Origin of the sequence: Methylomusa anaerophila (genome assembly GCF_003966895.1) — a bacterium.
In the GTDB taxonomy this organism is placed as follows: domain Bacteria; phylum Bacillota; class Negativicutes; order Sporomusales; family Sporomusaceae; genus Methylomusa; species Methylomusa anaerophila.
On sequence record NZ_AP018449.1, the window covers coordinates 807,400 to 1,038,085 of the forward strand.

The 230,686-nt window shown below is 46.0% G+C and carries 198 protein-coding genes, 2 pseudogenes and 3 riboswitches (2 of these 203 running past the window's edge); of the genes and pseudogenes, 56 read left to right on the top strand and 144 right to left on the bottom strand.

Features of this window, described 5'->3' with window-relative positions; genetic code table 11:
• Positions 1-2,179, top strand: the 3' portion of a protein-coding gene (locus MAMMFC1_RS03660) for a DsrE/DsrF/DrsH-like family protein (protein WP_126306564.1). The gene continues 293 nt to the left of window position 1, outside the view; the window shows 2,179 of its 2,472 coding nt (coding positions 294-2,472); its start codon lies beyond the left edge, outside the window; its stop codon occupies positions 2,177-2,179.
• Between the two features lie 41 nt (positions 2,180-2,220).
• The gene (locus tag MAMMFC1_RS03665) at positions 2,221-2,472 is read left to right on the top strand and encodes an ArsR/SmtB family transcription factor (RefSeq protein WP_232035644.1); all 252 of its coding nucleotides are present in this window, start codon (positions 2,221-2,223) and stop codon (positions 2,470-2,472) included.
• Positions 2,473-2,571: 99 nt separating this feature from the next.
• On the opposite strand, the gene MAMMFC1_RS03670 is transcribed toward MAMMFC1_RS03665, so the two are convergent.
• Positions 2,572-4,248, bottom strand: a complete 1,677-nt coding sequence (locus MAMMFC1_RS03670; RefSeq protein ID WP_126306568.1) for an ABC1 kinase family protein — start codon at positions 4,246-4,248, stop codon at positions 2,572-2,574.
• 48 nt (positions 4,249-4,296) lie between these two features.
• Entirely contained in the window at positions 4,297-4,926 is a 630-nt protein-coding gene (locus tag MAMMFC1_RS03675) for an outer membrane beta-barrel protein (protein ID WP_126306570.1), read from the bottom strand.
• 237 nt (positions 4,927-5,163) lie between these two features.
• Here MAMMFC1_RS03675 and MAMMFC1_RS03680 point away from each other — a divergent pair, with 237 nt between their 5' ends.
• Positions 5,164-6,225 (top strand): HD-GYP domain-containing protein, encoded by a 1,062-nt coding sequence (locus tag MAMMFC1_RS03680; protein ID WP_126306572.1) that lies wholly within the window; start codon positions 5,164-5,166, stop codon positions 6,223-6,225.
• A gap of 46 nt (positions 6,226-6,271) precedes the next feature.
• On the opposite strand, the gene cobT (MAMMFC1_RS03685) is transcribed toward MAMMFC1_RS03680, so the two are convergent.
• Positions 6,272-7,348: a nicotinate-nucleotide--dimethylbenzimidazole phosphoribosyltransferase gene (gene cobT, locus MAMMFC1_RS03685; protein WP_126306574.1), complete on the bottom strand. Its 1,077-nt coding sequence runs from the start codon at positions 7,346-7,348 to the stop codon at positions 6,272-6,274.
• 310 nt (positions 7,349-7,658) lie between these two features.
• Between cobT (MAMMFC1_RS03685) and MAMMFC1_RS03690 the strand changes: the two genes are divergently transcribed.
• The 5 genes and pseudogenes from MAMMFC1_RS03690 to cobT (MAMMFC1_RS03705) all read left to right on the top strand — a co-directional run bounded on the left by MAMMFC1_RS03690 (position 7,659) and on the right by cobT (MAMMFC1_RS03705) (position 12,880).
• Positions 7,659-8,603: an AEC family transporter gene (locus MAMMFC1_RS03690; RefSeq protein ID WP_126306576.1), complete on the top strand. Its 945-nt coding sequence runs from the start codon at positions 7,659-7,661 to the stop codon at positions 8,601-8,603.
• Positions 8,604-9,029: 426 nt separating this feature from the next.
• A pseudogene (locus MAMMFC1_RS22830) lies at positions 9,030-9,165 on the top strand (methyl-accepting chemotaxis protein); the annotation flags it as partial.
• Between the two features lie 26 nt (positions 9,166-9,191).
• Positions 9,192-9,953 carry a cache domain-containing protein gene (locus MAMMFC1_RS22580; protein WP_408631239.1) on the top strand — a complete coding sequence of 254 codons (762 nt, stop codon included), beginning with the start codon at positions 9,192-9,194 and terminating at the stop codon, positions 9,951-9,953.
• A gap of 477 nt (positions 9,954-10,430) precedes the next feature.
• Positions 10,431-10,617, top strand: a riboswitch (cobalamin riboswitch).
• 132 nt (positions 10,618-10,749) lie between these two features.
• The gene (gene cobT / locus MAMMFC1_RS03700; protein ID WP_126306578.1) at positions 10,750-11,784 is read left to right on the top strand and encodes a nicotinate-nucleotide--dimethylbenzimidazole phosphoribosyltransferase; all 1,035 of its coding nucleotides are present in this window, start codon (positions 10,750-10,752) and stop codon (positions 11,782-11,784) included.
• 31 nt (positions 11,785-11,815) lie between these two features.
• Positions 11,816-12,880 (top strand): nicotinate-nucleotide--dimethylbenzimidazole phosphoribosyltransferase, encoded by a 1,065-nt coding sequence (cobT, locus tag MAMMFC1_RS03705; protein ID WP_126306580.1) that lies wholly within the window; start codon positions 11,816-11,818, stop codon positions 12,878-12,880.
• Positions 12,881-13,059: 179 nt separating this feature from the next.
• Here cobT (MAMMFC1_RS03705) and nifJ read toward each other — a convergent pair whose 3' ends face one another.
• The 35 genes from nifJ to MAMMFC1_RS03885 all read right to left on the bottom strand — a co-directional run bounded on the left by nifJ (position 13,060) and on the right by MAMMFC1_RS03885 (position 57,571).
• Positions 13,060-16,602 carry a pyruvate:ferredoxin (flavodoxin) oxidoreductase gene (gene nifJ, locus MAMMFC1_RS03710; protein WP_126306582.1) on the bottom strand — a complete coding sequence of 1,181 codons (3,543 nt, stop codon included), beginning with the start codon at positions 16,600-16,602 and terminating at the stop codon, positions 13,060-13,062.
• 333 nt (positions 16,603-16,935) lie between these two features.
• Entirely contained in the window at positions 16,936-17,829 is an 894-nt protein-coding gene (locus MAMMFC1_RS03715) for a DMT family transporter (RefSeq protein ID WP_126306584.1), read from the bottom strand.
• 319 nt (positions 17,830-18,148) lie between these two features.
• Positions 18,149-20,554 (bottom strand): two-partner secretion domain-containing protein, encoded by a 2,406-nt coding sequence (locus tag MAMMFC1_RS03720; protein ID WP_126306586.1) that lies wholly within the window; start codon positions 20,552-20,554, stop codon positions 18,149-18,151.
• Positions 20,555-20,569: 15 nt separating this feature from the next.
• Complete coding sequence (locus tag MAMMFC1_RS03725; protein WP_126306588.1) at positions 20,570-22,261, bottom strand: ShlB/FhaC/HecB family hemolysin secretion/activation protein; 1,692 nt, start codon at positions 22,259-22,261, stop codon at positions 20,570-20,572.
• A gap of 442 nt (positions 22,262-22,703) precedes the next feature.
• Positions 22,704-23,282, bottom strand: coding sequence for a TetR/AcrR family transcriptional regulator (locus MAMMFC1_RS03730; protein ID WP_126306590.1), 579 nt, complete (start codon positions 23,280-23,282; stop codon positions 22,704-22,706).
• Between the two features lie 37 nt (positions 23,283-23,319).
• A complete protein-coding gene (locus MAMMFC1_RS03735) occupies positions 23,320-24,513 on the bottom strand; it encodes an MFS transporter (RefSeq protein ID WP_158618629.1) in 1,194 nt (397 codons plus the stop codon).
• A gap of 480 nt (positions 24,514-24,993) precedes the next feature.
• On the bottom strand, positions 24,994-25,917 hold the full coding sequence (galU, locus tag MAMMFC1_RS03740) for a UTP--glucose-1-phosphate uridylyltransferase GalU (RefSeq protein WP_126306594.1): 924 nt from the start codon (positions 25,915-25,917) through the stop codon (positions 24,994-24,996).
• A gap of 230 nt (positions 25,918-26,147) precedes the next feature.
• Entirely contained in the window at positions 26,148-27,554 is a 1,407-nt protein-coding gene (locus MAMMFC1_RS03745) for a glycosyl hydrolase family 28-related protein (RefSeq protein ID WP_232035780.1), read from the bottom strand.
• A gap of 77 nt (positions 27,555-27,631) precedes the next feature.
• Positions 27,632-28,693, bottom strand: coding sequence for an acyltransferase family protein (locus MAMMFC1_RS03750; RefSeq protein WP_126306598.1), 1,062 nt, complete (start codon positions 28,691-28,693; stop codon positions 27,632-27,634).
• 29 nt (positions 28,694-28,722) lie between these two features.
• On the bottom strand, positions 28,723-29,778 hold the full coding sequence (locus tag MAMMFC1_RS03755; RefSeq protein ID WP_126306600.1) for an acyltransferase family protein: 1,056 nt from the start codon (positions 29,776-29,778) through the stop codon (positions 28,723-28,725).
• A gap of 264 nt (positions 29,779-30,042) precedes the next feature.
• Positions 30,043-31,035 (bottom strand): UDP-glucose 4-epimerase GalE, encoded by a 993-nt coding sequence (galE, locus tag MAMMFC1_RS03765; RefSeq protein ID WP_126306602.1) that lies wholly within the window; start codon positions 31,033-31,035, stop codon positions 30,043-30,045.
• Positions 31,036-31,112: 77 nt separating this feature from the next.
• Positions 31,113-32,102, bottom strand: coding sequence for a GDP-mannose 4,6-dehydratase (locus MAMMFC1_RS03770; protein WP_126306604.1), 990 nt, complete (start codon positions 32,100-32,102; stop codon positions 31,113-31,115).
• A gap of 54 nt (positions 32,103-32,156) precedes the next feature.
• Positions 32,157-33,332 carry a Coenzyme F420 hydrogenase/dehydrogenase, beta subunit C-terminal domain gene (locus tag MAMMFC1_RS03775; RefSeq protein ID WP_126306606.1) on the bottom strand — a complete coding sequence of 392 codons (1,176 nt, stop codon included), beginning with the start codon at positions 33,330-33,332 and terminating at the stop codon, positions 32,157-32,159.
• Positions 33,333-33,378: 46 nt separating this feature from the next.
• A complete protein-coding gene (locus MAMMFC1_RS03780; RefSeq protein WP_126306608.1) occupies positions 33,379-34,476 on the bottom strand; it encodes a polysaccharide pyruvyl transferase family protein in 1,098 nt (365 codons plus the stop codon).
• Between the two features lie 196 nt (positions 34,477-34,672).
• Positions 34,673-36,088: a lipopolysaccharide biosynthesis protein gene (locus tag MAMMFC1_RS03785; RefSeq protein WP_126306610.1), complete on the bottom strand. Its 1,416-nt coding sequence runs from the start codon at positions 36,086-36,088 to the stop codon at positions 34,673-34,675.
• Positions 36,089-36,109: 21 nt separating this feature from the next.
• Complete coding sequence (locus MAMMFC1_RS03790; protein WP_126306612.1) at positions 36,110-37,138, bottom strand: glycosyltransferase family 2 protein; 1,029 nt, start codon at positions 37,136-37,138, stop codon at positions 36,110-36,112.
• A gap of 64 nt (positions 37,139-37,202) precedes the next feature.
• On the bottom strand, positions 37,203-38,288 hold the full coding sequence (locus MAMMFC1_RS03795) for an EpsG family protein (RefSeq protein WP_126306614.1): 1,086 nt from the start codon (positions 38,286-38,288) through the stop codon (positions 37,203-37,205).
• Between the two features lie 81 nt (positions 38,289-38,369).
• Complete coding sequence (locus MAMMFC1_RS03800) at positions 38,370-39,557, bottom strand: glycosyltransferase family 4 protein (RefSeq protein ID WP_126306616.1); 1,188 nt, start codon at positions 39,555-39,557, stop codon at positions 38,370-38,372.
• Between the two features lie 20 nt (positions 39,558-39,577).
• Positions 39,578-40,156 carry an acyltransferase gene (locus MAMMFC1_RS03805; protein WP_197723905.1) on the bottom strand — a complete coding sequence of 193 codons (579 nt, stop codon included), beginning with the start codon at positions 40,154-40,156 and terminating at the stop codon, positions 39,578-39,580.
• Positions 40,157-40,162: 6 nt separating this feature from the next.
• The gene (locus MAMMFC1_RS03810) at positions 40,163-40,738 is read right to left on the bottom strand and encodes an acyltransferase (protein ID WP_126306618.1); all 576 of its coding nucleotides are present in this window, start codon (positions 40,736-40,738) and stop codon (positions 40,163-40,165) included.
• Between the two features lie 13 nt (positions 40,739-40,751).
• Positions 40,752-41,909, bottom strand: a complete 1,158-nt coding sequence (locus MAMMFC1_RS03815) for a glycosyltransferase family 4 protein (protein WP_158618630.1) — start codon at positions 41,907-41,909, stop codon at positions 40,752-40,754.
• Positions 41,896-42,879, bottom strand: a complete 984-nt coding sequence (locus MAMMFC1_RS03820) for an NAD-dependent epimerase/dehydratase family protein (protein WP_126306622.1) — start codon at positions 42,877-42,879, stop codon at positions 41,896-41,898. Before MAMMFC1_RS03820 ends, MAMMFC1_RS03815 begins: the two co-directional genes overlap by 14 nt.
• 44 nt (positions 42,880-42,923) lie before the next feature.
• Positions 42,924-43,772, bottom strand: a complete 849-nt coding sequence (locus MAMMFC1_RS03825; RefSeq protein WP_126306624.1) for a polysaccharide deacetylase family protein — start codon at positions 43,770-43,772, stop codon at positions 42,924-42,926.
• 13 nt (positions 43,773-43,785) lie between these two features.
• Positions 43,786-44,436, bottom strand: coding sequence for a sugar transferase (locus MAMMFC1_RS03830; RefSeq protein WP_126306626.1), 651 nt, complete (start codon positions 44,434-44,436; stop codon positions 43,786-43,788).
• 62 nt (positions 44,437-44,498) lie between these two features.
• Positions 44,499-45,080 (bottom strand): acetyltransferase, encoded by a 582-nt coding sequence (locus tag MAMMFC1_RS03835; protein WP_158618631.1) that lies wholly within the window; start codon positions 45,078-45,080, stop codon positions 44,499-44,501.
• Positions 45,081-45,205: 125 nt separating this feature from the next.
• On the bottom strand, positions 45,206-46,657 hold the full coding sequence (locus tag MAMMFC1_RS03840; protein ID WP_126306630.1) for a UDP-glucose dehydrogenase family protein: 1,452 nt from the start codon (positions 46,655-46,657) through the stop codon (positions 45,206-45,208).
• 83 nt (positions 46,658-46,740) lie between these two features.
• Positions 46,741-48,666 (bottom strand): polysaccharide biosynthesis protein, encoded by a 1,926-nt coding sequence (locus MAMMFC1_RS03845; RefSeq protein ID WP_126306632.1) that lies wholly within the window; start codon positions 48,664-48,666, stop codon positions 46,741-46,743.
• An 81-nt stretch (positions 48,667-48,747) separates the two neighbouring features.
• Positions 48,748-49,464: a CpsD/CapB family tyrosine-protein kinase gene (locus MAMMFC1_RS03850; protein WP_126306634.1), complete on the bottom strand. Its 717-nt coding sequence runs from the start codon at positions 49,462-49,464 to the stop codon at positions 48,748-48,750.
• Positions 49,454-50,995, bottom strand: a complete 1,542-nt coding sequence (locus MAMMFC1_RS03855) for a GumC family protein (protein ID WP_126306636.1) — start codon at positions 50,993-50,995, stop codon at positions 49,454-49,456. The genes MAMMFC1_RS03850 and MAMMFC1_RS03855 overlap by 11 nt, the downstream gene beginning before the upstream one ends.
• Positions 50,996-51,072: 77 nt before the next feature.
• Complete coding sequence (locus tag MAMMFC1_RS03860) at positions 51,073-51,699, bottom strand: polysaccharide biosynthesis/export family protein (protein WP_232035647.1); 627 nt, start codon at positions 51,697-51,699, stop codon at positions 51,073-51,075.
• A gap of 98 nt (positions 51,700-51,797) precedes the next feature.
• Complete coding sequence (locus MAMMFC1_RS03865; RefSeq protein WP_126306638.1) at positions 51,798-52,412, bottom strand: response regulator transcription factor; 615 nt, start codon at positions 52,410-52,412, stop codon at positions 51,798-51,800.
• A gap of 804 nt (positions 52,413-53,216) precedes the next feature.
• Positions 53,217-53,687: a chemotaxis protein CheW gene (locus tag MAMMFC1_RS03870; RefSeq protein WP_126306640.1), complete on the bottom strand. Its 471-nt coding sequence runs from the start codon at positions 53,685-53,687 to the stop codon at positions 53,217-53,219.
• 43 nt (positions 53,688-53,730) lie between these two features.
• Entirely contained in the window at positions 53,731-54,786 is a 1,056-nt protein-coding gene (locus tag MAMMFC1_RS03875) for a PocR ligand-binding domain-containing protein (protein WP_126306642.1), read from the bottom strand.
• Between the two features lie 328 nt (positions 54,787-55,114).
• On the bottom strand, positions 55,115-56,434 hold the full coding sequence (locus MAMMFC1_RS03880) for a PAS domain S-box protein (RefSeq protein ID WP_126306645.1): 1,320 nt from the start codon (positions 56,432-56,434) through the stop codon (positions 55,115-55,117).
• A gap of 219 nt (positions 56,435-56,653) precedes the next feature.
• A complete protein-coding gene (locus MAMMFC1_RS03885) occupies positions 56,654-57,571 on the bottom strand; it encodes a C1 family peptidase (RefSeq protein ID WP_126306647.1) in 918 nt (305 codons plus the stop codon).
• A 424-nt stretch (positions 57,572-57,995) separates the two neighbouring features.
• Between MAMMFC1_RS03885 and MAMMFC1_RS03890 the strand changes: the two genes are divergently transcribed.
• Positions 57,996-59,420, top strand: a complete 1,425-nt coding sequence (locus MAMMFC1_RS03890) for a glycosyltransferase family 39 protein (protein WP_158618632.1) — start codon at positions 57,996-57,998, stop codon at positions 59,418-59,420.
• 18 nt (positions 59,421-59,438) lie between these two features.
• Positions 59,439-60,626 (top strand): CehA/McbA family metallohydrolase, encoded by a 1,188-nt coding sequence (locus MAMMFC1_RS03895; RefSeq protein WP_126306651.1) that lies wholly within the window; start codon positions 59,439-59,441, stop codon positions 60,624-60,626.
• Positions 60,627-60,708: 82 nt separating this feature from the next.
• On the opposite strand, the gene MAMMFC1_RS03900 is transcribed toward MAMMFC1_RS03895, so the two are convergent.
• The 6 genes from MAMMFC1_RS03900 to MAMMFC1_RS03925 form a co-directional block, all read right to left on the bottom strand.
• Complete coding sequence (locus tag MAMMFC1_RS03900) at positions 60,709-61,440, bottom strand: alpha/beta fold hydrolase (protein ID WP_126306653.1); 732 nt, start codon at positions 61,438-61,440, stop codon at positions 60,709-60,711.
• 130 nt (positions 61,441-61,570) lie between these two features.
• Complete coding sequence (locus MAMMFC1_RS03905; RefSeq protein WP_126306655.1) at positions 61,571-62,569, bottom strand: ketoacyl-ACP synthase III; 999 nt, start codon at positions 62,567-62,569, stop codon at positions 61,571-61,573.
• Positions 62,570-62,596: 27 nt separating this feature from the next.
• Positions 62,597-62,989: a hypothetical protein gene (locus MAMMFC1_RS03910; RefSeq protein ID WP_126306657.1), complete on the bottom strand. Its 393-nt coding sequence runs from the start codon at positions 62,987-62,989 to the stop codon at positions 62,597-62,599.
• Between the two features lie 15 nt (positions 62,990-63,004).
• Positions 63,005-63,985: a methyl-accepting chemotaxis protein gene (locus MAMMFC1_RS03915; protein ID WP_126306659.1), complete on the bottom strand. Its 981-nt coding sequence runs from the start codon at positions 63,983-63,985 to the stop codon at positions 63,005-63,007.
• Positions 63,986-64,208: 223 nt separating this feature from the next.
• On the bottom strand, positions 64,209-65,495 hold the full coding sequence (locus MAMMFC1_RS03920) for an S-layer homology domain-containing protein (RefSeq protein WP_126306661.1): 1,287 nt from the start codon (positions 65,493-65,495) through the stop codon (positions 64,209-64,211).
• A gap of 617 nt (positions 65,496-66,112) precedes the next feature.
• On the bottom strand, positions 66,113-66,454 hold the full coding sequence (locus MAMMFC1_RS03925; RefSeq protein ID WP_126306663.1) for an ArsR/SmtB family transcription factor: 342 nt from the start codon (positions 66,452-66,454) through the stop codon (positions 66,113-66,115).
• Positions 66,455-66,558: 104 nt separating this feature from the next.
• Between MAMMFC1_RS03925 and MAMMFC1_RS22585 the strand changes: the two genes are divergently transcribed.
• Entirely contained in the window at positions 66,559-66,681 is a 123-nt protein-coding gene (locus MAMMFC1_RS22585) for a hypothetical protein (RefSeq protein WP_269471862.1), read from the top strand.
• Between the two features lie 23 nt (positions 66,682-66,704).
• Here the strand turns inward: MAMMFC1_RS22585 and MAMMFC1_RS21285 are convergent, their stop codons facing one another.
• The gene (locus MAMMFC1_RS21285; protein ID WP_158618633.1) at positions 66,705-66,848 is read right to left on the bottom strand and encodes a hypothetical protein; all 144 of its coding nucleotides are present in this window, start codon (positions 66,846-66,848) and stop codon (positions 66,705-66,707) included.
• Between the two features lie 187 nt (positions 66,849-67,035).
• On the opposite strand from MAMMFC1_RS21285, the gene MAMMFC1_RS21290 reads away from it, so the two are divergent.
• The 8 genes from MAMMFC1_RS21290 (at position 67,036) to MAMMFC1_RS03960 (ending at position 79,166) form a co-directional block, all read left to right on the top strand.
• Entirely contained in the window at positions 67,036-67,203 is a 168-nt protein-coding gene (locus MAMMFC1_RS21290) for a hypothetical protein (RefSeq protein ID WP_158618634.1), read from the top strand.
• A gap of 342 nt (positions 67,204-67,545) precedes the next feature.
• Entirely contained in the window at positions 67,546-69,462 is a 1,917-nt protein-coding gene (locus tag MAMMFC1_RS03930) for a DUF4573 domain-containing protein (protein ID WP_197723907.1), read from the top strand.
• Positions 69,463-69,712: 250 nt separating this feature from the next.
• The gene (locus MAMMFC1_RS22835) at positions 69,713-69,877 is read left to right on the top strand and encodes a transposase (protein WP_408631226.1); all 165 of its coding nucleotides are present in this window, start codon (positions 69,713-69,715) and stop codon (positions 69,875-69,877) included.
• A 289-nt stretch (positions 69,878-70,166) separates the two neighbouring features.
• Positions 70,167-71,912, top strand: a complete 1,746-nt coding sequence (locus MAMMFC1_RS03940; RefSeq protein WP_126306668.1) for a collagen-like domain-containing protein — start codon at positions 70,167-70,169, stop codon at positions 71,910-71,912.
• Positions 71,913-72,254: 342 nt separating this feature from the next.
• Positions 72,255-73,283 (top strand): glycosyltransferase, encoded by a 1,029-nt coding sequence (locus MAMMFC1_RS03945; protein ID WP_158618636.1) that lies wholly within the window; start codon positions 72,255-72,257, stop codon positions 73,281-73,283.
• A complete protein-coding gene (locus MAMMFC1_RS03950; protein ID WP_197723908.1) occupies positions 73,276-76,695 on the top strand; it encodes a glycosyltransferase in 3,420 nt (1,139 codons plus the stop codon). The genes MAMMFC1_RS03945 and MAMMFC1_RS03950 overlap by 8 nt, the downstream gene beginning before the upstream one ends.
• 31 nt (positions 76,696-76,726) lie before the next feature.
• Positions 76,727-78,511 carry a bifunctional glycosyltransferase family 2 protein/class I SAM-dependent methyltransferase gene (locus MAMMFC1_RS03955; RefSeq protein ID WP_126306671.1) on the top strand — a complete coding sequence of 595 codons (1,785 nt, stop codon included), beginning with the start codon at positions 76,727-76,729 and terminating at the stop codon, positions 78,509-78,511.
• Positions 78,480-79,166: a glycosyltransferase family protein gene (locus MAMMFC1_RS03960; RefSeq protein ID WP_197723909.1), complete on the top strand. Its 687-nt coding sequence runs from the start codon at positions 78,480-78,482 to the stop codon at positions 79,164-79,166. The genes MAMMFC1_RS03955 and MAMMFC1_RS03960 overlap by 32 nt, the downstream gene beginning before the upstream one ends.
• Here the strand turns inward: MAMMFC1_RS03960 and MAMMFC1_RS03965 are convergent.
• A complete protein-coding gene (locus MAMMFC1_RS03965; protein ID WP_126306672.1) occupies positions 79,163-79,720 on the bottom strand; it encodes a gamma-glutamylcyclotransferase family protein in 558 nt (185 codons plus the stop codon). The two genes, MAMMFC1_RS03960 and MAMMFC1_RS03965, sit on opposite strands and share 4 nt — an antisense overlap.
• Positions 79,721-79,927: 207 nt before the next feature.
• On the opposite strand from MAMMFC1_RS03965, the gene MAMMFC1_RS03970 reads away from it, so the two are divergent.
• Positions 79,928-80,794 (top strand): O-fucosyltransferase family protein, encoded by an 867-nt coding sequence (locus tag MAMMFC1_RS03970; protein ID WP_158618637.1) that lies wholly within the window; start codon positions 79,928-79,930, stop codon positions 80,792-80,794.
• A gap of 145 nt (positions 80,795-80,939) precedes the next feature.
• Here the strand turns inward: MAMMFC1_RS03970 and MAMMFC1_RS03975 are convergent, their stop codons facing one another.
• The 4 genes from MAMMFC1_RS03975 to tnpA form a co-directional block, all read right to left on the bottom strand.
• Positions 80,940-82,136 (bottom strand): M24 family metallopeptidase, encoded by a 1,197-nt coding sequence (locus MAMMFC1_RS03975; protein ID WP_158618638.1) that lies wholly within the window; start codon positions 82,134-82,136, stop codon positions 80,940-80,942.
• Positions 82,137-82,313: 177 nt separating this feature from the next.
• Positions 82,314-84,095, bottom strand: a complete 1,782-nt coding sequence (locus tag MAMMFC1_RS03980; protein ID WP_158618639.1) for a PAS domain S-box protein — start codon at positions 84,093-84,095, stop codon at positions 82,314-82,316.
• A gap of 93 nt (positions 84,096-84,188) precedes the next feature.
• Positions 84,189-84,276: riboswitch (cyclic di-GMP riboswitch) on the bottom strand.
• 373 nt (positions 84,277-84,649) lie between these two features.
• A complete protein-coding gene (locus MAMMFC1_RS03985) occupies positions 84,650-85,774 on the bottom strand; it encodes an RNA-guided endonuclease TnpB family protein (RefSeq protein ID WP_126306679.1) in 1,125 nt (374 codons plus the stop codon).
• Positions 85,771-86,172 carry an IS200/IS605 family transposase gene (gene tnpA, locus MAMMFC1_RS03990; RefSeq protein ID WP_126306681.1) on the bottom strand — a complete coding sequence of 134 codons (402 nt, stop codon included), beginning with the start codon at positions 86,170-86,172 and terminating at the stop codon, positions 85,771-85,773. Before tnpA ends, MAMMFC1_RS03985 begins: the two co-directional genes overlap by 4 nt.
• A 151-nt stretch (positions 86,173-86,323) precedes the next feature.
• Here tnpA and MAMMFC1_RS03995 point away from each other — a divergent pair, with 151 nt between their 5' ends.
• The 4 genes from MAMMFC1_RS03995 to MAMMFC1_RS04010 all read left to right on the top strand — a co-directional run bounded on the left by MAMMFC1_RS03995 (position 86,324) and on the right by MAMMFC1_RS04010 (position 91,258).
• Positions 86,324-87,130, top strand: a complete 807-nt coding sequence (locus MAMMFC1_RS03995) for a serine hydrolase (protein ID WP_232035781.1) — start codon at positions 86,324-86,326, stop codon at positions 87,128-87,130.
• 12 nt (positions 87,131-87,142) lie between these two features.
• A complete protein-coding gene (locus tag MAMMFC1_RS04000) occupies positions 87,143-88,744 on the top strand; it encodes a peptide ABC transporter substrate-binding protein (RefSeq protein WP_126310431.1) in 1,602 nt (533 codons plus the stop codon).
• A 399-nt stretch (positions 88,745-89,143) separates the two neighbouring features.
• Positions 89,144-90,094 carry a S66 peptidase family protein gene (locus tag MAMMFC1_RS04005; RefSeq protein ID WP_126306683.1) on the top strand — a complete coding sequence of 317 codons (951 nt, stop codon included), beginning with the start codon at positions 89,144-89,146 and terminating at the stop codon, positions 90,092-90,094.
• A 72-nt stretch (positions 90,095-90,166) separates the two neighbouring features.
• The gene (locus tag MAMMFC1_RS04010) at positions 90,167-91,258 is read left to right on the top strand and encodes an amidohydrolase (RefSeq protein WP_126306685.1); all 1,092 of its coding nucleotides are present in this window, start codon (positions 90,167-90,169) and stop codon (positions 91,256-91,258) included.
• A 384-nt stretch (positions 91,259-91,642) separates the two neighbouring features.
• Here the strand turns inward: MAMMFC1_RS04010 and MAMMFC1_RS04015 are convergent, their stop codons facing one another.
• The 8 genes from MAMMFC1_RS04015 to nspC all read right to left on the bottom strand — a co-directional run bounded on the left by MAMMFC1_RS04015 (position 91,643) and on the right by nspC (position 100,030).
• Positions 91,643-91,855 (bottom strand): CooT family nickel-binding protein, encoded by a 213-nt coding sequence (locus MAMMFC1_RS04015; protein ID WP_126306687.1) that lies wholly within the window; start codon positions 91,853-91,855, stop codon positions 91,643-91,645.
• On the bottom strand, positions 91,842-92,447 hold the full coding sequence (locus tag MAMMFC1_RS04020; RefSeq protein ID WP_232035648.1) for a DUF3842 family protein: 606 nt from the start codon (positions 92,445-92,447) through the stop codon (positions 91,842-91,844). The genes MAMMFC1_RS04015 and MAMMFC1_RS04020 overlap by 14 nt, the downstream gene beginning before the upstream one ends.
• A gap of 86 nt (positions 92,448-92,533) precedes the next feature.
• Positions 92,534-93,157, bottom strand: coding sequence for a trimeric intracellular cation channel family protein (locus MAMMFC1_RS04025; protein ID WP_126306691.1), 624 nt, complete (start codon positions 93,155-93,157; stop codon positions 92,534-92,536).
• A 164-nt stretch (positions 93,158-93,321) separates the two neighbouring features.
• The gene (locus MAMMFC1_RS04030) at positions 93,322-94,014 is read right to left on the bottom strand and encodes an NUDIX domain-containing protein (protein ID WP_126306693.1); all 693 of its coding nucleotides are present in this window, start codon (positions 94,012-94,014) and stop codon (positions 93,322-93,324) included.
• An 814-nt stretch (positions 94,015-94,828) separates the two neighbouring features.
• On the bottom strand, positions 94,829-95,053 hold the full coding sequence (locus MAMMFC1_RS22235) for a hypothetical protein (RefSeq protein ID WP_145987610.1): 225 nt from the start codon (positions 95,051-95,053) through the stop codon (positions 94,829-94,831).
• A 220-nt stretch (positions 95,054-95,273) separates the two neighbouring features.
• Positions 95,274-97,250, bottom strand: a complete 1,977-nt coding sequence (locus tag MAMMFC1_RS04040; protein WP_126306697.1) for a methyl-accepting chemotaxis protein — start codon at positions 97,248-97,250, stop codon at positions 95,274-95,276.
• Between the two features lie 82 nt (positions 97,251-97,332).
• Positions 97,333-97,433: riboswitch (cyclic di-GMP riboswitch) on the bottom strand.
• 178 nt (positions 97,434-97,611) lie between these two features.
• Positions 97,612-98,871: a saccharopine dehydrogenase family protein gene (locus MAMMFC1_RS04045; protein WP_126306699.1), complete on the bottom strand. Its 1,260-nt coding sequence runs from the start codon at positions 98,869-98,871 to the stop codon at positions 97,612-97,614.
• Positions 98,872-98,920: 49 nt separating this feature from the next.
• Positions 98,921-100,030 (bottom strand): carboxynorspermidine decarboxylase, encoded by a 1,110-nt coding sequence (nspC, locus tag MAMMFC1_RS04050; RefSeq protein ID WP_126306701.1) that lies wholly within the window; start codon positions 100,028-100,030, stop codon positions 98,921-98,923.
• Between the two features lie 321 nt (positions 100,031-100,351).
• Between nspC and MAMMFC1_RS04055 the strand changes: the two genes are divergently transcribed.
• Both MAMMFC1_RS04055 and cooS read left to right on the top strand, forming a co-directional pair.
• Positions 100,352-100,765 carry an RrF2 family transcriptional regulator gene (locus MAMMFC1_RS04055; RefSeq protein WP_126306703.1) on the top strand — a complete coding sequence of 138 codons (414 nt, stop codon included), beginning with the start codon at positions 100,352-100,354 and terminating at the stop codon, positions 100,763-100,765.
• A gap of 98 nt (positions 100,766-100,863) precedes the next feature.
• A complete protein-coding gene (gene cooS / locus MAMMFC1_RS04060) occupies positions 100,864-102,747 on the top strand; it encodes an anaerobic carbon-monoxide dehydrogenase catalytic subunit (RefSeq protein WP_126306705.1) in 1,884 nt (627 codons plus the stop codon).
• Between the two features lie 92 nt (positions 102,748-102,839).
• On the opposite strand, the gene MAMMFC1_RS04065 is transcribed toward cooS, so the two are convergent.
• The 13 genes from MAMMFC1_RS04065 to MAMMFC1_RS04130 all read right to left on the bottom strand — a co-directional run bounded on the left by MAMMFC1_RS04065 (position 102,840) and on the right by MAMMFC1_RS04130 (position 118,385).
• Positions 102,840-103,607, bottom strand: a complete 768-nt coding sequence (locus tag MAMMFC1_RS04065) for a 4Fe-4S binding protein (RefSeq protein WP_126306707.1) — start codon at positions 103,605-103,607, stop codon at positions 102,840-102,842.
• Positions 103,608-103,661: 54 nt separating this feature from the next.
• Positions 103,662-104,108 (bottom strand): MarR family winged helix-turn-helix transcriptional regulator, encoded by a 447-nt coding sequence (locus tag MAMMFC1_RS04070; RefSeq protein WP_126306709.1) that lies wholly within the window; start codon positions 104,106-104,108, stop codon positions 103,662-103,664.
• Positions 104,109-104,277: 169 nt separating this feature from the next.
• Positions 104,278-105,648 (bottom strand): 4Fe-4S dicluster domain-containing protein, encoded by a 1,371-nt coding sequence (locus MAMMFC1_RS04075; RefSeq protein ID WP_126306710.1) that lies wholly within the window; start codon positions 105,646-105,648, stop codon positions 104,278-104,280.
• Between the two features lie 11 nt (positions 105,649-105,659).
• Complete coding sequence (locus MAMMFC1_RS04080; RefSeq protein WP_126306712.1) at positions 105,660-106,613, bottom strand: DUF362 domain-containing protein; 954 nt, start codon at positions 106,611-106,613, stop codon at positions 105,660-105,662.
• Between the two features lie 279 nt (positions 106,614-106,892).
• A complete protein-coding gene (locus tag MAMMFC1_RS04085) occupies positions 106,893-108,623 on the bottom strand; it encodes an NADH-dependent [FeFe] hydrogenase, group A6 (RefSeq protein WP_126306713.1) in 1,731 nt (576 codons plus the stop codon).
• A gap of 67 nt (positions 108,624-108,690) precedes the next feature.
• Positions 108,691-110,394 (bottom strand): NADH-quinone oxidoreductase subunit NuoF, encoded by a 1,704-nt coding sequence (gene nuoF, locus MAMMFC1_RS04090; protein ID WP_232035649.1) that lies wholly within the window; start codon positions 110,392-110,394, stop codon positions 108,691-108,693.
• A gap of 60 nt (positions 110,395-110,454) precedes the next feature.
• Positions 110,455-110,946: an NADH-quinone oxidoreductase subunit NuoE family protein gene (locus tag MAMMFC1_RS04095; RefSeq protein WP_126306715.1), complete on the bottom strand. Its 492-nt coding sequence runs from the start codon at positions 110,944-110,946 to the stop codon at positions 110,455-110,457.
• Positions 110,947-111,543: 597 nt separating this feature from the next.
• Positions 111,544-113,274, bottom strand: coding sequence for an NADH-dependent [FeFe] hydrogenase, group A6 (locus MAMMFC1_RS04100; protein ID WP_197723910.1), 1,731 nt, complete (start codon positions 113,272-113,274; stop codon positions 111,544-111,546).
• Positions 113,275-113,319: 45 nt separating this feature from the next.
• Entirely contained in the window at positions 113,320-115,023 is a 1,704-nt protein-coding gene (nuoF, locus tag MAMMFC1_RS04105) for an NADH-quinone oxidoreductase subunit NuoF (protein ID WP_232035651.1), read from the bottom strand.
• A gap of 63 nt (positions 115,024-115,086) precedes the next feature.
• Positions 115,087-115,878: a helix-turn-helix transcriptional regulator gene (locus MAMMFC1_RS04110; RefSeq protein ID WP_158618640.1), complete on the bottom strand. Its 792-nt coding sequence runs from the start codon at positions 115,876-115,878 to the stop codon at positions 115,087-115,089.
• Positions 115,879-116,011: 133 nt separating this feature from the next.
• Entirely contained in the window at positions 116,012-116,812 is an 801-nt protein-coding gene (locus tag MAMMFC1_RS04115; RefSeq protein WP_126306722.1) for a helix-turn-helix transcriptional regulator, read from the bottom strand.
• Positions 116,813-116,979: 167 nt separating this feature from the next.
• A complete protein-coding gene (locus MAMMFC1_RS22240; protein WP_232035652.1) occupies positions 116,980-117,777 on the bottom strand; it encodes a GIY-YIG nuclease family protein in 798 nt (265 codons plus the stop codon).
• On the bottom strand, positions 117,774-118,385 hold the full coding sequence (locus MAMMFC1_RS04130; protein WP_408631227.1) for a peptidylprolyl isomerase: 612 nt from the start codon (positions 118,383-118,385) through the stop codon (positions 117,774-117,776). The genes MAMMFC1_RS22240 and MAMMFC1_RS04130 overlap by 4 nt, the downstream gene beginning before the upstream one ends.
• Before the next feature lie 168 nt (positions 118,386-118,553).
• Here MAMMFC1_RS04130 and MAMMFC1_RS21305 point away from each other — a divergent pair, with 168 nt between their 5' ends.
• Positions 118,554-118,706, top strand: a complete 153-nt coding sequence (locus MAMMFC1_RS21305; protein WP_158618641.1) for a hypothetical protein — start codon at positions 118,554-118,556, stop codon at positions 118,704-118,706.
• A 194-nt stretch (positions 118,707-118,900) separates the two neighbouring features.
• On the opposite strand, the gene MAMMFC1_RS04135 is transcribed toward MAMMFC1_RS21305, so the two are convergent.
• A complete protein-coding gene (locus MAMMFC1_RS04135) occupies positions 118,901-120,106 on the bottom strand; it encodes a hypothetical protein (protein ID WP_126306726.1) in 1,206 nt (401 codons plus the stop codon).
• A 524-nt stretch (positions 120,107-120,630) separates the two neighbouring features.
• On the opposite strand from MAMMFC1_RS04135, the gene MAMMFC1_RS04140 reads away from it, so the two are divergent.
• On the top strand, positions 120,631-121,209 hold the full coding sequence (locus MAMMFC1_RS04140) for a helix-turn-helix domain-containing protein (protein ID WP_126306728.1): 579 nt from the start codon (positions 120,631-120,633) through the stop codon (positions 121,207-121,209).
• A 422-nt stretch (positions 121,210-121,631) separates the two neighbouring features.
• On the opposite strand, the gene MAMMFC1_RS04145 is transcribed toward MAMMFC1_RS04140, so the two are convergent.
• From MAMMFC1_RS04145 to MAMMFC1_RS04160, 5 genes are all read right to left on the bottom strand, one after another.
• Entirely contained in the window at positions 121,632-122,165 is a 534-nt protein-coding gene (locus MAMMFC1_RS04145) for a hypothetical protein (RefSeq protein ID WP_126306730.1), read from the bottom strand.
• 114 nt (positions 122,166-122,279) lie between these two features.
• Complete coding sequence (locus MAMMFC1_RS04150) at positions 122,280-123,032, bottom strand: exodeoxyribonuclease III (RefSeq protein ID WP_126306731.1); 753 nt, start codon at positions 123,030-123,032, stop codon at positions 122,280-122,282.
• A gap of 182 nt (positions 123,033-123,214) precedes the next feature.
• The gene (locus MAMMFC1_RS04155) at positions 123,215-124,981 is read right to left on the bottom strand and encodes a methyl-accepting chemotaxis protein (RefSeq protein ID WP_194085695.1); all 1,767 of its coding nucleotides are present in this window, start codon (positions 124,979-124,981) and stop codon (positions 123,215-123,217) included.
• A gap of 60 nt (positions 124,982-125,041) precedes the next feature.
• Positions 125,042-125,311: a hypothetical protein gene (locus MAMMFC1_RS21310; protein ID WP_158618642.1), complete on the bottom strand. Its 270-nt coding sequence runs from the start codon at positions 125,309-125,311 to the stop codon at positions 125,042-125,044.
• Between the two features lie 154 nt (positions 125,312-125,465).
• Complete coding sequence (locus MAMMFC1_RS04160) at positions 125,466-126,944, bottom strand: Lsa family ABC-F type ribosomal protection protein (protein ID WP_126306733.1); 1,479 nt, start codon at positions 126,942-126,944, stop codon at positions 125,466-125,468.
• A 556-nt stretch (positions 126,945-127,500) separates the two neighbouring features.
• Here MAMMFC1_RS04160 and MAMMFC1_RS04165 point away from each other — a divergent pair.
• The gene (locus MAMMFC1_RS04165) at positions 127,501-128,382 is read left to right on the top strand and encodes a Rossmann-like and DUF2520 domain-containing protein (RefSeq protein WP_158618643.1); all 882 of its coding nucleotides are present in this window, start codon (positions 127,501-127,503) and stop codon (positions 128,380-128,382) included.
• Positions 128,383-128,444: 62 nt separating this feature from the next.
• On the opposite strand, the gene MAMMFC1_RS04170 is transcribed toward MAMMFC1_RS04165, so the two are convergent.
• Positions 128,445-130,010, bottom strand: a complete 1,566-nt coding sequence (locus tag MAMMFC1_RS04170) for a DHA2 family efflux MFS transporter permease subunit (RefSeq protein WP_126306737.1) — start codon at positions 130,008-130,010, stop codon at positions 128,445-128,447.
• A gap of 169 nt (positions 130,011-130,179) precedes the next feature.
• Positions 130,180-130,644, bottom strand: coding sequence for an AzlC family ABC transporter permease (locus MAMMFC1_RS04175; RefSeq protein ID WP_126306739.1), 465 nt, complete (start codon positions 130,642-130,644; stop codon positions 130,180-130,182).
• Positions 130,645-130,785: 141 nt separating this feature from the next.
• Between MAMMFC1_RS04175 and MAMMFC1_RS22840 the strand changes: the two genes are divergently transcribed.
• Complete coding sequence (locus MAMMFC1_RS22840) at positions 130,786-130,971, top strand: transposase (RefSeq protein ID WP_324332222.1); 186 nt, start codon at positions 130,786-130,788, stop codon at positions 130,969-130,971.
• On the opposite strand, the gene MAMMFC1_RS04185 is transcribed toward MAMMFC1_RS22840, so the two are convergent.
• From MAMMFC1_RS04185 to MAMMFC1_RS04195, 3 genes are all read right to left on the bottom strand, one after another.
• Positions 130,962-131,267 (bottom strand): type II toxin-antitoxin system RelE/ParE family toxin, encoded by a 306-nt coding sequence (locus MAMMFC1_RS04185; RefSeq protein WP_158618644.1) that lies wholly within the window; start codon positions 131,265-131,267, stop codon positions 130,962-130,964. The two genes, MAMMFC1_RS22840 and MAMMFC1_RS04185, sit on opposite strands and share 10 nt — an antisense overlap.
• Complete coding sequence (locus tag MAMMFC1_RS04190) at positions 131,254-131,520, bottom strand: ribbon-helix-helix domain-containing protein (protein WP_126306745.1); 267 nt, start codon at positions 131,518-131,520, stop codon at positions 131,254-131,256. The genes MAMMFC1_RS04185 and MAMMFC1_RS04190 overlap by 14 nt, the downstream gene beginning before the upstream one ends.
• A 321-nt stretch (positions 131,521-131,841) precedes the next feature.
• Entirely contained in the window at positions 131,842-132,597 is a 756-nt protein-coding gene (locus tag MAMMFC1_RS04195; RefSeq protein WP_232035653.1) for an arginase family protein, read from the bottom strand.
• 365 nt (positions 132,598-132,962) lie between these two features.
• On the opposite strand from MAMMFC1_RS04195, the gene MAMMFC1_RS04200 reads away from it, so the two are divergent.
• The 3 genes from MAMMFC1_RS04200 to MAMMFC1_RS04210 all read left to right on the top strand — a co-directional run bounded on the left by MAMMFC1_RS04200 (position 132,963) and on the right by MAMMFC1_RS04210 (position 137,749).
• Entirely contained in the window at positions 132,963-133,538 is a 576-nt protein-coding gene (locus MAMMFC1_RS04200; RefSeq protein ID WP_126306749.1) for a TetR/AcrR family transcriptional regulator, read from the top strand.
• Positions 133,539-133,616: 78 nt separating this feature from the next.
• Positions 133,617-134,684: an efflux RND transporter periplasmic adaptor subunit gene (locus MAMMFC1_RS04205; protein WP_232035654.1), complete on the top strand. Its 1,068-nt coding sequence runs from the start codon at positions 133,617-133,619 to the stop codon at positions 134,682-134,684.
• Positions 134,681-137,749 carry an efflux RND transporter permease subunit gene (locus MAMMFC1_RS04210; RefSeq protein ID WP_126306753.1) on the top strand — a complete coding sequence of 1,023 codons (3,069 nt, stop codon included), beginning with the start codon at positions 134,681-134,683 and terminating at the stop codon, positions 137,747-137,749. The genes MAMMFC1_RS04205 and MAMMFC1_RS04210 overlap by 4 nt, the downstream gene beginning before the upstream one ends.
• Positions 137,750-137,964: 215 nt before the next feature.
• On the opposite strand, the gene MAMMFC1_RS04215 is transcribed toward MAMMFC1_RS04210, so the two are convergent.
• Positions 137,965-138,582, bottom strand: a complete 618-nt coding sequence (locus tag MAMMFC1_RS04215; RefSeq protein WP_126306755.1) for a hypothetical protein — start codon at positions 138,580-138,582, stop codon at positions 137,965-137,967.
• A 384-nt stretch (positions 138,583-138,966) separates the two neighbouring features.
• Between MAMMFC1_RS04215 and MAMMFC1_RS04220 the strand changes: the two genes are divergently transcribed.
• Positions 138,967-139,311, top strand: a complete 345-nt coding sequence (locus tag MAMMFC1_RS04220; protein WP_126306757.1) for a L,D-transpeptidase — start codon at positions 138,967-138,969, stop codon at positions 139,309-139,311.
• 289 nt (positions 139,312-139,600) lie between these two features.
• On the opposite strand, the gene MAMMFC1_RS04225 is transcribed toward MAMMFC1_RS04220, so the two are convergent.
• From MAMMFC1_RS04225 to MAMMFC1_RS04275, 10 genes are all read right to left on the bottom strand, one after another.
• On the bottom strand, positions 139,601-140,341 hold the full coding sequence (locus MAMMFC1_RS04225; RefSeq protein WP_126306759.1) for a sulfite exporter TauE/SafE family protein: 741 nt from the start codon (positions 140,339-140,341) through the stop codon (positions 139,601-139,603).
• 428 nt (positions 140,342-140,769) lie between these two features.
• Positions 140,770-140,964, bottom strand: a complete 195-nt coding sequence (locus tag MAMMFC1_RS04230) for a hypothetical protein (RefSeq protein ID WP_126306761.1) — start codon at positions 140,962-140,964, stop codon at positions 140,770-140,772.
• A 688-nt stretch (positions 140,965-141,652) separates the two neighbouring features.
• Positions 141,653-141,907 carry a class I SAM-dependent methyltransferase gene (locus MAMMFC1_RS04235; RefSeq protein WP_126306763.1) on the bottom strand — a complete coding sequence of 85 codons (255 nt, stop codon included), beginning with the start codon at positions 141,905-141,907 and terminating at the stop codon, positions 141,653-141,655.
• A gap of 545 nt (positions 141,908-142,452) precedes the next feature.
• A complete protein-coding gene (locus tag MAMMFC1_RS04240) occupies positions 142,453-143,316 on the bottom strand; it encodes an Rpn family recombination-promoting nuclease/putative transposase (RefSeq protein ID WP_126306765.1) in 864 nt (287 codons plus the stop codon).
• A 450-nt stretch (positions 143,317-143,766) separates the two neighbouring features.
• Positions 143,767-144,528 (bottom strand): SDR family oxidoreductase, encoded by a 762-nt coding sequence (locus tag MAMMFC1_RS04250; protein WP_126306767.1) that lies wholly within the window; start codon positions 144,526-144,528, stop codon positions 143,767-143,769.
• A 162-nt stretch (positions 144,529-144,690) separates the two neighbouring features.
• Positions 144,691-145,911 carry an MFS transporter gene (locus MAMMFC1_RS04255; RefSeq protein ID WP_197723911.1) on the bottom strand — a complete coding sequence of 407 codons (1,221 nt, stop codon included), beginning with the start codon at positions 145,909-145,911 and terminating at the stop codon, positions 144,691-144,693.
• 229 nt (positions 145,912-146,140) lie between these two features.
• On the bottom strand, positions 146,141-147,010 hold the full coding sequence (locus MAMMFC1_RS04260) for a methionyl aminopeptidase (RefSeq protein ID WP_126306769.1): 870 nt from the start codon (positions 147,008-147,010) through the stop codon (positions 146,141-146,143).
• Between the two features lie 42 nt (positions 147,011-147,052).
• Positions 147,053-147,397 (bottom strand): helix-turn-helix transcriptional regulator, encoded by a 345-nt coding sequence (locus MAMMFC1_RS04265; RefSeq protein WP_126306771.1) that lies wholly within the window; start codon positions 147,395-147,397, stop codon positions 147,053-147,055.
• A gap of 184 nt (positions 147,398-147,581) precedes the next feature.
• On the bottom strand, positions 147,582-148,028 hold the full coding sequence (locus MAMMFC1_RS04270; RefSeq protein ID WP_126306773.1) for a MarR family winged helix-turn-helix transcriptional regulator: 447 nt from the start codon (positions 148,026-148,028) through the stop codon (positions 147,582-147,584).
• A 168-nt stretch (positions 148,029-148,196) separates the two neighbouring features.
• A complete protein-coding gene (locus tag MAMMFC1_RS04275; RefSeq protein ID WP_126306775.1) occupies positions 148,197-148,571 on the bottom strand; it encodes a MerR family transcriptional regulator in 375 nt (124 codons plus the stop codon).
• 407 nt (positions 148,572-148,978) lie between these two features.
• Here MAMMFC1_RS04275 and MAMMFC1_RS04280 point away from each other — a divergent pair, with 407 nt between their 5' ends.
• Entirely contained in the window at positions 148,979-150,145 is a 1,167-nt protein-coding gene (locus MAMMFC1_RS04280) for an iron-containing alcohol dehydrogenase (protein WP_126306777.1), read from the top strand.
• Positions 150,146-150,437: 292 nt separating this feature from the next.
• Here the strand turns inward: MAMMFC1_RS04280 and MAMMFC1_RS04285 are convergent, their stop codons facing one another.
• Positions 150,438-150,965 (bottom strand): ester cyclase, encoded by a 528-nt coding sequence (locus MAMMFC1_RS04285; protein ID WP_126306779.1) that lies wholly within the window; start codon positions 150,963-150,965, stop codon positions 150,438-150,440.
• 357 nt (positions 150,966-151,322) lie between these two features.
• Here MAMMFC1_RS04285 and MAMMFC1_RS04290 point away from each other — a divergent pair, with 357 nt between their 5' ends.
• The 5 genes from MAMMFC1_RS04290 (at position 151,323) to istA (ending at position 158,169) form a co-directional block, all read left to right on the top strand.
• Entirely contained in the window at positions 151,323-152,603 is a 1,281-nt protein-coding gene (locus tag MAMMFC1_RS04290) for an IS110 family RNA-guided transposase (protein WP_126306781.1), read from the top strand.
• 213 nt (positions 152,604-152,816) lie between these two features.
• Positions 152,817-153,221: an NAD(P)/FAD-dependent oxidoreductase gene (locus MAMMFC1_RS04295; RefSeq protein WP_197723912.1), complete on the top strand. Its 405-nt coding sequence runs from the start codon at positions 152,817-152,819 to the stop codon at positions 153,219-153,221.
• A gap of 485 nt (positions 153,222-153,706) precedes the next feature.
• Entirely contained in the window at positions 153,707-154,300 is a 594-nt protein-coding gene (locus tag MAMMFC1_RS04300; RefSeq protein WP_126306785.1) for a TetR/AcrR family transcriptional regulator, read from the top strand.
• A gap of 202 nt (positions 154,301-154,502) precedes the next feature.
• Positions 154,503-156,440 carry an oxidoreductase gene (locus MAMMFC1_RS04305; protein WP_126306787.1) on the top strand — a complete coding sequence of 646 codons (1,938 nt, stop codon included), beginning with the start codon at positions 154,503-154,505 and terminating at the stop codon, positions 156,438-156,440.
• A 751-nt stretch (positions 156,441-157,191) separates the two neighbouring features.
• Complete coding sequence (istA, locus tag MAMMFC1_RS04310; RefSeq protein ID WP_269471878.1) at positions 157,192-158,169, top strand: IS21 family transposase; 978 nt, start codon at positions 157,192-157,194, stop codon at positions 158,167-158,169.
• Between the two features lie 256 nt (positions 158,170-158,425).
• On the opposite strand, the gene MAMMFC1_RS04315 is transcribed toward istA, so the two are convergent.
• The 9 genes and pseudogenes from MAMMFC1_RS04315 to MAMMFC1_RS04355 form a co-directional block, all read right to left on the bottom strand.
• On the bottom strand, positions 158,426-158,860 hold the full coding sequence (locus MAMMFC1_RS04315; RefSeq protein WP_126306791.1) for a GNAT family N-acetyltransferase: 435 nt from the start codon (positions 158,858-158,860) through the stop codon (positions 158,426-158,428).
• 30 nt (positions 158,861-158,890) lie between these two features.
• Complete coding sequence (locus tag MAMMFC1_RS22845) at positions 158,891-159,091, bottom strand: 23S rRNA (pseudouridine(1915)-N(3))-methyltransferase RlmH (RefSeq protein WP_408631240.1); 201 nt, start codon at positions 159,089-159,091, stop codon at positions 158,891-158,893.
• A 60-nt stretch (positions 159,092-159,151) separates the two neighbouring features.
• Positions 159,152-159,301, bottom strand: a pseudogene (locus MAMMFC1_RS22850) (PDZ domain-containing protein); the annotation flags it as partial.
• Between the two features lie 117 nt (positions 159,302-159,418).
• Positions 159,419-159,739 carry a nucleotidyltransferase domain-containing protein gene (locus MAMMFC1_RS04330; protein WP_126306793.1) on the bottom strand — a complete coding sequence of 107 codons (321 nt, stop codon included), beginning with the start codon at positions 159,737-159,739 and terminating at the stop codon, positions 159,419-159,421.
• Between the two features lie 433 nt (positions 159,740-160,172).
• Positions 160,173-161,024, bottom strand: a complete 852-nt coding sequence (locus tag MAMMFC1_RS04335) for an Rpn family recombination-promoting nuclease/putative transposase (protein ID WP_126306795.1) — start codon at positions 161,022-161,024, stop codon at positions 160,173-160,175.
• A gap of 314 nt (positions 161,025-161,338) precedes the next feature.
• Complete coding sequence (locus MAMMFC1_RS04340) at positions 161,339-162,784, bottom strand: MFS transporter (protein WP_126306797.1); 1,446 nt, start codon at positions 162,782-162,784, stop codon at positions 161,339-161,341.
• 121 nt (positions 162,785-162,905) lie between these two features.
• Entirely contained in the window at positions 162,906-163,385 is a 480-nt protein-coding gene (gene rlmH, locus MAMMFC1_RS04345) for a 23S rRNA (pseudouridine(1915)-N(3))-methyltransferase RlmH (RefSeq protein WP_126306799.1), read from the bottom strand.
• A 17-nt stretch (positions 163,386-163,402) separates the two neighbouring features.
• Entirely contained in the window at positions 163,403-164,515 is a 1,113-nt protein-coding gene (locus tag MAMMFC1_RS04350) for a S1C family serine protease (RefSeq protein ID WP_126306801.1), read from the bottom strand.
• Between the two features lie 34 nt (positions 164,516-164,549).
• Positions 164,550-165,323 (bottom strand): MBL fold metallo-hydrolase, encoded by a 774-nt coding sequence (locus MAMMFC1_RS04355; protein WP_126306803.1) that lies wholly within the window; start codon positions 165,321-165,323, stop codon positions 164,550-164,552.
• A 277-nt stretch (positions 165,324-165,600) separates the two neighbouring features.
• Here MAMMFC1_RS04355 and MAMMFC1_RS04360 point away from each other — a divergent pair, with 277 nt between their 5' ends.
• Positions 165,601-168,240 (top strand): PAS domain S-box protein, encoded by a 2,640-nt coding sequence (locus tag MAMMFC1_RS04360; protein WP_232035655.1) that lies wholly within the window; start codon positions 165,601-165,603, stop codon positions 168,238-168,240.
• Here the strand turns inward: MAMMFC1_RS04360 and MAMMFC1_RS04365 are convergent.
• The 10 genes from MAMMFC1_RS04365 to MAMMFC1_RS04410 all read right to left on the bottom strand — a co-directional run bounded on the left by MAMMFC1_RS04365 (position 168,237) and on the right by MAMMFC1_RS04410 (position 178,958).
• A complete protein-coding gene (locus tag MAMMFC1_RS04365) occupies positions 168,237-169,610 on the bottom strand; it encodes a phosphomannomutase/phosphoglucomutase (protein ID WP_126306807.1) in 1,374 nt (457 codons plus the stop codon). The two genes, MAMMFC1_RS04360 and MAMMFC1_RS04365, sit on opposite strands and share 4 nt — an antisense overlap.
• A gap of 436 nt (positions 169,611-170,046) precedes the next feature.
• The gene (locus MAMMFC1_RS04370) at positions 170,047-171,426 is read right to left on the bottom strand and encodes a nickel-dependent hydrogenase large subunit (protein ID WP_126306809.1); all 1,380 of its coding nucleotides are present in this window, start codon (positions 171,424-171,426) and stop codon (positions 170,047-170,049) included.
• A gap of 8 nt (positions 171,427-171,434) precedes the next feature.
• Positions 171,435-172,676 (bottom strand): hydrogenase small subunit, encoded by a 1,242-nt coding sequence (locus MAMMFC1_RS04375; protein WP_126306810.1) that lies wholly within the window; start codon positions 172,674-172,676, stop codon positions 171,435-171,437.
• A gap of 213 nt (positions 172,677-172,889) precedes the next feature.
• Positions 172,890-173,771 carry a peptidase MA family metallohydrolase gene (locus MAMMFC1_RS04380; protein WP_126306812.1) on the bottom strand — a complete coding sequence of 294 codons (882 nt, stop codon included), beginning with the start codon at positions 173,769-173,771 and terminating at the stop codon, positions 172,890-172,892.
• Between the two features lie 294 nt (positions 173,772-174,065).
• Positions 174,066-174,707 (bottom strand): deoxyribose-phosphate aldolase, encoded by a 642-nt coding sequence (deoC, locus tag MAMMFC1_RS04385; RefSeq protein ID WP_197723913.1) that lies wholly within the window; start codon positions 174,705-174,707, stop codon positions 174,066-174,068.
• Positions 174,708-174,802: 95 nt separating this feature from the next.
• Positions 174,803-174,913 carry an RCKP-type rubredoxin-like domain-containing protein gene (locus tag MAMMFC1_RS22775; protein WP_126306816.1) on the bottom strand — a complete coding sequence of 37 codons (111 nt, stop codon included), beginning with the start codon at positions 174,911-174,913 and terminating at the stop codon, positions 174,803-174,805.
• A gap of 15 nt (positions 174,914-174,928) precedes the next feature.
• Positions 174,929-175,351 (bottom strand): transcriptional regulator PerR, encoded by a 423-nt coding sequence (locus MAMMFC1_RS04395; RefSeq protein WP_126310437.1) that lies wholly within the window; start codon positions 175,349-175,351, stop codon positions 174,929-174,931.
• Positions 175,352-175,903: 552 nt separating this feature from the next.
• Entirely contained in the window at positions 175,904-176,272 is a 369-nt protein-coding gene (locus MAMMFC1_RS04400; protein ID WP_232035656.1) for a spore coat protein, read from the bottom strand.
• Complete coding sequence (locus MAMMFC1_RS04405; RefSeq protein ID WP_126306818.1) at positions 176,250-176,447, bottom strand: ferritin-like domain-containing protein; 198 nt, start codon at positions 176,445-176,447, stop codon at positions 176,250-176,252. The genes MAMMFC1_RS04400 and MAMMFC1_RS04405 overlap by 23 nt, the downstream gene beginning before the upstream one ends.
• Positions 176,448-176,567: 120 nt before the next feature.
• Positions 176,568-178,958, bottom strand: a complete 2,391-nt coding sequence (locus MAMMFC1_RS04410) for an MASE3 domain-containing protein (RefSeq protein ID WP_126306820.1) — start codon at positions 178,956-178,958, stop codon at positions 176,568-176,570.
• A 198-nt stretch (positions 178,959-179,156) separates the two neighbouring features.
• Here MAMMFC1_RS04410 and MAMMFC1_RS04415 point away from each other — a divergent pair, with 198 nt between their 5' ends.
• Both MAMMFC1_RS04415 and MAMMFC1_RS04420 read left to right on the top strand, forming a co-directional pair.
• Positions 179,157-180,203, top strand: coding sequence for an HD-GYP domain-containing protein (locus tag MAMMFC1_RS04415; RefSeq protein ID WP_126306822.1), 1,047 nt, complete (start codon positions 179,157-179,159; stop codon positions 180,201-180,203).
• A gap of 96 nt (positions 180,204-180,299) precedes the next feature.
• Positions 180,300-182,507 (top strand): Tex family protein, encoded by a 2,208-nt coding sequence (locus MAMMFC1_RS04420; protein ID WP_126306824.1) that lies wholly within the window; start codon positions 180,300-180,302, stop codon positions 182,505-182,507.
• A 59-nt stretch (positions 182,508-182,566) separates the two neighbouring features.
• Here MAMMFC1_RS04420 and MAMMFC1_RS04425 read toward each other — a convergent pair whose 3' ends face one another.
• From MAMMFC1_RS04425 to MAMMFC1_RS04440, 4 genes are all read right to left on the bottom strand, one after another.
• Complete coding sequence (locus tag MAMMFC1_RS04425; RefSeq protein WP_126306826.1) at positions 182,567-183,214, bottom strand: cyclodeaminase/cyclohydrolase family protein; 648 nt, start codon at positions 183,212-183,214, stop codon at positions 182,567-182,569.
• Between the two features lie 107 nt (positions 183,215-183,321).
• Positions 183,322-184,863 (bottom strand): histidine ammonia-lyase, encoded by a 1,542-nt coding sequence (gene hutH, locus MAMMFC1_RS04430; RefSeq protein ID WP_232035657.1) that lies wholly within the window; start codon positions 184,861-184,863, stop codon positions 183,322-183,324.
• 39 nt (positions 184,864-184,902) lie between these two features.
• On the bottom strand, positions 184,903-186,579 hold the full coding sequence (locus tag MAMMFC1_RS04435; RefSeq protein ID WP_232035658.1) for a DAK2 domain-containing protein: 1,677 nt from the start codon (positions 186,577-186,579) through the stop codon (positions 184,903-184,905).
• A 44-nt stretch (positions 186,580-186,623) separates the two neighbouring features.
• Positions 186,624-187,472 carry a DegV family protein gene (locus tag MAMMFC1_RS04440; RefSeq protein ID WP_232035659.1) on the bottom strand — a complete coding sequence of 283 codons (849 nt, stop codon included), beginning with the start codon at positions 187,470-187,472 and terminating at the stop codon, positions 186,624-186,626.
• A gap of 380 nt (positions 187,473-187,852) precedes the next feature.
• On the opposite strand from MAMMFC1_RS04440, the gene MAMMFC1_RS04445 reads away from it, so the two are divergent.
• Positions 187,853-189,994 carry a cell division FtsA domain-containing protein gene (locus MAMMFC1_RS04445; protein WP_126306830.1) on the top strand — a complete coding sequence of 714 codons (2,142 nt, stop codon included), beginning with the start codon at positions 187,853-187,855 and terminating at the stop codon, positions 189,992-189,994.
• 89 nt (positions 189,995-190,083) lie between these two features.
• Here MAMMFC1_RS04445 and MAMMFC1_RS04450 read toward each other — a convergent pair whose 3' ends face one another.
• The 8 genes from MAMMFC1_RS04450 to mrdA form a co-directional block, all read right to left on the bottom strand.
• The gene (locus MAMMFC1_RS04450; protein WP_126306832.1) at positions 190,084-191,154 is read right to left on the bottom strand and encodes a GGDEF domain-containing protein; all 1,071 of its coding nucleotides are present in this window, start codon (positions 191,152-191,154) and stop codon (positions 190,084-190,086) included.
• Between the two features lie 182 nt (positions 191,155-191,336).
• A complete protein-coding gene (gene hemL, locus MAMMFC1_RS04455; protein WP_126306834.1) occupies positions 191,337-192,656 on the bottom strand; it encodes a glutamate-1-semialdehyde 2,1-aminomutase in 1,320 nt (439 codons plus the stop codon).
• Positions 192,657-193,204: 548 nt separating this feature from the next.
• The gene (gene hemB / locus MAMMFC1_RS04460; protein ID WP_126306836.1) at positions 193,205-194,179 is read right to left on the bottom strand and encodes a porphobilinogen synthase; all 975 of its coding nucleotides are present in this window, start codon (positions 194,177-194,179) and stop codon (positions 193,205-193,207) included.
• Positions 194,180-194,199: 20 nt separating this feature from the next.
• Positions 194,200-195,720, bottom strand: a complete 1,521-nt coding sequence (gene cobA / locus MAMMFC1_RS04465; protein WP_416338602.1) for a uroporphyrinogen-III C-methyltransferase — start codon at positions 195,718-195,720, stop codon at positions 194,200-194,202.
• Positions 195,721-195,906: 186 nt separating this feature from the next.
• Positions 195,907-196,845, bottom strand: coding sequence for a hydroxymethylbilane synthase (hemC, locus tag MAMMFC1_RS04470; protein WP_126306840.1), 939 nt, complete (start codon positions 196,843-196,845; stop codon positions 195,907-195,909).
• The gene (gene hemA / locus MAMMFC1_RS04475) at positions 196,805-198,172 is read right to left on the bottom strand and encodes a glutamyl-tRNA reductase (protein ID WP_126306842.1); all 1,368 of its coding nucleotides are present in this window, start codon (positions 198,170-198,172) and stop codon (positions 196,805-196,807) included. Before hemA ends, hemC begins: the two co-directional genes overlap by 41 nt.
• Positions 198,141-198,770 (bottom strand): precorrin-2 dehydrogenase/sirohydrochlorin ferrochelatase family protein, encoded by a 630-nt coding sequence (locus tag MAMMFC1_RS04480; RefSeq protein ID WP_232035660.1) that lies wholly within the window; start codon positions 198,768-198,770, stop codon positions 198,141-198,143. The genes hemA and MAMMFC1_RS04480 overlap by 32 nt, the downstream gene beginning before the upstream one ends.
• A 131-nt stretch (positions 198,771-198,901) precedes the next feature.
• Positions 198,902-200,716 (bottom strand): penicillin-binding protein 2, encoded by a 1,815-nt coding sequence (gene mrdA, locus MAMMFC1_RS04485; protein WP_126306846.1) that lies wholly within the window; start codon positions 200,714-200,716, stop codon positions 198,902-198,904.
• 547 nt (positions 200,717-201,263) lie between these two features.
• Here mrdA and MAMMFC1_RS04490 point away from each other — a divergent pair.
• The gene (locus MAMMFC1_RS04490; protein ID WP_126306848.1) at positions 201,264-201,761 is read left to right on the top strand and encodes a hypothetical protein; all 498 of its coding nucleotides are present in this window, start codon (positions 201,264-201,266) and stop codon (positions 201,759-201,761) included.
• A 234-nt stretch (positions 201,762-201,995) separates the two neighbouring features.
• On the opposite strand, the gene MAMMFC1_RS04495 is transcribed toward MAMMFC1_RS04490, so the two are convergent.
• From MAMMFC1_RS04495 to MAMMFC1_RS04515, 5 genes are all read right to left on the bottom strand, one after another.
• Positions 201,996-203,360 carry an LCP family glycopolymer transferase gene (locus tag MAMMFC1_RS04495; RefSeq protein WP_232035782.1) on the bottom strand — a complete coding sequence of 455 codons (1,365 nt, stop codon included), beginning with the start codon at positions 203,358-203,360 and terminating at the stop codon, positions 201,996-201,998.
• A 190-nt stretch (positions 203,361-203,550) separates the two neighbouring features.
• On the bottom strand, positions 203,551-203,760 hold the full coding sequence (locus MAMMFC1_RS04500; protein WP_126306852.1) for a copper ion binding protein: 210 nt from the start codon (positions 203,758-203,760) through the stop codon (positions 203,551-203,553).
• Between the two features lie 17 nt (positions 203,761-203,777).
• Positions 203,778-204,077, bottom strand: a complete 300-nt coding sequence (locus tag MAMMFC1_RS04505; RefSeq protein WP_126306854.1) for an MTH1187 family thiamine-binding protein — start codon at positions 204,075-204,077, stop codon at positions 203,778-203,780.
• Between the two features lie 183 nt (positions 204,078-204,260).
• A complete protein-coding gene (locus MAMMFC1_RS04510; protein WP_126306856.1) occupies positions 204,261-205,334 on the bottom strand; it encodes a glycosyl hydrolase family 18 protein in 1,074 nt (357 codons plus the stop codon).
• Between the two features lie 92 nt (positions 205,335-205,426).
• Positions 205,427-206,221, bottom strand: a complete 795-nt coding sequence (locus MAMMFC1_RS04515) for a DeoR/GlpR family DNA-binding transcription regulator (RefSeq protein WP_197723914.1) — start codon at positions 206,219-206,221, stop codon at positions 205,427-205,429.
• A gap of 248 nt (positions 206,222-206,469) precedes the next feature.
• Between MAMMFC1_RS04515 and phnC the strand changes: the two genes are divergently transcribed.
• The 5 genes from phnC to MAMMFC1_RS04540 all read left to right on the top strand — a co-directional run bounded on the left by phnC (position 206,470) and on the right by MAMMFC1_RS04540 (position 211,108).
• The gene (gene phnC / locus MAMMFC1_RS04520) at positions 206,470-207,231 is read left to right on the top strand and encodes a phosphonate ABC transporter ATP-binding protein (RefSeq protein WP_126306858.1); all 762 of its coding nucleotides are present in this window, start codon (positions 206,470-206,472) and stop codon (positions 207,229-207,231) included.
• Between the two features lie 4 nt (positions 207,232-207,235).
• Entirely contained in the window at positions 207,236-208,063 is an 828-nt protein-coding gene (gene phnE / locus MAMMFC1_RS04525) for a phosphonate ABC transporter, permease protein PhnE (RefSeq protein WP_126306860.1), read from the top strand.
• A gap of 15 nt (positions 208,064-208,078) precedes the next feature.
• Positions 208,079-209,263, top strand: coding sequence for a pyridoxal phosphate-dependent aminotransferase (locus MAMMFC1_RS04530; protein ID WP_126306862.1), 1,185 nt, complete (start codon positions 208,079-208,081; stop codon positions 209,261-209,263).
• A gap of 87 nt (positions 209,264-209,350) precedes the next feature.
• Positions 209,351-210,235, top strand: coding sequence for a phosphonate ABC transporter substrate-binding protein (phnD, locus tag MAMMFC1_RS04535; protein ID WP_126306864.1), 885 nt, complete (start codon positions 209,351-209,353; stop codon positions 210,233-210,235).
• Between the two features lie 75 nt (positions 210,236-210,310).
• A complete protein-coding gene (locus MAMMFC1_RS04540; RefSeq protein WP_197723915.1) occupies positions 210,311-211,108 on the top strand; it encodes an HpcH/HpaI aldolase family protein in 798 nt (265 codons plus the stop codon).
• Between the two features lie 185 nt (positions 211,109-211,293).
• Here the strand turns inward: MAMMFC1_RS04540 and MAMMFC1_RS04545 are convergent, their stop codons facing one another.
• The 10 genes from MAMMFC1_RS04545 to MAMMFC1_RS04590 all read right to left on the bottom strand — a co-directional run bounded on the left by MAMMFC1_RS04545 (position 211,294) and on the right by MAMMFC1_RS04590 (position 222,142).
• The gene (locus MAMMFC1_RS04545) at positions 211,294-211,674 is read right to left on the bottom strand and encodes a YkvA family protein (protein ID WP_126306866.1); all 381 of its coding nucleotides are present in this window, start codon (positions 211,672-211,674) and stop codon (positions 211,294-211,296) included.
• Between the two features lie 108 nt (positions 211,675-211,782).
• Entirely contained in the window at positions 211,783-212,256 is a 474-nt protein-coding gene (locus tag MAMMFC1_RS04550; protein ID WP_126306868.1) for a hypothetical protein, read from the bottom strand.
• 730 nt (positions 212,257-212,986) lie between these two features.
• Positions 212,987-214,861, bottom strand: coding sequence for an SLOG domain-containing protein (locus MAMMFC1_RS04555; protein ID WP_126306870.1), 1,875 nt, complete (start codon positions 214,859-214,861; stop codon positions 212,987-212,989).
• A gap of 376 nt (positions 214,862-215,237) precedes the next feature.
• Entirely contained in the window at positions 215,238-215,888 is a 651-nt protein-coding gene (locus MAMMFC1_RS04560) for an NUDIX hydrolase (protein WP_126306872.1), read from the bottom strand.
• Complete coding sequence (locus tag MAMMFC1_RS04565) at positions 215,881-217,020, bottom strand: DEAD/DEAH box helicase (protein ID WP_126306874.1); 1,140 nt, start codon at positions 217,018-217,020, stop codon at positions 215,881-215,883. The genes MAMMFC1_RS04560 and MAMMFC1_RS04565 overlap by 8 nt, the downstream gene beginning before the upstream one ends.
• A gap of 95 nt (positions 217,021-217,115) precedes the next feature.
• Entirely contained in the window at positions 217,116-217,580 is a 465-nt protein-coding gene (locus MAMMFC1_RS04570; protein ID WP_126306876.1) for a ferritin-like domain-containing protein, read from the bottom strand.
• Between the two features lie 180 nt (positions 217,581-217,760).
• Positions 217,761-219,083 (bottom strand): ABC transporter permease, encoded by a 1,323-nt coding sequence (locus tag MAMMFC1_RS04575; RefSeq protein WP_232035661.1) that lies wholly within the window; start codon positions 219,081-219,083, stop codon positions 217,761-217,763.
• Positions 219,080-219,754 (bottom strand): ABC transporter ATP-binding protein, encoded by a 675-nt coding sequence (locus MAMMFC1_RS04580; RefSeq protein WP_126306878.1) that lies wholly within the window; start codon positions 219,752-219,754, stop codon positions 219,080-219,082. The genes MAMMFC1_RS04575 and MAMMFC1_RS04580 overlap by 4 nt, the downstream gene beginning before the upstream one ends.
• A 29-nt stretch (positions 219,755-219,783) precedes the next feature.
• Positions 219,784-220,332 carry a hypothetical protein gene (locus MAMMFC1_RS04585; protein WP_194085696.1) on the bottom strand — a complete coding sequence of 183 codons (549 nt, stop codon included), beginning with the start codon at positions 220,330-220,332 and terminating at the stop codon, positions 219,784-219,786.
• 22 nt (positions 220,333-220,354) lie between these two features.
• Positions 220,355-222,142, bottom strand: a complete 1,788-nt coding sequence (locus tag MAMMFC1_RS04590) for an alkaline phosphatase (RefSeq protein WP_232035662.1) — start codon at positions 222,140-222,142, stop codon at positions 220,355-220,357.
• Positions 222,143-222,452: 310 nt separating this feature from the next.
• Here MAMMFC1_RS04590 and MAMMFC1_RS04595 point away from each other — a divergent pair, with 310 nt between their 5' ends.
• A complete protein-coding gene (locus MAMMFC1_RS04595; protein ID WP_232035663.1) occupies positions 222,453-223,412 on the top strand; it encodes a permease in 960 nt (319 codons plus the stop codon).
• A gap of 15 nt (positions 223,413-223,427) precedes the next feature.
• Positions 223,428-224,210 (top strand): TIGR03943 family putative permease subunit, encoded by a 783-nt coding sequence (locus MAMMFC1_RS04600; protein ID WP_126306880.1) that lies wholly within the window; start codon positions 223,428-223,430, stop codon positions 224,208-224,210.
• Between the two features lie 111 nt (positions 224,211-224,321).
• Here the strand turns inward: MAMMFC1_RS04600 and MAMMFC1_RS04605 are convergent, their stop codons facing one another.
• From MAMMFC1_RS04605 to MAMMFC1_RS04620, 4 genes are all read right to left on the bottom strand, one after another.
• Positions 224,322-225,224: a DMT family transporter gene (locus MAMMFC1_RS04605; RefSeq protein ID WP_126306882.1), complete on the bottom strand. Its 903-nt coding sequence runs from the start codon at positions 225,222-225,224 to the stop codon at positions 224,322-224,324.
• A 271-nt stretch (positions 225,225-225,495) separates the two neighbouring features.
• Positions 225,496-225,921 carry a Fur family transcriptional regulator gene (locus MAMMFC1_RS04610; RefSeq protein WP_126306884.1) on the bottom strand — a complete coding sequence of 142 codons (426 nt, stop codon included), beginning with the start codon at positions 225,919-225,921 and terminating at the stop codon, positions 225,496-225,498.
• Between the two features lie 409 nt (positions 225,922-226,330).
• Positions 226,331-227,359: an aldo/keto reductase gene (locus MAMMFC1_RS04615; RefSeq protein WP_126306886.1), complete on the bottom strand. Its 1,029-nt coding sequence runs from the start codon at positions 227,357-227,359 to the stop codon at positions 226,331-226,333.
• 21 nt (positions 227,360-227,380) lie between these two features.
• The gene (locus MAMMFC1_RS04620) at positions 227,381-227,767 is read right to left on the bottom strand and encodes a MerR family transcriptional regulator (protein WP_126306888.1); all 387 of its coding nucleotides are present in this window, start codon (positions 227,765-227,767) and stop codon (positions 227,381-227,383) included.
• 463 nt (positions 227,768-228,230) lie between these two features.
• Here MAMMFC1_RS04620 and MAMMFC1_RS04625 point away from each other — a divergent pair, with 463 nt between their 5' ends.
• From MAMMFC1_RS04625 to MAMMFC1_RS04640, 4 genes are all read left to right on the top strand, one after another.
• Complete coding sequence (locus MAMMFC1_RS04625; protein WP_126306890.1) at positions 228,231-228,518, top strand: type II toxin-antitoxin system prevent-host-death family antitoxin; 288 nt, start codon at positions 228,231-228,233, stop codon at positions 228,516-228,518.
• The gene (locus MAMMFC1_RS04630) at positions 228,502-228,819 is read left to right on the top strand and encodes a type II toxin-antitoxin system RelE/ParE family toxin (RefSeq protein WP_126306891.1); all 318 of its coding nucleotides are present in this window, start codon (positions 228,502-228,504) and stop codon (positions 228,817-228,819) included. The genes MAMMFC1_RS04625 and MAMMFC1_RS04630 overlap by 17 nt, the downstream gene beginning before the upstream one ends.
• A 165-nt stretch (positions 228,820-228,984) precedes the next feature.
• Positions 228,985-229,422, top strand: coding sequence for an MFS transporter (locus MAMMFC1_RS04635; protein WP_324332323.1), 438 nt, complete (start codon positions 228,985-228,987; stop codon positions 229,420-229,422).
• Between the two features lie 779 nt (positions 229,423-230,201).
• Positions 230,202-230,686, top strand: partial view of an NADH-quinone oxidoreductase subunit NuoE family protein gene (locus MAMMFC1_RS04640; protein ID WP_126306895.1) — the 5' portion only. 19 nt of this gene lie beyond the right edge of the window; the window shows 485 of its 504 coding nt (coding positions 1-485); it begins with the start codon at positions 230,202-230,204; its stop codon lies off the right edge, out of view.

The following is a 230,686-nucleotide window of genomic DNA, read 5'->3' on the forward strand; positions in this document are numbered from 1 at the left end:
CCGCAAATACCGGGAAAAGTATGATAAGCTAATTCTTTCCCCCGGCGCCGCTCCTATCAAACCGCCAGTCCCCGGCCTGGATGCGGCCAATGTTTTTACGCTGCGCAATATTCCTGATACGTACACCATAAAAGATTTCGTGGACAGCCGCCACCCGAAAAGAGCGGTAGTGATCGGCGGCGGCTTTATCGGCGTCGAACTGGCCGAGAATCTGGCGGAAAGAGGCGTCAAGGTAACCTTGGTGGAATTGGCGAATCAGATTCTCGGACCCATTGATTTTGAAATGGCCGCCCTGGTGCATCAATATTTAAAGGAAAAAGGCATTGAGTTATACCTGGAGGACGGACTGAAGTCAGTCAGTCATACCGATAAATATTCCATCGTATCCCTCAACAGCAAGGAAGAAATCAAGACCGATATGATTGTACTAGGCATTGGGGTGACGCCGGAAAATAAGCTGGCCAAAACGGCCGATTTGGAACTGGGTGAACGGGGGGCGATTAAGGTAAACAAAGCTTTACAGACGTCCAACCCGGACATTTACGCTGTGGGCGACGCCATTGAAGTAATTGATTTCGTCAACGGCCGCCCCACTCACATCCCGCTGGCAGGCCCGGCCAACAAACAGGGCCGGATTGCCGCCAATAACATCTGCGGCTTGTACGAGGAATATCCCGGCACCCAGGGAACTTCGGTGCTGAAAGTATTTGACTACACGGTGGCTGCTACCGGTAATAATGAAAAAACACTGAAAAGATTTAACATTCCCTATGGAAAGTCTTTCACCCATTCCCTGTCCCACGCCGGTTATTACCGGGGAGCGACGCCGGTTTCCCTGAAAATCCTGTTTTCGCCGGCTGACGGGAAAATATTAGGCGCCCAGGCGGTTGGCTTTCAGGGAATTGAAAAGCGAATTGATGTTATCGCCACTGCCATCCGGGCCGGTATGACGGTATACGATTTGGAAAAGCTGGAGCTTTCCTATGCTCCTCCCTATTCATCAGCCAAAGACCCGGTAAACATGGCCGGTTATGTGGCTGCCAATATACTGAAGGGCGATTGCCGGGTCATCCATTGGCATGAAATGAATTCCCTTGACCAAAGGGCTTCGCAAGTGGTAGATGTGCGAACTCCCTTGGAATTTGGCACAGGTTCGGTAGCCGGCGCCGTCAATATTCCCATTGATGATTTGCGACAAAGAATCAACGAAATCCCCCGGGACAAGGACGTGATTGTATATTGCCAGGTGGGGCTAAGGGGCTATCTGGCTTACAGGATACTGGTGCAAAACGGTTATACAAAAGTAAGAAATTTGAGCGGGGGATATAAGACCTACTCTACTGCCATGGGCGAACAATCCAATCGAAACGTATACCGTTACGAGGATTTGCTGCCGGCAGCACCGTCGGCAGCTAACACTACCCACCGGGAGGACAACGACGGCCAAGCCGATGTTCAAATTGATTGTTCCGGCTTACAATGCCCCGGCCCCATCATGCAAGTCAATAATGCCATCAATTCAATGGAACCGGGTGAAATTTTGGCAATAACCGCCACCGACCCGGGTTTCGCCGCCGATATCGAGGCCTGGTGCCGCAGTACAGGCAACCAGTTGCTGTCAATCAATAAATCGGTGCAATTCATAAAAGTTTATATTAAGAAGGGCGGTAAACCGGCTAAAATGCAAGAAGAAAATAAAATGGCCGCCGCCAATGATAAGACCATGGTGGTATTCAGCAGCGACCTGGATAAGGCCATCGCCGCCTTCATCATCGCTAACGGCGCCGCCGCCATGGGCAGGAAGGTAACCATGTTCTTTACTTTTTGGGGATTGAATATTCTCAGGAAAAGCGAATCGGTTAACGTTAAGAAAAATCTGCTGGAATCCATGTTTGGCAAGATGATGCCCCGAGGGTCGAAAAAACTGGGCTTGTCCAGAATGAATATGGGCGGCCTGGGCGGCAAAATGATTCGGTATATAATGGGCGCGAAAAATGTCGCTTCCCTGGAGGACTTAATGGACCAAGCCAGGAAACAAGGCGTCAGGCTTGTGGCCTGCAATATGTCCATGGATGTAATGGGAATTAAACCGGAAGAACTTATTGACGGGGTGGAAATGGGCGGTGTCGCATCCTATCTAAATGCTGCGGAATCGGCGGATACCAACTTGTTCATTTAAATTATGGAGTGGGTGATATAATGCAAAATATGAAAGAGTATATGCAAAAAAGCGAGCTGCTGAAAGCAATAGCCCACCCGGTGAGGCTTTGTATTGTAAGAGGATTGATTGATAATCAATGCAATGTCACCAAAATGCAGGAATGCCTTAATTTGCCCCAATCGACGGTATCCCAGCATTTGGCCAGGTTGAAGTCGGCAGGCATTATCGAAGGGGAAAGAAACGGCTTGGAGGTTTGTTACAAGGTAGTAAATGAAGATGTAAGACAGATTGTAGCGTCAATTTTTAAATAATATACTTCATAAAAACCCGTTATCTTGATAAGCTCCCCTTGTGGCGGACAGTTTCAAAACGAAGCAAGTGTCTATTAAAACCGCCACTGTTTACACCCACTATAATTTTCCGGATCGAATTATTGCATATAGTACCCATGCAAACATGAAAATGGCAATAATAAAACCAATTTCAAGTACAGGGAAGTTCCAGAGTAAGGGTGGTTGTCCCATTAAGGATAAACTAATAATACTACTACCCATCAAAATGCTAAATGCTAATAGCATTATGCTTACAGATATTCGATTGCTAATTCGAGCCTGATGCTTTAAAAATAGGTCTGTTTCAGTAAGAGATACGTCTAAGTGTAAACGCCCTTGATTAACAATGGTACTTAACTCTTTTACGTTTTGGGGAGCATTGCTAAAAAGCTCACCAAAGTCAACAGCGATTTTCCATATGGACTCAGCAATTGTCTTGGGGTGCATTCTTTCCATTAATAATTTTTCCCCAAAAGGTTCAACCACATCAAGCAGACTTAAAGCAGGGTCAAGTTTTTTTACAACGCCTTCTACAGTGAGCAACGCCTTGCCAACCAATACTAGATCAGATGAAATCCGGATGTTATGTTTTTGGGCAATACCGAAAAAATTGGTTATGGCTTCGCCAATACTGATTCGACTTAAAGGTAGTCCATAATAAGTATCTTTAAAAAGTTCAATATCATTTCGCAACTGCCGGGTATCTACTTGGGGAGGGACTATTCCTATTCTTAGAACAGCCTTCAGTAACTCGGCTGTATCATTACGTTTAAGGCCAATCAGTAATGATGATAAACAGTTTTTCATTTCGGAGCCAAGTCTTCCTACCATCCCAAAATCTAAAAAGCCAATAACCTCCTGCGGCAGCACAATAATATTCCCAGGATGCGGATCTCCGTGAAAAAATCCATTAACAAATATCTGTTCAAAAATACCTTTTGCAAAACGATTGGCGATTAATGAGAGATTGTATCCTCGCTGTGCAAGTATATCAATTTGGCTTACCTTTATACCTTGAAGAAATTCTGTTGTAAGGATTTTTTTAGTGGTATAATCCCAATAGACATTAGGAATATAAAAATCCTTCTGTTCTTTTAGCTGACCGGAAATTTTATCACTATTCCGGGCTTCAACAGTGTAGTCAAGTTCTTTGCGAAGGGACTTGGAAAATTCATCTATTATATCGACAATTTGATATTGTTTGGCCCATTGGAACCGGTTTTGGGCGGCCATCGCTATTTCAAATAAAATTTCCAGATCTGTTTCAATATTGGCAGTAATACCGGGACGTTGAACTTTTACTGCTACTTTTTGTCCGGATTTTAATATTGCCATATGAACTTGTCCAATCGAAGCCGCAGCTAACGGCTCCGGATCAAATTCCTGAAATATTTCCTCGATATCAGAACCCAGTTCTTCTTTGATTAAACTCCGAATTTGTTCAAATGGAAAAGCGGATACTTTATCTTGTAATTTCTCTAAGTGAATAATAATTTCACTTGGTAAAATATCTGGTCTAGTGCTGGCGATCTGACCTAATTTTATGTAAGTAGGCCCCAGTTCTTGCAGGACAATCCGAATTCTTTCCCCAAGGTCAGGCGAGGTCACTTCGGATGATTTTATCCACAGACGTTCATGATAGGGGATTTTGGGAATTACATCTATTTCTTCAACGAGGTAGCCAAACCCTTGATTTACTAATACAGCAGCAATTTCACGATATCGATTTATATGCCGTAGTTGTTTGCCAAACATAAAACCTACCTCCCCCAGTTTATACGATACAATATGTCCGTCATTTCCTTAAAATTTATCAGTTAACCCAATGCCAAAGCTCCGCAATGCCATGGTAGGATTAGCGGGTCCACCCATGCCAACAGTCAGGTGCCGGTAAGTCGTATTTAGTTCCCAGTTTTTAGCAAGCTTATAAGCTAAGCCAAACTCAACATTGGCGACATGGGTTCCGTCGGTCGCCAGTATCCCGTACAGGGTATATTTTTTGCTCAACTCCTTAATCCCCACTACTCCCAGCACAACGGCTGTCCGGTCAGGCATGTCGCGGCCGGTAGCTGCGTTTTTACTGCTGGTCCAGGTGTGTCCGACAAAAATCTGATAATGGGGATCAAGTTCATAACATACATTGAACTCGCGGTGGTTGGAGCGATGCCTGCCGTCATACACGTCGCCGTCGTAATGGGTATCGCGGTATTGCAGCGCAAATTTCTTGCTCAAAGCGGTGGTGATACTCCATTCATAGTTTGTATCCCTGGCGTTTTTCGTGTCCACTTCATTATGTACTTTGATATTGTAGTCCAGGGCAGTATTACCCTGGGAAAAATGATTGAGCGGGCCGGCCAGAGCCGTCGGGCCTGTCCCCATGATAAACGCGCAGAAAAGCAAGCTGGCCAAAAGTTTGCTATATTTGCTATGCATATGCTCAGACCTCCTTTTATAACCTACTGTACAGTATGCTTATAACAATATTATTATGCAGCATATTGATGAACTCCCGTCATAAAACCGTCATGCTTTCACATGACGGCAAAGGTTTCTTCTCTTATATTTAATTTACTATAATTTAATATTAATCGCTGTTTTTCGACAAGGTATTCCCTTTTGCCTCGCATAATATATTATATTGATTAGCGCAGTGGCTGGAGGTGTAAAGTCATGCCTTATATAATAAAACAATATTGTCTCGGTGACGTGAAGCCGGGTATGAAGCTGGGACGGGATTTATTGTCGGCAGAGGCTAAAGTAGTGCTATTAAGCGAGCATGCCGTCCTTACCGCGGCACTCATCCGTAAAATTCACGAATGGGGGTTTAGCGCAATTGACATTTTGGAAGAGTACGGGGATGAATTATTTTTAAATCTGCGTAATGATCAACAGTATTTTATTGCTGAATACCTGAAACTTGTAGACTCTATCGAAGATGCCTTTCATAAGACCCGTTACTTACGACAGATTCCGATTGAGCAAATTAATGATCTTGCGGAACAAACGATGAATTCATTGCTGTCTTCAACAGCAGTAATCAGTTTTCTTCACATAATTAATTCAAAAGATGATTATACATTCCGACATTCAGTAAATGTAGCGGTTATTGCCGGTGTAATCGGGAAATGGTTAAAATGGCCTGAGAAGAGTTTGCACCAATTGGTTCTGACAGGCCTTTTACACGACATTGGAAAAGCAATGATTCCTGTGGAGATTTTAAATAAACCTGAAAAACTTTCCCAAGAAGAGATGGATTTCATGCAACACCATACAATCATGGGTTACGAACTGGTAAAAGGTTTCAACCTGGTTTGCGAAGATGTAAAGCTGGGTATATTACAGCATCATGAACGCCTCGACGGTTCGGGTTATCCTGAAGGACTTGCCGAGAGCCAGATTGGACAATTTGGTAAAATTATTGCTGTTGCTGATGTATATGATGCCATGACCAGCAACCGTGTATACCGTAATTCTTTGAGTCCTTTGTTTGTTATCCAGGAATTATTTAATGACATGTTTGGAAAACTGGATCCGTCAGTTTGCGCTGTATTTATTTCCAATATCCGTGAATCCTTGGTCGGTACAACGGTAAAGTTAAGCAACGGATCGAATGCGAAAATCCTATTTTTGGATAGATGCCGGCCAATTATGCCGCTGGTCCAGACGGATGACGGAGTATATATTGATTTACAAGAGAATACTGATATAGAGATTGTTGAAATTGTGTTCTAAGCCCGCCAATGGTCAAAATTAGCAATTCTCGCTACTATCACCGCCCCTAGACTTCTTTATCCCCGGCATTATACGCCTCAGCCACTTTTGCTTCGCCAAAAGTGGCCATTTCATTTACAATCTTAACGGCCGCGTCCAATAAGGTCATACCCAGCGCCGCGCCGGTGCCTTCGCCCAGGCGCATGTTGAGCCTAATACACGGTTCCAACCCGAGCGCCTGTAGAATGGCCGCGTGTCCGGGTTCTTCCGATAAATGGGAAGCCAGCAGGTAGGGTTGGACGGAATTACATAAACGATAGGCCGCCAACACTGCCGCTGAAGATATGAATCCGTCCAGAATAATCAAAATCCGCCTGGCTGCCGCCCCCAGCACCGCTCCGGCCAGGGCCGCTATTTCCAGTCCGCCGACTTTAGCCAGCACGTCAATGACATCATGGGGATCAGGCTTATGCCGGGCAACAGCTTCTTCGATCACCCGGATTTTTTGGCTAATCACTTTCTGTTCAATGCCTGTGCCTCTCCCGACCACCTGTGCCGGAGGTTTGCCGGCAAGAAGGCTGGTAATGGCCGAGCTGGCCGTGGTATTGGCAATCCCCATTTCACCAAGGCCAATGACCTCGATTCCATCATCAGCCAGTTCATTGACCATATCCATCCCTGTCTGTAAAGCCTGAAGCACCTCCGGCCGCTCCATGGCCGGGCGATAACGCATATTGTCGGTGCCTTTGCGGATTTTACGGCGCCGGATGGGCAGCCCGGCCGGAAAGTCGGCTTTAACCCCTACGTCCACCAGTATCAGGCGGGCGTTGGCATGCCTGGCCAGCACATTGATTGCGGCCCCCCCGTTGACAAAATTATATACCATTTGTTCCGTCACTTCCGCCGGAAAGGCGCTCACCCCTTCTACCGCCACGCCATGATCGGCCGCCATGAGCAAAATGGCCTTGTTCGGCAGCGTTATAGGCAATTTCCCCTGAATACCGGCCAATTGACAGGCCATCTTTTCCAATACCGCCAGACTGCCTGGGGGCTTGGTCAAGCTATCCAGCCGCTGTTGGGTCAACAGCATGCTGTCCTGGTTGAGTGGTTCAATCGACCTGATAATAGATTCCAATGATTTCATAATGACCTCCGAAAAATTAAACAACCCCGTATCTGCTCAGTTAAGTAATTGCCACGAGCTGCTTAAAGACAGTCCGGTTACACGTTCCGCATAATAACACTGTTTCTACGGTAATAAATTTGGTACAATGTGAATGATATCGACTCATCGACTTAGCCCATGCTAAACTGACAAATTGCGGTACTTAAATATATGCGGAATCACATGATTATATATGTCCCATTAAGGAATTAACACATCCGGGATACAATTTCAATTCTTTTAATGCGTTCCATATAGATCAAACTAAAGAAGAAGGGTGCGGACAAAAGTGACGGCACAGATCGCTGCTATAACCAATCAGATTATAATCTTCGCAATACTTATGGCGATAGGTTTTATTGCCGCCAAGACCGACATTTTTACGAAAGATGCGCTGAATACTCTATCCCGGCTTATCGTTAAAATCATTCTCCCGGCATTAATATTTAGTGTTGTTGCGGGAAGCGGCGTTACGGCCAGGGAGTTTTTGATCAGCGGCAGATTCACCATGGGCGTGGTATTTTGTTTTTCCCTTCTTATCCTTGCCAGCGTGGCAATGAGCAAACTGTGCAAACTGGAAGGCAAGAGCGCAAATATCTATGTGGCTCTTTTAACCTTTGGCAATATGGGCTTTATGGGGATACCGCTCATACAGGCAATATTCAAAGAGCCGGTTGCCCAGGTTTGCATCGCGGTTTACACCCTGGTCGACATGGCATTGTTATGGACATTCGGGGTTTATTTATGCAGCCGGCATCAGAAAAATTCAAATCCGTTGCATGCGGTTAGAAATATGCTTAATCCTACTACAGTTGCATTGTGTATTGCTTTTATCATCATGCTTTTTAAGATTCCGGTGCCGGATTTGCTTATGAGCACAATTGCGGGCACCGGCGGTACAAGCAAGTATTTGACACTGATGTATTTAGGCGGTGCCTTGGCTTATGTTTCCGTGGACAATATAATCAAAAAACCAAGCATATTAGTTTCAACGATAGTTAAAATGTTAGTATTACCGGTTATTGTTTATTACTTTTTGGGTTTTTTTCTGCCCCAGATTCCGCGGACTATATTAACAATAATTGTTGGACTTCCGTCTATGACTACAGTTGCCATGATGGCCACAACTTATCAATCCGATGATGAATACGCAACCGAAATGATTTTTGTTACTACATTAGCCAGTCTTGTCACCATTCCAATCATAAGCGTTGTAACGAACATGATGGCGTGAATGCCCCACGACCCCATATGCTTTCCACCTTTCGCTTCAAATAAGGCAATTAAGTCAATGCCCGGCCCAAATTAACAAAAATTTAATAAAAATTTCTTTTTATCATTAGCAGGAATTACAAATTTTGTGCCTAATTGTCGATTTATAGAATAATCACAACATTTATAATATAGGAACGACAAAGATGTCCTTTTCCTCAGTCTATTAAATCTGGGGAAAAGGACTATTATTTTTGCCACTCTTTTAGCCCACTACTTCAGAAAGATATGTTCGTTCTCGAAACTTCCCGTTTTGATTATTCTTTTTCATGAAGAAAGGGGTATTTATATGGCAGAAAATTCAGTTACAACTCTCGACATTTCCGTCCTTTTAAAAGAAATGACAGAAGCGAACCAAAAAGTACGGGACATTGTCCGCACTATCGAGGATATTAGTAAACAGACCAATTTGCTGTCATTAAACTCGGCTATTGAAGCCGCCAGAGCAGGAGATGCCGGGCGAGGCTTTGGGGTTGTAGCCGACGAAATTAAAAAATTAGCCGAAAGAAGTTTTACAGCCACTAAAGAAAGCAGAGTACTAATCAGTAATATGCATACAAAAGCTAATGAAGTAATTGCCGTAAGGACAGCGGATGTCGCTTTTGACACTATTGACAAAATTGACCGTAATTTGTTCGAACGCAACTGTGACGTACAAGCATGGGCAACATTCGAGAAGATTATCCTTTGCTTGAAACACCCCAATGAAGAAAATATCAGCCTGGCTACTTCCTTTATGAAAAATACGGTAGACATCTACGAGGTATACTATGACCTCTATCTGCTAGACTTACAAGGCAAGGTTGTTGCCACAGGAGTGAACCAGGAAATTGTAGGACAAGACATGTCCGGCAGGGAATGGTTTCAACAAACCATAAACGGGAAAAACGTATATGTTAGTGACATGTACTACTCAGCTTCCGCAGGTGGACATACCATTTCCTACTCCTGTCCGGTCAAAGACGAAACAGGCAATATTCTGGGAATATTCACTACCCGTTTCAATTGGAATTTCATTTATGACATCATTGAATCAGCCAGAATTGGCAGTACCGGTGATATTTTCGTTGTGAATAAAGACGGCCTTGTAATTGCATCTAAAAACCGCGCCGGTATTTTATCTACCAGCCTACAGCACCTGGAAGCCGTCGGCAAAGCCATTGCCGGTGAAATGTACGGTTATACGTTAGAAAAGGAGGCAAACGGAAAAACACAAATATGGGGTTTTGCCCACACTAAAGGATACAATGCTTATCCGGGTAAACAGTGGTCTGTTGTCGTTAACGAAAAAATACAGGCCGGGTTAAACTAGAGAGACTTTCTGCTTTTTTTATAATAAAACCTTTCTAATGCAAAGAACCTGCGAAATTCGCAAGTTCTTTGCATTTCCAGCTTTGCCATAGCAAAGACGATTCTTAGCCTTCAATCCTCCTTTAGGATTGGTCATTTTCCTTCAGTATGCTACCCAGAACATCTTCTATCATCTTAATAAAACGGACAGCGTTTTGATACTGTCTTAGCTTTACCCAACCGATATTTAGCCAGTGCAATCACCTGGCATAAAATTCTACTCCTTCTATCTTTATATTACTATAAAAAGGGAGAACCTCAAGCCACTGCTGAAAATGCGCGCTACTTTTCGTTATCACTGAAAGCAGTATGCCGTATTCTGGAGTAAGTTCATAGGTACGTTCAAACACTTCATCATCATATAAATAGTGCAATATATATTGGTTTCAGCCTGGCTTGACGTAACTGCTACGGCTCTGTTATAATAGTTACAAATTACATATTATTCACGGAAAAGGTGCCTCCAGCCGACTGGAGGATAATAGGGAAGTCTAGGCATGATGCTTATGCCGCTAGCGCGGGCCCGCCACTGTACCGGGAAGACTTTACAAGGCCACTCGCAAGGGGAAGGCGTAAACAGTCAATGAACCGGGAGCCAGGAGACCTGCCTTTATCCGTTTTAACAAAGTTCTTCATGGAAAAGAAGGCTTTTTTGGATAATATCCAAAGAAGCCTTTTATTTTTTAAATTTGGCTATAAGGTTCTGAATGTTCTGAACACCAGAATAAATAAGCAAAAAATGGGGGTTGGAATAAGTTATGGGTATATTACCAGAGACACTGTCAAAAATTTCTGCTCCGGACACAGTCGTAATGGAAGAGGTACAAGCCCGGTTGGACAGCCAGATAAAGCCAAAAGGAAGTCTTGGCCGCCTGGAGGGCATGGTAAGACAGTATGCGGGCATACTGCGGCAATCACAGCCGGAATTGGTACGCAACTGCATGGTTATAACTTCCGCCGACCATGGGGTCGCCAAACACGGGATCAGTGCTTATCCGGTGGAAACAACGCTGCAGATGACTGCCAACTATCTGCTGGCCAAAGGCGGCAGTGCCAATGCTTTCGCCAATTTTTGCCGGGCGAACATGGTAGTGGCGGACATGGGAGTGGCCGGCGATTTATCCCATGTTGCCGGGCTGTGGCACCGCAAAATTGCCTACGGCACCCAGGACTTTACCCAGGGACCGGCTATGACGCGTGAGCAGGCTATCCAGGCCATAGAAACAGGAATCGAAATTGTGAACGACCGGGTCCGGCAGGGTTATACCTGTTTTAGCCTTGGTGAAATGGGAATCGGCAATACTACCGCCAGTGCAGCTATTGTCGCCGCTTTTACCGGACTTGCGCCCGAACAGGTCACCGGCCGGGGCACAGGCATATCCGACAGCCGGCTGAAGGTGAAAATCGATGTCGTCCGCCGCGCCCTAACCGTAAACAAGCCGGATGCCGCGGACGGAATAGACGTATTGTCCAAGGTAGGCGGTTTTGAGATCGGCGCCTTGGCCGGTGTTGTTCTCGGATCGGCAGCCAACCACTGTGCTGTTGTCATTGACGGTCTTAACACCACGGCGGCGGCATTAATTGCCAATGCCATTCATCCCTTGAGCAAGGAATATATGCTTGCTTCTCACTTATCCGGTGAGCCGGCGCATATTATTGCTCTAAAATTGCTCAATCTGAAAGCCTGCCTGGATATGGGGGTGCGTCTGGGGGAAGCCATCGGGGCTTCAGTAGTAGTAGATATGCTAAATGTGGCAATTAAAGTGTTGCATAACTTGGATCTGAATTCTTAATTCTTAGGAGGATATTGAGGAGGATATATTAATGTTGGAAGACGTAATTACTCAGATAAAACCCTTAGATGTCCAGGCAATGGAAAAGTGCCAGGTAAGACTTGATAACCTGACAAAACCCCTTGGCAGCCTGCATCATTTTGAACACCTGGCCTGTCAAATGGCCGGAATTACCGGCAACCCAAGACCCCGGACCTTGCCTAAAAGCATTATTCTCATGGCCGGTGATCATGGAGTGGCTGCGGAGGAACCAAGTGCCTATCCGCAGGAAACAACTGCGGGCACCATCGGCAGCCTTTGCAACGGGGGCGCCGCTATCAATGTGTTTGCCGATCATGTTGGCGCTAATCTGGTTATCGTGGATGTGGGTGTAGCGGCAGACTTACCGCCGCTGCCGCGAGTCCACCGCCAAAAGATCGCCTACGGGACGAAAAATATGGCGCAAGAAGCGGCAATGACCCGGGAACAGGCCGTCCAAGCTATTGAAGCGGGAATAAAAACAGCCGGCGAGGAAATAGCCAGGGGCTCACGGGTTTTGGGCTTAGGTGAAATAAGTATGGCCGGCACAACGGCAAGCACGGCAATTATCGCCTGCTATAGTCCGCAGCCGCTGGCCGAATTGGCCGGGGACGGCAAGAAGCTCCAGGTACTGGCGAGGGCATTAGCAGTCAATGCTCCGGACAAAAATGATCCCCTTGATGTGTTAAGTAAAGTCGGTGGTCTGGAGATTGCCGGTTTGGCAGGAGTGATACTGGGGGCCGCCGCGGGCGGAGCGGCAGTAGTGTTAGACGGCTTGGCTACCGGTGCGGCCGCCCTTATCGCTGTGAAAATGGCTCCGGCAGTTAAAAGCTACCTGGTGGGATCCCACTTTGCCGTTGAACCGGCACATCAGGCGGCGCTGGATATTATCGGTATACCGGCCTATATCTATCTTGACATGAGACTGGGTGCGGGAACGGGCGCTGCTTTGGGAATGTCGCTGATTAATGCTTCCCTGCATGTGTTAAACGATATGAAAACCTTCGGCGAAGCGGAAGTACCTGTGGCCCAGGACGGTCCGGGCGCTTTGAAACAAAGCAAGGATGTTAAGGACTAGTTCATCGCCCGCTCCGCTGTTTTGATAGTCGTTGCCGGCATAGCCATAATTGAATTGATTAAAAATAAAAAATACCTTCGATAGCTTCGAAGGTAAAATAGAAATACATTTTATGGCCATTATGGCCATTTTTTTATTCTATAAAGTTGGATGATTTCCTGCATTAATATAGAGATCTGTTATTCTTTGGAAGCGGCTGCCTCCGACGACAATTCATCATACATTTTCGCCAAGCGCTTGTAGGTATCCAATCTTTCAGCCGCATCTTTGGCTGTTTTATCAAACAGCGCGTCGGCTTGGGCGGGGAACTGCTGCTTAAGGGAGGAATACCGCACTTCTCCCATGAGGAATTGCTTAAAGTCGGCGGTAGGTTCCGGGGAGTCCAGCCGGAACGGGTTTTTGCCCATATCTTTCAGGGCTGGATTATAGCGGTACATCGCCCAGTAGCCGGCTTCGACGGCTCGCTTGGCTTCCAGCTGGCTGTTGCCCATACCGGCTTTTAGTCCATGGTTGATGCAAGGCGAGTAAGCGATGAGCAGCGAAGGTCCCGGATAGGCTTCGGCCTCGGCGATGGCCTGCAAAGTCTGCTTTTTGTCAGCCCCCATGCAGATCTGCGCCACATAAACATAGCCATAGCTCACGGCCATCATCCCCAGGTCCTTTTTCTTGGTTGTTTTGCCGCTGGCCGCAAATTTAGCGATGGCCGCGGCCGGAGTGGCTTTGGAGGATTGTCCGCCGGTGTTGGAATATACTTCCGTATCGAAAACCAGTACATTGACATCTTCGCTGGCGGCCAGCACATGGTCCAGTCCGCCGAACCCGATATCATAGGCCCACCCGTCGCCGCCGAAAATCCATTGCGAACGTTTGACAAAGAAATCTTTGTCTTTATAGATTTCATTCAGCAGCGCATCGCTGCCTTTTTCAGCTTCCAGCAAAGTGATAAGCTTGTCGGCTCTTTCCCGCGTTCCGACCCCGTTGTCTTTGTTGGCCAGCCAATCAGCCAGCGCCGTTTCTAGCTCACTGCTGATACTGAGCTTAGCGGCCGCCTCCATCTTCATCGCCAGACCGTTCCTAACTTGTTTTACCCCGAGGAACATGCCCAAACCATATTCGGCGTTATCCTCGAACAGGGAATTGGCCCAAGCCGGACCGTGGCCGCGATGATTGGTGGTATAAGGCATGGATGGCGCGCTGGCGCCCCAGATTGACGAACAGCCGGTGGCATTGGCAACCATCATCCGGTCGCCGAACAATTGGGTGACAAGTTTGGCGTACGGAGTTTCCCCGCAGCCGGCGCAAGCGCCGGAAAATTCAAGCAGCGGCTGTTCAAACTGACTGCCTTTCACCGTTTCTTTGCTCATGGGGTTGGCCTTGGGGGACACTTGCATCGCATATTCCCACAAAGCGGCTTGATTCATCTGCGTGGCTATGGGTTTCATAACCAGCGCTTTTTCCTTGGCCGGACAAACCTGGGCGCAGTTGCCGCAGCCGGTGCAATCAAGGGGTGTAACCGCCATGCGGAAACTAAAGTTTTTGGCGCCGGCAGCAGGTTTTACGGCGAAGCCGGCTGGAGCGGCTTTCAATTCGGCGTCATTGACCAGTATAGGACGGATGGCTGCGTGGGGACAGACATAGGCGCATTGATTACATTGGATACAATTGTCGGTTTGCCATTCCGGCACGTCAATGGCAATGCCGCGTTTTTCGTAAGCGGCCGTACCGGTGGGAAAGGTGCCGTCCTCCATGCCCAAAAAGGCGCTGACTGGCAAGCTGTCGCCTTCCTGACGGTTCACCGGGATCAGGATCTTTTCAATGAATTCAGGCGTTTTGTCCCTTACGGCAGCGTCATCCTGCGCATCTTGCCAGGTGGCAGGTACGGTAATTTTGACGATAGCTTCAACACCTTTATCGATAGCGGCGTTGTTCATGTCCACCACCTTTTGGCCCTTGTTGCCGTAAGAGCTTACCACAGCTTGTTTCAGATATTTAACAGCATCGGCAAGCGGGATAATGTTGGCCAGCTTGAAAAAAGCCGACTGCATGATCATGTTAATGCGTCCGCCCAGTCCGAGTTCCTGGGCGATGCTTACAGCATCAATGGTGTAGAAGCTGATATTTTTGCCGGCGATATAGCGTTTCATGGCGCCCGGCAGATTCTCTTCCAGTTCCCGTGCATCCCAGGTGCAGTTTAGGAGGAATACACCGCCGGGTTTAAGGCCCTCCAGCACATTATATTTATAAACATAGGACTGGTTGTGACAGGCTACAAAGTCGGCTTTGTTGATGAGATAGGGCGATTTGATCGGCTGTTGGCCGAAACGCAGGTGAGATACCGTAATGCCGCCAGACTTTTTGGAGTCGTAGGCGAAATATCCCTGCGCATACATATCGGTATAATCACCGATAATTTTGATAGTGCTCTTATTGGCGCCTACGGTGCCGTCAGAACCTAACCCCCAGAATTTACAGGCTGTCGTCCCCTTAGGAGTGGTGTCAACGTCTTCACCCACCGGCAAAGATGTGTGGGTGACATCGTCAACAATGCTGACCGTAAAGCGGTCTTGCGGTTGAGCCAGCTTGAGGTTGTCAAAGATGGGGATAATGTGGGCCGGAACAATATCTTTAGACCCTAAGCCATAGCGGCCGCCAACGATAACGGGCTGGAAATCCCTCCCGTAGAAAGCGCTTTTAACATCGAGATACAGCGGCTCGCCAATGGAACCGGGTTCTTTGGTACGGTCGAGCACGGCGATTTTCTTGACAGTTTGCGGGATGTATCGGAAGAAGTGTTCCAGTGAGAAAGGACGATAAAGGTGAACGGTCAGCAAGCCAACTTTTTCTCCTTTGGCGTTCAAATAGTCAACGGTTTCTTCAATGGCATCGCAGACCGAACCCATGGCAATAATCAGGCGGTCGGCGTCCGCTGCGCCATAATAGTTGAACAGATGATATTCTCTGCCGGTCAGCTTGCTGATTTCGCCCATGTATTCTTCCACAATGGCCGGAATTGCTGCATAGTAAGGGTTTGCTACCTCCCTTTCCTGGAAGTAAATATCCGGGTTTTGCGCTGTACCCCGTACTACAGGATGATCGGGATTCAAGGCTCGGCGCCGGAAGGCGTTGACCGCATCCATGTCCACCAGTTTCGCCAAATCCTCATTTTGAAGCGTTTCAATTTTCTGAATTTCGTGGGAAGTCCTAAAGCCGTCGAAAAAATTTACGAACGGTACCCGGCCTTTAATTGCCGCTAAGTGGGCCACCGCACCCAAGTCCATGACTTGCTGGACGCTGCTTTCCGCCAACAGGGCGCAGCCTGTCTGCCGGACCGCCATCACGTCTTGATGGTCGCCGAAGATGTTGAGGGAGTTGGCGGCAACCGCCCGGGCGCTGACATGAAACACCCCCGGCAGCAATTCCCCGGCAATTTTGTACATGTTGGGAATCATAAGCAGTAGTCCCTGGGATGCGGTATACGTGGATGTTAACGCGCCGGCCTGCAAGGAGCCGTGCATTGCGCCCGCAGCCCCGGCTTCGGACTGCATTTCCACCACCTTAACCGGTTGTCCGAAAATATTTTTCTTTCCCTGCGCGACCCATTCATCCACATGTTCCGCCATTGGCGACGACGGGGTGATAGGGTAGATAGCTGCAACTTCGGTAAACGCGTAAGATACATGAGCCGCTGCGGTGTTACCATCCATGGTCTTCATTCTTGTCATAAAAACTCTCCTTTTTTCCATATCTGATAAAAAATTCATTTCGAGCATTTCGAGTTTGAAAAAAAGCTCGACTCTCGACTAAGGATACACTCTTACGCCGAGTGTATAGTTGGTCTGACAGCTCGAAGTAAGTTACCCGCGACAGCAGCATAACACCTTACGAAAACTGATAAAAAATAGCATCCAACAAATATAAATAATTCGTCTTTATTTTCTATTATCCTGCTTACTTAGAAAAAAAGACGCAAAATTCATACTATAAAACCGCTAACTTTCCACCGGCCGTGAAACCCCTTGAGCCGCATTCCCGGCAAACCTTACCCCTGTTCCTTTTCATAGCTTACCGGGTCCCAAGCCTCTTTCCAGCATGCCTGTGGTCAGATATACGCCGCAAAATACCAGCAGCCCTCCCAATACTTGCGCTCCGGTGATCGTTTCGCCTAATAGTCCGCTGATAATCGCGGTGAACACAGGTATTAAATTCAAAAAGACACCGACCTTGCTGGCGCCGACCGCCCGTACCGAAATATTCCAGAAAACAAAGGAACCTACCGAAGGGAATATTACCATATAGAAAATTCCGGTAACGGCTAACGGTCCGATTTTCCCGGTGTCGATTCCCTGGGCGGCGGCGAAGGGCGCCATCAAAAGCACCGCGATCCCTGCTGATACTGCTGTGGCGGTAATGGGAGGAGTAGATAATTTCCTTCCTATTAGTGAATACAATGTCCATATCAGGACCGCGGCCAGCATCAGCAGGTCGCCCAGATTAAATTGTGCTTGCAACACTCGTGTAAAATCACCATGGGTTAAAACGATTAAAGCGCCGCTGAGTGAGGCAATAAAGCCCAGTGTTTGCAAGCTGGAAACCCGCTCTCGTAATAAAACTACGGAAAACATGACAATAACTCCGGGATTTAGCGCACTTACCAGGGCAGCATTTGTTGCCGTTGTGTACTCCAGGGCCGAATAAAGAACCAGGTTGTAGCCTATAACCCCTAAAACACCCATGCCTAACAGTAAAAGCCAATCCTTTTTCACCGTACTCCCTGCGGTTTTTTCCATATAGCGGGCAATGGGCAACAAGAGCAATAACGCTAACGACCACCGTGAGAATGTGATCCAAAGGGGAGTCATCTCGGCAATTACATACTTGCCAAACACATAATTCCCGGCCCAGAACAGATTGCATATTATCAACAACAGCCAGATCCGCCATTTGTCCATATGTTTTCAGCTCCTTAGTATGCGAAGGGTAAACCAAGAACACATTTCCATCACTTTGAATTAAAAAACAAAACCAGGCACACTTGATACTTCGTGGAGCATGCCCAATACGATATTTCTGCTGTAATTCCGGAAATCCTCCTGTCTCCGTAATTAAATTGCGTGGCCGGCAAAAATAAATCCGCCGTTTGACTGATATGAATGCAAAAATCCCCGGAACTTCCGAGGATTTTTGCTGGAATTTTCCACGTTATCCGTAGCGCATTATCACCAGGCTCCAAAACTTGTGTAGCAGGAGAAGGAAACCTTACGGCTGCGGCTACTGTTGCCACCGAAGGAAAGGGTAGCCGGAAGTGATATTCCAGGTGTTAGTAAAGTCCCAGCCGGCATAGCTGTTTTTTTGCTTCATTTGGGCCGTCGTCAGGCCGGTAACGCCCGAACTGCCGCCGGAGCCAACGCCGATTGATTGGCCTGATGTTTGATTATCCCAATAGGTATTGGTGATGGTGACTGTACCGCCGTCGCTAGTAATATGCCCCGTCAGGCCGCCGATGAAATATCCGCCAGAAACCGCGCCAGTACTATAAGAGTTTGTGACACTGGCTGTGCTATTATTAGTAGTGTCGTAACTATAGTGACTATAAGTTTCGTTAAGCCCAACCAGACCACCGACTTCATAGTTACCGGTAACCGTCCCAGTACTGTAAGAATTCGTGATATTGGCCGTACTCGCAGTATCATAGTTATTCTCCCACCAGCCGGCGTCATAACCAGCAAAGTTATCTCCCACCAGACCGCCGACATCTTTGTCGCCATAAACCCTGCTAGTGCTATAACAATTTGCGATACTGGCCGTACTATTATTATTATTGCTATTATCATTTTGAGTATGGTTAATTCCCACCAGTCCACCGACTGCTGCATAGGTACCAGTAACCGTGCCAGTGCTGTAAGAATTTGTGATACTGGCCGTTCCCGCAGTGGCATAGTTGTCCCCCGCTAAGCCGCCGAGATTCATTTCACCTTCCACAGAGCTAGTGCTGTAACAATTTGTGATACTGGCCGTTCCGGCACTAGCAAAGTTCACACCCACCAGGCCACCGACTACATAGGTGCCAGTAACCGTGCCAGTGCTGTAACAATTTGTGATGCTGGACGTACCATTATAACCATAATTCGACCCCACCAGGCCACCGATGTCAGTTCTGCCGGTAATCGTTTCATTCACAAGGCCAACATTGCTAATCGTTGCGTTTTGAGCGTAGCCGAACAAACCGACATCATCCGTTGAAGGCCGGTTGATCGTCAATCCCGTAATGGTATGACCACCGCCGTCAAACTTGCCGGTAAATGGCGAATTCCAGGCTGGGCCCACCGGCGCAAACCCGGCTCCATCATTCCAGCTCGCCGTCGCGCTGGCATCCACATCCCTGCTCAGCCCGTAATAGCCGGCTAAATTAGTATTCATCGCCTGCAACTGGTTGACATCATTCACCAGCATATAGGCCGTCAGGCTGCCGGTAACTTTATCTGAGTACGAGTTGCCACTGCCGTCGGACTTGGTAGCGGCATCGGTGTAACTTACCGGGTTATAGTATATCGCCACATTCTTGCCGCTAACGGCTGCGCCAGGGTCGATGGTTACCGTGCTGGCTGCAGCCCCGGTCCCGCCTGTTCCCGCCCTTAGGACAAGGTCGCCCGCCGCTTTGATATTGGCGGCGCCGGCGATGTGGATATTGTCTCCCCGGACCGTAATTGTGCCGCCCGGTGAACCGGCGTCCCGCACGCTGGCGTCCAATACGCCGCTGTTGGCCACTGTGCCGTTGGTGCCGCCCTCCAGACGGATAACGCCGTTCACATTGTTGATGCTTTTGGCCTGGATGGTGCCAGTGTTATTGATGACCGTACCAGCCAAAGCATCGGCTGCGCTGGCAGCCATGATGACCTGGCCGCCGTCGGCCCGGATCAGGTGCCTGTTGTCCGCCAAAGCGTGAAACGCCGACCGGTTTACTGCCAGGGACAGAAGCTTGTCGCCGGCGAAATCAAGGGTTACCTCTTTGCCTGCCGCCAAGGCCACCGTACCCTGTTTGGCCGTGATAATTCCCCGGTTGGAAACCTTCCGGCCAAGGAGCGCCACATAGCCGCCTGTGGTTGTCATAATGTTGCCATGGTTGACTACCGAACCGCCGCTGCCGCTGAAATCATCAAATTTTCCCGCCTTAAAGTCACTGTCAGATATATTCAATGTCGATGCCACCAAGCCGCCGACATTGACCTGAGAGCCACACGCAAAGAGTATCCCGTTGGGATTGATGAGAAATACCTTGCCGTTGGCGCTGAGAGCGCCGTAGATAACGGAAGCGTCATTGCCGACCACTCTGTTGAGGGCAATGGCGCTGGCGCTTGGCTGCAGGAAGTTTACTGTTTCACCGGCATTAATACCGAAAGTCTGCCAGTTGATACCCAGCTTATTAGTCTTTTGGGTAATGGTCATGGTTTGGCCGTTTTCACTAATGGCTCCCTTACCGACGGTAACTGTTCCGCCGGCAGGATTGGCATAGACACTGGTCACGGCGGCCAGCGTCAGGCTGATTGCCATGACCGGCGGCAACAGGCCTTTGGCCAGTGTTTTCATGGAATTATTCCCTTTTTGCGACATCGCGCCCTGCAGGTTGCAACCCTTGTCCTTGCAGCGCTCCCAGGTGCGTCGCCATGATCGTTGCATTGTAACAGGACCTCCTTATATATTTTTTACGCCTTGCAGCCAAAAACGACCGCTTTTGTCGGTGTCGGCAGTTGCTGGATCGGAAGTTAGCTTCCAGGCGTAGTCCAGCCGGATACTGTAATCCTCTGCTTTGCTAAAAATGAGTCCCAGCCCGGCGCCGGTAAGATGCCGGCTGTTAACACCGGCGTCCGGCCAGGGCTTTTTGTTGATGGTTATTTGGCCGCTGTCAATGAAAGCAGCCAGTTGGAAGGCCGGTGTCGGCAGGTTCCAGCGCAGTTCACCGTTAACCAGGTATCCCTGGTCACCGGATGCTTCGCTCTGGGGGTAGGCTCTTACGCCGTTAACGCCGCCAAGACAAAGCTTTTCCGAGGAGTCCAGGTTTTTATCGGCAAATTGCCCGGTAAGCCCCAGATAGAAGGTGAGGCGGGAATTGAGGTATTGCATGCGGCTAAAACTGATATTGGCTTTGCTGTAGGAACCGGCGGTTTGAGCGGTGATGCTGTCGATAGCTTGGGCCTCGCTGCTGTCGATAGTCAGACTGCCGGCGGCAAAAGTCAGGGCAAAACTGTTTATTCCCCCGCCGCCCCACTTGTCCCGGCTATCGCCGCTAAGACCGAAAGCCCAAACCTGAGCCCTTTTGTCGGTAATACTGGCAAGGGCATCGATGCGGTCTTCCAACTTCTTGTGTTCATAGCCGATACGGCTATAGAGGTTGTAGTTACGGCTACGGACAAGGGGATAGGTGACGTAAATGCCGGTTGTTTTGGATTCGCCGCTGGCATTTAGGTCGGCAAAGTCTTCCCTCAGGGCATAATGCAGCTGGGCATAACCCAGGCCGAGGCGGAGGCCCTGTCCGCCTACGGGCAACAGATAATTCCAGGTTGTATCATTCAGGCCGCGTCCGGCGGTAATTTCCCGGATGTTGACCGCATCACCCAGACCGCTGGGATTATTGGCAGTTAGGCTGATGCTGCCGCGAATCTGACCGGTAAAACGGATGCCGTAGTTGTCGATGGATATTTGACCGGTAGTCTTTGCCGTATCGTTAATTTCTACAATGAGGTCAGCAGTGCCGGATGTCTTGCCCGGGGCCAGGGTTGCCTGGACGTTAACACCGCTGGTGTCATTTAACAATAGCAGCGCCCGCTCCAGGCTGTCGCTTTTAATGTAGTCGCCGCTTTTTATACTGCTGAGCAATCTGTCGACGGCAGAATCAGCAAGTTGGGAATGGTTGCGTATGTCGAGATCGCCATACTGTCCGATTTCGACCGCTATCTCTACAACACCGTCCTTGATGTCTTGCGCCGGAATATAGGCGTAGGCCACGATGTAGCCTTGTTCGTGCAGGTATTCGGCAATACGTGCCGCCAGGTCTTCCAATTGGGACAAGGTAAGTTCCCGGCCCAGGGTATCCTGTACCACGGCCCGCAGCCGGTCCTCACTGAAAATTGTTTGCCCGGTAATATGAACGCCGGCTACTTTTACTCTTGGCCCCTGGGTTGACGGCGAGACACTTTTTCCTTGCTGTTCGATTTCAATGTTGACGTCAGATTGGCTTCTTTCGAATATTTTGCGTTCTTCCAGACTGCCGGCGGTTTTGCCGGCATCCGGTTTATCAAAGCCAGAAACCGATGAGGCGGCGCCAAATATTAACGCAACGGCAAGACTCAGACAAAGTTTGCCGTTGCGCCGTTTTTTTGAAAGCATAGTTTCCTCCTTTCCGATTATGAGTTAACTCTAAGTTGGTCTAAATACTTTACAGTTCATTTGTACACTTCTTTTTATTTATTTAAATATTTAAATATATCATGTTGAAAATTGGACATCCGGGTATCAGGATAGGCTGAGGTTAAGCGCCAGCATTGAAGGGTTCGACATTGCTTCAGGCTTTATAATTTACAAAATTTATCTTATATGTTTTAATATACTATAAAAGTATTTATTTTCCTGTCAAATTCAAATTACTTATACAGTTCGATTTTGTAAAAATTTTGTAAATTATTTCGGCTAATGTAGGGTTGTCACCGATATATTACTCACATAGAAAAAGGCTACCGTCAGCATATTGCAGGCGATAACCGTCATTTTTTATATTAAATATTCTCTTTGGGAGCAAGTTCCGGTTCTTCGCCCCTTGCCGCTGAATAGATCACTCCGGTGGGCAGTTGTCGGCTGTACGGTCGGCAAGTATGCCGTACATAAGCACATCAGCCGTATAGGTAAGCGCTTGCAGCAACGAAATGTTATGGTGGACGAGGAAACGGTAATCGATAATCTCTTTGTGAGCCCCGCTCAGCATTTTCTTAATGATAGGAAGACTGATGGGACGCAAATGACCGTTTTCTATTCCTTCCTGCAGAAACTTCTCAATGCCCCCCCATTTTTCATCCATAAGCCGGTCAAACTTATCCCACTCCGCCGGCAAATAACGTCTTATGTCATCGGCGATTTGCCCCTCTACCGGCAGAATATTTTGCTGGGGCGTAAGCATTTTTTTCAGTCTTTCCGGATAAGAAATGCTCTGGTCATGCAATATCTTTTCGTGTTGTTCGTGGATCTCTTGCAGACATTGATCAATTATAGCGCCGATAAGCTCTTCTTTCGATGTAAAATACTCATACAATAAACGTTTGCTGACTCCCAGGCACCTAGCTAAATCAGCCATGGTAAACTTAATACTTTTTATCCGCATCTCCTCAGCCGCAGCCAACATAATTCGTTTGCGCATCCACTTCCCCCTTATATTGCACTAATGACGGGAGTAATCACCGGCTTTCCCGCAGCAGGGGCAGCATGGCTGCAACCCCCAGCAATCCCATCAAAGCCAGATACATAAAACCGCCTTTGAAATTGCCCAGCCAGTTAATGAACAGACCAACCATGACCGGCGCAAAAGCCGCCCCGCCGTTGGCTAATCCGTTCATAAGCCCCGCCCCGGCTCCGGACGCCTGACCGGGAAGAATTCCCTGCAACATTGTCCAGATAATGGGCAGGCCGGCAGCAAGGGATGTAATGCTGCCAGTAATAAAGAAAGCTGCGTAGAACTGACTGGTACTGAAAAGACTTGCCAGAATTCCCGCTACCGACCCTAACAGCGACAATACTGCAAAAATCCCCCGCCGCTTAAGCCGGTCCGAAAAATAACCGATCAACACTGCGGCTATTGCCCCGGCAAAGTATGGCAGTGACGCCCAGGTACCGGTATTACCCCAGGAGAACCCCTGAGTATTTTTAAGATAAGTAGGCAGCCAGGCAATAGTCCCCCACCACATGGAAGCATGACAAAAGCTGAAAAAGGTAACGAGCCAAAAGCGGTAATCCGTAATAATTTGTTTATAGTAAGCACGCAACGATAAAGATAATGGTTGGGTCGCCGCTGCCTGCCCCATGCCGGCTCTCTTTATCCCGGATGGGGCATCGGCTGTACAAAACCATAACAAGATTACCGGGATTACATTGATTAAAGCCAGAGTAAAAAAACTCGCCCGCCAGCCAGCCGACTGGATCAGCCAAACCAGAAACCGCATGGAAAAGGCCGGCCCCAGAATAAGCCCCATCAACCACAGTGAATTAGCCCTGGCCCGTTTTTCCGGTTCAAACCAATTTCCCACATATTTGCTTTGCATCGGCCAGTGAACCCCCTCGGCTAATCCCAGGAGAATCCGTGATGCAAACAGCACAGCGACGGAAGGACTCAGCCCCCCCAACGCCATGGCGGGAGCCCATGCCGCTGTTGCCACAGTCATTACTTTCCGGGGACCAAACACATCTCCCAAAGGACTGAACAGCATATTGGCCAGGGCATAGGGCAGCAAAAATAACGTCATAATCATACCCAAGGCGACTGGTTTGCCTTGTAGGCCCAAATCCCGCAAGAAGCTCTCGTCGGCGATTAGAATGGAGGCATTTACTCTGTCGGCATAAGCAATCAGTAATACAAAAAATAAAATAGCGAGCAATCTATATTGCGGTTTTATAGCAATTCCTCCTAACCGAAATATCATATAATATCATATAATATCATGTAACATATATAAAAATTTTCGCATCGACCCCGCTATACTTTTGTTCGCCCTCCGCTGCCCAACTCCTGCCAGGCAGGCAGTTCAACGGTCCTGGTAACGCTTGAACCTTTGACCCTGAACTTTTCAGCCGTTTTCGCCCCGTTGTATCTTTTCCCGCCGGGGGGGGGCTGGCGGTTTATCTCTTTTTTTGATAAAATATGACAGGATGTACTAAATAAATTGACTGAGGTGTCGATATGTTTTGGATTACTCTAGCTATCGGAGCTTTAATTGGAGCAGCAATAACAGCCATTGTAATAGGGCTATGCATCAAAAAGCCGGATAGCCGGAATAAGAATAACATCTAGAAAAAAACGCGCAGCGTTTGAAACCGCTGCGCCTTGAGATAATGCTGATAGGCAGGTTCTGGCGTCATTATTTTTCAGCAACGGAAGCCGTTGCCGCAATTTCCTTGCTAATAACCGGGCCCACTTTTTTAACCAAATAATTAAGAAATTTTTCTCTGAGATCAGGACGCTTCAGGGCAAACTCCATCGTCGCCTCCAGATACCCCTGCTTATCGCCCACGTCATAACGGCGTCCCTCGAAATTATATGCATATACAGGTTTAAGAGAAGCCAGCCGTTTAAGCGCGTCAGTCAACTGAATCTCACCGCCGCTGCCCGGAGGAGTTTCCTCCAGCAGAGCAAAAATCTCCGGCTCAATTATATAACGTCCCAGCACCGCCAAGCGCGAGGGGGCTGCTTCCATAGCAGGCTTTTCCACCATATCCACGGCCTGCCATACATTTTCTTTTACGGGGACAGGCTTAATGATGCCATATTTGGAAACATTGGCCGCGGGAACTTCCTGTACCCCGAGAATTGACCCCTGGCAGTCGTTATATACATTCATCAATTGTTTCAGGCAGGGAACTTGCGCATCCACAATATCATCACCCAATAAAACGGCAAAAGGTTCATTGCCGACAAACTGCTTGGCGCAGAGAACGGCATGTCCCAGCCCTTTTGCCTCTTTTTGGCGTACATAGTGAATCGTCACCCGGGATAATTCCTGAACCAAGCCCAGAAGATCATATTTCCCCTGTTCCTTGAGCGTGACTTCCAGTTCCACTGCCCGGTCAAAATGATCCTCTATCGCCCGCTTATTGCGGCCGGTAATAATCAGAATATCCTTGATCCCCGATTGAATAGCTTCTTCGATAATATACTGTATTGCCGGTTTATCTACTATTGGCAGCATTTCCTTAGGCTGCGCCTTGGTAGCCGGCAAAAATCGCGTTCCCAGGCCTGCCGCCGGAATGATCGCTTTGCGAATAACCGTTTGCTTGATTGACATATCCAAACCACCTTCCCGTATTTTTATATATTTTTATATTTTTAACTATGAGTTACGAGTTACCAACTTCACGCGTGTTTGTGTATCACTGCCATATTGTCTCAATTCCCCCTCCCTGTAGCTTACCTGTTACCTTCCACTAACAATGACGGAGTATCTTGTATTTTATGAAATCAGCAGTGAATGCTGGTGCTATTCGATTGCCTTTTTACGGGACATAGCCGGCAAAATTATTGTCCCTGATTGTATTTAATATACTGTTTTGCAGAATCCGGCACTTCCAGTGAACTGTTCTCGATGACAGGATCGGTAATGGTCAATTCCTGTATCTCTTGATTAGGCATTTCCTGAATGTAAAATGCGCCCATCATTTTTGGCGCGCCTTGGGTTGTGCCAATCACCGGACTATAGATGTGAACGTTGCCAATGCCGCCGGTCCGGGTTACCTTATTATCATTATTATGGTATATGGCAATCGCCGCTCCGGTACTTCCATCCCTTTTGCCACTCCTGTTGGCATCAATAACCCTGGGCTGGTTTATCGCAATGTGAAAAGAACGATGGTCATGTCTTTGAATCGACAGGCCATTTCTTTTTGAGTTGTCCCACTCCGGATTTTCAATCAGCAGATTTCCCGGAACAATTGCATTATTGCTGGCAATTAGCATGCCCCTGTCGCTGGCATCATCATGGTGGTTACTGATCTCAATACTCACAGCAGCGTTCGTTCCGCCAATTTGTTGTAGAACTACGGAAATACCTGCGCCGGCATTGCCAGCAGTGAAGGGTTCAACAAGTTTTATTTCTTCCAGAACATCGCTTATCTTGTTGGGCTCAATATCGATGCCGGCTGACGGCAGTGTACCGTTGGTGTTCGTTAGCCGCGGCCGAATAATTTCAATTCTGCGGCCGCAAATCAGGGATATGCCCTGGCGCCGGTTGTTGTCGGCCTGAACATCAATCAGGCGGACATCTTCACTTACTTTACCCGCCGTCCCTGATCCAATATAAAATCCATCGCCCCACAAATTGTTGCAAACGGTATTCGCGACCGTAATGTTACTTGACCCTAATATCTGGATGCCCATGCCCCATTCACCGGTTGTCCCGGTATGCTGGGCCCGCTCACCCTCAATAACCCCGCCTTGAATCGTGATGTTGCTGGCATCCTTTATGGTCAGCACAGCGTAACGTTCACTGTTATTAGGTACCGCCTTAAGAACAGTATTGGGCGCCATTTTTAAAGTGACACCATTCTTTATCCGAATGGATTGCACGGCATCCACCAGATAAACCCCTTCAGGAATAACAACTGTTCCTCCGTCCGGGGGAACAGCGTCGACCGCCGCTTGAATAGCGGCAGTATCGTTTGTCACACCGTCACCTTTGGCATTATATGATTTGACATTAATTGCATTCGCATCATCTATCTCTACGGCAGTATTATTTATTTCTGCTACAGTATTATTATTTAGAGCGGCCGGGTCTTGCGCTCCTGTTAGCCCGGAAGAGCTTGCCGTAATATTCGTTGGTTTTTGCGAATCAAATCCCAATGCCTCCCTGGGCACTCTGTATAACACAAAAGCAATCATCAGCGCAACTCCACACATTATGGAAATCAACCACTTCATTTTCATGCTCACATGCTTTTCCCCCAATTACTTTTTCTTGGTATCTCAATGAAAGTAGACCACCCACTCCGTTTTCCGGGAATTTACCTTCCACCAACAATGATGGAATACCCTGTGGGGGATAGTCGTTTAAAGCTCCTGCCAATAATCATTACTAAACAAATAACGAAAATCGGCGCCAACAAGTACGCTGTAAGTAATGTACCATGGGAAACACCCAGAAACTTTAAAGTAAGTTTCCTGGTTATAACCAGCGCCGGTTCGTGCATGGCATAAATAAAAAAAGTATAATTTGAATATCTTAAAAGAATTTCGCTACCGGATAATGTCCAGTCATAAATGTGCCAAATAGCGGTTAGCCCAAGTAATATGGCAGCTTTCGAAAAATAGGGGATAAAAGGACCAGGGAAGGCTAATTCTATATAGGTTTTACAAAAGATCACGATTAGCCAAGTAACGAATATTGCCGACGTAATATTCAGGGATAACTCCCGGCGAAGGTTGAATTTATGTATTGCCAGGTAGCTTCCTAACATAAAAAAGAATATTCCCTGATTACTGATCCAAAGAAAGTTTACATTTAATACCCAACAAACAAATAGCGCCATCACGCTATATATTTTCAAATGATATATAAGCCTGTATATAACCGGGGTAAAAAGTACATAAACCATCAAATCTCTAATAAACCATAATTGATATGCAAATGGATCAAAGAGTATCCTGTTGATGAGATCGAAAAGTGTATAGTTATTAATAATATTACTAGGCAGGGTAAAATAGGGACGGCTGAAAGGAAGGTTTTGCAGAATGTAAAAGATTAAAAATGAAAGACCACTCCAAAATAAATAGGGAATTACCAAAGTATGTATTCTTTTTCTCATTTTCACCAAAAATGCTTGCCATGTAGGTTGCTGGAAATTATAAAAAAATAAATAGCCTGAAATTAAAAAGAAAAGCGGGACTGCTATCCGGGTTATTCCCTGAGTGATAAAAGTTTGAATGAAAGTGTTTGGATTAAGTCCTATAATCCGTAAGGACTCCGCCGGTAAATTAGTATTAAGGTTGTAGGAGTGTAAATAGACTACCATTATTATTGAAATAAAAGATAAAACTTTTAATTTTCTACTCAGGTAAGTATCCATTTTATTGCTGTCCCCCGGTTCAATATGATCTATTGATGTTGTCTCATACCACTAATGTCTAAAGGACGTGCCAGCGCTTTTCTTATTACATTCTTGGTTAACCACTGTTCAATGTAGAGGTATGAAAAGTGAGATAAAAACGTGGCTAGCAACAACCCGACCGTACCAAAACATAATATTACATAATATACTAAGTTATTGGCGATGATGTACCCGGAAAATTTGCTAAAAACCAGCTTTAGCGGATATAATGCAAAAGGGTGTATCAAGTAAAGACTATAGCTTATGTCCCCGTAATACTTAAAGAATTTTGTTCGGAGGAGCTTGGACATTATCCCTTGCTGTTTTACAACAGGAAGAAAAAATAATGTTCCTAAAATCAAATAAGCAAAAATGTTTCTGGGTATGGCTAGCATTAAGGCGAAAACAAACGGACAAATAAATGCCAGCGTATTGTTCATATTGTTTATATTAATATTTTTGTAGCTTAGATAGAAGCCAAGCCAACCTATGGCAAAGAATATCATTGGCTTGTGGGTATAGATAAGAATAAGCACTGCGGTAGCCCAAAAAAGATACAAAATCGTTTTAACCATTTTTTGTTTTTGCTTCTGGTTCATCACCAGGTAAAACAGTACAGACATGGCAACATAAAATGCAAATTCATAGCTTAGTGACCAGGCATTTTTTTGGGCTATTGGAATTCTAAACATACCTGGCAGCATAAAGAGGTTCGTTAAAAAATTTTTAATGTATTCAAAGATGCTAATGTTTTTAAACCATTCATATCCGATAATCGGACCGGTTGCGAAGACAATTAAATGCAGCGTCAAAAATACAGGGTATATTCTTATTATCCGGTTTATAAAGAATTCCTTGATGTTATCATGCTTCAACAAGCTTAACGGGATAACAAAGCCGCTAATCATAAAAAAAATATTTACCCCAATTAACCCTAACGATGTTTTCCCCTGGAGTAATCCTCCCGTTACGGACATGCCATAGACATGTGCGAATACTACAAGTAAAGCGCATAAGCCTCTTAATCCATGGATAGTCATATTGCGATCCATATTCTTTTTCATATATCACCTCAGTTTTACCTTGATAGCAAAAGGATCCTTAAACTGCTTGGCGCATAGAACAGCATGTCCAAGCCCTTTTGCCTCCTTTTGATATACCTGGTGGATGGTAAACCTGAGACAATTTCTCAAATTCTCAACCAAGCTCAACTGATCATACTTGATGATCAGTTGAGCATTCCCCCGCAGGCAACCGGAATAAATATTCTCTACCCTGTTGCTTTAGTTCGACAATCCGCTCGCGGATCTAGGCTCGCTATTTATGGATCACGATTCGCCAAATCCATGCGGATTGTTTTTATGCCACTGCCATGCTGATCTAATAATTGTGTCAAGTTCACTACAGGCTGGTTTCCAGCCTAGTTCCTGCCGTATCCGCTCTGACGACGCAACCAGTATGGCGGGATCGCCCGCCCGCCGCTCTTTCTCCTGAACGGGAAAATCAATACCGGTCACAAATTTTGCTCTGTCAATAACCTCGCGTACACTGAAACCTCTCTCGGACCCGAGATTGTATATCCTGGACGCTCCGCCGGCCTGCAAATACTCCAAAGCCAGTACATGGGCCTGCGCCAGGTCGGTAACATGTATGTAATCCCGGATACAGGTGCCGTCCGGCGTCGGATAGTCGGTACCATAAATATCGATTGCTTGCCGCTGACCCAGGGCGGTCTTCAGAACCAGGGGGATTAAATGGGTCTCCGGTGCATGATCCTCGCCAATTGTCCCGCTGTTAAGCGCCCCGGCGGCGTTAAAATAACGCAGGGACACGTATTTTAAGCCATAAGCTTGGGAAAAATCGGCCAAAATACCTTCGATGACCAATTTAGTCCGGCCATATACATTCGTAGGGTTTGTCCGAAAATTTTCAGCTATCGGCCAAAGCTCCGGCTCCCCGTAAACAGCCGCGGTGGATGAAAAGACTATTCTATTGACGCCGCATTTACGCAATGTATTTAAGAGGGCCAGCGTAGCGACTACGTTGTTTTCATAATACTTCGCCGGGTCTTGCATCGACTCGCCTACCAGGCTGTCGGCGGCGAAATGAATCACCGTGTCAATATGATTTGCCTCGATAGTTTCGGCCAGCCTCGCTGCTTCGCGAATATCCCCCATAATCAAAGGTATGCCGGCCGGCACGGCTCCCCGGTGTCCTTTGGACAAATTATCATAAACCACGACTTGCTGGTTGGTCTTTATAAGCTCATAAACGGTATGAGATCCGATATAGCCGGCGCCGCCGGTGACAAGTACTCCCAAAATAATTCCTCCCACCCTAAATAAATATTTGTTAAATTCTTTATCCGTCTCAGTGAGTTATCGATTATCAATTGTTATCAATTATCTCTTGCCTGAAACCATTTTACAAATTTATGAATGCCTTCTTCAAAATCCGTCCGGGGATTGTACCGCAATATCTCTTTGGCTTTGGTAATATCCGCGAAAGTACGGTTTACATCCCCCGGCTGCATCGGCATCCTGTTTATCTCAGCCTTCTTCCCCAGTGCGTTCTCGATAGCTCTTACCATTCTGCTCAGAGTGATGGTATTGGACTCACCCAGGTTGAATACCTCATATTTCCCCTGACCGTCCTTTGTCCAGTCGATCGCCTTGGTAACGCCGTCAATGATATCGTCAATATAGGTATAATCCCTTTCCGTGGAACCATCGCCGTAAAAAGGAATAGGCTGTCCTTTTGAAATCAACTTTGTAAACTTATTAATGGCCAGATCCGGCCTCTGCCTGGGACCATAAACGGTAAAGAACCTTAAACAAGCCATGTTTATGCCGTATAAGCTGTGGTAAGTATGACACAAGAGCTCTCCCGCCTTTTTGGTGGCTGCATAAGGCGATATGGGAAAATCAACAACATCATCTTCCGCAAAAGGAACCTTGGTATTATTGCCGTACACTGAAGAAGAAGAAGCAAAAACAAAGCTTTTAATGTCATGCATTTTGCTGATTTCCAGCAGATTCACCGTACCATTGATATTCACATCGGTGTAAAGCACAGGATTCTGAATGGACGGTCTTACGCCGGCATACGCTGCCAGGTGCACAATTGTATCCACTCGATTGTCCGCAAACACCTTTTTCAGGAAAACAACATCCCGGATATCTCCCTCTGCTGCCTGATAAAGATTGGAAGCCATATTATTTTCCGTAACAAATGATCTTGTTTCCGCAGCATTGTTTCTTTTAATCCCCGGATCATAAAAATCATTAAAACTATCAATATTGATAACCGTATTTCCTTTTTCCAACAAAGCCTCGCACAGATGAGAGCCGATAAATCCGGCTCCCCCCGTCACCACTATTGTGCTCAAATATATTTCCTCCCCTGTATTTCGACTTAACGACAATTGGGATTACCTCTCACTTCACAGCCCGCCAATTTTCTTAAATCTTTTGCCAATAAATTTTAATACCCTTCGCGGGAATTCAAAAATGGCAGGCAGGGTAAGGTATCTTAACTGGAGAGAATTAATACCCTTTGCAGAGTATCTGCGGAAGAAATCATCCCGTTGGGGGTTTCTGTCTCTGGCTACATGCATATTAGGCTGCATTGCCTCCTCAATTTCCACCCGTTCATATATCAAATCATTACCGGCCCACTCAAATAACCTTAGTCCTTTTTCGCTGTTTACCAATACCATGGACACGCCGCCGCTCTTTTTTAGCTCCGGCCTTATTTTCTCAATACCCCAAAAATCTGCAATGGTTATATCGGCTTCCCGGTTCATTTTCGTATATTCACAGCGATAGCACGATGGTCTCACAAAATAATATTTTAAAAACATCCGGTAATAAAAATCCATCAGCGCATTTCTGCCATAAATCTTGCCATTAGCAAACTTAATTTTCAAATAATAAGTCCCCCATCCCTTTTGTTTATCTCTAAAATTAATGCTTTCAATATCTGCTTTGAATTTATTTTTCAAATTATTTATGTGGTCTCTAAACAGTCCTGGCGAGGGAACTCCATGACATACCAAATCCACAGTAAATAGATTATCATAATCTTTTCTTAAAAAGGCATATAAGCCTCCCACCTGACAGGGCGTACCTGTAAACATTGCTTTTTTCCCGGCTTCCAATAGATCCTTTACCTGTTTATATGTATCACCTATATTACTTTGAACATATTTGGAACCCTTGAACTTATCTCTTTGTTGTTTAGTCTCAGCGCATCCGTGTACCACCGCAAAATTACTGTCAAACATTGCGCCAAACACAGCACCGGAGTTATTTAATATATAGCCGGATAGTGCGACAAATAATCCACCGGACGTACTTGTCCTGCGAACCGAATCATTTTTATTCCAGGCTGCATATGCAACCGGGTTATCCACTCCCTTAAATTTGTAGCCGGATGGCTCAAGCGGACAAACTTCTTCACACAAACGGCATTTAGTACACCTATTATTGTCGATTGCAGGATATGAATAACCTTCACTATCGGAAATCATCCGGATACATTGTACAGGACATACGTTATAACAGGCACTGCATCCATAACAGTCTTCTTTACGCGTACTTTTTAAATAACTTGTCATAGCTTCCGCCCTTTCCCGCCACGCCCTTGTGTTCTACCTTAAAATCCTATTTGATATAACTACTTAAAAAATCAGATGCTTTACGTCTTTCTGCCTGTAATTTCTCATTTACTAAGGAATAATCTATCGGCTCAGCAATAATACGCAAATCAAAGTTTTTGTAAATTACTCGTTCCGGTAATCCCATAGTTTCCAGTAAACTTATCAGTCTTGTTCCATATTTCTCCGGTGGAATTACAATTAATTCCTTATTAAAATTAATAGAAAAAGCTGAACCATGAAAGGAATCGGTAACTACAAAATCAGCAAAGGCAAATAAAGACAAGAAATCACTGGGTGTGATATTATTAAATACAAAATCAATTCCGGCATATTTTCTTCTGTTGAGGGCAAGCTTAACAATTTTTAAACCTTTTTCTTTCGCGATTTGTTTGGCGGTTTCAATCATAAAATTATTATTATTTAACTGATATATTAACAAATATTTGTCATTGATTTTTCGCTTTTCAATAAGTTTGCCCCATTCATCTCTGTTAAGCAAAAGGGTCGGGTCAACTACATGAACGCCATCAGTTCTACCAAGTCTGTCCAATATTTTTAAGGCACTGTTCTCTCTAACGGAAATAGCATTATATTTGCTTATTAATTTATTTATCGGCTGTATTTCCTCCATTCCTAGTTCAGTTCTGCCAAAGCTGGCCGCATAAGCTATTCTGGGTTTTCCCTGGGGAGCAAAATCCACAAAATATGCCGGATCAACTTCACCGTTATAATTACTATTCCAAACTTGGTCGCTGCCGGTAATATAAACATCGGCTTCGGGTAAATGCTGCTTTATATCGGCAAAGGTATGGTACTGCATATCTGTAAGCTTAATATATTTTGCGACATAGCTGTCAAAAATTAATTTTCTTATCAACTTCTTAGGAAAAACCGCCGTATTGTACAACAAAGCATACATTATATTATTTTTGCCTTTTGGATTCTTACTCCAAAAATATTGTGCATTGGAAAATCGGTTCGGCTTATAATCCACCACCTTAACAGCGTGGCCTAATTTTTCTAAATACTCTTGCAGTGCATAAGTCTGTAAAAAAGAACCGTAATTTAGTACCCTATGAAGAGTAATCATGCTAATATTCATTAAGTCACCTCTAACCTACCTAACATTTTTAAAAATATATGATTCAAATTTCATCTTGAGCTTATAAGTTTATACTTCAATTTATGGTGTTCCGTAAATCCCCCCTTGTTGGATATCCATTAAAATCAATTAGCACAACTTTCTCTCTAGCGAAAATTCCCGTTGATAAATACAAAATCACCAATACATAATAATACTAATTTTCAATTCGTATACGCCTAACTCTAACCTTATTCAATATTTTTATAATATATGTTTTTAAATAGTACAAAGTAAATAGAACTGCAAACAAAAGCATTACATAATTGGCAACTAAACTCATGTTAGCATAAATATGAATAGCAAATATTATTATGGGCGATGTCAGCAAAATAAGTTTATAATTGACATTAAAGTCAATTTTCTTATTAAGGAAAATCACCCGGATAATAATATTTACCACATACCCGACAAACAGCGAAACGGTAGCGGCAAGAACGCCTAATGCACCTATCAGGGAATGGATTACCAAAATATTAACAATACTCGCAAAAACAGTAGAAATAAAAATGGTTTTTGTTTGCTTTAAGGCCCCAAAAATATTTCCCAAGAACTGGCTGTAAATGCTGGCCATGGTACCCAATAAATACATGGGGACTATATTTCTGGATTCGGAATACATCGGCGCAACCATAAACGGAAATATGATCGCAACGATAGGTATTAACATAATGGTACCGCAAAGCAAAAATCTTAGAAACAAATCACTGGCAGTGGAATAAAACTTGCCGATATCGCTGCCGTTACTGCCTCTGTCAAACGCCATTTCCTGCCATGCAAGGTTGAAACACGACGACACAAGGGTCAAGGCAAAAGCAAATTTGCCGGCAACAGCGAAAAGACCGTTTTCATGGGTAGTTAATTGATTAGCTATAACTACCTTGTTGTAGTTTGTTAAAAACCAAAAAGATACGGAATTGAGGCATAGAGGGAGGGCATACTTGGCCATGCTGATAATCAGTTTTTTATCAATATAACTCGTTTTAAAGTTTGAAATTACTTTGACTTTAGTTTCAATTATTACTATCTGAACGATAGTGCCAATAACAAAAGAAATATACAAACAACTATAATCCATTTTCATATACACGATAAAAACAACGTTTGATAACACATTTACCAATGTGCCTGCCAGACCCGATCCGGCAAAAACCATGTTCTCCCCGAATCCCCGGGCAATATATGAAAAAAAGTTTTGCATACAAACAAAAATACCATAAATAACTATTAAGAGGAGGTATCTGATTTCAACAACTGTATTCAGGGCTAAAGCCAGGATTCCGTATATGCTGAAAGAACAGAACATGATAATGGCGCCGTTATATATCGGCTTATATTTTAACTGCCCGTCCGAATAATCAAACATATATCGCATGATCGCAACCCAAATATCTAAAAACATGGCAGATGTAAATACACTTAAATAGGCTATTGAAACATCATAATATCCGTAATCCGCCGGATTTATATATTTCGTATATAAGGGCAGCAAAAAAAAGGTTGACAATCTACTTAATACATTACCAATAAAATAGACTATTGACGACTTTACGAATTTTTTTATATTGCTCACATTATCTTTACTCCTGTTCGTTTAGCCCCATCTTCTATTTGTAATTTTGTTTCTGGCGATTCTAAGCCGGGTTAAACACCAAATGCCAAGATTTATACCCAGCAATTGGCATACTAATACGGATGCCTTGTGTTTAGTGCCGCGTATATGACTAGAATTAAGAATGTAGCTATTGTGTGCTATAAAATTGACCACATCTTTTTTCTCTGCTTTATTTTCAAAATCAATAACGCCAAATTGATTAATAAATAAGTTGGCAAATCTTCCCGTTATAACTTTTTTATACTTTTCCTCAAAATCACAGGTATTAAAATAATCGAACCATTTTTTATACACTTGCAACTCAGACATTACCTTTCTCTGATTTGACTTTGATAAAAGGGCCGAACCAAATCTACGCCGATAATTAACAAGGGGGAGTTTAAAAGCGGAAATTTTTTCAGCGGCAAGCATTGCTTTAATATGCCAGTCCCCATCCTCGGCGCAAATCAACTTTTTGTCAAAATATAATCCATTGCTGATTACTAATTCGCGGCGATAGACATTCCTCCAAACGGCCCAGACTATATCCTTGACAGTACCAAAAATATATACTAATATTTCTTTTTTTTGCAATTTATTAATGGCTTCAGCATCAAAGCTGTCTTGTAAAAAAAAATGCTTTTTATCATCATCATAAACAATCATCGACTGGCCAATAAAGATATCCGTTTTCTCATTGCTAATAATCGTATCTTTCATAAGTTCCAAACAGCCGTCGACTAAAAAATCGTCACCATCCAGAAACATTAAGTACTGGCCGCATGAATTATCAATGCCGATATTTCTGGTTTCGGATACGCCGCTGTTTTCTTTGTGAATAACTTTTATTTTTTTATCCGTCTGCGCATAATGGTCACAAATTTTTCCGCAGTTATCAGGGGAACCATCATCCACTAATATTATTTCATAGTCCGTAAAGCTTTGCTTAAGTACGCTATCTATACATTCATTTAAATATTTTTCGACTTTATAGATGGGAATGATTATGCTAAGCAGCGGCATCTTCATATTTTTCCATCTCAACCTCCATAAAGCTCTTTATTTCTTCGATTTACTATTTACTATTTACCATTTACCATATAAACCATGTAAATTGATAAGGAACAGTATTATTTACTCCTCTGACAATATAAAAGAGAATCCAATAGGCAAAACAGTAAAAAATTACGTAAGCGTACGCATAATACGAGTATGGCCGCTTAAAGATCCTGGGAAATACTGATAATAAAAGAATATATGCCAGAGAAAAATAAAATGCAATCCTGTTAGCATTAGGCGTAATATACGTAAGAACACCTAAAAACGGATCAATAATTATAAAGTTAAAATAAGCTTCATAGCCTTTATTAAGAGCAATAATTCTTTTACTGTAAAACAACAACGGTAATAAGATTGGCAGACGCATTATTATCTGTCCTAACCCTAATAATCTATCCGTATCGGGAGTATAGACAGAGTAGCGCTCAAAGATTTCAAATGAAGTAACACTTTGCAGAAAGACGCTGTAAAAAGACATGATCATTAGAATAGCACCGATATAAACGGCCAGCAATATTTTTCTGTATTTACCTGTCAAAAAATACATTGGCAGTATTATTAATGCTGTTAAATGAAATAAAGAGGCAGTGGCAACTAAAAAAGCGAATTTGAAAAAATCCTTCTCAACTAAATATTTATAGGAATAAAACACAAGACCCATCGCAAGATATTGTCGCAAAATATTATAAGAAGCAAAGTAAAATAACGTCATGAAGATAAATACGGCTAATCCCATATTTATCTTTTTGCTCTGATCCTCAACCATCCTGTATATAAATATCAACAATAGGAAAGAACTTATGACAAAAATATATTGCGGATCATTAAAATTCCACTTCACCAAAAAATTTAATAGATTGAATACCGGCTCTCTGCCTTGAATAATTTCCAGGAAAGTTTGCGGATAAAAAGTTACTTCATAATATTTTTCAATATAAGCGAAATAATCTGTGCCGGTACCATATCTTATAGCCGCCGGAATCCAGGCAACAAGGAATGATAAGCCCAGACAGGCATATTTGAGTATTCTACTATTAATGAAAGTAGGTATTAATGCAAATAAAGTCGCTCCTATAATTATTGAAATGTATAAAAATATTGTTTCTAGTTCGCTTAGCATAATTCAGTAATCCTTCCATTTAAGTATATTTAGGGACGGATAAACATTTGGAAAACTCAATAATGCAAGGAGCTATATATGTTAATTACCGTACTGCTGTACATATTGCCGGAAATCCATCCAAAAACTGCTCCGGCGCTTATCCAGCAAATTGTTGGTATATTTCTTGGCAGTATTAAAATTTTCAGTTGCATATTGCTTCAGCTTGTCGGGATCATTCACTAAACGAATAATATCTTTTCCTAATTTCTCCCAGTCTTTGCGGTTGTGGATACATTCCTCCGGCAACAATTCGGGAATGCCGCCTGTGCGGGCCCCCAGCGCCGGACAACCGCGGCTCATGGCCTCAACCAGCGCCCGGGGAAGCCCTTCCTGCAGACTGGGGATAAGGTAGATATCCGTGTCATCCATCCAATTCAACACCGGCTCACCGCTGGGCAAGGTACCGCAAAATTCCACATTATCGGCAATGCCGCATTTTGCTGCCAGCGCCTGCCATTTTTCGCCGCTGCCGCCGCCTAAAAATCGCAGTTTGAAAGGGGGAATTTTAGTTTTAACGGCAGCAAGCGCCTTGATGGCGGTTTCATGCCCTTTATAAGCAATATTAAGCGACCCTACCAGCCCGAATTTAATCGGCCTGTTGTTAAAGCCCTGTTCAATTTTGTCCAGCCTTGCTTTTAGCACATCCGGGGATACTTCGGCTAAAACCACGTCCGAACAGCCGGCTTGAATCCCCTGGGCCGGATATCTTTCCTGCAAAAACTGCTCCGACACATATATTGCATGGCTTGCTTTCTTTATGTAATGACGGTTAAGCAGATACATAACCGGCGCAACTATCTTGCCGGCAATTGTGCCATGATTCCAGTAAGTATCCCACGTACATCCCACTACCTCCACCGCCCAGGGTTTTTTCATTTTTATCGCTTCGTGGCAGGCAATAAGGCCAATAATACTGGGAAGTCTGATAATCGCGCAATCTGTCTTCTCCAATACCGTTTTTATCTGGTTTTTTATTTTATCATATTTAAAAATCAGATTACTTCCTTGGTTATAGTAATATACAGGTTCAAAAAATACGTGCTCACAATTGGCTACAGCAAGCTTTTTATCAACTATGGATTCTACTTCCCTGCGCCTTGTGGCCACGATGATTTCCTGGAAGCATTCCAGATATCTTTTCCAAAGGGCGCGCATGAGTCCCCCATGGGTATAATATACATTTTTTGAAACAACGAAAGGATGATCATGGAAAAAACTGACTTTCATCACATATTCCCCTTTGTCTGCTAAATTTGCTTAATCTTTTTGGCCGGTACGCCGCCGTAAATAACATTACCTTCAACATTTTTCGTCACCACGGCGCCGGCCGCAATAATTGAGCGCTTGCCGATATTGACGCCGGCTAATATTCTGCAGCCGCAGCCGACCCATACATCGTCACAAATTATTACCTTTTCCAATATTTTATCATTGTATTTTATCGGAATATCCGGATTGCCCCAGCTATGATTTTCCGAAAGGATGGAACAGGCATGGGCAATTGATACATCGTTGCCGATTTCCACACCGCCGCTTGCTTCAATAACGCAATGGGAATGAATACTGACGTTATTTCCCGTTTTAAGATTGTGCCAATTGTTGATTTCAACAAAGGGTCCAACGAAGACATTATTACCGCAATGGGCACTGCTGGCCTTGAGGATGCAGTATCTTAAACCTATCCAGCAAATTCCGCGCCAGCCTTCTATCCAATTCCAGATAAACCTGTTTACCCCATTGGGCATCAGCTTGAAAAAAGAAACTGCCAGGTTAATAATAAAAGAACATTTCTCAAAGATATTTCTTCCGCTCTTATTCCCACTCATATCTCCTTAACTTATCCCCTTTGGCTCCAGCGAAACTACAGGCCTTATTATCAATTCTTTCTTCTGGTAAACAATGCTGTCCGCCGGAATTTCCCCTTTAACGACTGTTCCGGCAGCAATAACACAATTGTCACCAATTTTCGTGCCCCTTAAAATGACAGAATTTGCGCCGATTAAAATATTCTTGCCCAATTCCACCGGAGCTGTTGTATATTTTTCTTTATTTACTATCTTACCAGGCCCATATATATGATCATGATCATAAAATATTACATTGGGTCCAAACAGGCAGTCATTGCCAATTTTAATATGATCATGGCAAGTAATAAAACAGCCTTTGTTAAAAAATACATTATCTCCTATTTCCAAACTTCCGTCTCTGATGGCCAAGGTTACACCCGGTCTGGCGCTTACCCGGTTGCCTAAAACAAGTCGGGACTTCCTGCCTCTTATATCAATAGAAGTACGGACAGATAACAACTGCAATGGTCTAAAAAACACCCCGTGGAAATGGAACAATTTCAATATCGTTAGCCGGATAAAATTATAGATAATTCTTATAGCCGCGGTAATATAAAGCATATGTTCCTCCGGATTAGACCGTTTTAAGCCTTTGGTTACCTAATATCTCCTGATACTTATCATGTATTCTTTTAACAACGACATCTTCGTTAAATTCTTTTATAATTCTCTCTTTGCCGTTTTGTACAAATTGCCTTCTTTTTTCGGGGTGGGCGTATATGGTTTTCATCGCGTTGTACAATCCGTCAACATCAAGATATTCAACCAGCAAGCCGCATTCATCATCCACGACAAGCTCTTTTGTGCCGATGACGTTGGTAGCGACAACCGGTGTTCCGATACACATGGATTCCATCAATATTCTTGGAATCCCCTCTTTTTCCGATGCCAGCACGACAAGGTCGGTAATTTTTAAAAGTTCATGCACATCATCGCGAAAACCTAAAAATTTAAAATGCTTATCTAATTTTTTGGCAGTAACCAACTCCTTGATTTCATCTTCCAGCGGACCTCGTCCGCCTAGTATGCAAACCACATTTTTATAGTCGGCAACAAGCTTTTCCACTGCGCAAATAAAACTCTTGTGTCCCTTAACCGGCTCAAATCTTGCGAAATAGCCGATAATAAAACTATCTGCGGCAAGACCCAGCTCCTTTTTTTTCTCCTCGACATTAACTGCCTGCGCGATGGCATTCAACCGTTTTACATTAACTCCGTTGCCTTCATAATATACATGCTTTTCGTCTTTAATGCTATTATTGATAACTTTGTAATAATCATCATAATTCTGATTAAAAATATAATGACAGGCCGTTGCGGCAAATTTTTCAAGAAGCCTGTAGAAGTTGTACTTCCATTTACTTTGCCCTTCATAAAACGGCAGGCCATGGGTAGTATGTATGATTAACGGAATCCCGGCCAGTTTGGCTGCGATACGCCCGGTAAAACCCGCTTTGGCGGTGTGAGTGTGCACAATATCGTATTTTTGGGTTTTGAAAAGCTTATAGAGCTTATAAATCGATTGCAGATCCTTTACCGGCTCGATCTTCCGGGAAATATAGACAGTATGATAAACAAAACCCCTGTTCCTGATTTTTTCTACATATTCACCACCGGATGAAATCAATTCCACATCATAACCCTTTTCTTTCAGCCCAACCATTTTATCAATGAGAAGTTTTTCCATATTCCAGTTGATAGTCATTATATGGGCAATCTTAGTTTTTTTCATTAATAAGACCCCCCTTGCAAAAATACATTGCATTATTCATATCCCAGGCAGAATAGCCCATGGTACTAATGTATTTAACATTCGAATAACTGCTTGGTTTTAAAAGCTTACGGAATATGTTGTGCAGGAAGGAGAGTTTCCTTATAAATGCAAGGGCCCTTCTTACAATATAATGCATAATCACCAGTAATGCTCTAGGTACATGTACAACATATCTTGCTCTTCCCATAGCCTTTTCATTGGTAATTATTTTACTTGCGGCAATCTTATTCTGATCACATATGTTAACAACACCCGTTACCGGCTGTGGCATATCCAACCACACCGCTACAGCATTAACCGCATTGTTTAAAGAGCAGAAGTGAAATTCCTGGCCGCCTTTGCCAATAACATAGGCCAGACTATACTTCTTTATATATATCCGCTTATAAACATTATTCATTAGTTCCTCGCTATACACCGGCGCAAAACGAAATATAACATAATCCATACTATGAGTATCGGCGATTTGGGTCAGGGCAATCTCGGCCATATGTTTTGATTTTGCGTAATTACTGATGGGCATGCAGATATCTTCCTCGCTCAAAACAGCTTTATCATTTTGGCCGTATACGTCGACTGTGCTGGAAAATATCACCTTCGCGCCAAATTTTGCCGCCCATTCAAAAAGATTGCAGCTTGCAAGGTAATTCACTTTATAATACTGCTCCCAGGTACGGGCGTTATCTTCCTTTATCTGGGCTATAGCCGCCAGGTGGACAACGGCCGTAATATTATATTTTAAGAACAATTCATGGACAGCCTCATGATTTGTAATATCTGCCTGTTGATATGTAAAACCGGCGTCCTTAACGGAACTGTCCTGCTCTATGGAAATACCAAGTATGGTGCGGGAACAAGCTAATAACCGGCTGACTATAGCTCTCCCAATAAACCCGTTGCAACCTGTCACAAGTATATATTCCTTCATAAGATCACCTCTAGAAACAATGCCTCCGCCTCTCTTTAGCTTAATTACGATTCACGCTTCGGTAATAATTCAGAACAGGAACGGAACCCAAATCCTCTATCCTGCATAGCGCTTAGAAATTTTAATAGTCTTTTACTATTTCCTTTCCTTCCCGTCTGAAACCTGAATGCATTCTTCCAACCGGCAACCTTAAGACCGTCCAAGGGCTCATCTGTTAGTTCAAAGGGATGCACATAAAATATAAAGTTATCCTCGTGTCTATAGTATTTTTTCATTAAATATTCCATAATTGGGGGAGGAAAAAGCCTGAAGTACCCGCAACTTGAAATAGGTATTGTTTTACCCATTATATCTAAGGTCGGAATCTCAAATTCAACGCATCCATCCTTCTCAAAGACCAAACTTTCAATTTGCCTATACCCTGACATATCCAGGACATTATCGGGTTTCGGCCCCTTAAGTCGGATAAAACTGGCATCATATTGGAATCCACAATCCCATAGGATTGCAAGTTTATGGTTATCCATGGAAAAAAAAGGCGCCCGATAGCCCACCACTGGTTTCGCAACGATATCCTCTAAGATTTGCTTGGCCTGCAAAGTTTCCTGGCGAAACTTTGTATCCGTCATTTCATGAATGACACCGTGGGTGTGACTATGGCAGGCAATTTCATGGCCCTGCTGGGAAAGTTGCCGGATAATATTCCTGTGTTCGCCGGCGATTTCCCCCACCACGAACACCGTCATTCTAATACCTCTGGCGGCCACATTTTCGGTAAACGGAATTACCGCTCTTATGTAATTCCGGCCATGACCCATTTTATCGGCGTATGGCTTAAGGTAATCAAGGTGGCGCCATTCTTCAAGGTCGAGCGTCAACAGAAAGTTCTTCATCGGAGTAGATCCTCTACCAGCTTATTTTTCTTTTATCAGACTTTAAATACGGGTAAGTTTGACTGCCGGGACTTCCTTTGGATCCCTCCACGATTCCTTCCCTTTTAAGTACACTGAATATTGTTTTGAAAAATATTTTTACATCAAAAACAAGGCTCATTCTTTCGACATATTCGCCGTCCAATTTGGCTTTGACATCTATGGGCAGCTCATCCCTGCCGTTAACCTGCGCCCAGCCTGTTAGTCCGGGATATATATCATTTACACCGTATTTGTCTCTTTCCGCTATCAAATCATACTGATTCCAAAGGGCGGGCCGCGGACCTATAATGCTCATCTCGCCCCTGAGTATATTTATAATCTGCGGTAACTCATCCAGACTTGACTTCCTAAGAAATTTACCAACGCTGGTTATAAATACATCAGGGTTTTGCAGCATATGGGTAGGCATATCCTGGGGAGTATCAGTCCGCATGGTCCGGAATTTTAATATGTAAAATTCGCCCTTATTCTTGCCGATACGCCTCTGCTTAAAGAATACAGGTCCTTTGGAATTTATTTTGATAAGTACCGCTATAAGCAAAAATACCGGCCACAACAGTACCATAGCCATCAGAGATAAAATAAAATCCAAAATTCGTTTAATAGCAGGATAAACTTTCATATAACCCACCACCTTTAAAATCATTTCCTCTGAAACTCTTAAAACTCTTAAAACTCTGAATTTCAGAGGATCGTCTGGTTTTCCGCGATCTTGCCGTCCGGCAGAATAAATCTCTCGGCCAAACACGCCCCTGTTTTTACGCAGGAACCGGCGCCTATATAAGACAGCCTGCCCACTGTCGACATGCTCCTTACAACCGCGCCTGATGAAATATGGACACCGTTGCCTATTTCACAATCATGGTCGATACAAGCATTTATATTAATAATGCAACCTTTACCGATGCGGCTGTTTGTGTTAACCACCGCCCCGGGGAGCACGACTGTGCCTTCGCCAATCAAGCCGTACTTGCTCACATATGCTCCGGGATGAATAACGGCAGGAATTTTATAACCGGTATCCAAAAGTTTATCTATCCAAAGCAGTCTTTTTTCATTATCGCCGATTGCAACGAAAGCAAATTCAAATTCGGCAACAAAGTTAACATAGTCATTTAATTTTCCGAAAATACCAAAGTTAAAAACATGGGTAATATCTGTCCTGTCATCAAGAAAAGCGATTTTTGTCCACTTGCCTTGGAACTCAGCAGCTTCAGCGACAACTTTGCCATGTCCGCCGGCGCCGATAATAAGCAAATTACTCATTGTTCTTATCACCATCTCCGGGCGAAATTATCGAGTGTCTTTCCCGCCGGCATAGAAAGGGGAAACTCAGAAAATGAATTTCCCCGCTATGCAATAATTTTCGAAATTGGTCCTTAACTGCTGAATTACTCGCCAACAGCCTGTTTACCGGTTAGCTGCCGGTGAAACCGCCGCCAGTTATAACCCCAACCGCTTTCATAGCCGGATCGCCCAAAGCCGATATACAGCAGGCCTGCTTCCTGAGCAACGCCAGGATCGACTATATTTCTTCCATCCACAAATACTTTGCTGCCGGTCATCCGCTCAGCCAATTGCTCCAACGGCAACCGCCGGAATTCGTCCCATTCCGTTATCAACAGCACTGCGTCACAGCCTGATGCCAGCTGCAAAACATCATCGGTATATTCAACGGCTAATTCGGGATAATAGGCTTTGCAGTTGGGCATGGCAATAGGATCGAAGGCTTTAACACGGGCCCCCATTTCTACTAAATAGCGAATAATATCCAAGGCCGGAGCATCACGCAAATCATCGGTATCCGGTTTAAAAGACAATCCCAGCAAGCCGATAGTTCTCCCCCGGACAACTTTCAGACTCTCCTGCAGCTTTTCAATCATGCGGCTGCGTTGCCTTTTATTAACAGCTACGGCTGCAGAAATGATCGGCATTTCATACGCATATTCCAAGCCGGTATTGATTATGGCGGCAGTATCTTTGCCAAAGCAACTGCCACCCCAGCCTACACCGGCCTGCAGAAAACGGCTGCCGATTCTTTTGTCCAGGCCGATACCCCGGGCAACCTCGGTAACATCGGCGCCCACTTTTTCGCACAGACCGCTGATTTCATTGATATAACTGATTTTCGTGGCCAGGAATGAATTAGCAGCATATTTTATCATCTCCGCGCTGGTTACATCCGTTGTAATCAGCGCCGGGAGAGGAAACCCTTCGGGACGGGGGCAGGCTTTGGGGGCGGCGAAGGTTTGCTCCAGCAGGGGAGCATACATATTGCGCAGGCTGTTCAAAGCTTCCGTGTTTTTGGCGCCGATAACAATGCGGTCAGGATAAAAAGTATCATGCACCGCCAAGCCTTCCCGGAGAAATTCGGGATTGGAGGCCACGGCAAAATTTGCCTGGCGATTTTGTTTATGTAGGATGGAGGAAATTATCATTTCCGTGCGCTGGGCTGTTCCCACCGGCACTGTTGATTTGTTCACCACAACCTGAAATTTTTCGCCATGGAGATAATTTACAATCTCGGTTACAGCCGCTTCCATGTAAGACAGGTCTGCCTTTCCCGATTTGGCGGAAGGCGTACCTACAGCCAGAATAATGACATCCGCATCCTTACAATCCGTATACTGCGTAGTAAAACTAAGCTTATCGGCGGCGACTTTCAGTAAATCTTCAATACCAGGCTCATATATCGGGGATTGACCCGCTTTTAACATCCGTATTTTTTTTTCATCAATGTCTATACACACTACATCATGACCGATACCGGCTAAACAAACCCCTGTAGTTAAGCCGACATAGCCTGTTCCTACAATACATACCTTTAAATTTTTTCTACTCATTTTTTCATTCCTTTCCTTTCGTTTCATTGCTATTTCATTGATACATTGAAATATATTGATATTTTTTTGATAATTGATATTTTTTACGCCCCTAAATCCGATACAGGTTGATACTGCGCCTCGCCGGGCATAGATTGATGAGCCGATTGAGTTTTTGCGTCAAGCTTCAGCTCATTGGTATCTATGCCATAATATTTCAATTGGGAACTATGATAGGTCGGTATCAATTTAGCAAGCCAATAGATAACTTGCTCCGGATCCATTACTGACTGTAAAGACTGCAAAGCCCGCGCTAATTGCCGTTCATCTACCCTCTTTAGATTGGCTACGAAAATCTTCTCATGTTTAGTTGAAGCCGTACCCTCTTCCGCCGTCAGCAATTCTTCGAAAAGCTTCTCACCCGGTCTTAAGCCGGTAAACTTGATCTCAATGTCTCTACCCGGCTTCAAGCCGGAAAGTTCAATCAGGTCGGACGCCATATCGACAATTTTCACCGGTTCACCCATATCCAAAACAAATACTTCACCGCCGCTGGCCATGGAGCCGGCTTGCAGGACAAGCTGCGACGCTTCCGGGATGGTCATGAAGTATCGCTTCATGTCCGGGTGGGTTATGGTAACCGGACCGCCCATGGCGATTTGACGCCGAAACAGCGGGACAACACTGCCGCGACTGCCGAGGACATTGCCGAACCTTACAGCAGCAAACTTGGTTTTGCTCACAACGTTCATAGTCTGAACAATAAGTTCAGCTACCCGTTTGGTTGCGCCCATAACGCTGGTAGGATTCACGGCCTTGTCGGTCGAGATCATGATAAAGGTCTCGGCGCCTATTTTGTCGGCGGCCTGCGCAACGTTTCTGGTGCCGAAAATATTGTTCCGTACCGCTTCCTCCGGTTGGGCCTCCATGAGCGGTACATGCTTATGCGCCGCGGCATGGAACACCACCTGAGGTTTGAAACGGGCGAAAACATTGTTAATCCGTTTCTCATCGCGAACGTCGGCGATAACCGGTTCAATGGCAAAATTGTTGTATTTTTCCCGCAGCTCCCGGTCAATTTCGTAAATACTATTTTCACCTTTGCCTAATAATACAAGCATCTGGGGTGAACGCTTGGCGATCTGGCGGCAGAGTTCCGAACCGATGGACCCGCCTGCCCCGGTCACCAGGACCCGTTTACCTTTAAGATAGCCGGCTATTTGTTCCAAATCCAGTTTAACCGGGTCCCGCCGCAAAAGATCTTCCAGGTCGACATTCCTTAATTGCTGCACAGTTACTTTGCCGTCAATCAATTCATAGATACCGGGGACAACCTTAACTGTACAGCCGGTTTTTTTGCATACCTGGACAATTTCCCGCAGCTGTGATCCTGCCAGCGAGGGAATGGCGACAATGATTTCATCGACCTTATATTCCTCCGCTACTTGCCTGATATCCTGGCTCTTGCCTAAAACCTTGGCCTGAAAGAGCATTTTGCTTTGTTTGTAGTCATCGTCGTCGATAAAGCCGACAAGTTTTTTGGTATCGTAGTAGCGCTGGCAGATTTCTCTGGCAATCATGGCCCCGGCATCCCCGGCGCCGACGATAAGTGTCCTGGTGGTCTGTTCATTTTGCCGTTGACGCATAAAGGACAGAACCCGGATAAACATTCGGCTGGCGCCTACGAAGACAATAACCAGCAGCCAGTTGATAACAGCGAGGCTGCGGGGCAAATCCACGCCAATGGCGTACATAAAAACACTTATAATAATGGAGCTTGCCGTTACGGCGCCAATGATACCCAATAACTCGCTGATACTGGCATAGCGCCATAAGCGGTGATACAAGCCGAAAAAGTAAAATGTAACCAACCGGACCACAATTATTTCCGGCAGGGAATCAATAAACAGCTTATAGTAATAAGGATCCACTACGCCTTCGAAGCGGAGATACAAGGCAATAAACGGCACTGCGGCGACAACGAAGGCATCTATTAACATTAGGCTAAACGAAAGAACTCTATGTCGCATAACACCCTCCCAACATTCATCTGATTTGTTGAATTAACTTTCTATCAATCTCTTCAATTTCTTAATTTTATTTCCGGTTTATCACTGCCGTTTACCATTACCATAGTCGTAATAGTAATAAGCCTGTTCCTCTTCCATCTCAACCCGGTTTAATACTACCCCCAGCAGATGCCCGTTAGCCCGTAACAACTGTTCCTTGGCCTTCTGGGCTATCTCCGGTCTTACGGTTCCGGAATTCATGACAAGAAGAATACCGTCCACTTGCGATGCGAGTACGCAGGCATCGGTAACTGCCACAACCGGCGGCGAGTCCACAATCACATAATCAAATTTTTCTTTCAGACCTTTAAGCAATTGTTGCATCTTTGCCGACCCCAGAAGTTCCGATGGATTAGGGGGTATGGGTCCGCTGGGCAAAAGGGCCAGATTAGCGATATACGTGTCCTGCACAATAACCTCGGTTCCTTCAACCAGAATGTTGGTCACCCCCACATTTTTTTGATTGAAGGTTCTATATTGGACAGGTTTGCGCAGGTCGCAATCGACAAGGACCACCTGTTTCCCCGCCTGGGCCAAAGCCACGGCCGTGTTAGCCGCTGTCGTTGATTTTCCGGCCCCGGGATCGGCGCTGGTAAACATAATGGTTTTTAATTCTCTGTCCGGCGTCCCATACTGAATATTAGTCCTAAGGGTGCGGTAGGCCTCAGCAACCGGGGACTGGGCCTGTTCCTGCATGATTAATTGCGGTTTACTGCTACTTCTTGAGGCCCGATGTTTCGGCTGATGTTTAGACGCCATTTGCTTTCCCCTCACTCCCGGGTAAGTTGAATTTGTTTGAAATTTTATTCCAAAAACCGGTTTGCGGTGGCTCCGCTGAGCCATTGAATTGGGGAATACTGCCAAGCACAGGCAAATCCAGATAATGTCTCACATCTTCGGCGGTACGAATGGTCCTCGTCATGTATTCAGATACCAAGGCCAGCCCCGTACCGAAAAAGATTCCTGCTACTGCCGCCACAGCAGTGTATAATAGCGGCTTCGGCTTAATGGGCTTGTCGGGAAGAGCGGCGATCTCAACAACCTGAACTTCGGTTGGCTGCATTACTTCACTAATTCGCGCTTCCTCATAACGCTTGGCAAGCATGGTGTATTTTTCCTGCGTTACCGCCACATCCCGCATCACCCGGACTAAGCCTTGCTCCTTGGCCGGAAGCTTGTCTATTTCCTTTTCCCTGTCGCTTATAAGCTGGTCGATAGTGCCCGCTTGGGCAGTAGCAGCGGCAATTTCAGCTTCCGCCTGGATTTTGTTTTGCAAAAGCCCCTGGTGAATCGGATTCATGGACGGAGCTTCGGCATTCACCGTACGGGTAACTTCCGTATCCAGCTTGGTTTTTGTTTCAGCTATTGCAGCCCTGACTTCCATTACCTGGGGATGTTTATCCGTGTATTTCTGTACCAAGCCTGCTAATTGCACTTCCAGTTCCGCAAGTTTGCTTTTGTACTGTTGAATCAGCGGACTGTCGGCGACAAAGCCTTGTTTCTCCTGGGACAGTTGTTGTTGGGTACTATTTAGTTTGGCTTCCGCCGCCGACTGGGCCACAGAATTTTCGGCTTGCAGCTTAACAATACTTGAATACCTGTCTACCAAGTCTTTGGTCTGGTCATTGGCAGCTACCATTTTCTCATTCCGTTTGTATTCTTCCAGTGCCTTCTCGGCTTCTTCCAGCTCTTTTTTGGATTCTTCCAGCCGTTGGCCGATAAATTCACGCACCGCCGACTGCTCAGAACGGGATAACGAAGTAAGCTTTTCTATAAATGTGTTAACAAGAGTATTTGCCAATAGCTGTGCTTCTGCCGGTGAATCGCCCTGGGCCCTGACTTCCAGTATTTCCGTATCTTTTATCGGCTGAGTGGTAATCCGCTTCAGCATGTCATTATATTTCGGGAGGCTTTGAACCGGCTCCAGTCCCCTGAGACTGCGACTCCAGTTAATCAGTTTTTGAAAATATGAGGCTTCTTCATTTGATTCCACTCTTGCGAATGCGGTTTCTACCACTTCCTGGCTTTTCAGTATCTCGGCATAAGTTGCCATGAGCTGTTTGGCATTGATAATGTTGGCCATGCCGACAGGAGCATCGGCCAATTGGGAATCAGCCAGTCCTTTTGGCTGTTTAACCCGCAAACTGCTTTGCGCCTCGAAGGTAGGCGACATAGCCAAGCTCAGCACCGCCACCGCGATCGTCATGCCAAGAAATACGGAAATTATTAGCTTGCGCCGTTTTTTTAATGTCTTGATAACATCTTTTAATTCTATTGTTGTTTCATTCACTTTTGACCTCCAACAATAATTAGATTTATAGTTGTCGTAATAAGTAGTAAGTTATAAGTTATTGGTAAAAGTTATTGTTAAAAACCTGAAATAGCTCTAATAAGCGGCAATATATCAAGTCTAAAGTCAACCCTATCATTATCAGTCAGATATACTACATCACCTTCATTCAAAGTATAGTTTTGGGACATGTCACCCTTGTTTAACAGATCATACAAATTTGCTTTCAATGGCTCGGACTCGCCGGTGTTTCCATTGCGAATAATAAAAATTTTCTTCTTGGCCGCATCCTTGGTATAACCGCCGGCAATACCCACCGCGTCGAGCAAGTTGTGTTGTTTTTCCAATTCATACAAACCGGGTTTTGCTACTTGCCCCAGCACATAAACGCGGGTAGTATGGAACTTGCCAACATTGACTGCGACCTTGGGATCCCTGATATATTCACTCAGCGATGAGGTTAGCGCCTCACTTAACCCCGCTGGTGAAACCCCTGCTGCTTGTACCTCACCAACCAAGGGAACGGCTATTTTCCCGTCCGGTCTGATGATTACTTCCTTAACCTGCAATTCCTGAATACCCCACACACTAATGGAGAGAACGTCACCCGGGCTCAGTTGATAGCCGCCGTCTACAGCCATACTTGTAAAAGGCAGCAGCATCAGCACTGTAATCATCAATACTCTTGCTATTTTTTTAATCATAATTAACCCCTCCATTTCGTAATTGCTGCAAAAATTTTATGTTAATTTTAAACCAGGATCCACTTTCCGCTTGCCAATGATTATTGATTATTTCTGAGTTATTTCCTTTGGAGTAATTTTGCTATTGCTTGTGTCCGGCTGTGAACACCAAGTTTGTTATATATGTTATTGCAGTGACTTTTTACTGTTCCTATTGTCAATCCAAGCCTTTGCGCAATTTCCTTATTGGAAAATCCTAACAGTACCATATTCAACACTTCATTTTCTCTTAATGTTAAATCATCGTCAGCCCTCAAGCAGGGTTGACCCTCCTGATCAATACTCACCATATTTTTACCGTAGATATCATCGAAATAACTTATAGCCGATAAAATGGTATCAATTAACACACTGGGATTAACAGGCATAGTTAGACAGGCAAAAATTTGCGCCTTATTGATTGCCTCAATTAAGGTATAACTATCCACCTGATTAGCGATTGCTATCAATCGTGTGAACGGGGATATTTTACGGGCGGCAGCCAAAAATTGAACACCATCGGCAATTTCCATTTTTAGGTTTGCAACAACAGCCCGATAATAACATTTTCTGCTTAACAAATTTAATGCTTCGATGGGATGTTGAACAATGTCAATCTGAAAAAGCTTATGTAATTGATGCATAGATTGCAAGGATTCCAGCCCATCGTTAACCAATAGTACTGAATTATTCATTATTAGTCACCCTGAATTCACCCTGGCAGATATTTAATATTTTACTGTCGTACTATTGCAACAAATAGGTATTAATAAAACCTAAAACCCGCACTAAATTTATGGAATTATTAATTTATATTGTTTGGCAATTAGTAGGTGATTTTTATTATATAAGGTTGCGATTAAGCATTGCATCTGACTTAGGTTGTAAATCATGTTATTTTTTTCTATTTTTATTATTTTTTTCTAGTCGCTATTCTTTTTTCAAATAAGTTAAAAAATATATAATTTTCTATAAAATGGTATGTTTTAGGAAAATGTTATTATTAGATCTGATAAATTTATCAGTATGCCGCCATTTTAGCATCTTTTTTATAATTATTTTGTAAAAGCTTGACACCAATTATTATGTTTAAATATTATTATTCGTTAACATCAACACACTATTTTTTAACATTAAGCATCTATTTGCTGTCAAAAATCGATACTCCTTAATCCTTTGTACAATAAGGCTTTTACAGCTTTAAAACAGAAAAAACCGCTGACTTTCCAGTCAGCAGTTTTAATACTGCCTAAAACCGACATAATCATACATATAGTAAGAAAAAATACAAACTTTGTCGATTTTGTGCGAAAATTAAGTTATAATGCCAATACTGCAGCAAAAAAAATTAGGCTAAATCCATTACCTACAGGATTCAGCCTGGTTTTTTCATTACTATTTTTTGCGGCGCGTTCCGTTCAGTATCAAATAGATAAATTCTAACCGCAATTAACTGCAACCATGAATTATGAGACTTTATGTATTTCAGCCAGTAGAATTTAAGCGCTTGCTATGTCTTGGGAAGCGGTAATAACTTCGTATTCTTCCATAGACAATAGTTGCTCCGGATCGAGAATAATGATCATCCGGTCCTCCACTTTGCCTATACCTTTCAGATATTTGGCGCTAGTGCTGCATAGAAACGTGGGAGCAGACTGTAAATCTTCATCCGCTATACTGACGATATCTGTAACTTCATCCACAATACAGCCGATTACGGAACCCACATTTAGCATAACAAATTTGCTGTCATCAGTAATTTTGGTTTCCTGTAACCCGAATTTCGTTCCCAAATTGATGATATAGTTGATTTGTCCGCGCAAATTGATCATACCTTCTATCTGTTTGGGAAATCCGGGAACTTTACGAAGGGGAAACTTTTGCGGTCTTAAAATACCTTTTACCGCTATGGCGTCGATACCATATTCTTCTCCGTTCAATTCACAAACAACGAATAGGGTGCTAGCCACGGTTTTTCACCTCGCTTGCCAGATATAGTTATATAGATATGGGTTATACTTGATTCGCCAACTCGCTTAGCTGCGTGGTTAGGCCGTTGATCTCCACAATATTTGCCGTTACTTCTTGGATAGCGGCCGCTTGCTGTTCCACTGTCGACGCCGTCTCGTTGCCCATGCTGACCGTCGTCTTGACGGAATTTCTTATTAAGGAGGTGAATTCCTGGATCTTGCCGACAGTTTGTTTGGAGTCGGCGGACAGTTTTCTGATTTCCTGGGCTACGACGCCGAATCCCAAGCCCGCTTCCCCCGCCCGGGCCGCCTCGATGGCCGCGTTCAGACCCAACAAACGGGTCTCATCGGCAATTTCCTTGATTAGGTCCATGACCTGATTGATTTCCCCGGTTACCACATCCACGTTTTGTATTTCCTTGTTCAGTTGGGTCTGATTGTCGCTGACCGTACTGGCCGAGGCTGCCAATTGCTCCATGGTTGCCGATATTTGAGTCAGACTGTCGCTTAATACCTGGGAAACCGACTGCAGCTTTCTTTGATGATAGGCGGTTTGTGACATGTTGTTGGCAACGATGAACAGCACATTGGCGGCGGATTCGATGCTTTCCTTGGATAATTTGCGAACTTCGTGGACTGCTTCCACGTACCCTTCGCCGTCCACCCCGATTTCATTGGCAATGCGTCGATACTTGGCTTCATCAGGCGCATCCGTCAGCACTTGTCCGCCGAGAATGGTGCCAATCTGCTTTCCTTCCAGCATGATGGGCGCGGCAAAGTCAATAAGCCCTGCATGGCATTCATACACCACCGGTTTGCCGGTTCGCGCCGCTTCCTCGCCCCCTTTGCGGTGGGATTCCGCACAGCGTTTATCGCCGCATTCCGTTGTATGGGTATAATCCTTGCAAAAACGGGTATAACAGCTGGGTTTGCTAACCGGGGTGCCGTCAATATCCACGGTTACACTCGCCAACCCCACTCCTTTGGCAAAATCATCCTGAAAGCGTTGTAAAAAATCAAGATCAATGACATCGGTCAGCTTAATGTTGTCAACTTCGAAACCTTTGTTTTTGGTGCTTGGATTGTACTCGTGCGACATAATGCCTTCCTCCTTAATTTTTTATTGAACCCCGGCTACAGTCGGGGCACTTTAGCTAAATCAGGAATTTCTTTACTCCGTGGTTATTTTTCTTAACTTTAAAACTATTATAAGTTATTTTCCAAAATAACACTATTATCTCAAAAAACTACATTTTTCAACAAAAAAATGCCAAACTATTATCTCCGGAAGATAATATATATATTGCATTAAAGAATGACATCAGGGTATTAGGATAGCTGAGGTTAAGCGACAGCATCGAAGCATTCCTAATACCCTGATATAATTTCAATTCTTTAATGCGTTCCCTATAGTTTGGCCTGAGAGTTTAAATATTTACAATGATCCGGCCCAGTCTATACAATTTGATTGCTGCTGCCAGAGCAATTCTGGTCTCAAAAGAATCAACAGAAATCTCCAGGATCTTTTCGATTCGCTGTTTGCGAAAAACTACCGTTTTATGATGTAAAAATAAGTTCTGCGCGGCTTCCTTTAAGTTGGCGGTTTGCAGTATCTCTTCCAGGGTATCCAAATAATTTGTGCCTTTTTCCCGGTCGTAGTTTATGAGTTTTCCAATCTTTTCTTCAACAAATCCGCGGGCCGGCTCTTTCAACTCATAGGTGGTAAGAAGCTGAAAAATACCTAAATCCCCGTAGTGGTATATTCCCCCCCGGCTGTTTCGGTCACAGCGGGCGGCGATAATGGCGTTCCGGGCTTGTCGGAAACTTTTGACCAAGCCTGCGGGACCGGTTTGTGAATTGCCTACCCCAATTGTCACCGCCAGATAAGAAGCAATACAGCGGATTTTGTCTATAAGACGGCCGGCAAATTGTATGCTGCCGTCCTTATTGAGTTCTTTGGCCTGATACAAAACTCCTATATCGGCGCGGCAGTCCCATACAATACAGTCAGGTTCGTCGCCTAACACGTCAATTATGCTGTTCTTGAGAATTTGGCAGTTGTTGGCGTTGGCATTCCGCTTGGTTCCTGCCCCGTTAAATCCCTCACTGGCTACTAAGCAACAGAATAGGGGGGCTGAAAAGTCTACCCCCAACGAATTGGCAAAACTCGTGACCTGTGCATCAACGACTACATGCCCGTTGACGATATCGTTAAGAAAATCGCTGCGGCGACGCAATTCATAGGATATCTGGAGAATCCTTTCCGCTTGCCGCCGTTCCGTAACATCGGTAACAACCACGGCAACTGTCTTTTTACCGCCGACCGTATGTTGCATCGGCGCCGCCCGTCCTTCCCAAAACTGGGAAGTCAGCGATATTTCCAGGGCATGGTCGAGGCGGCGAGGCATTTGCGTCGTGATAGTCTGACGGATTTCCGCCAAAAACTCCTTGGCTTTTTCCGGCGAAAACACATCATAAACAGTTTGTCCCCGCAACTTCGCCGGGGAAAACGGTATCAGCTTCTCACTGTTGCCGAAAACTTCAATAAACCGCCCGTCCTCGTCAATGATATAACTGGCATCAGGTACCGCCTGCGCAAAATCCCTCAGCCAGCATTCATTCTCTGTCCCCATGTCCGGCAATGCCTGCTCTGTTTGCTTACGGCCGATGTCTGTCGCAAAATTATCTTCTTTATCTTTATTTTTTTTATCTTTATTTTTCGGATTGAAACCAATAGCATCCGGCAATATTCCTCACCTCATGAAAACTTACCGTTATGATGGGTATGGCAATTACTTTGTCCTGTTTTTTCGGTATTATTTCGATATTTGTTGATATTATCCTTCAATAATTGCTAATTGCCAATTGCCCCCTGCCAGTTGCCAAATCACCCAATAAAATACCCTGCAAACTGATTCGTCTGCAGGGCCACATTGATACTATCGGTCTTTATGGTTATCTCAGGCTCAAATACTTACCGGACCAAATTGATCAGTGTCAATCCATTCCATTTTTATTAACGACCAAAAATCGGTTGCCAGCTGATTAAGGACATAATCGTACGGCAACCATCCGTAGCCGTTATCACCCCAGCTGGCTCCCCACGAATTGCGAATGAGAATGGCGCCGGTAGTTTCCAGGTTGTATTGGAGGTTTTTGATTTTTAGGCTATCATCATAACCTACCGCCACAACAGCATGTCCCCACTGCGCCCTTTCGTCCGGACCCGGATAGGGAATTCCCCCTTTGACATCTGCCTGAGTGTAGGATGAAAAGCCATAAAAGCCGAACATGGCGGGTATACCTGCCGCAATGTATTTTTTTATACTGTTTAATACTTCGGCAGGCGTTTTATTTGTTGTCCCTACGCCGTCATGAGTGAAGTATTGTAACGCCTCGTAATTGTCGGCCAATGAATAAACAAATGAGGTTGGTTCCTTATCAAAATCCGGATTTATATCCGTATATGGCCAATATTTTTCCGCAGGCGCACCAAGGAGAACCAAGGACCCCATCGTATCTCGCAAATATGCGCCGGCATCACCGGTTACTCCCATCAAATTACGCGTGGCTTTATAAATGAAAAGACGTGAAACATTAATTTGTTTTTGGTAGGCTTTATTTATGAAATATTCGACTATCCCCGCCGCCGCGTTGGCAGTGCATGAACCCAGCTCCCCTTGATCTTCTATTGCTGTGCACCACTGCCGCAAATCTGCCTTATCCGGTAATGAATCTGCCCTTCCCATAGGTATGCCCAATTTTTCCACAATACTTTTAATTTGCTCATGTTCTTCTGAATAATCCCGTAAATCCGGCAACGGTGGAAGCCAACCCGTGCCCAGTATTTTTTTCGAATTAGGAAGTATCACTTTCTGATACATATGTTTTCCTCCTTCACTCCTTTTTTTGGATATTGAAATACACCTCACCTACCATTATATAAATATTTTTTTGTAAATTTTGTAAAATATAGGGGGAATCTAAATAAAAAAGCGCAAGCTTGCACTATTTACATCAAAATATTCCTCCTCTAAATATTTTCATAATGCAGCAACTTTGGTGAAAGCTCCTGTGTATCTATATATGTCGCATTAAAGAATTGACCCGGGTATTAGGATAAGCTGAGGTTAAGCGGCAGCGTCGAAGCGTTCCTAATACCCGGACATAATTTCAATTCTTTAATGCATTCCATATAAAAATTTTAATCTATTTTTTTCATTATACACGTGGATTTTGAGGTATACTGAGGTATACTGAGGTTACTTGTTCTTAAATCTAATTCTAATAATGATATGGAGAAAACTCATGAACCGAAAAATACTGATTGTTGCGTGCTGTATAATTATTATTAATCTGGGGTATAATGCCTTTCTGCCTCTCCATCCCGACGAGGCCTACTATTGGACCTGGTCCCAGAATCTTCAACTGTCCTACTTTGACCATCCGCCGCTGATCGCCTATCTGATAAAACTATTTACGTTATTCAGTACAAATGAATGGTCCATCCGTCTGGTATCGGTTTTCTGCCTTTCCGTGTCCTCATGGCTGGTTTACCGGCTGGCGGCAGAAATGTTTTCAGGAACAGTAGCTGCTCTAAGTCTTTTGATTTTCCTCTTTATTCCCATCACCCAGATTGGTTTTCAGGTGGTCACGCCGGACGCTCCCCTGATACTATTTTGGACGGGTACTGTCTATTTCAGCTACCAGGCGATTTTTCGCAACAAAGTACGCTATTTATATTTCGCCGGCTTGACCGGTGGATTCATGCTGCTGTCCAAATATACCGGAATATTGTTATTCCCGGCCTTGCTGGTTTTTTTAATGGCTTCGAAACATAGACGCCTGCTTGGTTCTAGCCATTTTTACAGTGCCGCGCTGCTTGCCGGTTTGATATTTTCCCCTGTCTTATTTTGGAACTGGCAGCATGATTGGATTTCTTTCAAGTTTCAGTACGGCCATGGTATGGCCCAAAACAAAGTATTTGATATAGAGACTTTGGGCCAGTATGTAGCTGGCCAGGCCGGTATTATAAACCCTGTATTTTTCTTGGCAATGATATTCTATGCCTACGGCAAAATCAGGGAAAATATGACGAACGATAAGCTGGCTTTTCTGTTTTGGCCACTTAGTATCGTCCTATTTTTCTTCGGCTATGCCGCCCTGTTTAAAAAAGTGGAACCAAATTGGCCGGTTGCGGCCTATATTACCGGTACAATTTTGTTGTCCTACTGGCTTGACCGGTATAAAAAAAATTGGATCGTCGTAACCGGTATTGTGCTTACAACGCTGATGACGGTACTGGTCAGATATCCGGAAGCATTTCCCTTCCTCCCGCCGAAAGCTGTGCTGAAAGCCCATTATTACGGTTATGCCGATTTGTTGCGAACCGCCGGCAAATATGTGACCGGCAATTCGGCAGTGGTAATCAGCGACAATTATCAAAACGCTTCGATGGCTTGGTATTACCTCGAGGGCAGGCCCGAGGTTCATATCATAACCAGTTCCCGTTTTTCCAACTATGACTACTGGCGAGCTAAACTTGTCGACCACCCGCCCAACGAAGCGCTATATATCGGGGACAAGAGTAAACTGCCGGAACTTAATCAGATGTTTGAGAAAGTCCAGCTTGTGGATATATTGAAGTTCCGCAACCCATATGTAACTCGTGAATTCAATATTTATCGCTGCAGCGGATTTAAGGGGTTTCTCCCCCAGCAAACTCAAATATGACGGAGGTTATAAATTATAATGATTGGCGATCTTGTACTTTGGGCGGCAATTGCCGCCTGTTTTCTCATTTTTTACCGCTTCATAAAGGCACACATTGCGGGACCAGTAGCTGAGCAAGCCGTTACAGAGGAAAGCCTGATGCTGCCGTTTTTCGATTATAAAGGGGTAATCCACTGCCATTCCGTATATTCCGACGGCGCGGCAACGTTCCCGGAATTAATTGACGACGCCAACCAACTGGGTCTCGACTTCCTTATCACTTGCGACCACAATACCATAAAGCCGGTCTTGGACGGCTGGGAAGGATGGCATGGTCAAACTCTCATTTTAGCCGGGGAGGAAGTTTCGGTGGATGCCGGACATCTTCTGGTCTTTAATCTCGGCAGGAAAATGCCTGAATGTAACAGCCAGGCGGCAATAAACTATGCAAATCAATATGGCGCTCTAAGCTTTCTCGCTCATCCTTACAATCTCAAAGGCGCCTGGAAAAACTGGGGTGCAACCGGTTACACCGGTTTGGAAATAGTCAACTTTGTGTCAATGTCTCGTCGTAAAGCCATTCAGTTTATGGGCATCTTTAGCCTTATCTTGTTTCTCCTTTGCCCATCCCGTTTGGAACATATTTTGTTCAACAACCGGCCACACCGGGAATTAAAGAAATGGGACGAACTGACACGAGTTCGGAAGGTGGTAGGAATCGGCGGGGTAGATGCCCACGGTTTTTTAAAAATCGGCAAAAAAAAATACCGTTGGCCACGCTATTATGAAATACTGCAGGCAGTAAACACCCATCTTCTGCTGCCCGAGAAATTCTCCCGTGACGATAAGCGGGCTAAAGCTCTCGTGTATGAAGCTTTAACCCGCGGGCATGCATATGTTTCGTTTGATTTACTCGCGCCCGCCGACGGTTTTCAGTTTACAGCTTTTAGCGGCAATGCCGTCGCGCTTATGGGAGACCATATCGATTTAGACGAGGACAAACCGGTGAAACTGGCGGTATCCCTTCCCCCCGGCCGAAAAGGCATTATTACCCTCCTTAGAAACGGAAAGGTCATTACCAAATGTCACGGCAGCAGCCTGCAATCCGTTGTTACCCTGCCGGGCGCCTACCGGGTCGAGGTTTTTGGCTACCAGGCCAAACTCCCGGGGGGTTTTTATTACCGGAAACAACCTTGGATATTCAGCAACCCCATCTATGTTGGCTAAACGGCGAAAACTATAATGCCCCCGCTCGCTGTCAAGACACGGAAACAAAAAAGTTAAGTTCGGACACACATATTGTCTTGTTTCAACTTCTCATGAATTCTCTAATATGCTGCGCAACATATGTACTTTTAGCAATAGGCAGCATATGCCTAACATTAGGAACGATAATTAAATTTGAGTTTTTAATTGCTTTATGCATTTTAGTGGAATACTCCGGCAATGTAAGAATATCATCACTGCCTACCATAATTAATGTTGGAATAGTAATATGACTCATGACGTTTTCTATATCAAGCTTAATATCAATTTCGAAATCTTTTAATATTACCTCTGCTGGCTCAAAAGTTAAAAGATCTGCCCATACATCAATATTGGTCAAAGAACCACAACATTGAATAAGATACAGCCAATTTACTTTTTTCTCTCGAACCATGTTATGAATTTTTCTATCAAATTTATAAAATTTAGCACCTGAGCTTATGATAACATTCATTTTGACTGAAGGTACCCTCTTAGCGGCAACCCCCAGACATATTGTACCGCCCAAAGAGTGCCCTATTAATCTAACGTTATCCAACTGAGTAACAAATTCTGCCACGGCAGCAATATAATCTTCTACTTTTGTACAATGTCTGTTTTCGGATTGGCCATGATCGGGCAAATCTATGAGATAACAATTAAAGTCTTTCAACTTTTTCGCAAGTGGTCGTAAAAACATACGGTTACAACCTGATCCATGAACAAACACCAGGTTCTCTTTACTTGCCGAATTCTCAATGAATTCATAATGGATACCATTGATTTTGTTATACATAATATAGTTTCTCCCAATACAATATAGTTTCTCCCAATACATTGAATAAAGTTTTACTAGTACCGTGACAAAGCTATATTTTAGGCAATTTACTCGTTTAGAAAATAGAGATTGATTTTCTCCCCGTTATTTAGAACTGATACAGTATGGAACACATACTGTATCCAGCTCCGACAGAACATAGGATCACTTTAGAACCTTTTTGTACCCGCTTTGTGCGAATGGCGTTTCGAAGGCCAAATATGGGGCTTGTAGTTCCGGTATAACCGAATTTATCACCTACATAAGAGTAATTGGTAGGATCTACACTCAATTTTTTGAGAGTATCCTCAGAATCTGGTTTTGAAAACTGAGAAAATACAAAATGATCAACATCAGCAGGCGTTAATCCATGATCCGCCAGATTATTTCTAATAAGCTTTGCCCAGTTATCAGATAAAAAAGTAAAATTGAACGGTGTCCAATTCCAGCGTTTATCATCATTTTTTAATTTCTTATCATACATTTTTGCGAAACCACAGGCTGGCATAACGATAGAATCATGATATTGAGAATCGGTGAAATAATGGGCTCTTCCCATAAAACCGCGCTCTTCGTTTTCATTTGTTATTTCCAGTATGACAGCGGCAGCAGAATCACCAAAGTTAGGATAGGTAACAGGGTCTTGCCAACTCACTACGGAACTGATCAACAAACTGCCAACAACCAATACATGTTTTAATGACGGATTGTTTTTGGCATAATTACTCACCAAATCCAACGTCGTCAGCATGCCGATGCAATTGTTATTGAGATCAAAAACAATCTGAGCATTTTTGGCTTTCAGCATATGATTCAGTTTTAAGGCATTGGTAGGTGCGGTATATTCCGGTGTTTCTGACGAAAAAACGATCATATCGATTTCTTCCGGCTCCATTTGAGCGTACTTTAGAACCTTATGACAAGCCTCAAAAGCCATGGTTAAAGAAGTCTCGTTTTCATCTGCTAAAAAACGCGTTACTCTCCCTAAATGCTCCATCAAAGAAGAAACATTGGTATCCCCGAAATGTTCTTCAAAATATTCATTTCCAACTGCTTTTTCAGGATAATATACGGCCAATTCTTTTATAACAACGTTACGAAATCCCATACATTGCAACTCCTTTGCGCTAACCAGTTAAATTTTAGACAAGGCTTCTTCTTTTGTATCAACGAATGTGACGCAATCTGAAAATCCGGGAACGTTTTTTGACAACCTTACAACCTGAGATTGCGTAATCGCGGAAGCTAACTTTGTCATAAATCGCTTTTTAAAGGTGAAATCTTTTGAAGCATACAAAGCCATTGCCTGTCCAAGGGCTTGCTGTACTTCCGGCGAAGTAGGCCGCACGCCTTTTACGTCAATGATTAGGCTATAATCTTTGTATGCGGATGCTTTACGCGCACTTTCCATAAATGCCTTACAAAATGCATTCCCTTGATCCATATCAAAAAGTCCCTCTGCAAATGCAATCATAACCTTTTTGGTCGAATCCAGTGTCATCGTAAACGTTCCATGTGTTGTAGCCATTCTTACTAACCTCCCTTAGTTTTGTTCATAATCCTGAACAATGACATTTAATTCCTTTGTCATATTATCAAGTTCCTGCATTTTGCTTAAAACCTCATCAACAAATTGAGTCTGCTGTTGAATCGTATTAGAAACTTCCCTCGTGGATACAACTGTCTGAGAAGATATGGAGCTCAAAATATTAAATTTATCCTGTATCTTATTTATATCTTCTTTTAATTGATAATTTTCTGATTGGACAAGCTGTATCCATTCATTCGCTTGCATAACAGATTTCACTATCTGCTCAAATGAAGCAGAAACTTCTTCGGCTCTATCAGCCTGATACATAGAGGCTTCTGCGGATATATTTACATTCTTATGTGCTATATTAATCGCTGTGTCTATTGCCGCGGCGAAGTCATTTATCTGTTTGGCCTGTTCTTCAGAGTTGGCGGCAAATTTCTTAATCTCTTCTGCCACCACCCCAAATCCTTTTCCCTGTTGACCGACTCGGGCAACCTCAATAGAGGCGTTTATAGAAAGAATTTTGGTTGACATTGCAATCTTTTTCATCATTTTTGTAATGTTCGCGATTTCGGAAGCCTGATCTTTGACATTTTGCATGGATGCAGACAATTGCTCCAGCACTTTTTGGTTATTGAGCATGGCTTCTTTTTGCGCCTTTAGTATAGAGTGGCCTTCCTTGATAGTCTCGCGGATCTCGTGCAATATTTCAACCGATGCCAATATATTTTTCGTTACAGTTTCAGAGCTCTGAACTGCGCTCCGACTGAATTCAGTGGCTGCTTCAATAGAATCGCGTGTGTTGATGGCTCCTTGTGCCATCTCTTCTGATGACTGTAACAAATTTTGCCCGTGCTCTTTGATAGCTTCCAAAGCTTGTAAAACATTTGCTGAAGAATCTCCTAAAAATTCATTTACTTCTTTCGTACAATCAACAAAATTTTGTATTTTTGCATCAACTTCAGGAATAGATGCATTGTATGTACTCATGTCTTTTCTCCTTGGCTTATCTCTTGAAAGTGCAAAAATTTATCTTTTGTATCTCACGGTCATCCCGTTCATCGCTCTCCTAGCCAAGTATGGATGATTATAAGGATGATTTTGAATCATTCGCAAATTCACTGATACTGATGATACTGATGATACTGATTAGGAAAGTAAAATAATAAAAGATTTTTTCTCCACACTCCATACCTGGAAACCTTATATAGTATTAAAACATATAATTTAGCGTAGCAAAGAAATTTTGAGCATCTTTGCCATCAGTTTTACTTCTGAAGTCATTATATTGCAAGCTCAAAATAGCATTTTTAAACAACGTTTGTTCAAATCCATATTCAAATCCTTTTACGTTGGACATGGCATTTACACCGTTTACACCACCAGCCGCTTTCAACAAATGAGTGGTATCGCTGCCGTTAATACTGCCTAATGTCCATAAATCGAAATTAGAATCAATCTGCCGGTAGCTCACCCATGCACCATAGCTATTTTCTTTATTGCCATTGGCGCCAAGATATTTAACCTTGGCAAACCAAGCTTTTGCATTACCATTATAATTTGCCTGCTTAGCAAAGTCTGATGAATTTTCGCCATATTCACCGGTTAACATGACATCCGCACTAGCCTTGTAAGAAAAACCTGTCGAATAGCTTTTATAAAGCAAAGAATTTTTATCTTTTAAATATGCCGCTGTCCATGTTAATTGCTTATCAATCGGATACATAAGATTGGCGGCATATAGATTAAGGGTTCCTGGCATAACACCGGGGATGAGATCCTCGTCACTAACTCCCGCCTTCCCAACGGCAACAATATACTTCAGTTTACCGCCGCCACCGAGAATAATACCGTCAGCACCGGCAACAGTGGAGCCAACTGCTTCCGAATCGGCCAGAAGACCTTGTCCAAGATATAATGGCATACGGCCCAGCAGAAATGTATCAAATCCGAAAGCCTTTCCTACCAAGAAAGCCTTAGTCACATTGATATCAGAGCTTGTCCCGGCTGTGTTTTCACTTTCAATGCGACCGACAAAGGCTAGTTTATCCGTCAGCGGAGCAAACAAATTAACCCGCAAGCGGGTATATTCTTTACTATCGCCATTTTTCGTCCATTCATAGCGTTCGCGCACTTCGCCGCTGATCTTAGGTTCAGTTTTATTTTCCGGCGGATTGGCACGAATATTTAACGTTTTAAGCTCAGGCTCAAACTCGGCGACCAATTTCTTAATTAGTTCTTTTTGTTCCCCATTAGCCTTATCAATTTTTGTCGTAGCATTAGCAGCAATGATCGCCATTTCAAAGCGGGTTATACTGTTTTGTCCGCGAAAAGTACCGTCTTTATATCCTTCTACAATTCCTGCTTTAGAAAGCTGCTTGACAGCGTCATAAGCCCAGTGGTTCGCAGGAACATCTGCAAATGGGCTTTCTGCGGCAAAGGCTGTCCCAATACTGAGTACAAAAAACAACAAACAGGTAATGATCATGCATTTTTTCACAATAATCTCTCCTCACATAATAGTTCGTTTAAAAAATCATGGCGCAATTTCTTACTTCCGAGGGCCGAAGGTAGATTATACATTATTATCATAACCTTAATTCACCATATACTTCCACCATCCATTATTAAAAAATAGTAAAATATTGATTAATTTTGTCAAAATAAATCGATATTTGTAGTAAAAACTTGTAGGAATGAAGAAGGGATAAGGATAATATCTTAAGTGTTCAAGCATAAAAAAAACACCCTTTCTCAATTGAGAAGCATTTCTAATCTCTCCAAAATTTACGCTGAAGTTGCAGATCTTAAGGTATAAAACAAACTGCCGACAATACTTTGTCGACAGTCTAATAGGACTGCCTTATACAATTAAGGCAGTCCTATTTATCCCCGCTGGTAACCAAGGACTTGAAGAACAGCAGTTTTTTAATCTCTACAGTTCAATCTTTACAGTTATCTTCTTAAATAAGTCAGCCAGACTGGCCTAAAATATATCTATCTGTATGCTCTCAAATTTCCAGTTGCGCATAGTTTTCCGACTCTTCGGTTTGTCCAATCGCCCGGACGGGTAGCGGAGCGTTGCCAGCAGGTACCGCCGGCATTATCTTTTAATCATTATTTCTTTATTTCTTCGTCACAATCCTCAGCGAGGCGGTTAGACGAGCAAGGATAATAGCGAATCAACTCGTCTTCATATTCCAATATTTTACGAAAATAACTTTGAGTCAGTTTAAAGGTTTCATGGTTTATTCGGTAAAAGATCCACTTTCCTTCACGCCGATCTTCCAGAAGTCCGGCGTTTTTTAATATTTTTAAATGATGGGAAACGGCTGGTTGCGATATCTCACAGGCGTCATTAATGTCACATACACAGAGTTCCTTACCCAATAGCATATCGATTATTGCTAACCGAACTTCATCACCTAATGCTTTGTAGATTGAAACGAACTTTTTCATGTTAACACCTCATAGCAATCATTAACAGCGAAAAACCTTTTTATGTTCTTAAAAAATGTATTATTCGACATATAATGTCAAAAACCTGGTTAATTTAACATGTAATGAGAAATAATTTTCCGCGCACCATTAAGGTATATGAAACACCAACCGCCCGGCTTACCGGCAGTTGGTGTTTTTTTATCAAAGAAATTTCAGTTCAGCGATTACTTGACTTGGTTAAATAACCGAATCCCTGAAAACCTACCAATTATTTTTCGGTTTCTTCCATATGATCATAGTGATGTAACAGACGGCGAATTTCAAAAATCGGGATACAAGTTGCTCCCTCTTCTTCGTAGCACTCAATTAAACTGATAAATACTCTACGAAGCTCATCTACGCCATGATCCATTTTGACAACCCCTTTCAAATATTTCATTTTCTATTTCTATATTAATATTCGATCAGCCGGCAATATGCCATATACCGCCTTAAATACTTATCCCGGTTTATTAATGATGCTTTCTCCATAATTGTCATTATTAAACAGCTATTTAACTTATTTAAATGGGCAATCTAATTATCGGAGGTGATTACTGATGCCAAACAAAAATTGCAAGAATGAGCAGCACTGTGACGAGAGAGATCGGAAGAGCGTTGAGTTTGCTCGCGAGCTTATTGAAAAGAAAAATGAACGTCACCGCGATCCTGATTTACCAGAATATTGTCCCGTTCAGTTCCCTGACGACGACAAAAATAAACGTTAGTGAACGTCGCCTTTGAAAATTAATTGCAAGCGGTAATCGTCTCTCACTGGCAGAACTTCTCCTTATTCTTTCCAGAAGGCGGCTTCTGCCGCCTTCCTTTATCTTTCCATTGGTTGCACTTATGTCAACAGAAAGCACTCTTTCTGTTAGACTAAAAATAATATCCCTATCGTAGCTGTGGGCTAGCCCACAGCTACGATAGGGATATTTTCATTAAAAAAGTGCAATATGTCTTAAAATATGAAAATACTTATTTTCATAACACATTCCTATTTTAGTTGTCATATATATATATTACGTAAACAAAATATTCCCAATTACCAAAAAGGAGGCTATATTTTAATGCTTAATGAATTCCTTAGCATCTTTAGCAGTGATTTTGATAATAATTTCAGGCAACTTGTCCCAAGTACTCCACCTGAATCTGGGCCTACTGGACCTACCGGGCCTACCGGACCCACTGGTCCTTGCTGTACCGGACCTACCGGCGATACTGGACCGACCGGACCCACTGGTGACATCGGACCTACCGGACCCACTGGTGACATCGGGCCTACCGGACCCACTGGTGACATCGGGCCTACCGGACCTACCGGTGGCATTGGACCGACCGGACCGACTGGTGATATTGGACCTACCGGGCCGACTGGCGATATCGGACCTACCGGTGATATTGGACCTACCGGACCTACCGGTGATATTGGGCCTACCGGACCTACCGGCGACATCGGACCTACTGGACCTACCGGTGACATCGGACCTACTGGACCTACCGGTGATATTGGACCCACCGGACCGACCGGTGGCATTGGGCCTACTGGACCGACCGGTGACATCGGACCGACCGGGCCGACTGGTGATATTGGACCCACTGGACCTACTGGTGACATCGGACCCACCGGGCCTACCGGTGATATTGGACCCACCGGACCTACCGGTGACATCGGACCTACCGGGCCGACTGGCGATATTGGACCCACCGGACCTACTGGTGACATCGGACCTACCGGGCCGACTGGCGATATTGGACCTACTGGACCTACTGGTGATATTGGACCGACCGGGCCTACCGGCGATATCGGACCCACCGGACCGACCGGTGATATCGGACCCACCGGGCCGACTGGCGATATTGGACCTACTGGACCTACCGGCGACATCGGACCTACTGGACCTACCGGTGATATTGGACCCACCGGGCCTACCGGCGATATTGGACCTACCGGGCCGACTGGTGATATTGGACCCACTGGACCTACTGGTGACATCGGACCGACTGGACCTACCGGTGATATTGGACCCACCGGGCCTACCGGCGATATTGGACCTACCGGACCTACCGGTGACATCGGACCTACCGGACCGACCGGTGATATTGGACCTACTGGACCGACTGGCGATATCGGACCTACCGGGCCGACTGGTGATATTGGACCCACTGGACCTACTGGTGATATTGGACCTACTGGACCGACTGGCGATATCGGACCGACCGGGCCGACTGGTGATATTGGACCCACTGGACCTACTGGTGACATCGGACCGACTGGACCTACCGGTGATATTGGACCCACCGGGCCTACCGGCGATATTGGACCGACCGGGCCGACTGGTGATATTGGACCCACTGGACCTACTGGTGACATCGGACCGACTGGACCTACCGGTGATATTGGACCCACCGGGCCTACCGGCGATATTGGACCTACCGGACCTACCGGTGACATCGGACCTACCGGACCGACCGGTGATATTGGACCTACCGGCTCAGTAGTGACGTCAGAAGGCTTTTCAGCTTTCCTTCCTGCATTGTCGGTCTCTGGCACCACCCAATTGACCACCTGGTCGGTAAGCTCACCGTATTTTGACAGCGCTACCTTTGACGAAGCGACAGGCAATTATACCGTTCCAACATCGGGCGTATATGCCATTCAGGCTACTGTTAACTATTCCACTACGGCCGCGCTGTCAGTCTCTCTTGGTACGGGTATTAATCCGACATTTGTTGTCAGAAGAACAGCACCGACAGTTACCGACCTGATTACCGGTTTGTTCCCGGTGCTGAATGTTGACATCGCGTTGCTTCTGACCCTGCGGGCCATTTTGGGCAACGGAACCGTAACGCTGGCAGGCGAGGTGGAACTGGCAGCAGGCGACGTTATCGGACTCTTCTATGAATCCAGCGGCCTAACCGTATCCCTGAATCTTGGCGGTGTGGGTGCGCCGGGTATTGTCTGGTCGATAGTGCGCTTGTCTTGATGAGATTTTTCCCAGGATAATATATCATCAAAGAGGCTGTCGCGTAAGAAAGCCAGACAAAAGACAAAAAACGGCAACCGGCAGTAGGCCGGAAGCCGTTTTTTTGTTGTAAAATCAGTCGGGAATATATATCAACTGGTCATACCGCTGGATATTGGAGACATGATCCCGGGAGATGATTCGATCCGATTACTCAACGCGGTACTCAAAGGAATGGATTACAGCAAACTATACGCCGCGTACTTCCCGTATGGGGAGAATCACGAGTCACTTGAAACGTCTGTTTAAAATCCTCGTGTACGGATACATGAACGGTCTCTATTCCAGCCACAAGCTCGAACAGGCCTGTGGCGGAACATCAAGTTTTCTGTACCGCTTAGGCCGAGAAAAAGCGCCCGATTCGCCCAGCTGGTAGGGCGGTTGGGACTTTAGAAAACCTGGCTAGCGCCGAGCCTAGCGGAAGCGATAGTCGTTGGTTACACTTATGTCAACAGAAAGCACTTATACTTTCTGTTAGACCAAAAATAATATCCCGATCGTAGTTGTGGGTAGCCCATAGCTACAATAGGGATATTTTCATTGAAAAAGTGCAATGTGTCTTGAAATGGGAAAATACTTATTTTCATAACACATTCCTATTTTAGTTGTCATATATATATTACGTAAACCCACATTCCCATTACCAGAAAGGGGGCTATATTTTTATGCTTAATAAATCCCTTAGCATCTTTAGCAGTGATTTTGACAATGCTTTCAGACAACTTGTCCCAAGTGCTCCACCTGAATTTGGACCTACTGGACCTACTGGACCCACCGGCGATATCGGACCGACAGGGCCGACCGGCGACATCGGGCCTACTGGGCCGACCGGCGATATTGGACCTACTGGACCTACTGGTGATATTGGACCTACCGGGCCTACCGGCGATATTGGACCCACCGGACCTACCGGTGACATCGGACCTACTGGACCTACCGGTGATATTGGACCTACTGGGCCGACCGGCGACATCGGGCCTACCGGACCGACTGGTGATATTGGACCTACTGGACCCACCGGCGATATCGGACCGACAGGGCCGACCGGCGACATCGGGCCTACTGGGCCGACCGGCGATATTGGACCTACTGGACCTACTGGTGATATTGGACCTACCGGGCCTACCGGCGATATTGGACCCACCGGACCTACCGGTGACATCGGGCCTACCGGACCGACTGGCGACATCGGGCCTACTGGACCAACTGGCGACATCGGACCGACCGGACCGACTGGTGATATTGGACCGACTGGACCTACCGGTGACATCGGGCCTACCGGACCGACTGGCGACATCGGGCCTACTGGACCAACTGGCGACATCGGACCGACCGGACCGACTGGTGATATTGGACCGACTGGACCTACCGGTGACATCGGGCCTACCGGACCGACTGGCGACATCGGACCGACTGGGCCGACTGGCGATATCGGACCGACCGGACCTACCGGTGCCATCGGACCGACTGGACCTACCGGTGATATTGGACCGACTGGACCTACCGGTGATATTGGACCGACCGGGCCGACCGGTGACATCGGACCGACCGGGCCGACCGGTGACATCGGACCTACTGGACCTACCGGTGATATTGGACCTACTGGACCTACCGGCGATATTGGACCTACCGGGCCGACTGGCGATATCGGACCGACCGGACCGACTGGTGATATTGGACCGACTGGACCTACCGGTGACATCGGGCCTACCGGACCGACTGGTGACATCGGACCTACTGGACCTACTGGTGATATCGGACCTACTGGACCTACCGGTGATATCGGACCTACTGGGCCGACTGGTGATATCGGACCTACTGGACCTACTGGTGATATCGGACCTACTGGACCTACCGGTGACATTGGACCTGCTGGTACTGGCGGTACGTTTGTCATACCCTTTACAACGGGATATGTTAATGGAAATCCATCTTCGAATGCTGGTGGAGTATCCCTCAATATTATAAACATGGGATTCGGTGAATGTGGGCCTGGAATACCGCAAACAGCTGCTGGATCAGGGACATTTACAATTAATCTTGACGATGCATGGTATATGTATACCATGCCAGTGGATGGTATACTGAAAGGACTAAATTTTAATGTAACAAACGGTGCAGCCCTAATACCAAATTCAGATATTACACCCTATGTAGTTGTGTCAACCGCCCCTTCAGGTACAAGGACTTACACCTTCGAAACTGCTTCTTTAACCAATGCATCTGAACCATTTTTAAACGGAACATTATATCCTGTATTTACCAAAACAATTCCTGGAGAATCTCCTGAACTGAACGTACCCCTTACAAAAGGAACCCAGGTCGCAATTACACTGGGAATAAATACAGGTGGAACCGCGCAAGCGCCTTTGCTTATCTGTGCAGGAGGATTATTGATAGAGCGATCCTAAGCATTAAAATATATGACAGTTTTTTTATAATCGTATAATGGATTTGTTGTATGGAGAAATAATTTCTCATGACAGCTCACGTTTCACTAATGATTGGAGTATTCCCGGAATTGACGGGGATACTCCTTTTTTCTTGCGACGAAGGATCATGGACCGGAGAACAGTTATTGTGACAACTTCTTCAAAGAAACGTGAAAAAATGCTTATCCTGCTTGCACACTATTATTTGAGCCGGCATATAGTATTACGTAAACTTATTCTCCCCCAAGGGGCAATATTATCCTGAGCAAATCCATGATTTCAGGTTTCGGTAATCCACAATCTATTGAAAGGGAAGATCATATGCCAGACAGTATGGAAGTAAAGGAAACAAATGGACCCACAATAGCCGTATACGGCATTTATAAGAACGAAGAAAAATTTATGGAGAGGTTTCTACATTCCGTCCAAACCGCAGATGAAATCGTTCTCTGCGATACGGGATCGAATGATAATACGAACCAGATCATCAAGCAGTTTAAAGCATGCTGTCCGCACGTAAATATTAAAGTTTATTCTATTTGCGTTTCTCCCTGGCGGTTTGACGATGCCCGCAATACATCCCTTTCCTTAGTCAGTCCGGACATCGACATCTGTATTTCCTTAGATATAGACGAGTACCTTATGGACGGCTGGAAAGAGCATTTAAGAGATCATTGGGAGCCAGGGTACACAAGATATTACCACAAATTCAGGACCATCTGGCCGGCAGGCAATGTTTCCGAACATTGGCACGAACGGATCCATATCCGCGCCGGCTACACCTGGAAACTGCCGGTTCATGAAATATTGGAATACAAAGGTGAGGAAAAAATTAAACGGCTGGAAGATTTTTGGGTATATCAAAAACCGGATTATAAAAAATCGCGGTCAAGTTATCTTCTCCTGTTGGAACAATCGGTGAAAGAAAGAAAAGATGTCTGGAAGTCATGGAGTTTCCTGGCCAGCGAATATTTAATGGCCGGCAGGTTTGAAGAAGCGCTGCGGGCCGTCGATAACGCATTACAGCTTAACAACAGCGATAAATCCTATCTTCATAAAGTGAAATATTTTGTTTACCGGGCGCAAAATCAGATGGATTTAGCAATTTTAAGCTTAAATAATGCTATTTTCTATATGCCCCATCGCCGGGAGCCATATTTTGAAAAAGCCATGTATTTTCATCAACTGGGGCGAAATGCTGAGGCTTATTTTATTTTAAAGGGAAGTGAAAAGATCACCAATAAAGCCATTGATTATCATTACAATCCGGCGGCTTGGGACACTGAATTTGAGCGTTGGAAATCCCAGTTGCTGGAACTTGCGAAAGAAGAAGGGATTAATTTTGCATAAATTAAAAATTGCCGTATACGCCATTTGCAAAAATGAAGAACATTTTGTTGACCGTTGGCTGAACTCCATGCAGGAAGCTGATATGGTAATCGTGGCTGATACCGGGTCCACCGACGGCACAGTTGAAAAATTAAGAGCCCGGGACGCGATTGTTTACAATATAAAAATCGATCCCTGGCGATTCGATGTGGCGAGAAATATATCCCTGAATTTCGTTCCCGGTGATGTGGATGTTTGTATCTGCACCGACCTGGATGAGGTGTTGGAGCCGGGTTGGAGGGAAAAACTGGAAAAGGTTTGGACGCCGCAAACCACCAGATTAAAATATATGTATACCTGGAGTTTTAATCCGGACGGCTCCAGAGGAGTTACCTTCTGGTATGAAAAAATACATCGCCGGCATGGATTCCGCTGGGTTCATCCTGTCCACGAGGTACTGGCATACTACGGTTCAGATCCGGATTGCCATGCCTGGGAGGCAGCCATTCAGCTAAATCACTATCCTGATCCTGGCAAATCCAGAGGTCAATATCTGCCGCTGTTGGAAATGTCCGTCAGGGAAGATCCGGACGATGACCGAAATATGCATTACCTGGGCCGGGAATATATGTTTTACCGCCTGTGGGATAAGTGCATTGAGACTTTGCAAAAACATCTGGCAATGCCCAGAGCCCAATGGAAGGATGAACGCTGCGCATCCATGCGCTTCATCGCCAGGGCTTATAAAGCCAAAGAGGACTGCCGGGAAGCCCGCAACTGGTTATACAGAGCCATGGCGGAAGCGCCCCACCTGCGGGAGCCCTATGTGGAGCTGGCCCAGTTGGCATACGGGGAGCGGGATTGGCCAACTGTCTATTGCATGGCCGAACAGGCCTTAAAGATCAAAGAACGAACGACTTGCTACATGAATGAGCCTTTCGCCTGGGATGCTACCGTTTATGATCTTGGCGCCTTAGCCTGCTACGAATTGGGGATGTTTGACAAGTCATATGCCTGGATAAAAATCGCGGTGGAAATGTCGCCAACTGACGAACGGTTAAAAAGCAATTTGCAAATCATCAAATCCAGGATCAGCCCGGGGCAATATACCGGCCAAAACTTGTCCGCTTGCGGCCGTGAAGAGGAAGACAGCACCGGCGCCCCACCGCCGAGTGCCGGCAGCACTGCTGACCAGCCAACCGTTGAGCAGGGTCTGACCAGCATTATTATCGTAACGTATAATAAGCTTGACTATACCAGGCTTTGTATTGAAAGCATCCGGCAATATACCAAACCGGACGCCTACGAAATAATTGTAATCGATAACCATTCCACCGACGGAACAGTTGAATGGCTCCAGGGCCAGCAAGATATCAGGCTGATTTTAAATGAGGAAAATGCCGGCTTCCCGGCCGGCTGCAATCAAGGTATTAAGGCCGCCCCCGGGAATAGTGTTCTGTTACTGAATAACGACACCGTTGTTACGCCGGGCTGGCTAAGGAACCTGAAAAAATGTTTGTTCAGTTCCAACGATATTGGCGCAGTCGGCGCGGTTACTTCCTGCGCTTATTTCCAGAATATTCCCTGCGAGTATAGCAGTATGGAAGAAATGATACGCTTTGCCCGTGAGGTTAATCATTCCAACCCGGAGCTGTGGGAAAACAGGTCCCGGCTGGTTGGTTTTTGTATGCTGATCAAGACAGAAGCAATCAGTAAAATCGGTTTGTTAGACGAAACTTTTTCACCGGGGAATTACGAAGATGACGATTACTGCCTGCGGCTTAGAAGGGCAGGTTATCGCCTGATGCTTTGCCGCGATACCTTTATCCATCATTTCGGCAACGTATCCTTTGGTGAACCTAATGTTCAATATAAAAATCTATTGGCAGCCAACCGGCAAAAATTTATCGATAAATGGGGTTTGGATCCCCACTGTCTTGCTACTCCGGCACCAACTCCGGACTTGGCTTTAAAGAAATGGTTTGTTTATCAATATGAGTTTAACCATTACCGGCAGTTGCTGCAAAATACGAGGACTAAATTTTTTTCATTCATTGATCAAGCTGAATTCGCTTTCCTGTCAGGGCATAATGAAAAAGCGGCGCTGGTGGTGAAGCAGGCAGCCGATTTTGCGTATCACTCGCATCCTGGTTGTTTCGTCTCGCCCAGGTTGGAGTTGATTTTGCGTAAGGTCGGGCAAAAACTTAATGATCCGGCAGCTATTCCCATAGATATACCAGAGAAAAATGTTGATAAAAGAAATATATTACATGTTTTAAGCCAGGGATACCCTGTCGGCAGCGGTCATACCAGGTTGCTTGAACGTTGGATAAATATGGATTTAGAATCTGCCCATTCCATACTGGTGACACTAAACAGCTCTACTACCCCGCAGTGGTTAATAGAGGCGGCAGTCCAGTCCGGCGGTTGGTATCACACTCTCGACGCGTCTACGCTTAGTTTATGTCAAAAAGCAAAAGTGCTGCGTGATGTAGCAGCGGCCTGGGCTGATATGGTTGTTTTGCATATTCATCCCCATGACCCGATTCCGTCAATGGCTTTTGGCACTGCGGACGGTCCGCCCGTAATATTCTCAAATCACGCCGATCATGCATTTACCCTGGGAGCAAGCGCAGCTGATATAGTTGCCGAATACCGGGCTGGCGGCAAGGCAATAACGTTGGCCCGCCGCAACGTGAATGAATCTCATGTATTGCCGCTGCCGTTAGGAGGGCCTTTAGATTTGCCGGATAAGCAAATATCCAAAAAGGTTCTCGGCATACAGGAAGACAGCATTGTTTTTTTAACCATTGCTTCGCCCCATCAATTGGTTGCTTGCGGTGAATATAACTATATTAATTTGATTAGAGAAATAGCAAAAAGACAGCCGCATAGCGCAATTTTAGTTGTCGGCCCGTCAGAATCGGGAGAATGGCTGCAACTTAAGAGGGAAAGTGACGGACGAATAAGGAGTTTTGGTTGCCGGCAGGATTTGAATCTGTTCTATAGTGCGGCTGATATCTATTTGGATTCGATGCCGTTAGGATCATTTTCCGAAGCGTTTGAAGCAGGAACTGCGGGTATCCCGGTGGTAGGATTGGCCACAGCCGTTGCCACGCATCTGAGTACTGACATAGCTCCCGGCATTGTAAAAACGCATTTTTCCAGCACAGAAGAGCTTTTCACGGTTATTGACAGGTTGGTCGGTGATGAAGCATACCGCCTTGAACAGGGAAATTCTTTGCAAGCGACCATACTTCAGAACCATTATTTAGGCTGGACGGAACATTTGAATACCTTATATTCACTTCTTCCTCCCTGTCATAAGCCATCGGAGATATTAGATGTTAAGGAGCAGCCCGCCGAGAACAGTGACGTTATTTGGGCCTTTTTCCAGCACAAGTGTGGATTAAGCCATTCAAGGTTTGGATGAGCAATAATCCATATGATACTAGAGGTGATTTATGAAAACAAGTATTGTTATTTTGACTTATAATCAACTGTCATCTACTGAGCAGTGTGTCGAGAGTATCCGCAAATTTACCGAGCCGGACCAATATGAAATTATCATAATAGACGATAATTCCGCCGACGGCACGGTTGAATGGCTGAGAAACCAGCCTGATTTAAAAATAATATACAATGAGCAGAGTCTTGGCGTTCCGATAAGGTATAATCAGGGGATTAAACTGGCTTCCGGGGATAACATCCTACTCATCGATCATGATGTTGTTGTGACACATGGCTGGCTTACGAATCTAATGAATTGCCTTTATAGTGATGAAAAAATCGGCGCAGTGGGACCGGTTACAAATTATTGCGCCGGTTATCAAAATATCAGAATTAACTACAAAACCATGGAAGAAATGCAGGCATTCGGAAAAACTTACAACCAATCGAATGCCGCTGCTTGGGAGGAAAGATTAAAACTTGCCGGCTATTGCTTGTTAATTAAGAAGGAAGTAGTCGACAGCATCGGTCTCTTGGATGAATTGTTCACACCAGGCAGCTTTGAGGATGATGATTATTCCTTCCGGATAAGAATGGCCGGCTATAAGCTGATGCTGTGCAAAGATACCTTTGTCCACCATTTTGGCAATGTGCATTTTAAAATAGACAATGTTAATTATCACGAGCAATTCAAAATAAATCGGGATAAATTTGCCGTTAAATGGGGATTTGACTCAGCATATTCAACATCTATCAGGCAAGACCTAATTGGTTTCATTGATAAGCCAAAGGATCAAGCCATAAAAGTATTGGAAATAGGCTGCGCTTGTGGCGGCACATTGCTGCAAATCAAAAATATTTATCCAAAAGCTGAACTATACGGCATTGAACTTAATGAACAGGCGGCTTTAAGCGCAAAGCTGCTTGCCGACGTAATCGCCACAGATATTGAAAAAACAATACTGCCTTACCTTGAAGACTACTTTGATTATATTATTCTGGGGGATGTTCTGGAACACATGGTGAATCCCTGGAAAGCCTTGGCGAATTTAAGACCGTATTTGAACCAAAGCGGACAAATTTTTGCCAGCATTCCCAATGTTATGCATTTTAGCGTACTTCGCAATTTGCTTATGGGAAGCTGGACTTATGAAGATGCCGGAATTTTAGACAGAACTCACATGCGGTTCTTTACGCTGAATGAAATTGAAAAAATGTTTACAGGTACCGGTTACAAGGTGCACGGCTACCAGCCGGTACTTGTTTATGAAACCGAGGACGACAGGAGATTCATTGAGGGGTTAGCCAATCTCGCCGGTGATTACCGGCTGGCCGAGCAATACAGAGCTTACCAGTACCTGGTGAAAGCATCCAAGGAAAAACCTTTAACCGGCTTTCGCCCACCGGCCATGGATGTACAGCAGTTAATCCTCTTGCTGTGCAGGATTGAGCAAGGAATCAACCCGGACGAAAATTTGCAAACCCTGATTGGCTGCATTTCTGAAGAAAAAGTTACTGCCGCTCAAATTGTTGAAGCGGTTATGAAAGGTTTGGTTCATAAAGAAGATATAGTGCTTGTTGTTGTGGCAAATTGTTATAAACATGGGCTGCAGGAGCATGCCCATGATATTCTGGAACAGGCCTGCAAAATGAATCCTCAAAATACTCAAACTGCGCTAAACTTGTTAAGAAACCTGGATTGTAAGGACAAGGCGGCTGAGCTGACAAAAGAAATCCTGGAAGCAGCCAAGGAAAATGGAAATGATAATGAACACGAAAACGGAAATGAACGCCAATAAAATCTGTTTTATCACTTGCGTCAATAATGATGACTTCTACCGGGAGTGTCTTTTATATATCAACAACCTTGAGGTTCCTGCCGGATATAATGTTGAAACGCTAGCCATGAAAGATTCCCTTTCGATGACCAGCGCCTTTAATAAAACCATACGCCAAACTGATGCTAAGTACAAAGTGTATTTGCATCAGGATGTGTATATTATTAATAAGTATTTCATACGAGCTATATTAAATGTTTTTAGCAATCCCCAGGTCGGCATGATTGGCGTTGCCGGTTGTGCTAAAATTCCTGCCAGCGGGATTTGGTGGGAATCAGGCTGCAACTATGGCAAAGTATATGATAGCCATACGGGAACAATGGAACTTCTTTCCTTTCAGGAAATAGGCCATGAATATAAAGAAGTTCAAGGTATTGACGGACTGATTATGATTACCCAATATGATCTACCCTGGCGGGAGGATATTTTCACCGGTTGGCATTTTTATGATGTATCGCAATGTCTGGAGTTTATCCGGGCCGGATATAAGGTGGTTATTCCGCAGCAGCATGAGCCGTGGTGTATTCATGATTGCGGGATTGTGAATATAAGCAATGGGTATGATGATTACCGTAAGGTCTTTTTAAATGAGTATTTTGGGAATTTGATTCACTAATCCCCACACCCGCTGCAACCTCCGTCGGACATTCTGTCTGGTCCTTGTTTGCGCGGGACTGCATACAAAGCCGGTCGGGTCGGGATATGCCGCAGTTCCGCCACGTAATTCGCCGGTAATCCGTGTTCCTGGGCACCTTGGACAATAATGCCTAGGTATTCGGTGCTGGGGCGCTCCGCCTTATCTAACATGTCTTTCTTATAGGTAATTGCCGTTCGCACCGACTGCTCTTCATCCATGACTTCAACCGGAAAGTGGAAGTATTCTCCCCGGCCGTTATCTTTGGCATCCTGGTAACTGTCCAATTGCCGCCATTCAAAGGCATCCAACTGATACAACACGCCCCATACTTCGGATTGGGGCTGGGGAATAATAGTCTCCACCCCTCCGTCCCACTTGGTGGAATGCCCGTAAAAGCCCAGCCGGTATCCCGGCAGCCGGGCGATACCGACAACACGGTGCCGGGGACACCTTTGCCGCATTTGCGCCGGATTAAGGTTAGACCCGTAAGCAAAGTAAAGGAATGGTTGGCGTGATTCGTTGTCTTGAGACATAATAGTTAGCTCCTTTCATATTTAACATCTATTAACATCTGGCTATCACGCGGGTCACAGACCAAGGAGGCAATAACATCACGGTTTTTAGGCCCCATTGCCCACTATATATAGTATCATATCATACTATAATTTGGATGGTAGGTGATTCTCATCTTATACTTTCAATACAAGATTGAGGATTTAGAAGGTCTTTGTAATCAACTAATGGCAATTTTCAGAACTATAGGCGAAGCACTGTTTTATTCTACGCAAAATCAATCTGTAGGTATCATTTTGAGCGATGTTCAAACCAGAACTTCAATCGACTTTGATGCTTATCCATATTTTTCGAAAATAAGCATTGATTCCTATATTGATATAAATGACCTGACCACATTACTTGGCAATAGGAATATCTCAGTTAGACAATCACAAGAAGATATTGAAAATATGAATGAAATCCAGAATAATATCATCACTTGCAGACGCTTTCCCCAGCGGCATATGTTACCGGCTGAAAGCAGAGATACGGGTGCATTGATTGCCAAATCTTTTCCTTTTGCTAAAAAAATGTTAAAATTCGCTTATCATATTATTGGTTTAATGTCCTTTTATCCAAGATGGAAAGCGATTCATTTAAGGATTGAAGGCGATTTAATGCAATTATCTGCTATCCGGGATGTAGGTTTAGAAACCTTTACTAAGAGTCAACTTCAACAAACTATCGATATGATTTCAATTACTCCGAATTTGTCTGCCGTGTATATCGCTTCCGGAATTCAAGACGAAAAATATAATAATGCAGTTAATATTATAAGTAAAGAATTCCCTCACTTGGCAATAACAAGAAAAAAAGACATCTTAAAGGCTTCTCCTGCGATAAAGGAAGAGTTCGAAGCATTATGTTTGGAAGAACAGGCATTAATAGATTGGTTAGTATGTGTAGGCGCTCCTTTTTTCGCCGGCCTGCATGCTTCGTCATTTGCTTACTTAGCAGGTTATATGCGTCATTATCGTGGATTTGATAAAGAAACAACCCATTTATATCCAGATTATCAACCGTGCTGGGATGCATGGTTTCCTCGTGTATGAACCAGTCAACCTTTGTATATTAATTCACATTGGCCTGATCAAACCTCGTATTGGACTTTCACTAACCAGTAAGCGTCCAGGCCGGGCCACAACAAAAGCCTGCAACCCATGCAACAGTTGCAGGCTTCTCGTTTCTCGGCCTCAGTCAATTTATAAGAAAGAAATCCCTGGGACAGGTTGTAATGGTTTCAATACCATTACCGTTTTCCCGAATCACGACGGTGTCTTCTATGCCGATGACGCCGATCCCCGGCAGGGATACTTTTGGCTCTACCGCCACCACCATTCCTGTTTCCAAGGGAAAATTCATCTTTGGCGCCAAAAAAGGTGGTTCGTCCAATTCCAAGCCGACTCCGTGGCCGACAAACCGGACTTTTTCCGGACCGAGACCCATAAATTCAGTTTCGTAACCAGCGGCGGCAGCAGCCTGCAATGCCGTTTCATAAACAGCAGTCCATGAACAACCGGGTTTTAAGACAGCAAATACAGCTTCCTCCACTTTTAACATTGCCTGATAAGCCTTTAGGACAGGTTCCGCCGGCTCTCCCCAGGAAAACATTCTGGTTTGGTCAACATGATAACCTTCTATGTTAAACCCATAATCAAGGATTATGGGTTGATTTTTAACTATCGCCCGGCAAGCGGCTCCATAAGGGACTGCTGCCGAAACCCCCACGCCGCCGCAGATTCCGTCAAACTTGGTGCCGGCTAAGCTATTCACGCCGCTGCTGCACACACCAAGCCCCATTTCAATCCCTTCACGGCGGCAACGGGTCAAACCGCAATGACCATTCAGACGAAAATAATATTCAATAGCCGCGCTTAATTCCAGTTCGGTCATACTTGGCCGGAAAGATTCCCGCACTATTTGCGGCAACTTGTTAAGAATAGCTCCCGCCTTAGCAAATATGGCAATCTCCGCCTTAGATTTCACCATTCTTAATTGCCGGATCTGCCAGGACAAATCGCAGATTGTCGCTGCCGGAAAAAGATCCTGCCAGCGTTCAACCGTGGAATATGCCGTGTTATCCAGAGCAAAACCGATTCGTTTGGCATGGGGTAAACCATTCCGTTGAATTATCTGAGCCAAATCGTTAGTGCCGCGAAATTCCTCCAAATGAAAACCGACCACTTCCTCTCTAATCCTTTGCAAAGCTTTCCGGGCTAATACGAACTGCTTGCCTTTAGCCGGAATCACCGCATACAAAGGCTGCACCGAACCGGTGTAGTAATATAAGTCGGTATTCTGATTCAACACCAGCAAGTCTACGCTATTTGCTGCCAGGACCTGGCGCAATCTGCCAACCCGCGTTTCATATTCCTGCATCTCAAAATCCGCCATTGCAAAATTACTCCTAACTGCTCTCATAGGCAAAATTTAAATATAAATGCTTTCCGTTTATTCTACATGATTGTTTTATATCCCTCTATTTATTGGCAAAATATAATTTCCGCCTTTATTCAAATACTAGGTTACGCTGTAATCAAACTGGAATTAATTGCCAAGAAAGCCGGCCCCCTATTCCCCAGGGGGCCGGCTTTCTGCTTCACTTATATCGGATATATCTGAAAAAGTTAGAAAAAAAGTTGTGCCTTCAGGGCCTGTATCAAAAGTTAATTTAGCATGATTCCGGGAGGCTATGGCAAAGCAAACCGACAGCCCCAATCCGGTTCCCGTTTCCTTAGTTGTCACGAAGGGGGTTCCAATTTGGTTGATAATATGCGCCGGAATGCCAGGGCCTTGATCACTGACGGACAAAATAACATGCCGGTTTTCCTGCCAAGTCCGGATGGTCAGTATGTTTCCCCGCCCCGTCATAGCCTCTAAACCATTCTTGGCCAAATTAAGGATGAGTTGCCGTATTTCCTTTTCATCCATTACCAACTCAGGAGCAGAACCGGCTTCGAATACTATATCGTGGCCTTTAAGTAATGCTTCGGACTGAAGCAGAGGATAGATACTATTGACTATATCATTGATATTAAATAGGGTGGCTTGAATATGCTTGTTTTTGGCTAATGACAAAAATTCGGTAATAATGGAATTGGCTCTATCCAGTTCATCGATCATTATTTCTATCGATGAGACATATCGGGAGAGATCTGGTTTTCCTTTCATAAATTGAAGATAGCCGCGCACCGTTGTCATCGGATTACGAATTTCATGGCTAATACTGGCAGCCATTTCGCCAACCAAATTAAGGCGATCCAAGCGGGCCATTTCCTTTTCATAGCGTTTCATTTCGGTAATATCAACTAGCGTTAGAACCAGATGCGGTTCGCCGTTTCTTTCAATCGGCTGCCAACTGCTCAGCGCCATTCGTTCTTCGCCCGACTTTTGGAAAAAGCGTAGACTTTGTGACTTCTCGGCAACCTTTTGGACTGATGCGAGAAAATTTAAGTATTCTGCCTGGCCCATAGCCCGCTCCATTCCAAGTTCAACAACCGTCCGTCCTATTGCTTCCTCACGGTAAAACCCGGTTAGGCGTTCCCAGGCCTCATTCACATCAGCCAAAGTCCCGTCAGAGCTTCGAATAATGGCAATAGCCCCTACATTATTCATGAACAGCGTATGAAACTCCGCTAACGCCTGGAGTTTCTCCCGCTGTGCTTTGCGTTGCTCTTCCACATCGTAGTAGATTCCTATGGCGCCGGTGATTTCGTCGGTTATTGCATCACGGATAGCAATAGCGCTTGCCAGCCATTCCCGCTTCTCTATAACCGCGAACTCCCCGTTAATGACTTCACCGCGTAACGCCCGGACAAGGATAGACCGTTCATAGTCTATACCAATTTTGTCTGTGATAAAATGGAGAGGCTGTCCGATAAATTCCTTGAGCTCATACTTGCCCATACCGATTAACTCACTAACATAGGTAATGACCGCATCGCGGTCAACGACAACAATAGCTGCCGGAGACTTCTCAATGATGCGGCGGAGTATGGACTCCTTCTGGCTAATTTCTTTTTCCGCTTTTTTTAGATCGGTAATATCTTTAGTATCTTTAGTACTCTTAGTACCCTTAGTATCTTTGGTATCTTTAATATAGTTGGCAGTAACATTGTAAAGTTTTAACAGCGGCTTATTTGGCCACAAGGAAAGTGTGAAGGCAACAAGGCCCAGTGCGAAAACAAATATCCATAGCGCTGTGCCTTGTTCTATAGCAAAAACTTCAGCCTTTACAGCATTGGAAGACCCATCTCTTAAAACATGGTTGCTGAGGTAATAATTTGCACTGATTGCAATGGATGATACCACAAATAATATCAGTATGATCTCCATCTGAAGTCTTTTAAACATCTCATTTCTCCCATCCATACCAAAACCAAGTAAGGGCTGAAAGAACGTCTTTATAAAAAAACCAGACAAAAAGGCCTGGTTTACTTTTTTCCGGAAGGCAACCTGGCAGTCATAGACATAATCAACCCTTAGACCCATGGCTTTGCGTCCTTTTTTTTCAAAAAGTTTGCCAAATATGTTATTTTCTCAATTTATTAAATTTTAACACAATTGTAAGATTTCGTCCAGTTTAGATTTTAGCAGACAAGACAAAGGTCGTGGCAGATCGAGTTGTACTTGCGGCGTACTATGCAATCATAGGCAAAAATAAAATTAGTAATTTCTGGATATTTTCTTCATAATATAATTATGTTCCTGATATAATTATGTTCCTGCAACAATTTTACATAGCCTAAATAAAAATTTTAAAACAAAGATTTGGGGATTGTAGAATTTTGTGACATACTCCCGCCGCCTATGCTAACGCTTAGAGGCGGGGCTTCTTGGGACGTACCAGCTAACGCCGGTATAATTACCAAGTTATCCCCGTTTGCCCAACGGTTCTATATTTTTGATTAGGCTATATTGAGTATACGGCAACCTTCATTTTTGATATTGATGGCAGCATTGATGTCACGGTCTAATTCTGCTCCACAATGGCTACAAGTCCAAGCTCTGTCCGCTAATGTCAGCTCTTTGTTTTCATTGCCACAAAAGCTGCACTTCTTACTGGACGGAAACCATTTGTCGATAACGACTAACTGCTTTCCTTGTTCTGCAAGTTTGTACGTCAGAAATGTTTTGAGCATTCCGAAGCCATTATCATTTGTGGATTTTGCCAGATTTAGGCTTTGCGCCATACCTCGCATATTTAACTCTTCGATTGCAATTGCTGTATAGACATTGGCTATCTGTCTGGACAGCTTGTGCAAGAAGTCTTTACGCTGATTGGCTACTTTCTCATGCAATTTGGCTACCTTGCGGCGTTGTTTCTCGCGGTTTTTACCCTCTTTCTTCCGCTTGGACAATTTACGCTGTGCTTTCCTTAGTTTTTCCTCTGCCTTACGGTAGAACTTTGGATAATCAGCATTGTTCGCTTGGCTATCGACAAACAATGATTTTGAAGAATAATCCAGACCTAACACAGTTTCCGGTTTTGGCGTAACAGGTTTTATCTTAGTTTCGTATTCTACCAAAATGGCTATATAATATTTGCCTGTAGGTGTTTTGCTTATTGTTGCAGACTTTATGGCTGCTTGTAGCGGCATTTGCCGATGGAGTTTAATTCTTACATCTTTTAGTTTTGGCAATCGGATTGTTTTATTATCAACAAGCCGGATTGTTCCACCTTGATTATTGGTAGTATAGGACTTTCTACTGTGGTGCTTGCTTTTGAATTTTGGAAAACCTATGATTTTATCGCGAAAGAAATTCTTATAAGCTGTTTGCAGGTTGAGTTGGGCATTAGCAAGTGCCAAACTGTCTACTTCTTTAAGCCACTCAAATTCTTTTTTGAAGTCGGCAGGAAGCAAGTATTTTTGCGCTTTTAGTGCTTCTTTATCGTCCTTGAATTGTTCATATATTTCTTTGCGGTTAGCCAGCATTTTGTTATAGACAAAGCGCACGCAGCCGAATGTTTTATTAATAAGATTCTTCTGTTCCGGGTCAGGATATAGGCGGTACTTGTAAGCCTTGTTCATATCTTTTCCCCTTGGCTTTCAATATAATGTTTGACGACTTCGATTGGCGCACCGCCTGTAGTTAGCATACAAAAGCTTCTTGACCAGAAATATTCTTTGCATAGGTATTTTTTGATAACAGGATATTCTTTTTTGATAAGACGGGAAGATGCACTTTTGTAGGCATTGATGAATTTGGATAATTCGCTGTTGGGCTGTGCCTTGAACAAAATATGTACATGGTCTTCCTCATGATTCCACTCTTGCAAAGCGATGTTGTATTTTGGTGCAATATACTCAAATATTTCTTTGAGCCGTGCAGAGTTTGTATCATCAATCACTTTTCGGCGATATTTTATAACCAAAACGAGGTGGTAGTACATCAAGAATACTGAATGATTGTTATTATCTAATTCCATGGGATTCACCGCCATATATATCTATACTACTGATTATATCATGACGATTATTGTATAACAATACAAAAAACGAGAGGCGGCAATTCATCCCCCATCTTCGCTCTCGCTATCGCGAGCAAGGAAAGCTAAGAGGGGGGACTTCTTGGCGCACGTGGTTAAATGGAGCGAATTTATGGAAATATTGCACCGAAACATTGAAAGGATCTTAACAGCATATACCGGCCGCTGGGGAATGGTAATCGTAAATCAATCCACCGGGGCCAGATTGGAACTAAACCCGGAAATGGTGTTTCCCGCCGCCAGCATGATAAAAGTTCCCATCATGTACGAAATTATGCGTCAGGCTGCCGCCGGTACCATTTCGTTGGATGATTCCCTAACTGTAACCAGTTGTTTCCGAACAGGCGGCGCCGGTATTCTAAAAGAGTTGCGCCCGGGTCTGACGCTGACTGTGCGGGAGCTTGTCACGCTGATGATTATCCTCAGCGACAATACAGCTACCAATATGCTGATTGACCTCGCCGGTATGGAGGCAATAAACAAAACGATAACCGGTCTTGGTTTAAAGTCAACGGTGCTGCGACGCCGGATGATGGATTTTGACGCAGCCCTGGCCGGCAAAGAGAACTATACCTCGGCAGCAGATTTGGCGCTCATGTTTGCAAATATTTATCATAGCCGGGGACTGCCGGAATCTTACGGCGCGCTGATGATGGATATCCTGACCCGGCAACAAATCCGGGATAAGCTACCCTTTTACCTGCCCGCCAAAACGGTAATGGCTCACAAAACGGGAACTTTGACAGGAGTGGAGCATGATGCCGGCATACTTTTTTTGCCGGGCGGTCCATATATAATTTGCGTTCTGACCGGCGACCTTGCAGCCAATCAGCAGGGAATTCAGCTGGTAGCCTCTATTGGCAAAGTTATCTATGAATATTTTCACAAGGAGAAATAAGGAGGAATCATGATGCGGTACAAAAAAATCCTGGCGGCAATGCTGGCGGCGGCAATGCTGGCGATATTGGCGGCAGGCTGCGGAAAATCCGGCAATATCAATGGAGGTCAGGTATTTCGTTATGCCTTGGAAGCAGAACCGGCAACGCTGGATCCGGCCAATTCCACAGCCATTCCGGAATCCCTGGTAGAGGCGCAGGTTTTTGAAGGCTTGACCCGGCTGGATGCAAGGGATCAGGCCATCCCGGGCGTAGCGGAAAAATGGGACGTATCCCCCGATGGGATAAAATACGTCTTCTATCTGCGGCCAAATGCCAAATGGTCCAATGGCGAGCCGGTCACCGCTCAAGACTTTGAGTTTGCCTGGAAACGGGTATTAAATCCTGATATTGCTTCCGAGAATGCGTATATGTTATACCCGTTAAAAAATGGTCAAGCTTATAACGAGAAAAAAGCAACGGCGGATCAGGTAGGAGTAAAGGCTTTAAATGAGCATACGCTGGAAGTAACGTTGGAAAAACCTACGCCATACTTCTTAAGCCTGGCGGCATTTCATGCCTTCTATCCCGTTAACCGGCAGACAGTAACAGCCAACGCCGCTAAATGGGCGACCGATGTCCGGACTTTGATCGGCAACGGCCCGTTCAAAATCACCGCTTGGGTTCACAACGGAAAAATTGAATTTGAAAAAAACAATCAATACTGGGATGCAGTTCTCGTTAAACTGCCGAAAATGGAATGGCCGATCAGTGATTCTCAGACCACCCGGCTGGCGCTCTTTGAGAACAATCAAGTCGATATGATGGTGGAACCGCCTGCAGTAGAACACGATCGGCTTACCCAAGCCGCACTGCTGAAAATTTCGCCCTATCTCGGCACATACTACTATGTATTTAATACCAGCAAGGCGCCGTTTGACGATCCAAAAGTCCGCAAGGCATTTGCGGCGGCGATTAACCGTGACGCGCTGGTGAAAAACATAGTCAAAGGCGGTAAACAACCGGCTTATGCCTGGGTGGCTCCCGGTCTGGTAAATCCTGCTTCCGGCAGGGACTTTCGGGAAGAAGCCGGCAATTATGCCGTAGAAGATACAGCGCTGGCGAAAAAATTGTTGGCCGAAGCCGGCTATGCCGATGGCCAAGGACTGCCGCCCATCACCCTTCTGTTCAATACCAGCGAAATACATAAATCCATTGCCGAAGCCATTCAGGAAATGTGGAAAAAAAACCTGGGTGTAGCCGTTAATCTAACCAATCAGGAGGCCAAAGTGTTTTTAGCCTCGCGGGCACAAGGTGAATTCCAGATTGCCCGGGCCTCGTGGGTCGGGGACTATGCCGATCCAATGACATTCATGGATGTATTTAAAGACCCCAACAATGACGCGAAATATAGCAATCCGGCCTATAATCTCCTGGTGGAGCAGGCTCAAGCCGGCAATGACCAAAAAGTCCGAATGCAGGCCATGCATGATGCGGAAAAAATTCTCTTTGATGATGCGGTGATTATTCCTATTTATTATAATACGCTGCCTTATCTTTCCCGCCCGTATGTTAAAGGCTATTTCTGGTCGGCACTTGGAATTGCCGACTTCAAGACGGCATATATAGAAAAGTAGTTACTATTCACATTAAGTAGGGAACTGCTTATAAACCGCCATCTGCGGCGCCGCACCATCTGCGTTGCTGTCATCTGCGACAAGTTAACTTGCGTTGATAACACTAACGAAATCAGAATCGTGCTTCTGCGGTCCTCACTCCGACGTACAAGCAGTACGCCTCCGTGAGGTCCCCGCACAAACTATTGTGCCAGACAAATGAAATCAGAATCGTCGTCGCGCCTAGGCGGTCTGACTATGTTTACTTAGCAGCATATGAGTTGCTATTCACAATATGTTTTATGATATGCAACGGTACCTGACGATTTCTAAGCAGTTCGTGGCATTTTCGACAGCTGAGTAGATACAAGAAATAACAATTACATATATCTCTTTACAATATCTTAAGGAGATGACGGTATGGAAGCTATTGGCCGTATAAAACCCAAGCGGCTTCGCCCGGGGGATACTATCGGCGTAATCGCCCCCGCCAGCCCCGGGGAGCCGGAATTGGCCGCAGCGGGAGTAAGCTGGCTGGAAGAACGGGGTTACCGGGTGCAACTGGGTGTGACAATTGATCAAACCCTGGGATATCTGTCCGGGCCGGATGCCGCGCGGGCCGCCGACATCAATGCCATGTTCGCATCGCCTGATATTGCCGGTATTGTCTGCCTCCGTGGCGGCTATGGCACCATGCGGCTGCTGGAACTCCTTGATTATGACAATATCCGGACCCATCCCAAGGTGTTTGTAGGCTACAGCGATATCACAGCCCTGCATATAAGTATTGGCCGACGTACCGGTCTTATCACCTTCCATGGGCCAATGGCCGCGTCAGACATGGGAAAAGGCTTATCCGATTATACTTGGGAATATTTCTCCCGGGCTATTTCTGCTCCCGAACCCCTCGGACCCGTCAGCAATCCGCCGGCCGCCCAACCGCCCGTATTTATTGTGCCGGGAACGGCTCAAGGGTACCTGGCAGGGGGAAACTTAAGCCTGATTGCCGCCACCCTGGGAACACCCTACGAGATTGATACCTGCGGAAAAATTCTCTGCCTGGAAGAGGTAGGCGAGGCCCCGTACCGTATCGACCGCATGCTGACCCAGCTGTTACTGGCCGGTAAACTGCAGAATGCGGCCGGAATTGTGTTTGATGTATGCGTCGACTGCGATACAGAGGCAAAACCACCCAGCTTCACTGTGGCCGAGGTGCTGGGGGACCGTTTAGGGAACTTAAACAAACCAGTCCTCTATAATTTATACTTTGGCCACACGGCGGATAAAGCCACTCTGCCCCTGGGGGTCATAGCGGTATTGGATACTGAAGCGGGGGGGCTGGTGGTTACGGAAACAGCTACCAGTGATTAACTTAACTTAACTTAACTTAACTTAAAGGAGGCGAAAAAAATAAGCGATAAAAAAGCACTGAAAGAGAGAGTTATGGACGCAGTGACGGCTATGGCGCCGGAACTCAGGGAAATTAGCCTTTTTTTACACAAAAATCCGGAATTGGGGGGTAAGGAATATCAGGCGGCCCGGTTACTTATCACCGCCGCGGAACAGCGCGGGTTCACAGTGCAGCAGAATATTAGCGGCTATGAAACGGCCTTCATTGCCAAGAAAGGAAGTAAGGGCCCTAAAATCGCTTTTTTAGCCGAATATGACGCCTTGCCGGAATTGGGCCATGCCTGCGGCCACAATCTGATTGCCGCTATGAGTTGGGGGGCGGCGGCGGCATTGGCAGCCGTGGCCGGTGACCGGGCTGTTTCTTTTTTGATCGGCTGTCCGGCGGAAGAGACCAGCGGGGCTAAAGTAGCCATGGCAGCGGACGGCGTTTTTGACGGCTTAACGGCGGCCCTGATTGTTCATCCGGCAGACGGCAACTACCTGGGAGGTACTTCCTACGCAACCCATCCGTTACGGATAACTTTCCGCGGGCGTCCCGCCCATGTGGCCAGCAAAACCGACAAAGGCGTCAACGCATTAGACGCTTTGGTCATGTTTTATCAAGGAATAAAGATGCTGCGGCAGACCTTTATCCAGGAGACCATTCTGGCCGGAATTGTCACTAAAGGCGGGACGGCACCCAATGTTGTGCCTGATGCGGCGGAAGCGAAATTTACCATCCGGGCGTTGTCATCCCATTACCTGGAAGAGACGGTAATTCCGGCAGTACGGCGGCTGGCGGCGGGAGTTGCTCTGGCTAGCGGTACAACAGTTGAAACCGTGCATTATGAACCGTTATTTAAAGAATTAATCAATTCCCCCCGGCTTTTGGAATTATTCCAAAATAATATGGCCCTCTTGGGCGAAACAGTAACCGTCCTCAAACCGGAAGATGCCGACGGGTCAACCGATGTCGGGAATGTCAGCCACGCCGTGCCCACCATCCATCCCGATATCGGCATCGGCTGCAATCTTGTAGCTCATACACCAGCGTTCGCCGCAGCAGCAGCATCCGATTACGCCCAGGAACGGTTGCTGGTAGGAGCTAAGGCTATGGCCATGACCGCTATTGATCTGCTTGCTTAGTCAGCCTTCAGTCAGTCTGAAAGAATTCACGTCCGCCCTGTGCAGCGAAAGTGAATTCCACGCAAAGGCGGTGTCAGCCATGTTTGAATGGCTCGATAATTTATCACCATGGTGGTATGCAACTGGTGCAGTAATTGTTCTCACTATAATATGGTTGGTTGATGATGAAGAATAACCGGCTAACCGGCGATTATTCAGCTAACGCGTCTTTTTGACGCTCAGCAGGCGCAGGACAGCCTTATTATAGGCGGAGGACCGATGTGTCGGAGCGTTAATAAGGCCGTCCTGCGCCGTCCTTAATATATGCTTTCTTTTTTAGCTAAAAAAACTACCCATATTTATAAAAACATGGGTAGTTTGTGCCTATATATTATATTTTAGTGATCAACCGGCTTCTGATTCCTTTACTATCTCCAGGATGACCCGGTGATCGACCAAGCTCAGTTCTCTAATTCTGGCAGCAATCGTTTTTCGCTGCCCAAAAATGTTTTCCAAATAGAGCTCACCATTCTGAGGCACCACTTTATCAACCTGTTCCATAAACAATTCTTCTTTCCCTATGTCATCCCGGTAAAGATAAACATTAGCCTCGCACATTGCGATTACCCCCTTCGTTTTCCATGTATTGTTTTATTTGTGAAACCAAGGCATCCACCATGTGTGGCAGCGGCTCTGAGTGCAAGCCGACTATATCAAGATTGTTACGATGAAGTGGCAATAAAAGCTTTCTTGCCTTGCTGACAACCACTCGCTTGGCCATCTTAGCCGTTAATTCCCCCCTCATGGAGTTAGGCAAAATGATGCTAAGGGAACCGACAATCAAATCCACTTGATCAACGTTGCAAATCAGAGCGCTTTCCCCGGTAGCACCTTCATTGGCCCCGGCTCTGAGCATGACGGAAGTAGCCTGAGAATTCGTGCCGATTGCCAAAATTTCGACGGTATTGCGAAATTCGTCCCGTATTTTCTCAATAATAATTTTGCCAATTCCGCCACCTTGGCCATCAACCACGGCAATGTCCATAAAATCCCCCCAATAAACCACTAAACCACCACAAAAATTGCATCTAACCACCTGCGCGAGAGCCAAAAAAATAATACCATAATAGCTCCAGATATTTCTTTCCGGAAAAACCTTCATGGCATGCATGGTTATTCTTAGTAAAATTGTCGTTTTCTGACGATTCATAGGGTGACATTCGTTGCCACTGTGAATTAATTATAATCAATACATGTAAATAATGCAACAGTAAATTCCCGGGGGCTGTTCAGCCTCTATGTCCTGCCGCCAGAGTTGACTCCAATGACAGGGAAATTAATTCCGTACATAATGCAGCAAATTCGCAGGCCGGTTGTAATACAAAAACAAAGATACAAAGGAATATTGCCGGTAAAATAAAATTGGGCATAGTAAAAGCTTATCGCGCCGGCAATGGTAGTGATAGCGTAGACTTCCTGCCGGAAAACATAAGGAATCTCCTTAACAAACACATCCCGCAGGACACTTCCGCCAATTCCCGTAATAACGGCAACAGTGGTTACGATAAACAAAGTATTCAGGTTATGCTCAATAGCAAGATTGGCGCTTGTGGCAGTAAAGGCTCCCAAGCCAATGGCATCAAATATTTGAATCGTATGTTTAAATTTGTCCAGCCAACGATAGGTAAAACAAACACCAATTGTTGCAATGGCGCTAATGATGAAAAAAGTCGGATCGCGAAAAGTAAGGGGCGGTGTATTGCCTATAATCACATCGCGCATTATTCCGCCGCCAACAGCCGTGGTTACAGCCAGCACCAGTACTCCAAAAATATCAACCCGCTTTTGTATACCCGTCAGTGCTCCGGAAACGGCGAAAGCTACTATACCCATAATCTCAAATACATTCCAGGCTGTCATTTATTCATTACTCTCCCCAGTTTTTCACCCTCACCGGTGATACTTCTATATCATATTCTTCTTGACATATGACTGTTCTATTATACACAAAGAATCGGGGAAAATAAAGCAGGGAATCGATGGCGGTTAGCAGATGAAGGCGGATATTATTGCCAAATGTCTTCTTAAAAGCTTTCGTTTTTTTCCCGCAAACGCTGCAGCCCATACAGTATTATTTTCCCATGATCAAAGGCGATGCCGCCGGCATCTAAAAGAGTGCCTTTAACCCTTCCCTCCGGCTCATTAAAAAATTTAATGGTTGCGGTAAGTTCAATTTCCATGGACTTATTTTGAAGGGAAAGTCTTGCTAACTGCCACTGCCGGTTATTACCGCAGCCGCTTTCGATAATTTCTTCATCGACGTCAAACCACGCCGCCTTCGCAGCATCATCCCCCGCTTTTAGCTCCACGGCATTACTTGGAATCAACGCCATGTACACCACGCTAATGGTGCGGGTGCGGGGATCTCTTCCCACTTCTCCCATGGTATAAAGTTGTTCCATATATACATTTTTCACACCGGTCTCTTCTTCCAATTCCCTGGCAGCTGCTGCATCAAGGTTTTCATCCATATTCACAAACCCTCCGGGCAAAGCCCACCGGCCGATACAAGGATGGTCCGCTCTCTTAATCATTAATAAGCTTATTCTTTTCCCGGGTGGCTTTTGTTGGCTATGATCCTCATGATCCTCGTCCGTAACTGTAAAAATCAATGCATCTACCGTCACAGAAGGTCTCTCAAACTTTCCTGGATCATACCTGACCAGAAATTCCGCCTCTGTCAGCCCATGTTTATTTTTTTTGGGTTCGGTACCCATATAGTGAGTTCCCCCTCTTCCTTGGCAAAATCATTTTCCCCCGCTATGGCCCAGCCTAGCGGCGATAACGGCAAACCTGAGTCTGCTGCTTTTCACTATGATTGTGCAATGGCCATTCCCTTGCGCCGCCGGCGCGGGGTTAGCAGGAAATAGCCAAACATCGTACGCCTCCCAAGCCTGGAGCTATCCGGGTAACGTCGCCCCCAAATCCTTATTTCCATTAAATTGTAATACGATTTCTGCATTTGATCAAGTCCGGTTTACCTCTGCGAACTAAGCAGGTGCGGTATTCTTTCTCCTCCTTAATAATTGTCATAATTTTTTCGGCGTCCCTAATAAAACCACCAATGTCATTACTTAGTATTTAAGGCAGTGACGCTTTAATATATTCGGTTGGCCGATCCCACATAGCAAGGTATTCTCGTTGACACGCAAAAAGCCCTCAATCCTAAAGAAAGTTTTCCTTTTCCTTCTCGGATGAGGGCTTACTATTTTATAATAATGGCATATTAATTTCTGGCTACATTAAGGACGTAATCCTGGAATGTACCGCCGCCGTTAACCCCAGTAGCTTTAACAGTAAATGTCCCAAGAGTACCGGTACTATTCCCTGGCAATGACATAAATGGAAAGGAGTTATTCAATAATTATTTAACATTATATTTTCTAAAAATGTTTAATATAGATTGATCAATCTCAACCATATGCCGTATGGCTTTCCGGTCATCAGCATCTAACCCTGCTCCTTCAGTTAGGTTTTTTTTATTCTCAGCAATAACTTTATTGAGAAAGTCTTGGTAAGAGGTTATGTTATTTATAAAATTTTGAGCATCACCAATCCGAAAGCTCGGCTCGGCACTCTTATAAATATTTCAGTTTTAGCCATGAATTGTTCATCAGGCGTTAATGATTTCATTGCTTCAACCCATGCTTTCTTGGCGGATAGCGGCGCATTGTCTGCTGGAAACCTTAAGGTATTAGTACCATTAGATGCAATTCCAAAATACTTTTCGTCACTAGGACTAATTGGTTCCTCCATTTTGTTGGAATATACGTCCGGTATAGTAGAAAACAGCGTTTCCGTTTTAAGGAAACTATCGGAATATGAGTTGTTTTGAGCTTTTTTTATAGTTTGTAGTGGGTTAAAAGTTTCAATCGTGCTTATGGAATTGTTACCTCTGATATTTTGTATCACTCTATCACCTTATTGACTAATATTTACCACATAATATTATCGTCCTCCGCCATTCAAGCACCCCCTATACCCTGAACTTGCTGACGGCTTGGGTCAATTCTCCGGCCATCCTTGCCAGCGCCTGGCTCGACGAGGCGATTTCCTCCATCGTCGCGGACTGTTCCTCGCTCGCCGCCGAGACTGTCTGCGACTGGCCGGCAGTACTTTTGCTGATGGCGTCGACCTCCCGCACCGATGTAACAATCTGCTGACTGCCGCTGGCCATCTGCTGGATGACTGCCGATATTTCCCTCATCTGGGCCGATACTTCATTGATTGACCCGTAGATTGCCTGAAAGGCTTTCCCGGCGTCATTGACAACTTCCGCCCCGATACGGACTTCTCTGGTCCCGCCGTTCATAGCTACCACCGCGCTGTCGGTGTCTCCCTGAATTTCTGCGATCAGTTCGGCAATTTTTTTTGCTGCATCCTGAGACTGCTCAGCCAGCTTACGCACTTCCTCGGCTACCACCGCAAAGCCGCGCCCCTGCTCACCGGCCCGCGCCGCCTCGATAGCAGCGTTTAAGGCCAGGAGGTTGGTTTGTCCGGCGATACCTGAGATGGTATTAACGATCTGTCCGATTTCCTGGGACCGCTCGCTCAGCTTGGTCACCACTTGGGCCGACTGGGTGACGGTTTCCTCAATATGGCCCATCTGAGTGATGGCTTTTTGCACAACGTTGCTGCCCTCCTTGGCCGCTTCGGCCGACTTGGCCGAAGTGTTGGCCACCGTGTTGGCATTGGCTGCGATTTGCTGGATGCCTGCCGACATCTGGCCAACGACGGCGGAAGTGTTGTCTACTGCTTTTAGTTGGTTTTCTGCTCCTGTGGCTACTTCTCCGATAACCTGAGCGATCTGGTTGGCCGCCTGGGCCGATTGCTCAGCGCTGGCTGTAAGTTCTTCGCTCGACGCTGCGACCTGGTCAGTAGCAGCGCTAACTTGTTTAATCAGGCCGTGCAAATTGCCTCGCATCCGCACAAGCGAATCGGCCAGTTGGCCAATCTCATCTTGGGAATAGATGATCATACGCCCGCGGTCTCTCAGATCGCCGTTGGCGATCCCTTCGCTGTAGGCCACCATCGTACGGATCGGAATAACCATGCGCCGGGCGTACCAAGCAATAACAATCGCTGCCAGTAACAGCACGGCCGCCGCGGTAATCAATGATACCCAGGTTAATGCGGAAACGGCATCTGTTACCTCCGCTTTAGGCACAGTGACTCCCAATGACCAACTGACACCCGGCACCGGTGCATAAGCGTAATATCTATCTATTCCCATAGCCGTCATTATGGCAGTGCCCTTTTCCCCTGTCACCATTCGTGCAGCCATTGCCTTACGGCCAGGATCGGCATTGGGATCGGTCAAAAAATTGCTCTTCATTGCCACATTCGGGTCGGGATGGATTATTGCCAAGCCGTCCTTTTGGCAGACATATACGTAACCGGTCTGACCAATCTTTATGTCCAAAACTCTTTTGCTAAGCTCATCCATATCAATTGGTCCAAGCAATACACCTACGACTTTATCGCCAGCTTTAACAGGAATCGCGATTACTATTGTTAAATGACCCGTCGCCTTTGACGCAACCGGATCAGAAATAAAGATTTGACCGCTCATGGCCGGTTTAAAATAAGGCCTGTCTGCTACATTCACCTTGAAGCCGGTTTCATTTACGGAATCACCGTTCTGATCGGCAAAAACAAGCGAGTCATATTCTTTATTATTGTTTTTAGCCGCAACAAGAATTGGCACCACAGAATCAAGGCTGCCGTTACTAAGAATGGGATTAGATGCGAGCATCTTTAACTCCATCTTGTGAGCCTCTAGCCAATCGCCTATCGCTATAGCTGATCCAACCGCTTGTTGCTGCATATCGGCAGTCACTTTTTCACTGATAATTTCCCGCGCTTTCCAGTAATTTAGTCCACCTAAAGCCCCTAGCGCCACCAGAAAGATGACCAGGATGGTGACCGTCAGTTTCATCTGGATGCTTTTCAACCGAATCACTCCAATCTTTTTAGTCTCCGCTAGTTAGTTCACCATTCGGTCATTAAAAATAGAGACCCATTAAGGTCGCTTTAAATGCAACCTGGCTGTCATAGGCTCCCACGCCCGTAGACCCATGGCTTTGCGTCCTTGACGTAGTAAATCCTTATTGCCCAATATTTACCGTATAGTATTATCGTAATGTAATCGTCTTTTCTTAAATTTTCCACTATAGCAATCTCCTGAAATCGTGACAAAAACTCAAAAAAGTAGGGAAGCATAAAACAACCACATGATTTACACTCGTAAAGTTTAAAAAAGCAAACCTCCTGTGAATAACCAATCGGTATCCACAGGAGGTTTTTGTCTATAGTCAGACAGACTCTAATGACTCAATGACCGGCGGGGTAAAGGGTGCAGGTGTTTCAATAATTTCAGTAGGCAGCCCCATTGTATTCAGCAGTTCAATAAAAGGCGTTGGATCCAGTTCTTCCACATTCACCATATGTTTTACATCCCAGTCGCCGCGGGCGGCCAAAATAGCTGCCGCCACCGGTGGTACCCCGGCCGTATAGCTTATGGCCTGGGACTCCACTTCCCGGTAGCACTCGGCATGATCGCAAATATTATAGATAAAGATTTCCCGCTGTTCATGGCCTTTGGTACCCCGGATAAAATTGCCGATACAGGTTTTGCCGGTATAGCCGGGAGCCAGTGAGGACGGGTCAGGCAACAGAGCCTTCAGCACCTTCAGCGGCACAACTTCGCGGCCGTCGTCCAATTTTACCGGTTTTTCCGAGGTAAGCCCGATGTTGGTTAAAACGGAAAACACATTCAGATAATGATCGCCAAAGCCCATCCAGAACCGAATGGAATTAGCGTCAATGTTCTTGGAAAGAGAATGCAGTTCATCATGTCCGTTCAGGTACACCGGAAGTCTCCCCACCACGGGAAAGTCGTAGTCCATTCTTACGGAGTGAACCTTTTGCAGTACCCATTTCCGGTTAATCCAGGTCCATACTTTCCTAAATTCCCGGAAATTAATCTCCGGGTCGAAGTTGGTGGCGAAGTACTTGCCGTGGCTGCCAGCGTTGACATCCAGTATATCAATGGTGTCAATGGTATCGAAATAGTCTTTTTGCGCCAACGCGCACCAGGCATTGACCACACCGGGATCAAAGCCGATACCTAAAATTGCGGTAATCCCCTTTTCCCGGCAACGCTCTTTGCGTTTCCACTCATAATTGGCATACCAGGGCGGGTTTTCACAAACCTTGTCCGGTTCTTCATGGATGGCTGTATCCATATACACTGCGCCGGTTTCAATACAGGCCTCCAAAACCGACATGTTAACATAGGCCTGGCCCACATTGATGACAATTTCCGACTCAGTGTCTTTGATTAAATGAATCAAAGACGAGATATCCAGAGCATTCACTTCCCGCGAATACAATTTTTTGGACGAATCCCGCAAGTGGTTTTTGCGCAATACGCTTTCGATGATGGCATCGCATTTTTGCCGGGTACGGGAAGCGATGCAGATATCACCCAACACATCATTGTACATTGCACATTTATGGGCAACTACATGGGCCACGCCGCCGGCGCCGATAATTAAAACGTTTTTCCGCATTTTTCTCTCTTTTTCTCCTCTCCTTTGCTTGTGTGCGCTTGTAAAAAAATCATGATAGGTTATTCATGAAATCCGCATAACTAAATTTGCGCCTGACTTCAATAGTACCGTCCAGTCTGCGCACGGCGACGGCCGGCATCTGCAGTCCGTTAAACCAATTCTTCTTTACCATGGTATAGCCGGCTGCATCGGCAAACCGGATTTCACTGCCGATTTCCAGCTTATCTTTAAAATGAAATGTGCCAAAAACGTCTCCCGCGAGGCAAGATCGTCCGGCGACCATGTATTTATGATTATGATCACCTCTGCCGCTTGCTTCAATTTTGGCCGGCAGCCGGTATATCAGCAGATCCGGCATATGCCCCTCCACCGAAGCGTCGACGATGGCAATATCCATTTCATTATGCACCAAATCAACCACGCTGGTAACCAGTTCGGCGCAACCGGTAATAGCGCTTTCCCCCGGTTCCAAATATATTTCCACATTAAACTCGCCGGCAAAGTCCGCCAGTTTTTTGCTGAACTTTTCCAGCGGGTAGCCCTCTTTGGTAAAATATAACCCGCCGCCAAGACTGACCCATTGTACCTGTTTGAGCATATCCCCATAACAGCCGCCGATGGTATCAAGCTGCCGCACGAAAGTTTCAAAATCATCATTTTCACAATTGTAATGGAACATCAAGCCGCTAAGGCGGGGTATTTGTTTGGCCAGCACTTCCTTGTCCGTTACTCCCAGCCGAGAATACTTGCGGGCCGGGTCGGCCAGATCGAAATGAGAATAACTTATTCCCGGATTCACGCGCAAACCAACTTTTGCTGCTTTCGCTATATCGTAATATCTGTCTAACTGGGAAACCGAATTGAAAATGATTTTGTCGGCAAATTCGGCTACAGCCAGGATATCCTCCCGGGAATATCCCACACAATAAGCATGAGTCTCCTTGCCGAATTTTTCAAACCCCAGGCGGGCTTCAAAAAGCGAGCTGGAAGTAGTGCCGTCCATATATTTACGCATTAAGTCAAATACACACCAGGTGGAAAAACATTTCAGCGCCAATACCGACTTGGCGCCGGCAAGCTGACGCACCTGCTGAATGATCTGTAAGTTGCGCAGCAGTTTTTTCTCATCAATAAGGTAATAAGGAGTGGCTATTTTCATTTTGCTACCTCCCGGCCCATTCATCCGGCTTTGACGCGACTGAAGCATTAGCGTTTTTGCTTTTCTATTGCTTTTTTGCTTTTTTGCTTTTTCCATGAAACAATAATAGCAAAATTGATTGCATTTGTCGATAATTCTTAAAAAATAGCCTAAATTTCCTGATAAAAGTTGTATTGCTTCAGAATAGTGTGCTTTACTAATATAAGGACACATGGGCATTCTTAGCGCCGCAGCGTTCCTATAAAAAAATTATACTTGACGTTATTTTTAAAAGGTGCTACTATTATACTATACTAAAAAAGTATAGTATAGAGGTGGTCAATGAGAATATCCCAGGAAGCGGATTATGCCATTCGGGTAGTATTATATTTGTCCCAATTGGAATATGGTGAAATTGTCGGGGCTAAAACCATAGCCGACAATGAAGCCATCTCATTGCGATTCCTGTTAAAATTATTACCAAAGCTTATTAAATCAGGTATTATTCAATCCTTTCGCGGTATAAAAGGTGGCTATGCATTAGCTAAGCCGCCGGAACAAATAAATCTAAAAGCGGTTATTGAGGCCATTGATGGTCCTATATGTATGAACCGGTGTTTGTATGATCCGGAATATTGCAATAAGCATTACACCGCTCACTGTAAGGCGCATCAAGTATTAAGCAAAGTAAATGAGGTTTTGGTGGCTGAGTTGGAGCGTATAAACTTTTTAAGTATATTAAAGCAAGATATATAAATTTATATAGCTTGTTTTTATATAATCTGGATAAACCCAGATTTTTTTCTCAATTAATACTATACCAAAATAGTATACTTTAGGAGGATGATTTTTGTATGATTAACCAACATTGTGGCGTATGCTCATCTGCAGACACAACACTTCAGGGCTTTATCGCGTCCCTTGATGTGGAAACAGCCCACCACCGGGTAAAGGATCAACGAGCTAAATGCAGTTTTGGCCTGCAGGGAATTTGCTGCCGGCTTTGCTCCAACGGCCCCTGCCGGGTCACACCGCAATCGCCGCGCGGAGTTTGCGGCGCTGACGCCGATACCATCGTCGCGCGAAATTTTCTGCGGGCGGTTGCCGCCGGCGCCGGTTGCTACATTCATGTCCTTGAGAATGCCGCCCAAACATTAAAAGAGCTTTCCCTTACGCAGGGAGTGTTTAAGGGCGAAGCAGCCTTGAACCGTTTAGCGGCTATGCTGGGAATTGACGAACCTGATTTGCATCAAAAAGGAGTACTTGTAGCCGACAGGATATTGGCGGATTTGTATAAACCACGCTTTGACAAGATGGAAATATTGGAAAAGCTGGCTTATAAACCGCGCTTTGAGGTTTGGAAAAACTTAGGCATATTGCCGGGTGGCGCCAAATCGGAAGTGTTTGACGCCATTGTCAAGACATCCACAAATCTTAGCAGTGATCCGGTAAATATGCTGTTTCACTGCCTTACGCTCGGCATAGCGACAGGGTTATACGGACTTGCGCTGACCAATCTGGTGAACGATGTCATTGTTGGTGAACCAGCCATTCGGGTGGCGCCGGTTGGTTTTAGAGTCATTGATGAAGAGTATATTAATATCATGTTGACAGGTCACCAACAGGCAATTTTTGCCTATCTGCAAGACCGCCTTATTGAAAACGACATATATAGCCGGGCCCAAGCGGCAGGAGCCAAAGGGTTGCGCTTAATAGGCTGCACCTGCGTAGGCCAGGACTTGCAACTGCGCAGCCAACATTGCCAGGATGTTTTTTCCGGCCACGTGGGCAATAACTTTACTAGCGAGGCAGTAATTGCCACCGGCGGCATAGATCTTATTCTTTCGGAATTCAATTGCACCCTGCCTGGAATCGAGTCAATTGCCGATAAAATGCAAGTGAAAATGATTTGTTTGGATGACATGGCCAAAAAAGCCAATGCCGATTTTTTGCCATACACCTTTGAAGATCGCAAAAAAATTGCGGACCGCGTTATTAATGAGGCTATTGAGAGCTATCAGAATCGCCGCCATCAAGTCAATGTACGCATTCCTAAGGAACATGGACATGACGATTGCGTTACCGGTTTAAGCGAAATTTCATTAAAAGAGTTCCTGGGCGGTTCGTGGCAACCTTTAATTTCCCTGATCGTTAAAGGCAAAATCAAAGGCCTCGCCGGGGTTGTCGGCTGCTCAAACCTTACCGCCAAAGGGCACGATGTCTTTACGGTAGAGCTTACCAAGGAACTTATTCAACGGAATATATTGGTGCTTTCAGCCGGTTGTTCCAGCGGCGGCCTTGAAAACGTCGGTTTAATGTCTCCCGGTGCAGCTAAGCTGGCGGGAAATGAACTCAAGGAAGTCTGTGAAACGTTGGGTATTCCGCCTGTGCTCAATTTTGGCCCTTGTCTGGCGATTGGCCGCCTGGAGATTATCGCTACGGAGATTGCGGCTACGTTAGGTGTGGATATACCAAACTTGCCGCTGGTGTTGTCGGCTCCGCAATGGCTGGAGGAACAGGCGCTGGCGGATGGAGCCTTCGGCTTAGCCCTCGGCTTGCCTTTGCATTTGGCACAACCGCCGTTTGTGACCGGCAGCAAGCTGGTTGCGAGCGTTTTGACCGAACAGCTTCTTACTATTACCGGGGGACAAATCATATTAGAGGATGATGTTACAAAAGCTGCCGATAAGCTGGAGGCAATTATTGCGCAGAAACGGACTGCATTAGGTCTCCTTTAACTAAACCAGAGGCTAACCTAATGCAAATTAGGCCAGCCTCTCTTTTCCTCCCGGCCTCCACACTGATCCGGCCTAAAAAACTACTTAAGAAATCATTCTGGCGATAATCCTACGGGACATATTTTCAAACAGTTAAAGCACATGTATTGATTGCCTAAATGGGCCGCTTGCCGCAAGCGGGCATATTGTTCATCCATAAGCAGCTTTTTTTGTTCCTCAGCTGAACTGCCTAAAAGCTGCAACTGGAAAGCAATATCGCCTGTCAAGCCGTAAGGCTGCGAATGGCCAAAACATTTCATTACATCTGTTTTTCCTTCTTCATTTAATGCCCGTACCGGGCAATTTTCAACACAAAGATTACAATGAATGCAAAAATCCTGGCTAGTTTGGGGGGATGGCTCTAAAGCGAGGTTTGTAATAATACTTGTGAAAATAACCCGTGTGCCAAAGCGGGGATGAATAACGAGATTATGGCGGCCAAAAGCTCCCAAGCCGGCAGCAACGGCGGCATGCCGCAGGGAAAAATCAGCTATGGCTCTGCGGTCGTTATGCAGCTCGAACGGGTACGAAACCGGGATGGTAGCAACTTTTGCATTGTATTTGTTCTCTAAAAACCGCGCAATCCGGTAACTGGCGGATCTGGCAAAAGCACCTAAATCCAAATAACCGTTTTGCGCAGCGCTCATACTGGGACTTTCGCAACTGCTCAGAGGTTTAAAGGCCATAACGATGATGGATTTGGCATCAGGCAGGAGCCTTGAAATTTCATATGACTTCGGACTTTTATAATCCTCGGCGCAGGCAAACCCGGCATCATCCACTCCCAATTCCAAAATATAATTTCTAATTTGTTCCTCCATTACATACCACTCCTTATTAATTTTATGTGTATATACACTTATTTAATAAAAAAATTACGGCGTCAGGGCCTCCAATTTTGCTATTATATGCTTAAATTGCGCCAGCTCCGTTTCTCCCAAATATTCCTGCAGCAAGGTTTGCGCATTATCCCATAGCTTCAATGCGGCGCTCAACGCAGACCTGCCGGCATCAGTCAGCATTATTTGCCGGCAACGGGGATCTTTGCCCGTAGCGACTTCTATTAGGCCGGCCTCAATAAGCGGTTTCATCTTCCGGTTTAAAGTGGTGCGGTCAATACGCATAAAATTGGCCAGTTCACTGATGGTAACAACCGGCTCCGCCATTTCCAGATGCCGCAATAACGAATATTGGGTTAGTTTAAGCCCGCTGGGCGCCAAAATATTTTCATAAAATTGGGTTACCGCCTGGGAAGCCCGCCGTATATTCAGACAGTGACACGGGCTGGGAACTTTGGGAAAGCACTCAACAATATGCTCCATTGCTCTATCGCCTCTCGTATAAATAAAGGACAAAATATTCAATGTGTATATACACTATTTTCTTAATAATACGCCCCGTAACCTATTTTGTCAATATAAAACCATTATTTTTGTCGCCCCGCCATTGCGCTCAATCCCCTTTATATTCGCGATTCTGCGATTCTTTTATTTACAATGTGCTTTTAGGTGCTACGACAACTGCGGGGTCTTCCAGCGGGCAGGAATTTTCGCACGCGCCGCAGCCGACGCATTTGCCGGCATCGATGGCGGGCCGTTTGGCTTCATCCATGACAACCGCATGCACCGGACACTGCTCAGCACATACCAGGCAAAGTTTTCCTTGGGCCCAGGCCAAACAGGTTTTCTTATCGATGGCTGCCGTGCCAATTTTTACATCGGCGACGGCCACATCCTTCAGAGCACCGCTGGGGCATACCTTGGGACAAAGCATGCACAGCTCGCAGCGACCCTTACGCGGTACGAAGCGCGGCGTTTCAAAGGTAATCAGGCCGCTGGCGAAGGGCATAGGAACCAAAGCCGCGCTGGGACAGACTTTAGTGCAGCGGCCACACCGGGTGCAGGTAGCGAGAAAGTCATTTTCCGGCAAGGCTCCCGGCGGTCTAAGAACCTGGGCTGCCGCCCGGCTTCTCCCAAAGAGTCCGGAAGCAAAAAAGCTCAGAAAGCCTGCGCCGATAATACCGATTCCAACGGTGATAAAGTCCCGCCGGCTTTGTCCCGCCCCCTCGGTCCGGGGACTTATTTGTTTCCAAGTGACTGCAGATACCGGGCAAACCGACCAGCAGGCGGCGCATACCAGGCATTCGCCTCCCGCTGCTCCTTGCTTTTCTTTCCCAGTTTTCACCGGGCAGACGTTATGGCATAAGCCGCAATCCACACAGCCGGCGGCGATCCGCAGCTTGGCCGGGCGAATGCAGGCAACTGCGGCCATCAATATGCCGCTGGGGCAAACGTAAACACACCAGAACCGGGGGAAAAAAACCAGTCCTAATCCTAATGCAGCAAACAGCAGCCAGGGAATTTGTTGAAAGTACAGCCGCATAATCTCATGACTGAGTAAAGCCGACGGCGTAAAAATAAGCAGGATGCTGTTGCCGGCAAAGAGTAGTGCCACAACCAGTAACAGCCACCAGTATTTCAACTTCGCCAGGAAGTTTAGAATACCCCTTCCCGCCAGGCCGGCCCGGACACCCCGCCGGGGGAAATAGCGAGTAAGATTAGGCAGCAGTCCAAGAAGTCCGCCGACTGGGCAAATCCAGCCGCAATAAATCCTGCCCGCTAACGCAGTTATTAGCAATACCGCAACCGGCAGCCAAACCCAGTGAGGTATCGCGTGGCTAGCGCCGCTATAAGCAAAAAGCAGCAGCGGGTCCAGCCGGGATATCCAGAGCAGCCATTCAGTGAAGCCGGCTAAAGGATATTCCAGGCGCAGTATCATATAGACGGAGAGAATAAACAGGGCGGCCGGCAGCGTGAACTGCCAAAAACGCAATTGTCCGGCAATAAATTTACGATTAAACATTACCCTTACCCTTAGACCTTCACTACTTCAAGCCCTTGCCAGTCAAGAGTGCCTACCCCGAGCTGGGCGGCAGCGGCCAAGTGGCCGATGTCGGCAGGATTATGACCGAATAGGTTGGCTCCATAGGCGTCTACCGCCATCATGTCAGTGCTGAATATCACCTGATTCCACTCCCGGATGGGCCCCGGACCCATGGGGCCGTTGGCAGTAATGCCTCTGGTAGCATCAAGGATGGTAAGATGGGGCCGCCTAAAGGCAGCCAGCTCAGCGATCGTCTTGTTGAGATCGGTACGATGGAAGATACCCCGGTCCCATACCAAGCCCATCAGGTTCTTTAGGCCCATAGTCAGCTCGGTGCCGTCGTGATGCTTCAAAATCGGAAAGTTGATGAATACATGGGCATCCAGCACATCCCGGGAATAGCTTGCGGTTTTAAGGATCTCACCGTTCATTGTCACCGACCGGTAGAAACGATCGGTCTGGCTGTTGATAATATAAACCTGACCGCCCGCCGCTGTCACCTCCTGGCGCATGCCGCTGTTCTCCAGGCACATCTGCCCATTGGTGAAAGTATGATCGATAACCCGTACTTCCTTGGCCCGGGCGGCAAGGCACTGCTTCACCAGGGCCGCTACCAGCAACGCATTGGTGGTGGCAGCCTGGTCGGGTGTGCGAGGTACGCTGAAATTGGGTTTTATGACTACAATATTGCCCGGCTGGATGAACTTTTCGATACCGCCCAGCGCCTTAAGCCCTTTGTCCATGAGGGCGTTTGGATCGGTGCCTTCGGCGACCACCAGTTTGGCCCGCTCGCCGGCTGCGGCTGCCGGATTTGACGGCTGAGGCCGGGAGGCTGGAGACGGAAGCTGCGGCTCCTGCGTTTTAGGCAGCCGGGCGGCACAACCGGCCAAGCCGATGGATAAACTTACATAAGCAGCATACTTAATAAACTCGCGTCTATCCATAATAACTTACCTCCTAAACTAAAATCCCCGCTACGGCACAATTTTTTGTAAATACACCATCGTTATATCCAGCTTACACCTTCGAGTATGCTTGATGTCAATAAATTCTGGTTTTACTTTTTTCCCCTGGCTTGTCTTGCATGCAATCATCTCCAAACCAGTATACCATTTTTTCTTTCGGGGAACAATCAACAAACTGTCCCCTTGTCCCTAAAGGCATAAAGATAAAGCTATCCCATCTTTTGAGACAGCTTTCTTCTTTGGCAGCACCATATTATTTTAGTCGCACTGTGGGTGATGACCCCTGGGAGTGTAATGGGTATGCAGCAGTTCATGGGACTTGTGGCCTAGCGGTTTCTCAAGGAAATCGCGATACAGTTCCTGAACGGCCGGGTTCAGGTGGGACTTGCGCAGTTCCATGCGCTCATCTTCGCTGTACATGGCGTCGCACCGTTTTGAACAGATGGCAGGATCGCAGGAAATTGGCGCACCGCCGCCGCCGATACAGCCGCCGGGGCAGCACATAACTTCAATGAAGTGGTAGTCTGCTTCGCCGGTACGAATTTTATCCAATACGTTCCGGGCATTGCCCAAACCGTTGGTAATTGCCACTTTTACATCCAGGTCGCCCACTTTAACAGTGGCTTCTTTTACGCCGGCCAGACCCCGGACTGCCTTGAAGTTGATGTCGTCCAGAGTTTTACCGCTGACAACTTCGGACAGGGTGCGCAGGGCGGCTTCCGTTACACCGCCGGAAGTGCCGAAAATTTGCCCGGCGCCGGTACCAATACCCAACGGCGCATCGTACTGTTCATCCGGCAGATTACTTAAGTCAAATCTCGCCTGCTTGAACATGCGTCCCAGTTCCCGGGTGGTAAGTACCACGTCCACGTCCTGGTAACCGCTGCTGAACATTTCCGGCCGGGTACACTCATACTTCTTGGCGGTGCAGGGCATGATTGAGACGCTGACGATATCAGACGGATTAATATCTATTTTTTGGGCATAGTAAGTCTTGGCCAGAGCGCCGAACATTTGCTGTGGCGACTTACAGGTGGAAAGGTGCGCTAAGAGATCAGGATAAAAATGTTCAATAAATTTGATCCAGCCCGGACTACAGGAGGTGATCATCGGCAGAGTGCCGCCCTTGTTAATTCGCTCCAGCAGTTCGTTACCCTCTTCCATGATCGTCAGGTCAGCGGAGAAGTTGGTGTCGAAAACCTTGTCAAAGCCTAGGCGCCGCAGTCCGGCAACCATCCGGCCGGTAGTAATTTCGCCCGGCTCGCCGCCTATTAGTTCGCCGATCTGTACTCTAACGGCAGGCGCGGTTTGGACAATAACATGCTTTGTAGGATCGGCAAGCGCCGCCCACACTTTATCGGTATCGTCCTTTTCCTGGATAGCAGCGGTGGGACATACCAATGAACACTGGCCGCACTGAACGCATTCCATGTTGGCCAGGTTTTCATTGAAAGCCGGCGCAATAAGAGAGTTAAAGCCTCTGTTTTCAGCCGTAAGGGCCTTTACCGTCTGCACATTGGCACAGACGGCAACGCAACGGCGGCAGAGAACGCACTTGCGCGGATCTCTCTGGATTGCAGGGCTGGAAGTGTCCAGGGGATAGCCCGTTTTCTCGCCTTCGAACCGGATTTCCTTTATGCCAAATTCTTCGGCCAAATCTTGCAGTTCACAGTTTTTGTTGCGCACACAGGTAAGACACTCCATCGGATGGTCCGAAAGAATCAGTTCGAGAATCAGCTTACGAGTTTGAATAACTTCCGGCGTGGCGGTGCGAACAACCATTCCTTCGGCAACCGGCGCCACACAGGCGGGTACTAAGGTTCTGGCGCCTTGAACTTCTACCAGACAAATCCGGCAGGCACCGATGACATTGATGTCCTTCAGGTAGCAAAGGGTCGGTATATTGATTCCCAATTTTTGTGCGGCCGTAAGAATGGTACTTCCTTCTTCCACCGCTATTGTCTGGTTGTCAATTGTCAATGTTATCATTCTTTAATTTCCCCCCAAACTCCCGTATTTTAAATATTTTCCGGATTAAAAGCGGCGGGAGCGGCTTTTATTCCTTAAAATCGCAAACCTGGGCAGCACATTTGTGTTCCTTGATATGATCCTCATATTCACTCCGAAAGTGGTGAATAGTGCTCAGAATGGGGTTGGGCGCAGTCTGTCCCAAACCACATAGAGCCGCCGACTTCATCATATGGCCTATTTCTTGCAGGAGCTCAATGTCGCCTTCTCTTCCCTCGCCGGCAGTGATGCGCTCCAGTATTTCCATCATCCGTTTGGTGCCAAGCCGGCAGGGCGTACATTTGCCGCAGGACTCGTCCACGCAGAACTCCATAAAGAACTTGGCGATGTCCACCATACAGCTGTCTTCATCCATGACGATCATGCCGCCGGAACCCATGATTGCGCCTAATGCGTTAAGAGAGTCATAATCCACCGGGGTGTCAAGGTAAGCTTCCGGAATACAGCCGCCGGACGGACCACCGGTCTGGACGGCTTTAAATTTTTTATTACGCTGAATGCCGCCGCCGATATCGAAGACTATTTCCCGTAAAGTGGTGCCCATAGGCACTTCCACAATACCGGTGTTGTTGATTTTACCGGCCAGGGCGAAAACTTTGGTCCCTTTGCTCCTCTCGGTACCAATGCCGGCGTACCAGTCCGCACCCTTCAGAACGATTTCCGAAATATTGGCCCAGGTTTCAACATTGTTTAGAACGGTAGGTTTACCCCAGACACCTGAGTTGGCCGGGAATGGCGGTCTGGGCCGCGGCTCGCCGCGCTTGCCTTCAATGGAAGTCAGCAGCGCCGTTTCTTCGCCGCAAACGAAGGCGCCGGCGCCAATCCGGATTTCGATGTCAAAGTTAAACCCGGAGCCAAAAATATCCTTGCCTAAGAGACCCCATTCACGCGCCTTTTTAATGGCGACTTCCAATCTTTCAATAGCCAGCGGGTATTCGGCCCGTACATAGACATAGCCTTGTTCTGCCCCGACAGCGCGGCCGCAGATGGTCATGCCTTCAATAATGCTGTGGGGATCGCCCTCCAGGACGGACCTGTCCATAAACGCGCCCGGGTCACCTTCGTCACCATTGCAGGCTACGTATTTGAGATAGCCGGCAGCCGCCGCGGTAAAACCCCACTTCGTGCCGGTGGAGAAGCCACCGCCGCCCCGGCCGCGAAGACCGGATTTTTTTACCACGTCAATAATATCCGCCGGCTGCATTTGGGTAATGGCCTTCCCCAGCGCCGCATAACCGTCCCTGGCGATATAATCCTCAATAGAGGTTGGATCAATATTAAAATTGTTGCGTAAAACAATCTTATGCTGTTTTTTGAACAAGTCGATATCGTAAACACAGGGAGTTGGTTCTTTGGAGCCGAGAGTCCTGTACAGCAGCCGCGATATCAGATTGCCCTTCAGGATGTGTTCCGTCACGATCTCTTCGGCATCTTTAGGCTTTAACCTGCGGTAAAAGGTAGCCTGGGGATAAATAACGGCGACCGGACCCATGTCGCATGGTCCCATACAGCCGGTTAAGATAATCTGAACCTGATCGGCGATCCCGTGTTTGGCGAGAGCTTCTTTCATGGCGTCCACAACATCGGTACATTTGGAAGAAATACACCCCGCGCCGCCACACATCATAATATGGGCTTTCTCAGTTGGCGACGGGACACCATCCCGGATTTTAAGTGCTTCCCGCCTAGTGTCTTTAATCTTTGCCAGTTCGTCCAAAGACTTTATCTTCACTTAGTCACACCTCCGTTTAAATCCTGCAACTAGCCGCTATCCGCTGTCCGCAATCCGGTCTTACTTGTATTCTCCCAGCACGGCCGGAATAAGTTCCGGCGTCAAGCGGCCGTGAACATCCTTGCCGTCCATAATTACGGCAGGCGCCAAACCACAGGCGCCGATGCAGCGCACCAATTCCACCGTAAACCGGCTGTCCTCGGTAGTCTGTCCAGGCTTGACCCCCAATACTTCTCTAAGGGTTTTAACAATCATTTGACTGCCTTTAACGTAGCAGGCTGTTCCAGCGCAAACGCTGACCTTATGCCGGCCCTTCGGAATCAGGGAGAAGAAAGCATAAAACGTGCAAACGCCATAAACTTCTTGCAACGATAACCCTAAACCTTGGGCAATTCTAACCTGAACCCATTTCGGCAGATAACCCACAAGGTTCTGAGCCTTGGTCAACACCTGGATCAACCCGCTGGGCTGCCCCCTGTACTCATCAATAACCTTATCCAATTGTTTGGTCAATTCATCTTCGCCGTTGCAAACACATACGCATGTTTCCATAAGTCTATTCCTCCTTACTTTTGCTAACTATTAGTTTAACCCATTCTTCACGTGTGGTCAATATATTCACCCATAAAAAAAGAAGAGGGTGGTTTATATCCCCCATCTTCTTTTTGAATATTTCGCATAAATCAAGAGAATTATCACGATATTTATATAGTTTTTTTTTTGCAATTTTTTTAATGTTATCAAAATTATCGCAATTAAAAACTAAATAGACATGAAGTGATGAACTGATAAAATAGCAAAAAATTCATGTCATTTATATCATATTTTTCTACTATATATGTCATATGTCGCATTAAAAATTAATATCCGGGTATTAGGATGCTGAAGTTAAGCGGCAGCGTCGAAGCATTCCTAATACCCGGATATAATTTCAATTCTTTAATGCGACCCAATAAATAGGCGAAATTTCTCACCTATTTCCTAGTCATTAGTGGACTGCCAAGTCTAAAAATGTTGATGCATTCGCGGTCTTTTTCCGCAATGCTTCGTTGGCGTCGGCTTACATATTCTCGATATGCGCGCCTCCTTCGCCTTGCCTTGCGAAAAAATCCTCGCGAATGCATCTAGCCTTTTAAACTTGACAGCCCACTAGTCACATTTTGGATATTGATTTCTCGGTGTGTAGTGCGTGTGCAACAACTCATGGGACTTGTCGCTGAGCGGCTTTTCAAGAAACTCGGCGTACAGTTTCTTAATGGCCGGGTTATCATGGGACTTACGCAGGACCATGCCCGCATCCTCTGTATAAATGGCGTCGATGCGCTTAAGACGGATCTCGTTGCTGGTCGGGATAGGTCCGCCGCCGCCGCCGATACAACCGCCGGGGCAGGCCATAACTTCAATAAAGTGGTAGTCGGCTTCACCGGCGCGGATTTTCTCCAGTACTTTACGGGCATTGCCCAAAGCATTAATAATTGCCACCTTTAACTGTAAATTACCCAACTGAAGGGTGGCTTCTTTCACCCCGGCAAGCCCCCGGCAGACCGTAAAATTAATATTTTTAAGTTCTTTACCGGTAACCATTTCACAGACGGTCCGCAAGGTGGCTTCCATCACCCCGCCGGAAGCGCCAAAAATCTGGCCGGCACCGGTAGTAATTCCCAGCGGCGCATCGTATTCTTCTTCCGGCAGGTTGATAACGTCAAATCTGGCCTGTTTAAACATGCGGCCCAATTCACGAGTGGTGAGCACCACATCCACGTCTTGGTAACCGCTGCTAAACATTTCCGGTCGGCTGCACTCGAACTTCTTGGCGGTGCAGGGCATAACCGAAACACAAACAATATTAGCCGGATCAATGTTTACTTTTTTAGCGTAGTAAGTCTTGGCCAGAGCGCCGAACATCTGCTGGGGCGACTTACAGGTGGAAAGGTGCGGCAGCAGATCCGGGTAAAAGTGCTCGATAAACTTTACCCAGCCAGGGCTGCATGAAGTGATCATCGGCAAAAGATCACCGGTGTTGATCCGCCGCAACAGCTCATTTCCTTCTTCCATGACGGTCACATCGGCACTAAAGTTGGTGTCGAATACTTTGTGGAAGCCTAAGCGGCGCAGCCCGGCAACCATTTGGCCGGTAACGATGCTCCCCGGCTCGGCTCCCATAATTTCACCGATCTGCAGCCTGACAGACGGCGCGGTCTGCACAATAACGTGCTTATTGGGATCGGCCAGAGCAGCCCAGACTTTGTCCACATCATTTTTCTCTTGAATAGCGCCGGTGGGACATACCAGGGAGCATTGACCGCATTGAACGCATTCCATATTTGCCAGCCGCTCGTTGAAAGCAGGGGCGATAACGGCATCAAAACCTTTGTTGTCGGCAGTAAGAGCATTTACGGTCTGAATATTGCCGCAGACGGAAATACACCGGCGGCAGAGGATACACTTACGCGGATCTCTTTGGATGGCGGGACTTGAATCATCGATGGTATGGGACGTTTTTGCGCCTTCAAAACGAATATCCGTCACGCCAAATTCTTCCGCCAGCTTTTGTAGTTCACAGTTCTGATTCCGTACACATTTCAGGCATTCCATGGGGTGGTCCGAAAGAATCAGTTCTAAAACAAACTTGCGAGCTTTTATAACCGCCGGCGTGGCGGTACGAACAACCATCCCCTCGTCAACCGGCGCCACGCAAGCAGGTATTAAGGTCCTGGCGCCTTGAACCTCCACTACGCAAATCCGGCAGGCGCCAACGACATTGATATCCTTCAGGTAACACAGCGTCGGGATATTGAATCCCGCTTTTTGCGCCGCCTCTAGAATGGTGCTTCCTGCTTTTACCGTTACTGTCTGGTTATCAATGGTCAATGTTATCATTTTCAATTTCCCCTCCAAACTCCCGGAATAACTGTCGAAGCGGTTTTATTTTTTAAACTGGCATACATTAGCGGCACACTTGTGTTCCCTGATATGTTCCTCGTACTCGTTCCGAAAATAGCGGATTGTGCTCAAAACCGAGTTGGGCGCAGTGTAACCCAAGCCGCATAAGGCGGTCAACTTAATCATCTCACCCGATTCTTCCAGCAGCTCAATATCTCCCTCTCTTCCCCCGCCGGTGGTGATGCGCTCCAAAATCTCCAGCATCCGTTTGGTGCCGATCCGGCAGGGAGAACACTTGCCGCAAGACTCATCCACGCAGAAGTCCATAAAGAACTTGGCGATATCCACCATGCAGGTGTTCTCATCCATAACGATCATTCCACCGGAACCCATGATTGCGCCAGGCGCGCCGAGAGAGTCATAATCCACCGGCGTATCCAGAAGAGCGGCCGGAATGCAGCCGCCGGAGGGACCGCCGATTTGGACGGCTTTAAATTCCTTATTTCCCTGGATTCCGCCGCCAATATCGTAAATAATTTCCTTTATGGTAGTGCCCATGGGTACTTCCACAATACCGATGTGGTTAACTTGGCCGGCCAGAGTAAAAACCTTGGTCCCCTTACTCTTCTCGCTGCCAATGGAAGCAAACCAGTCGGCGCCCCTGTGAATAATTTTGGGTACATTGGCCCACGTTTCAACGTTATTCAACACCGTGGGTTTACCCCACACACCTTCGCTGGCCGGGAATGGCGGCCGGGGTCTGGGCTCGCCGCGCTTGCCTTCAATGGAAGTTAAAAGGGCAGTTTCTTCACCGCAGACAAAGGCGCCTGCCCCAATCCGGATTTCAATGTCAAAGTTAAACCCCGAATCAAAGATGTTCTTGCCTAGAAAACCACGTTCATAAGCTTTTTGAATGGCATGTTCCAACCTTTCAATAGCTAACTGGTATTCCACCCGCACATAGATATAACCCTTCTCCGCGCCGATGGCGCGACCGCCAATAGCCATGCCTTCGATGATACTGTGGGGGTCACCTTCCAGAACAGACCTGTCCATAAAGGCGCCCGGGTCGCCTTCCTCACCGTTACAAACCACATATTTGGACGATCCTTTAGCCAATGCAGTGTATCCCCACTTCATTGCCACGGAGAAACCGGCGCCGCCACGGCCGCGAAGCCCTGACCGCCTCATCTCCTCAATAATTTCCGCCGGCTGCATCTGCGTAACGGCCTTGCCTAATCCGGCATAGCCGTCGCGGGCGATGTAGTCCTCAATAGAACTCGGATCTATATAAAAGTTATTGCGTAAAACGATCTTATGCTGTTTTTTGAACAAATCAATGTCATAAATACAGGGAGTCGGCTCTTTTGCGCCGGGAGCCGTGTACAGCAGCCGCCGTACCAGGTTGCCTTTAATAATATGCTCCTCAATAATCTCCGCGCCATCCTCCGGCTTCAACCGGTGATAAAAAATGCCCTCGGGGAAAACAATAGCGACAGAGCCCATATCGCACGTCCCCATACAGCCCGTTAAGACAATTTTCACCTGATCGGCAATACCGTTTCTGGCAAGGGCTTCTTTCATGGCATCTATGACAGCAGCGCACCTTGAAGAAATGCACTCTGCACCGCCACACATCATAATGTGGGCCTTCTCGGTTGCTGACGGAATGCCTTCACGGATATTAAGAGCTTCACGCCTCACTTCTTTTATCTTTGCCAGTTCCTCCAAAGACCTCAACTTCACTTAGTCGCACCTCCGTTATCGGACAAATATTTCCTGTTGGTTCTTCTCCCCTCATTCCGGCGATTATAAAAATAATTGGTGAACCTCATCAAGACAATCATTCAGTTTACTAACGCCAAATTTGCCATATATGCTTTTAACATGGCTTTTTATTGTGTTGGGGGACAAAGACATTTTCCCTGGCAATTCGGCTAGTTTTTCGCCTATATATAGCCTGTAAATGACTTCTATCTCCTTAATAGTTAAATTCAAGTCTGTACTCAGTATTAAAGTTCCATAAAATTCCCGCTTGTCAGCTGAGTAATAAAATTTATCATTTTTATCATTTTGTTCTAAACGGATGGAAATATAATCGCTTAATAATTGAACTATCACCTTACTTTCAGCAGTTTCTATCGTTAATGGCGTCATAAGATTAAGCATGCCAATAATGCTTTCTCTAACTTCCACCGGTATCGCAACACTTGACCATCTTCTTAGGGATACACAATGGTGCAGTCTCCATTTCACCTCCGATAATTGCGCGGTTTGCAAGGCCAAACTGACTGCATTTAGACCACTGCTCTCAAAATTCATACACGTGCCAAGTTTAAAACTGCGTTCAAACAACCATTGAATTATTTCCAAATCACCAGTCAGATTTGTTATATATCCTCGATTATCGCACAACATCAGTATATTTCCCATAGAAAAAAAACTATCGGGTATCCTTCGTAAAATTGATTTGCAGATACTTACTAACCGTTCATTGTTTTTTAAAAGTCCCTGCAGGTCTTCCTCTTGTAAAACGACTTTCGGCGCAATAGAGCGATTAGTAATATTAATCTCATTTATCGTCTTGATATTGTTCTCCACGCTTACCTCCTCCATATCTAAGCAGATTAGATATTTCACCCAAAAGGGGTTGCGTCAAATTCCGCATTTAAACTGACTGAAAGGATCGAAACAAGAAAGAACAATAAAATACTTTCGCAATTTTCTGACCAGATCAATTTATTTCATTGGCCTTTTCGAATATCAATTGCACTGCGTCCAAACAATCGATTAATTTATTGACACCAAATTTGCTGTATATGCTTTTTACATGGCTCTTTATTGTATTGGGAGATAAAGACATTTTTGTCGGTAATTCGGCTAGCTTTTCGCCTTGATACAATCTATAAATAATATCTATCTCTTTAATAGTCAAATTCAAGTCTGTATTCAGTATCAAAGTTCCGTAAAACACATTTTTAGCAATTGAATCATAGGATTTTTCGCACTTTTCCAAGTGGATGGAAATATAGTCGCTTAATAGTTGAACTATCACTTTACTTTCAGTGGTTTCAACCGCTAACGGCGTCATGAGATTAATCATTGCAACAATATTTCCCTGAAATTGTATAGGAGCTGCGACACTTGACCACTTTCGCAGGGATACGCAATGATGCAGTCTCCCCTTTACTTCTGATAATTGCTTGGTTTGTATTGCTAAACTAACTGCATTTAGCCCGCTGCTTTCGTAATCCATGCACGTGCCAAGTTTAAACCCACGTTCAAATAACCATTGAATTATTTCCAAATCGCCACTTAGATTGGTTATATACCCTTGGCTGTCGCATAACATCAATAAGTTTCCCATAGAAATACAACTGTCCAGAATTTTCCGTAAAATTGGCTTAGAAACACTTATCAGCAATTCATTATGTTTCAAAAGTTCTTGTAATTCTTGTTCCGGCAAAACTTTTTTAGGATGAATAAAGCGGTTAGTGATTTCAAGTCTATTTGCCTTTTTTACACTATTGTCCATGCTTCCCTCTAATTGCTGATTAATATATTGTCTGTTATCCTTTGTCCTTTATTAAATTATAACGTATTTTTTGTTTCCTTTCCGTATTTTTCGTTTTATAGTAAGTTAAGTCCTTCTTTTGCTGATTATTATAGCGCTAGCTATGTCTGGAAACAGCTGCGGTTGGTCTAATATATATCTTGATGATTAAACTCTGCCGCTTCTACCCAGTCATTAACATGGTTCAACATTTCAATAATATTATCAATCAGTTCAACATGGTTTTCTTCCTCATGCATAAGTTGTTCCCAAATCATTTTTTCCTCTAGCTTTTCTGCATTTTCTTTTAGTTTTTTATAAAGCTCTACACTCTCTTTCTCTTTTACCAGCGCTGCTCTGTATATGTCAATTTGTTCGTCTTTTAGTTTTGCAATTAACTCGCTATTTCCGGTAACAAAATCTTTATTTGTATTAATTGCAAAAACATTTGGTGTTTTGCTTAAAGAAGGATCAGCCTCAATATGGTTCAAAGTTTGTTTTTGGATCAACTGAATAATTTTATAGTGGCGCTGCTCATCTGTCGCAAGACCTTCTAAAACCGTTTTTAGGTCATTATATTTAACTCCTTCGGCAAGCTCTCTATAATATTTTTCACCATCCAATTCCATTTTTAATGCAAAATCAAAAATATTCATGATTATACCTCCCTCCTGATTGTAAAGCAGCATCCCTGCTCCTAATAACTGCTCTTTTTCCTGACGTGTCAAACTCTTGATCTCCCATTCCCGTCTCTGAGCCTGACTCTGATCAGGCTGATACTCCCAGTATACCAGACAAACGGGAAGCCGGCTGCGGGTATAGCGTGCCCCGGTTCCCTTGTTATGAGCGGCAAGTCTTGCGGCAAGCTCGGCAGCCCAGCCTGTATAATAGGTTCCGTCCGCACATTGAAGAATATAGGTGTAGGGCATATCTTTATCCTTTATCAACTACCGGGTCCGGGCTGAATGGTTATTTTTTTAATCACAACATTTTCCACCGGCTTGTCATTGGGGCCGGTTTTGCTTTTACCGATGGCCTGCACCACTTCCAGCCCCTCCACTACTTTGCCAAAAACCGCATGGTGTTTGTCAAGCCAGGGAGTGGCTACCAGGGTGATAAAAAACTGGGAGCCGCCGGTATTAGGGCCGGCGTTGGCCATTGATAAGATTCCTGGTCCGCTGTGTTTTAATTCCGGATTAAACTCATCAGGAATGGTATAGCCCGGCCCCCCTGTCCCGTTACCTCTCGGGTCGCCGCCTTGGATCATGAAACCGTCAATAACCCGGTGAAAAATCAGTCCGTCATAGAACTTTTTATTCACCAGGGTAATGAAATTCTGACTGGTAATGGGAGCTTTATCTTCGAAAAGCTCTACTTTAAAATTTCCCATTGATGTCTCAAACAAGGCGATGCTGTTTTTCTTCGCGGCGGCCTGGTTCTGCCCGGAATCAGAAGCCGGCGGATCGGCGGACGGTCCTGCCGCCCGGCCTGCACAGCCGGTCAGCAACAGGCCGGCTGCCAATACCAATACAAAAAATAAGCGAAGTGATTTCATGTTCATCCCTCCGGATATATATCTTCGTCTATTGTACCATATTCAAAGGAAAGACTCAAAATGAATGACGGCTGGAGATTATCATCTTCCCTCGTCCTTATATAAGTGCCATATTACGATATAGTATAGCTAACAGAAATTACAACAGAAGGAACTGGAGGCGATACTATGTACAATAAAACAATAAATAAAGATCTGATATTAGAAAAAATGCAAGATGATACCAACTGTGACAAGTTGGCAAAGTTGATTTTGAGCCGCTATTCCATTCTGGGAGGATTCTGGTGTGAGATTCTGGACTGGGACGAGATTTATATATAACTTGTTTAAAGGTTAAGTAAGGTATTACCATTGGCTTGTTGCCTGCCGGACCTTATAAGCAGTATATAAAGATGGCGTGAATCTTTGGCGTAATAGATGATGCTTGCAGCAACCAGGATGGGTTCAGATAATAAAAATAAAGCATTTCTTCTGCCTTATAAGGCAAAGGAAATACTTTTATTTATTTCATCTTATTATGTTGATTTCAGCTTATCTTTTTGTGATTTATATGCATCTTTAATCTGTTTGTATTCTTCAGTATCTACTATGCTATCCGGATTTTTCTCCAAATTGGTTTTTGCATCCTGGGCACTTCGTATTTGGCCGTTAATACCACTGATTTGCCCCTCAATAGCAGTAAGCTGTGTAAGAAAGACGGAAGCTGTGTCGATCATACCTTGATCTTTAAATTGCTTCACAATACCTTCGAGCTTTTTGCGGAGCGCCGTTAAGTCCTTAAGTTGCCCCTGCAATTCTTTTATTGTTGCATCATAGTTGTGCATTGCATTGGAATAGGCGGCACCTTTATGATAGCCTTCGATGTTATTTCTTATAGCAGCAGTGACCTTTTCCCTCACACCTTCCGAAAGGCCGGCCAGTTTGTCGGTGTTTTCCAGTAAAGCGTTCCATTTAGCCATGATATTTCCGGCCTTATCTGGGTCTGTATATTTGTAAGGAGAGTCCGAAGAAATGGGGGTGCCAGGGAAAGGCGAAAGCGACATGGAGGACAGATCTTTAATGATATCTGACACAATACGAAGATCCTTGTAAGACATATTCTCTAAGGTATTGTCAGCAGGGATGGATTTCAGTGAGGAGTTTATTTTGGAACGTAAATCCTTGTCACTAAGTTCAGGATTGTTTTTTACTACTTCCAGTGCCTGCATAGCAAGGTCTACCAGATGCTCTTTAAACGAACTGCTGTTAAACACTGGGGCATTAGTAGTCATATCCTTATTAAGCGTTTTCAGGGTATTAGGGGTATAGTCAAAGAAATTCTCAAAGGTACCGGCTACTGTTTCGGCAGCTTTGGCTACCTGCTCTTTGTAGACGTCGTCAAGTACCTTTAGGTTTTCTTCTATGTCTGTGCTTGAGGAATTATCCATGATCTCTTTACGCAGTTTTTGATAGGTTACTGCATAATCTTCAACAAAGGATGTAGTTGGTTTACTTTTCCCCTCAAACTGACTTGCTAAATATTTCTTGTCAATTTGCGTTGTTTGTGATGAACTCAAATCAAGAGTGTATGCAGAAGAAATTCCGGATGACTGAGCCGATGATGAACTATTAAAAACAACTTCATTACTATCTTTCTTAAAGTTGGTGGCCTTACGAAAAGCAACATTGCTTTCTGAGATAAAATTAGGCGCTTGATAGTTTCTTATGCAATTGATATTCATTTGGTAACAGCTCCCTGCTAAAAAAAATTATCCTACGATAACTATATCGTTATTTTGTTTGAAGTATTTAACAATTATCGAATAAATATTTAATTTTTATCTTAGTTGAGAAAAAGGGAGCGGTTTACCATGAGCGAAAGATGCATAAATTAACGGAATGGTACACTGGAAATAATGCAGGCAAGTGTGTTGATTATAGGCAAAACATGGGAAAACATGGGGACAGGGATACTGTTTTAAGCTTTCGATCTGCTTTACCTCTAAAGAATTTATGTCACTCCCTTTTTGAAACAACATCCCTGTCCCCATGTTTTCCACAGGCATATTACAGCAATTCAAGGTTAGTCTGGATGAAATGATTGAAACTGCGATTAATCTGATCGGCGTAGGAGTCAAGAATACTGTGTCTACAAAACGCCCATCTTTGTAGTATAGTTTATACCATTTGGTTCTAATGTACTCTACGATTCGTTTATTGATAGTATTTGAATTATACTCTAAACTTTATTTCGGAGGTGATCTTAATGAACTGCGACATAATCGGCAAGTTAATCTGTAATCTACGAAAAGAAAAAGAAATGACGCAAAAGCAATTGGCTGATTTGATGAATATCAGTGATAAAACCATAAGTAAATGGGAGCGTGGCCTTGGATGTCCGGATGTATCATTACTCCCGGAACTGTCACAAATACTCGGAGTCAATATTGAAGAAATCCTCTCAGGCAAAGTTGAATTAAATGAAACTATTGGGGGAAATATGAAAAAGCTTAAATTTTATGTCTGCCCGCAGTGTAATAATCTCTTGACGGCAACAGGCGATGCCAATATTTCATGTTGCGGCAAGAAATTGAAAGCATTAGTTGCAGCAAATGCAAATGAGGACCATTTATTAAATATAGAGCCTGTAGAAGATCAGCTATATGTTTCATCATCCCACGAAATGAAAAAAGAGCATTATATATCTTTTGTTGCTTATATCGCGGGGGATAGAGTTTTTATCGTAAAGCAATATCCTGAATGGGATATGCAATTTCGCTTTCATAAGTTAGGGCACGGCAAATTATATTTTTTTTGTTCAAATCATGGACTATTTTATCAATGATTTAAAAACATGGGGACAGGGACACTGTTTTAAGCTTTCGATCTGCTTCACCTCTAGAGAATTGATGTTACTTCCCTTTTTGAAACAACATCCCTGTCCCCATGTTTTCAACCTTATTCGTTGTTTTCGCACTTTCTTCCTGCCGTTAAGCTAGAAAATTGTAAAATATTGTATTTTTTGTCTTCTGCCAACCTCGGAAATAAAAAAATAACAGCCTCAAATAAATAGCCATAACTCACCGCTCAAGTAAGTTATAACTATTTACTCTGCCTGCAATAATATGTTTCTTATCCGGTAGGTGTGGCGTATACCCAACCCACCAGCCTTTAATGAAAGGGCCTGACAAACGCCCTCAACCTGTCTATCTCGTAATGAGTTAGGCCAATGTTTCTCTTTTCTACTTCCCACAAAGAGAATAAACATTAATCGCTTTCATCATCCTTGGAGTTGTTCGTAAAAAGCTTTGCCACCGCTGGTTTGATATTGTACTTAGTAAAACTGTCGGTATTGAGTAATGCCTCGTCTTGCCACATTTGATAGCCGTAAATTACAACTGCATGTAGCAAGGTGATGGGCAGCGATAAAAGTGGCGATATGTTGAAATCGACTATTCCTCTGCCTGGTAGAAAGTAACCCAGGATAAAAAAATTAAAGACTACATCTAGAATTAGATTGGTAATCATATACGGCCAGAAATGCCTGTATGTGAACTTAAAGACCCATATTGTTAATACAGGCATTACCCCATAAAAAAATGGTAATATCTGGCTAAAAGGAAAGGTTGGTTCACGGGTAGCCCAAACCCCTAACCGAATTCCAATGTCGCCAATTATGGTAGCCAGTACAACAGCAAACATGGCAACCGGCATCCAGCGTTTAATCTCTTCTTTCTTCATGAAAAAAAGTGTCAGCCAGGGAACTAAGGTTAATAACCACATGATAAAGCTATTGCTCACTGAAATCACCTCTAACGTATTAGTGAAATTAGCTTTGCTCACGTCCTAAATAATATGCAATAAAATATACAATAAAAGAGAAAAATATGGTGAGTCGAAGAACCGTCCCTCGACTCAAAAAATTTCCAAACCAATCGGACAATGGTCACTGCCCATAATCCCGGAGTAAATGACGGAATCTTTAACATATTTCTTTAGCCTGTCCGACACCAAAAAGTAATCAATACGCCAACCGATGTTCCGCTCTCTCGCCCTCAGCATATAGGACCAAAATGTATAGGCATCGCTTTTATCCGGATACAAATATCGAAAGGTGTCTGTTAATCCCGAGCTCAAGAGCACGGTCATCTTACCTCTCTCCTCATCGGTAAAGCCGGCATTGCGTCTGTTGGATTTCGGGTTTTTAATATCGATTTCTTCGTGGGCAACATTGATGTCACCGCACACGATCACAGGTTTTGTTTTATTAAGCCCCTCAACATAAGCACTAAAGTCATCGTCCCAATGCAGACGATAGTCCAGGCGCAAAAGTCCCCGTTGGGAATTGGGAGTATAAACATTTACGAGAAAAAATCCGTCGAATTCCAGCGTTATTACACGCCCTTCCCGGTCATGTTCCATAATATTTATGCCAAAAGTGACCGTTACCGGCTCTAGCCGCGTAAAAACGGCAGTACCTGAGTATCCCTTTTTCACCGCGCTGTTCCAGTATTCCCTATATCCTGTAAAACTCAGTGCCGTCTGGTTTTGTTGCATTTTTGTTTCCTGAATACAGAAGATATCGGCGTCCACGCTGTTGAAAAACTCACTGAATCCCTTGCTAACACATGATTTAAACCCATTTACATTCCATGATATTAGTTTCATATGTACACCTTCTTTCCTTCAGGTAAAAAACCAGGTAAAAAACTTTAACGTCCCGTATCCAACCGTTATAAAAAATACCCATAACCTACCTGTTGAGTAAGTTATGGGTATTTTCTTTATTTCTCACCGTATATCCTGCTGCACCGTTACATTTCAACAAATATTTCGCCGTTGCCGCCTTCCTAAATCTTGAACCGTTTGACGGCTGTCTGAAGATCTTCCGCCATTTTGGCCAACTCCTGGATCGAAGAAGAAATCTCTTCCATCGCAGCCGACTGTTCTTCCGTTGCGGCTGAGACGTTTTGCGACTCGCTTGCCGAATGCTTGCTAAGCTCATCGATCTTTTTGACTGAGTCTACGATTTGCCTGCTTCCGGCAGACATTTGTTGAATCGCCGTAGAAATTTCCTTTACCTGACCCGACACTTTGGTTACCACTTCGATGATTTCCCTAAAAGCAGCCCCGGCGGCAGCAACCATCTCGGCTCCGGTCTTGACCTCACGGGTGCCGTCGGTCATGGCTTCGACAGCAGTGTCGGTGTCGCCTTGAATCTCTCCAATCAGTTCTGCAATCTTTTTAGCTGCCACCTGAGACTGCTCCGCGAGATTACGAACTTCTTCGGCCACAACGGCAAAGCCCCGTCCCTGTTCGCCCGCACGGGCCGCCTCTATGGCTGCATTAAGGGCCAGTAAGTTCGTTTGTCCGGCGATACCGGAAATAGTATCGACAATCTGGCCGATTTCCTTTGAACGTTCTCCCAGCTTGGCCACAACTTGAGCAGAAGTATTGACCGTCTTCTCAATTTGGGTCATCTGGTTTACGGCCTTTTCCACGGCCTTACCGCCGCTGCTAGCCTTGTCAGCGGCCTGTTCCGATTGAACCGCCACTTGATTCGTATTGGCAGCAACCTGTTGAATAGCCGCCGACATCTGCTCTACCACGGCAGAGGTTTCGTTGGCTGCAGACAATTGCTCAGTTGCTCCCGCTGCCACATCGGTGATAGACGCTGCTACCTGGTTCGCCGCTTGGGCCGTTTGTTCCACACTGGCGGTTAAATGTTCCGAAGCGTTCGCCAGCTGATTTGACAACCCAGCCAACATTGTAATCAAACCTCGCAAACTAGTGACCATTTTGTTTGTGGATTCAGCCAAACTTTGCGTTTCATCTTTCGTTTGAACTTCCAAGATCGATATACTTAAGTCTCCCTGAGCCAAAAAGTCCATTTGCGCTGTAATATTTTCAATTGGCCTGGATATCTGCCTGGCAACAAAGTAGATAATAATCACGCCGACCAGCAAGATCGCGACGAAAATAGCAGCTAACTTATAGAACGATGTATAAACGTCTCCTATATAATCGTCAAGGTATGAACCGCAGTTAACGATCCATCCCCAGCGCGGGTCTTTCTCGGCATAAATTATTTTTGTCGCTATCTTTTCCGGATCTTCAGGAAGACCCCAATTGTAGGTTACAAATCCTCCTCCCGCCTCGGCAACCTTTATGGTTTCTTGCACTAATTTCGCTTTCGTCTTGGGATCTTCAACCTCCCAGACATTCTTGCCTTCAAGCTTGGGATGAGCCACTTCCAGCCCGGCACTGTCGTAAACTACAAAATAGCCGCTTTTCCCAAGGTCAATGCGTTTATTAATTGGCCGGGTACCGTCGGCGTTACGCGGCCCTAATATTGCAATCTTTACTTGTTCTTGCGCCTCCGGCAGCGTCAAGAATCCTTTTTTCACTTGGTCATCCGCCTGTTCAATGAGCTGAATTACAAGCCGGGTGTCGTTCTTTAAGGACGTCCTGGTCAAATCATTTAGACTGCTCCTGGTGAATGTAAAACTACTCCCTAGGAGGATAAGCCCTGAGACAATAAGGGATAGCAGAAAAGCAACAATGAGTTTTTGGTTGATAGACAATTTCATGATTGATCTAATCTGAAAGCTCTTCATAAATCATTCCTCCGAAATTTTCCTCACCATCGCCTTGTATGATGAGGTTCGCCAACATTATTAGCCATTAATTATTACCCTCAATACCCTCAATTTTTCCCCATATAATTTTTCCTTTTTTATAAACTCACCTTCCATGCAAACCTTTAGAAATTCCCTACTATACACTACACTACACTGTATTACTGTAAAACAATCACCTCCAATTGCGGCGCCTTGCCCGAACCAGGATGAAATAGAAACCTCTATTGCAACTGGCAGTACTAGGGCGCAGACCCCCTTAAACCCATAGTTTCCCGTTCTTGCTTTCGAAATTTTTGTCAAAATCATATGATATTCGACAATCTTTGATAAAATTATACAATATGATTCGAACAATTATGTTATTTTGTTTTAAATATCTCTTTAACAATACGAAAAAATAGCTATAACTTGCGCCGAACCAAGTTATAGCTATTTTCGGTTTGGGTTATTTTGGTTTGGATTAAAGTTCCAAAATCTTTGTTGCAATATTTTTGCAAAATTCAGCGTCGTGCTCCACAAATAGAATGGTTGGCGAGTATGCAAGCAGTAATTCTTCTATTTGCATACGAGAAATAACATCAATAAAGTTAAGTGGTTCATCCCAGATATACAAATGCGCTTTCTCACTAAGGCTTTTGGCTATCAGCACTTTTTTCTTTTGTCCACCGCTAAAATCAGCCATATCTTTTTCAAATTGAACTCTTGAAAAATCAAGTTTTCTTAAAATAGTCTTAAAAAGACTTTCATCAATATCATTATCGGCGGCATAGCCGGTTAAGTTGCCGCTAAGCTGGGAGGTATCCTGCGAAACGTAGGATATTTTAAGCTGACTTGCTTTTCTGAAAGTGCCCGTATAGGTAATGTTTTCCTCACAAATCAGTTTAATAAGGCTTGACTTTCCTGAGCCGTTTTTACCGTAAAGCGTTACTCGGGCACCCTGTTCAATAATAAAACTTACGTTTTCGCAAGCTGTCTTTTCGCCATAGAATATAGATACATTCTCAAGCTCTATAAGGCGGTCTGCATGGAAGTTAAGCTGGAAAATTCTCAAGCGCTCGGAGCTTTCAATATTCTTGAGAAGCTTAGACTTGCCATCAATAGCTGATTGTTGCCTTGCTTCGATAGCCTTAGAACGTTTCATCATCTTGGCGGCTTTATGGCCTATATAACCTTTATCCGGTTTCAAACCTGAATTCTTTGTACCCAACTTTGTTTTTTCCACTTTATCCGACCAATCAGCTGTACGTTTGGCGGCGGCTGACAAGCGGGTAATATCTTGGCGGAGTTTTTCATTTTCCGCAAGCTCAAAGTTGTCCTGCATTTTTTTATTTTCCCACCATGATGAAAAATTCCCTTTTTGGACCTCAATATTCGTTTTGTTAATGGACAGAATGTGGTCAACACAGTTATCAAGAAATGCTCTGTCGTGGGATACCAAAATGAAGCCCTGTTTCGAGTTGAGATAGTCACTGACAACTTTTCTGGCATTCATATCAAGATGGTTGGTCGGCTCATCAATCAGCAAAAAACTATTTTCTTTAAGGAACAAAGCAGCAAGCAATACCTTGGTTTGCTCTCCATGGGAAAGGGTAGCAAAAGGGCGATATAAAACGTCCGCCGAAACCTGCAGCAATGAAAGCTCGCGCATAACCTGCCAATGAATGTAATCCGGATAGATATTATCGATTATATCCATGGTATTGTTTGCCGCCTTAGTTACCTCGAAAGGAAAATATTCGAAGTTTACTTTGGCCGAAATAGTACCACTGTATTCATATTTACCGAGTAACAAGTTGAGAAATGTGGTTTTGCCTCTGCCATTCCTTCCTGTGAAGCCTAATTTCCAATCTGTATCTATTTGAAAACTCACGTTTTCAAATATGTTATCATAACTGCTCTCATAGCCAAAGGTCAGATTTATAACGTTTATTAAAGACATAATTTATCCTCCTGTATCAATTATAAAGCTGCAAGAAAGTCAATTCTTGCAGCTCATAAATATACAGCAAAGCCAAGCCCAATCATTGGGCATGACAAGGATATATTCTTTGAGTGAAAAGAATCAGTAACTTTCTTGCCTAGGCACAACAAAAATAAGCAGTATTTTCCGCTCCCCTGATTTTGTTATGCTGTATAATAGCAAGAAAAATTACATCTCTTCAACTCCAATCACTTAAGTTGTAATTACTATAACATACTGCTTTTCAAAATTCAACAAGCAAAACGCAGCTTGCAAACCGGTTAAGCCTATGCTATTATCAAACCAACAAAAGATCTGGCGGCATCCCATGTCCCCATGAAGTCGCACGTTTTTTCGTCTATAGCTGATAGCAAAACTGAATTGTCTTTTGGATCAACCGCTTGGATCGCAACAGACCGGGACGGAAGGGTTCAGAAAACCTGCGATGATGCGTTTAGCTTCGCTTTGTCTTTGTTTTCAACGCCTTTCGGCTCCGGCCGGAAAGGCGTTTTTTATTATCATGGGAGGTTATACAGTGCAGAAACCTGTTATTGTAATTCTGGGCGCAGGACGGCTAGGTTCCGCGTTGGCTTGCCTTGCCAAAGGCTGCGGTTATCCGGTGGCAGCCGTAACCACCGGACGCCGGGAAACCGCTGCGGCATTTTCACAAGCAACCGGTATCCCTGCTTGCTGCGACAACACGGAAGCGGCTGCTCAAGGCGACATTATACTCCTCACAGTCCCGGACCGGATTTTGCCTGTGGTGTTGGCGGAGCTCATCGCCGGCCAACGGCTACGGCCGGGACAAGTCCTGCTGCACACCAGTGGCGTATTGACGGGCGAAACCCTGGCAGCGGCGCGTCAATTCGGCACTGCCGTTGGCTCCATGCATCCGCTGCAGAGCTTTGCCGATCTTGAAACAGCACGCAGAAACCTGTCCGGCAGCGCCTTTGCGATTGATGGCGATCCGCTGGCAGTCAACGCCGCCAGCCGTCTGGCGCTGGATCTGGGAGGCAGAATACTACAGGTGCCGCCCGAGGAGCGGGTCCTGTATCACGCTGCTGCTTGCATCGCTTCCAATTATCTGGTTGCCTTGCTACATATGGCCGAAAAACTATTAAGCCGCTGGACCACCGGGGAGCAGGATGCGCTGCAAGCCCTGCTGCCGCTGGTTAGCGGCACACTGCGTAATGTGGCCCGCCAGGGAACAAGCGCGGCTCTTACCGGTCCAATTGTCCGCGGCGATGCAGCTACTATAGCGCAACATCTTCAGGCCTTGCCAGAGGAATTTTTACCTGTCTACCAGCTTCTCGGCCAAGAGGCTTTGCGGTTGTCCGGCGACCGTATCTCTCCGGAGGAGCGGGACGCCATCGCCAGCTTGCTGGCCAGTCATAACAAAAGAGACTCAAATAAATAGATTACTATCGCACTATCCGGGGGACCCTCTGTCCCCGTTCCCCCCGTACCCTGGATATGTACCTAAGCTTGGTCCAAATCAGCAGTCTTGCGCCGAATCAGTAGAGCCAGTAAACCAGCGGCAGAGCAGATAAGAGCCAGGGCAAAAAATACATCCTGAAATGACAATATGGAAGCCTGCTTCGTAATCAAGTTGCTTAAAAGTGCTTTGAACGTCACATATTGCTGCGGTATAAGCCCCTGTCCGGTCAGCCAGCCCCGCGCGGCTACCACCAACATAGAACTGTCCATGCCTTGGTCTCCCCACAGCAGTTGCAGCAGTTGGAATATTTCCTGGGAAGAATGCGTAGTCGGATCTAAATATTCTTTTAATACTACAGTATGATATACTTCCCGGCGATTCAACAGCACCTGGGCAAAAACTACGCCCACACTGCCGCCGATTATCTGGCACAGATTATATACGCCGGAACCTACACCAACTTTATCCTGGGGCAAGGAGGAAACAACACAGTTAATCAGCGGCGACATGATCAGGCCTGTCCCCATCCCAAGCAGCGACAGCCGGATAAACAAGTGCCAGACTGAATAGTCCGTGTTAATGGTATTTAATGCATAAAGTGCATAAGCAATGACTATTGTGCCGAAAAATGTCGGCAGCTTCGACCCGAAGCGGTCTGCCAGCCGTCCGCCGACAGGCGAGAAAGTTACAATCCCAACCGTCATCGGCAGCAGCATGATACCGGTGGTGATAGAGCTATAGTCCAGAATAGATTTCAGAAAAAACGGCAATAGAAAATTCGTTGCCATAAAGGCGAAAAAAGCAAAAAAAGCGACAGCATTAGCCGCGGTAAAGTTCAGGTTGCGGAATAAGCCAATATCAATCATGGGCTGACGGACTCTGAGTTCAACTGCCAGGAATAGCACCATCCCGGCCAAAGCCGCATAAAACAGCGAAACAATATATAAAGAGTCCCACCCATGTTTTTGTCCCTGGTTCAGGGCAACGAGCAGCGAACTGATGCTGATGGCCAAGAGGGCGGCGCCGAGATAATCGACCGCAACGACCGGATTGCGCCTGGAAGGTGGTATTACAACGAAAGCAAAGACCATACTTAGCAGGCAAACAGGGCCAACAGAAAAGAAGATTGTGCGCCAATCAAAATTTTCGATCAAATATCCCCCTAATGTCGGTCCCATCGCCATGCCCACAGCCGCCATCGCGCCCCATATTCCCATGGCCTGACCGCGTTCATGAGCAGGAAAGGTTTGGGCTACGACAGCCATCGCGTTAGGTAGGACGAAGCCGGCGCCTATTCCCTGCGCAATGCGGAAAATAATCATCGCCGTTGAGCTTGCCGCCAGCCCGCACAGCAAGGACGCAGCGGAAAATAGCATTAACCCCAAAATATACATTTTTTTAGCCCCGAACTGGTCACCCAGCTTACCGGTCAACGGCATAATGGAACCATATGGCAGCATATAACCGAGGGAAACCCAGACAATAGAATCCATATTGAAATTAAGCGCGGCCATAATATTCGGCAAGGCAATATTAATACAACTGGTAGTATAGGCGCTCAGAAAAGTCCCGAGGCAGACAGCACATAAAACAGCATATTTTTTCATATAACCTTTCCTTTCCTTTAACCTTTCCTTACAATAAATATGAAAATATGAAATATGTTTTTTCTACTGTCAGTATATCGCAATTAGATAAAAAAACCAACTATGACGTCCCCGCGCTCCTCCAATTAGGAAGAAGGTTCCCAACCGCCCCAATTTAGAGGCGCTCTATTCAAAGGACGATAAGTTCAATTAAGAAAACCGCAATGCAAGCAACTGCCGAGACTTCAAAAAATGTGCCGAGCGTCCATCCCGGAATAACGCTGCTCATCAATCCGTAATTATAGAACGGATTGAGTTTGCCGTTTTTACAAACCGCAGCGCCGAAAATTTCATCAGTAATTCCATGCGCAAGCAAAAAACGATGAATAAAGTGAGCTTTTGAATCCAGTTTTTGCGATAGTACGCAGGACATCAGACAGTATCTCAGGTTTAAAATCAACTGAGTAGACGCCATTTCTAAATAGGTCGCGGAAGCCCCTATCAATCCTAATGCGGCAAATTGGCCTGCTGAGGTTACATTAGTTAAAGAGATCACAACTGCCTGAAGCGGCGTAAGACCTGCCTTCTTGGCGAGAATGCCAAAAGTAAATGAGACGGCAAAGTACCCCAGACAGATCGGAATGCCGTCGCGCAAACCATTTTTCCACTTATACGACTGGTTTCCATTATTCTCTCAAACCCCTGAATTTTCTTGGCCGTGGTCCAGCCAGCACTTAGTACCTTATTTTAGCGCTGTACCCCGTTTGATGGACAGTATAAACGCGTAGTATACTGAATATCAAGAGAGGGGAAAAACAATAACAAGTATAGCGCAGAATTTAAAATGGAAGCAGTAAAACGTTTGGAGGCCAGTAGTGCAGCAGTTGCCAGGGTAGCGGCAGAATTAGGAATCAACGAAAATACCCTACATGGATGGTTGAAGAAATACAGGGATACGCCCATTGTACAAATTTACAAATAATAGCTGTACTGTTTTGCAGATAAGATACGTTCTACGATAACAGTATCCTCATCCTCATTAATCAAATATAACACTAAGTATTCTTCTACCGGCAACACCCGATAGTTTTTCTTAGCAAGTTTTGGATCTCGGGTTATGGGTCCCATGAAGGGAAATTCATCTAATAACTGAATTGTGTCCAGAATTTTGTCAGCTTGCAATTGAGCTACCTGGGGTCGATCTTGCGCTATATAATCCACAATGGATTCTAATTGGCGTAAAGCCCCTTTCCTGATAAGTAATTTATACCGGACCATGCAAACGCTCATGAAGCTTTTCTTTAATGATCAACCGGGCTTCTGAAAATGGTACAACGGATTCTTTCTCTGCTTCTTCTAAGTCACGATATAGTTCGGCCATAACTTGCTCTTTAAGATAATGCTTTAAAGCATTGGCAACAATATCCGTTTTGGTGATTTTGGTTTGGCGGCAGCAAGTATCAAGCTGTTCATATAGTTCTGGTGCTAGACGAACATTGAAATTTACCATAGGCTTAATTTTTTTAGGCATTTTAAAAACTCCTTTTAGACTAAAAATATACTTTAATTATAATACATGCATACATACATTCAAATAGAAAATTCATTAACCCAATGCTTTTTAACCCTCCAACAAAATAGGCAACCGCATACATAAATTGATAGAAGCAGGTTTTCCGTATCCTGGCATTACTGGCGGACCCACTCATATACAGCCATAACTCCACCTTTTACTGCCTTCTTCTAACAAGTCAATAAGTCAGTCTGACCCCAACAGGACCCCACTGCAGCTTTTTATATGCTACGATTCTCCCATTAGGCCAAACAGTGCAGGAAAGGACAATGAATGATTCTATAAATTAACTCCAATTTTTATAATATCTTCTACCAATTCTATCGTCTGTCCTCCGGAAGGCTGATATTCAAAAAGCCCCAGACCAACAACCTTAAATTCTTTGTCGAGTTTCTTTAATAACTCCTTAAAAGTATTAACCTTCAACCCTGCAGGCGCTGGAACCGGAACATGCGGAAATTCCTCAAAATCAAGCACATCCAAATCTATATGGATATAAATACTTTCATGTCCCTTGGTTTTAACCGCTTCAATTACTGAGTCCGCCCCTTGCTCAATATCTTTTACCGTAAATACGCTTATGCTTTGAGCGGTAATATATTCTTTTTCGGCCTCCTCCAAATCGCGAATTCCTAACATTATCAATTGTGAAGACAGCAGGCTTGGAGACGCCAATTTTACGATTGTTTCCTCACCCTCTCCAAGCAAAGTTCTTAAAGGCATTCCATAAAAACATTTGCTGGCAGATGTTTCATGCGTGTTAATATCTCCATGGGCATCAAACCATACTACTGTCATATCGCCTTGCATCTTATCATTTAAATACGCAATCGATGCAACATCAGCGTCACAGCCTCCGCCAATTGTAAATATCGTCTCTGGTTGTTCCTGTACTATTGACTCTTTTGCCCTCCCTAACTGTTTGAAAATTTCTGTGTATCCGATAATAATATTATCAGATTTTCTGATATCTTTCGTACTGACTTCTACTTCGGAGAACTTTATTTCTTTAAAATAAAGTTCTTTTAATTCCAACGCTCCATCATATGTCGACCGGTCTTGACCTCCCCCCTGCCATTGGGGAAAAAATAAGTTTAAGTGTCTTTTCATAATCCATATTACCTTTCCATGATATATTAGGATATTAGCGACTATTCAAAATGCCTAAAATCTATTAATAAAAATTCAAGCAAAACCTTATAACCCCTGCCCGTATTCTTTACAGCTTCGCAGAAGTTTCCTTTAGGGAAGCGTCCCTTGACTCGGGGCTGGCAATACAAACCATCAGAATTTTTGTAAAATATATTGACATTAAAAAACTATGAAACTATAATGGTTTATGAGTTAGGAAAAATATAGTACACTAAACAATGGCAGCCGGGCAAAGCGGGGGGACGAGAGTGAACGACATAAAGGACCTTATCCTTGACAAAGCCAAAGAACGGATGGAACGTTTCGGTTTTAGAAAAACGACGATGGACGAAATCAGCAAAGACTGCAGTATATCCAAAAAAACAATTTATGAGCACTTTGCCGATAAGGAGGAACTGTTTGGCTGCCTGCTGTACCGTGAGTGCCAAGGCACGATCCGCATGCTGTTCGACGAGCCGGCGGACATGCCCGACCCGCTGGAAAAGCTGACGTTGCTGATCCGCAGGGCGGTTGCGTATTTTAACCAGGATCATTTTATCACCCGGATATTGAAGGACGAGGAAATGTTTTTAGCTTTGGTAAACACAAAATATCGCAAGATCATTGATGAAGAAATCATCACCAGTATTGTCCGGGTGATCCGGGAAGGCAAGCAACAGGGAAAACTCCGGGATGTGGATGAGCAAATTGTCGCTTACGCCGGGTTTAGATTATTCCAGTCTTTTAGCTATGCGCGCACCTGGCCGTTGGCCGGAGCGGGGAACGAGCCGTATTTCACCGAGGTTCTCGTTGATTTTATTATCAACGCGCTGCAGAAAAAATGAAGATAAAGCCGGTCGTGGCGTTACTCCGGCCGGCATTAGCATTAGATGCAAACTGAAATCGCAAGGGAGGGGCTTGGTGTGCAAAAATCAATCAGCAGGCGCGGCCTGATTTTTCTGCTATTATTGACTTTCAGCCTTACCGGCTGCGCCAAAACCGGCACGGTCAGCGAGGAGACGCCGTTGGTCCGCTCACAGGTGATCAGGCTGGATGCAGCCGGACAAAGCGCCGCTTACTCCGGTGAAGTCCGCGGCAGATACGAGACGCAGCTGGCCTTCCAGGTCGGCGGAAAAATTGTCAAACGTTATGTAGAACTCGGCAGCGTGGTGAACCCAGGCGATATTTTGATGGAAATCGATGTGAAGGACATCCGGGAAGCGGTAAATATCGGTTCCGCCCAGGTAACGTCGGCCCAATCGCAACTGACTTTGGCCGCCACCAACCTGGAACGGTACCGCAAGCTATACGAACAGGGAGCCGTTAGCCAGTTGCAGCTGGACCAATACCAAAACGCTTATGAAGTTGCCCGGGCTGCGGCGCAACAGGCCGAGGCGCAATATGCGCAAAGCGCCAACCAAATGGGTTACAGCCGCCTGATCGCCGACAGCGCGGGGGTGGTTGCCGGCGTCAGCGCCGAAGCCGGCCAGGTAGTCAGTACCGGGCAGCCCGTCCTGACGCTGGTGCAAGGCGATGAGCGGGAGGTTGAAATCAATGTTCCGGAAAACCGGATTGACGAATTGCGGCAGGCCCGGCAGATCCAGGTCCGTTTCTGGGCGCTGCCGGAGGTAGTCCTGAATGGTCAGGTCCGGGAAATTTCACCGGTAGCCAACAACATCACCAGGACCTATAAAGCCAGGATCAGTTTGATCAATCCGCCGGCAGAGGTTGGTCTAGGCATGACGGCCAGTGTAACGGTGGAAAATACCGGCGCCAAACCGGTTGTTTACATTCCGCTGACAGCCGTTTATCAGACGGGCGATACGCCCGGCGTATGGGTGGTGGAGAACGATACGGCCACGCTGCGGCCCGTAAGGACAGGGGATTTCGGAGACGGCAGGATTCAGATACTGGACGGCTTACATGACGGGGATGTGATTGTCACCGCCGGCGTACAAAAACTGCGCGAAGGACAGAAGGTGCGTTTATGACCAAGTTCAACCTTACGGAATGGTCGCTGAACCATAAACAACTTGTCTATTTCTTTGTGGCTTTGGTGTTTGTAGCGGGAATTTTCTCCTATCAGCGGCTGGGCCGGATGGAAGACCCCGATTTCGTTGTCCGCCAGATGGTGGTGTCGGTTGCCTGGCCGGGAGCCAGCGCCAGGCAGATGGAAGAGCAGGTCACCGACAAAATCGAGAAAAAGCTGCAGGACACCCCGGGTCTGGATTATCTGAGAAGCTATTCCAGACCGGGCCAGGCCGTTATTTATGTGAATCTGGCCGAGTCGGTCAATAAACAGGACGTGCGTCCCACCTGGCTGGAAGTGCGAAATATGGTCAATGATATCAAGAGCACGCTGCCGCAAGGAGTGGTCGGACCGGCGTTCAACGACCGCTTTGACGACGTTTACGGCAGTATTTACGCGCTTACTGCCGATGATTACAGCTATGAGGAGATGCGGGAAAGGGCCGAGCAAATCCGCCGGACTTTGCTTGGCGTGGCCAATGTGAAAAAAGCCGAACTGATCGGCGTTCAGGCGGAAACCATTTATGTGGAGATGCAAAGCGCCAAACTGGCTCAACTGGGAATTGATCCCAAGGTGATCATCGCCGCCGTACAGGCGCAAAGCGCCATGACTCCCTCCGGCATGGTGGAAACCCCGGACGACAATGTGTATTTGCGGGTATCGGGAATGTTTGAAGATGTGGAAGGTCTGAAAAACATGCCCATCCGGGTCAATGAGCAGACCTTCAGATTGGGAGACGTGGCCGAAATCAAACGGGGCTACACCGATCCCATGGACCCCAAAATGTATGTTAACGGCCAACCTGCCGTAGGCATTGCCGTTTCCATGGAGTCCGGCGGCAATATCCTGACCCTGGGAACCGACTTGGCCGCCGCTATCGACAAGGTACGGCAGGATTTGCCGCTGGGCATGGGAATTCATCAGGTGGCTGATCAGCCCCAGGTTGTCAAGGAGTCCATCCATGAATTTATCAAATCGCTGCAGGAGGCTATCGTGATTGTGCTGGCCGTCAGCTTTCTCAGCCTCGGGTTGCGGACCGGCGTCGTCGTTGCCTTGTGTATTCCCCTGGTGATTGCCGGTATTTTCGTGTGCATGGCAATCCTGGGCATTGACCTGCATAAGGTATCGCTGGGCGCGCTGATTATGGCGCTGGGCCTGCTGGTGGATGATGCGATTATTGCTGTTGAAATGATGACCGTAAAACTGGAACAGGGCTGGGAACGGTTTACAGCAGCCTGCTACGCCTATACGGCCACCGCCTTTCCGATGCTGACCGGTACGCTGATTACCTGCGCCGGGTTTATTCCCATCGGTTTTTCCAAGGGATCGGCCGCCGAGTTTACCAGCAGCCTCTTTCCGGTCATGACGGTTGCCCTGCTGATTTCCTGGCTGGTATCGGTAACGGTGACACCGCTGTTAGGGTATCGTTTGATCAAACCCCAACCGGCAGCGGACAAACAGCACGACATCTATGATACACGTTTTTACCGGCTGTTCCGGCGGGTTCTGGTCTGGTGCCTGGAGCACAAAAAAACGGTGCTGGCGATAACAGCGGCATGTTTTATCGGTTCCATCTTTTTGCTGACACTGGTTAAACAGGAATTTTTCCCGCCTTCCGTCCGTCCTGAACTCATCGTCGAACTGACGCTGCCGGAAGGCTCTTCCCTGGCGGCGACCGAGCGGGAAGCACAGGCCTTTGCTGAAGCCATTGCCGGCGATGATGGGAACATTGCAAGCTACAGCTATTATGTCGGCGAGGGGTCGCCGCGCTTTATTCTGACCATGGAGCCAAAGCTGCCGGCAACCAATTACGCCCAGTTTATTATTGTGGCGAAAGACCTTGACGCCCGCGACGCTTTGAACCGGAAAATTGAACAGCTGTTTGCCGACCGGTTTGAAAGTGTGCGGGGCCATGTCGAATTCATTCAGACCGGGCCGCCATCGGCCTATCCCGTCATGCTGCGCGTCAGCGGCTATGACCATGAGCAGGTGCGCGGGATTGCCAACCAGGTCGCCGCTATCATGGCCCAGGACGCAGATCTTACCAATATCAATTTTGACTGGCAGGAAAAAAGCAAAGTAATGCATCTGGCGGTTGATCAGGACAAGGCCAGAATGCTGGGTCTCACCAGCCAGGGGCTGGCCCAGGATTTACAGACCCAGTTGTCGGGCGCCGCTATTGCCGAATATTACGAACAGGATAAAACGGTGGACATCGTATTCCGCATTGATGCCCAAAGCCGCAAAGATCTGGCCGCTGTCAAGGATTTGCCGGTGCATATCGGCAACGGCCGGTTTGTGCCGCTGGAGCAAGTTGCCAATATCAGCTACGCTGGGGAAGAAGGACTGATTTGGCGCTACGACCTCAAACCGACCATTACCGTTCGGGCCGATGTCGTGGACGGCGTAACTGGCAATGACGCCACCCGGAAGATTTATCAGAATGTGGCCTCAATCCGCAAGACACTGCCGCCGGGCTACAGCATCGACGTCGCCGGCTCGGCGGAAAGAAGCGCTATTTCTGTGGAATTTTTACTGAAGACAGTGCCGGCAATGGTTGCGGTCATCGTGATTTTGCTGATGTTTCAACTGCAGAAGATCTCCCTGATGGTACTGACCCTGCTGACCGCCCCGCTGGGGATTATCGGCGTCAGCCTGTCCATGCTGTTGACCCAACGTCCCATGGGTTTTGTCGCCGAACTTGGCATTCTGGCGCTCAGCGGCATGATTATCCGCAATTCGGTTATCCTGATTGACCAGATCGAAAAACACATCCGTGATGGCGAGACGCCTTGGGACGCCATCATTAACTCGGCAGTGCTCCGGTTCCGGCCGATCATGCTGACAGCAGCCGCTGCCATTCTCGGCATGCTTCCCCTGGTGCCGAGTACCTTCTGGGGGCCCATGGCGGTGGCCATCGGCGGGGGGCTGCTAGGCGCAACCATTATGACCCTGCTGGTTTTGCCGACCATGTATGCCGTATGGTTCCGGGTGGAACCCGGCACGGAAAAACAGAACCCTGATTAAATATCAATATAAAACTCGTTACTCCCAAGGAAGGGTTTATCGACATTACCGGCAGGATCAGGCAACTGGCCGGCCAGTCCGGCATCGCAAACGGGCTGCATAAGGACAATGGGACAACTACCCGGAATGAGTCAAGGGACGACCGTCCCTTGACTTATTCTCATGTAAATACGGTTTCTTGAAATGCCTGTCCCGCTTTTTTATACCTTTTTATTTTATATAGTTATATTCAGGTTTCGCTTTTGCGCTTTTTCCTTGGTTGCCTTTTTATAAGCAGCCTCTTCGCTGTTGGCTTTCAGCTCACTATTTTTCCGCCTGCGGGCGACTTCGGCTGCCGCTATCCCAAACTCAACGGATTCTTTAAGGTCTCTTTCTATCTCATCATTCTTTCCTGGCAAGCCATGGGGTGAATTTAAGGAAATTACCATTCCCGCCCCGACCTTATGGGTTATTTTAGAAGCAGCCGAAAGCAGCTTACCCATACTGGCGTTATCGAGAACACGCTCATGCCTGGCTAAAGCCTTCTCCCGCTTACGCAGGTTTTCTGCCGCCGCCTCTTCTCTTTTCAATCTGTCTATCTCAAGTTTCCTGGTTTCTTCTTCATATATGGCTTGCCTTATCTGTTTATCAGCAGCCTGCAGTTCTGCGACAATTTGCTTAATATCCGTATTGGCATTATTATTGTCCTGCTTGGCAAGCATTTCTTTGTTGCCAAAAGCTTTTTCTGCAAGCTTTTTTTGTAACCCAGCGTGGTATTCTCTTAACACAGTTAGGTTATTCTTAGGAAAAAAATTAGCTAATAAGTTATTTAAGCCCACTTGATCTATAGGCATTTTATTCACTCTCCAATAATCATATTTCCACAAGATAAATCCTTTATTATATAATCATCGAAATTTTTGTGAGAATAATTAACAACAAACTTGTTAAAATTGGGTCATTGGACCAAAACAGGCATGTAGAAACATTTTAACACAATATCCTTGTCCCCGTAGGGGACAAGGATAGGTCGAAACCACCGAAAAATCCTCGCGCTAAAATGCAATGATTCTTGCTGCAGGATACGAGTTTCTCTTATCACAAGTTTTGTTGTTCATGCCGCTCGAAAACACAAGCGAGCCGCTTGCTTAATCTTCTCAAGTGCTTTGGAAATAGGATTAGATTCACATCTCTTAATAATTCACATATGATAACAAAGAAAAGGGGTGGGATACCGAATGAAAAAGCAGATTGTGGTAAACCTGACAACCTTGCGTTGCTCCTATTTTGAGAATGACAGACTGGTCAAGGAATACTCTGTTGGTATTGGAAAGCCATCAACCCCTACGCCCCCAGGAAACTATCAGATTGTTGACAAATTGGTATTTGAAAAAATGGGAGATATAGATTTGGGCTCTAGAAGGTTAGTTTTATCATCAGAGAAAACTTGCCTTCATGGTTCATGGAATGGTCCAGTAGAAGGCTATGTTTCCGGTGGTTGTATCAGAATGTACAATAAAAATATTGAAGAATTGTTTCCAAAAGTGGAGATTGGCACATCTGTAGTTATGATTAACTCGTAAGCTTTTGGGTACAAAAAAGAAAAAACTTAAACTGACCTTTCCAGAAAAGGAAAAGTAAATTTAAGGTCGTTACGCATCAAGAGCCTATAAACTCTTATAAATCAAGGTGTTATAGGCTTCTCCATTTCTAACCTTTTGAGGCGGATCAATAGTGTATAATATGTAAAACGCCAAATCTGGAAACCTGATGTTTTCTCCTACGCCCACGGTGAGTCAAGGGACGGTCTTGGACTCATTAGCATTTGGGCCGTAATGTTTCCGCCAATGAGTCATCGAACCGTCCCTTGACTCATTCTTTCATAAAAAGCCCAATGGTCAGCCCAAAGCCCAGAATAATAATACAAACACGTAATAACTTTTCATTCAGCCGCTGCAGAGCGAGAGCCCCTACCTGGCCGCCTGCGATAGATGCAATAGAGGCTATCATGACTTGTGTCCACGCAACATTGCTTGAAAAAAGAAAAATCAAAACGGCGGAAGCGTTCATCACCCCAGCCAGCACATTCTTTGTCGCTCCTGCATTACGTACAGCTAAGCCGGAAATAGTCAGAGCAGCCAACATTAAGATGCCAATCCCGCCGCCAAAATAGCCGCCGTAAATAGAAATGGCAAATTGTGCGATTATAGCTCCAATAGGCCCTAATTGTTTGGAGTTTTCTCGGGTTCGCCGGAAAAAGCTGCCCCACAGGAAAACCAAGGTGGCAAATAGAACCAGCCATGGCACCAAAAATTCAAAAACAGACACCGGCGTAGCCAACAGAAGAAGCGCCCCCAAAACACCGCCAATCAGACTGATAACAAATAAAGCCTTAAAGGACAATTGGGGTAAGTCCGAAACATGTTGGCGTCCAGCAAAGCCGGTTGTAATCTGCCCGGGGAAAAGTGCGACCGTCGATGTAATATTTGCCGCCCGCGCGTCCAGGCCCGTAAACATCAACGCCGGAAAAGTAAGAAACGAGCCTCCGCCAGCCAACGCATTTTGCACACCTGCACAAAAAGCCGCAATAAAAAGAACAACAAATGTTATCATATTTAAAGTAACCACCTTGATACCTATTTTACTCCTCCCCGGAACGTTGCGGAGGCAATACTCTTAATCCAATCAAGCCTAGTGGTCTGTAAACGCTAATTCTATAGTGTTCTTGCGAGATCTTTTCCGCCCTGCTTTGTTGTCGTCGGCTTACATATTCCCGATATGCGCGCCTCCTCCGCCTCGCAGGGCGAAAAACCTCTCGCAATTCATCCTATAGTTTTAGAGTTTACAGACCACTAGCTATGTTTTGTTGAGTTCGTAAGAAAAGCTAACTTCTTGGACGATTTTCTTCACCACTAAAGATATTTTCTGTCGTAATTCCAAGGGACAAGGGACAGGTTTATCGTCCCAATCCTAATCATTTCCGATTCAGTATACCATCAAGTAAGCGAGGGAACAACTAATCCGTAATGAGTCAAAGCAACCTATGATTTAACCCCTTTAAACCCCTGCATCATGCCAGGTGTAGTATTTATTTGGTTCGTGGTAGCGCCTTTTTCCAGCGGGATAATCCGGGCCGTTGCCCTGTATTTTCGCATGGTCTCCCCCATCCAAGCGGCAGCGCGGAAAGAGTTTCCCGTACCCGACATGAAATACAGCGTTGCCTCCTTATAGCTCACGGCGCTCTCCTTTCCGGGAACAATTGAACAATTAATCCCTCTGGTATTTTCACCGGACAACGAGACTCGAAAGGACGGTTATTATGAACCGGAAATGCTGTTACGGCTCATACGATAAGTTACTATACAAATAGTCGAAGTTCCTGCAAACATCAAACATTTGCAGGAACTTCGACTATTTTTTCACCGTTACCAATGATACGGTTCCCCCCGACTAATCTTAGTAATGTTCTCTTCAAAACTATCTGAAATCATAAATCGAAAAACAAATCAGAATGAATGATCTCTCTTGTTACCCTAACTTCAAACGGAAAATAATCAGTAACATTTCTAATTTTAAAAATTATATCTCCCGCTAGCTCGTCTTGCTAAAAATTCTAGTTCCGTTTGTATGTGATCCCATAGAGAGTAATGCACCCAGATGTCGGTAAAATCCGTAAAGTGAAACGTGAGAATATGCGTATTGGCTCTCATTGAATGCAATATATGGAAATCCCTCGGGAATCCACAATCCGGTAATATCACAGAAAGTTTTCTGACTTAATAGAGCGTGTTACTCTTGGGTATTGGAAGTAAGAATTACTAAACCCAAGTAATTCCGCGTAAACTTTTACAATATGTTTAAGTTCATTATAAGTCAAACCAAAACAGGCACGTGGCCAAATTTTCAATACTAAAATTCTTATAATTACAAAACTTTTGCCTGGTGATACTCAGTCAATTTTTCGCCCAACTCAACGGCTGTTAAAGAACAACCTGTTTTGAGAAATGGCAATGCCGCTTCACCTGTTCCGATTCCGATTTTAAGGACGTTGCTTAATTGATTTATTTGTTTATAAGCAAAAATGTCCTCATACAACTCTGTAACATAAGTCTGACGCCACTTGTCATATTCAGAGTAAACTGCGTTGAATGTTGTTTCTAAACCTTTAATTATTGGCATTAACATCACCGCTTTCGCTTAATATAAAAAATGTACATTCAAATTTTGGGTTGTTATATTTCTTCTTTTCAAATCAAAACTAGTATAACATTAAAATCAGGTTAAAAAAGATACCATTACCCATCTTTTTTAACCTGATAGCCCTGGTGGAATGCTGGGGATTTGAACCCCCAGCACTTTACTATGTAAAATATAGAATAATTACTTATTCCTCTATAAACTTCATCTGGTGCCATCCCACAAAGTGCCGCACCCAACCATCAAAGTCTTTATTTTCATAAGCATTCCTCCTATAAACAATAACCTATGAAAATTTAAATAAAAGCATGTATTCTCCGCTAATTGCTTTTAACTATCTTTTGGTACACTACAAAAATGAATTAATTTATCAAATCCTTGATTCGCAATCCACTTTTCATCTCACTGTTTGCTGGTATACGTTGAAAATATTGTTCATCATTAGTAGAGTAATTCTCCCATTATCGAGAAAACCAATAGAAAAAACAGGACTCGCTGAAACAGTTTTCGCGAGTCCTTCCAAGGCACTAATCCTTTCTGAGTTTCTCCACTTCTTCCAAAGATAATCCAGTCCCTTTGGAAACATCCGCTGGTAACAGACCCATTGCCAAAAGACGTAACGCTGTTTCCCGAATGCCTTCTTCTCTGCCTTCTGCCTTGCCTTCTTCTCTGCCTTCTTCTTTGGCGTAGTACATAGCCGACAAATGATCACGCAAGGCCTTCTCGCGCATTTCATATAGATATCGCTCTTTATCCTGCTGCAAAAAGCGTTCTTCCGCTGACAAGGCTTTTTGGATCGCTGGTTCACTCATCACGATCTCCTCCATTTCTTGCGGATTGGCGTAATTCCCCAAATAGGTCAGCCACTTCTCCAACCGTGTTCTCGGTTTTGTTCGGAGAGTTTTCCATTTCGGCAATTCCAGAAAGTGGACTTCCATATCCCGGTTCAGTCGATAGCCTGTAGCTATATCATAGAGAGAAAATACGCTGTGATGGGGCTGGGTTTCCGGTAAAAAACTAAAACCCAGCACGTTGATGGTCACGGTACGGCATAGTTCTTTATAAGTCTGCCCACTTTGCAACTGACTTTGATACAATTTAGCCCAATAGTATAGGGTTCTTTTGTCAATATCCCGTTCATTGACAATCTGCACTTCGATGTTGACGAAACTACCATCACTGGCCTTGCCGAGAATATCCAGCCGGGACAGTTTATCTTGCAGATGCGCCGGATCCAGTTCTCGCTCCGCTAAAGTAATATCCGTCAATTCTTCGCTGCCGTTGACGCTTAAGACTGAGTTGAGGAAATTCAGCAATATGTCTTTATGTTCTTCCCGCCCGAATACCCATTTGAACAGATAGTCATTCAGCCGGTTCAAGTCCCATTCCACAGCGCTGCACCTCGGTTGCCTTTTTCAGAATTCCCTGGTAGTTATAGTATACACCAATCCTGGGATTTACACCATCGTACCTCACGCAGAGTTTCACTTTGAAAGCAAAAAGTACGTCCCTCCGCTTCCCTGTGTTTGCTGCCTGTGCTTGCTGGAGTGCTATTTATTCCCACTACATGCTTTGAATACGGACCCGACTTTATCATTTAAGTCAAAATACCCTGAATCCATCAATATTGTGGGTTTCATTTTTAAAGCATTTGGCCTTCCGTTCTCTAGACAGTATAGCAAAAAACGGTTGAGATGCCAGTCACTCTCCCGATTTGCCGAATTGATAACGCACAACCCTACAACGTATTTTTTTCATTCATCGTCTATCGAGTGACAAAAAAGGAACGACAGACTGTGCGAAAACATTGTTCACGTTAATTTTATTTATCAAGGTTTATGTTATTTGATTGAAGCTTTCATTGCATTGTACATTTTTTCTGTGAATGCGTCAATTTCATCTCGTGACATACGCATCCGCTCTACGGAATTGCCATATCCAATTTCCGTTTTGCCTCCTTCTAATTCCTTGAAAATGCCGTTTGCGAAGGCTTCCAGCGGCTCCATATGTAAGTTTTGCCACGTCCCGTTTAAATCCGTTTTTACTGCCGGTGGAGCTACTTCGATCACTTCTATGGCTGTAGCTGAAAGCTGGTATCTTAGGCTCACGGTAAAAGAATGAAGTGCCGCTTTCGTGGCTGAATAAATCGGAGTAATCGCAAGGGGCGTAAACGCTAGGCCGGACGTCACATTTATAATAGCTGCCTCTTTTTTCTCAGCAAAGAATGGTGCGAACAACATAGAAAGATGAATAGGCGCTTCCAGATTTGCCGTAATTTCTTTACTGAAGTAGCCCCAATTATTTTTCGCATCTGCTTTTAACACATTGAAACGCTGGGAAACCCCTGCATTGTTGACTAATACATTTACCTCCGGATAATTCACTGTTACCCAGTCAAATAATGCGGAACGCTCGGATTCTCTCGTCAAATCGCATGGATAGGTAATGATGCCCGGCAAAGTTTCTTGGGCTTTTTGAAGTACGTCTTTACGCCGTCCGCAAATGATTACCTGATTTCCCCCCTTGATAAAGCGTTCCGCAAAAGCCAGCCCGATGCCGGAACCTCCACCAGTAATGAGTATTGTGTTTCCAGATAGTTTCATACCAATTCCACCTTTCATTTTAATTACTTAGAATATTAACTACCGAACTCACGAAAATTTTCACTCCATATTTCAACAGATAGTTCCCATACGCCGGCAACACCTCCCCCAGCAACTACATATGCCATTTAACTACTGGTTTTCAGACAAACCTTAAAGTGGTTAGGCTATTTCTTTAACTTCATCCTCCATACGAATAAAGAACGAAGCCAATAAGCCAAAGCATAAGAAAAAAGCCAAAGCCAGGAAAGTAAAGAAATAGCTACCTGATTTCAATATGTTCAGCGTAAGAATGGGGCCAATGCTGGCACCGGCAAAGAGAATAAATGTATAGGCAGATATCGCGGCCCCTCTTACTTTCCCCCCCAGCCGGCCGATAATGGCTACTACCGTAGGAGCGAAGACAGCAAGCCCAGCGATAAAGAGGATGCTGGCGACGACGATTAATAATAAATTGTTGCTAATTCCCAGCAACAGCAATCCAATGATGGACAGTGCCATTCCGGCACGCAGGACTGAAAACAGCCCGTGTTTCTCCACTAATTGCCCGGAAAAAGGTGACAGAAGCATACCGATAATACCCATAGACCGAACATAGAATATCTGCTGGGCGGTAAAACCGAACAAAGGGCTGCTTAGATAATGATTCAACGCAGTGTACATGCCCACGAAGGAAAAAAGTATTGTTAAGGCGATTGCATAGGAACAAAGTAAAGATTTTTGAGTTAGAATCGTTCCCATTTGTCTGAATATCGTAATTATACTTGTATTGACACATGTAACAGGACTTTGGGGAATGAACCACAAGATCAAAAAGGCTGTCACCGCATAAATAACACCCAGAAGATAAAATATAAGATTCCATCCATAAAGCTGACTGATGTAACTGCTGAAGATCTGGCCGATAATACCGGCCATGAGAAATCCTGTATTGATGAAACCAATTGTCGTTACCTGCTTTTGCGGCGGAAATACTTCTACAACATAAGCTAGGGCTACCGGTGAAAAAGTTGCTGCCGCCGCTCCCTGTAGACCACGAAATAGAATTAGCCAGGACAGGTCGGTAATGAATCCCATCAGCAGCGAAATGAATGCCAAAATAGATAATCCTGATAAAATGATGATTTTGCGGCCAAAGCGGTCGGATAACGGTCCGTAAAAAAGGCAGCCAAGCGCAAAACAGAAGGAAAAAGAGCTGCTGGTCCAGGCCGCCTGTGTCGGCGCAACCTTAAAAATGTCTGTAAAAGTTGAGATTAAGGGTATAGTGATATAAAGACTCGACATAATTACCAAACCGGACCAGAATAAGACGACAGTCATAAGTGAATAACTTTGTGATGATCCCTGAAATGCTTTCTTTGCGGGGTTATATAGTAATTCCAATCTGAATGCCTCCCAAACATATTTTAAAACTTGGCTATTATGGCTTTCTTGAGCACGATTACGCAAGCATTACAGCGATAATCCAAAACAACAATAATTAGACAAGCTAATTACTCGAATAGAAAAATTAGCCAGGCAAATTAAATGCGGAAATAAAAAATCGGTGCATCATTTTATAGACCGATCTTTATTAATAACTGCAGCAAATGTTTTGCGACACGCTTTTTCGCTAATAGGCCAATATTTCCACTCCCATTTTTGTAACCAATACAGTTTTTTCCCATTGGGCAGATGGCTGTCCATCAGCGGTAGTTACAGTCCATCCATCCCTTCGGCTGGTATGTACATTTGCCGACCCCATATTAATCATGGGTTCAATGGTAAATATGAGACCCGGAACCAAAAGCATTCCTGTGCCTGCAGACGCAACATGGCTTACCCATGGCTCTTCATGAATGCTTAATCCAACACCGTGGCCTCCAATATCCCGGACAACCGAATAGCCACAGGCGTGAGCATGATCCTTAATCACTTGACCAATATCCCCGAGAAATCCCCAGGGTCTGACTTGTTCGACTCCAAGATCCAGGCACTCTTTTGCTACTTCCACTAGTCTCTTTCGTTCATTGGATACCTTACCAACACAGAACATCCGGGATGAGTCAGAATAATAGCGATTATAAATGGTGGTCACATCGATGTTTACAATATCGCCGTTTTTTAATCGAATCTGTTCCGAAGGAATTCCGTGACACACCACCTCATTAATGGAAATGCACACGCTCTTTGGATAACCCTCATAGCCTAAAGTGGCAGGGATGCCTCCTAGCTCTATGGTTTTTTGATATATCCTTTGATCTAGCTCTTCCGTGGTTATTCCATCCACCACAAATTCGCTGATATAATCCAGCAATTCGATGTTGCGAAGGCCGCTCTCCCGAACTCCGTGGATGTCTGCAATTGTCTTTAACTGTGTACGGTTCGGAACCTCATATCCCTTCATGCGATACAGCTTAATTTTTTCGTCAATTTCCGTATGGCAATGTTTATACTTCTGTCCACTGCCGCACCAACAAGTATTGTTTCTCCCAAACTTCATTTATTTACTCCCCTTATATGTAATAAAGGAGGAAGCGCTTTATCAGTCAGTCAGGTTAAGAGAATTACGAAAGTCCTTGCGATATTGCCTTGGCGGACAATGGAATTCCCGCGCAAATGCCCTAGTTAGGGCTTCAGAGGAACCATAACCATAACGAAAGGCTATTTCCGTAACGGAATCATCTGTGATTTTCAAATCCTGTGCAGCAGCCATTAGCCTACACTTGGCAAGAAATTGTTTGTATGTAGTACCGATATGCTCTCGAAATTTGACCGAGCAATAATATGGGGAATATCCGACACGGGATGCCATAGCCGCTAAGGTTGGTTGCTCGGTAATGTTATTTTCGACCCATTTAGCCATTACTTCAATTGTTTGTACTGACATTTGCCTCACCCCTTTATAGTATAGTCCCTTGCTCCGTAAATTACCTGATATAACTTGCATACTTCAAAATAAAGTAATAGATTAAAGTGATAATTCAAAACAATAATGGTTAGACGAGCTAATTACCTAAGTAAAAAATCAGCCAGGCAAATTAAATGCAGAAATAAAAAATCGGTGCATCATTTTATAGACCGATCTTTATTAATAACTGCAGCAAACAGACAGTCTCTTCCTCTGTTAATTTGTTGGTGAGATTGGCACAGGCCATCCAATAGTGTGGTAGAACAAGATCTAGAAGCTGATAGCCTTTTTCGGTTATTGTAACATTGACCATTCTTTGATCTTCAAGACATATGGTTCTTGTAATCAGTTGATGTGCTTCCAGCCAAATTAACTGTTTGGTTACAGACGCACGGCGTATTCCAAGATTATCAGCAATTTCTGATGGCTGTAACGGCTGGTTCGTGCCTGTATTGTATAGTAGAAAGAGTAAAGAAAATTTGCTTTCGGAAATACCATATTCTTTCAGTGCGTCATTTATAGTATCTAAAATGTCATCAGATATTTGCAGTAACGCTTCTCCCAACTGTGCTCTTGTACTGGGAGGAGTTGAAGGAGTCTGTTGTTTCATAGGTAAATTCCTTTTGTATTTAATTTCCCAAGCTAATTAATAGTATACTGATCAGAAAGGGTAATGTCAATATAAAAATGACCAGGAGATAGTACCATCAGGTCTGTCTGCCGCCGATATAGCCAATAGTGACAACCACTATGACGGCTACGCCAAAAACAATTTCAATTATGGAAATTTAGCCGTTTTTTCCATTACATCATATAATGCCAGCTTATAGTTGATTCTTTCCATATGTTTAAGAATCTGCGCCAATTGTTCCTCGGCTTTCTTCTTATGGTCAAGCATCATCCGTTTACGCTCCGGGATTGTACTATCTCCCTGCTTAAATAATTCCGCGTACCGCTTAATCTCGGAAAGAGGCATGCCTGTTTCCCGCAAAGACGTAATAAAATAAATCCACTCGAAATTCTGCTCGTCATAAATTCGGTTGCCATGTTCGTTGCGTTTGACAAACGGCAATATGCCTTCCTTTTCATAAAAGCGCAGCGTATGCTCAGAAACACCGCTTTCCTGGGCAAACTGCTTGATAGAAACTGTCATTATTTCATCTCCTAATGGAAGAGGTTACTTAGAGTTACTCTATGTAAATACTATCATACAATGAATCATTCAACAAGAATACCGGCAACACATCTACTTTTACTCAACACCGATTTATCTACTTCGGCAATAATTATATGGAATTCAAAAATGATTTTCTATTAATCGTAATGCTAGGAACGCTTCGACGCTGCCGCTTAACCTACGCTTATCCTAGCATTACGATTGTAACTCATTTTTGAAAACTATATAGTTCAAAAATTGCGCATGTTTATTAAGCAGCTTGGCACTTAGCACAATTATTTTTTCTCCTGCTTGTTTTTTAAAGAACGGTTTAAAAAATCATACTTGACTTAGAGTTTCTCTAATAGTTTATTCTAGCTATATATAAGAAAGGAGTGCTCCGCATGCTAAATTTTAATTTTTACAATCCCACACGCATTTTATTTGGAAAGGGCCGGCTTGACAGCATTGATCAAATGATCCCAGCCGATGCTCATGTTTTAATCACTTATGGAGGAGGCAGCGCGAAAAAGTACGGAACGCTGGATAAAGTAAAAAGCGTACTGGGAAACAGAAAGGTTCAGGAATTCGGCGGTATAGAACCAAATCCTCATTATGAGACTCTGGTAAAAGCTGCAGAGATTGTACGCCGGGAAGGTATTGATTTTCTGCTGGCCATCGGCGGTGGTTCCGTCATCGACGGAACAAAATTCATTGCCCTTGCCGCTTCTTACAGCGGTGAGGCACTGGATCTTTTGCGCTATGGTTTTACACCCATCGGTACAGACACTGTAAAAACAGCAATTCCAATCGGCACTGTGCTGACACTCCCCGCAACTGGCTCAGAAATGAACTGCGGCGGCGTGATTAGTTATGAACAAGGCAAGTACCCTGTCTTTAGCGAATTAGTCTTTCCCCGTTTTTCAGTATTGGATCCGGCACTCACTTACACGCTCCCCAAAATTCAAGTAGCCAATGGTGTAATTGACGCCTTTGTGCATACGACGGAGCAATATATCACCTATCCTGTAGACGGCAGAATCCAAGACCGCATATCGGAAGGTATTTTGCAGACGTTGATTGAAATCGGTGAAACCACCATTGCGGAACCGGAAAACTACGATGCACGCGCCAACCTGGTCTGGAGCGCAACACTGGCACTGAATGGGTTAATCTGCGCAGGTGTCCCGCAAGACTGGGCGTCTCACATGATCGGGCATGAATTGACCAGCTTATATGGCATCGATCATGGACAAACATTAGCCATCCTATTACCGTCATTGTTAGAAATACGCCGCGAACAAAAGCGCGCGAAGCTTCTGCAGTATGCTGCGCGCGTCTGGAATATAACGGAAGGAAGCGAAGATGACCGGATACATTCCGCGATACAAAAAACCAGGGAATTCTTTGAACGCCTTGGCGTAAGGACACGGCTGTCCGATTATAATATCGGCGAAGATCAGATACCGGTTATTGTCGGACAATTAAAAGCGCATGGCATGACAGCGCTCTCCGAAACCCAGGATCTTTCGCTGGACATAAGTCAAAAAATCTTAGAAAACGCACTATAAATTTCCTTCATCGTTTTATCGCTTCCCTCTGTCAGGTCTTGGTATTTCTACTCGTCTTACGGATTTTGGTTTGTACCCATTAGGCTTACTTCAGATGCCGCCTCACGACGGTACACCCTTGCTCTCTGCTAACAATTTCTACTGCCAAACCCGTAGTGGACTTTCACCACCAAGTTATCGCCCATTCGGGGCAAACCGCGAAAGGAGTTCTCAGCGTTAAAACACTGGGAACTCCTTATTTACAGACAGACGGGGACAGATGGGGGCTTTCCGGGCTCCATCGCTTTAAAGTCTACGGGCGGAGCAGTTGATTCATTATATCTTCTGAAAACCAGGCTTCTTCAATTTTTTGATTCTTTACTTTATAGATACCGATCCCCTCCCACTCTACCCTCTTGTAGGTCGGCTTTATATCCATAAAAGGCCTGACAAAATTTCCACTATTGGTGAACCGAACGACAACTTTATCACCAGAGGCAATGACGTCTTTTATATCAAGATACATCTCGGTAAAAGCGCCACCAACACTAGCCTTCATACTTCTTTTATAATCTTCCAGTCCATGAATCTCGCCTAAGCTTCCTCCACGCCAAACCATATTCGCAGCCCAAAACTCATCAATGATGTCTAAATTGCCGCCATTGACAACTTCGGCTAAAAAACGTTTGACAATAGTGATATTTTGCTGAGCTATATCAGGAGCTTGGCTCATATAAATTTGCTCAGCTTCCTGACCATTGGCTGGTGCAGCGCTAGATATGCTCAAAGGGCCAACTATGATCGCAAAAGCAACCAGTACCATTCCTGTTATCCTTTTCAAACTACCTTCTCCTCGTATAATAAGTTTTGTAGGCAATAATCCGCCATTGTTTACAAAGCTTATTTTATTTTTTACTACCCGGATTTGAATCCCCTGATGCTAAAATATTCGTAAGAGAATTTAGCAAAGGTAACGTCTGATCTCTCCTGCAAAACCTTTTGGTTATTGCTTATAAAGCGTGACGCCTGCCTTATTCATCCAATACCGCTAACACAGATGTTGCGTCTCTGGGCGAAAGCTTTCCAGCAAGCTGCTTTCACAGATGAATGCTGATTATGCGAGGGTGCGGTCAGTGAGTAAGATCAGGGTATTCCTTTCTATCTTCCCTATTTTTTGCCAAAAAGGAGGTGAAGTTTTATGAAGAAGGCGGATCTTCTTTCTACTTTATTTGTGGGGATTGACGTAAGTTCCCGAGAAAATGTCGTCTGTGCTATTGATTACGAAGCACAGAAACTTCTGCGGTTTTCTGTACCGAACAATCACCCGGGAGCCATTGAAATGGCCGAAAAACTTCATGCCTTCCTTTATGGAAACCGTGACATCAACAAGCTGATGCTTGCTTTGGAGTCCACATCTTTCTACGGAATTCATATCGCCAATTATTTGTCTTCCTGTGAGCTGTTAATGCCATTTCATACTCACGTTTATTGTTTGAACCCCAAGATGATTGCCAATTACAAAAAATCGTACATCGACTTAGGGAAAAACGATGCTGTTGACGCTTTTGTAATCGCTGATTTTGCCAGAGTCGGCCGAATTACTACTGCGCCTTGGCGCGGCAGCCAGTTTCTTGCTCTGCAACGCCTGACCCGCCATCGTTTACATATCGCCGCTTCGCTTACTCGCGAGAAAACCTATATGCTCTTGAATATATTTCTTAAATTCAGTCAACTTTCTATGCTCCACGAAGATCAGCAGCCGTTTTCCGACCATTACGGTGCTACGGCCTCTTCGGTTTTAACCGACTTCCTCTCTACCGAGGACATTGCCAATATGCCGATGCAAGCACTGATTGATCATATTGGCCAAAAAGGTAAAAACCGGTTTGTAAATCCTGGCCATACAGCCTCTTTACTTCAGCAGGCAGCTCGCAATTCTTACCGATTGGATAAATGCCTATATGAACCTTTAACCCTCTCTATCGCCTCATCTTTCAACCTTATTTCCGCTTATGAGTCCGAAATAAAGGCCATTAATAAGGCAATTGAAAAAACTCTCAAGGGGCTTGACCCAAATGCTTATCACTCTCTCTTGTCCATTCCTGGCATCGGCCCGGTTTACGCTGCCGGCATCATTGCTGAGATTGGCTCCATCGACGCCTTTAACTCTCACAGTGCTCTTGCTAAATATGCCGGTCTTGTTTGGCGTGAAAATCAATCCGGCAATTTTAGGGCTGACGACACCGTTCTTTCAAAAGCTGGCAATTCCTACTTAAGATACTATCTAATTGAAGCTGCCAGTCATGTTAAGAACCATATACCGGAATACGCAGCTTTTTACCACAAGAAATACGATGAAGTTAAAACTCATCAGCATAAACGCGCACTCGCACTTACTGCTCGTAAATTTATCCGGCTGATTTTTGGATTGCTGGCCAACCATCAGCTTTACTCTAAAAGTAGAGTAAGCCAAATTTAACGACTTCCATTTTTTAACTTTTTCTCCTTCTTGAGGAAAGAGCTTATTAGATTTACCCTTTTTTGGCGCATTGCTTACGATATTTATTTTTTATGAGCTTGACATATTACCAGATTGCTTTATTTTACCAGTTTTACTGTATTTATAATTGTATTCCTTCCATAATTTCAGATTGCTAAACTTCGATAACTTTCGAATTTATTGTAAGTCATTTTGCCTTTCATTGTCAAATATAGTGGTGACAAAAAAGGAACGTCCCCAATCGTCCCTAAGGATTTCAAAATATCCACAGCAGGCTGCGTCAGGGGCTGTACTGACCCTTATTGTGCCGATTTTGGCGTTATCGCCCAGGGGCCGGATGCCTTCGACATCTATATCGGCGGCCGCGGCGGGAGCAAAAAGCCGGCGCACGGAAGCCGAATTGCGAAAAATGTTACCGGCCAAGGCGTTGCCGAGGTTTTGGAGTATGTACTGACAAAATATTGCGAGCTTGGACAGCCCAATGAACGTTTGTGCAAAGTCATTGAGCGCTGCGGTCGTGACGTCTTTACACCATCCAACGTGAAATATGCCGTATCGAAAGAGTTTGATGATTTTCTCGCGTTTATGTATGAATAAAGAAAGTGGTGAGTAAGGTGGAACAAGAGACCAATTGGCCAGAATCCGAGAGGTCTTCCGGCAGGCCGTCCCCGCCTTCCGGCCAGCCTAAAGTTGGGGATGCATACAAAGTCGAATTATCTATACAAGACACTGGAAAGGAATACAATTCCTGAGCATTGATGTCTCAGGGGTCTGGCTTCTGCACGACGAATGGGAGAAAAAATAGATTTCCCGAAAAAGGATAGCGGATAGCGGGGATGTTCCTTTCTTGACACTTCGGGACAAAAAAGGAACGTCCCCAACTGGCCCCAAGCGGTGGCAGGGTGAACCGATACGATCGGTAAATATTACAGCATGCACGCATCGAGAAGCGCTAGGAACTTGGGAGGCCCCTGGAGCTCCATTAAACAGGTAGGAACATCTGAAACAAAAATAAATCAAAACAAACATAAAGATTTTAAAAAATTCTTGTGTTTATAGACGAACGGTCATATAATTATAACATGAAAAGAACAAGACGTAATGAACATATCCGAGAGCGGTTACTAGATGCTGGGTTGGATTTTTTTTCCAAACAGGGTTATAACGGCACAGGAATTAAGGAGATTGTTGATGCCGTAGGGGTACCGAAGGGATCATTTTACAATTATTTCAGTAGCAAAGAGGATTTTGCAGCGAACATAATTCGACATTATGCAGAAGGTTATTGGCGTGAATGGTCCACGTATTTTTTGGAGGGACCTGACGATGATTCGCTATCAGCATTACGCTACAGCTTTGAACGGATGATAGAAAAACATAAGGAAAGCGATGTAAAGGCTGGCTGTATCGTCGGCAATTTAGGTGCAGAGATTAGTGAATCGAGTGAGATATGTCGCAATGCGATGCAGACTGTCCTAAAAGAGTGGCGTGAACGATTTGCTAAATATGTGCTAATAGCACAAGCGCAGGGGACAGTAAGAAATGATATATCTGCCGAAGAATTGGCAGATATCTTTTGTAGTGTGTGGGAAGGAAGTCTGTTGCGTATGAAGATAGAAAATTCTACAGATCCTCTGAAGCGCTGCATAAATTTGATGTTTGACAAGTTTTTTTAAGAATAATTTTTTTTGCATAAAACAAGACGACTGGTCATATTAGTTTTTTTAGCAATAGATGCATAATGCGATACTGCTATCTGCGGAGCGGCATCATTTTTGTAAAGCTGTTATCTCTACTGGAAAGGAGGTGATAAACTATGCAATAAGAAAAAATGTTTTTTCGGGAAAATGATTCTGAATAACAAAGGGAGGTAAAACAATGGCGAAATACGACAAATTATTTGAAACTGTGAAAATCGGAAGCATGGTGTTAAAAAACCGTTTTATCCAGCCCCCCATGGTGGTAAACTACTGTTCTTCGGATGGACATGTGACAGATCGTTACATTGCCTACATACGGGCAAGAGCGAAAGGTGGTGTAGGTATGATTGTTACAGAGGCAACCTATGTCCACTCCAGTGGAAAAGGATTCATTAACGAATTAGGAATCTATAAGGATGAACTTATACCGGGGTTGAAAAAGTTAACCGCGGCCGTACATGAAGAAGGTGGCAAGATTGCTGTGCAGCTTTATCATGGCGGTCGACAGACTAGCTCGGCCACGACTGGAATGCCTATTATGGCGCCATCACCTATACCCTGTCCGTTTGTCGGTGAAATGCCGAAGGAGATGACAGAAGAAGATATCCGTGAGATAGTAGAGGCTTACGGGGAAGGGGCGCGGCGTGCCAAAGATGCAGGTTTCGATGCCGTAGAAATTCACGGGGCTCACGGTTACTTAATCAACCAATTCCTTTCTCCTTATAGCAATAAGCGATCCGACGAGTATGGCGGATCGCTCATCAACCGCGCTCGTTTCCCGCTGGCGGTGGTGCAAAAGGTGCGAGAAATAGTTGGGCCGGACTTTCCTGTACAATATAGAATGAGCGCTGAGGAATATGTTGAAGGCGGCCTTACTGTCGAGGATACTAAAGCCTTTTCGATAATGCTTGTGGATAATAGCGTAAATGCCATTCATGTGAGCGGGGGGGTCTATGAGTCAGCTGCATATATTCTTCCGCCGGCCGCTATCCCCCAAGGAGTTTACGTGAACAATGCTGCGGCCATCAGGGAAGCCATTGGCGCCAAGGTTCCCGTCATTGTCGCAGCTAGACTGAAAAATCCTGACATGATGGTAGAGATAGTAGAAGCTGGCAAAGCGGACATGATTTCCATAGGACGAACACTGCTGGCTGATCCTGAATTTCCCAATAAACTGAAAACTGGGAAGCTAGAGGATATCCGGAAATGCACCGGCTGCAACCAAGGATGTGTCGACCGTCTTCTTGCTGCTCAGGATATCGGTTGTTTAGGGAATCCTTTGACTGGCCATGAGGGGGAGTTTAATCTTGAGAAAAAAGCGGCAAATAAGAAAAAGGTTCTCGTGGTAGGAGGCGGACCTGGTGGATTGGAAGCGGCACGGATTGCAACGTTGGGTGGACATAACGTCTTTTTATATGAAAAAAGCGATAAGCTAGGAGGTCTTCTCAATTGCGTATCCCTTGCTCCTCACAAAGACGAGTTTGAAGAGTTAAAGAATTTTCAGATTGCTCAGATTGAGAAACTAGGTGTTCACGTTACACTAAATCAGTCCGTGGATGGAGCGGTCATCGACCGTCTGCAACCTGACGTTGTTATCATGGCGACGGGTTCCCAGCCAATCAAACTAAAGATTCCCGGACTTGAGAATGTACGGGTTAAGAATGGGGAGGAAATCCTTTTCGGTGCTACTTTCGGAAAAAGTGCGGTTGTTATAGGTGGTGGCGCTGTTGGCTGCGAAACTGCAGAGTTTATGGCGGACAAGGGAGCTAAGGTGATAATCGTTGAGATGCAGGAAGAAGCGGCTAAAGAAGTAGGTTTGTTGGAAAGAGCGTTACTTTTGCAAAGGCTTGCACAAAAGGGAGTGACAATCTTGACGGGGGGAGCAGCGCAGGAAGTTACAGCGAAAGGAGAGCTCATCATTAAAAGGAATGGCGGAGAGGAGATCTTGCGTGGCATTGATACGGTGGTGCTGGCCGTAGGTTACAAGTCGGTAACAGAACTTGAAGATGTACTTAAGGAAAAAGAAGTACCGTACGTCAAGATTGGGGATTGTTCCAAGCCGCGCAAGGTCCTAGATGCCACGTGGGAGGCTTTCCACGAGTGTTATTCGCTGTAAGTAAGGGATCAAACCATTTTTACAAAAAGCTTTGTAGAATTACAAGGAAAGATATGACTTATCGGTCTCTGTGAAGAAGTATGTGGTTATAGAGGTGTCATTAACAGTGGTTTGTGATGCAGTGCGGTATCGAGTCAGTCCGTAGAATCCTCAAGCGGATCAAAGGATAATATAGCATCAGTTAATTTGTTCCACTTTTATCAGTTAGTAGATGCCCAAAAAATTTTATTAACGTTTTGAAACTTTCAGCTCAATCTCACCCCTTTGAGGACAGTACTAAATGTTCAATGTGCTAGAACCATATTATAGAGCAAGATCATTTTATAAAATGAAAGATTAGGCCAATGTTAGGATTTAATAGTTTTGTACTGTAGAGAGAAAACTATTTGCGGAATTGAAACAATGCCTATTGATTGGGAAAGGGCAGTTTGAAGAGATTCAAGCTGCCCTTTCTGAGGTTGAATTTATAAACAAGATTATGAATGTAACTGTTTGATATTGTGTGGATTGTAGGTGATGTTTTGATTTTGTAAGATCTTTGCACCAGAACATTTTTTATTAACCGGTGTGAGTGGTAAAATAAAGTAGGCCAATTTCGGACAAGTAAATCCGGACAAATTTGGCCAACATACTATACCAGTTTTGGCCACAAAGTAGGCCACTGTTTAGCAAAAGAATGTGCATCAATCCAAGCCGTCCTACCCGCTACATGTGATAGACTTAAAAAATCACATATGGGAAGGGTGGCAGAATAAAGGCGCTTGGATTTTCAAAAAGAAGAACGGCCAGAGTATTGGCCATCAGCCGTGATACAGTTAGCAGCTATTGGGACATGGCCGCTGACGAATATACCGCAATGGCTGAGTTAGTCAAGAAGCAAAGCAGTCTCATCAAATATGAGTCTGTAATTCTTGGCTGGTTATATCGTTATCCATCCATGACTTCCGCACAAGTGTATGACTGGCTGCTGGAACATTACAATGTTCAAATATCCGAACGGGCAGTACGGCGATATATCGGTGCACTCCGGCGCGAACACAGCATTGCTAAAAACTCTCAACCTCGCGACTATGAATCTGTGGATGAATTACCCATGGGGTATCAGATGCAGATCGACTTTGGCGAAAAAAGCATGAGAACGCCTGACGGACAGTATGTGAAGGTCTATTTTATCGGCGTCGTCCTCTCCCATTCACGGTACAAATGGGGCTATTTCCTAGATCGACCCTTCTGCTCGGTGGATCTTGTAAACTGTCTGGATATGTGTTTTGACCATTGCGGCGGTGTCGCTCACGAGCTTGTATTTGACCAGGACAGCATTGTAACAGTCAGTGAAAATTACGGTGACATTATTTATACTTATGAATTCGAGAAGTACCGCAAACTCCATAGTTTAAACATCTATTTATGCCGGAAATCCGATCCGGAATGTAAGGGTAAGGTGGAATCGGTCGTCAAATATGTAAAAGGCAACTTCCTGCCCAATCGTTTTTTCATGGGTATTGATATTTTAAATCGCAGTTTTGTTGAGTGGCTTGACCGCACGGGAAATCGGAAGAAACATGGCACGACAAAAAAAGTACCGGCCGAGGTGTTCGAATTGGAACGCGCGCACCTTCGACCGATACTTACCATAATGGAAACATCTACTGATGCTAGTATGAATCGAATCGCTATTCGGTTCCCCTTGGTACTTACAACAAAGAAAAAGAGGTTTGCATTGAAGTAAAGGACGGCAAACTCATCATATCGCAGGTTTATGGCGACTACGTGATAGCCGAACATCCTTTATGTAGCGGCAAGGGAAAACTGATTAAAAACGGCTTAATGGACTGTGCAATGATTTTCTACAGGAAATTCGTCGGCGAAAAGGCAGGTCAATCTACTAGTCTTAGAAGCAGATAACTGGCTCGAGGTTGTCAGTATCCCCGTCCCATTGACACCTGCAAGTCCTCAACCGTCCAAGGGTTCGTATTTGCTCATAATCAGTCATACCACTCCAACTCAACAAGAGCCTTGTTCCTATATGTCAAGAAATCTCGCGCTCTAAATCCCATACGTTCCCAAAAGCGTTTGCCGTCCTCATTATCCGAATACACCGCAAGCGTGACATCGGATATCTCCTCGGCTTTCAAGGCTTCAAACACCTTTGCAACAAGACGTGTGCCGATTTTCTTATTCTGATGCTCGCGTGAAACGCAGGCATGATAAATGTAGCCGCTGCGTCCGTCGTTGCCGCAGAGAATCGCCCCAACAATATCGCCGTCAAGCTCCGCGACAAAGGAAGTGTTTGGGTTTCGACGGAGAAATTTCTCAATGCCGTCGCGAGTGTCAGCAACATTATTCAACCCCATATGCTCCGTTTGCCACAGGGCGTAAACACGGTCGTAGTCAGTGATTTTAAGTGGAAGTATTTTCATTTTCTCTTCCTCTCCTAACTTTCGGCTTAATCAGTCGTAACTCCGACCAACCACCCGTTTCAATTCTTCATCTAGCACATCACCGCCGAGCGTGACGGTGTTCCAGCGGTGGGAATCGCACAATCGTAGTCGAGTAGAGCAGTGAGGTGTTAGGCGCTTGAGATATTCCTGAATGCCTGCGGTAAGATACTTCTCTTTAATTTTGCCAACTATGACAATAGTGATTTTCATGGTAACTCTCTTTCGGATTACTGCTGTTGCGGCATTTCTTCCAGGGCCAATGGTCTGGGTCCGCCCGTTCCGCTGTATAACGACGGCTACGCAGCTTCCCACCTGCTGGTTGTCAAGTACGGCCCGAAGGTCGGGTACGCTATTGGTCTCAGTACCGGCGACGCTCAGAATAACATCCCCTTCCTGGATGCCGGCTTTGGCCGCAGGGCCATTCGGATATACGAGTCAACAAACCGTCCCTTGACTCGGCCTCGTACATGTCGGAATTCCCGACACACTGCTTTTTCAACAAGCTCGCCAGTTTCAAAAATACTATACTATGACTTTTTACGAAAGTACTTTCCCTTTGCTGATGACTTCATCATATAGGAAATCCCCTGGCTTGGCTTTTCGATAGTCATCGACTGAATAAGGCCGTGGTGATATGTCAGGATTCACATCCAGTGTCAGCATTTTTAGTCGTACAGCCTCTTTTACATAGTCATGACCGAAATCGGAAGATATAATGACTACATCAATATCACTGTCTTCATCAGCAGTATCAGACGCTTGAGAGCCATACAAAACAGCTTGCTCAACCGCAATTTTGTTATTACGGAGAATGCGCAAGTAATCCTTTACAGCTATTTCAACTTGCTTTCCACCCATGCCAATACCTCCTTTGTTTCCGACAAACCTTCCATAAAACAATACATCCGTATAATGTAATTCTCTACCCTCATAATACCATACTTCTCCGTATAGAAAAGACATAACATCCCCTTGGCGGAAAGCTATGTCTTTTTGGAGTTATGTTGCAAAAAGGATTTTTAGTGCCATTGCCGATCATGTCTATTTGCATCAATAATGATTTTATATAAATATGTATTCTCCGCTAATTGCTTTTAACTATCTTTTGGTACACTACAAAAATGAATTAATTTATCAAATCCTTGATTCGCAATCCACTTTTCATCTCACTGTTTGCTGGTATACGTTGAAAATATTGTTCATCATTAGTAGAGTAATTCTCCCATTATCGAGAAAACCAATAGAAAAAACAGGACTCGCTGAAACAATTTTCGCGAGTCCTTCCAAGGCACTAATCCTTTCTGAGTTTCTCCACTTCTTCCAAAGATAATCCAGTCCCTTTGGAAACATCCGCCGGTAACAGACCCATTGCCAAAAGACGTAACGCTGTTTCCCGAATGCCTTCTTCTCTGCCTTCTTCTCTGCCTTCTTCTTTGGCGTAGTACATAGCCGACAAATGATCACGCAAGGCCTTCTCGCGCATTTCATATAGATATCGCTCTTTATCCTGCTGCAAAAAGCGTTCTTCCGCTGACAAGGCTTTTTGGATCGCTGGTTCACTCATCACGATCTCCTCCATTTCTTGCGGATTGGCGTAATTCCCCAAATAGGTCAGCCACTTCTCCAACCGTGTTCTCGGTTTTGTTCGGAGAGTTTTCCATTTCGGCAATTCCAGAAAGTGGACTTCCATATCCCGGTTCAGTCGATAGCCTGTAGCTATATCATAGAGAGAAAATACGCTGTGATGGGGCTGGGTTTCCGGTAAAAAACTAAAACCCAGCACGTTGATGGTCACGGTACGGCATAGTTCTTTATAAGTCTGCCCACTTTGCAACTGACTTTGATACAATTTAGCCCAATAGTATAGGGTTCTTTTGTCAATATCCCGTTCATTGACAATCTGCACTTCGATGTTGACGAAACTACCATCACTGGCCTTGCCGAGAATATCCAGCCGGGACAGTTTATCTTGCAGATGCGCCGGATCCAGTTCTCGCTCCGCTAAAGTAATATCCGTCAATTCTTCGCTGCCGTTGACGCTTAAGACTGAGTTGAGGAAATTCAGCAATATGTCTTTATGTTCTTCCCGCCCGAATACCCATTTGAACAGATAGTCATTCAGCCGGTTCAAGTCCCATTCCACAGCGCTGCACCTCGGTTGCCTTTTTCAGAATTCCCTGCTAGTTATAGTATACACCAATCCTGGGATTTACACCATCGTACCTCACGCAGAGTTTCACTTTGAAAGCAAAAAGTACGTCCCTCCGCTTCCCTGTGTTTGCTGCCTGTGCTTGCTGGAATGCTATTTATTCCCACTACATGCTTTGAATACGGACCCGACTTTATCATTTAAGCCTGATCCTCCACACACTCCCTGACCCGAATCAAATAGCAAGCCCCGACTCAATACAAATAACTAAATAATTCATGCCTGACGCCAAGATCTCCCCAAGCAAGCTATTCTTGTAATCCATCTTTTAACGAAATATAATTTTTCCTGCTAAAAGAAATAATTGCGGCACATACAGAGATTCCGGCCAGAAAAGCCATAACAATGTGAAAAGCTTCCACAAAGCTACTGTCCATCTGAATTTGCGTAGGGTTGGCTATCCCTGATAATATTGTGGCTTGCAATCTTTCAAGAATCAACACCGATAAGGATGCCCCCATGATCATACCCAGGTTTCGTATTAGTGCATTCAGGCCATTTACTATCCCGATTTGATCTTTGCTGACCGAACTCATAACAAAGCTATTATTGGGAGGCTGAAACATGCCAGTTCCCACACCCACCAAAATAAGACTGGGGATAATTCCCCAAAAAGTTGAATGGGTTGTAACAGACAACAGAAACAGATAGCCTAATGTATTAAACAGCAAACCACCGGTAGCAAACCATATTGGACCGAACTTATCAGAACCATACCCGCTGAGCGGTGCTGTAATTGCCATACAAATAGGTAAAAAAGCCATCATGAGTCCCACTCGGAAACCAGAATAATGCAAGACATTCTGTAAGTAAAAGGGCATGAGAATCGCATTAGCAAAAGTGGCGGCAAAATTGAGAAACGCAGAAAAGTTGCCTAACATAAAAACACGGTTGCGATAAATACTGAAATTTATCAAGGGATTTTCCATCCGAAGTTCCACCAGGGTGAAAACCGCCAGCAATATAACTCCCAAGAATAAAGAGCCAAGAATAATAGGTGAACTCCAGCCAAAAACATTTCCGTCATTAACCGCAAATAGTATTCCTATTAAACTCATAGTAAAAAGAATACTTCCTTTGTAATCAAAGGATACTTCTTTTTTATCTTTATCGGCAGGTAAAACAATTTTTGCCAACAAATAGCCAATGATTCCTATTGGCACATTGACATAAAAAATATATCGCCAGCCTACCCAGCTTACTAAAAATCCACCCAGTGCCGGTCCGGTAAGTGAACCCAAGGCAACAAAAGTACCCAGCAAACCTAATGCCCGACCCCTTTCGCTAACGGGAAAACTAGATACGATAATAGCTTGATTCGTAGCCATCATCATAGAAGCTCCAACTGCTTGAAGAACTCGCATTCCCACAAGCATTCCGATAGCATTGCACAATCCGCAAAGCACTGACCCCAACGTAAAAACAAGAAAACCTATGGAGTAAACTTTGCTTCTACCCCACATATCAGCCAGGCGGCCAAAGATCGGCAACAGACTTGCAATAGCCAGCAGATAGGAAACAACGATCCACTGCACAATAGATAACGTAACATTCAATTGAGTGGAAATAGTAGGTAAAGCAACATTAACAATACTGCTATCCAAAGTAGCCATAAATGTACCCAATAAAATATCCGCTAAAATGAACCAACGAATATTGGAAGAGTTCTTGCTATTATTACACGTTAAATTCATTTCTTTCTCCTTCCGTTGCGCCGGCAATCCTTGCTGCATTTTAAGCTACAACATAGTGATTTTTATCAAAGACAAATGCCCCAATCCCTGTTATGTCAAGGATTGAGGCTACTTTTCGCCATTACCAGTGATAAGGTTCCCCCCGACTAATCTTAAACGCCCGGTAAATCTGCTCCACCAGCAGCAGCCTTATCATCTGATGTGTAAACGTCATCCTTGAAAAAGACAGCCTTTCTTTCGCTGCCGCCAATACGTCGGGGGAAAGGCCAAAGGCCCCGCCGATGACAAAGGTGAGGTCGCTTTGTCCGGCAAGGGCCAGGGTGTCAAATTTGGCGGCAAGTTGTTCGGAGGAAAGCATCTGGCCGGCCACATCGAGAACGATGAGATGGGTGCCGGGGCGGATGCTTTTTTGTATGCGCTCGCCTTCCCGCGAGATAGCCTGGGCCTTCTCGGCGGGGGAAGGGTTGTCGGGCATACGCTCTTCATTTAATTCAACAATGTCCAGCCGGCAGTGAGGTGTCAGACGTTTGAGATATTCCTGAATGCCTGCAGTAAGATACTTCTCTTTAATTTTGCCGACTGTGACAATAGTGATTTTCATGGTAATTCTCTTTCGGATTACTGCTGTTGCGGCATTTCTTCCAGGGCCACATTAATGGTCTGGGTCCGCCCGTTCCGCTGTATAACAACGGCTACGCGGCTTCCTACCTGCTGGTTGTCAAGTACGGCCCGAAGGTCGGGTACGCTATTGGTCTCAGTACCGGCGACGCTCAGAATAACATCCCCCTCCTGGATGCCGACTTTGGCCGCAGGGCCGTTGGGATATACTTTCGCCAGGTATATTCCTTTTTCAATATTCAGTTCATAGCCATATTTGGCCGCAGTATTCTTGTCAAGAGCCCCGATACCAAGGTAGGCCCTTATTACGCGGCCTTTATCAATGAGCGACTGCAGGATGGGTCTGGCGGTGTTGACAGGTATTGCGAAACCGATGCCTTCCACACCGGTTGCGGAGATTTTGGAACTGTTGATCCCAACGACCACACCGTCTGCATTTACCAGTGCGCCACCGGAATTACCAGGATTGATGGCGGCATCAGTCTGGATAAGCTTAAAACGGCGGTCGCCAAAATCCAAAGTCCGATTAACAGCGCTGATCACACCAACAGTTACCGTTCCTTTAAACTCAAGGCCGAGAGGATTGCCAATGGCGATAGCGGGTTCGCCTACCATTAATGAATCGGAGTCTCCCAGCGTTGCGACCGGCAGATCGGAAGCCTCAATCTTTACCACGGCCAGATCGGTGGCCGGGTCTGTACCAACCACTGTTCCATTGACAGTGCGCCCGTCAGCAAGGGAGACAACAATTTCAGCAGCGCCTTCCACCACATGATTGTTGGTAACAATATAGCCATTGGCGTCAAAAATTACGCCTGAACCAACACCTTGTTCCACCACGACTTTCCGGTTGAAAAAGTCCCGGGCGACAGCCTTGTTGGTAATCCCAACAACTGTCGAACCTACAGCCTGAACCGCTTTGACAATAGGAGTATTACGTGCTTCCGACACTTGCGCCTGAGCGGTCGGCGGCTTCAATTGATTCATAAACGAAGTGTCACCGGCTTGCGGGTTACCGCTTGGGCCCCCGCCGCAACCGACTAAAGTTACGCCAATCATTATGCTAATCAGGGAAACTACAATATAAGGTGTTAATCGCTTTAAACGCTTCATTTTACAGTGCCTCCTTTTATATGGCTCTAATCCGCTATTTTATACCGGCAATACGGTCAGGGTAAGTTAAATGGAGTGTAATTTCTTCACCAAGCTTGATTCTCTGCTCGGCCAGAATGCCGCCTACGGTATTTGCGGCAAGATCAGGCCGGTTGTTTTCCTGGCTTAAATGGGCCAGAAAAACGTCGGTACGCGCCTTGCGCGGCAGGCGGGCAAGCGTCCAGCCGGCGTCGGTATTGGCCAAATGCCCTTTATTACCCATGATGCGTTTTTTTAAAGGCCAGGGATAGGACCCTTTCTTAAGCATATCGAGATCATGATTGGATTCCAGCACCACGACGTCCGACAGGGACAGCGACTGCTTCACTTCCGGAGTAACGAATCCCAAGTCGGTAGCCACACTGCACTTGATTTCGCCGCAATAAAGAGAATAGCCCACAGGGTCTGCGGCATCGTGGGAAATGCTGAAAGGTTCAATTTTCATCTCCCCAATGTCAAGGCTGTCTTTAAAGCTTAGGCAGCATTCGTCAGGTAACGCTTGGCGGCAACTCATTGCCAGCCAGGTATCTGGATTGGCATAAGCCGGCAGGCGGTATTTTTTTAGCAAAGTGGTCAAGCCACTAACATGATCATGATGTTCGTGAGTAATGAGCACTCCGTCAATATCCTCAACGCGGGTTCCAAGAGAATCCAGAGAATTTTTGATTCGTCTGGCGCTGATGCCGGCATCCACGAGCAGCTTGGTTTGATTCATTTCCACAAATATAGCATTACCCGTACTGCCGCTGGCCAAAACATGAATTTGCATACAGGTCTCCTCTACGCCTAACATTCATCAGACATATATTTCGCTCCTTGTTAGGCCAAATCCTCTTACTGGTTAGCTAAAATCAGCAAGACCCCTGTAAATTTTATATGACAAAAACAATTTTTGACAATATCTCGGAAGGATTCTGGAAATAATTGTTAAATATAATACGCGTTAAGGCCATCAAGTACAGGAGGAACCGACTTTGTGGAATATATACAAAAATTTATGGCGAACCCCTTTGTGTAAAACTTTTCCAAAACCGATTCAAACCCAATTGAACCTATTAAACTTAGTTATCATCATGCTAACTATTATTATATTAATCGCTTCCTATACTTTTGTCGAATGGAAAGATTACGAGAAAACCAGCTTTAACTCCCTGGATACAACTATCACCGTACAGCAAAGCAGCCTAAACGAGTGGATTACATTTCGCCTAAACGCCATTAGACTGTTGGCATCATTAGCAGTTATGACCCAGGACCGGTTAGGCTTATCCAAGGTTTTTCAATTATTCCTGCAGCAGTATTCCGATTTCAGTTCAATAATGTTTGTAGACACTGGTAGCGTACTCGTGGCGAATGCCGGCATTCCCGTTCCCCCCGATCTGGTGCAAACGTTAAGCAGGCAAGCGGCAGGAGATGTTGGCGTTGGAAAATTGTACGATGAACCGGTAGTTATCTTTAGTTCGCCGGTATACGACAATAACGAGCGCTACACCGGAACAATTATCGCAGCGACAAAGGCCAAGTACCTCAGCAGCCGGCTTCAGAATTTTAACTGCGAAAAAGCGGCGGAAACTTTGCTAAGCGATGAAAACGGCTTTGTATTTGCAAAATCAGGCTTTGCCGGCGAATCTGCCCGGCCTGCCAAGCTCGTTCAAAACCTGGCCAGTTCTTTAATGTTTGCCGGCAACACCTATGGTATCGGGCAGATGAAAAACGGATCATCCGGAACTGATTACTATACGGATCAACAGGGCATCGCCGTACTTGGCGCCTATCGCCCCATTCCGGAAAGGCGCTGGACAATCGCGACTCAGGTAAACCGTACAGAAATTCTGGCGTCCTTTATTTCCCGGGCCACATTAACCATTAGCGCTTTTATTTTATCCATCCTGTCCGCAGCCCCCTTCATTCACGCTGTGACCTCCCGGATCGTGAGCCCCCTGAAGGAACTGGCCGCACATGCCAGGCAATTTAGGCTTAGCGGCTACAGCATTGCCAAATACCCTCGCCGGCGCAATCATCTGATATTAGAGCTTTATGAACTGGATTGCACACTGGAACGAATGGCCGGGGCCCTGATAGAAAAACAGGACAAGCTGCAGGCGGCAACATCGGATTTGGCGATAACCAAGACCCAATATCATATGCTGCTTGAGAACTGTTTTATCGGGGTTTATACCATTCACAATGACGTATTAGCTTATGTAAATCCTTATCTCGCCAATCTGTTTGGCTATACTCCGGAAGAAGTGATAGGTAAAACGCCGCTGCAGTTTTTCATTCCTGAGCACCACCTGCTGGTGAAAGAAAATATTAATAAACAGTTGGCAGGCGAAGTTCTCACTACCCGTCAAGAATACACCGGCGTTAAAAAGGATGGCAGCCGGATCTTTGTCGAGATCCTTCTCGGCAAGTGCATAATCAACACCACCGGCGACAACGGGCCGGCAATCATCGGCACTGTTCGGGATGTTACCGAACAAAAACTGTTAAATGAAAGCTTGAAAAAGATGGCCCATGAACTGGAGATTTTGGTAGATGAGCGTACTTCGGAACTTAACGCCGCCAACCAAAGTCTTCTGGCTGAAATTACCGAACGTTTGGAAACGGAAAAACAGCTTAGAGTATCGGAACAGCGATTCGCAAAATTGTTTCATGCGAACCCCATGCCGACATTAATCGCTCGCGTTAGTGACGGTCTGTGGATTGATGCCAACGACAGCTTTTTGCGGCTCATGGGCTTGACCCGTGAAAAAGCTATCGGCGGCGCTCCTACATATAGTACCGACATATTGGCGAGCAAGCAAGAACGGCAAGAATTGATAAACCAACTGGTGACGGAAAATCAATTACACTGTCAATTACACTGTTTGAAGAAAACCATCCGTACTGTGTCGGGAAAAGAACGAACGGTGCAGATTTCGGCGGAACCGATCACCCTGTCAGGCAGCAATGAACCGTATATTCTTTATGTATTTAACGATATTACCGAGCAACTGCATCTACAGAAAGAATTAGCCAGATTGGATCGCCTTAACCTTATTGGGGAGATGGCTGTCGGCATTGGTCATGAAGTACGAAATCCCATGACTACCGTGCGCGGTTTTCTACAAATGCTGATGCGCAAAGATGCTACCGCCAAATATAACAGCTATTACTCCATCATGATTGAAGAATTGGACCAGGCCAATGCAATTATCACGGAATTTTTATCATTAGCTAAAAACCGTTCCGTGAACCTGCAGCCAATGAACCTAAATACCCTCATTGCAGCCCTGGCGTCCATAATCCAGGCCGACCCCTTAATGAACGGCAAGTCTTTCAGTCTTAATTTAGACGATATTCCGGACGTCTTACTGGATGAAAAAGAGATTCGCCAGCTGATCTTAAACCTTGCCCGCAATGGTCTGGAAGCCATGGAAGGGAGCGGCGAGCTTACTATCACCACCTTTTCAACCAAAGAAAGGGTAATAATGGCAATTGCCGATCAAGGCCCCGGAATTTCCGCAGACGCACTGGACAAACTAGGTACTCCTTTCTTCAGCACCAAAGATCAGGCCACCGGTCTGGGAATTGCGGTGTGCTACAGCATAGCCGCCAAGCATGAGGCTGAGCTTAAGTTTTATACAAGTCCCCAGGGGACGACCGTTCAAGTACGCTTCAAAAAGATGGCTATTCGCCTCTAAGCAGGGAACTGCTTATATTCTTCCGGTATTTTGGCAAGTACGGCTTCCTGGACCGCGGCGGGTAATGCCGCCAGCAATATGTGTATAATCCGGCCCAACCGCTCCCGGGATTTGGCTTCGAACCGCAAGGTAAAAAGTGGCTCGGTTACAGATGCCCGAATCATTCCCCAGCCGTCTTGAAACTCGATGCGAACTCCGTCTATGCGGTTAGGGTGGTAGGAGCTAAGCTTTGCGGCCACATCGTTGAGAATCTCTTCCTTGTCCGGTTTAAGGTACGGCACACGAATATCAGGAGTCAAAAGATAGTTGGGCACTGCGTTTACCTGAGCCGCCAGACTGCCCTGAGCTTGGGCGGCGACAAGCTCGCATACTTTTAAGCCTGCAAACATGCCGTCATCATAACCCAGTTCACGAAAAAAGAAATGGCCGCTGATTTCGCCGGCAAATAAAGCATTCTCGCGCTCGAAGGCCGCCTTGCTGAAAGTGTGGCCCGCCCTGGCCATTACCGGCGTTCCGCCGGCCGCAGCAATCTCCTCGGGTACCACCATGGAGCTTTTGGCATCATAGATGATAGCGCCAGCCGCCGGCGCTAAATAATGTCTTGCCAGTAAAACCATAATATCGTCATTGTCAGCCGGCCGGCCGTTCTCGTCTACAAAACCCACCCGGTCGCCGTCCCCGTCAAAAGCAATCCCCAGTGCCGCTTGCTGTGCAACTACCGCTTCACCCAGAGCTTTTAAGTTTTCAGCCAGAGCAGGATTGGGCGGACGATTGGGAAATCTTCCGTCAGGCTGGCAGAAAAGTTCAATCACTTGATACCCAAGCAGGCGGAAAAGGCGGGGCGCAATGATGGAAGCAGCGCCGTTGCCTGCGTCAATAACCACCTTTAAATCACCGGGCCGGGTTTTGGCAGCGGTATATTCCAAGTATTTTTCCACTTGTGGTCTGGGCGTTACGCTGCCTTTGCCGTCCCCACCGGTACGAACATTTTTCTCCACCAGCCGCCCAATCTCCGCCACGTCTTCTTCCGTAACCGGCCGGGGACCCAGAACCAGTTTGAATCCATTATAGACAGCCGGATTATGGGAGGCAGTTACCATGACGCCGCCGGCGGCCCCGGTGGCTTTTAGCGCGTAATAAAACACCGGGGTGGCAACCGTCCCGATATCGATCACCTGACAGCCTGATTCGGCCAGTCCGTCGATCATAATCCGCCGGAGCGCAGGAGTGGATAAACGAATGTCGCCGCCGACCACTACTTTTTGCCCGGTAAGCTTAGTCCCCACCGCCAAAGAAATCCTCCTGGCCATGGGATCGGTAAGTTCCTTTCCCACCACGCCGCGAATATCACACGCCTGAAAAATATTCACAGGGTATCCCCTTTCATATGTTTCTGTCACACCTATATAGTTTTCAAAAATGATTTACAATCGTAATGCTAGGGTAAGCGTAGGTTAAGCGGCAGCGTCGAAGCGTTCCTAGCATTACGATTAATAGAAAATCATTTTTGAATTCCATATAGCATGATTATTGTAACACGCTGCTAAGACTTGTTCAATCGTGGCCTCCGCCCGTCACCCCAGCCTAAGTTGCCGCCAGTTCATCATTTGCCGGAACTGCTTAGAAATCGTTAGATACCGTTGCATACCATACAACATATTGCGAATTGTAATTCATATGTTGCTAAGTCATCATAGTCAGACCGGAGGCGCGACGAGAACCGCAGCGGAGGCGTACTGGCCGTACGTCGGAGCGAGGATCGCAGAAGCAACGAAGCAGATGGCGGTTTATAAGCAGTTCCCCCCCTTAACGTGAATAGTCCATCACGTGTACTGCACACGTAAAGCAGGGATCAAACGAACGAACCACCCGCCCGACTTCCGTCAGGTGGTCGTCCTCCGCCGGTGTGCCGATAAGAGCCTGTTCCACCGGACCGCGGACCCCTTTCTCATCCCGGGGGGAAAAATTCCAGGTGGTGGGAGTAACAACCTGAAAGTGGTCTATCCCCCCATTCTTATAACTCATCCAGTGACCCAGCCCGCCTCGCATGGCATCGGTAAGTCCTACGCCTACGCCAGCCGGCGGAACCGTATAAGGTTGATTGGCAGGCGAACCGGGCACTACTTCCTTCAGCCAGCCGGCGGCTAAACGGCAGATCTTCAGCGTCTCATGAGCTCTGGCCATAATTCGGTCCATCACCGATATTCCCTGACGGTAATCCCCGTTTATATAACCTCTGGCCAATGGTCCGCCTTCAAACGGCAACCCTTTGTACCGCGGGGCCTTTACCCAGGTATACGCTTCCGGCTTGCCAGGGTTTGGTTCGGTTTTGCCATCGGCAGGATGGCGGCTGACTTGATCATCCTGATACCAGCTATGTCGGATGTCTTCCGTTATTTCATTAATATCCGGTTCTTCCACTTTGCCGCGATTAATGATCAGACCGGGCTTGAAGGTCCGGACACCGGTAACCGGGGCCGGAAACATGCCATAGGACAGGAAGTTGCCGTAGCCCGCGCCGATGCTGAAATAGTCCCGGTAGTATTCAGCGATGGTTTGCACGTCGGCTAACAATACCTTTTCCACCCACTGAGTTATGTCTTGCAGAATACTGCTATATGTAAGCAGCCGCTCCGCACTGGCCTGCTCGGTTACACCCGTTGCCATGATGGTTTGCTGGTGAGGGGCCTTGGCACCGAAGACGGCCAGCATCTCATGGGCGCGAGCGGCCATCTTCCCCCCTTCCTTGATATGGCTGAACAGCTCGTCGTTGACTTTTGGCGGTAAGCGAAAGACTTTTTCCGGTCTGGGGGTATAAGGCGGCAGAGCCGGGCCTTTTACGTAGTCGAAGATGACCAGAGAGTAAAAATGCCTTAAGTGGTTCTGGATGATATCAGCGGCATAGATTAAGTTGGTAAGGTGCTGCCCGGTCGGCGTTGGTTTGACGCCGAAAGCCTGCTGTTGGGCCAAAGCATTGGCCACGGAATGAGCGCAGGAACATATACCGCAGATACGCTGGACAAAAAGCAGTGTATCCCGTGGGTCCCGGTTTTTTAACATTGCTTCGAATCCCCGGAACAAATAGGAACCAACCCAGGCGTCAACTACCTGCCCGCCTTGAATGTCCACGTCCACCCGCAGCGGTTCATGTATCCGCGTTATTGGAAAAATCGTCTTAACAGCCATGCCTCTACCTACTCTTTCCTCATCTTTTTACTCGGCCGGATAAAATCCATCAGTTTTTGCCGCCATGATTTCTTTAGCCTTCGCCGTACCTTGCCGCGCCGTGCCAAAGCTTTGCTTTCACTAATAAGAGCGTTCTGCTGCCTGATTGCATCATCCAGTTCCTGCTTGAGCTGGGCTAGGTTTTCCGGTGGATCGGTTTCTTTGGGTCTGGTGCCATCCTGCCAGTGACGGCCGATTCTCTTAGACACCACCCCGGTGATGAGATGAGCTCCCACCGCCGCAATCCCCAAGCCGGCTGCAGTTGCCCCGAATTTTTTTATATTCAGGGCGCCGGCAGGGGTGTTGAAATTAGGCAGATGATTGTAAAACGGCATGCTGCTGTCAGGAAAGCCCGGGCTGGCGCAGCCGATGCAGGGAGTTCCCGACCTTACCGGCCAGTTTACATAACCGTTCCATTGCCGCAGCGGACAATCGGCGTGAGTAACCGGTCCTTTGCAGCCAATCTTAAACAAACAGCCGCTTTCTCCCGGAAAAGAAGCAAATACACCGTCCTCAAATTGCTGACGGCGCTGACAAAGTTCATGAATGGTGCGGCCGAAAAACATTTTGGGCCGGTTGTAGGCGTCGAGATCAGGTATCCCATACATCAGCAGGTGGCTGAAGGTGCCTGTCATCCAATCGGGGTGAGCAGGGCATCCCGGTACATTGATTACCTGTCTGTTAACCGCTTCCCGCACACTCTTAGCTCCGCCCGGGTTTGGGTAGGCTGCGGACGGGCCGCCAAAGCAGGCGCAGCTGCCTACAGCCACTATGTATTTAGCCTTGGGCGCAAATTCAGCCAGCGCCGCCATTCCCGTAACCATCTTCCCATTACGCATATAAATATGATTATATTGCCCATTTGCAGCCGTCATGACCGCTCCCTCGACCACCAGCCAAAACTTGCCGGCTTCATTGTTCAAAGTGTCATAAAGCGCCTCAACAACGGCTTCACCCTGTGCAGTATTGAAGACCCAATGGTAGCGTATGTCTAACATATCAAGGATTACTTGATCAAGCGAGGGATTCATGGAATTCTGCAGTGAAACGGAGTTGCCGGTGCAAGACCCCAATTCCAGCCAAACCACCGGCGGCTTGGCAACCATATTTTCGGCAAACGCCTGACGGACGAAGGGCAATAGTACATTGCCCAGACTCATGGTAAACGCCGAAGAGGCGCACAGTTTTAAAAACTCCCGCCGCGTTAACATTGAAAAACCTCCCGTGGTTAAACCGTGGTAAAAAAAACTAAAGCTAATTTTCCCGGATTTGGCTGGATATATTACGAAAAAAAAGAGACATGGCGGTTACTATTCAAGTATTCAGGAGTCAGAATTCAGAATGTTTCGGGAGGATCGTTCTCTTATTCTGACTTTCTGCTTCTGACTTCTGCTTTTGAATAAGTCAAGCCGCATGTCTCTTTATCATTTATTTACCGTCATGTAGTTTTTCATATTACGCACCGCCCAGATATTTACTTCCTGCTCAAAGGCAGTGTAGTCCATGTTCAGGGCCTTAGTTATCGCTTTATCTGTGCTCATCCCGGTTCTCAGATAGTCTATTACCTGAGCCAGAGCACTTTCACCGTGTACTGCGGCGATATACCGCACTGCCGCCAAAGACTGGCGGTAAGCCAAAGACTGGTTGGGCAAATCATCAAACCGCGTATCCAGCTCCTTCAGGGAATACAACTTCTCATCCAGCCGGTTGTTTGCCGTTATCCATTCATAGCCGTTCAGCCGGTACTCCACATACTGCGCCAAACCTTCGGTGAACCAGCGGGAATAATTGCCTTGTGTCATATAGTCCAATACCAGATGGGTATATTCGTGGGCCAGTGGTCCGGTGCGAATGAATTCCTCCGGCGAAACACCGTCTTTCATCCAAGCTGCCGGCGACAAGATCTGGATCACTCCGCCCCAATAGAAACCCATGGCATTGATTTCCCCGGACCATCCATAGGCGTGACCCATAGCTGTCCGGTCCGGATATATGAGAATCAGGGTCCTGCTCTTTATCCTGTAGTTAAGAGCCTGGCTCACCGGTTCATAAGCGGCTTCGGCTGCCCCGGCAACCGTTTCCACTATACCGGCGTCAACTTCCGTATATTTGATTCTAAAGTGTGGCGTATCCTTTACCAGCATGTCACCGGTCGAGTAATCAATCTTCTTTTGCACCGCCTGCCGTACCAGCGGGTAAATCAACATTTGCGGCCGAACCGGTGCAAGCATCAGCACCAGTCCCGTAAAAGCCAGCCCGACCACCAGAGTCACACGCTCCCGTATCATTTGCAAAATGCCACGCATGGTTACCCCTCCCCTCCGACAGGTCAGAGCAACATTATACCATAGCCCTCAAATGTAAACTACAGGTTAATTATGTAAATAAAAAAGACTATTCAAAAAGATGCAAACGCAATCTTTGAACAGTCTCTGCCTTTCAATCTGTACCGACTCAATTTACCAACTGCCACGAACTGCTTAGAAGCTGCCAGATGCGAGGCGCGACGAGGACCGCAACGGAAACGTACTGGTTGTACATTGAAGTGAGGACCGCAGAAGCAACGAAGCAGATGGCGGCTTATAAGCAGTTCCCCCCCTTTAAGGCCGCACAATCTCCACTCCGGAGCTTGTGCCTATTCGCGTCGCCCCCGCGGCAATCATTTCCTCGGCCTGCTGCCGGTTACGTATGCCGCCGGCGGCTTTAATCCCCAGGCTGTCCCCCACAATCTCTTTAAGCAGCCGAATATCTTCAATCGTAGCGCCACCGGGACCGAATCCGGTTGAGGTCTTAACGAAATGAGCGCCGGCCTTCAATATGGCGTCACAGGCATGCCGCTTCTCTTCATCCGTTAAAAAACCTGTTTCAATGATAACTTTCACCAGGTTCCCGCCGGCAGCCGCAACCACTTGCCGGATGTCTTCCTCTACCGCCTGCCATTGGCCGCTTTTGGCGGCAGCAATATTAATCACCATATCCAGTTCATCAGCCTTATATTTGATAGCTTCCGCCGCCTCAAAAGCTTTAACGGCAGTGAGATTGGCCCCCAGAGGAAAACCAATGACAGCAGCTGTTTTAACACCTGTGCCGGCTAAAAAGTGCGCGGCCTGATCAACATAGCAAGGATTGACGCAAACGGCGGCGAATTTTTGCTCCAGAGCTTCCTGGCAAAGTCTGGTAATGTCCGCAACAACCGCGTCGGGCCTGAGCAAAGTGTGATCAATATAACTGGCTAAATTCACAATATCCCTCCACTTGTATTATTCACATTAAATTATATTGATATAGCATAAAATAGTAAAGAGCCGGCAAATGCCAACTCTTTCTTTACTTAATATTACGCCTGCTTTTCAATCTTGTCCTTGGGTGCCCCGCACTCCGGGCATTTAGCCGGACGACAGCGGCCTTCCTTTGTCGCTCCGCAAACGCTGCATTTCCATACTGCCATAAGAGTTTCCTCCGTTCACTGTTTCTTGCTTTGACAGCTCGGACAGGTACCGTAGAAATAAAACTGCTGCCCGGTTAGTTCATAAGCAGTCTGGCTGGCTACCTGATTAATAAATTCCCTGCTGTCAATGTGATGCAAATCGTCCACCCGGCCACAAACCAGACAACGAACATGCGGGTGGTTCGAAGTGTCTGCATCATAGCGGAAACTATCTTCGCCCACGTTTAATACCTGAACCAAATCAAGTTCTTTGAGTATCTCAATTGTTTTATAGACCGTGGCCAGACTCATGGTTGGATAAACAGGCTGTAAAAGGTTGTAGATCATTTCAGCGCTGGGATGAGCTTTGCTGGTTGCCAGCACATTATAAATAGCGAGACGCTGCGGCGTAACCTTAAAACCTTTGTCCCGCAATAAGGATGTTACACATACTTCCATTGTTAACCCCATCTTATAACCTCCATTACTGACTAACAATAGTTATCGAATAATTCTTATTTTAATTCTACATACATTAGCCAGAGATGTCAAGATAAATAGTAAAAATCCCATAAAAGTTTTTTGTAGTGGTCTGTCTACATTGAAAGCGTAAATGAATTCGCGGGAATTTTTTCGCAAGGCGAGGCGGAGGAAGCGCACATATCGGACATATGTAAGCTGACGACAACGAAGCATGGTGGAAAACGGCCCGCGAAGTAATTATGATTTCAGTGTAGACAGACCACTAGTGTCTTGACCATGTTATATTTTAGTTTTAGGGCGAGACAAAATGGCAAAGGGCAAGGAAGACCCGACGACGCATACTGGAAGGGGTCTGCTAGGAGGGGCTGACGCCGCCATTTGCCATTTTGTCCGTCATCAAACTAAAAAGATAATGTGGTCAAGACACGAGTAGATATAACAAATGGAAATATAGGACGAGTTTGAGAAATGGATAATTGCGGATAAAAATTATTAAGTCCCGTATATATACGGGACTTAACCATCATATTATTGGTTTTGGTTGCTGAACTTGGCTTTGGCCTGGGAGATATCCTGCGGGTTGGCATTTTTTACATTGTAGTAACCTTTTTGCTGCATTAGGTTAAAAATTTGTGTTTGCTGACTGTGCACATCGCCCAGGACAGTTAAGTAATCGCGACGCAGACTGTCGTTGCTGGCTTCCAATGCGTAGGTATTAAGGGAATTGGCCTTATGCTTGCATTCATTAAGCGCTAATTGAAGTAAATCCCGATCACTAAGACTCACGCCTTGACCGGTCGTTTGCATTCCGCCTTGGGTATTTTGTCTGGCTTGCTGACCCGTTTGTACCACGATTTTCACCTCGCTGCTTTTTTTATTGTAATGATTGACCGGCATTCAAATGCTTGCTCATAGTTTGCATGTGTTGCTGACCTTTTTGTGACAACTGCTGGAAAAGCTGTTTACATTGGCTATCCTGCACACTATTGGCAAAAAAGCTCATAGTTTTAACGCAAGTTTGCTCCATGCCCAGGAAGTCTTCCAGGTGCAACAACTCTTTTGAACTTAACACGAAGATCCCTCCTTTCTGTTTCCAGACATAGCATGTTCCATACTTGCCTTCGCTATGCACTTTTAGCAATAATTTATTCATCTTAAATTATTTTAGTTATAGTTATCTTAGTTATCTTGGTTACCCTCTGCAATTGCCGATAATTGCCCGGTTGCGGCCACTTTGCTTAGCCTGGTAGAGCGCCCGGTCAGCCGCTTCCACCAAGTCGGTGCCGTCATCTTTCCCGGAGGAACAAGAACCAATTGTTGCTACTCCTAAACTAATTGTTATAAAAATCTTTTCCGAATCATATGGAAAGCACGTCTTGGCTACATGATTGCGGAATTCTTCCGCGAGCGCAGCCGCTTCTTCGCCACCGGTTTCCGATAAGATTACCGCAAACTCTTCTCCCCCATAGCGAGCCGGAATATCAGTAATTTTGAACTTTTCTTTGAGAAGTATCCCCATTTGCTGCAGAACGGCGTCACCGGCAAGATGACCCCAGGTATCGTTAACCTTTTTGAAAAAGTCGATATCCAGCAAGATAAGACTAATTGGACTGCAGTTATTTTTAGCCCGGCTTATTTCTTCATTGAGACGGGCTTCAAAATGGCGACGGTTGGATAATTTGGTGAGCGGATCGGTCAAAGCCATGGCCTGAACATTTTCGTACAAGTACGCCCGCTCCAATCCAATCGCTGTCTGACCCGCAATTGTTCCCACCATCATTTCCATGCCCTGAGGGATTTCCATCACGGGATCATTCCAGCCGAATACAATCAGCCCCACCAGGTTACCGCCTGCCAAAAGCGGCAGGATATTCATCCTTCTGGCCAATAAGACCGACATGGTAATAAGGCCGTGGTTGTGTTCATCATAGCCGTCGATGGCGCTTATTCCCCCCCAGGGCCAGGCATTTTTCCCATCGGAGAAAATACGTTGCAGATGATTAATCTCCCGTACATCAAAGCCTTTGGTGAAAACAGGCTCGGTATGCAGTCCGTCATCACGCCGGTGCATGATAAAAGCGACGGCGCCGTCTGCCTTAAAAAGGTCGGACAGCTTTTCGGAGACTTTGGTCAAAAGGCCGGCCGGCGACAGCTGGTTAGCGATATCTTTGACAATATCATATAGCAGCTTTAGCTCGGCAAAGCTTTCAACCGTAGTTTCATAGGCCCTTACATTTTTGATGGCCTCACCGGCATGGTGGGAGAATACACTCAAAAACTGGGCGTCGTGCTGAGTAAAATCCCTCTCCTTGCGGGAAAATACTTCTAAAACCCCAATTACATCCCCATTATGGCGAATAGGGGCGCCGACCATCGACTTCAGGCCGGCCTGTTCCAGATCATCGATAATTATTTCCGGATAAAAGGTAATATTGCTAACAATTGTTGGCTTTTTTTCACAAAAAACTTTGCCCATAAAGCTCTGGGTAAGGTTTAATTTTGCCGGCGGTTTAAAACTACTCACATACGCCTTCAATTTCAAAACCGGCGGATTGCCTTCACTCAGCCCAAGATAAACGTGGTCGCAGCGGAACACAGTGGAGGTTGCCGCCACTACTTTTTGCAGCATTTCATCCAAATCGTTTTTGGCCGCCAATACGGATCCCAGCTGAATAAACGCCTGTTGCAGATGACGCTCGCTTTCTTTCGCTTCCTTGTACAGCTCAATATTTTGTATGGCCAGATTGCGAAGGGCTCTGGCCAAACGGGAAATCCTCATATAGGGCCGCAATATGGATGTCTCCAACAGTGACCTCAAAACAAAGTAATAGGCGGCAGTTTTATAAAGGTGTCCCATAACGTTATAGATATCATAAGCATTGGAATATAGAGTAAACGCCGCCCCGCTCATCAGACTAAAAACCAAACTGATTCGTAAGAAATACACATGCTGCTGCGACGGGTTGCGACGCCCATAAGCGTAAATGGATACCAAATTCATGAACATGGCCAGGTATTCAAGGGTTATTTTTGCCGCTGTTTGACCTTCACCAGGCGCATACACCGGCGTTAGATACGGCTCAAAAAGCAAGACCGCTCCGATCAGGGTGACAACCACCACCATAACAATACTGGTAAAATACAGACGGTGAAAAAACTGGGGTTTGGTTCGGCTGGGAATGAAGATTGCAAACAACAGTCCCCCACTGGCTAAGAGTCGCCCGATTATCCAAAAGAGCGAAGCTTTGTTTTCGCTGTTTAATGTGAGAAAGTCCGGCATTCCTTCGTAAGATAGCACGTGAGCCATATCAATAATTCCCACGGCAAGGAACGTAAGAGCGATAAATAAATCCCGGCCATTTTGATTTTTAGGCCATCCGTACCAAACGACCAGGAAAACGCATAGTCCAATGGTAATGCCGGCTGATTCAACCAAACTGTGAATTACAAGAAATATATCTTGCGGAAAGACGACATAAAGAAGATCTGGCAGCGAGGAGATCAACCCAAGGATACCGATAAGCAATAGGGCTAGAATTGCGAGATTTATATTGGCTTTTAGCGAGTTTATTAACGGCGACATCCTGACTCCTCCCAAGCTTTTTTTTCGGACCCCACAAAAATTACGTCTACTACTAACATAATATGCCGACGTCGCAGCGGGTGTGAAAAGCCGGGACAAAAGTCCCTTTTTGCCGGGACCTAAGCATAGTTTCAATTTTAGACAAAATGTGTCATAATGTAGTTACCTCTGTCAGAAACGGTTCCTGGAGGCGATGCAATGCGTATCAGAGAAGTTAAGGCTGGAATGGTCCTGTCGCAGGATGTAATTGATGAATCAGGAAAGTTTCTATTAAATAAAGGTATTACATTAACGGAGAGTTATATCAGCCGGCTGCGGAGTTTAGGCTTCCATGAGATTCCCGTGTTGGATCCTTATGCCGCAAGCCTGAAGCAAAATACGGTAATTACCAGGGATTTGCGCCGGAAACTTTCTGATTGTTTTCGCGATCTATATGCGCTAAAAACCACTAAAATGCGGGAAACAAAGCTTCCTGCCAATTATATAAATAAACTCCGCCCCTTTCTTAATAAAGTAATTGAGGAAACGGGAAGCAAACTGGGTTATATCAACGATCTGCAAATCCGCGAACCCGGCAAAGGGGAAGTAACTCACGCAGTCAATGTCTGCCTGCTGTCAGTCACCGCGGGGTTATATCTCAAATATCCCCGGCCGGTTCTTTTCGATCTTGCTTTGGGGGCGATGCTGCATGATGTGGGCAAACTACTGACTGCCAACGAGCATAAAGCCAGACTGGATGAGAATAAAATTCATACCGTTCTTGGCGCCCAACTGCTTAGCAGCAACAAAACTGCCGAAGTGGCGGCACGAATTGCCGCCGAGCATCATGAACGTTACGACGGCCTGGGGTTACCTTACGGACTTACCGGCAAGAGCCTGCATCCGCTGTCCCGCCTCGTCGCCATTGCCGATTATTTCGACAACGCCATGAAAAAAACGACATCTTCCGATATTTCCCGTCAGGAAGTGGTGGAAGACATGCTGTCCGGCGGCCATACCAGGTTTGACCTGAATCTGTTAAGAGCGTTTTTCCACATAACGCCGGTCTATCCTGTCGGCAGCCTGGTGCGTCTAAATACCCGCCAACTGGCATATGTGGTAAAAAACAAGATTCATTATTCGACAAGGCCTACCATTCGCCTGGTTGAACGTAATCCGGCCACATCCCGGATCGAAGTGTCCAAGAAAGATTTAGACTTGATTTTTAAACCAAACGTAACTATCGCGGATATACTATCAGAATGAAGCAAGAAGCGCCTCAACGCAGTGTGAGGCGCTTCTTGCTTCATTCCTGCTATTTGTATTAATATTATTATATATTATTTAAAAGTTGGTGAATGGATGTTTCTTAGTGATATTCCAAATCTTATCGCCCGTGAGCTCAATATAAAACCGCAGCAGGTAACGGCGGCAGCCAGTCTGTTGGATGACGGCAATACCGTGCCGTTTATAGCCCGTTACCGGAAAGAAGCCACCGGTGAACTTGATGAAGAAAAAATCCGGATAATTGAGGAACGAACCCAATATCTCCGGAATCTGGTTAAACGACAAGAGGAAATTCTCGCGAGCATAGAAGCGCAAGGCAAACTTTCCCCCGAACTCTCCCAGGCTATTCAGGCGGCAGCCAAACTGCAGGAACTGGAAGACTTATATCTGCCGTACCGGCCCAAAAAACGAACCCGCACTCAAATTGCACGGGAAAAAGGGCTGGAACCCTTGGCGGAACTTATCCTGGCCCAAGAAGCTACGGAAGGTGACTTACCTGCCATTGCAGCCGGATATCTGAACCCGGAGCAGGACATTGAATCTGCCGCGGCGGCGATTGCCGGCGCCATGGATATTATTGCCGAAACAGTCAGTGAACGGGCCGACATCCGTTCCTTGCTGCGGCAGCAATTGTGGCAAACCGGCGAGATAACCGCCGAACTGGCCGGCGGCGGGGAAAAAAGCGATAACAAAGAAAATAAAGAGAATAAAGAAATAAAAGAATTTTATATGTACAAAGAATATCGCGAACCGGTAAAACGCATGCCTCCCCATCGTATCCTGGCCGTTAACCGCGGCGAAAACAAAGGTATCCTGAAAGTCAGCCTGGTTGCCGCCCATGATACCAATATTGATTTAATCGCCCGCACGGTTCTCAAGGCGCCTTCCATTTTCACGTCAACCATCCTTGACGCCATCGCCGATAGCTATAAACGGCTGCTATTCCCCGCCCTGGAACGGGAAATCCGCTCCCTCCTTACCGAAAACGCGGCCAAACAGGCCATCCGCGTATTTGGTTTAAACCTGCGGCAACTCCTGCTGCAAGCGCCGTTAGCCGGCTATACGGTAATGGGTCTTGACCCGGGCTATCGCACAGGCTGCAAAATGGCTGTGGTTGACCCCACCGGCGCAATGCTTGCTACCAATATCCTATACATCACCATGAGCGAAGCCCAGCAGCAACAGGCAGCTGCCAAAGCCCTGGAAGCAATAAAAAAATACGGCGTAAATTTAATTGCCATCGGCAATGGCACTGCGTCCTACGAAACGGAAGAATTCGTCGCCAAACTGATTAACGAAAACAATCTTGACCTGCGGTACCTGATTGTCAACGAAGCCGGCGCATCGGTGTACTCCGCCTCCAGGCTGGCCAAAGACGAACTGCCCGACCTGGACGTTTCCCTCCGCGGCGCCATATCCATCGCCCGCCGGGTGCAGGATCCGCTGGCCGAATTGGTCAAAATCGATCCCAAGTCCATCGGGGTCGGCCAGTATCAGCATGATGTAAATCAGAAAGAACTGGGCGGCACTCTGGCCAACGTAGTGGAATCCTGCGTTAACCATGTGGGGGTGGAACTAAACACCGCCTCGCCGGCCCTCCTGACCTATGTCGCCGGCATTAACGCCTCAATTGCGAAAAATATTGTGGCTTACCGCAATGAAAACGGGCGGTTCATAAATCGCAGGCAACTTTTAAAAGTTCCCCGCCTAGGACCCGCCGCCTTTACCCAGTGCGCCGGTTTTCTGCGCATCGCCGTTGCGGAAAACCCGCTGGATAACACGCCGGTGCACCCGGAATCTTATTCCCTGGCTGAAGCCATTTTAAATCATCTGGGCTTTACCACCGGGGATTTGCAGGACAAAGACCGCCTGGCAACGGTTCAGGCCAAAGCTCCGGCTGCCGATGCCGCGGCTCTGGCGGCCGGACTCGACGCCGGCGAACCAACGGTGCGGGATATTTTAGCCGCCCTGGCCAAACCGGGGCGCGACCCCCGCGAAGACGTTCCGCCGCCGCAAACCCGGAAAAACATTGTGAAGCTGTCCGACATTATCCCCGGCACCATTGTCAAAGGCACAGTTCATAATGTAACCGACTTCGGCGCCTTCGTGGACATCGGCATCAAAATCAACGGCCTGATTCACCGTTCAGAACTTAGTCACAAACCCTTCCGTCATCCCATTGACGTAATCTCGGTAGGTGACGTAATCGATTGCCTGGTCATCAGCGTGGATGAAGAACGCCAAAGAATCGGATTAAGCCTCAAGCAAGTTAAGCAGGCATAAGGGGCAGGCATTTGTCAAAATGCGAGAATCCCCCGCCGCCTGTATAGGCGCCGGAGGATTCACTCTTCCCCCATGACAGTAAACGTTTGACGGCTATAAACTTGCTTTTCCATTGTGTTTTTTAGTTCATCCGCCGCGCGGCGGATGTCATGGATCTGTGTTTTTAAGGAGCCGACCAGCGCCTCGTCCTCAAGTTCATTCAGATTAATCGCGGTGCTGAGAAGTGCGCTCATTACCCCGGCGTGGCCCATTAGCACCCCGGCCATTAGATCGCTGATTACCATCTCGTCCATCTGATCCATTACCGCTTTGCTGATTTTTATGGCTTCAAGACAGGCGTGCGCGGTGTTGAGCGGCACTTCGGCAGCCTGCCGCAGGAATCTTTGTATAGCAGCATCTTGGCTCTGCCTGGCAGCCGGAGTATCGGCAGCCAGATCTACGGCAGCGAGAAGCGCTGTCAAGGCTGAAGCATCGCGGTCAATCAGAACAGAAAGTTCCCTGTGCAATCGAGCCAGAGCAGCCTGCTTGGCGGCAAGAAATTCCCGGTTTTTTACCAGTTTAGCCGTTTGCAGCGAATAATTGACCGCCATTTCGGCCAGACCAACCGCCAAAACCCCGGTTAAGGCAGCCGTGCTGCCCCCGCCGGGAGGCGCTTCTTCCGACGCCAGTTTCGCGGCATATTCACCGATAGTTAATGAACTTAGCATTTGGAACCCTCCGTAACTATATTTAGAAGTCAGAATGCGAGAATGGTCGTTTCGAAGTATTCTGACTTCTGACTCCTGACTTCTGAATACCGCTTATGAAACACAGCTTAATAGGCGCTGATCTCGCCTACAGCCTCCTCCACGGCCCTGATCAAACGGCCGCTGCTGATTAATTGATAAATGGCCTCAATATCCGGAGCAGGAACACGATCTTCATCCCAATGAGGAACACGGTCGCGAATGGCCTTATGAGCCGCCGCCGTGCCGGTTCCAGGAACGAAAGGAAGCAAAAAGTCGATTCCCTGACATGCCGCCAATAATTCAATTGCCAAAACATAACGAACGTTTTCCAATATTTCCCGCGCTTGGCGGGCAGCAATAGTGCCCATACTTACATGGTCCTCCTGATTGGCCGACGTGGGAATGGAATCAACACAGGCGGGATGAGCCAGGACTTTGTTCTCCGACACCAGCGAAGCCGCGGTGTACTGAGTAATCATCAGACCGGAATCAATGCCGGGATAGGCAGTTAAAAAGGGTGGCAATTCGCTCAGATGAGAATCCAGCATACGGCTGATGCGCCGTTCGGCAATACTTCCCGCTTCCGCCAGCGCCAGCTTAAGATAATCCATGGCCAGCGCCACCGGCTGACCATGAAAGTTACCGCCGGAAATCACTTCGCCGGTATCCGGCATGATAAGGGGGTTGTCGGTTGCCGCGTTCACTTCTATCGTAAGCGCCTCCATCACCCGGCGCAGCGCATCTTTGGATGCCCCGTGAACCTGGGAGACACAGCGCAGGGAATAGGCGTCCTGTACCTTGTGGCAATCCGTATGCGAGGCAATGATGGCGCTATCCGCGGTAAGTTTTAAAATATTGGCTGCTGTTTTGGCTTGTCCCGGATGAGGCCTTACCCGGGCAATGCGCGGATCAAAGGCCGCCCGGGTTCCTTTCAGCGCTTCCAGGGACAAAGCGGCGGCAATGTCGGCCACTTGCATGAGTTCACAGGCATCAAACCAGGTCAGAACCCCCACTGCGGTCATAATCTGTGTACCGTTAATAAGAGCCAGGCCTTCCTTGCCGCCGGGACTTAGCGGCTCAATCCCGGCCCGGTCCAGAGCCGCTTGTCCACTAACCAGTTCGCCGTTTACAATTGCCTGGCCTTCCCCCATCATTACCAAAGCAATATGGGACAAAGGAGCCAAGTCGCCGCTGGCGCCTACCGATCCTTTACAGGGAACAGCGGGATATACTCCCTTGTTCAGCATCTCCAGCAATTTGTCCACTGTTTGCGGCCGAATTCCGGAATAGCCTTTCGTCAATGAATTGGCCCTGAGCAGCATGGCGGCTCGCACCGCATCTTCCGGCAAAAACTCACCGACTCCCGCAGCGTGGCTCAGGATAAGGTTGCGTTGCAGCTTTTCCCGCTCATGCCGGGAAATAAATATTGTGCTGAATTCCCCGAAACCGGTGGATATTCCATACACCGGCGTCTCCGCTGCCAGCACCTTTTCCACAATGGCCCGGCTGGCGGCAATGCGCTGCCGTCCCAACTCGCTTATCGTCACAGCAGCATGATCCCGCGCCACAGCTATAACATCTTTAATCGATAACGAATCTCCATCCAAAACTATTGGATTATCCGGCAAATGTCTACCTCCAATTGTCAAGTATTCAGAGTAATCCACTCACTCCACGCTTACAATAAACTGGTAATGGGGCTGACCGCCATAGTATACTTCCACTGCGGCCGGGCCGACCTGTTCCGTCAGATATTCAGCTACCGGCTCCACGTCGCGGGGAGTCAATTCAGCCCCGTAATATAAAGTCACTACCTCGGTGTTTGTATCTGTCAGTTTTTCCACAAGGCCGCACAGTACATCAATGAGCTGATGGGACCAAATTACTACGTTGCTGTCAATGACACCGATATAGGCGCCGGCAGGAGCCAGTTCTCCCGCCACCATACTGTCTCTGACAGCCACTGTCAGGCTGCCGGCTTTTACCCTTGCCTGCGCCTCCGTCATCCGGGCGACGTTGGCGCTTAGACTGTGGTCCGGGTTGAAAGCCAGTATAGCCGCCAATCCCTGCGGCACATTGACGGTAGGAACAATCTCAACTTGCTCGCCCAGCAGTTTTTTGACCTGGGCCACAGCCAGCACAATATTCTTGTTATTAGGCAAAATAATATACTTTTCACTATTGCCGTTATGAACCGCGGTAATAAAATCCTCCACCGGCGGATTCATGGTCTGCCCGCCGTCAATAATAATGGCAGCCCCGGCCTGGCGCATAATTTCGGCCAGACCGTCACCGGCAACGGCGGTAATGACGCCAATACCGCTCCGTTTGGTCATTGCACTTTCCCCGGCTGCCGGCCGGTCAGGCACTTTTGTTGCAACGGTTCCTGCGGGCAAGGTAGATTGCCAATCCCGGTGCTGGTCCGCCATGTTATCAATTTTAATATTATGCAAAGTTCCCCAGGTAATTGCCGCTTCCAATACCGCTCCCGGGTGAGCGGTATGAATATGAACCTTCACAAACCGGTCGCCTTCGGCCAATACCAGCGAATCTCCCATAGGCGCCAATTGGCGTTTTACTTCAGCAAAACCCACCTGACAGGGTTTAACGATAAATTCAGTACAATAAGGATGCGAGATGTTTACCGTTTCCACCGGGCCTGCTACTGTCAGCGTCCGGCCAAAATCAGCTTCCGGGCCGTCAAACCGTCCTTCCAGTCCATCAAGACAGCCTGCAAGAAAAACAATCAGCCCTTGGCCGCCCGCATCTACCACCCCCGCCGCCTTCAAGAGCGGCAACAACTCCGGCGTACGCTCAAGTTCCCCCCGCCCGGCGCTGATAGCTTCCTTAAGAATATCGGCAAAAGGCGCTTTATCCCTGACCGCCCGCCGGGTTCCCTTGGCAATCCCCTTGGCAACGGTAAGTATTGTTCCTTCCACCGGTCTGGCTACCGCCCGGTAAGCATAAAGTACCCCGTATTGGAAAGCCTTGCCCAGTTCGGTGGAAGTAGCCTGCTCTTTGCCGGCCAATCCCCGGGCGATACCGCGGAGCAATTGGGATAAGATAACCCCCGAATTTCCCCGGGCGCCCATAATGGCGCTGTCGGCCGCCCGCTTGCTTAGCGAACCGATCCCCTCATCCGGCGCTTCCGCTATCGCCTTGGCTACCGCACCTAAAGTGAGCATCATGTTGGTGCCTGTATCACCGTCAGGTACCGGAAAGACATTAAGGCTGTTAATATAATCATGTTCACGCAAAAACGCGCTGTAAGCAGCGGAAATCATGCGACGAAAATCTTTCCCGCTTATTACTTCGGTATTGGTTATCACTGAGGCTGATTGCATCGACTGACCTCCTGGAGGCTGGTTATAAATGCCTCCCAATTCATCTATTCTACTTCGAAAATAAGTCCGGTTACGCCGGGACCCACATGGGAGCTAATGACAGCTCCGATATCGCCGGTAACAATATCGATACGGGGATATCGCTCCTGGACTTTTTGATAGATTGCCTGTGCCGCTTCCGGGACTTCACCATGGGCGACGCCAATATACTTCAGTTTATCATATTTATAAAGTTCCGCCAGCATGCGAGCCTGCGCCCGCGCTGTGGTCCGGACTTTGTCAAGCACTTGTATTTTTCCGTCCACCAAATATAATATCGGCTTTATTTGCAAAATGGAGCCAAATAGGGCTGCCGCACCGCCGATTCGCCCGCCTTTATGCAAGTACTCCAGGGTACTGGGAACAAAAAAGGTGTGTGTCTTGCGGCTGCTCGCCGTGAGCCGGTCCGCGATATCCCCGGCGGCTTCCCCTGCCTGGGCCATTGTCAGCGCCGTCTCCGCCAGCTTAATCATCCCTAGGCTGGTGGTGCCGGAATCCACCACAAAGATGTTCCGGCTGTTCTTCATCCCCCTGGCTACCGCCCGGGCGCTGTCAACAGTGCCACTGACGCCGCCTGACAAACCAATCATAATGACAAAATCGCCTGCTTCCGCCGGCGCAAAAGCTTTGGCAAAATCACCGGGGGAAGGCTGCGAAGTCTGAGGGTGTACCCCTTTCTCCCGCACCAGCCGGAAAAGATCGGCATTAGTCAATTCCGTCTCATTCCACTCTTCACCGCCAATAATTATTTTAAGAGGAACGACAGACAGGTTATCAAATTTTTCCAGCATTGTCGGCGGCACTTTGGCCGTACTGTCAACAACTATATGTATTTTTGCATTCGTCTCTGACACGTAAAGACCCCTCTTCCCCAAAGCCATAACTATAGTTTAGCAAAAATTATACGCCAAATATACAAAAATTTGTCATGAATAATTGATAATTATAAATTATATATGTCGTATTAAAGAATTCACATCCGAGGTATTAGGATAAGCTGAGGTTAAGCGACAGCGTCGAAGCGTTCCTAAATACCCGGATATCATTTCAATTCTTTAATGCGTTCCCTATAGCTAAAATTATATATTTTTTACATACTATATACGCTGATTATGAAAATTATTCGCGAAAAATGGGTAATTGTGGGCAATAACTACACAGATTAAAAGGAAACGGGAGATATACGGCGAAATTATACCTTTGCAAAGCCCAAAGTGATGATGAGGAGTATACTATGGAAAACAGATTACTCTTTGCGTTGGATATTGGCACCCGAAGCGTTGTCGGATTGATCGGCGAACAGGCAGGAAACTCTATTAAACTGTTGGCCTTCGACCGGGAGGAACACCACACTCGCGCCATGCTGGACGGACAAATCCATGATGTGCGGGAAGTAGCGGAAGTTTTAGGCAATGTGAAGTCCCGCCTGGAAGACCGTGTCGGACCTTTAAAAAAAGTGGCGGTGGCCGCCGCCGGGCGGGCCCTGTGCACCCTTCAAGTCACCTCCGAAATGGATACCTCCACCCGAGGCACATTGACGCCGGAAGACGAACGGTCCCTTGAACTTGCCGCAATTCAACTTGCCCAGCAGCAACTAGCCACCTCTAATGCCGTAATCGATCCGGCGAGCTACTACTGTGTTGGCTATAGCGTAGTCAGTTTCACGCTGGATGACATCCGGTTAAAAAGCCTGGTGGGCCAGCGGGGAAAGCTGGCGACAATTGAAGCTATTGCCACCTTTTTGCCCCGTCAGGTTATTAATTCACTCCAGTCAGCCATTGAAGCGGTAGACCTGGAGATGGACACGATGACCCTTGAACCAATTGCCGCTATCAATGTGCTTATTCCCGCCACCATGCGGCATCTGAATCTGGCTTTGGTAGATGTAGGCGCGGGAACTTCCGACGTAGCCATAACCAGGAACGGCTCGGTAGTTGGTTACGGTATGGTGCCGTTTGCCGGTGACGAGATCACGGAAGCTATTTCCCAAAAATATCTTTTAGATTTTAACGTATCGGAAACTCTTAAGCGGCAACTTAGCGGCAAAAACAAAAAGGTAAGCTTTACCGACGTACTCGGTGTCAGTCATAAGCTTCCGGCCAAGGATATTGTCGACTCCATAACGCAAAGAATTGGTGAGTTGGCCCAAGCCATCGCAACGGAAATTTTGACATTAAATTCTACCTCGCCGCAGGCTGTTTTATTAGTCGGCGGCGGCGCGCTCACACCTCTGTTACCGGAAGCCCTGTCCCAGGCCCTGGATGTTCCTGCAGCCAAAGTGGCCATCCGTCGTCCCGATTCCATCAACGACATCATTGATATTCCAGCGGAATTATGTACGCCGGATGCGGTTACTCCCCTTGGAATACTGAAACTGGCCGGCGGAGATACCCTAAACTTTGTCAATGTTACAGTAAATGACCGGACGCTCCGTCTATTTAACCTAAGTCTGCTGACGGTATCCGACGCTCTCCTGTCAGCCGGCATCGATATCAAAGCCCTGCGCGGCCGCCCCGGTATGGGCATCACGGTAACAGTAAACGGGCAAACCCAGTTTATTCCCGGCAGCTACGGTAAACCGGGCCAGGTTCTGTTAAACGGTGAAGAGGCCAAACTCGCCGACCCCCTGCACGATACCGACGTTATCTTAGTCACCCCCGGTACAAACGGCGCATCACCGGCGCCGGTTCTTAACAAAATTGCCCCTATCCCGGAACCTCTGGTTATTACGCTAAACGGCAAATCCTATTCCTTGCCGCCTGCCATTACTGTCAATGGAAAATCCGCGGCTGCCGACACTATCCTTGCAGACAGGGATCAGGTTATAATCAACCAATCTTCCACCCTGGCAGAAGTGTTAAGCCATCTGGGTCTCAGTACCGAACCAGCCCAATTTTCCTATAGCGTGAACAGAACCGAAAGAAACTTCAGCGTCCGGCCAAAATACGCCATTAACGGACATACCGTCAATCTCAGCAGCAAAGTAGCCAACAATGATTCCCTAGACTACATTCCCCTGCCGACGCCAACAATCGGCGAAGTGCTGGAACTGGCGGCAGCAGAGACCGATGAGTCTATCACCGTTGCCGTGAATGGCGCCGGCTGCCAGGTGCCTGTTCGCCGCCATAGCGTACAGGTAAACGGCAAGCCCGCTTCCCTCACCCATCCCGCCCCCAACGGCTGCGTGATTGATTACAATTCTATATCCAATTTCCATCCCATTGTCAGTGATGCACTGCTGGCAGCTGATTTTAATCCCCGCACATTGTCCCCAAGCAGCCGGGTTGCGATATTGCTAAATGGCCATCCTACCGAATACACGGCGGTTATCAAAAACGGCGACTCGATCACCATACAGGTCAGCAACCCTAAATAAGCGGCGGCTCAAAGGGCGCGAAGAAGAAGCAGGCAGCTAAAATTGGGCAAAAAAAAGCCCTCTATGTAAAAGAGGTAATTTGAATCGGCCTACGCTTGATTTAGTGTGCGCTCTGATAGATCATCCCAGGCCTGATAGCACTGAACGTTGTTACGCCCTTGCCGTTTGGCCCGGTAGAGAGCGATATCCGCCTGACGGAATGCTTCCTGGCCGGTAATGCCGGATTTTTTCAGAGACAGGCCGACACTGATTGTTAACGGTACTTTAGTACATTTATCATAATAGAACTCCCAGGATTCCACCCGTTCCCGGAGACGTTCAGCGATCTTAAGCCCAAGAACCAAATTGGCATTCGGCAATATTACGGCAAACTCCTCACCGCCGTAGCGGAACGCCATGTCTTCATCCCTAATGCCCCTATGAATAATATCACCTATTGTTTTCAGCACATCGTTGCCAAAGGAGTGACCATAGCAGTCGTTTAACTTCTTAAAATGATCGATATCAAGCATGATAAGGATGTATTCTTCAAGCGCCGGCGTCCTCTCCTGATAAGCTCTATAGTTATACAGCCCTGTCAATTCGTCTGTCAGCGCCAGGCGGTAATGCCGGTCGCTCTGATGGACAAGTTCGGCGATCCGCCCTTCATTCTTTGTTTGTTTGTCCATTACCCGCCAGGCAAAAATTGCCGTAAAAGACAGCGTGGCGAACCCGATAATATTATACAAGATAGGAAAGACTGCAGCTATTGAGAGGGCCGGACGCCCGATAACAGACGCTGCCAGAAAAACCGCCGCCACGACAATAGTAACCTTCCATGCTCCCTGCCTGCCCACCCTGAGCACCATACGGGCCAGCACCAGATGATAAAGAATGTTAACAAAAACGGCGTCCAATAAGGTCATTCCCGCCACCAAAGACAAATCAATCCATAGTTCTTTGACTTGGGGAAGAATCCTGCGCCAGGACAGCCAGGAGTTATAGGCAATATAGGCAGCCGCCAAAAAGGCTGTCGTAAACCAGCCGGCTTCATGAATTGCCACTGCGTATATCGCCGGGAAAAAAGCAAATATGACACTAATAATCCGGAGCAGCATTTGTGCATACGCCGGGCCGCAATCCCACGGCAGGGAAGAGCGAATTTCTTTATTAGCCTGCATCCGTTTATCTCCTTTAGATGGGCTGCAACTGGAATTTATATGATTATATTATCTATAATAATAAAAATTCCTGCAAAAAATGTCGAATTTTTTCATATTTTGTCTGTTAATAATAAATAAGCTCCGGTGGAAGCCGGAGCCGAATGCGCGTGTTTTTTTTTAAACCCATTATATCAATTATATCAATGTTTGTTTTTCCGGTAAAACTCCGCAACTTTGGCAAATGCCTTACCGCTGGCGGCAATAGTGGCGTCAATATCCGCCCCGGTATGGGCGTCAGACATAAACGCGGCTTCAAATTGGGAAGGCCCCAGGTAGACCCCCTGTTCCAGCATGGCGTGGAAGAATATATTGAAGGCCGCCACGTCGGAACGCTTGGCGCTAATATAGTCATACACCGGCTGGTCGGTAAAGAAAGTACAGAACATAGACCCGACCTGGTGAAACTGGAAGCTGAAGCCGAAGGCTTGGGCTTGAGCCTGAATTCCGGCACACAAGGCTGCTGTTTTGGCCCCTATTTTTTCGTAGAAATCAGGAACCTCAGAAATCAGCCGCAAGGTGGCAATGCCGGCGGTCATCGCCAGCGGATTGCCGCTCAGGGTCCCGGCCTGATACACCGGTCCGGCCGGAGCAACAAGCTCCATTATATCCTTGGCCCCGCCATAAGCTCCCACCGGCAGACCACCGCCAATAACTTTCCCCAAACAGGTTAAGTCCGGTGTAATGCCATAGAGTTCCTGCGCCCCGCCGTAAGCTACCCGGAAACCGGACATTACTTCATCAAAAATTAAGAGTGTGCCGTAACTTTCGGTTAAGGAACTGACTTTGGCCAGATATTCCGGTTGCGGCAGAATAAGACCCATATTGCCCGGTACGGGTTCAATAATTACCGCCGCGATATCTTCCCCATATCTTTCGAAAACAGCCGCCAGGGCGTTTATATCGTTGTACTCTACGGTAATGGTATGGCCGGCAATACTATCCGGCACTCCCGGACTATCAGGAACTCCCAGGGTGGTAGCACCGGAACCGGCTTTCACCAGCAGACTGTCATGGTGGCCGTGGTAACAGCCGGCAAATTTGACGATCTTATTCCGTTTGGTATAAGCCCGGGCCAATCTCAACGCACTCATAGTAGCCTCTGTTCCCGAGTTGACCATCCGCACCAATTCCATAGACGGGAAGGCCTCCGTAACTAAACGGGCCAATTCGGTTTCGAGCAGTGTGGGAGCGCCATAGCTGGTTCCCTTGTTAATAGCCTCCGCCAGTTCTCCGGTTACTTCCGGATGGGCGTGGCCTAAAATCATCGGCCCCCAAGAACCTACATAGTCTATGTACTCGTTACCGTCAATATCATAGAGCCTGCTGCCGAGCGCTTTGGCAATAAAAGGAGGTGTGCCGCCCACTCCCCGGAATGACCGCACTGGGCTGTTGACCCCCCCGGGTATATACCGTTTGGCTTCGGCAAATGCCATTGCCGACTTATCCAACTTAAACGCCATTTATAATTCCTTCTTCCTTATTTCAATCTAAGACCAAGTCTCCTACCAGATAACCGTTGCATACTATAAAACTTATTTGCCTGATAGTAAGCCTGAATCCCAACAGACTGACATAGTTCTACCAAAGCGCCGCGACGCGGACCGCAGGTTACGCGAGCCATTCAGCCCGCTCCATCTTAATGAGTAATAAACTTGTATCTTCTTAGTTTATCAACCGCCACGAACTGCTTAAAATCCGTTAGATCCCAGGCGCAACGAGAACCGAGGTTGCGCAAGCTATTAGCACTCCTCCATCTTAATGAGTAATAAACTTGTATCCTCTTAGTTTATCAATCGCCACGAACTGCTTAGAAATCGTTAGATACCGTTGCATATGAAAAAAACTTATTGCAACAAGTTTGCTAATTACGGTTCTACTATCATAGTCAGACCGTCTAGGCACGACGAGGACCGGAACGGAAGCGTACTGGTTGTACGCTGAAGTGAGGACCACAGGAGTAACGACGCAGATGACGGTTTATAAGCAGTTCCCCCTTAAGGTGAACAAATTATCTCTTAAGCCAGCGGGCGGCTTCAAGGGCATGATAAGTAATAATGATGTCGGCGCCAGCCCGTTTTATTCCCAAAAGGGTTTCCATAACTACCCGTTCTTCGTCAATCAGCCCTTGCAGAGCGGCGGCTTTTACCATGGCGTATTCCCCGCTCACATTGTAAGCTGCTACCGGCACGGTGAACTCGTCCTTTACCTGACGGATGATATCAAGATAGGCCAGGGCCGGTTTGACAATAATAATATCCGCTCCCTCTTCCAGATCAAGGCTGGCCTCCTGCAGCGCTTCGCGGGCATTGGCCGGGTCCATCTGGTAAGTGCGGCGGTCGCCGAACTGAGGAGCGGAATTCACTGCCTCCCGGAAAGGGCCGTAATAGCCGGAAGCATATTTCACGGAATAAGACATGATGGCTATATCGGTATAATCATTCTCGTCCAGCATATGGCGAATAGCCCGAACCCTTCCGTCCATCATGTCGGAAGGAGCCACCATGTCGGCGCCGGCCTTGGCATGGCTGAGGGCAACCTGGGCTAGCGGCGGCAAACTCATATCATTGTCAATTTTATTATTTCTGAGCAGACCGCAGTGACCATGATCAGTATACTGGCACAGACAGACATCGGTGATGACAACAAATTCCGGCAAGGCGGCTTTTATCAGCCGGACAGCCTGCTGCACCGGGCTGCTTAAATCCCAGGCGCTGGTGCCTTGATCGTCCTTATATTCCGGCATGCCAAACACCAAGATGGCCGGAATGCCCAGATCATAGGCTTCTTTAGCCCCTTCGACCGCCATATCCGGCGACAAATGATAGTTTCCGGGCAGGGCTTTAATCTCATTCTTTATGTTTTTCCCCGGTACGACAAACAAAGGAAAAACCAGATTCTCCCGCGTCAGCACCGTTTCCCGCACCATGGCGCGAATGCCGTCCGAAGCCCGCAGGCGCCTCGGACGGTATATGAGATCGGTCATGCTAACACCTCCTATACTAGTTAAGAATTACTTACCTCATTAAGATACAGCCCTTTAATCGACTCCACCAGTCCTTTAATAGTGTATTCCTCGGCAATAACAGCAGGTTTAATATCATGGGCCAGGCAGGTCTCGGCGGTGATGGGCCCGATGCAGGCTGTTTTGGTTTTGCCGAGTAGTGACGGGCCTGCCGGTCCCAACAGACCTAACAGGTTGGTGACTGTGGAAGAACTGGTAAATGTAACCAGGTCAATTTCCCCGGCAGCCAATTTCCCCGCCAATTCCTGGCCGTCAGTGTCACCGGCAACTGTACGGTAAGCAGGTACAACATCCACCGTTGCGCCCGTTGCTTTCAGTTTCTCCGGCAGTATGTCCCGGGCAACTGCAGCCCGCGGGATAAGTATCCTGGTACCGGCGGCAATCACCGGCTGAAGAACTTCGATGATGCCCTCGGCCCGGAATTCACCGGGAATGACATCAGCGGTAATGCCATGCTCCCTGAGTCTGGCGCCGGTTTGGATCCCGATAGCGGCAATTTTACATCCGCCCAATACCCTGGCGTCCAGTTTGGCAACGCTCAGACGCTGAAAGAAATATTCAACCCCATTGGCACTGGTGAATATCAGCCACTGATAGTCGGCCAGTTGTCCAATGGCTTTATCCAAAGCTGCAAAACTTTCCGGCGGTACAATTTTTATTGCCGGCGCTTCGATGCAATCAGCCCCCAGCATGGCAAGCTCAGCCGTCAGCAGGCTGGCTTGTTCCCTGGCCCGGGTAACCAGTACTTTTTTGCCGAACAATGGCTTGGTGTCAAACCAGGCCAGTTGCTCCCGCAGCGCCACCACATGACCAACGATGAAAATCGCCGGCGGTTTTAAGCCCGCTTTGGCTACATCTTCGGCAGCCTTGCCGACAGTGGTGACAAGTACCGACTGTTCAGGTTTGGTACCCCAGCGGATTACAGCCGCGGGCGTATCGGCAGAACGCCCGTGATCCATAAGCTGACTAGTAATATGGGACAGGTTTTCCACTCCCATTAGAAATACCAAGGTGTCTACCGCAGTCGCCAGTTTACTCCATTGAATGGTGGACTCCGGCTTTGCCGGATCTTCATGGCCGGTGATTACGGCGAAAGAAGTGGCTATCCCTCTGTGAGTAACCGGGATACCGGCATAAGCAGGCACAGCAACGGCCGAGGTAATACCCGGAACGATCTCAAAGGGAACCCCGTTTTCCTTCAATTTCAACGCTTCTTCGCCGCCCCGTCCGAATACAAAGGGATCGCCCCCTTTGAGACGAACCACGGTTTTGTTCTCTTGGGCCTTATCGACCAAAAGCTGGTTGATGTCCTCCTGCCGCATGGTATGATCGCTGGCGGCTTTGCCGACATAAATCAACTCAGCGTCAGGCCGGGCCTGGTTAATAAGCTTATTGTCAGCCAAGCGGTCATATACGATAGTATCGGCCTGTCGTATGTATTCCAAAGCTTTTACACTGATGAGACCGTAGTCACCGGGACCGGCTCCCACCAGATAGACCATTCCAACACCCAAAATTATTTCCCCCATAACCATATTTTACTTAAGTAATGGATTGTCACGAACTGCTTAGAAATCGTTAGATGCTAGGCACGACGAGGACCGGAACGGAAGCGTACTGGTTGTACGCTGGAGTGAGGACCACAGGAGTAACGACGCAGATGACGGTTTATAAGCAGTTCCCCCTCTTTAAGTTGACTGGAAAAGTTTGTCCAGTATCTCCCGACCGCCAGCGGCAAGCATTCTCCGCGCAAGGGTACAACCCAGAGCTGCCGCTTCCCGGCTTGGCCCGGTAATGGAATCTGCTACCCCCTCTTTGCCGTCAAGGGAAAGAATGACGGCTTTTAGCCTTACTTCGTTGCCGGACGGCAAGACAATGCCATATACTCCAATCGGTACCTGGCAGCCGCCTTCCACTTCTTTAAGAAATGCTCTCTCCGCCGCTACCGCCAAACGAGTGGGCGGGTGATTCAAAAACTCCAGCATGGCCATGGTTTCCTGATCATCTTTCCGGGCTTCAATAGCCAATGCGCCTTGGCCGACCGCCGGCAGGCAATCATCCATGGACAAAATCTCCGTGATCTGTTCCGACCAGCCCAGGCGATTGAGTCCGGCAACAGCCAGCACGATAGCGTCCAGGTTTTCAGTGGTCAGTTTCCTTAAACGGGTATCCAGATTGCCTCGTAAATCAATTATGGTTAAATCAGGCCGTTTTTTCAAGAGCTGCGCCTTGCGCCTCAGGCTTGACGTGCCGACCCTGGCCCCGGCCGGCAGATTGGCCAGGGTTTTATAACGCGGACTGATCAAGGCATCCCCCGGATCAACCCGTTCGGTAATTGCCGCCAAAATAAGTCCTGCCGGCAACTCGGTAGGCATGTCCTTCAGGCTATGGACGGCAAGATCAATCCCGCCGCTCAGCATAGCGTTCTCCAGTTCTTTGGTGAACAGACCTTTGCCGCCAATCTTGGCAAGGGGCACATCCAATATTTTATCCCCTGTTGTCACCATATTTTTAAGTTCTATCACCACTTCGGGACAGCATTCCCGCAGGCAATCGGCCACATGACGGGCCTGCCACAAAGCCAGCTTACTGCCGCGCGTACCGATGACAAGCTTTTTCTTTGTCAAGACTTACTCCCTCTCCTCTATGGTCCTCAAGCATGTCCATATCTCTGGCAACGTTGAGAGTGCTGTCAAGCTTAAAGAGCTTACGAATTGCGTCTAGGTAGTACTGTTCCTTATCTGTTCCGGCCGCCTCGTTCATACGGATAATCGGGTCGCGCAAGAGTTTGCGGACAATCATTTTGGCCATGTTTTCAATGACCCGCTTTTCGTCAAAAGTAATATCAGGCAGCTTGGTCAACGCTCGCTTCATCTCCCGCCGGCGGATTGCTTCCCCCTTGTCGGTTAATCGGGCCAGCGTCGGGCGATAAGACAAGTAGCGAAACTTTTGCACGAGTTCTGCCATTTCTTCGTCAATAATGGCTTCGGCTGCCCGAGCCTCTTGTTCCCTGCTTTTCAGGTTGGATTCCACCACCGCTTCCAGATCGTCAATATTATATAAAGTGGAACCGGCAATAGCCGCCACTTCCGGCTCCACATCCCGGGGAACGGCGATATCTATAAAAATGATCGGGCGTCCCCGCCGCTTCGGCATAAGATGCGCCACGTCCCAGGCACTAATAATGTAGTGGGGTGCGCCGGTGGAGGTAACCACGATATCCGCCTCAACGGCACATTTCATAAAATCTTCAAAAGGGACCGCCACCCCATTGAAGTTCGCCGCCAGTCTTGCCGCCCGGTCAAAATTCCGGTTGGAAACGAATACGGTTTTTACGCCGCTGGCTACCAGGTACCTGGCGGTGAGTTCACTCATTTCCCCTGCGCCCAGGATTAGTATGTTGGATGCCGATAAATCACCGAAGGCTTTCTTCGCCAGTTCCACCGCGGCGTAGCTTACCGAAACGGCATTATAGGCAATACGGGTAGCGGTGCGAACTTTTTTCCCCACGGCTATGGCCTTGTTGAAAAGGGTATTAAGCACGGTACTGGTGGTTCCGACCCCGCGGGCAATTGCATAGGCTTTCTTAACTTGGCTCAGGATTTGCCCTTCCCCCATAACCAAAGAATCCAGACTGGCGCTTACCCGGAACAGGTGCCGAATACACTCGTCTTCCTGGTAGTAAAACAAATAATCGTATTCAGTCACCGCCAGCACCCCCGGAGCCATACGATCCAAAAACTCCTGCATCACCGGCAGGGCGTCATCGGCGTCTTCAACAACGGCGTACATTTCCGTACGGTTGCATGTGGACAGGATCACACATTCCCGGATGTCGTCATATTCGTGCAAGTGTTTTAATGCCGTCTTAACCTGCTCTTCGGAAAAAGAAAAACATTCCCGTATTTCCACCGGCGCCGTCCTATGGTTTAATCCCAGTACTACTAACTGCATTTTGTATTCTCTCCTCAGCTTCATCCATCTTGCCCAAGCGGAGCAAAGTCAGTACATTTTCATCAAAAGTGTCCCGCCAGAATTGTTCCCGGTCTTGGGATGTAGGCAGTTGCTCTTTCATCTCCCGCCGCACTTTGGCGACAATTTCCAGATATCTGCCATATTCCGGTCCATAACGGCCGCCAAGTTCTTCCTTAAGTCGCCGGGCCATGGCCGGACTCTTACCGGCGGTGGAAACAGTAAGCATGAGATCACCCCGGGTTATGGCCGAAGGCACATGAAAATCCGACAGGCCAGGATTGTCCGCCACATTGACCAGTGAACCACCCTCGCGGGCTTCCTTCGCAGCCTGGCTGTTTACAGCCGGATCACCGGTCGCACAGATAACAACGAAACAGTTTTGCACATCCCCTGCTGTATACTCCCTGGCTATCCAGGTAATATGCCCCGCCCGCGCCAAGCCGGCGAGTTTCTCTGTCAGCGCCGGACTTACAACCGTAACTTTCGCGCCTGCTGCCAATAGGGACAATGTCTTCCGTTCAGCCACATTCCCCCCGCCGATAACGGCGCAGCAGCGTCCTTGAAGTTTCACATTCATGGGATAGTATGACATCTCTTCACGTCCGCATACAGAATTTACGTATTTCCCGTATATTTCTCCGTATATTTCCCGTAGATATTATTTTATCATATTTTCGCCCTTGAGTGGAAATTTTCCTTTAAGTTTTTTTAATCCGTCTTCGGTTGAGGCGGCAAGGGTTGTTCTTGCAAGCCGAAATAGGCTTCCAATATGTGGCGGGCAACTGGCGCCGCCGCCATGGATCCTTCGCCGCCCTCGTCAATCAAAACAGCTACCGCAATTTCCGGATTTTCATAGGGGGCATAACAGGCAAACCAGGAGTGGGTCGTCCCTTTTCCGGTTTCTGCCGATCCGGTCTTACCGGCCACTGCCCGGGGAAAGCCGGTAAAGACCGCAGCGGCAGTCCCTTTTTCAATTACAGCCCGCATACCTTGGCGAACTGTGTCCCAAACCTCGGGACGGAGATAAACTGTCCTGGCGATTTCCGGCTGATAAGCCTGAATTACATTTCCCTCAGGCGTTATTGTTTTGTCAACAAGCAGCGGCCGGTGGATCACGCCGCCGGTGGCTACCGCCATCGCCAATAACGCCTGCTGCAAAGGGGTTACAAGATAATACCCCTGGCCGATGGCGGCGATCAGTGTTTCTCCCGGATACCACTCCTCGCCATAGTTAGCCCTTTTCCACTCGATTGAGGGCACTACTCCCGCTTCCTCACCTGCCAATTGAATGCCGGTAGGGTTGCCGAGTCCGAAGGTTAATGCGTAAGCCGCCAGATTGTCGGCGCCCAGGCGTCTGCCCAGTTCATAGAAGAGCGGATCGCTGGACCAGGCTATCCCGTCCACTATGTTCAGCCGCCCCAGCCCCGTGGTCTCCCACCCATAGAAACTCCAGCCGTTTAATACATATACGCCTTTGTCTTCAAATATTTCTTCCCGGCTGGTTAGCCCCATATTCAGCGCTGCCGAAGCCGTCACAATTTTAAACACCGATCCCGGGGGATAGGTACTTTGAATAACCCGGTTCGTGAGAGGATTATTAGGGTTGGTTATAATTTTCTCCCAGTTACTGTTGCTAATCCCCACCGCAAATACATTAGGATCAAAGGAAGGATTACTGGCCATGGCCAGCACCCCCCCGGTCCGCACATCAAGGACCACCACCGCTCCTCCCTTGGCCGGCTCCCCCATTTTCCCGCTTGCCGCTACTTGTGCCGCCAAGGCTTCCTCGGCAGCCTTCTGTAAATTAACATCAAGAGTAAGAACAATCGCATTTCCCGGAATCGAAGGTTTATCCTCCAAAGCTCCCACTTCTTCGCCGGAAGCGTTGATCTCCACCCGCCGTCCGCCGTTCTTGCCTCGCAGTGTTTTTTCCCACTCTCGTTCCAGTCCGTCCTTACCGACAAGATCATTAGGGTGGTACCCCATATTTTTCCCTTGGTCATACTCTTCTTCGCTGATCACACCCACGAACCCGCATAAATGGGCCGCCAGTTCTTTGTAAACGTAATGCCTTACCGGCACAGCTTCGATGATAACACCGGGGAGATACCGCTTGCGTTCCTCCACCCTGGCTATAGCCACCTGGTCTACGTCCCGTTTAAGGCGAAGCGGCGTGTAGGGAAATTTTTCCCCTTGCCGAATCATTGTCTCAATTTTTTCCGTTGTGATGCCAATAATGCCGGCAAGCAGCGGTGTCTCCTGCTCAGGGCTGGTATACTCGGCCGGAATGATTGATATAGCAAAACTGGGGCGGTTGGTCACCAAAACTGTCCCATTCCGGTCATATATTGTCCCGCGGGGCGCCTGCGTGACAACTTGCCGCACACGGTTTTCCTCGGCAATTTTCTTATACTGAGCTCCCTGGACCAGTTGCAGCCAGCCCAGACGCACAACCAGCAGCACAATAACCCCAAGCACAATATATGTCATGATCTGCATACGGCGCAATCTTTCGTCCCACATGAGATCAGCTCCTTTCAATAGGCTGCTGGTCTTTAGTATCTCAAAAAAAGCCTGAAAAAATAGCGGCTCCCTTACGGAATCCACTATTTTGTGACCAAATAGACATTACTGCCATGAATTATGTGAGTCAGATGAATGTCCTAAATCACCGAAAAACTCAATGTTGAAACTGATTGTGTACAATATCAGGCGGCACTTTTTCAGCCGTTTTTGAACGTCCCCTAGCTCAAAGCAGTCTTTATTTGTTTTACTTGTAGATTTAGGATATCATTAAGCCATCTGGGAACAGTGTGGCTGGTTATAATGTTCAGTGAAAATCTAATTTAAAAATTTTTATTTATTATCTATTAAGTGAATAATGGAATGCTACGATATAATAATCAGTAATGTGTAATGATTTGCAACAAATAGTCAATTCTTAAATTTAAGCATAGTTGATGATAAATAATCAACACTATTTACACCATGATTATCATAGAAATTAATAAGAAAACTCCTTATATAATAGAGCACTAAAAGTTCAAGAAATAAGGGAGTGTGTATTCAAATGAGTGGTTTAACGTCTTTACCTCAAAGTGCTAATAGTGCGCTAGGGAATGTAAAAGGAAATTCTCGAATTCTGGAAGCCGAAATACGGGCGGATGCAAGTCGCGGGGTGGTAATTCAAAGAAAATTGGATAACTTGGAAAAACTAAAACAACAAGAAGAAACGGCAATGAATTATTTAACAGATGCAGTAAATAAAGATGCGGAAAATACGAAGAATTTCCTGGATTCTGCAAAGGAAACAATGGACAAAATTGATGAGGAAGTTAAAAAGGGAGAAGAAAAAACAGCTGAAAATACGGGTACTGAAACCCAAACTAACGCCGCATCTCAAAACGATCAAGACAGTGATGAAAACAGCAGTGCGGCCAGCGTAGCTGGAAATATTGTTGACGTTGTTATTCCCTCAACAGTAATACAGAGCAACTTGTCTGCCATTAAGACTAACGACACGCCCCTAAATACTACTGAAACCGGTCAGATCAAAATATCAGTTTAAAATAATACTTATCGGTTATAATAATCCGAATTTTACAAAATTATTTTTTTATTGTATTCTTAGTCAATTAAAAATCCTTTTTTGTATATTTAAATTTTATATTATGAATATCTGAATATAAAATAAGACTTGGCTTATGCCAAGTCTTTCAGAGCGTAAACAAAACCCGCTTTCAAGCCGTAAGGCAAGGAAGCGGGTCTTGTCTACCCTAAACGTATAGATGACTGGGAAATTTTACTGCCCTAAATAGTCTTTGCCGATAATGACTGTAAGCTGATTGGCTTTATCCGGCTCTTTGTTCACCTGCAGCACATAACGGAAAGGCAAGCCGGTAAGTTTTCCTGTAACTGCACTGTCATCGCTATTGGCGATAACAACGGTATTCTTATTTGTCGAACTCATACCAACAACGCTTGCCACTTCAAACCCCCGGCTGCGAAGCGTACCGGCAACTTTATTGCCGGCATCAGGGGAGCCGCTGGCGTTAACTACACTGACCTTCAACTTGCCGACCGGTTGTTCGGGAGTACTTGGTTTGTCAGTTGGTTTAGGTTTGTCCGGAGTATTGGGAGCGGATACCGCCTGTTTATCCGGTTCTTTGCCTGTATCTTTATCGCTCTTTTTATCAGGCTGGGTATTGCCGGCTGTAGGATTCTTCTTTAGTTTGACCGGAGCTTCAACAACTTTCATTTCCTGGGGTATGGATTTTTCATACAAACCGGCCAGAGACCGGGCATCAGCCAGCAGCTTGCTGTCAATCGGCATACCTTCTATACTGGCCACATATTTTCGCAGTTCGACCACATCCGGCAGCCAGTAGCTTACATCCTTGATGTAGGCCGGTTTGCCGGGAACCATTTCGGTCTCAAGTCCCGCTTTGGCCGCATTATTTACCAGCTTAGCCAGGCCCAGCATTTCGCTGGTAGTCAGGTCCGATTTGACGGCGTTACTGACTTCCCGGATAATGGCCGGCAGTCTGGGCAAGATAAACGGACTGGCGGCTTCTTTTAACATAGCCTTCATAAATTTTTGCTGGCGTTCAATGCGACCGATATCACCGTCACCGTCACGATAACGTACATACTGAATGGCTGTACGCCCATCCATTTTTTGAACCCCGGGTTTAAGGTCGATCACCAGCTTGTCATAAGGGTCTTGATAATACATTCGTTTTTCCACATCCATGGTTATGCCGCCGATGGCATCAACAATTTTATAAAAGCCGGCAAAATTTATCGTGACGTAATAATCGATCGGAATTCCCAGTAAATCCTCGACGGCGCGCTGCGACAGCTTGACACCGCCCTCAGCGTAGGCATGGTTTATTTTATCCCAGCCGTATCCGGGTATGCGGACTCTGGTATCCCGCGGCACAGAAAGAAGTGATACCTGTTTGGTTGAAGTATCGACTGTCACCACGAACATGGTGTCGGACCTGCCCGCATCATTACTCCGTTCGTCAACCCCCAAAACCAGGATATTTACTTTTTGGGGCGAAATGGAAGTGTTTACTCCGGCATGCCGGGTTTTCTCAAATGTTCCGCCACTGAACCAATAGTAGGATGCGCCGGCGACTGATATAAAAAGCAGCAAACACATAAACCCCGACAAAAATCGGTTTTTATGTCTACTACTACGCTGTGCGGCTAACCGCTTTTCGAGGCGTGATTCCATATGAACCACCCTTTCCGCTTTAGATATAATAAATCAAGCCCCCCTATTTGCATGGGGGGCTTGCGTTAAGTATAACAAAAAGTGGATTGCAGCGTCAAGACTTTTCTTTCTAAGGCTACGGCAGCGGCGTATAGCCCTCTTCTTCAATTGCGGCCTTGATCTTAGTCAGCGAAGTCCGGTTAGAATCAAACTCGGCGGTAAGCGTTTTGGCTGCTAAGTCCACTTCAGCCTGGGTAACTCCCGGCAATGCGCGCACCGCTTTTTCCACTGCGTTTTTGCAGTGACCGCAGCTCATTCCTTCTACAGGAATTACTATTTTTTCCATGTTGACTCCTCCACTCCTCAAATTTTCGCCATAACTGATTGAATCTTGCCGTCCATAGTCAATTCCTTATCCCGGCGGTCATCAATCCGGATAGTTGTTGATACCCTTTGCGCACCGGCGCCAAACGGCGCTTCATGCATGCGGCGGATTATTGCCAAAACCTTGTCCAAATCTCCCTCAATGATGGTAGACATTGGCGTCAGCTGGTATTTAATGTCTTTTTCCCCTGCCAAAATCTTGTGGCAACTGGCCACATATTGACTGATACTTGGCGATCCGGTACCGAGGGGTACAATGGTAACTTCTATGACAGCCATATAGAATCCTCCTTCCACTTTTGCTATTATAACCAGTATTCTTTTTCAAAAGAAAAAAACCTGCCGCTGTTGACGCCGATATGAGGCGCCAACAGCGGCATAATTTAATTATGTCACATAAAGCAGTAAGCAGTTCGCGGCATTTGTAAAGCTAAGCACTTATATATTGCCGCATTACGCCCTCTATTGCTGTTTAGGAAATTTTTGGTCAATCAGCTTCCAGATTTCCGGTTGTTCCTGACCTAAACGCCAGACGGCAATACCGGCGGGATTATATTTGGCGATGACATCAAGTTTGACCGACGTGCTTTTGTCATTCTCAAACCACACCTCATGGTCGTCATATTTGAAATGAGGCGATTGGGACTGGTCATCCCACATTATTTTGGCGCCTTTCTTGTCGGCAAGCACAATGGCGTCAGCATATTTAATTGTTTCGCCCTTTTTATCCACCCAGTCGTAGCCGTAACCGCCGATCCCGACAATAACCTTATGCGGTCCGCCGCATTTGTCGATGGCATACTGAATATTTTTTTCGTACCAGTCAATTGGCGCAATTGGGCCGGCTTCGGAAGTTTCCCAATGGTGGTCATAGGTCATAATTTGGAGAAAATCCGCATTCTGGGCTAACTGGGGATAATCATAAGCGCCTGACACGTCCTCAGCCACATCAACTTGCGGGAAAACGGAGATTATCAGCGTCTTATTGGCGGCTTTCATCTTAGGATACAGTTCGGCCATGAAGGCCGTTAAATTGTCTTTATGTTTAGGCGGCAACAGTTCAAAGTCGATATTGATACCTTCGTATTGCTTTTCTTTAGCCAGTTTGACAATATTGTCCGTGACCTTGGTGCGAATGGCGGGGTCGCCCAGAATGGAATCAGTGGAACCGGTTTTATTTGTTACCAAAGGAAACAATTTTAGCCCGAGCTGACGTGCGGTATCCAACACGAGCTGGCTATCCCTGGCTTCCAATTCCCCATCTTGTTTTGCTCTGTACCAAAAGGGGCCGACTGCCGTCATGCTTTTGGCAAAAGTCTTCATGCTCGGGAATGATCCGGTCTTATCCGGCGTACCAGGCCATGGGTTTTCATAGTAGCCAATAACCATTCGCGGCGGCATGGCAAACTTTCCCGGGGCTCCGGGTTTAGGAGCAGGTTTGGTGGTACAACCGCCGGCTAAAGCCGCAAACGCAAATACCAAAAGCATAATTAAAGCCAATACTTTGTAACGAACAGTGAGACGCAAGGCTGTCACCCTTTCTAATCTTTTTTTGCATGTTCACATCATAGTATAGTTATGATGTCATTTTTAATGCGACATATATAGTATTGGCGAAATGACAATTCTTATGCTTTTTTGCTCTGCGGCACCTCTGGGGCTGCTATCCATTGCAAACAGTCCGAATCAATCTCATTTGCCCATTCATCAGGTATTTTCCGGTTGCATACAACTATATCAATATCCTCAAAAGTAGCAAAGCTAAACAAATGACGAACATTCATCTTCGATGCGTCGGCGACTAATATGCGCAGATCAGATTTTTCCAGCAGCAGCTTGGACAACTGAATGTGTTCCTCCCTAAATGTACTAATATTTTGCGGGGAGAAACCGGCACAGGATAAGAATGTTTTATTGACAGATAGTTTCGCCAGCATATCTTCGGCAAAAAAGCCGCTGGTCGCCATGGATGCGGCGTTAGTCTCGCCGCCGACGACTATAACCCTGCCGTCGAAGCTTCCTTCCTTCCGGCATTGAAGCAGTCCCAAGGCAATAGGCAAAGAATTCGTTACCACCACCAGGTTCTTCTTTACCAACAGGTGCTGTATCATTTGCTCGGTCGTACTTCCACCCAGCAGGGCGATGGTATCGTTGTCTTCGATAATATGCGCAGCCGTTAAGGCGATCATGCGTTTGCCCTCCAGATTATGCATCATCCGTTCATTATATAAAAGTTCCAAACGGGTGTTTTTCACCTTGATTGCGCCGCCATAAATTTTTTTCAGCTGATTGTTGGCCGCCAAATAGTCAAGATCGCGGCGAATGGTTTCCATTGCCACGCCGAATTCCTGCGCTAAGGCTTTCACATAAACCCGGTCTTTGAAATTCAACTCCTCCAGTATTTTCTTCCTTCGTTGTTCCATAGAATCAAAAATCATATTCTCACTCATATCCTCACCTACGTTAGTTATATAGTTATAATTAATTCTCCGTCATAAGCCAAAATCCTACAATTGCATGTTGTTTTTTTGTGGTTTTCAGATTTATTTGTGGTTTTAATATGGTTTTAATGTGGTTTTAACATCACCTTAATACTATCTTAACATTGCATCTGGTAAAATTTATTATAATGGGGGCATAGAAGATAGAAGATAGCGGAGGGGGCATGTTGATGATCCGGATGCATTCGGTAAACAAATCCTTTGGCCGGGAGTTGGTATTAAAGTCGGTTTCCTGTCACATAGAGCGGTATACCCCAACAGTTTTGCTCGGTCCCAGCGGCGCAGGCAAATCAACTTTGCTTAGATGTATTAACGGTTTGGTAGATATCGACAGCGGCCAGATTATAGTAGACAATATCCCATTGCCGCGACATCCCAAAAAGCTTCGTAAATTTAGGAAATCCATCGGCATGATTTTTCAGCAATTTAACCTTATAAAAAATATATCCGTCCTGGAAAATGTACTGTGCGGACGTCTGGCCTATACTCCTGTGCTTTCGTCCCTGCTGACTAAATTTACCAATCCCGATTATGAAATAGCCTGCTATTATCTTGCTAAGGTAGGACTATACGATAAGCGATACCAAAAAGCGGGACAATTAAGCGGCGGGCAACAGCAGCGAATCGCCATTGCCAGAGCTTTGGTCCAACAGCCGAAAATATTACTGGCAGACGAGCCGGTAGCCAGTTTGGACCCCAAAACCGCCACCGCCATCCTCGACTTGCTGACAAAAATCCATGAGGAAGAAAAAATTACCCTGGTCTTAACTTTACACGCTGTCGACCTGGCGATTAAATATGCCCGGAAAATTATCGGCATCAACCGGGGACAAATTATTGCCCAGTACGATACCGATAAAGTTAACGCCGCGGAAATATATTCCGTTTACGATAACTGTGATAACTCTGATAGCTATCCGGAGTGCGGCTAATTCTATGAGAGATGACAGTCATGATCCGCCCGCAGCGACCCGCCCGCCAACATATGACATCAAAACAATCAAAAAAGAACTGTCACCGAATTTTCCCTGGTATTTTATCGGCTTAGCCGTTGTCATTCTCTTGTGCTTTCAACAGGTTGGTTTTTCCTTGACCGAGTTAATAAGAGGCTTGCCGGACATGGCTGGTTTTATTGTCCATGCCTTGCCGCCGGATTTTACGCGTTTAGACCAATTTCTCCTCTCGATTTTGCAGACCGTCGAAATCTCCGTTGCCGGCACCTTTCTGGCCATACTGCTGGCGATACCGGTTGGCATTGGCGCATCGTCCAACTTCTCGCCTCATCCGGTTATCTATTGGGCTTGCCGGACGCTGCTCAATTTTACCCGTTCGGTATCGGAAATGATTGTTGCTTTGATCTTTGTAACAGCAGTAGGTCTGGGACCTTTTTCCGGCGTAATGGCGCTGGCGATACACTCAGCGGGAATGCTGGGAAAATTTTATGCCGAAGCAATCGAAAATGTCGGTACGGGAGAAATCGAGGCCATAAAGGCAACCGGCGCCACCACCGGGCAAGTATTGCGTTTTGCGGTATGGCCTCAGGTTTTGCCTGAACTCACCACCGTCATTTTGTACCGGTGGGAGGTTAATATCCGGTCGGCGACGGTACTGGGAATGGTGGGCGCCGGGGGAATTGGCTTTGACCTTATTACTTCCATAAGATTATTTCAGTACCAGGAAACTTCGGCAATCATTTTTTTAACTTTGCTGACGGTAGCCATTATCGATCAAATTAATAGTCGAATCCGGGCAAAAATCATTTAAGGAGGTGACTGCCGGATGAATAAACGGCTGAGCCGGATGGATAGCAATATCGGCGCGGAATTTCGCAGTCAACTGGAATATTATAAGCGAACCGGCAAACAGATAATCGCTTTGAATTTGGGCGAACCGGATTTTCAGACGCCGGAACATATCTGCCAGGCAGCTATCGGCGCAATTGAAAACGGGTTTACCAAATATACCCCCATTGAGGGTATCTACGAGTTAAGGGAAGCCATCTGCACGAAGTTGCGCGAGGAAAACCATATGGAATATACCCCGGATGACATCATTGTCTGCACCGGCGCCAAGCAAGCTCTCGCCAACGCCTTATGCGCCATTTGCAATGAAGCGGATGAAGTTTTGATACCCACCCCCTGCTGGGGAAGTTATCCGGAAATGGTAAAGCTGGTCCAGGCAACCCCTGTCTTCGTTGATACCCTGGAAAACGGCAGCTCCGTCTTAACTCTTGATAAAATTGAACGGCGGATCACCCCGAAAACAAAAGCTATTTTGCTCACCAATCCCCACAATCCTACCGGCACGGTATATAGTAAAGAACTGCTGCAGGCTATCGGCAACCTGGCCAATGAGGGCGATTTTTATATCGTAGCCGACGAAATATATGAATACTTAACTTATGAAGGAGACTTTGTCTCTGTTGCCGCCCTTGGCAATGCTGTCAAAGCCAGGACCGTCACCGTCAACGGCTTGTCCAAGTCCTTTGCCATGACCGGCTGGCGGGTGGGTTATGCGGCCGGACCAAAGCCGGTTATCGACATTATGCGGTTAATCCAAAGCTACACTACCTCAAATGCGAACTCCATCAGCCAAAAGGCTGCCGTCGCCGCCTTGTCAGGCCCGCGCGAACCAATCCAAACCATGGTTGAGGAATTTGACCGGCGCCGGCGGTTTATCGTCGAGCGCTTAAAGGGAATCAAGGGCCTTTCCTATATCTCGCCCCAGGGAGCCTTTTACATTATGGTTAATGTCGCCGGCTATTTCGGCAAATCCTACAAAGATTATTTTATTGGCGACTCCACTGATTTTGTGATGTATATCCTTCATGAAACCAGTGTTTTATTAACTCCGGGAGTAGTCTTTCAGGCACCGGCTTACGTGCGCATTGCCTATGCAAATTCAATGACGAATCTGGAAACAGCCATGGACAGGTTGGAAACTGCTTTGTATTTGCTTAAGTAACAATAATTATTCCCATATTCCATCCCAATCTTAACCCTGATCAGTTATTCAACTGATATAGAACAACATAACAAGGAGGGAAAACTCATGAAAAAACCACTAGTTAGTCTGGTACTCCTGGTCTGTTTTCTCGTTACCCTGGTATTTGCCGGCTGTCAGACGGCGCCGACGGTGCAGACGGCCAAAACCTTTCGCCTGGGCATCATTCCTTCCGAAAATGCGCAAGAGACTTTACAACAATTTTCACCCTTAATTGCTTACCTGGAAGAGCAAATGAAAGTAAAAATCGAACCCTATGTGGCAACCGATTACAATGGCGTTGTCGAAGCAATGCGAACAAACCATATTGATGCCGCAATGTTCGGACCCTTCTCTTACATCATGGCGGCTGAAAGAGCGGGGGCTGAAGCCTGTGTCGTGCGCGTAGCTGAAAATGGATCGCCGACTTACAACAGTTATTTTATTACGCATAAGGATTCCGGCATAAAAACGTTAAACGATTTAAAAGGCAAAAACTTTGCCTTTACTGATCCGGCTTCCACATCAGGTTACCTGGTTCCGGCCAAAGTTTTATTAGATAACGGCATCGCCGCCAAGGATTTTGCCTCCGTGATCTATTCCAACGGCCATGATGCTTCGGTGTTGGCGGTAAAGAACAAAAAAATTGACGCCGCCTGCGTTGACGAAATGTCCTATGGGCGCGCCGTTGAAAAAGGAATCATTACCAAAGACGAAGTGCCAATCATTTATACCTGTCCGCCTATCCCCCAATCCCCCTTTGCCGTGGCCAAGAATCTGGATCCGGCTTTACGAACAAAGTTCATCGAAGCCATGACGAAGGTTCACGAATTGAAACCGGATACCTTAATACCTTTGAAAGCCAGCAAATATGTAGCCGCCAGCGACGACAGCTTCCAAATTATCCGGGATACGGCCAAAGCGCTAAATCTGGATCTCACGAAAATAAAGTAAGTCAGGCAGTGAACAGCGGTGCTTATAGAAGCGGGTGTCTTCGAAATTGGATAAAAACCGGAAGGATGATGGAAGATGCGTAACCGGATGAAAGAAAAACTGCTGCAGGGAAAACCGGTTTTAGGTATTTCAATGATGATTCCCGCCGTACAATTGGTGGATATGGCCGGAAAACTGGGCTTTGACTGGGTTCTGATTGACTGCGAGCATGGTTCCATATCCCTGGAAACAGTCGAACTCATGGCTATGGCGGCGGAAGCAAGCCACATGACTTCCATAATACGGCCGCCGAAAAACGATCCGGAAATCATCCTCCGGTACATGGACCGGGGTGTTATGGGCGTGCAGGCGCCGCATGTAAATAATGCCAGCGAGGCGCAGGAAATTGTAGCCGCAGTCAAATACCATCCGCTGGGAAAAAGAAGTCTGGCCGTAGGAACACGTTCGGCAAACTACGGCTTCAACCTTAATCTTAGCGAATACGCTCAACAAAGCAACCGGGAAACGCTGGTTTGTATCCAGATTGAAGATAAGGATGCTCTTGGCAACATTGCTTCGATTGCCGCTGTGGCGGGAATAGATGTTTTATTCATCGGCCCATCCGACCTCTCCCAATCCCTGGGCTATCCCGGCGCTGCCGATCACCCCGTTGTCCAGAAAGCCATGCAGGAGGCTTTTGCGGCGATCATAAACGCCGGCAAAGCAGCAGGCACGGCCGGGAACTTCGCGACGGCGGCTACCCGCTTACAGCAGGGAGTTACCTACTACTACACTCATTTTCCGACCTTGTTCGCCCATGGCTGTTCCGAGTTTTTCCGCATCGCCAACAGCGTATCCGTTCCGGAAAAGCCGCCTCATTCTCTATCTAACTAGCTTAACCGGGCTAAATGGCTTGGTTTTTAAGCTGCAAAATCAGCAAATATAGTATGAGACAGCACAAAGAAAGCATCTTTTTCGATTAGATAAAAAGATGCTTTCTTGTATTGTCTCGCAGCTAATGTAAACAGCGTGGAACCTGCAATATATCCTCACATCTTATTGTTTTGACGATACGTTTTCTAAAAAAGAGTTTCAACCTCATCAATATCGTTTAATATTTCGTCTCCAAACCATTCTCTGATTCTATTTCTTGCAGTATCCTTAACATCTTGATTTATAAACGCAGCACAAGTCGTTATTGCTACTACAAGTACACCAAAATCATCAGTAAATCCAACAAATGGGGTAACGTCCGGCACAGCATCAATAGGGCAAATGAAATATCCTAAAGCTCCATAAACTACTGTTTTAGCCCAAACAGGCGTCTCCGGCCTCTGTGCTGCATAATAAAGAAGAAGCGCAATATAGATAATCTTCCCACCAGCCTTTTTCGCAAAATTCATTACCTTTTTCCAAAACGACTCCTCAGAATATTCTTTTTCAAAACCATTTCCACTCATAATAATTCCTCCATCCCATCTAATTTTCTATTGAGCTTTTTTCTCACTTCAATGCAAAACTGACACCTATCATTTGGTTTTATTATTACGTCTGTTACCATTAAATCCTTACTTAGTGTCATCGGGCAGCTCAAGCCGGGCGGTCTGCTCATAACATTTTCCTTGTTCGTCACGATAGCGAATTACAACGTTTTTATTATCTTTACCTTTGTTTACATTATATAGAGCTTTCAGTCCTCCCATAATACCACGAATTGCTAATGGAACAATAAGCACTGACTCCATGGCTATTTGCGCATCTTTTGGAAAAGACTCTTCCTGCAAACAACACAAAGGTATATTACCCGGACAGCATTCATCATCATTTAAGAGTAATGCCAATATGATATCAGGATCAATTAAACTGCTAAATTGATTACTGGTATGATGTGGAACCACCTGAAGAATTGGCGGTTTACCTTTAAGATATTCACAGACTTCCTTATTATTTTTTATAAAGGAAAAGGACGCTGTATCACAGAAAGGACAGGTAATTCGCATCCCCAACTCACAAAGTTTATTTATGCATTTGGCGCTAATCACAATACTGGCACCACAATTGGAACAACTCACTACATAACAATTTCTTGAATACCGGCCCCAGAAATGGCCGACCGTCCCAGGTGTATCGCGAATATATGTATATACTCTGGTCCAAACCTCAATGTTTGCGGCCGACATTTCTTCAAGCCGGTAGGGACCGGTAATATTAAATTTTTGGTTTCCCGTATGTTCTGCCCAATATTCTAGCGGATTTTGAGGATTGTGCCGCCTCCATATATCCCTCTCAAGTAAAGTCCAATAAGAATCCATTACCTCCCTAAAACCAAACCGGACAAAAACATTACATTCATGCATCTTATCATATATGCACCGCATCAAATCCAAAAAATCATAGGGAGTTAATAACATCCCATCAGGTAGAATCGCTCGCGGCGGCATCAGGAAACTAGCATCACATATTTTCTCTGTTATCATATACTCGCGAAAAAGATTAGCTAACCGGTAATTACAGCTTAGATTATCACACTTTTCATAATATCTGTTACGATGGTCGCAATCATGACCGTTGTTAACTAAACATTGAGATTGATTGTTCTTATCTTTCCAACTTCTATAACTTATGAAAGCTATTGCTTTGTCCTTCATCCTGCCTCACTCCCTTAGCAAAATAATAAAATAATCTTTATCGCCTCTACGCGTTCAAACCGCTTCGCCAATGTATCCTGCCGCATATACACATTCCAATAGTTCATCCATATGTTTACCATGTTTATAGTCCTAATTTGTCAAGTATTTCTTTGGCCATTAAGCTGTAATCCAAACTAACCATTAATTCGTGATTAAACGCTGGCGATAGGTGATTCGGCTTTTCTTTCCAGTTGTCGGCATCTAACAGCGAAGCCAGTTCCGCAGCCCGTCCCCCGACGGAACCTATGATGAAAACCGGCAGACCGGCAGCTTTCGCCAATTCAATTTCTTCGTCTACACCGGGAGGAATATCCGCCCGGTTTGTCTTTCCGCCCATAACAACCATTGCTGCAGCCTCTTTATCCTGGATCATAGCCCTTCTCATTGTTGTCAGACTCTTCGCCCGGTCTTTGCCAACAACCTCGGTGGCAATAGTCGTGGCATGCTTTTTGAACTCATCAATAGCGGCATCGGTGACAAAATACTTTGAGGCATACATGTGCACAGACTGTACAAAGTCGTCTGGCCTTCTTTGTCTAGCCATATCGAAAATTAGATGTTGAAAGGTCGGATGCGCCCCAAAAATGACAATTCCTTCCCGGTCCAAAATCGCCTGAGTAAATGCATAAATCGCATCCGTCAAATGCTGCTGATGTTCCGGTTCGCAATCCGGGAATGCACCAGAAATGATAATACCTCGCTTTTGAGGAGATGTCTGTTGGGACAATGAACGCAAATATTTTTCCAGGCTGTTCACGTATTCAGCGCAAGAATCTACTAAATGCGGCTGCCGGACAAGAACCTGGTTGCTCTGCAATGCTACCGGCGCCAGCATTAACGCTGCATCATAAAAGTGCCCCAAGACCGGATGAGGTTTATATCCCAGTTGTTCTAAATTGTTTAAAAAGCTTAGTCGGTCATCGTCTTGCGGAATACGGCCGTAAAAACCGACCACATGGGTCATAGGCCGCTGAAAATAACGGAAATTCCGCCTTGGAATCTGAACCTGATATGTAAGATGCTGAAAACTCAATTCCTTCAACTCAATGCTGCCTTCATCAGCCAAAGTCCGCACCCGCCGCAAATGGCCAAATACGTTCTTTGCGTACTCGCGTGAAATTTCGAAGGCCTTGTGAATAACATCATCAACAAACCCAGACCCCACATTGCGGGTTTTGGTGTCAATGTCCGGCCGGTTAAAGTGAGGCTCACCCGCCGGAACAACCGTCAATCCCGCCCGTCCATTGTTCGGACCAATTTTTATCCATACTATTGGTAAGTGCCTCGCCAGTGCGATTCGTAATTCAAGGGCCACCCATTCAGACTCTCCACACCTGGGTGTATCCAGAAAAACAACCGCGTCGCTTTTGCAAAGATTGCGTTCAATTATTTCCTGGGCCTCTTCCCCGACAAGTACGGCATTAAGGTCACGAAATACGTGCTGCATCCTAACTTGCAACTCATCGTGAAAAGCTCCGGCAATTTTTTCCCCGTCAAAACGGCGATGACTTAAAAAAAGCTTCATGTTATGTTTCGTCAATGATGGTTGCAAGCGGGAAACAACTGTTCTTGCCAAAGCCACCGCTACCGTCTCAATTTGCGAAGTAGTAAGCTTACGTTGTTGAAGCTGCTCGGCAACATCGTAACTTTGATGCGAAGACGCGATTTCCGGCGGATAGCGGTGATTCTCCGCTATAGCGACCGGGAAAACGCCGCATCCGGTCCGTAATACGTCCTGTAAGAACGAAATGAAGTACTCTGGGTAGGCTTGATCCGCACGGTTAAAAAAAACCATTACGTCCTGATCTGTCGGTTTAGCAGATTCCATAACAATTTCAGTCATGATGGATGTTGTTTCAACATGTTTTTCCAGTTCAATACGACACGTGTTATAAAAGGCCAAAGCAACAACATTATGACCAAGGGTTATTTTAGGGTCTACAACGTATACTTTCATAATTATTTCACCTCAATTTCAAATAAGCTTACAGCTCTGGAGTGTGCCTACAAATGTGCTACAAGCTAAGGTTACTATCATTTTGCTTCTCCCCCGCACCAAACAACTTCTCAAGGTATATTTTTCCATAGAATAAAAAAATCCTGCCAAATTACTACAAAATCTAGCAAAACTTACAAATTAAAATAAATAGACGGTAATTTCTTGTTTATAAAACCTTGCAAATTGACCAACGCCCATTATTCGATTCAGAGCATAGTACCGTCGATACATATGTCGATACGTATAAGGAATATAAAAGATTTCGCCCGAATTCCACAAAAAACAAAAGGCCAACAGACTAATCCTGTGCCTGTTGACCTCTGGAATCTATTGCTTATACTATAGTCCGGCATATTTTCAAAAAACCCTCCAGAACCCTGGCGGTAAGGCCCCAGATTACATACTTGTCGTACTTGTAAAACAGCACAGGATAGGTGGCCCGCCGCCGGTAACCGCGGGGATAGTTTTCCGCCAGAAGGTCGAAAGGAAATCCGTTGATTGGCTTTGTGGCCATTTCCATTTCGGTAACCAGAGGTTTGGCATTCAAAAGATAAGTCAACGGCACCATAAACACTTCGGCTACCTCGCCGGTACTGAGAGTAAAATTTTGCGGCAAAGACAGTTCGGCAACAAAAGGATAGAGAGCAACCCCGATGGGACTGATCAAATAATCAAGGGCCCCTAATATGCGAATGTTTTCCGCCGGTACGCCCAATTCCTCGCTAGTTTCCCGTACTGCTGCCGCCAATGGGCCGACATCATTTGCTTCAATTTTCCCCCCCGGAAAACAAATATCCCCCGGTTGCCGGGCCACAGCCTGGGAACGGACCTCAAACAGCACGGCAAGTTCCCCTTCTTTCTCGATTAGCGGTACTGTTATCGCCGCCTGAATATAATCACCTTCATTGCCTAAGCCCGGTTGGCGAATTGCCAGTACCGCCGGCAGCGACTTTCGCAATGCACTTATGTTATGTAGATTATACATCAACCACTGTACCCCGCGCTAAATTTTTCGCCAAAATATTGATATTAAGGGCCTTCGCATACTTCTGCAGACGAAGGGTTTCCTGCCTGGTCACGATTGAGACGGCAGCGCCGCTTTGACCGGCCCGGCCGGTCCTGCCCACCCGGTGAAGATAAGCCTGGGCGTCATCCGGCAGGTCCAGATTGAAGACGTGGGTTACCCCAGGAATATCAAGACCCCGCGCTGCCAAGTCGGATGCTACCAAGAGCTGCGCTCTGCCGCTTTTAAAGTCATCCATGGCTTTTTTACGGCTTTCTTTTGCCGAGTTGCCATGAAGTCCCGCGGCCTTGAGTCCATGATAGTTAAGTTTCGCAGTCATAATCTCAATATTGTCGGACTGATTGATAAAAACCAATCCCCGCGCCACATTAAGATGCCGGACCAGTTTCCGCAGCATCTCAATTTTGTCCCGGTGTTCGGCCACCAGGTATATATGGGAGATATCCGCCGGAATGCTGGTTTGCTTCTCAATCCGGACGATAACCGGATCTTGCAGGAGGTCTTTTACTTTATCAACCGCTGCCGGTGGGACGGTTGCCGAAAACAGCAGCAACTGCCGGTCCCGTTGGGTTGTCTTGATGACGGCCCTGACGCTGTCGATGTTCTGGTCATTCAGCAGCCGGTCAACCTCATCCAAAACAATGGTTTTAACGGTTGCTGCCGCTATCTTGCGTTTTTGAATGAGTTCCAATATCCTGCCGCTGGAACCGACGATAATATGCGGTTTGTCTTTCAGTTTCTCAATCTGCCGGGTAATATTGACATTGCCGATGACCGGCGTCGAGGTTACAGCCAGGCCAGCTTGTTGGGCCATCAGTTCCGTCTGACGCTGGATCTGCATCGCCAGCTCATGGGTAGGCGCCAAAATGATGGCCTGCGTTTCCCGCTTGGCCGTATCTATTTTCTGCATGAGCGGCAGTAAATAAGCCAGGGTTTTGCCAGTTCCCGTGGCCGATTGTCCGACAACATCCCTGCCGGCGACGGCCGGCGGAACGGCCTCCGCCTGTATCGCTGTCGGCGTCTCAATCCCCGCCTTCTTAAGCCCTGCCGCCAACGTTGGGATGAGACCCAGTTTTTCAAAGGATCCTGTCATTGCTTTCTCTCCTATGATCAAGGTTTGTAGATATTATTTATTATAGCCACATAAAAACAACTCTGCAATGTTAATCATGGCAGAGTTGTTTGGCGTTAATCGCATCCGCATTCACAACAATTTTTGGTGTATAGGAAATTCCACTTGACGGAATGCTTGATTTCGTCCGTAATGATTTCAAATAGCATATCCCTATGTCTCCGCGTGCAAAGTCCAAACATTATTTCGCGATAGACTTCCACCGCATTAAGCTCACCAAAGATTGCTTTTTGAATTCCGGCACAATAACTTTCAGGCTCTTCAAATTTTTCTTGCTGGTCTGGCACCGGCTGCTCGCATGTTATTTCCCGATAAATCCTGCGAAACATCTTAAAATGTTTAATTTCGTCATCCCTAATGGATTTAATAATTTCCTGCTGATCACAGTCCGGCGCAATCTTGATCAGGCACTGATAAAAGGCCCGGTCACTAACTTCGTCCCCTAAAGCTTCCAGGATCAGGCAGAGAGAACGTTTAAGCTTTCTGGGGTCACAACACTTGCGCTCGCCATAGTATTGCATCTTTCATATCTCCCCATGTATGATATATTTTTAATACATTTTATGATCAGCTTAACAAAACGTGATTCGTAAATTTGCCGGACATCTTGAGCTTTCTTTCCGCGACATAATAAAAAATCCAGCATTCCACGAAATCAGAATGCTGGACTTTCCATTAAGAACGGCGAATTCCCGCCGTTTTCACAGGTCGGCTGCGATATTGCTTTTAGCGGTATGTAGGGCGGGAATAACACTTGCGATTATGCTGACAAGTAAAATCGCGATGATGGTATATGCCTCAGCGGTTGAAAATGCGCCAGTAATAGCGACTGCCGTTTTTTTCTGCAAGGCGCCGGCAATTAAGGTAAATAGGCCGTGACCGGCCAAGATTCCGAGCAAGATGCCGGAGCATACCAGCAGCATTCCTTCCGCCAGAATAATGGTAAAAATATCCTTCCGGCTGGCTCCGAGAGCTCGTAATACCGCTCTTTCCCGGGAGCGGCTAAGGGCCGACCAATACAAGGAAAAAGAAACCAGCAGCATGGCCATGGCAAAAACGGCATAGCCGATCATACTCAGTACTTTTTCCCCTTCTCCCAGGATGGCAAATAGCTTCACTACAACTTGGGCAGGAAAAATAAGCTGAGCTCTCTTGTCTTTTTGGAATTCCTGATATAGGCGCATTGCCTCAGCATAGCCTTTCGGTTTGACGAGAACAACCGTCGTACCCAGTTCCTCCTCCTGGTGGTGTTCATCATCATTGCCCCGAATATGTTGGCGTTCATTATCTTGATCTGAATGGTTGTTGTGTTCATCTTCCGCCCCTTGTTTTGTTTGGTTATGATTATCCAGGTCATTGTCTTTACCGGTTCCTTCCTCTTCATGGGCATGGCTGTGAACGTCCCATATGCTGGCAAGGGAGACAAAAATGGCTTGATCGTACGGTCCATTCAGAGGCCGCATGACTCCTACCACTGTAAACTTTTTATCTGCGTGGGATTCACCGCCGGCTACCACCCCATGGGACGACACAAATTGGTCCCCTAATTTAAGACCCGTTTCCGCGGCAGTCTTAGCGCCAATTACCGCTTCATACTGTTCCCGGAAAGGGTGGCCCTGGGCCAATTGAATCCACGGCAATTGTCCGGCTTTGATCCGGTGCTCAAATATAGCCGCTTCGGTACCGACGATGCGATACCCCCGGTAGTTGTCGCCAAAGCCGATAGGAATGGCTGTGGCTACCAGTGGATTGGCAGCCAGTTCCCTGGTCAGGGAGTAATCAATATTGCCGATAGGCACATCCTGCAAAAATACTGTATTAAGCACCAGTTGGTTGGGACTTCCCTTGGCGCCGACTATAAGGTCAAAAGGCTCGGCAGCTTTGATCAAACCACCCTGTATGCTGGAAGCCAGCAGCATCACCGTAATGGTCATGGCCAGAGAAGTTGCAACCACAGCGACCGTCAACATACTTTGCACAGGTTTAAACCATAAGTTCCGCCAGGCAATCAACAGGTGAATCACGGTAACTCCCTCCCCTGCCGGCGCATTTCCAATATGCGCGGGAATCGGGACATAACCTCCCGGTCGTGAGTTGCCAAGACCAAAGTACTATGGTTTTGTTCGCATAATTCCTGCAAAAGCTCTAATACAACTTTCACATTACCTTGGTCCAGACTGGCGGTAGGCTCGTCCGCCAAAATCAAACGCGGCTTGTTTATCAGCGCGCGAGCCACGGCGACCCGCTGCTGCTCGCCTGTGCTTAAGCGGGCCGGTTTATCATCCGCCCTGTCAGCCAGACCTACCTTTGTCAATAGCGGCAAAATTTCATTCCGCCGGCCTTGGGAAGAGCTGCGACTGCCAAAAGCAACCGCTACCAAAATATTTTCCAGCACGCTAAGACTGTTAAGCAGGTTAAAATTTTGAAATATATAGCCGACATTATGGGCCCGCCAAGCGTCCCGCCTGGCTTCCGGCAGATGGTCGATTCTTTCCTCGTCCCAAAGTATTTCGCCGGCTGTGGGAGAAATTAAACCGGCGATCAGATGAAGCAGCGTTGTTTTACCTGATCCGCTGGGCCCTGCCAGGATAAGCTGTTCACCTTGCCCAATACGAAGTTGATCCACCGCAGTTACCGTAATCATTTCACCATTGGGGTGACGGAATTGTTTTACCAGATTATGAATTTCCAGCATGAGCTTCCCCCCCTGGTTAATTTAACCGGTTATTCAGCTTTTTCCACATTATCTGCCTGGATGCGCACCAGGCTGACAAAACCGGTTTCCGCATCCAGTTCATTCCCCAACTCCAGTATGCCGGTGACGCGGATTGGCTGGTCGAAAGGCAAGGCCGTTACCGGTTCCTTCAGCTTAACAACCACAATATTGTTGGGCCAGTCAGCATCGGTCGAACAGAAGGGGCAGACAGCCATAGGCACTTGCGTCAAAACGAAGAATGCCAGAGTGGGCTTTAACGGCGGCGCCATAAAACCGGTCATGGATACTCTTTTTCCTTGTAAATCAGTTAATTTCTGGGAAAATTGCAGCCCCAGCGACGAAGCGCCGCTGTACATTTCACTAAACTCGACAGGAGTCGCCGGACCGAGAAACCATTGGTCCCAAAACGGAGCTGCTTGCGCCGTCCGAAAGAAAAGGGACGGTTCCCGGTAAGGAACCGTCTTTGCAGCAGGCGGATCACATGGTGAAAAACCTCCGGCTAACATAAAGCCCAGAATAATTCCAATCAGCCATCGCCATGGAATAATTTTATTCATGTCAATCAGCCTCGCAATCCGGCTATTTTAAACCGCGTTTGCCGTCAAGACCAAGCGCCCGGACCATAGCGAAGAAGACTTCGGTATTGTCCATAACTCCGTTAAAATATTCTGCGCCCGGACCATCGGCATTCAAAACTATATCATCGGCGGAATGCACTTCGGAAGGGTCGGATGCAGGAATGTTGCCGGGCTGGAATTCACCGGTGGTCTGGGGGTTGGCCACTGCTTTGTCCTTAGCCATAATGGCCGGTACAGTAGGCTCGGCTTTGAATCTGTAGTCAGCATTGAAGTCCGGATGGTTGGCAAACTGAACTGCCAAGGTTATATCCGGATTGGGATCATCGGGAAAGCCATCCTTGTTATTGTCTTCAAAAGTTGGCCAGACGGAATCGGCATATGTGCGTACCGCCTCCCGGCCTTTTTTGCCGTCCAGCTCATGATAGGTGCCGGTGATGCTGGCGCCATGAGAGTGGTCGGCAACAATAATAATCAAAGTATCGCCGTTTTTCTTGGCAAAAGTTTTGGCAATGCCTACCGCCTTGTCCATTTCAATGGTGTCGTATGTGGCACGCTGCCAGTCCAGTACATGCAGCTGTTTATCAATGGAAGCGCCCTCAACCATCAGGAAGAAACCGTTGGGGTTTTTGCTCAAAACGTCGATGGCTTTTTGGGTCATGTTCATCAGATTGGGTTGGTCGTTAAAGCCGCCTAATACACTGGGGGTTTTCAGCATTTCACGGTCAATGTAAACATTCAGATTGTCCAGTTGATACAAGCCAAGCAGTTTGCTGGCACTGGCCGGCGTAGCCAAAAGTTCGCTCTTGGTACCCGAGAAGCTGTAACCGAGTTTTTTGAAGTCTTCGACGAGGTTCTTTTGGTCAGTCCGTTTGGATCCGGGAGTGCTCATGGGCAGGAAATGACGGGAACCGCCGCCAAGAATAACATCCGGGCGATGGGCCGGATCAAGCATGGATTCAGCGATGAAGTTCTGCTCGGCCCGTCTGCGGGTATGAGCCACCATGGCAGCCGGTGTTGCATCGGTAATATTGGCGGTGGATACAATTCCTGTAGCCATGCCTTTGGTGCGTTTGGCAAGCTCAACGATATTTTCAACTTTGGGATCGTCAAAGGGGTCCTTGGTGCTGTCAGCGTAAACACCCATGGCGTTTACTACCGATTTATGCCCGGTGGCGTAAGCGGAAGCGCTGTTGGCCGAGTCGGTAACCAAGGAATCGTAACCGGAGGTGGTAATAAGAGACATATTAGACATTTTTTCCATTTCCAGTAGGTCGTTATATTTGCCTTCGGTAATGCCTTTGGACAGAATGCGGGCCATTTGGCGGGCCGGCAGGCTCATACCGTCGCCAATAAACAGAATTACGTTTTTTGCCCGTTTCGGTGCAACATTATTTACTGCCTCGTATTTGACCGTCCGGCTTGTCCCGCCGGCTTTTACGGCAATTTCCAGCTTGCCGGGATTTTTGAAGGCAACCTGGTTGATGCGGTATGAGGCAAGAGAACCGTCAAGTTTGGCCGCCGCCGCTTTGCCAAAGTATTTATCAGCGGCAGTGCCATTTACCGTTACTTGAATGTCGGCGGAAGTCGCGTCTTTAACTTCAACCAGAAAGTCGAATGTTTGTCCAACCACAAATTTAGCCTGGTCGATAGGCAGGACGGTAATGGGCGATGGTGCGGGCGCAGCCAAACCTACAGTCAAGCTGCTCAGCAGGCACACAATAACAGCCAGTGCTGTCGCCAGTTTTGCGGTTTTAGCCTTTAGACGGAAAAATAGATTTTGCGGAATCAATACCAAGACCTCCCTTAAGCAATAATTTCAATTGTCTAATATTTATTATAAAAGATAAATTTTCTAAATTGTATTAAAATATTGTAAAAATATTGTTAAATTTAGTCGCATTGTCCGGCGAAGTTTTTCAACATATTTACATTGTAATTGGCGAGAGTGGACAAAAATCTTAAGCCTGTGTTACGAATAGCCTAAAGGCTGCAATTGAAATTTAAATGAAATTTTAAGGTTCTAGGGTAATAAAAAATGGCCGCGGTGAATATCTTTACTTGCGTACAAGTTTAACAGCATCCCCACTGGAGGGATTACTTTGGAATTATATAGGTTTATTGATGAGCTTTCTTTTCGCTTAGCGAGCTTCAGCATTGCCGATCTTATTAATTTTAAGATGATTTTTCTCAGCATAATCCTGGAAGCCCTGCCTTTTATTCTCCTCAGTGTTTTTGTATCAGCCCTGTTGCATAACTTTGTTTCCGAAGAATTGATTCGCCGTGTTTTACCGAAAAACAAATACCTGAGCATTCTTCTTGCTTGCTTTCTAGGCGTGATTTTTCCGGTCTGTGATTGCGGCATGGTGCCTATTATCCGCAGACTGGTGTTAAAAAAAGTACCAATCTACACCGCTGTTTCATTTATGCTGGCGGCGCCGGTCATAAACCCGGTGGCGGCAGCGGCTACCACTTTCGCTTTTCGCGGCTATACTGATTTTAATATGGTGTATCTGCGGCTGGGGTTAACTTTTTTTGTATCCTTCCTCACCGGCGCATTACTTAGTCAGTTTGTCATAGGCAGTCAGCTAAGAAGCGCTCATTATCACCTCTCCGACTGCAGCTGCCCGGACAGTGATTCTCCTGTCCCACTATCTTTTACTGGAAAAATTTTTAAGACATTAGCCGATGCCGGCGACGAGTTTTTTGAAATGGGAAAATATCTAATCCTGGGCGCATTCTTGGGAACTATTGCCCAAACGGTAATATCAAGGGCGCTGTTGCTGTCAGTCGGTCAGGATCCGCTTGCATCCATTTTTTCTATGATTGCCTTTGCCTTTGCCATATCGGTTTGTTCGTCAGCCGATGCTTTCATAGCCGCCTCTTTCAGTGCCAGTTTCACGCCGGGTTCCCTGCTCGCCTTCATGGTTTTCGGTCCCGCGCTTGATCTTAAAAACACCATCATGCTGCTGCACACTTTTAAGTCGCGTTTTGTAGTGCTGCTAATCATTATTACAACCGTCTTGTGCGCCGGCGGCGCCTTCTTTATCAACCAGCTTTAAAGGAGAAGATAACAATTGGGAAAGCGAATGAGCCTTGATATGGATGCCGTAGTTAGATCGACAATTTTGCTCGGGTTTATTGCCTGGTTTTTTTATTTAAATTTTACTGGTCAGATCACCCTCTATATCCACCCTCGCTTTGTCACCATGACGGAGTTAACGGTTTATTTCCTTATTCCTCTGTTTTTACTGCAAGCCGGCAAAATAATCGGGCAAGACAAACCAACAGCGTCTTCCTGCTGCCACTCCCATAGCGGTAAATGGGTTTATATACCCTTTATCATCGCTTTACTGCTGGCTTTTCTTGTGCCAACCAATTCACTTGATGCAAAGTTAGTGGAAAATAGAGGATTGAACAGTAAGGTCCCTGCCAAATCAAGCGCTGATCTTAGCGGTATATCAAGACCCCTGGCCAAGGAATTGTCGCAAAGCCGGACAATACAAGTTACCGACAAGAACTATACGGAAGTAATGTCGGAAATACAGCTTTTCCCGGCGGATTATATTGGGAAGGAAATCAGTATGACCGGCTTTGTATTTAGAAGTTCCGCCCTTTTACCCAACCAGCTTGATCTTGTCAGATATGTGATTACCTGTTGCTCGGCTGATGCGCTGCCTTATGGAGTATTGTGCGAAATCAAGGATGCGGACAAGTATGAAGACGGCAAATGGCTGCAGGTACAAGGCGTCATCCAAATGGGGAAATATGAGGATCAAACCGTCGGCACGGTTAAAGTAGTATCGGCTAAGGAAATTGTGCCGCCTGAGAATCCCTATGTATTCCCCCCTGCGCAGTGACATATATCGATCTGCCAAATGAAAAAGAGTGAACTCGTCCGGCTAGAGACGGACGAGTTCAGTTAAGTGACCAAATGTAAGACATGAAGCTAACCCGGCAGAGCCAGCCGGTTAGCTTTCCCGTTCTATTAATTTACCGCTTGCTGCCGGTTTCAGGCTTTGAAGCTGGGATAAAAGCATGCCGGTCAGCATAAGTCCGCATCCGGCAATCTCCTGTAATCCCAATCTTTCATCAAGTAAGAGAAAACCGCCCAATACCGCAAAGACGGTCTCCATGCTGAGAATTATAGCGGCATGGGATGGCGGGGCGTGTTTCTGGCCAACGATTTGCAGGGTATATGCAATTCCGACAGAACAAATTCCCCCGTAAAGAATGGGTATCAGCGCCTGTGAGAGACTGGCAGCGGTTATTGTTTCGAATAACATAGCCGTTCCCAAACTCAGCAATGAACAGGTTATGCATTGAAGACAGGCCAGCTTCAATACATCCACTTTCCGGGAAAAGTGGTCAATAATGAGGATATGGAATGACCAGAACAGAGCCCCGGTAAGTTCGAGCAGATCGCCATAAGCAATGGAGAAACTCTCCTTAATAGACAGAAAATATAATCCCGCGACGGCAAGTAAAGAACCAAGCCAGGTACTCATACCAGCCTGGTGTTTTAAGAATATTCCAAAAATAGGCACAAGCACAATATACAGACAGGTAATAAAGGCTGCCTTGCCGGCTGTGGTATAGACCAGTCCGATCTGCTGCAAGGAAGCGCCTAAAAACAGGACCAGTCCGGCCAAAAGACCGGCCGGAAGGGAATTTCTCCAATGCCTGCTTACATCTTGCGATTTATTGTCACAATACAAAATAAGAGGAACCAGGGAAAGACTCCCGAGGGCAAATCTAACCCCGTTAAAAGCAAAGGGACCAATATGTTCCATCCCCACCCGCTGGGCGACAAACGCAAATCCCCATATGGCCGCTGCCAGCAATAGAAGTAAATTGGATTTAAATATACTCATAACCTGGAACTCCTTTAGCCAGTCGAATTTATATATCCTAGATAAGAATACTGCATATAATTCGCTATTCCTTTATTGATATGCTATATAAAGTAAATTTGATCATAATAAAATCACGTCCCGCCTCCCCCGGCAAAAACAAAGACGGACATCGCAACTGTCCGCCTTTACGATTTAGCTTTAATTTTACGCCCGTACCTCACCAATCACTTCCCTCGAATAAGCGAATGATACTTTTTCAAAATCCACCACATTCATTGGGCACACACTCCTAAACGCGATTAACCCTGCAATTTTGGCAAAATCCATAAAACTCAAGGGAATGGCTTACAATGTCAAATTCATAGGCAGTCGCAGTCTGCTCTAAATCTTTTTCACGTACCGGACAATAATCCAGACATTGGGTATGGCCACAACCAAGACAGATAAAATGGTGATGATGGCCTTGCGTCAGTTCAAATACATTACCATCGCGGCCGCGAACGTTAATTTGCTGGATAGCGCCAATGTCAGCCAGCAGGTTTAAGTTTCGATATACAGTGTCAACCCCTATTTCCGGGTGTATTTTCCTCACGTATTCGAGAATCTGTTGCGCCGTCGGAAACTTGCCGCATTCCAACAGTGCTTCAATGACGGCCCGCCGCTGCGGGGTTACTTTAAATCCTTTTTCACGGAGAAGATGTATTGTGTCTTTCATTATTAAGTACCATCCTAATTAATAATATTATTATTTATAATTTTACCTTATTCATACATAATAATCAACATAACATAAAAAATTAGAAATCCCTCGCTCCAACCTGAGCGAGGGGTTTCTAAATTATATTAACCAAACCAATGATACATCCAAGCTCCGGATGGCGCAACCAGCGGAAAGGCTAGATGGATTACGAAATCAATCTTAAAAGACCTTCAAATTTTATTGTAGAAATTTTGAAGCTATCTGACGTCAATTACAAATCGATGATTGTTATGTATCTTGAAAGGATACAGCCACGCCAGAAAGCAAAAATCCGGCTGACCTAAAGAAGATCAGTATCGACCATGTTCCAATGAGGTTTCTGTCAAGATGAGTCTCGGAACCGTCCCTCGACTCATCTTCATTCTTATTTTACTTCCGCTTCACCCGCAAGAATCTTTTTATAATCTGCATAATTCTTCTTTAACAATTCCGGCGTATCTAGGCCATATGGGCATTGGGATGCGCATTTTCCGCATGCAAGACATCCTTCAACTTTTTTCATCATTTCCTGTGCCTTCGGCGTCAGCCAATTTTCAGACGGGGAACGTCTGATTAATAGGGACATCCTTGCACAGTTATTGATTTCAATTTCGGCCGGACACGGCATGCAGTAGCCGCAGCCCCTGCAGAATTCCCCGGTCAACTCCTGTTTATCTTTTTCAATCAATGCTCTTCTTTCGCCGGTTAACTGCGGCGGGTTATCCTTATAACTTAAAAACTCATCCAGTTCCGTTTCCCGCTGGATGCCCCAGATAGGAAGCGCATTATCGTATTGTGTCATAAATGCGTATGCCGCGGCAGAATCCGTAATCAATCCTCCTGATAAAGCCTTCATGGCAATGAATCCCATGTCCGTCTTCTTACATTTTCCTACCAGTTCAATCTCCTTTTCTGACGACAGATAACTTAATGGATACTGTAAGGTCTCATACAGTCCGGAGTCGATGCATTCATGGGCCAAACCCAATTTATGATTCGTCAGGCCAATGTGTCTGATTTTGCCCTGTTTTTTTGCCTCCAGCATACATTCGTACATTCCCGATCCATCCCCCGGTTTATAGCAGACGCTTGGCCAATGGAACTGGTAAATATCAATGTAATCTGTCTTAAGGAGTGATAAAGAAGTCTCTAGATCTTTCCAAAATTTTTCCGGCGTATTGGAATGCGTCTTAGTCGCGATGAAAATCTTCTCACGCATTCCCGCAAATGCCTGTCCTATCTTTTCCTCACTGTCTGAGTACATTCGTGCAGTATCAAAGAAGGTCATACCTCCTGCATATGCCTTCCTTAAAATTTTGACCGCAGTCTCCATATTTACTCTTTGAATCGGCAGTGCGCCAAAGGCATTACGGTCAGTTGTAATCCCGGTACTTCCCAATGTGATTTGTGCCATTGTTATGTCCTCCTCTTTATGCTAATCCTCCGGTCTTCTTAGTGTTTTTTCTTTTCCAACTACTGTCTGTTCATATCTTGCAATTTTATAATCCAGGCGTTCCAACGTTTTCTTCATATCTTCCATTCTCGTTATGAGTTGCTTACGCTGCTCGATTAAGAGTTCTTTTCTTACGTCAATGGTTTCATCACCCTGTTGAAACAGCCCAACATACTCAATCAATACTTCAATTGGAAGGCCTGCACCTCGCATACATTTGATAAATTCGACCCACTTACAGTCATCTTCCGTATAATCCCTCATTCCGCTTTTATTGCGGTTCACCCGCGGAATCAGTCCGATGCGTTCATAATAGCGGAGTGTATCCTGTGAAACATTAAATTTTTGACTTACTCCTGCAATCGTCATGCGTTTTCACCTCTATTTAGTCTAGCATTTAGAGTTAACTCCAAGTCAAGTATTTTTTGAGAGTATACCTAAATAGACAACGAACAGCATTGCAATATGTCATTGTTCATTGTACAATGTGCCCTCGATGATCGGAGTTTCCAACATAAGGGTCATATAGATGGAAGCTAAGAATCTTGGAAGTCTAATTTTGTACCAATGTGATGGCAGGATCAAATCAGTATTTTAAATCGAGTCAAAAAACCGTCCGAAACCACTGAAAAAGTCTATTCGGGTATAGACAAACTACAACATATAGTATTTATTCCGTAATTATTAACCATATGCAGTGTTCGGTTAGCGTGACAGAGTACTTTTTCAGCAATTTCAAACCGTCCCTTGACTCAAAGGCTGGACAAATTTGACTATGAGTAGTAATATTAGCATATAATAAGCATATAAAAATGCCACAAAGGAGGTTTGCATGATGAATATAAAGCCGTCAGCCGCGATCCGTAAAAATTATAACGAGGTATCCGAGTTATGTAAGCGCTCGGGAGAGCCGGTTTATTTGACCAAAAACGGCGAAGGTGACCTTGTGGTTATGGATATTGCAACCTATATGCGCAGGGAAAGTATGCTGCGCTTGCGGGAAAGCCTGGTTATTGCCGAAGAGAGCCGGCTGCAAGGAAATACGGGTCGTTCCGTAGACGATGTATCCGCCATGATGAAGGCAGCTGTCCGTGAGGTGCTGGATGGACACCGAAAATAGAATATTTACGGTCATAGTCTCAGAGGAAGCCGCACAAATGCTGGTTTCTCATGCCCGGTTTCTGGCCCAGGTCAGTGAAGCGGCAGCCGTGCGGCTTATTGAAGATTTTCAGAGTAAAGCTAAATCATTGGAACAATATCCCAAAAGGAACCCGGTCTTGATGGATCCGCTGATTACGCCGGGAAAATATCGAAAACTTCTGCTTGAAAAGAGGTATCTTTTGATTTACCAAGTCAAAGGCGCTGTCGTTTACGTGGATGCGGTTGTGGATACCCGACAGGATTATGGCTGGTTGCTATAGGCGTATATGCGAAAGTGTCTAATTTGCGGTGCTTTTTCTGATGCCTAGGAATGTTAACTATGCAATATCAATTAAAATCCGATGGACTTCCTGCCATTTCCTCATATTACAAAAATACTGCAAATATGAAGGATATCTTCCGGGTAGTCCTTCAACGCAGTTGATATTGGAATATTTTTCTCTATGTTCTATATGGCGATAAGTCTCTCACAGATTATTACCGGCCCTATATCCGACCGATTTGGGCGGAATATATTTATGATTGTCGGACTGCTTGTCGCTGCCGGCGGGATAGCTTTCGCCCCATTCTTAGGTCTGCCTCTAGTCTTATTGGTTTTTACAGTCGCGAGTTTAGGGATGGGCGTTTTTTATCTCGCCTCCATGGGCGTTTTGAATGAAATCGTACCGGACTATTTAAAAGGTACGATTTCTGGAGCTTACTATCTTTTTTGGGGTATCGGAATGTTTTTTGGCCCCCCGATAATTAATCAAATTGCAATATGTGCCGGTTTTCAGACATCCATGGCCGGTTACTCATTCCTTATTCTACTGGTCGCAGTAGGTTTAATAACTGGCAAGAGATGCCAACCGGAGATTACTTAAAATTTATAGCATCTTATAAATTGGCGTCTATCCTATAGGAATAGACGCTCTCTTTTTGATCTAAAAATACAGCTGCTCAACTAAAACAGAAGCATCTAGTACTCTAGCTAAATTCGTGCGGCATTAATGTTAAGATTTAATTGAACAGTGCATATTTTACACATTGGTGTACAACAACTTTTATTTGTTGATATCTGCCCGCATCTAGTACTCTGCGTCACCTAAATACATGGATAATCTTGCAGTCTTTTTTCGGCTTGCGAGGCGGAGGAGCCGCGCATATCGAGAATATGTAAGGCGACGACAACGAAGCAGGGCGGAAAAATCCTGCAAACTTACCCTTGCTTTTAGAGGTAACAAGGTACTAGGTCCGAAAGAAGTGGAAAAATCCATTTACACAAAATACTTTAACATTCCCTTTTGTCCCGCAAAACTTCCGATTGACGGGTCTGCAAGTATCGGTCATGTTCAAATGAGATTTCTGCCAAAATGAGTCGGAGAACCGTCCCCTTGACTCACGCAGGAACGTCTCTTGTTGTCCCTTATTTTGTCCCTTGTTTTATCTCTTGTTGTCCCTTGTTGTACATTGTTGTCTCTTGTTGCGAATTATTGTCATAGAATTTGTTTTTGCATATTGATTAACACCAAAAAAAATGCTATAATTTTACAGGGAATTCCAGAGAATTCAGATATGTGACTTTTGTCTGACAATCAGAAAATATTTACAGCGGCGCTATTTTTGAGTGCTAGAACAACAAAGTATTTTCAGGGGGTTAACGATGAGCTGCGAAGAAAAAAAATGTCAGTGCTGCTGCGAAGATGGACAAGACCAGCAGAAATATGACAGAATTGCGGAAGTTATTGCAAAGTACAAAAACAAAGAAGGAAGCCTGATCCAAGTCCTGCATTTAACCCAAAGTATTTATGGCTATCTGCCGCTTGACCTGCAAAAGTTTATTGCGGAAGGGATGGAAAAGCCGCTTTCCGAAGTATCCGGCGTGGTAACATTTTACTCTTTCTTTGCCACCGAACCCAGAGGCGAACATACAATCAGGGTTTGCTTAGGAACAGCCTGCTATGTCCGGGGCGGTAAAAAGATAGTGGACCGTCTGGAAGAAATTCTTGATGTAAAGGTCGGGGGCACGACCAAGGATCAAAAATTTACTTTCGAAGTGGCCAGATGTATCGGCGCCTGCGGTTTAGCTCCGGCGATGATGATTGATGATGTTGTCTACAAGCAGGTCAACCCTGATAAACTTGAAAC

Bases quoted from the DNA above. Each gene is read 5' to 3' on its own strand.
- MAMMFC1_RS03840 (WP_126306630.1), bottom strand. From the start codon at position 46,657: ATGAGTAGAAAAAATTTAAAGGTATGTATTGTAGGAACAGGCTATGTC.
- MAMMFC1_RS21290 (WP_158618634.1), top strand. From the start codon at position 67,036: ATGCCAAACAAAAATTGCAAGAATGAGCAGCACTGTGACGAGAGAGAT.
- MAMMFC1_RS03675 (WP_126306570.1), bottom strand. From the start codon at position 4,926: ATGCATAGCAAATATAGCAAACTTTTGGCCAGCTTGCTTTTCTGCGCG.
- MAMMFC1_RS04400 (WP_232035656.1), bottom strand. From the start codon at position 176,272: ATGCCGGTCAATCATTACAATAAAAAAAGCAGCGAGGTGAAAATCGTG.
- MAMMFC1_RS04585 (WP_194085696.1), bottom strand. From the start codon at position 220,332: ATGAATAAAATTATTCCATGGCGATGGCTGATTGGAATTATTCTGGGC.
- MAMMFC1_RS04150 (WP_126306731.1), bottom strand. From the start codon at position 123,032: ATGAAACTAATATCATGGAATGTAAATGGGTTTAAATCATGTGTTAGC.
- MAMMFC1_RS21285 (WP_158618633.1), bottom strand. From the start codon at position 66,848: ATGGATCATGGCGTAGATGAGCTTCGTAGAGTATTTATCAGTTTAATT.
- MAMMFC1_RS04560 (WP_126306872.1), bottom strand. From the start codon at position 215,888: ATGTATAATCTACATAACATAAGTGCATTGCGAAAGTCGCTGCCGGCG.
- MAMMFC1_RS03895 (WP_126306651.1), top strand. From the start codon at position 59,439: ATGATTGGCGATCTTGTACTTTGGGCGGCAATTGCCGCCTGTTTTCTC.
- MAMMFC1_RS04570 (WP_126306876.1), bottom strand. From the start codon at position 217,580: ATGCAATACTATGGCGAGCGCAAGTGTTGTGACCCCAGAAAGCTTAAA.
- MAMMFC1_RS03960 (WP_197723909.1), top strand. From the start codon at position 78,480: ATGAACACGAAAACGGAAATGAACGCCAATAAAATCTGTTTTATCACT.
- MAMMFC1_RS03865 (WP_126306638.1), bottom strand. From the start codon at position 52,412: ATGAATAATTCAGTACTATTGGTTAACGATGGGCTGGAATCCTTGCAA.
- MAMMFC1_RS22585 (WP_269471862.1), top strand. From the start codon at position 66,559: ATGAGAAATAATTTTCCGCGCACCATTAAGGTATATGAAACACCAACC.
- MAMMFC1_RS04340 (WP_126306797.1), bottom strand. From the start codon at position 162,784: ATGAATTTAACGTGTAATAATAGCAAGAACTCTTCCAATATTCGTTGG.
- MAMMFC1_RS03680 (WP_126306572.1), top strand. From the start codon at position 5,164: ATGCCTTATATAATAAAACAATATTGTCTCGGTGACGTGAAGCCGGGT.
- cobA (WP_416338602.1), bottom strand. From the start codon at position 195,720: ATGGTCTATCTGGTGGGAGCCGGTCCCGGTGACTACGGTCTCATCAGT.
- MAMMFC1_RS04495 (WP_232035782.1), bottom strand. From the start codon at position 203,360: ATGTGTTTGCTGCTTTTTATATCAGTCGCCGGCGCATCCTACTATTGG.
- MAMMFC1_RS04315 (WP_126306791.1), bottom strand. From the start codon at position 158,860: ATGAAAATACTTCCACTTAAAATCACTGACTACGACCGTGTTTACGCC.
- MAMMFC1_RS04350 (WP_126306801.1), bottom strand. From the start codon at position 164,515: ATGAAGCGTTTAAAGCGATTAACACCTTATATTGTAGTTTCCCTGATT.
- MAMMFC1_RS04020 (WP_232035648.1), bottom strand. From the start codon at position 92,447: ATGAATCGTCAGAAAACGACAATTTTACTAAGAATAACCATGCATGCC.
- MAMMFC1_RS03715 (WP_126306584.1), bottom strand. From the start codon at position 17,829: ATGGACAAATGGCGGATCTGGCTGTTGTTGATAATATGCAATCTGTTC.
- MAMMFC1_RS21310 (WP_158618642.1), bottom strand. From the start codon at position 125,311: ATGATTTTGACAAAAATTTCGAAAGCAAGAACGGGAAACTATGGGTTT.
- MAMMFC1_RS03665 (WP_232035644.1), top strand. From the start codon at position 2,221: ATGCAAAAAAGCGAGCTGCTGAAAGCAATAGCCCACCCGGTGAGGCTT.
- MAMMFC1_RS03720 (WP_126306586.1), bottom strand. From the start codon at position 20,554: ATGCAACGATCATGGCGACGCACCTGGGAGCGCTGCAAGGACAAGGGT.
- hemA (WP_126306842.1), bottom strand. From the start codon at position 198,172: ATGCAGTTAGTAGTACTGGGATTAAACCATAGGACGGCGCCGGTGGAA.
- MAMMFC1_RS04415 (WP_126306822.1), top strand. From the start codon at position 179,157: ATGCGTATCAGAGAAGTTAAGGCTGGAATGGTCCTGTCGCAGGATGTA.
- MAMMFC1_RS04270 (WP_126306773.1), bottom strand. From the start codon at position 148,028: ATGAAACAACAGACTCCTTCAACTCCTCCCAGTACAAGAGCACAGTTG.
- hemB (WP_126306836.1), bottom strand. From the start codon at position 194,179: ATGACCGATCTCATATACCGTCCGAGGCGCCTGCGGGCTTCGGACGGC.
- MAMMFC1_RS04490 (WP_126306848.1), top strand. From the start codon at position 201,264: ATGAGTGGTTTAACGTCTTTACCTCAAAGTGCTAATAGTGCGCTAGGG.
- hemL (WP_126306834.1), bottom strand. From the start codon at position 192,656: ATGGCGTTTAAGTTGGATAAGTCGGCAATGGCATTTGCCGAAGCCAAA.
- MAMMFC1_RS04280 (WP_126306777.1), top strand. From the start codon at position 148,979: ATGCTAAATTTTAATTTTTACAATCCCACACGCATTTTATTTGGAAAG.
- MAMMFC1_RS03940 (WP_126306668.1), top strand. From the start codon at position 70,167: ATGCTTAATAAATCCCTTAGCATCTTTAGCAGTGATTTTGACAATGCT.
- MAMMFC1_RS04220 (WP_126306757.1), top strand. From the start codon at position 138,967: ATGAAAAAGCAGATTGTGGTAAACCTGACAACCTTGCGTTGCTCCTAT.
- MAMMFC1_RS04030 (WP_126306693.1), bottom strand. From the start codon at position 94,014: ATGGGTACCGAACCCAAAAAAAATAAACATGGGCTGACAGAGGCGGAA.
- MAMMFC1_RS04015 (WP_126306687.1), bottom strand. From the start codon at position 91,855: ATGTGCGAGGCTAATGTTTATCTTTACCGGGATGACATAGGGAAAGAA.
- MAMMFC1_RS03930 (WP_197723907.1), top strand. From the start codon at position 67,546: ATGCTTAATGAATTCCTTAGCATCTTTAGCAGTGATTTTGATAATAAT.
- MAMMFC1_RS04275 (WP_126306775.1), bottom strand. From the start codon at position 148,571: ATGACAGTTTCTATCAAGCAGTTTGCCCAGGAAAGCGGTGTTTCTGAG.
- MAMMFC1_RS04370 (WP_126306809.1), bottom strand. From the start codon at position 171,426: ATGGCTGTTAAGACGATTTTTCCAATAACGCGGATACATGAACCGCTG.
- MAMMFC1_RS04610 (WP_126306884.1), bottom strand. From the start codon at position 225,921: ATGAAAGACACAATACATCTTCTCCGTGAAAAAGGATTTAAAGTAACC.
- MAMMFC1_RS04000 (WP_126310431.1), top strand. From the start codon at position 87,143: ATGCGGTACAAAAAAATCCTGGCGGCAATGCTGGCGGCGGCAATGCTG.
- MAMMFC1_RS03850 (WP_126306634.1), bottom strand. From the start codon at position 49,464: ATGGCGTCTAAACATCAGCCGAAACATCGGGCCTCAAGAAGTAGCAGT.
- MAMMFC1_RS04305 (WP_126306787.1), top strand. From the start codon at position 154,503: ATGGCGAAATACGACAAATTATTTGAAACTGTGAAAATCGGAAGCATG.
- MAMMFC1_RS03815 (WP_158618630.1), bottom strand. From the start codon at position 41,909: ATGAAAAAAACTAAGATTGCCCATATAATGACTATCAACTGGAATATG.
- MAMMFC1_RS04265 (WP_126306771.1), bottom strand. From the start codon at position 147,397: ATGTCAGTACAAACAATTGAAGTAATGGCTAAATGGGTCGAAAATAAC.
- MAMMFC1_RS04300 (WP_126306785.1), top strand. From the start codon at position 153,707: ATGAAAAGAACAAGACGTAATGAACATATCCGAGAGCGGTTACTAGAT.
- MAMMFC1_RS04235 (WP_126306763.1), bottom strand. From the start codon at position 141,907: ATGCCAATAATTAAAGGTTTAGAAACAACATTCAACGCAGTTTACTCT.
- MAMMFC1_RS04515 (WP_197723914.1), bottom strand. From the start codon at position 206,221: ATGGAACAACGAAGGAAGAAAATACTGGAGGAGTTGAATTTCAAAGAC.
- MAMMFC1_RS04435 (WP_232035658.1), bottom strand. From the start codon at position 186,579: ATGCAATCAGCCTCAGTGATAACCAATACCGAAGTAATAAGCGGGAAA.
- MAMMFC1_RS04395 (WP_126310437.1), bottom strand. From the start codon at position 175,351: ATGGAAGTATGTGTAACATCCTTATTGCGGGACAAAGGTTTTAAGGTT.
- phnC (WP_126306858.1), top strand. From the start codon at position 206,470: ATGATCCGGATGCATTCGGTAAACAAATCCTTTGGCCGGGAGTTGGTA.
- MAMMFC1_RS04135 (WP_126306726.1), bottom strand. From the start codon at position 120,106: ATGAATATCAATTGCATAAGAAACTATCAAGCGCCTAATTTTATCTCA.
- MAMMFC1_RS03890 (WP_158618632.1), top strand. From the start codon at position 57,996: ATGAACCGAAAAATACTGATTGTTGCGTGCTGTATAATTATTATTAAT.
- MAMMFC1_RS22580 (WP_408631239.1), top strand. From the start codon at position 9,192: ATGCATACAAAAGCTAATGAAGTAATTGCCGTAAGGACAGCGGATGTC.
- MAMMFC1_RS04625 (WP_126306890.1), top strand. From the start codon at position 228,231: ATGATGAATATAAAGCCGTCAGCCGCGATCCGTAAAAATTATAACGAG.
- MAMMFC1_RS03795 (WP_126306614.1), bottom strand. From the start codon at position 38,288: ATGCTAAGCGAACTAGAAACAATATTTTTATACATTTCAATAATTATA.
- MAMMFC1_RS03845 (WP_126306632.1), bottom strand. From the start codon at position 48,666: ATGCGACATAGAGTTCTTTCGTTTAGCCTAATGTTAATAGATGCCTTC.
- nspC (WP_126306701.1), bottom strand. From the start codon at position 100,030: ATGAAAATAGCCACTCCTTATTACCTTATTGATGAGAAAAAACTGCTG.
- MAMMFC1_RS03905 (WP_126306655.1), bottom strand. From the start codon at position 62,569: ATGGGATTTCGTAACGTTGTTATAAAAGAATTGGCCGTATATTATCCT.
- cobT (WP_126306574.1), bottom strand. From the start codon at position 7,348: ATGAAATCATTGGAATCTATTATCAGGTCGATTGAACCACTCAACCAG.
- MAMMFC1_RS03755 (WP_126306600.1), bottom strand. From the start codon at position 29,778: ATGAAAAAGAATATGGATCGCAATATGACTATCCATGGATTAAGAGGC.
- MAMMFC1_RS03830 (WP_126306626.1), bottom strand. From the start codon at position 44,436: ATGAAAGTTTATCCTGCTATTAAACGAATTTTGGATTTTATTTTATCT.
- MAMMFC1_RS03955 (WP_126306671.1), top strand. From the start codon at position 76,727: ATGAAAACAAGTATTGTTATTTTGACTTATAATCAACTGTCATCTACT.
- MAMMFC1_RS04185 (WP_158618644.1), bottom strand. From the start codon at position 131,267: ATGGTCCGGTATAAATTACTTATCAGGAAAGGGGCTTTACGCCAATTA.
- MAMMFC1_RS04005 (WP_126306683.1), top strand. From the start codon at position 89,144: ATGGAAGCTATTGGCCGTATAAAACCCAAGCGGCTTCGCCCGGGGGAT.
- MAMMFC1_RS04260 (WP_126306769.1), bottom strand. From the start codon at position 147,010: ATGAAGTTTGGGAGAAACAATACTTGTTGGTGCGGCAGTGGACAGAAG.
- MAMMFC1_RS04025 (WP_126306691.1), bottom strand. From the start codon at position 93,157: ATGACAGCCTGGAATGTATTTGAGATTATGGGTATAGTAGCTTTCGCC.
- MAMMFC1_RS03800 (WP_126306616.1), bottom strand. From the start codon at position 39,557: ATGAAAGTCAGTTTTTTCCATGATCATCCTTTCGTTGTTTCAAAAAAT.
- MAMMFC1_RS04540 (WP_197723915.1), top strand. From the start codon at position 210,311: ATGCGTAACCGGATGAAAGAAAAACTGCTGCAGGGAAAACCGGTTTTA.
- phnD (WP_126306864.1), top strand. From the start codon at position 209,351: ATGAAAAAACCACTAGTTAGTCTGGTACTCCTGGTCTGTTTTCTCGTT.
- MAMMFC1_RS04140 (WP_126306728.1), top strand. From the start codon at position 120,631: ATGAACTGCGACATAATCGGCAAGTTAATCTGTAATCTACGAAAAGAA.
- MAMMFC1_RS04505 (WP_126306854.1), bottom strand. From the start codon at position 204,077: ATGGCTGTCATAGAAGTTACCATTGTACCCCTCGGTACCGGATCGCCA.
- MAMMFC1_RS03925 (WP_126306663.1), bottom strand. From the start codon at position 66,454: ATGAAAAAGTTCGTTTCAATCTACAAAGCATTAGGTGATGAAGTTCGG.
- MAMMFC1_RS03985 (WP_126306679.1), bottom strand. From the start codon at position 85,774: ATGAACAAGGCTTACAAGTACCGCCTATATCCTGACCCGGAACAGAAG.
- MAMMFC1_RS04070 (WP_126306709.1), bottom strand. From the start codon at position 104,108: ATGGAGCATATTGTTGAGTGCTTTCCCAAAGTTCCCAGCCCGTGTCAC.
- MAMMFC1_RS04055 (WP_126306703.1), top strand. From the start codon at position 100,352: ATGAGAATATCCCAGGAAGCGGATTATGCCATTCGGGTAGTATTATAT.
- MAMMFC1_RS04480 (WP_232035660.1), bottom strand. From the start codon at position 198,770: ATGAATGTGAAACTTCAAGGACGCTGCTGCGCCGTTATCGGCGGGGGG.
- MAMMFC1_RS04190 (WP_126306745.1), bottom strand. From the start codon at position 131,520: ATGCCTAAAAAAATTAAGCCTATGGTAAATTTCAATGTTCGTCTAGCA.
- MAMMFC1_RS22235 (WP_145987610.1), bottom strand. From the start codon at position 95,053: ATGGAGGAACCAATTAGTCCTAGTGACGAAAAGTATTTTGGAATTGCA.
- mrdA (WP_126306846.1), bottom strand. From the start codon at position 200,716: ATGTGGGACGAAAGATTGCGCCGTATGCAGATCATGACATATATTGTG.
- MAMMFC1_RS04615 (WP_126306886.1), bottom strand. From the start codon at position 227,359: ATGGCACAAATCACATTGGGAAGTACCGGGATTACAACTGACCGTAAT.
- MAMMFC1_RS03820 (WP_126306622.1), bottom strand. From the start codon at position 42,879: ATGAAGGAATATATACTTGTGACAGGTTGCAACGGGTTTATTGGGAGA.
- MAMMFC1_RS03670 (WP_126306568.1), bottom strand. From the start codon at position 4,248: ATGTTTGGCAAACAACTACGGCATATAAATCGATATCGTGAAATTGCT.
- MAMMFC1_RS04095 (WP_126306715.1), bottom strand. From the start codon at position 110,946: ATGGAAACATGCGTATGTGTTTGCAACGGCGAAGATGAATTGACCAAA.
- MAMMFC1_RS22835 (WP_408631226.1), top strand. From the start codon at position 69,713: ATGGGGAGAATCACGAGTCACTTGAAACGTCTGTTTAAAATCCTCGTG.
- MAMMFC1_RS04425 (WP_126306826.1), bottom strand. From the start codon at position 183,214: ATGCTAAGTTCATTAACTATCGGTGAATATGCCGCGAAACTGGCGTCG.
- MAMMFC1_RS03725 (WP_126306588.1), bottom strand. From the start codon at position 22,261: ATGCTTTCAAAAAAACGGCGCAACGGCAAACTTTGTCTGAGTCTTGCC.
- MAMMFC1_RS04225 (WP_126306759.1), bottom strand. From the start codon at position 140,341: ATGATAACATTTGTTGTTCTTTTTATTGCGGCTTTTTGTGCAGGTGTG.
- MAMMFC1_RS04045 (WP_126306699.1), bottom strand. From the start codon at position 98,871: ATGCGGAAAAACGTTTTAATTATCGGCGCCGGCGGCGTGGCCCATGTA.
- MAMMFC1_RS04075 (WP_126306710.1), bottom strand. From the start codon at position 105,648: ATGTTTAATCGTAAATTTATTGCCGGACAATTGCGTTTTTGGCAGTTC.
- phnE (WP_126306860.1), top strand. From the start codon at position 207,236: ATGAGAGATGACAGTCATGATCCGCCCGCAGCGACCCGCCCGCCAACA.
- MAMMFC1_RS04555 (WP_126306870.1), bottom strand. From the start codon at position 214,861: ATGAAAGTATACGTTGTAGACCCTAAAATAACCCTTGGTCATAATGTT.
- MAMMFC1_RS22775 (WP_126306816.1), bottom strand. From the start codon at position 174,913: ATGGCAGTATGGAAATGCAGCGTTTGCGGAGCGACAAAGGAAGGCCGC.
- MAMMFC1_RS03910 (WP_126306657.1), bottom strand. From the start codon at position 62,989: ATGGCTACAACACATGGAACGTTTACGATGACACTGGATTCGACCAAA.
- MAMMFC1_RS04170 (WP_126306737.1), bottom strand. From the start codon at position 130,010: ATGAAAAAATATGCTGTTTTATGTGCTGTCTGCCTCGGGACTTTTCTG.
- galU (WP_126306594.1), bottom strand. From the start codon at position 25,917: ATGTCAATCAAGCAAACGGTTATTCGCAAAGCGATCATTCCGGCGGCA.
- MAMMFC1_RS03915 (WP_126306659.1), bottom strand. From the start codon at position 63,985: ATGAGTACATACAATGCATCTATTCCTGAAGTTGATGCAAAAATACAA.
- MAMMFC1_RS03825 (WP_126306624.1), bottom strand. From the start codon at position 43,772: ATGAAGAACTTTCTGTTGACGCTCGACCTTGAAGAATGGCGCCACCTT.
- MAMMFC1_RS04630 (WP_126306891.1), top strand. From the start codon at position 228,502: ATGGACACCGAAAATAGAATATTTACGGTCATAGTCTCAGAGGAAGCC.
- MAMMFC1_RS04130 (WP_408631227.1), bottom strand. From the start codon at position 118,385: ATGAAATCACTTCGCTTATTTTTTGTATTGGTATTGGCAGCCGGCCTG.
- MAMMFC1_RS21305 (WP_158618641.1), top strand. From the start codon at position 118,554: ATGTACAATAAAACAATAAATAAAGATCTGATATTAGAAAAAATGCAA.
- rlmH (WP_126306799.1), bottom strand. From the start codon at position 163,385: ATGAAAATCACTATTGTCACAGTCGGCAAAATTAAAGAGAAGTATCTT.
- MAMMFC1_RS04155 (WP_194085695.1), bottom strand. From the start codon at position 124,981: ATGAAGAGCTTTCAGATTAGATCAATCATGAAATTGTCTATCAACCAA.
- MAMMFC1_RS04080 (WP_126306712.1), bottom strand. From the start codon at position 106,613: ATGGATAGACGCGAGTTTATTAAGTATGCTGCTTATGTAAGTTTATCC.
- cobT (WP_126306578.1), top strand. From the start codon at position 10,750: ATGGGTATATTACCAGAGACACTGTCAAAAATTTCTGCTCCGGACACA.
- cobT (WP_126306580.1), top strand. From the start codon at position 11,816: ATGTTGGAAGACGTAATTACTCAGATAAAACCCTTAGATGTCCAGGCA.
- MAMMFC1_RS04215 (WP_126306755.1), bottom strand. From the start codon at position 138,582: ATGCCTATAGATCAAGTGGGCTTAAATAACTTATTAGCTAATTTTTTT.
- MAMMFC1_RS03775 (WP_126306606.1), bottom strand. From the start codon at position 33,332: ATGACAAGTTATTTAAAAAGTACGCGTAAAGAAGACTGTTATGGATGC.
- MAMMFC1_RS04565 (WP_126306874.1), bottom strand. From the start codon at position 217,020: ATGACAGGATCCTTTGAAAAACTGGGTCTCATCCCAACGTTGGCGGCA.
- nifJ (WP_126306582.1), bottom strand. From the start codon at position 16,602: ATGACAAGAATGAAGACCATGGATGGTAACACCGCAGCGGCTCATGTA.
- MAMMFC1_RS04445 (WP_126306830.1), top strand. From the start codon at position 187,853: ATGGAAAACAGATTACTCTTTGCGTTGGATATTGGCACCCGAAGCGTT.
- MAMMFC1_RS04065 (WP_126306707.1), bottom strand. From the start codon at position 103,607: ATGGAGGAACAAATTAGAAATTATATTTTGGAATTGGGAGTGGATGAT.
- MAMMFC1_RS04290 (WP_126306781.1), top strand. From the start codon at position 151,323: ATGAAGAAGGCGGATCTTCTTTCTACTTTATTTGTGGGGATTGACGTA.
- MAMMFC1_RS03790 (WP_126306612.1), bottom strand. From the start codon at position 37,138: ATGAAGATGCCGCTGCTTAGCATAATCATTCCCATCTATAAAGTCGAA.
- MAMMFC1_RS04355 (WP_126306803.1), bottom strand. From the start codon at position 165,323: ATGCAAATTCATGTTTTGGCCAGCGGCAGTACGGGTAATGCTATATTT.
- tnpA (WP_126306681.1), bottom strand. From the start codon at position 86,172: ATGGAATTAGATAATAACAATCATTCAGTATTCTTGATGTACTACCAC.
- MAMMFC1_RS04620 (WP_126306888.1), bottom strand. From the start codon at position 227,767: ATGACGATTGCAGGAGTAAGTCAAAAATTTAATGTTTCACAGGATACA.
- MAMMFC1_RS03750 (WP_126306598.1), bottom strand. From the start codon at position 28,693: ATGGATACTTACCTGAGTAGAAAATTAAAAGTTTTATCTTTTATTTCA.
- MAMMFC1_RS04330 (WP_126306793.1), bottom strand. From the start codon at position 159,739: ATGGGTGGAAAGCAAGTTGAAATAGCTGTAAAGGATTACTTGCGCATT.
- MAMMFC1_RS04420 (WP_126306824.1), top strand. From the start codon at position 180,300: ATGTTTCTTAGTGATATTCCAAATCTTATCGCCCGTGAGCTCAATATA.
- MAMMFC1_RS03745 (WP_232035780.1), bottom strand. From the start codon at position 27,554: ATGAAAATGAAGTGGTTGATTTCCATAATGTGTGGAGTTGCGCTGATG.
- MAMMFC1_RS03835 (WP_158618631.1), bottom strand. From the start codon at position 45,080: ATGAGTAATTTGCTTATTATCGGCGCCGGCGGACATGGCAAAGTTGTC.
- MAMMFC1_RS03730 (WP_126306590.1), bottom strand. From the start codon at position 23,282: ATGCGCAAACGAATTATGTTGGCTGCGGCTGAGGAGATGCGGATAAAA.
- MAMMFC1_RS03945 (WP_158618636.1), top strand. From the start codon at position 72,255: ATGCCAGACAGTATGGAAGTAAAGGAAACAAATGGACCCACAATAGCC.
- MAMMFC1_RS03965 (WP_126306672.1), bottom strand. From the start codon at position 79,720: ATGTCTCAAGACAACGAATCACGCCAACCATTCCTTTACTTTGCTTAC.
- MAMMFC1_RS04010 (WP_126306685.1), top strand. From the start codon at position 90,167: ATGGACGCAGTGACGGCTATGGCGCCGGAACTCAGGGAAATTAGCCTT.
- MAMMFC1_RS04605 (WP_126306882.1), bottom strand. From the start codon at position 225,224: ATGAGTATATTTAAATCCAATTTACTTCTATTGCTGGCAGCGGCCATA.
- MAMMFC1_RS03875 (WP_126306642.1), bottom strand. From the start codon at position 54,786: ATGTCGCACGAGTACAATCCAAGCACCAAAAACAAAGGTTTCGAAGTT.
- MAMMFC1_RS04210 (WP_126306753.1), top strand. From the start codon at position 134,681: ATGACCAAGTTCAACCTTACGGAATGGTCGCTGAACCATAAACAACTT.
- MAMMFC1_RS03980 (WP_158618639.1), bottom strand. From the start codon at position 84,095: ATGTTTAAAAGACTTCAGATGGAGATCATACTGATATTATTTGTGGTA.
- MAMMFC1_RS03860 (WP_232035647.1), bottom strand. From the start codon at position 51,699: ATGATTAAAAAAATAGCAAGAGTATTGATGATTACAGTGCTGATGCTG.
- MAMMFC1_RS04160 (WP_126306733.1), bottom strand. From the start codon at position 126,944: ATGTCTTTAATAAACGTTATAAATCTGACCTTTGGCTATGAGAGCAGT.
- MAMMFC1_RS03780 (WP_126306608.1), bottom strand. From the start codon at position 34,476: ATGAATATTAGCATGATTACTCTTCATAGGGTACTAAATTACGGTTCT.
- MAMMFC1_RS03970 (WP_158618637.1), top strand. From the start codon at position 79,928: ATGGCAATTTTCAGAACTATAGGCGAAGCACTGTTTTATTCTACGCAA.
- MAMMFC1_RS04115 (WP_126306722.1), bottom strand. From the start codon at position 116,812: ATGGACAATAGTGTAAAAAAGGCAAATAGACTTGAAATCACTAACCGC.
- MAMMFC1_RS04580 (WP_126306878.1), bottom strand. From the start codon at position 219,754: ATGCTGGAAATTCATAATCTGGTAAAACAATTCCGTCACCCCAATGGT.
- MAMMFC1_RS04375 (WP_126306810.1), bottom strand. From the start codon at position 172,676: ATGTTAACGCGGCGGGAGTTTTTAAAACTGTGCGCCTCTTCGGCGTTT.
- MAMMFC1_RS04085 (WP_126306713.1), bottom strand. From the start codon at position 108,623: ATGATAACATTGACAATTGACAACCAGACAATAGCGGTGGAAGAAGGA.
- MAMMFC1_RS04410 (WP_126306820.1), bottom strand. From the start codon at position 178,958: ATGTCGCCGTTAATAAACTCGCTAAAAGCCAATATAAATCTCGCAATT.
- MAMMFC1_RS04530 (WP_126306862.1), top strand. From the start codon at position 208,079: ATGAATAAACGGCTGAGCCGGATGGATAGCAATATCGGCGCGGAATTT.
- MAMMFC1_RS03805 (WP_197723905.1), bottom strand. From the start codon at position 40,156: ATGAGTGGGAATAAGAGCGGAAGAAATATCTTTGAGAAATGTTCTTTT.
- MAMMFC1_RS03885 (WP_126306647.1), bottom strand. From the start codon at position 57,571: ATGTATCAGAAAGTGATACTTCCTAATTCGAAAAAAATACTGGGCACG.
- MAMMFC1_RS03810 (WP_126306618.1), bottom strand. From the start codon at position 40,738: ATGCTTTATATTACCGCGGCTATAAGAATTATCTATAATTTTATCCGG.
- cooS (WP_126306705.1), top strand. From the start codon at position 100,864: ATGATTAACCAACATTGTGGCGTATGCTCATCTGCAGACACAACACTT.
- MAMMFC1_RS03900 (WP_126306653.1), bottom strand. From the start codon at position 61,440: ATGTATAACAAAATCAATGGTATCCATTATGAATTCATTGAGAATTCG.
- MAMMFC1_RS04380 (WP_126306812.1), bottom strand. From the start codon at position 173,771: ATGCGTGGCATTTTGCAAATGATACGGGAGCGTGTGACTCTGGTGGTC.
- MAMMFC1_RS03975 (WP_158618638.1), bottom strand. From the start codon at position 82,136: ATGGCGGATTTTGAGATGCAGGAATATGAAACGCGGGTTGGCAGATTG.
- MAMMFC1_RS04100 (WP_197723910.1), bottom strand. From the start codon at position 113,274: ATGATAACATTGACCATTGATAACCAGACAGTAACGGTAAAAGCAGGA.
- MAMMFC1_RS04545 (WP_126306866.1), bottom strand. From the start codon at position 211,674: ATGAGTGGAAATGGTTTTGAAAAAGAATATTCTGAGGAGTCGTTTTGG.
- MAMMFC1_RS04500 (WP_126306852.1), bottom strand. From the start codon at position 203,760: ATGGAAAAAATAGTAATTCCTGTAGAAGGAATGAGCTGCGGTCACTGC.
- MAMMFC1_RS04450 (WP_126306832.1), bottom strand. From the start codon at position 191,154: ATGCAGGCTAATAAAGAAATTCGCTCTTCCCTGCCGTGGGATTGCGGC.
- MAMMFC1_RS04250 (WP_126306767.1), bottom strand. From the start codon at position 144,528: ATGAAACTATCTGGAAACACAATACTCATTACTGGTGGAGGTTCCGGC.
- MAMMFC1_RS22845 (WP_408631240.1), bottom strand. From the start codon at position 159,091: ATGAAAATCACTATTGTCATAGTTGGCAAAATTAAAGAGAAGTATCTT.